Origin of the sequence: Enterobacter sp. SA187, assembly GCF_001888805.2 — a bacterium.
Classification (GTDB): Bacteria; Pseudomonadota; Gammaproteobacteria; order Enterobacterales; family Enterobacteriaceae; genus Enterobacter_D.
In genome coordinates this window covers 856,897-1,087,582 of the sequence record NZ_CP019113.1, presented here as the reverse complement: position 1 = coordinate 1,087,582, position 230,686 = coordinate 856,897, and the positions used below count along the sequence as shown (strand labels likewise).

At 55.1% G+C, this 230,686-nt stretch carries 204 protein-coding genes, 5 tRNA genes and 3 pseudogenes (1 of these 212 cut by a window edge); 117 read left to right on the top strand and 95 right to left on the bottom strand.

The window, feature by feature from the left end; all coding sequences use genetic code 11:
- Nucleotides 1–100: 100 nt before the first annotated feature.
- From BMF08_RS05325 to BMF08_RS05305, 5 genes are all read right to left on the bottom strand, one after another.
- Nucleotides 101–877, bottom strand: a complete 777-nt coding sequence (locus tag BMF08_RS05325; protein WP_072570936.1) for a hypothetical protein — start codon at nt 875–877, stop codon at nt 101–103.
- Between the two features lies 1 nt (nt 878).
- The gene (locus BMF08_RS05320) at nt 879–1,076 is read right to left on the bottom strand and encodes a hypothetical protein (protein WP_072570938.1); all 198 of its coding nucleotides are present in this window, start codon (nt 1,074–1,076) and stop codon (nt 879–881) included.
- Between the two features lie 296 nt (nt 1,077–1,372).
- Nucleotides 1,373–1,858: an Hcp family type VI secretion system effector gene (locus tag BMF08_RS05315; RefSeq protein ID WP_072570940.1), complete on the bottom strand. Its 486-nt coding sequence runs from the start codon at nt 1,856–1,858 to the stop codon at nt 1,373–1,375.
- A 14-nt stretch (nt 1,859–1,872) separates the two neighbouring features.
- Nucleotides 1,873–2,310, bottom strand: coding sequence for a hypothetical protein (locus tag BMF08_RS05310; protein WP_072570942.1), 438 nt, complete (start codon nt 2,308–2,310; stop codon nt 1,873–1,875).
- Nucleotides 2,288–2,680, bottom strand: coding sequence for a polymorphic toxin type 44 domain-containing protein (locus tag BMF08_RS05305; protein ID WP_072570944.1), 393 nt, complete (start codon nt 2,678–2,680; stop codon nt 2,288–2,290). The genes BMF08_RS05310 and BMF08_RS05305 overlap by 23 nt, the downstream gene beginning before the upstream one ends.
- 226 nt (nt 2,681–2,906) lie before the next feature.
- Here BMF08_RS05305 and ivbL point away from each other — a divergent pair, with 226 nt between their 5' ends.
- From ivbL to ilvN, 3 genes are all read left to right on the top strand, one after another.
- On the top strand, nt 2,907–3,005 hold the full coding sequence (gene ivbL, locus BMF08_RS05300) for an ilvB operon leader peptide IvbL (RefSeq protein ID WP_072570946.1): 99 nt from the start codon (nt 2,907–2,909) through the stop codon (nt 3,003–3,005).
- Nucleotides 3,006–3,105: 100 nt separating this feature from the next.
- A complete protein-coding gene (gene ilvB / locus BMF08_RS05295) occupies nt 3,106–4,794 on the top strand; it encodes an acetolactate synthase large subunit (RefSeq protein ID WP_072570947.1) in 1,689 nt (562 codons plus the stop codon).
- A 3-nt stretch (nt 4,795–4,797) separates the two neighbouring features.
- Nucleotides 4,798–5,088, top strand: a complete 291-nt coding sequence (ilvN, locus tag BMF08_RS05290) for an acetolactate synthase small subunit (protein ID WP_072570949.1) — start codon at nt 4,798–4,800, stop codon at nt 5,086–5,088.
- A gap of 8 nt (nt 5,089–5,096) precedes the next feature.
- Here the strand turns inward: ilvN and BMF08_RS05285 are convergent, their stop codons facing one another.
- On the bottom strand, nt 5,097–5,885 hold the full coding sequence (locus tag BMF08_RS05285) for a DeoR family transcriptional regulator (RefSeq protein ID WP_072570951.1): 789 nt from the start codon (nt 5,883–5,885) through the stop codon (nt 5,097–5,099).
- A gap of 185 nt (nt 5,886–6,070) precedes the next feature.
- Here BMF08_RS05285 and rbsK point away from each other — a divergent pair, with 185 nt between their 5' ends.
- The 5 genes from rbsK (at nt 6,071) to nepI (ending at nt 11,164) form a co-directional block, all read left to right on the top strand.
- A complete protein-coding gene (gene rbsK / locus BMF08_RS05280) occupies nt 6,071–6,991 on the top strand; it encodes a ribokinase (RefSeq protein WP_072570953.1) in 921 nt (306 codons plus the stop codon).
- A gap of 31 nt (nt 6,992–7,022) precedes the next feature.
- Nucleotides 7,023–8,354: an L-fucose:H+ symporter permease gene (gene fucP, locus BMF08_RS05275; RefSeq protein ID WP_072570954.1), complete on the top strand. Its 1,332-nt coding sequence runs from the start codon at nt 7,023–7,025 to the stop codon at nt 8,352–8,354.
- A complete protein-coding gene (locus BMF08_RS05270) occupies nt 8,326–9,342 on the top strand; it encodes an aldose 1-epimerase family protein (RefSeq protein ID WP_072570956.1) in 1,017 nt (338 codons plus the stop codon). The genes fucP and BMF08_RS05270 overlap by 29 nt, the downstream gene beginning before the upstream one ends.
- Before the next feature lie 65 nt (nt 9,343–9,407).
- Complete coding sequence (locus BMF08_RS05265) at nt 9,408–9,860, top strand: DUF1198 family protein (RefSeq protein WP_072570958.1); 453 nt, start codon at nt 9,408–9,410, stop codon at nt 9,858–9,860.
- A 128-nt stretch (nt 9,861–9,988) separates the two neighbouring features.
- Nucleotides 9,989–11,164 carry a purine ribonucleoside efflux pump NepI gene (gene nepI, locus BMF08_RS05260; RefSeq protein WP_072570960.1) on the top strand — a complete coding sequence of 392 codons (1,176 nt, stop codon included), beginning with the start codon at nt 9,989–9,991 and terminating at the stop codon, nt 11,162–11,164.
- Nucleotides 11,165–11,257: 93 nt separating this feature from the next.
- Here the strand turns inward: nepI and BMF08_RS05255 are convergent, their stop codons facing one another.
- From BMF08_RS05255 to BMF08_RS05235, 5 genes are all read right to left on the bottom strand, one after another.
- Nucleotides 11,258–12,637, bottom strand: coding sequence for a carbohydrate porin (locus BMF08_RS05255; RefSeq protein WP_072570961.1), 1,380 nt, complete (start codon nt 12,635–12,637; stop codon nt 11,258–11,260).
- Nucleotides 12,638–12,787: 150 nt separating this feature from the next.
- Nucleotides 12,788–13,090: a PTS lactose/cellobiose transporter subunit IIA gene (locus tag BMF08_RS05250; protein WP_072570963.1), complete on the bottom strand. Its 303-nt coding sequence runs from the start codon at nt 13,088–13,090 to the stop codon at nt 12,788–12,790.
- Complete coding sequence (locus BMF08_RS05245) at nt 13,087–14,484, bottom strand: glycoside hydrolase family 1 protein (protein WP_072570964.1); 1,398 nt, start codon at nt 14,482–14,484, stop codon at nt 13,087–13,089. Before BMF08_RS05245 ends, BMF08_RS05250 begins: the two co-directional genes overlap by 4 nt.
- A gap of 20 nt (nt 14,485–14,504) precedes the next feature.
- Nucleotides 14,505–15,830, bottom strand: a complete 1,326-nt coding sequence (locus tag BMF08_RS05240) for a PTS sugar transporter subunit IIC (protein ID WP_072570966.1) — start codon at nt 15,828–15,830, stop codon at nt 14,505–14,507.
- A gap of 12 nt (nt 15,831–15,842) precedes the next feature.
- On the bottom strand, nt 15,843–16,157 hold the full coding sequence (locus BMF08_RS05235; protein ID WP_072570968.1) for a PTS sugar transporter subunit IIB: 315 nt from the start codon (nt 16,155–16,157) through the stop codon (nt 15,843–15,845).
- A 295-nt stretch (nt 16,158–16,452) separates the two neighbouring features.
- On the opposite strand from BMF08_RS05235, the gene BMF08_RS05230 reads away from it, so the two are divergent.
- The 4 genes and pseudogenes from BMF08_RS05230 to BMF08_RS21230 all read left to right on the top strand — a co-directional run bounded on the left by BMF08_RS05230 (nt 16,453) and on the right by BMF08_RS21230 (nt 20,448).
- A complete protein-coding gene (locus BMF08_RS05230; protein WP_072570969.1) occupies nt 16,453–17,406 on the top strand; it encodes a LacI family DNA-binding transcriptional regulator in 954 nt (317 codons plus the stop codon).
- Nucleotides 17,407–17,881: 475 nt separating this feature from the next.
- A pseudogene (locus BMF08_RS05225) lies at nt 17,882–18,744 on the top strand (VENN motif pre-toxin domain-containing protein); the annotation flags it as partial.
- Nucleotides 18,745–19,037: 293 nt separating this feature from the next.
- Nucleotides 19,038–20,210 (top strand): VENN motif pre-toxin domain-containing protein, encoded by a 1,173-nt coding sequence (locus tag BMF08_RS05215; RefSeq protein WP_325006232.1) that lies wholly within the window; start codon nt 19,038–19,040, stop codon nt 20,208–20,210.
- Nucleotides 20,203–20,448, top strand: coding sequence for a hypothetical protein (locus BMF08_RS21230; RefSeq protein ID WP_072570973.1), 246 nt, complete (start codon nt 20,203–20,205; stop codon nt 20,446–20,448). The genes BMF08_RS05215 and BMF08_RS21230 overlap by 8 nt, the downstream gene beginning before the upstream one ends.
- Before the next feature lie 195 nt (nt 20,449–20,643).
- Here the strand turns inward: BMF08_RS21230 and nfsB are convergent, their stop codons facing one another.
- A complete protein-coding gene (gene nfsB / locus BMF08_RS05210; protein WP_072570974.1) occupies nt 20,644–21,297 on the bottom strand; it encodes an oxygen-insensitive NAD(P)H nitroreductase in 654 nt (217 codons plus the stop codon).
- 180 nt (nt 21,298–21,477) lie between these two features.
- Here nfsB and BMF08_RS05205 point away from each other — a divergent pair, with 180 nt between their 5' ends.
- A complete protein-coding gene (locus BMF08_RS05205; RefSeq protein WP_072570976.1) occupies nt 21,478–22,395 on the top strand; it encodes a LysR family transcriptional regulator in 918 nt (305 codons plus the stop codon).
- Here BMF08_RS05205 and BMF08_RS05200 read toward each other — a convergent pair.
- On the bottom strand, nt 22,392–23,624 hold the full coding sequence (locus tag BMF08_RS05200; RefSeq protein ID WP_072570978.1) for an MDR family MFS transporter: 1,233 nt from the start codon (nt 23,622–23,624) through the stop codon (nt 22,392–22,394). The two genes, BMF08_RS05205 and BMF08_RS05200, sit on opposite strands and share 4 nt — an antisense overlap.
- A 120-nt stretch (nt 23,625–23,744) precedes the next feature.
- On the opposite strand from BMF08_RS05200, the gene BMF08_RS05195 reads away from it, so the two are divergent.
- Genes BMF08_RS05195 through BMF08_RS05185 form a run of 3 tightly spaced genes read left to right on the top strand, consistent with a single transcriptional unit; the run spans nt 23,745 to nt 26,547 of the window.
- A complete protein-coding gene (locus BMF08_RS05195; RefSeq protein ID WP_072570979.1) occupies nt 23,745–24,752 on the top strand; it encodes an ABC transporter substrate-binding protein in 1,008 nt (335 codons plus the stop codon).
- The gene (locus BMF08_RS05190; protein WP_072570981.1) at nt 24,752–25,792 is read left to right on the top strand and encodes a FecCD family ABC transporter permease; all 1,041 of its coding nucleotides are present in this window, start codon (nt 24,752–24,754) and stop codon (nt 25,790–25,792) included. The genes BMF08_RS05195 and BMF08_RS05190 overlap by 1 nt, the downstream gene beginning before the upstream one ends.
- Nucleotides 25,789–26,547, top strand: coding sequence for an ABC transporter ATP-binding protein (locus tag BMF08_RS05185; protein WP_072570983.1), 759 nt, complete (start codon nt 25,789–25,791; stop codon nt 26,545–26,547). Before BMF08_RS05190 ends, BMF08_RS05185 begins: the two co-directional genes overlap by 4 nt.
- Nucleotides 26,548–26,607: 60 nt before the next feature.
- Here the strand turns inward: BMF08_RS05185 and BMF08_RS05180 are convergent, their stop codons facing one another.
- Nucleotides 26,608–26,898 carry a SymE family type I addiction module toxin gene (locus tag BMF08_RS05180; protein ID WP_072570984.1) on the bottom strand — a complete coding sequence of 97 codons (291 nt, stop codon included), beginning with the start codon at nt 26,896–26,898 and terminating at the stop codon, nt 26,608–26,610.
- Between the two features lie 129 nt (nt 26,899–27,027).
- Between BMF08_RS05180 and BMF08_RS05175 the strand changes: the two genes are divergently transcribed.
- The gene (locus BMF08_RS05175) at nt 27,028–27,189 is read left to right on the top strand and encodes a YlcI/YnfO family protein (protein ID WP_072570986.1); all 162 of its coding nucleotides are present in this window, start codon (nt 27,028–27,030) and stop codon (nt 27,187–27,189) included.
- Between the two features lie 14 nt (nt 27,190–27,203).
- Here BMF08_RS05175 and BMF08_RS05170 read toward each other — a convergent pair.
- Both BMF08_RS05170 and BMF08_RS05165 read right to left on the bottom strand, forming a co-directional pair.
- A pseudogene (locus BMF08_RS05170) lies at nt 27,204–27,489 on the bottom strand (hydroxyacid dehydrogenase); the annotation flags it as partial.
- A 205-nt stretch (nt 27,490–27,694) separates the two neighbouring features.
- Nucleotides 27,695–27,789: transfer RNA gene (locus BMF08_RS05165), tRNA-Sec, on the bottom strand.
- Nucleotides 27,790–28,074: 285 nt separating this feature from the next.
- Between BMF08_RS05165 and BMF08_RS05160 the strand changes: the two genes are divergently transcribed.
- Together BMF08_RS05160 and yicI are read left to right on the top strand one after the other, a co-directional pair.
- The gene (locus tag BMF08_RS05160) at nt 28,075–29,469 is read left to right on the top strand and encodes a glycoside-pentoside-hexuronide family transporter (RefSeq protein ID WP_072570987.1); all 1,395 of its coding nucleotides are present in this window, start codon (nt 28,075–28,077) and stop codon (nt 29,467–29,469) included.
- 12 nt (nt 29,470–29,481) lie between these two features.
- On the top strand, nt 29,482–31,797 hold the full coding sequence (gene yicI / locus BMF08_RS05155) for an alpha-xylosidase (RefSeq protein WP_072570989.1): 2,316 nt from the start codon (nt 29,482–29,484) through the stop codon (nt 31,795–31,797).
- 17 nt (nt 31,798–31,814) lie between these two features.
- Here yicI and BMF08_RS05150 read toward each other — a convergent pair whose 3' ends face one another.
- The 7 genes from BMF08_RS05150 to gmk form a co-directional block, all read right to left on the bottom strand.
- Nucleotides 31,815–33,521 (bottom strand): AsmA family protein, encoded by a 1,707-nt coding sequence (locus BMF08_RS05150; RefSeq protein WP_072570991.1) that lies wholly within the window; start codon nt 33,519–33,521, stop codon nt 31,815–31,817.
- A 120-nt stretch (nt 33,522–33,641) separates the two neighbouring features.
- A complete protein-coding gene (locus tag BMF08_RS05145) occupies nt 33,642–35,033 on the bottom strand; it encodes a nucleobase:cation symporter-2 family protein (protein ID WP_072570992.1) in 1,392 nt (463 codons plus the stop codon).
- 154 nt (nt 35,034–35,187) lie between these two features.
- Nucleotides 35,188–37,269, bottom strand: coding sequence for an ATP-dependent DNA helicase RecG (gene recG, locus BMF08_RS05140; protein ID WP_072570994.1), 2,082 nt, complete (start codon nt 37,267–37,269; stop codon nt 35,188–35,190).
- Nucleotides 37,270–37,272: 3 nt separating this feature from the next.
- On the bottom strand, nt 37,273–37,962 hold the full coding sequence (gene trmH / locus BMF08_RS05135) for a tRNA (guanosine(18)-2'-O)-methyltransferase TrmH (protein ID WP_072570996.1): 690 nt from the start codon (nt 37,960–37,962) through the stop codon (nt 37,273–37,275).
- A 4-nt stretch (nt 37,963–37,966) separates the two neighbouring features.
- Entirely contained in the window at nt 37,967–40,078 is a 2,112-nt protein-coding gene (gene spoT, locus BMF08_RS05130) for a bifunctional GTP diphosphokinase/guanosine-3',5'-bis pyrophosphate 3'-pyrophosphohydrolase (protein WP_072570998.1), read from the bottom strand.
- Nucleotides 40,079–40,096: 18 nt separating this feature from the next.
- Complete coding sequence (gene rpoZ / locus BMF08_RS05125; protein ID WP_031523238.1) at nt 40,097–40,372, bottom strand: DNA-directed RNA polymerase subunit omega; 276 nt, start codon at nt 40,370–40,372, stop codon at nt 40,097–40,099.
- 54 nt (nt 40,373–40,426) lie between these two features.
- Nucleotides 40,427–41,050, bottom strand: coding sequence for a guanylate kinase (gmk, locus tag BMF08_RS05120; RefSeq protein ID WP_072571000.1), 624 nt, complete (start codon nt 41,048–41,050; stop codon nt 40,427–40,429).
- A gap of 257 nt (nt 41,051–41,307) precedes the next feature.
- Here gmk and ligB point away from each other — a divergent pair, with 257 nt between their 5' ends.
- Nucleotides 41,308–42,987 (top strand): NAD-dependent DNA ligase LigB, encoded by a 1,680-nt coding sequence (gene ligB, locus BMF08_RS05115; protein ID WP_072571002.1) that lies wholly within the window; start codon nt 41,308–41,310, stop codon nt 42,985–42,987.
- Nucleotides 42,988–42,996: 9 nt separating this feature from the next.
- Here the strand turns inward: ligB and BMF08_RS05110 are convergent, their stop codons facing one another.
- The 3 genes from BMF08_RS05110 to BMF08_RS05100 form a co-directional block, all read right to left on the bottom strand.
- The gene (locus BMF08_RS05110; protein WP_072571004.1) at nt 42,997–43,614 is read right to left on the bottom strand and encodes a trimeric intracellular cation channel family protein; all 618 of its coding nucleotides are present in this window, start codon (nt 43,612–43,614) and stop codon (nt 42,997–42,999) included.
- Nucleotides 43,615–43,790: 176 nt separating this feature from the next.
- A complete protein-coding gene (locus BMF08_RS05105; protein WP_083580990.1) occupies nt 43,791–45,779 on the bottom strand; it encodes an acyltransferase family protein in 1,989 nt (662 codons plus the stop codon).
- 167 nt (nt 45,780–45,946) lie between these two features.
- Nucleotides 45,947–46,810: a YicC/YloC family endoribonuclease gene (locus tag BMF08_RS05100; RefSeq protein ID WP_072571006.1), complete on the bottom strand. Its 864-nt coding sequence runs from the start codon at nt 46,808–46,810 to the stop codon at nt 45,947–45,949.
- Between the two features lie 123 nt (nt 46,811–46,933).
- Here BMF08_RS05100 and rph point away from each other — a divergent pair, with 123 nt between their 5' ends.
- Complete coding sequence (rph, locus tag BMF08_RS05095) at nt 46,934–47,650, top strand: ribonuclease PH (protein WP_072571008.1); 717 nt, start codon at nt 46,934–46,936, stop codon at nt 47,648–47,650.
- A gap of 60 nt (nt 47,651–47,710) precedes the next feature.
- Nucleotides 47,711–48,352, top strand: a complete 642-nt coding sequence (gene pyrE / locus BMF08_RS05090) for an orotate phosphoribosyltransferase (RefSeq protein ID WP_072571010.1) — start codon at nt 47,711–47,713, stop codon at nt 48,350–48,352.
- 45 nt (nt 48,353–48,397) lie between these two features.
- On the opposite strand, the gene slmA is transcribed toward pyrE, so the two are convergent.
- The 3 genes from slmA to coaBC all read right to left on the bottom strand — a co-directional run bounded on the left by slmA (nt 48,398) and on the right by coaBC (nt 50,762).
- The gene (gene slmA, locus BMF08_RS05085) at nt 48,398–48,994 is read right to left on the bottom strand and encodes a nucleoid occlusion factor SlmA (RefSeq protein WP_072571012.1); all 597 of its coding nucleotides are present in this window, start codon (nt 48,992–48,994) and stop codon (nt 48,398–48,400) included.
- Between the two features lie 120 nt (nt 48,995–49,114).
- On the bottom strand, nt 49,115–49,573 hold the full coding sequence (gene dut, locus BMF08_RS05080) for a dUTP diphosphatase (RefSeq protein WP_072571014.1): 459 nt from the start codon (nt 49,571–49,573) through the stop codon (nt 49,115–49,117).
- Nucleotides 49,551–50,762, bottom strand: a complete 1,212-nt coding sequence (coaBC, locus tag BMF08_RS05075) for a bifunctional phosphopantothenoylcysteine decarboxylase/phosphopantothenate--cysteine ligase CoaBC (protein WP_072571292.1) — start codon at nt 50,760–50,762, stop codon at nt 49,551–49,553. Before coaBC ends, dut begins: the two co-directional genes overlap by 23 nt.
- A gap of 155 nt (nt 50,763–50,917) precedes the next feature.
- Between coaBC and radC the strand changes: the two genes are divergently transcribed.
- From radC to mutM, 4 genes are all read left to right on the top strand, one after another.
- A complete protein-coding gene (radC, locus tag BMF08_RS05070; protein WP_072571016.1) occupies nt 50,918–51,583 on the top strand; it encodes a RadC family protein in 666 nt (221 codons plus the stop codon).
- A 216-nt stretch (nt 51,584–51,799) separates the two neighbouring features.
- The gene (gene rpmB, locus BMF08_RS05065) at nt 51,800–52,036 is read left to right on the top strand and encodes a 50S ribosomal protein L28 (RefSeq protein ID WP_002436699.1); all 237 of its coding nucleotides are present in this window, start codon (nt 51,800–51,802) and stop codon (nt 52,034–52,036) included.
- A gap of 20 nt (nt 52,037–52,056) precedes the next feature.
- Nucleotides 52,057–52,224 carry a 50S ribosomal protein L33 gene (gene rpmG / locus BMF08_RS05060; RefSeq protein ID WP_003024094.1) on the top strand — a complete coding sequence of 56 codons (168 nt, stop codon included), beginning with the start codon at nt 52,057–52,059 and terminating at the stop codon, nt 52,222–52,224.
- A 66-nt stretch (nt 52,225–52,290) separates the two neighbouring features.
- Nucleotides 52,291–53,100, top strand: a complete 810-nt coding sequence (gene mutM / locus BMF08_RS05055; RefSeq protein WP_072571018.1) for a bifunctional DNA-formamidopyrimidine glycosylase/DNA-(apurinic or apyrimidinic site) lyase — start codon at nt 52,291–52,293, stop codon at nt 53,098–53,100.
- Nucleotides 53,101–53,112: 12 nt separating this feature from the next.
- On the opposite strand, the gene coaD is transcribed toward mutM, so the two are convergent.
- The 7 genes from coaD to BMF08_RS05020 form a co-directional block, all read right to left on the bottom strand.
- The gene (coaD, locus tag BMF08_RS05050; protein ID WP_072571019.1) at nt 53,113–53,595 is read right to left on the bottom strand and encodes a pantetheine-phosphate adenylyltransferase; all 483 of its coding nucleotides are present in this window, start codon (nt 53,593–53,595) and stop codon (nt 53,113–53,115) included.
- Nucleotides 53,592–54,362, bottom strand: coding sequence for a glycosyltransferase family 2 protein (locus BMF08_RS05045; protein WP_072571021.1), 771 nt, complete (start codon nt 54,360–54,362; stop codon nt 53,592–53,594). Before BMF08_RS05045 ends, coaD begins: the two co-directional genes overlap by 4 nt.
- Nucleotides 54,362–55,636, bottom strand: a complete 1,275-nt coding sequence (waaA, locus tag BMF08_RS05040) for a lipid IV(A) 3-deoxy-D-manno-octulosonic acid transferase (RefSeq protein WP_072571023.1) — start codon at nt 55,634–55,636, stop codon at nt 54,362–54,364. The genes BMF08_RS05045 and waaA overlap by 1 nt, the downstream gene beginning before the upstream one ends.
- 176 nt (nt 55,637–55,812) lie before the next feature.
- Complete coding sequence (locus BMF08_RS05035; RefSeq protein ID WP_072571025.1) at nt 55,813–57,447, bottom strand: sulfatase-like hydrolase/transferase; 1,635 nt, start codon at nt 57,445–57,447, stop codon at nt 55,813–55,815.
- 18 nt (nt 57,448–57,465) lie between these two features.
- On the bottom strand, nt 57,466–58,437 hold the full coding sequence (locus BMF08_RS05030) for a hypothetical protein (RefSeq protein WP_072571027.1): 972 nt from the start codon (nt 58,435–58,437) through the stop codon (nt 57,466–57,468).
- A gap of 9 nt (nt 58,438–58,446) precedes the next feature.
- Nucleotides 58,447–59,430: a glycosyltransferase gene (locus BMF08_RS05025; RefSeq protein WP_072571029.1), complete on the bottom strand. Its 984-nt coding sequence runs from the start codon at nt 59,428–59,430 to the stop codon at nt 58,447–58,449.
- Between the two features lie 139 nt (nt 59,431–59,569).
- On the bottom strand, nt 59,570–60,940 hold the full coding sequence (locus BMF08_RS05020; RefSeq protein WP_072571031.1) for an O-antigen ligase family protein: 1,371 nt from the start codon (nt 60,938–60,940) through the stop codon (nt 59,570–59,572).
- A 244-nt stretch (nt 60,941–61,184) separates the two neighbouring features.
- On the opposite strand from BMF08_RS05020, the gene BMF08_RS05015 reads away from it, so the two are divergent.
- Complete coding sequence (locus tag BMF08_RS05015; RefSeq protein ID WP_072571033.1) at nt 61,185–62,288, top strand: glycosyltransferase family 4 protein; 1,104 nt, start codon at nt 61,185–61,187, stop codon at nt 62,286–62,288.
- On the opposite strand, the gene BMF08_RS05010 is transcribed toward BMF08_RS05015, so the two are convergent.
- Genes BMF08_RS05010 through rfaD form a run of 5 tightly spaced genes read right to left on the bottom strand, consistent with a single transcriptional unit; the run spans nt 62,267 to nt 67,437 of the window.
- Nucleotides 62,267–63,376 carry a glycosyltransferase family 4 protein gene (locus tag BMF08_RS05010; RefSeq protein WP_072571034.1) on the bottom strand — a complete coding sequence of 370 codons (1,110 nt, stop codon included), beginning with the start codon at nt 63,374–63,376 and terminating at the stop codon, nt 62,267–62,269. The two genes, BMF08_RS05015 and BMF08_RS05010, sit on opposite strands and share 22 nt — an antisense overlap.
- A complete protein-coding gene (gene rfaQ, locus BMF08_RS05005) occupies nt 63,373–64,476 on the bottom strand; it encodes a putative lipopolysaccharide heptosyltransferase III (protein WP_072571036.1) in 1,104 nt (367 codons plus the stop codon). The genes BMF08_RS05010 and rfaQ overlap by 4 nt, the downstream gene beginning before the upstream one ends.
- Entirely contained in the window at nt 64,469–65,452 is a 984-nt protein-coding gene (rfaC, locus tag BMF08_RS05000) for a lipopolysaccharide heptosyltransferase RfaC (protein WP_072571038.1), read from the bottom strand. Before rfaC ends, rfaQ begins: the two co-directional genes overlap by 8 nt.
- A gap of 3 nt (nt 65,453–65,455) precedes the next feature.
- Nucleotides 65,456–66,502, bottom strand: coding sequence for an ADP-heptose--LPS heptosyltransferase RfaF (gene rfaF, locus BMF08_RS04995; protein WP_072571040.1), 1,047 nt, complete (start codon nt 66,500–66,502; stop codon nt 65,456–65,458).
- Nucleotides 66,503–66,504: 2 nt separating this feature from the next.
- Complete coding sequence (gene rfaD, locus BMF08_RS04990) at nt 66,505–67,437, bottom strand: ADP-glyceromanno-heptose 6-epimerase (RefSeq protein WP_072571042.1); 933 nt, start codon at nt 67,435–67,437, stop codon at nt 66,505–66,507.
- Nucleotides 67,438–67,653: 216 nt separating this feature from the next.
- Between rfaD and kbl the strand changes: the two genes are divergently transcribed.
- The 3 genes from kbl (at nt 67,654) to BMF08_RS04975 (ending at nt 70,826) form a co-directional block, all read left to right on the top strand.
- The gene (kbl, locus tag BMF08_RS04985; protein ID WP_072571043.1) at nt 67,654–68,850 is read left to right on the top strand and encodes a glycine C-acetyltransferase; all 1,197 of its coding nucleotides are present in this window, start codon (nt 67,654–67,656) and stop codon (nt 68,848–68,850) included.
- Between the two features lie 9 nt (nt 68,851–68,859).
- Nucleotides 68,860–69,885, top strand: a complete 1,026-nt coding sequence (gene tdh, locus BMF08_RS04980; protein WP_072571045.1) for an L-threonine 3-dehydrogenase — start codon at nt 68,860–68,862, stop codon at nt 69,883–69,885.
- A 143-nt stretch (nt 69,886–70,028) separates the two neighbouring features.
- On the top strand, nt 70,029–70,826 hold the full coding sequence (locus BMF08_RS04975) for a glycosyltransferase family 2 protein (RefSeq protein ID WP_072571047.1): 798 nt from the start codon (nt 70,029–70,031) through the stop codon (nt 70,824–70,826).
- A gap of 3 nt (nt 70,827–70,829) precedes the next feature.
- Here BMF08_RS04975 and BMF08_RS04970 read toward each other — a convergent pair whose 3' ends face one another.
- The 3 genes from BMF08_RS04970 to gpmM are packed head-to-tail and all read right to left on the bottom strand — an operon-like array spanning nt 70,830 to nt 74,609.
- Nucleotides 70,830–71,780 carry a divergent polysaccharide deacetylase family protein gene (locus tag BMF08_RS04970; RefSeq protein ID WP_072571049.1) on the bottom strand — a complete coding sequence of 317 codons (951 nt, stop codon included), beginning with the start codon at nt 71,778–71,780 and terminating at the stop codon, nt 70,830–70,832.
- Nucleotides 71,781–71,783: 3 nt separating this feature from the next.
- Nucleotides 71,784–73,052 (bottom strand): murein hydrolase activator EnvC, encoded by a 1,269-nt coding sequence (envC, locus tag BMF08_RS04965; protein WP_072571051.1) that lies wholly within the window; start codon nt 73,050–73,052, stop codon nt 71,784–71,786.
- Between the two features lie 9 nt (nt 73,053–73,061).
- Nucleotides 73,062–74,609, bottom strand: coding sequence for a 2,3-bisphosphoglycerate-independent phosphoglycerate mutase (gpmM, locus tag BMF08_RS04960; protein ID WP_072571053.1), 1,548 nt, complete (start codon nt 74,607–74,609; stop codon nt 73,062–73,064).
- A gap of 245 nt (nt 74,610–74,854) precedes the next feature.
- On the opposite strand from gpmM, the gene BMF08_RS04955 reads away from it, so the two are divergent.
- From BMF08_RS04955 to cysE, 5 genes are all read left to right on the top strand, one after another.
- Complete coding sequence (locus BMF08_RS04955; protein WP_072571055.1) at nt 74,855–75,286, top strand: rhodanese-like domain-containing protein; 432 nt, start codon at nt 74,855–74,857, stop codon at nt 75,284–75,286.
- A gap of 20 nt (nt 75,287–75,306) precedes the next feature.
- Nucleotides 75,307–75,558: a glutaredoxin 3 gene (gene grxC, locus BMF08_RS04950; RefSeq protein ID WP_072571057.1), complete on the top strand. Its 252-nt coding sequence runs from the start codon at nt 75,307–75,309 to the stop codon at nt 75,556–75,558.
- Between the two features lie 31 nt (nt 75,559–75,589).
- Entirely contained in the window at nt 75,590–76,057 is a 468-nt protein-coding gene (gene secB / locus BMF08_RS04945) for a protein-export chaperone SecB (protein WP_072571059.1), read from the top strand.
- Nucleotides 76,057–77,085: an NAD(P)H-dependent glycerol-3-phosphate dehydrogenase gene (gpsA, locus tag BMF08_RS04940; RefSeq protein WP_072571060.1), complete on the top strand. Its 1,029-nt coding sequence runs from the start codon at nt 76,057–76,059 to the stop codon at nt 77,083–77,085. The genes secB and gpsA overlap by 1 nt, the downstream gene beginning before the upstream one ends.
- Before the next feature lie 62 nt (nt 77,086–77,147).
- Nucleotides 77,148–77,969 carry a serine O-acetyltransferase gene (cysE, locus tag BMF08_RS04935; RefSeq protein ID WP_072571061.1) on the top strand — a complete coding sequence of 274 codons (822 nt, stop codon included), beginning with the start codon at nt 77,148–77,150 and terminating at the stop codon, nt 77,967–77,969.
- Nucleotides 77,970–77,971: 2 nt separating this feature from the next.
- Here cysE and trmL read toward each other — a convergent pair whose 3' ends face one another.
- The 8 genes from trmL to BMF08_RS04895 form a co-directional block, all read right to left on the bottom strand.
- Nucleotides 77,972–78,445 carry a tRNA (uridine(34)/cytosine(34)/5-carboxymethylaminomethyluridine(34)-2'-O)-methyltransferase TrmL gene (gene trmL, locus BMF08_RS04930; protein WP_072571062.1) on the bottom strand — a complete coding sequence of 158 codons (474 nt, stop codon included), beginning with the start codon at nt 78,443–78,445 and terminating at the stop codon, nt 77,972–77,974.
- Nucleotides 78,446–78,482: 37 nt separating this feature from the next.
- Entirely contained in the window at nt 78,483–79,667 is a 1,185-nt protein-coding gene (gene lldD, locus BMF08_RS04925) for an FMN-dependent L-lactate dehydrogenase LldD (protein WP_072571063.1), read from the bottom strand.
- Between the two features lie 26 nt (nt 79,668–79,693).
- Nucleotides 79,694–80,437 carry a transcriptional regulator LldR gene (lldR, locus tag BMF08_RS04920; RefSeq protein ID WP_072571064.1) on the bottom strand — a complete coding sequence of 248 codons (744 nt, stop codon included), beginning with the start codon at nt 80,435–80,437 and terminating at the stop codon, nt 79,694–79,696.
- Nucleotides 80,434–82,089, bottom strand: coding sequence for an L-lactate permease (lldP, locus tag BMF08_RS04915; protein ID WP_072571065.1), 1,656 nt, complete (start codon nt 82,087–82,089; stop codon nt 80,434–80,436). Before lldP ends, lldR begins: the two co-directional genes overlap by 4 nt.
- Before the next feature lie 277 nt (nt 82,090–82,366).
- A complete protein-coding gene (locus BMF08_RS04910) occupies nt 82,367–82,729 on the bottom strand; it encodes a YibL family ribosome-associated protein (protein WP_072571066.1) in 363 nt (120 codons plus the stop codon).
- 59 nt (nt 82,730–82,788) lie between these two features.
- Nucleotides 82,789–83,379 (bottom strand): mannitol operon repressor MtlR, encoded by a 591-nt coding sequence (gene mtlR / locus BMF08_RS04905; protein WP_072571067.1) that lies wholly within the window; start codon nt 83,377–83,379, stop codon nt 82,789–82,791.
- Nucleotides 83,376–84,524, bottom strand: a complete 1,149-nt coding sequence (gene mtlD / locus BMF08_RS04900) for a mannitol-1-phosphate 5-dehydrogenase (protein WP_072571068.1) — start codon at nt 84,522–84,524, stop codon at nt 83,376–83,378. Before mtlD ends, mtlR begins: the two co-directional genes overlap by 4 nt.
- Before the next feature lie 103 nt (nt 84,525–84,627).
- On the bottom strand, nt 84,628–86,535 hold the full coding sequence (locus BMF08_RS04895; protein WP_072571069.1) for a PTS mannitol transporter subunit IICBA: 1,908 nt from the start codon (nt 86,533–86,535) through the stop codon (nt 84,628–84,630).
- A 513-nt stretch (nt 86,536–87,048) separates the two neighbouring features.
- Between BMF08_RS04895 and BMF08_RS04890 the strand changes: the two genes are divergently transcribed.
- The 3 genes from BMF08_RS04890 to selB all read left to right on the top strand — a co-directional run bounded on the left by BMF08_RS04890 (nt 87,049) and on the right by selB (nt 90,982).
- Nucleotides 87,049–87,657, top strand: a complete 609-nt coding sequence (locus BMF08_RS04890; RefSeq protein WP_072571070.1) for a glutathione S-transferase — start codon at nt 87,049–87,051, stop codon at nt 87,655–87,657.
- Between the two features lie 92 nt (nt 87,658–87,749).
- Nucleotides 87,750–89,138: an L-seryl-tRNA(Sec) selenium transferase gene (selA, locus tag BMF08_RS04885; protein ID WP_072571071.1), complete on the top strand. Its 1,389-nt coding sequence runs from the start codon at nt 87,750–87,752 to the stop codon at nt 89,136–89,138.
- Nucleotides 89,135–90,982 carry a selenocysteine-specific translation elongation factor gene (selB, locus tag BMF08_RS04880; RefSeq protein WP_072571072.1) on the top strand — a complete coding sequence of 616 codons (1,848 nt, stop codon included), beginning with the start codon at nt 89,135–89,137 and terminating at the stop codon, nt 90,980–90,982. Before selA ends, selB begins: the two co-directional genes overlap by 4 nt.
- Before the next feature lie 14 nt (nt 90,983–90,996).
- On the opposite strand, the gene BMF08_RS04875 is transcribed toward selB, so the two are convergent.
- The 4 genes from BMF08_RS04875 to BMF08_RS04860 form a co-directional block, all read right to left on the bottom strand.
- Nucleotides 90,997–91,878 carry an ROK family protein gene (locus BMF08_RS04875; RefSeq protein WP_072571073.1) on the bottom strand — a complete coding sequence of 294 codons (882 nt, stop codon included), beginning with the start codon at nt 91,876–91,878 and terminating at the stop codon, nt 90,997–90,999.
- 119 nt (nt 91,879–91,997) lie between these two features.
- A complete protein-coding gene (locus tag BMF08_RS04870; protein ID WP_072571074.1) occupies nt 91,998–92,309 on the bottom strand; it encodes a hypothetical protein in 312 nt (103 codons plus the stop codon).
- 67 nt (nt 92,310–92,376) lie between these two features.
- Entirely contained in the window at nt 92,377–94,332 is a 1,956-nt protein-coding gene (locus BMF08_RS04865) for a glycoside hydrolase family 127 protein (protein ID WP_072571075.1), read from the bottom strand.
- 10 nt (nt 94,333–94,342) lie between these two features.
- On the bottom strand, nt 94,343–95,743 hold the full coding sequence (locus tag BMF08_RS04860; protein ID WP_072571076.1) for an MFS transporter: 1,401 nt from the start codon (nt 95,741–95,743) through the stop codon (nt 94,343–94,345).
- A gap of 255 nt (nt 95,744–95,998) precedes the next feature.
- Between BMF08_RS04860 and BMF08_RS04855 the strand changes: the two genes are divergently transcribed.
- Entirely contained in the window at nt 95,999–96,814 is an 816-nt protein-coding gene (locus BMF08_RS04855) for an AraC family transcriptional regulator (protein WP_072571077.1), read from the top strand.
- A 36-nt stretch (nt 96,815–96,850) separates the two neighbouring features.
- On the opposite strand, the gene BMF08_RS04850 is transcribed toward BMF08_RS04855, so the two are convergent.
- The 5 genes from BMF08_RS04850 to rhlB all read right to left on the bottom strand — a co-directional run bounded on the left by BMF08_RS04850 (nt 96,851) and on the right by rhlB (nt 104,440).
- Nucleotides 96,851–98,566: a ShlB/FhaC/HecB family hemolysin secretion/activation protein gene (locus tag BMF08_RS04850; RefSeq protein ID WP_072571078.1), complete on the bottom strand. Its 1,716-nt coding sequence runs from the start codon at nt 98,564–98,566 to the stop codon at nt 96,851–96,853.
- 53 nt (nt 98,567–98,619) lie between these two features.
- Entirely contained in the window at nt 98,620–99,906 is a 1,287-nt protein-coding gene (locus BMF08_RS04845; protein WP_199775948.1) for a collagen-like triple helix repeat-containing protein, read from the bottom strand.
- Between the two features lie 364 nt (nt 99,907–100,270).
- Entirely contained in the window at nt 100,271–101,527 is a 1,257-nt protein-coding gene (gene avtA, locus BMF08_RS04840) for a valine--pyruvate transaminase (protein ID WP_072571079.1), read from the bottom strand.
- A gap of 157 nt (nt 101,528–101,684) precedes the next feature.
- On the bottom strand, nt 101,685–103,169 hold the full coding sequence (gppA, locus tag BMF08_RS04835) for a guanosine-5'-triphosphate,3'-diphosphate diphosphatase (RefSeq protein WP_072571080.1): 1,485 nt from the start codon (nt 103,167–103,169) through the stop codon (nt 101,685–101,687).
- 5 nt (nt 103,170–103,174) lie between these two features.
- Nucleotides 103,175–104,440, bottom strand: coding sequence for an ATP-dependent RNA helicase RhlB (gene rhlB, locus BMF08_RS04830; protein ID WP_072571081.1), 1,266 nt, complete (start codon nt 104,438–104,440; stop codon nt 103,175–103,177).
- 144 nt (nt 104,441–104,584) lie between these two features.
- On the opposite strand from rhlB, the gene trxA reads away from it, so the two are divergent.
- The 17 genes from trxA (at nt 104,585) to BMF08_RS04745 (ending at nt 119,851) form a co-directional block, all read left to right on the top strand.
- The gene (trxA, locus tag BMF08_RS04825) at nt 104,585–104,914 is read left to right on the top strand and encodes a thioredoxin TrxA (RefSeq protein WP_042394997.1); all 330 of its coding nucleotides are present in this window, start codon (nt 104,585–104,587) and stop codon (nt 104,912–104,914) included.
- Nucleotides 104,915–105,250: 336 nt separating this feature from the next.
- On the top strand, nt 105,251–106,510 hold the full coding sequence (rho, locus tag BMF08_RS04820) for a transcription termination factor Rho (protein WP_072571082.1): 1,260 nt from the start codon (nt 105,251–105,253) through the stop codon (nt 106,508–106,510).
- Nucleotides 106,511–106,866: 356 nt separating this feature from the next.
- Nucleotides 106,867–107,970 (top strand): UDP-N-acetylglucosamine--undecaprenyl-phosphate N-acetylglucosaminephosphotransferase, encoded by a 1,104-nt coding sequence (gene wecA / locus BMF08_RS04815; RefSeq protein ID WP_072571083.1) that lies wholly within the window; start codon nt 106,867–106,869, stop codon nt 107,968–107,970.
- A gap of 13 nt (nt 107,971–107,983) precedes the next feature.
- Nucleotides 107,984–109,030: an ECA polysaccharide chain length modulation protein gene (wzzE, locus tag BMF08_RS04810; RefSeq protein ID WP_072571084.1), complete on the top strand. Its 1,047-nt coding sequence runs from the start codon at nt 107,984–107,986 to the stop codon at nt 109,028–109,030.
- Between the two features lie 56 nt (nt 109,031–109,086).
- A complete protein-coding gene (gene wecB, locus BMF08_RS04805; protein WP_072571085.1) occupies nt 109,087–110,217 on the top strand; it encodes a non-hydrolyzing UDP-N-acetylglucosamine 2-epimerase in 1,131 nt (376 codons plus the stop codon).
- A complete protein-coding gene (gene wecC, locus BMF08_RS04800) occupies nt 110,214–111,476 on the top strand; it encodes a UDP-N-acetyl-D-mannosamine dehydrogenase (RefSeq protein ID WP_072571086.1) in 1,263 nt (420 codons plus the stop codon). Before wecB ends, wecC begins: the two co-directional genes overlap by 4 nt.
- A complete protein-coding gene (rffC, locus tag BMF08_RS04795; RefSeq protein ID WP_072571087.1) occupies nt 111,473–112,165 on the top strand; it encodes a dTDP-4-amino-4,6-dideoxy-D-galactose acyltransferase in 693 nt (230 codons plus the stop codon). The genes wecC and rffC overlap by 4 nt, the downstream gene beginning before the upstream one ends.
- A 4-nt stretch (nt 112,166–112,169) precedes the next feature.
- Nucleotides 112,170–113,300: a dTDP-4-amino-4,6-dideoxygalactose transaminase gene (rffA, locus tag BMF08_RS04790; RefSeq protein ID WP_072571294.1), complete on the top strand. Its 1,131-nt coding sequence runs from the start codon at nt 112,170–112,172 to the stop codon at nt 113,298–113,300.
- A 1-nt stretch (nt 113,301) separates the two neighbouring features.
- A complete protein-coding gene (gene wzxE, locus BMF08_RS04785; protein WP_072571088.1) occupies nt 113,302–114,552 on the top strand; it encodes a lipid III flippase WzxE in 1,251 nt (416 codons plus the stop codon).
- Nucleotides 114,549–115,628 carry a TDP-N-acetylfucosamine:lipid II N-acetylfucosaminyltransferase gene (locus tag BMF08_RS04780; RefSeq protein ID WP_072571089.1) on the top strand — a complete coding sequence of 360 codons (1,080 nt, stop codon included), beginning with the start codon at nt 114,549–114,551 and terminating at the stop codon, nt 115,626–115,628. Before wzxE ends, BMF08_RS04780 begins: the two co-directional genes overlap by 4 nt.
- A complete protein-coding gene (wzyE, locus tag BMF08_RS04775) occupies nt 115,625–116,977 on the top strand; it encodes an ECA oligosaccharide polymerase (RefSeq protein ID WP_072571090.1) in 1,353 nt (450 codons plus the stop codon). The genes BMF08_RS04780 and wzyE overlap by 4 nt, the downstream gene beginning before the upstream one ends.
- A gap of 11 nt (nt 116,978–116,988) precedes the next feature.
- Nucleotides 116,989–117,729 (top strand): lipopolysaccharide N-acetylmannosaminouronosyltransferase, encoded by a 741-nt coding sequence (gene wecG, locus BMF08_RS04770; RefSeq protein ID WP_072571091.1) that lies wholly within the window; start codon nt 116,989–116,991, stop codon nt 117,727–117,729.
- Nucleotides 117,730–117,910: 181 nt separating this feature from the next.
- Nucleotides 117,911–119,296 carry a bifunctional threonine/serine APC transporter ThrP gene (gene thrP / locus BMF08_RS04765; RefSeq protein WP_072571092.1) on the top strand — a complete coding sequence of 462 codons (1,386 nt, stop codon included), beginning with the start codon at nt 117,911–117,913 and terminating at the stop codon, nt 119,294–119,296.
- A gap of 112 nt (nt 119,297–119,408) precedes the next feature.
- Nucleotides 119,409–119,485, top strand: a tRNA-Arg gene (locus tag BMF08_RS04760).
- 65 nt (nt 119,486–119,550) lie between these two features.
- Nucleotides 119,551–119,626: transfer RNA gene (locus BMF08_RS04755), tRNA-His, on the top strand.
- 25 nt (nt 119,627–119,651) lie between these two features.
- Nucleotides 119,652–119,737, top strand: a tRNA-Leu gene (locus BMF08_RS04750).
- Between the two features lie 37 nt (nt 119,738–119,774).
- A tRNA-Pro gene (locus tag BMF08_RS04745) sits at nt 119,775–119,851 on the top strand.
- A 573-nt stretch (nt 119,852–120,424) separates the two neighbouring features.
- Here the strand turns inward: BMF08_RS04745 and hemY are convergent.
- From hemY to hemC, 4 genes are read right to left on the bottom strand one after another with little or no spacing between them, the layout of a single operon-like run.
- Nucleotides 120,425–121,621: a protoheme IX biogenesis protein HemY gene (hemY, locus tag BMF08_RS04740; protein WP_072571093.1), complete on the bottom strand. Its 1,197-nt coding sequence runs from the start codon at nt 121,619–121,621 to the stop codon at nt 120,425–120,427.
- 2 nt (nt 121,622–121,623) lie between these two features.
- Nucleotides 121,624–122,796, bottom strand: a complete 1,173-nt coding sequence (hemX, locus tag BMF08_RS04735; RefSeq protein ID WP_072571094.1) for a uroporphyrinogen-III C-methyltransferase — start codon at nt 122,794–122,796, stop codon at nt 121,624–121,626.
- Nucleotides 122,797–122,817: 21 nt separating this feature from the next.
- Nucleotides 122,818–123,558: a uroporphyrinogen-III synthase gene (gene hemD, locus BMF08_RS04730; RefSeq protein WP_072571095.1), complete on the bottom strand. Its 741-nt coding sequence runs from the start codon at nt 123,556–123,558 to the stop codon at nt 122,818–122,820.
- Complete coding sequence (gene hemC / locus BMF08_RS04725) at nt 123,555–124,496, bottom strand: hydroxymethylbilane synthase (RefSeq protein WP_158684877.1); 942 nt, start codon at nt 124,494–124,496, stop codon at nt 123,555–123,557. The genes hemD and hemC overlap by 4 nt, the downstream gene beginning before the upstream one ends.
- Nucleotides 124,497–124,834: 338 nt before the next feature.
- Here hemC and cyaA point away from each other — a divergent pair, with 338 nt between their 5' ends.
- Nucleotides 124,835–127,372, top strand: coding sequence for a class I adenylate cyclase (gene cyaA / locus BMF08_RS04720; protein WP_072571097.1), 2,538 nt, complete (start codon nt 124,835–124,837; stop codon nt 127,370–127,372).
- Here the strand turns inward: cyaA and cyaY are convergent.
- Nucleotides 127,369–127,689, bottom strand: a complete 321-nt coding sequence (gene cyaY / locus BMF08_RS04715; protein ID WP_072571098.1) for an iron donor protein CyaY — start codon at nt 127,687–127,689, stop codon at nt 127,369–127,371. The genes cyaA and cyaY overlap by 4 nt on opposite strands.
- A gap of 135 nt (nt 127,690–127,824) precedes the next feature.
- Between cyaY and lptM the strand changes: the two genes are divergently transcribed.
- The 8 genes from lptM (at nt 127,825) to corA (ending at nt 134,817) form a co-directional block, all read left to right on the top strand.
- Nucleotides 127,825–128,028: an LPS translocon maturation chaperone LptM gene (gene lptM / locus BMF08_RS04710; protein ID WP_072571099.1), complete on the top strand. Its 204-nt coding sequence runs from the start codon at nt 127,825–127,827 to the stop codon at nt 128,026–128,028.
- 37 nt (nt 128,029–128,065) lie between these two features.
- On the top strand, nt 128,066–128,890 hold the full coding sequence (gene dapF / locus BMF08_RS04705; RefSeq protein ID WP_072571100.1) for a diaminopimelate epimerase: 825 nt from the start codon (nt 128,066–128,068) through the stop codon (nt 128,888–128,890).
- Nucleotides 128,887–129,594 carry a DUF484 domain-containing protein gene (locus BMF08_RS04700; protein ID WP_072571101.1) on the top strand — a complete coding sequence of 236 codons (708 nt, stop codon included), beginning with the start codon at nt 128,887–128,889 and terminating at the stop codon, nt 129,592–129,594. The genes dapF and BMF08_RS04700 overlap by 4 nt, the downstream gene beginning before the upstream one ends.
- Entirely contained in the window at nt 129,591–130,493 is a 903-nt protein-coding gene (xerC, locus tag BMF08_RS04695; protein ID WP_072571102.1) for a tyrosine recombinase XerC, read from the top strand. Before BMF08_RS04700 ends, xerC begins: the two co-directional genes overlap by 4 nt.
- A complete protein-coding gene (gene yigB, locus BMF08_RS04690) occupies nt 130,493–131,209 on the top strand; it encodes a 5-amino-6-(5-phospho-D-ribitylamino)uracil phosphatase YigB (protein WP_072571103.1) in 717 nt (238 codons plus the stop codon). Before xerC ends, yigB begins: the two co-directional genes overlap by 1 nt.
- A 137-nt stretch (nt 131,210–131,346) precedes the next feature.
- Entirely contained in the window at nt 131,347–133,509 is a 2,163-nt protein-coding gene (gene uvrD, locus BMF08_RS04685) for a DNA helicase II (protein WP_072571104.1), read from the top strand.
- Between the two features lie 148 nt (nt 133,510–133,657).
- Nucleotides 133,658–133,714: a YsgD/CorL family protein gene (ysgD, locus tag BMF08_RS21435; RefSeq protein ID WP_368073599.1), complete on the top strand. Its 57-nt coding sequence runs from the start codon at nt 133,658–133,660 to the stop codon at nt 133,712–133,714.
- Nucleotides 133,715–133,866: 152 nt separating this feature from the next.
- Nucleotides 133,867–134,817 carry a magnesium/cobalt transporter CorA gene (gene corA / locus BMF08_RS04680; protein WP_072571105.1) on the top strand — a complete coding sequence of 317 codons (951 nt, stop codon included), beginning with the start codon at nt 133,867–133,869 and terminating at the stop codon, nt 134,815–134,817.
- 39 nt (nt 134,818–134,856) lie between these two features.
- Here corA and rarD read toward each other — a convergent pair whose 3' ends face one another.
- Nucleotides 134,857–135,753 carry an EamA family transporter RarD gene (rarD, locus tag BMF08_RS04675; RefSeq protein ID WP_072571106.1) on the bottom strand — a complete coding sequence of 299 codons (897 nt, stop codon included), beginning with the start codon at nt 135,751–135,753 and terminating at the stop codon, nt 134,857–134,859.
- A gap of 57 nt (nt 135,754–135,810) precedes the next feature.
- Complete coding sequence (gene yigI, locus BMF08_RS04670; RefSeq protein ID WP_072571295.1) at nt 135,811–136,278, bottom strand: acyl-CoA thioesterase YigI; 468 nt, start codon at nt 136,276–136,278, stop codon at nt 135,811–135,813.
- Between the two features lie 158 nt (nt 136,279–136,436).
- Here yigI and pldA point away from each other — a divergent pair, with 158 nt between their 5' ends.
- The 3 genes from pldA (at nt 136,437) to rhtC (ending at nt 139,886) form a co-directional block, all read left to right on the top strand.
- Entirely contained in the window at nt 136,437–137,306 is an 870-nt protein-coding gene (gene pldA, locus BMF08_RS04665; RefSeq protein ID WP_072571107.1) for a phospholipase A, read from the top strand.
- 68 nt (nt 137,307–137,374) lie between these two features.
- Nucleotides 137,375–139,204, top strand: coding sequence for an ATP-dependent DNA helicase RecQ (gene recQ, locus BMF08_RS04660; protein WP_072571108.1), 1,830 nt, complete (start codon nt 137,375–137,377; stop codon nt 139,202–139,204).
- A 61-nt stretch (nt 139,205–139,265) separates the two neighbouring features.
- Nucleotides 139,266–139,886 carry a threonine export protein RhtC gene (gene rhtC, locus BMF08_RS04655; RefSeq protein WP_072571109.1) on the top strand — a complete coding sequence of 207 codons (621 nt, stop codon included), beginning with the start codon at nt 139,266–139,268 and terminating at the stop codon, nt 139,884–139,886.
- A gap of 38 nt (nt 139,887–139,924) precedes the next feature.
- Here the strand turns inward: rhtC and BMF08_RS04650 are convergent, their stop codons facing one another.
- Both BMF08_RS04650 and rhtB read right to left on the bottom strand, forming a co-directional pair.
- Nucleotides 139,925–140,905, bottom strand: coding sequence for an Rpn family recombination-promoting nuclease/putative transposase (locus tag BMF08_RS04650; RefSeq protein WP_072571110.1), 981 nt, complete (start codon nt 140,903–140,905; stop codon nt 139,925–139,927).
- An 82-nt stretch (nt 140,906–140,987) separates the two neighbouring features.
- Nucleotides 140,988–141,608: a homoserine/homoserine lactone efflux protein gene (rhtB, locus tag BMF08_RS04645; protein ID WP_072571111.1), complete on the bottom strand. Its 621-nt coding sequence runs from the start codon at nt 141,606–141,608 to the stop codon at nt 140,988–140,990.
- A gap of 109 nt (nt 141,609–141,717) precedes the next feature.
- Here rhtB and pldB point away from each other — a divergent pair, with 109 nt between their 5' ends.
- From pldB to BMF08_RS04630, 3 genes are all read left to right on the top strand, one after another.
- Nucleotides 141,718–142,743: a lysophospholipase L2 gene (gene pldB, locus BMF08_RS04640; protein WP_072571112.1), complete on the top strand. Its 1,026-nt coding sequence runs from the start codon at nt 141,718–141,720 to the stop codon at nt 142,741–142,743.
- An 8-nt stretch (nt 142,744–142,751) separates the two neighbouring features.
- The gene (gene yigL, locus BMF08_RS04635; RefSeq protein WP_072571113.1) at nt 142,752–143,552 is read left to right on the top strand and encodes a sugar/pyridoxal phosphate phosphatase YigL; all 801 of its coding nucleotides are present in this window, start codon (nt 142,752–142,754) and stop codon (nt 143,550–143,552) included.
- Between the two features lie 71 nt (nt 143,553–143,623).
- On the top strand, nt 143,624–144,523 hold the full coding sequence (locus tag BMF08_RS04630; protein ID WP_072571114.1) for a carboxylate/amino acid/amine transporter: 900 nt from the start codon (nt 143,624–143,626) through the stop codon (nt 144,521–144,523).
- On the opposite strand, the gene metR is transcribed toward BMF08_RS04630, so the two are convergent.
- Nucleotides 144,411–145,364, bottom strand: coding sequence for an HTH-type transcriptional regulator MetR (gene metR / locus BMF08_RS04625; protein ID WP_072571115.1), 954 nt, complete (start codon nt 145,362–145,364; stop codon nt 144,411–144,413). The genes BMF08_RS04630 and metR overlap by 113 nt on opposite strands.
- A gap of 237 nt (nt 145,365–145,601) precedes the next feature.
- On the opposite strand from metR, the gene metE reads away from it, so the two are divergent.
- Complete coding sequence (gene metE, locus BMF08_RS04620; RefSeq protein WP_072571116.1) at nt 145,602–147,863, top strand: 5-methyltetrahydropteroyltriglutamate--homocysteine S-methyltransferase; 2,262 nt, start codon at nt 145,602–145,604, stop codon at nt 147,861–147,863.
- A gap of 39 nt (nt 147,864–147,902) precedes the next feature.
- On the opposite strand, the gene BMF08_RS04615 is transcribed toward metE, so the two are convergent.
- The 3 genes from BMF08_RS04615 to BMF08_RS04605 all read right to left on the bottom strand — a co-directional run bounded on the left by BMF08_RS04615 (nt 147,903) and on the right by BMF08_RS04605 (nt 151,487).
- The gene (locus tag BMF08_RS04615) at nt 147,903–149,225 is read right to left on the bottom strand and encodes an MFS transporter (RefSeq protein ID WP_072571117.1); all 1,323 of its coding nucleotides are present in this window, start codon (nt 149,223–149,225) and stop codon (nt 147,903–147,905) included.
- Between the two features lie 273 nt (nt 149,226–149,498).
- Nucleotides 149,499–150,533 (bottom strand): inner membrane protein YhjD, encoded by a 1,035-nt coding sequence (yhjD, locus tag BMF08_RS04610; RefSeq protein ID WP_072571118.1) that lies wholly within the window; start codon nt 150,531–150,533, stop codon nt 149,499–149,501.
- Between the two features lie 51 nt (nt 150,534–150,584).
- Nucleotides 150,585–151,487, bottom strand: a complete 903-nt coding sequence (locus BMF08_RS04605) for a LysR family transcriptional regulator (RefSeq protein ID WP_072571119.1) — start codon at nt 151,485–151,487, stop codon at nt 150,585–150,587.
- A 119-nt stretch (nt 151,488–151,606) separates the two neighbouring features.
- Between BMF08_RS04605 and BMF08_RS04600 the strand changes: the two genes are divergently transcribed.
- Nucleotides 151,607–152,365 carry an SDR family NAD(P)-dependent oxidoreductase gene (locus BMF08_RS04600; RefSeq protein WP_072571120.1) on the top strand — a complete coding sequence of 253 codons (759 nt, stop codon included), beginning with the start codon at nt 151,607–151,609 and terminating at the stop codon, nt 152,363–152,365.
- Between the two features lie 35 nt (nt 152,366–152,400).
- On the opposite strand, the gene BMF08_RS04595 is transcribed toward BMF08_RS04600, so the two are convergent.
- Complete coding sequence (locus BMF08_RS04595; protein ID WP_072571121.1) at nt 152,401–152,799, bottom strand: YgiW/YdeI family stress tolerance OB fold protein; 399 nt, start codon at nt 152,797–152,799, stop codon at nt 152,401–152,403.
- A 79-nt stretch (nt 152,800–152,878) separates the two neighbouring features.
- Nucleotides 152,879–153,406, bottom strand: coding sequence for a GNAT family N-acetyltransferase (locus BMF08_RS04590; RefSeq protein ID WP_072571122.1), 528 nt, complete (start codon nt 153,404–153,406; stop codon nt 152,879–152,881).
- A gap of 141 nt (nt 153,407–153,547) precedes the next feature.
- Between BMF08_RS04590 and BMF08_RS04585 the strand changes: the two genes are divergently transcribed.
- On the top strand, nt 153,548–155,149 hold the full coding sequence (locus BMF08_RS04585) for an STY4199 family HEPN domain-containing protein (protein ID WP_072571123.1): 1,602 nt from the start codon (nt 153,548–153,550) through the stop codon (nt 155,147–155,149).
- Between the two features lie 39 nt (nt 155,150–155,188).
- Here BMF08_RS04585 and BMF08_RS04580 read toward each other — a convergent pair whose 3' ends face one another.
- The 6 genes from BMF08_RS04580 to BMF08_RS04555 form a co-directional block, all read right to left on the bottom strand.
- On the bottom strand, nt 155,189–156,838 hold the full coding sequence (locus tag BMF08_RS04580; protein ID WP_072571124.1) for an alpha,alpha-trehalase: 1,650 nt from the start codon (nt 156,836–156,838) through the stop codon (nt 155,189–155,191).
- A 248-nt stretch (nt 156,839–157,086) separates the two neighbouring features.
- The gene (locus tag BMF08_RS04575; RefSeq protein WP_072571125.1) at nt 157,087–157,512 is read right to left on the bottom strand and encodes a CopD family protein; all 426 of its coding nucleotides are present in this window, start codon (nt 157,510–157,512) and stop codon (nt 157,087–157,089) included.
- A 127-nt stretch (nt 157,513–157,639) separates the two neighbouring features.
- Nucleotides 157,640–158,461: an alpha/beta fold hydrolase gene (locus BMF08_RS04570; protein WP_072571126.1), complete on the bottom strand. Its 822-nt coding sequence runs from the start codon at nt 158,459–158,461 to the stop codon at nt 157,640–157,642.
- Nucleotides 158,462–158,502: 41 nt separating this feature from the next.
- Complete coding sequence (locus BMF08_RS04565) at nt 158,503–160,128, bottom strand: MFS transporter (protein ID WP_072571127.1); 1,626 nt, start codon at nt 160,126–160,128, stop codon at nt 158,503–158,505.
- A complete protein-coding gene (locus BMF08_RS04560; RefSeq protein WP_072571296.1) occupies nt 160,115–160,540 on the bottom strand; it encodes a DoxX family protein in 426 nt (141 codons plus the stop codon). The genes BMF08_RS04565 and BMF08_RS04560 overlap by 14 nt, the downstream gene beginning before the upstream one ends.
- 4 nt (nt 160,541–160,544) lie before the next feature.
- Complete coding sequence (locus BMF08_RS04555) at nt 160,545–162,422, bottom strand: amidohydrolase (protein ID WP_072571128.1); 1,878 nt, start codon at nt 162,420–162,422, stop codon at nt 160,545–160,547.
- A gap of 229 nt (nt 162,423–162,651) precedes the next feature.
- On the opposite strand from BMF08_RS04555, the gene BMF08_RS04550 reads away from it, so the two are divergent.
- The 5 genes and pseudogenes from BMF08_RS04550 (at nt 162,652) to BMF08_RS04530 (ending at nt 169,890) form a co-directional block, all read left to right on the top strand.
- A complete protein-coding gene (locus BMF08_RS04550; RefSeq protein ID WP_072571297.1) occupies nt 162,652–163,344 on the top strand; it encodes a hydrolase in 693 nt (230 codons plus the stop codon).
- Between the two features lie 58 nt (nt 163,345–163,402).
- Nucleotides 163,403–163,645 carry a DUF1427 family protein gene (locus tag BMF08_RS04545; RefSeq protein WP_072571129.1) on the top strand — a complete coding sequence of 81 codons (243 nt, stop codon included), beginning with the start codon at nt 163,403–163,405 and terminating at the stop codon, nt 163,643–163,645.
- Between the two features lie 2 nt (nt 163,646–163,647).
- Complete coding sequence (locus BMF08_RS04540) at nt 163,648–163,902, top strand: XapX domain-containing protein (protein ID WP_072571130.1); 255 nt, start codon at nt 163,648–163,650, stop codon at nt 163,900–163,902.
- A 43-nt stretch (nt 163,903–163,945) separates the two neighbouring features.
- Entirely contained in the window at nt 163,946–164,332 is a 387-nt protein-coding gene (locus tag BMF08_RS04535) for a response regulator transcription factor (protein WP_072571131.1), read from the top strand.
- Nucleotides 164,329–169,890 (top strand): annotated as a pseudogene (locus BMF08_RS04530) (trifunctional serine/threonine-protein kinase/ATP-binding protein/sensor histidine kinase). Before BMF08_RS04535 ends, BMF08_RS04530 begins: the two are co-directional and overlap by 4 nt.
- 6 nt (nt 169,891–169,896) lie before the next feature.
- Here the strand turns inward: BMF08_RS04530 and BMF08_RS04525 are convergent.
- A complete protein-coding gene (locus tag BMF08_RS04525; protein ID WP_072571298.1) occupies nt 169,897–170,514 on the bottom strand; it encodes a response regulator transcription factor in 618 nt (205 codons plus the stop codon).
- Between the two features lie 208 nt (nt 170,515–170,722).
- On the opposite strand from BMF08_RS04525, the gene BMF08_RS04520 reads away from it, so the two are divergent.
- From BMF08_RS04520 to BMF08_RS04510, 3 genes are all read left to right on the top strand, one after another.
- Nucleotides 170,723–171,841, top strand: coding sequence for a mechanosensitive ion channel family protein (locus BMF08_RS04520; RefSeq protein WP_072571132.1), 1,119 nt, complete (start codon nt 170,723–170,725; stop codon nt 171,839–171,841).
- A gap of 197 nt (nt 171,842–172,038) precedes the next feature.
- Entirely contained in the window at nt 172,039–172,806 is a 768-nt protein-coding gene (locus BMF08_RS04515) for a Slam-dependent surface lipoprotein (protein WP_072571133.1), read from the top strand.
- A gap of 53 nt (nt 172,807–172,859) precedes the next feature.
- The gene (locus BMF08_RS04510) at nt 172,860–174,275 is read left to right on the top strand and encodes a porin family protein (RefSeq protein ID WP_083580992.1); all 1,416 of its coding nucleotides are present in this window, start codon (nt 172,860–172,862) and stop codon (nt 174,273–174,275) included.
- Nucleotides 174,276–174,345: 70 nt separating this feature from the next.
- Here BMF08_RS04510 and gorA read toward each other — a convergent pair whose 3' ends face one another.
- A complete protein-coding gene (gorA, locus tag BMF08_RS04505; RefSeq protein ID WP_072571135.1) occupies nt 174,346–175,698 on the bottom strand; it encodes a glutathione-disulfide reductase in 1,353 nt (450 codons plus the stop codon).
- Nucleotides 175,699–175,771: 73 nt separating this feature from the next.
- Entirely contained in the window at nt 175,772–176,614 is an 843-nt protein-coding gene (locus BMF08_RS04500; protein ID WP_072571136.1) for a 23S rRNA (adenine(2030)-N(6))-methyltransferase RlmJ, read from the bottom strand.
- A gap of 175 nt (nt 176,615–176,789) precedes the next feature.
- Here BMF08_RS04500 and prlC point away from each other — a divergent pair, with 175 nt between their 5' ends.
- Nucleotides 176,790–178,832: an oligopeptidase A gene (gene prlC, locus BMF08_RS04495; protein WP_072571137.1), complete on the top strand. Its 2,043-nt coding sequence runs from the start codon at nt 176,790–176,792 to the stop codon at nt 178,830–178,832.
- A 7-nt stretch (nt 178,833–178,839) separates the two neighbouring features.
- A complete protein-coding gene (rsmJ, locus tag BMF08_RS04490; protein WP_072571138.1) occupies nt 178,840–179,592 on the top strand; it encodes a 16S rRNA (guanine(1516)-N(2))-methyltransferase RsmJ in 753 nt (250 codons plus the stop codon).
- Between the two features lie 36 nt (nt 179,593–179,628).
- Here the strand turns inward: rsmJ and uspA are convergent, their stop codons facing one another.
- Complete coding sequence (uspA, locus tag BMF08_RS04485; RefSeq protein ID WP_072571139.1) at nt 179,629–180,066, bottom strand: universal stress protein UspA; 438 nt, start codon at nt 180,064–180,066, stop codon at nt 179,629–179,631.
- 399 nt (nt 180,067–180,465) lie between these two features.
- Between uspA and uspB the strand changes: the two genes are divergently transcribed.
- On the top strand, nt 180,466–180,801 hold the full coding sequence (gene uspB / locus BMF08_RS04480; protein ID WP_072571140.1) for a universal stress protein UspB: 336 nt from the start codon (nt 180,466–180,468) through the stop codon (nt 180,799–180,801).
- A gap of 55 nt (nt 180,802–180,856) precedes the next feature.
- Here the strand turns inward: uspB and pitA are convergent, their stop codons facing one another.
- Nucleotides 180,857–182,353, bottom strand: a complete 1,497-nt coding sequence (gene pitA, locus BMF08_RS04475; RefSeq protein WP_072571141.1) for an inorganic phosphate transporter PitA — start codon at nt 182,351–182,353, stop codon at nt 180,857–180,859.
- A gap of 229 nt (nt 182,354–182,582) precedes the next feature.
- Here pitA and BMF08_RS04470 point away from each other — a divergent pair, with 229 nt between their 5' ends.
- The 26 genes from BMF08_RS04470 to BMF08_RS04345 all read left to right on the top strand — a co-directional run bounded on the left by BMF08_RS04470 (nt 182,583) and on the right by BMF08_RS04345 (nt 217,684).
- Entirely contained in the window at nt 182,583–183,776 is a 1,194-nt protein-coding gene (locus BMF08_RS04470; RefSeq protein ID WP_072571142.1) for an NAD(P)/FAD-dependent oxidoreductase, read from the top strand.
- Between the two features lie 183 nt (nt 183,777–183,959).
- Nucleotides 183,960–185,858: a methyl-accepting chemotaxis protein gene (locus BMF08_RS04465; protein WP_072571143.1), complete on the top strand. Its 1,899-nt coding sequence runs from the start codon at nt 183,960–183,962 to the stop codon at nt 185,856–185,858.
- Between the two features lie 473 nt (nt 185,859–186,331).
- Nucleotides 186,332–186,832, top strand: coding sequence for a type VI secretion system contractile sheath small subunit (tssB, locus tag BMF08_RS04460; RefSeq protein WP_072571144.1), 501 nt, complete (start codon nt 186,332–186,334; stop codon nt 186,830–186,832).
- 30 nt (nt 186,833–186,862) lie between these two features.
- Nucleotides 186,863–188,410 (top strand): type VI secretion system contractile sheath large subunit, encoded by a 1,548-nt coding sequence (gene tssC, locus BMF08_RS04455; RefSeq protein ID WP_072571145.1) that lies wholly within the window; start codon nt 186,863–186,865, stop codon nt 188,408–188,410.
- 11 nt (nt 188,411–188,421) lie between these two features.
- A complete protein-coding gene (gene tssK / locus BMF08_RS04450) occupies nt 188,422–189,759 on the top strand; it encodes a type VI secretion system baseplate subunit TssK (RefSeq protein ID WP_072571146.1) in 1,338 nt (445 codons plus the stop codon).
- Nucleotides 189,756–190,409 (top strand): type VI secretion system protein TssL, short form, encoded by a 654-nt coding sequence (tssL, locus tag BMF08_RS04445; protein ID WP_072571147.1) that lies wholly within the window; start codon nt 189,756–189,758, stop codon nt 190,407–190,409. Before tssK ends, tssL begins: the two co-directional genes overlap by 4 nt.
- A 3-nt stretch (nt 190,410–190,412) precedes the next feature.
- A complete protein-coding gene (locus tag BMF08_RS04440; protein WP_072571148.1) occupies nt 190,413–192,119 on the top strand; it encodes an OmpA family protein in 1,707 nt (568 codons plus the stop codon).
- Nucleotides 192,120–192,134: 15 nt separating this feature from the next.
- On the top strand, nt 192,135–192,626 hold the full coding sequence (locus BMF08_RS04435) for an Hcp family type VI secretion system effector (RefSeq protein ID WP_072571149.1): 492 nt from the start codon (nt 192,135–192,137) through the stop codon (nt 192,624–192,626).
- A gap of 155 nt (nt 192,627–192,781) precedes the next feature.
- Complete coding sequence (gene tssH, locus BMF08_RS04430; RefSeq protein ID WP_072571150.1) at nt 192,782–195,430, top strand: type VI secretion system ATPase TssH; 2,649 nt, start codon at nt 192,782–192,784, stop codon at nt 195,428–195,430.
- Between the two features lie 108 nt (nt 195,431–195,538).
- The gene (locus tag BMF08_RS04425) at nt 195,539–195,973 is read left to right on the top strand and encodes a hypothetical protein (protein WP_234007212.1); all 435 of its coding nucleotides are present in this window, start codon (nt 195,539–195,541) and stop codon (nt 195,971–195,973) included.
- Between the two features lie 1,190 nt (nt 195,974–197,163).
- The gene (locus BMF08_RS04420) at nt 197,164–197,715 is read left to right on the top strand and encodes a type IV secretion protein Rhs (RefSeq protein WP_072571152.1); all 552 of its coding nucleotides are present in this window, start codon (nt 197,164–197,166) and stop codon (nt 197,713–197,715) included.
- Entirely contained in the window at nt 197,709–198,170 is a 462-nt protein-coding gene (locus tag BMF08_RS04415; RefSeq protein ID WP_234007211.1) for a putative T6SS immunity periplasmic lipoprotein, read from the top strand. The genes BMF08_RS04420 and BMF08_RS04415 overlap by 7 nt, the downstream gene beginning before the upstream one ends.
- Before the next feature lie 85 nt (nt 198,171–198,255).
- Nucleotides 198,256–200,775, top strand: coding sequence for a type VI secretion system Vgr family protein (locus BMF08_RS04410; RefSeq protein WP_072571154.1), 2,520 nt, complete (start codon nt 198,256–198,258; stop codon nt 200,773–200,775).
- Nucleotides 200,776–200,789: 14 nt separating this feature from the next.
- On the top strand, nt 200,790–203,099 hold the full coding sequence (locus tag BMF08_RS04405; RefSeq protein WP_072571155.1) for a hypothetical protein: 2,310 nt from the start codon (nt 200,790–200,792) through the stop codon (nt 203,097–203,099).
- The gene (locus tag BMF08_RS04400; RefSeq protein WP_072571156.1) at nt 203,099–204,055 is read left to right on the top strand and encodes a formylglycine-generating enzyme family protein; all 957 of its coding nucleotides are present in this window, start codon (nt 203,099–203,101) and stop codon (nt 204,053–204,055) included. The genes BMF08_RS04405 and BMF08_RS04400 overlap by 1 nt, the downstream gene beginning before the upstream one ends.
- Nucleotides 204,052–205,020 carry a formylglycine-generating enzyme family protein gene (locus tag BMF08_RS04395; RefSeq protein ID WP_072571157.1) on the top strand — a complete coding sequence of 323 codons (969 nt, stop codon included), beginning with the start codon at nt 204,052–204,054 and terminating at the stop codon, nt 205,018–205,020. The genes BMF08_RS04400 and BMF08_RS04395 overlap by 4 nt, the downstream gene beginning before the upstream one ends.
- Nucleotides 205,017–205,985: an SUMF1/EgtB/PvdO family nonheme iron enzyme gene (locus BMF08_RS04390; RefSeq protein WP_072571158.1), complete on the top strand. Its 969-nt coding sequence runs from the start codon at nt 205,017–205,019 to the stop codon at nt 205,983–205,985. The genes BMF08_RS04395 and BMF08_RS04390 overlap by 4 nt, the downstream gene beginning before the upstream one ends.
- 204 nt (nt 205,986–206,189) lie before the next feature.
- Nucleotides 206,190–206,447 carry a PAAR domain-containing protein gene (locus BMF08_RS04385; protein WP_072571159.1) on the top strand — a complete coding sequence of 86 codons (258 nt, stop codon included), beginning with the start codon at nt 206,190–206,192 and terminating at the stop codon, nt 206,445–206,447.
- 3 nt (nt 206,448–206,450) lie between these two features.
- Nucleotides 206,451–207,638 carry a hypothetical protein gene (locus BMF08_RS04380; protein WP_158684876.1) on the top strand — a complete coding sequence of 396 codons (1,188 nt, stop codon included), beginning with the start codon at nt 206,451–206,453 and terminating at the stop codon, nt 207,636–207,638.
- 21 nt (nt 207,639–207,659) lie between these two features.
- Nucleotides 207,660–211,010, top strand: coding sequence for an ImcF-related family protein (locus BMF08_RS04375; protein ID WP_072571161.1), 3,351 nt, complete (start codon nt 207,660–207,662; stop codon nt 211,008–211,010).
- A complete protein-coding gene (gene tssA, locus BMF08_RS04370; protein ID WP_072571162.1) occupies nt 211,010–212,608 on the top strand; it encodes a type VI secretion system protein TssA in 1,599 nt (532 codons plus the stop codon). The genes BMF08_RS04375 and tssA overlap by 1 nt, the downstream gene beginning before the upstream one ends.
- A 27-nt stretch (nt 212,609–212,635) precedes the next feature.
- Nucleotides 212,636–214,399 carry a type VI secretion system baseplate subunit TssF gene (gene tssF, locus BMF08_RS04365; RefSeq protein ID WP_072571163.1) on the top strand — a complete coding sequence of 588 codons (1,764 nt, stop codon included), beginning with the start codon at nt 212,636–212,638 and terminating at the stop codon, nt 214,397–214,399.
- Nucleotides 214,363–215,460, top strand: coding sequence for a type VI secretion system baseplate subunit TssG (gene tssG, locus BMF08_RS04360; protein ID WP_199775947.1), 1,098 nt, complete (start codon nt 214,363–214,365; stop codon nt 215,458–215,460). Before tssF ends, tssG begins: the two co-directional genes overlap by 37 nt.
- On the top strand, nt 215,441–215,977 hold the full coding sequence (tssJ, locus tag BMF08_RS04355; RefSeq protein WP_072571165.1) for a type VI secretion system lipoprotein TssJ: 537 nt from the start codon (nt 215,441–215,443) through the stop codon (nt 215,975–215,977). The genes tssG and tssJ overlap by 20 nt, the downstream gene beginning before the upstream one ends.
- A complete protein-coding gene (gene tssE, locus BMF08_RS04350; protein WP_072571166.1) occupies nt 215,970–216,422 on the top strand; it encodes a type VI secretion system baseplate subunit TssE in 453 nt (150 codons plus the stop codon). Before tssJ ends, tssE begins: the two co-directional genes overlap by 8 nt.
- A gap of 23 nt (nt 216,423–216,445) precedes the next feature.
- On the top strand, nt 216,446–217,684 hold the full coding sequence (locus BMF08_RS04345; RefSeq protein ID WP_072571167.1) for a VasL domain-containing protein: 1,239 nt from the start codon (nt 216,446–216,448) through the stop codon (nt 217,682–217,684).
- Nucleotides 217,685–217,745: 61 nt separating this feature from the next.
- On the opposite strand, the gene BMF08_RS04340 is transcribed toward BMF08_RS04345, so the two are convergent.
- Nucleotides 217,746–218,540 (bottom strand): SDR family NAD(P)-dependent oxidoreductase, encoded by a 795-nt coding sequence (locus tag BMF08_RS04340; protein WP_072571168.1) that lies wholly within the window; start codon nt 218,538–218,540, stop codon nt 217,746–217,748.
- Nucleotides 218,541–218,616: 76 nt separating this feature from the next.
- The gene (locus BMF08_RS04335) at nt 218,617–219,666 is read right to left on the bottom strand and encodes an AI-2E family transporter (RefSeq protein ID WP_072571169.1); all 1,050 of its coding nucleotides are present in this window, start codon (nt 219,664–219,666) and stop codon (nt 218,617–218,619) included.
- A gap of 144 nt (nt 219,667–219,810) precedes the next feature.
- Between BMF08_RS04335 and BMF08_RS04330 the strand changes: the two genes are divergently transcribed.
- The gene (locus BMF08_RS04330) at nt 219,811–221,013 is read left to right on the top strand and encodes an MFS transporter (protein ID WP_072571170.1); all 1,203 of its coding nucleotides are present in this window, start codon (nt 219,811–219,813) and stop codon (nt 221,011–221,013) included.
- A 21-nt stretch (nt 221,014–221,034) separates the two neighbouring features.
- On the opposite strand, the gene BMF08_RS04325 is transcribed toward BMF08_RS04330, so the two are convergent.
- The gene (locus tag BMF08_RS04325) at nt 221,035–221,592 is read right to left on the bottom strand and encodes a DcrB family lipoprotein (protein WP_072571171.1); all 558 of its coding nucleotides are present in this window, start codon (nt 221,590–221,592) and stop codon (nt 221,035–221,037) included.
- A gap of 72 nt (nt 221,593–221,664) precedes the next feature.
- Complete coding sequence (locus BMF08_RS04320) at nt 221,665–222,330, bottom strand: 7-cyano-7-deazaguanine/7-aminomethyl-7-deazaguanine transporter (protein WP_072571172.1); 666 nt, start codon at nt 222,328–222,330, stop codon at nt 221,665–221,667.
- Between the two features lie 185 nt (nt 222,331–222,515).
- Here BMF08_RS04320 and tusA point away from each other — a divergent pair, with 185 nt between their 5' ends.
- The 4 genes from tusA to BMF08_RS04300 all read left to right on the top strand — a co-directional run bounded on the left by tusA (nt 222,516) and on the right by BMF08_RS04300 (nt 225,767).
- The gene (gene tusA, locus BMF08_RS04315) at nt 222,516–222,761 is read left to right on the top strand and encodes a sulfurtransferase TusA (protein ID WP_072571173.1); all 246 of its coding nucleotides are present in this window, start codon (nt 222,516–222,518) and stop codon (nt 222,759–222,761) included.
- A 166-nt stretch (nt 222,762–222,927) separates the two neighbouring features.
- Nucleotides 222,928–223,911 carry a TRAP transporter substrate-binding protein gene (locus BMF08_RS04310; RefSeq protein ID WP_072571174.1) on the top strand — a complete coding sequence of 328 codons (984 nt, stop codon included), beginning with the start codon at nt 222,928–222,930 and terminating at the stop codon, nt 223,909–223,911.
- Between the two features lie 49 nt (nt 223,912–223,960).
- A complete protein-coding gene (locus BMF08_RS04305) occupies nt 223,961–224,470 on the top strand; it encodes a TRAP transporter small permease (protein ID WP_072571175.1) in 510 nt (169 codons plus the stop codon).
- A gap of 10 nt (nt 224,471–224,480) precedes the next feature.
- A complete protein-coding gene (locus BMF08_RS04300) occupies nt 224,481–225,767 on the top strand; it encodes a TRAP transporter large permease (RefSeq protein WP_072571176.1) in 1,287 nt (428 codons plus the stop codon).
- Nucleotides 225,768–225,771: 4 nt separating this feature from the next.
- On the opposite strand, the gene zntA is transcribed toward BMF08_RS04300, so the two are convergent.
- The 4 genes from zntA to rsmD all read right to left on the bottom strand — a co-directional run bounded on the left by zntA (nt 225,772) and on the right by rsmD (nt 229,679).
- Nucleotides 225,772–227,973 (bottom strand): Zn(II)/Cd(II)/Pb(II) translocating P-type ATPase ZntA, encoded by a 2,202-nt coding sequence (zntA, locus tag BMF08_RS04295; protein ID WP_072571177.1) that lies wholly within the window; start codon nt 227,971–227,973, stop codon nt 225,772–225,774.
- A gap of 72 nt (nt 227,974–228,045) precedes the next feature.
- Nucleotides 228,046–228,672 carry a lysoplasmalogenase gene (locus BMF08_RS04290; protein ID WP_072571178.1) on the bottom strand — a complete coding sequence of 209 codons (627 nt, stop codon included), beginning with the start codon at nt 228,670–228,672 and terminating at the stop codon, nt 228,046–228,048.
- Nucleotides 228,673–228,814: 142 nt separating this feature from the next.
- Nucleotides 228,815–229,093, bottom strand: coding sequence for a DUF1145 family protein (locus BMF08_RS04285; RefSeq protein ID WP_072571179.1), 279 nt, complete (start codon nt 229,091–229,093; stop codon nt 228,815–228,817).
- Nucleotides 229,083–229,679 (bottom strand): 16S rRNA (guanine(966)-N(2))-methyltransferase, encoded by a 597-nt coding sequence (gene rsmD, locus BMF08_RS04280; RefSeq protein ID WP_072571180.1) that lies wholly within the window; start codon nt 229,677–229,679, stop codon nt 229,083–229,085. Before rsmD ends, BMF08_RS04285 begins: the two co-directional genes overlap by 11 nt.
- A 204-nt stretch (nt 229,680–229,883) precedes the next feature.
- On the opposite strand from rsmD, the gene ftsY reads away from it, so the two are divergent.
- On the top strand, nt 229,884–230,686 hold the 5' portion of the coding sequence (gene ftsY / locus BMF08_RS04275; protein ID WP_072571181.1) for a signal recognition particle-docking protein FtsY. It continues 616 nt past the right edge of the window; the window shows 803 of its 1,419 coding nt (coding positions 1–803); its start codon is at nt 229,884–229,886; the stop codon falls past the right edge of the window.

Genomic DNA, 230,686 nt, shown 5'->3' with positions numbered 1-230,686 from the left:
CCGCAAACGCTCGATAAAACCTCATCGCACAAACCTGTTTTGTGCCAGGGGTTTAAAAGAATAACGGCCCTCATGCAGGGCCGTTTTCTTTTGCGAAGCGCTAATCCTCATCCCTGTCGGTGTCCTTACCGTACCCCAGCGCCAGGCTGTGGCTGGGATCAAAAAGCGACAAACTTTCCACCTGATCGAGCAAAATCACCTTACGAAAATGAAAGGCCGAATGCGGCTCCGACGTCAGGGTAATATTTTGCCGCGCATAGAGCGCGCTGTAGTTATTTTCGATCTTCATTTCCGCGCTTTTAGCATCGCGGTAGCCAGTAAGCATCGGGATCAGCACGATGTTATTGAAGGAATCGCCGTCCACCGTGGCGGTATGGATCATACCGATGTACACGCGCTGAGATTTCAGCGTCAGCCACACCAGCTGCCCGGTTTCCATGCACTGAAAGAGCAACCCTTCAATGCCATTAGCCCGCGACAGATGCTTATAGAGATTCTTTCTGCCAGCGCTGTCGAGATTAGCGCTGCGCGCCCAGTTCGAACGGTACAGGCAAAACAGAATGGCGAAGAACAGCATGATCACTACCGGGGCCTGGATGCCAAGAAAGGTCCAGTTCATAAAGGTCATCTGATAGCGGTGATCTTCGCTGCCGAACAGCTCCGGCAGGGCGTTCATCGATACCGACGTCAGCAGCAGTCCGAGCCAGACGATGGCCGTCGCTATGATGCCCTGTAAGACAAAAATGCAGCCGTACAGCGCCACCAGAAAATAGACATCCCAACCGAAGGTACGGCGGAATTTCAGACGTGTAGACAGGTCGCGGCTGGTGTACCAGTAACCGCACACCATCAACACCATAAAAATAGCCGTTCCCATCCTATACCCTTTTCAGTGCTTCAACGTGCCGGGCAAAATCCTCGACCACTGCCGGACAATTGATATTCACGCTGGCGTTGCCGTCCTCATCAATGATGATGCGCTCCCCGTCCTCAATCGATTCCTGCACCTTGTTGCGGTCGATAACGTTAAGAAGCCTCTCGGGGCTGGTAAAGAGTTTATGTAGAGCATTAAACATACGCTTTCTCTTGTGACTGTAATGAATTAACTGCTTTTAATAGTAGTCGTGATGGCTGATGATGACCGTTGCAAAAGTGTGGGAAAACCTTTCAGTGCGTGAATGAGCAGCGAGATAGGGTACGTTCATGTCGAAAAAAATGGATTTTATCGACATGACTGCGTGACATGTCGATGGTATCAAGGTGGTTCAGAAAAATTCATAAACATACGAATATTACATTAGCATGATTTTTTAAAAGGAAACTATATAGTTATTGCCAGTTTTTATGCTGGCAATATTAATCTCAAAATTCATCAGGCAGTCGAGCGTTCGTTCCATGAATCTGTATACTGGATATTACCATCAACAATGCGCCAGGTAATTTTCTCGTATCGGAGTTGAACATTTTCCAGGTGTCCAGTCCCAGGGCAATCTCTGGTGTCATGCATAACCGGTGTAATTGAAATGATCTTCACATCTTCCATAAAAATATTAAAATATTCGACCTCTTGGCCCGCATCGTTAATATTATAAAACTTTAACTCGGCATTTTGTAGCGTCTGACCGGTAGCAACGGCTTTGTAAAGATAAGGCGATGATGAATCAATAGCTTTCGTCAGACTAAATGGTGAATGTTGGCGCGTTCCTGTCAACGCGCCCGTAGCAGTATCGTTGGGAATACAGAGGTTATGAATCAGATCTCTAAGTTCTATACTGCCTTCGCGACCAGCAACATCTGAACCGCCACGTATCATTGCCCCGCTATCGTCTTTCAAAAAGAGGTGAACCGGTACAGCCATTTTAACGCTCCTTGTTAGTCTCTGGTACCATTGGCGACAAGATTAATGATAGGCATCACTGCGATGCCATCTGTGTAGAACAAATCTGAATTCGTGAAACTGTAAACTTTTCCGGTAATTTTTATGTTTACCGTATTCCCATAAGCTGAGGCCGTAACTGCGGGAGTGTTTGTCTCAAGGAATGGTGAACGTTCTCTTAATTTTTCCATGATGTCGATATTTCCTTCATCTTTATCAAGATAAAAACGATAAATATCCGAAACGGAGGCGTTCCCCTCATCGTATTTTGTGACATATAAACAGATACTATCTGATAATTTTTTCTTACTTATAAAAATATCGTGAGGTGGAGTATTATAAAAATATTGGCAAGCGACGTAGCCACTAACGAGCATTAATAAAATTACTGTAAGCACACCGTGCATGGATCTAATAACCGATCTTTCTTGCATAATCTATTCCTTGTTTTACCCAAAATTGATCGCGTGGATCGTCACCATATGGCGGCTTGTGATACCAGTGGCCCCATTCTTTCCTGTTAGTTTTTGCTCTTTCCTGCGCAAAGCCAGCCCCCATGAGTAAAATTTTTTCTGGGATTCCTGCCGCATAGCCAGTTGCTCCATAGTGAAAGTTGCCAAAGTTTTCTAATTCTGGATGCTGTTGCTTATAGTCCCATGGTCCGCGATTTCTGACTTGCATGTAGAACCAGGTATAAGTGAGAGGAGTTGCCATATCGCGAGACATACCGTGTGTACGCGCTATGCGCATGTTATTTCTAACCAGCGATATTCCCTGCGCAGGGAGTAAAGGTATAACAGCCATGTTAACCTCTTCTTTTATAAGCTATTAAAAATCATACCTCCCGGACGCTCGCTTTTAATATGGCGGTAGTCACATAAATCATTTCAAGGGCGACCACACTCCATTAGCCAGGTGGCAGAAAATCGTGATCATTCACGCATTTTCACCCCCCGCCGCACAAAACCATTGTCACCGGCGGCATCCTGTGCTTGTATGAATCCTGTTAAAAAATGAACTGAGAACCCTAATGCACCCATCCATGCTGACCTCGACCCTACTAAATACCGCGCCATTCGCCGCGGTGGTCGTCGTGCGTGTGGTGGTGGTCGTCGGCATCGCGCCGTAGGGTCCGGAACACACGATTCCAAACCCCGCCGGCGCAAACCGGGCGGGGTTTTTTATTGTGACCTCCCCGGAAAGTCGGCCCAGAAGAACAGGACTGGAGCATGGCAATTTCGGACACAACATCACAGACAAAGCGCTTTACCGGCGCGCAATTAATCGTTCATTTACTGGAGCGCCAGGGCATCACCATCGTGACCGGCATTCCCGGCGGCACCGTGCTGCCGCTGTATGACGCATTAAGCCAGAGCACGCAGATCCGCCATGTGCTCGCCCGTCATGAGCAGGGCGCCGGTTTTATCGCCCAGGGCATGGCGCGTACCCAGGGCAAACCGGCGGTGTGCATGGCCTGTAGCGGGCCGGGCGCGACCAACCTGGTCACCGCCATTGCTGACGCGCGTCTCGATTCGGTTCCACTGGTGTGCATTACCGGTCAGGTTCCCTCCTCAATGATTGGCACCGATGCCTTCCAGGAAGTGGACACCTACGGCATCTCTATCCCCATCACCAAGCACAACTATCTGGTGCGTGACATCCGCGAACTGCCCCAGGTGATAAGCGACGCTTTCCGCATCGCGCAGTCTGGCCGTCCCGGCCCGGTGTGGATAGATATTCCCAAGGATATTCAGACCACTGAAATCGAACTGAGCGAGCTGCCTGAGCCAGGCGGCGTGGCGGCAGCCCCGGCCTTTGAACCGCAAAGCGTGCGTGATGCCGCGACCATGATTAACCGGGCGCAGCGCCCGGTGCTCTATCTCGGCGGCGGGGTGATCAACGCGCCGGAGGCGGTACGCACGCTGGCGGAAAAAGCTAATCTGCCCACCACCATGACGCTGATGGCCCTCGGCATGCTGCCGAAAGCGCACCCGTTATCGCTGGGGATGCTGGGGATGCACGGCGCGCGCAGCACCAACTTTATTTTGCAGGAAGCGGATCTGCTGATCGTGCTGGGGGCGCGTTTTGATGACCGGGCGATTGGCAAAGCCGAACAGTTCTGCCCGAACGCGAAAATTATCCACGTGGATATCGATCGTGCGGAGCTGGGCAAAATCCGTCAGCCGCATATCGCCATTCAGGGAGATGTCGGCGAGGTTCTGGCGGAGCTGATCCCGCAAATCGAGGCGCAGCCGCGCGCGGCCTGGCGCGATCTGGTGGCGCAGCTGCAACAGGAGTTTCCGGCAAATATGCCGGGGATGGACGATCCGCTTTCCCATTACGGTATTATCCGCGCGGCAGCGGCCTGCGTGGATGACAGCGCCATTATCACCACCGACGTGGGCCAGCATCAGATGTGGACGGCGCAGGCTTACCCGCTGAACCGTCCGCGTCAGTGGCTGACTTCCGGCGGCCTCGGCACCATGGGCTTTGGTCTGCCCGCCGCCATTGGCGCGGCGCTGGCGAACCCGGATCGCAAAGTGCTGTGCTTCTCCGGCGACGGCAGCCTGATGATGAACATTCAGGAGCTGGCCACCGCCGCGGAAAATAATCTCGATGTGAAAATCATTCTGATGAATAACGAAGCGCTGGGGCTGGTGCATCAGCAGCAAAGCCTGTTCTATCAGCAGGGCGTGTTTGCCGCCACCTATCCGGGGATGGTGAACTTTATGCAGATCGCCGCCGGATTCGGGCTCTACAGCTGTGATTTAAATGGCGAAGCGGATCCGCAGGCCGCGTTGCAGGCGGCGATTTCCCGCCCTGGCCCGGCGCTGATCCACGTGCGTATCGACGCCGAACAAAAAGTGTATCCGATGGTGCCGCCGGGCGCGGCCAATACTGAGATGGTGGGAGAATAAGCCATGCAACATTCCGAACATGACAATGTGATCCTTGAACTCACCGTCCGTAACCATCCCGGCGTAATGACCCACGTCTGCGGCCTGTTCGCCCGGCGCGCCTTTAACGTCGAAGGCATTCTCTGTCTGCCGCTACAGGGCGGCGAGCAGAGCCGCATCTGGCTACTGGTCGCCAACGATCAGCGTCTTGAGCAGATGATAAGTCAGATCGACAAGCTGGAAGATGTGGTGCAGGTGATCCGCCATCAGACCGATCCCGGCGTGTTCAACAAACTGGGGTTGTTTTTCGAGTAAACCGCGACTCACTCACTCCCGTTGCCGGGAGTGAGCACTTTCACGAAGCCGTTACGGCAACGGTCGGGGTAATCCGCCGGTAACGGCCTGTCGCTGATCAGCACATCAAAAGCGGCGAGCGGCGCAATGTTCGCCTGCGCCACCTCATCAAAACGCGCATATCGCGCGAGCAAAATCTTGCGCAGCCCGCGCTCCATGGCTTTGCGTTTCATCGGCAGATCGTCCGGGTTAAACCAGGTGACGCCGAACTGCGCATGCACGCCGCTGGCCGAAATAAACACTTTGCGTGGGTTGAGTGAATCGAGAACCGAGGCATTCACCGGATCGTAAAACGCATCGCTTTTCGCCCGATAGGTGCCGCCGCACAGCATGGCGGTGGTGTTGGGGCGCGCGTTAAGCGCCATAAATACCTGATGGGAATAGCAAATACCGGTAAAGGCGATGTCGTCGGGGATCATGCTGATGACCAGCGGCATTTCCGGGCCGTTATCGAAAAACACCACATCGTTCTCGCTCACCAGTCCGGCGGCAAGGATCGCCATTGGCACATCATCGCGGTGATGCCCGGCCACCGGCGCGGCAGGCTGGCTGGCAGACGGGGCGGCGGGCTTATTCACCATCACGATGTAACCCCCCAGCAGCGCCAGCGGCAGCGGTTCGTCATCCTGGCTGAAATCGCGTCGAATCGTCATCAGAGAAACTTCCAGCATACGCGCCGCCTCCTTCAGATGGATGCGATCGGTCTTTTTGAGCAGCTCCGTCAGCCGACGAATTCGCTCTTTCTGCTTGGTTTCCATTCACTTTCTCCGCAATACAGGCCTCAACGCTGATGTTCCTAAAGTAACATTTTCCCCGGAAAGCGGGAATAACGGCGCGTAAAATGTTCCTGTAATCGCGAGATAAGTCACAAATGATACTAAAATAACATGTTAATGTTACGATAATATCATTGTTATGTGATTGTTTCAGAGAGGTAGTAAAAATGGATATTGCAGTCATCGGCTCCAACATGGTGGATTTGATCACCTACACCCACCAGATGCCGAAAGAGGGCGAAACCCTCGAAGCGCCGGCGTTTAAAATCGGCTGCGGCGGCAAAGGCGCAAACCAGGCGGTGGCGGCGGCGAAGCTCAACTCGAAAGTGCTGATGCTGACCAAAGTGGGCGATGACATATTTGCCGACAACACTATCCGTAATCTGGAATCCTGGGGCATCAACACCACTTACGTTGAAAAAGTGCCCTGCACCAGCAGTGGCGTTGCACCGATTTTTGTCAATCCGAATTCCAGCAACAGCATTCTGATTATTAAGGGCGCGAACAAATTCCTCTCGCCGGAAGATATCGACCGCGCGGCGGAGGACCTGAAAAAATGTAAGCTCATCGTTTTACAGCTCGAAGTGCAGCTGGAAACGGTTTATCACGCTATTGAGTTTGGTAAAAAACACGGCATCGAAGTCTTACTGAATCCCGCCCCGGCATTGCGTGAATTAGATATGTCCTATGCCTGCAAATGCGATTTCTTTGTGCCGAACGAAACCGAACTGGAAATTCTCACCGGTATGCCGGTTGATCACCTTGATAATATCCGGCTGGCGGCCCGCAGCCTGATCGACAAAGGGCTGAACAATATTATTGTCACCATGGGCGAGAAAGGCGCGCTGTGGATGACGCGGGATAGCGACGTGCATGTTCCGGCCATCAAAGTGAATGCGATTGATACCAGCGGCGCAGGCGATGCCTTTATTGGCTGCTTTGCCCACTATTACGTCCAGAGCGGTAATGTCGAAGCCGCCATGAGAAAAGCCTCGCGTTTCGCCGCCTTCAGCGTAACGGGCAAAGGCACCCAGTCGTCTTATCCCAGCATTGAGCAATTCAATGAGTTTCTGGCGTTAAACGAATAATAATAAACCCTGCAACGTAAAAGGTAGCACTATGAACGATAAAAACATCGTTCAGATGCCCGACGGGTATCTGAATAAAACCCCTCTGTTCCAGTTTATTTTGTTATCCTGCCTGTTCCCGTTATGGGGATGCGCTGCTGCGTTAAACGATATATTAATTACGCAGTTTAAAAGCGTATTTTCATTAAGTAATTTCGCCTCTGCCTTAGTGCAGAGCGCGTTTTACGGCGGGTATTTTTTAATTGCTATTCCGGCTTCGCTGGTCATTAAGAAAAGCAGTTATAAGATGGCGATTTTAATCGGCCTGACGCTCTATATTGTCGGCTGTACGTTATTTTTCCCGGCGTCGCACATGGCCACCTACACCATGTTCCTCGCTGCGATCTTCGCTATCGCCATCGGCTTAAGTTTCCTTGAAACCGCCGCCAATACCTACAGCTCAATGCTCGGGCCAAAATCCCACGCTACCCTGCGCCTTAACGTCAGCCAGACGTTCTATCCGGTTGGCGCGATAGCGGGCATTCTGCTCGGCAAATATCTGGTGTTTTCCGAAGGCGACAGCCTGGAAAAACAGATGGCGGGCATGAACGCCGCGCAGATGCATGACTTTAAAGTGCTGATGCTGGAAAACACTCTCGAACCCTATAAGTACATGATCATGGTGCTAGTGGTGGTCATGGTGCTGTTTATGCTGACGCGCTTCCCGACCTGCAAAGTGGCGCAGACCACGAAACGCCAGCGCCCGTCGGCAATGGACACGCTGCGCTATCTGGCGGGTAACGCCCGCTTCCGTCGCGGCATTATCGCGCAGTTCCTTTATGTCGGTATGCAGGTCGCGGTGTGGTCGTTCACTATCCGTCTGGCGCTGGAGTTAGGTGACATCAACGAGCGCGATGCCTCTAACTTTATGGTCTACAGCTTCATCTGCTTCTTTATCGGTAAATTTGTCGCCAACCTCCTGATGACCCGCTTCAACCCGGAAAAAGTGCTGATCCTCTATTCGGTGATTGGCGCGCTTTTCCTGGCCTATGTGGCGCTCGCGCCAAACTTTACCGCGGTCTACGTGGCGGTCGCGGTGAGCATTCTGTTCGGACCATGCTGGGCGACCATCTATGCCGGGACGCTGGACACGGTCGATAACGAGCACACGGAAATGGCGGGTGCGGTGATCGTGATGGCGATTGTCGGCGCGGCAGTGGTCCCGGCGGTGCAGGGCTATGCGGCGGACCTGTTCCATTCGCTGCAACTCTCCTTCGTGGTTTCCATGCTGTGCTTTGTCTATGTCGGCATCTATTTCTGGCGTGAATCGAAAGTGGTTAATAAGGAGGCTCCTCATGGCAACGCGACTGACACTGTGGCGTGAGTTATTTACCGCGCAGCCGAAAATCCTGCTGGAAAACAGCGACTTCAGTGTCACCGCTTTTCGTTACGCCAGCGGCGTGGAAGGGCTGAAAGTGGCGAACACGCGCGGGCATCTGGTGATCCTGCCGTGGCTGGGGCAGATGATCTGGGACGCGGAATTTGACGGTCATGACCTGACCATGAAAAACATGTTCCGCCAGCCGAAACCGGCCAAAGAGATCGTCGATACCTACGGCTGTTTCGCTTTCCACTCCGGGCTGCTGGCAAACGGCTGCCCGTCGCCGGAAGATAATCACCCGCTGCACGGTGAAATGGCCTGCGCGGCGATGGACGACGCCTGGCTGGAGCTGGACGGCGAGGCACTGCGTATCGGCGGGCGCTACGAGTATGTGATGGGCTTCGGGCATCACTACGAGGCGCAGCCGTCGGTCACGCTGCATAGCGCCAGTGCGCTGTTCGACATCCATATGGCGGTGACTAATCTGGCGTCGGTGGCGATGCCGTTGCAGTACATGTGCCATATGAATTACGCCTATGTACCCCAGGCGGCGTTCAGCCAGAACCTGCCGGATGAGGCGCTGGCGCTGCGGGAGTCTGTTCCGGCGCACGTGAAGCCCACAGAACAGTGGCTGGCGTTTAACGAACGCATCAGACAGGGTGAGGCCACGCTGACAACGTTAAGCGAGCCGCAGTTTTACGATCCGGAAATCGTCTTCTTTGCCGATAAACTCGATCGCTACACCGCGGCGCCGGAATTCAGGATGACCGGGCCGGATGGCACCACCTTTGTCACCCGCTTTTCCAGCGCCGAGTTCAATTATGTCACGCGCTGGATCTTATATAACGGCGATCAGCAGGTGGCGGCCTTTGCCCTGCCGGCGACCTGTCGTCCGGAAGGATTTCTGGCGGCAGAGCGTAACGGTAGCCTGCTGATGCTGGCGCCGCAGGAAACCCGGCGTTTCACGGTCACCACCGGCATTACGGCATAAACTGAGGCTGTACGTCGCCGCGTTTACCCTTATGATAAGCGCTCGCAAAAGGTGCTGGAGCTTTCATGATTTGGTTAACGCTGGCGACGCTGGTCGTCGTGTTTGTCGTGGGATTTAGGGTATTAACATCAGATTCCCGTCGGGCGGTGCGCCGTCTGAATGAACGGCTCGGCATCACGCCGGTGCCGGTGGAGTCGATGCTGGATCAGATGGGAAAAGCCGCAGCTGCGGAGTACATTCAGTATCTGGCGCGCCCGGATGAAGCACATCTGCAAAATGCCGCGCAGGTGCTGCTGGTGTGGCAGGCATGTATTGTCGATGCCAGCGAGCAAAACCTTCAGTACTGGTACCGTCTGCTGAAAAAAGCCCGCCTTGCCGCCCCGCTGACCGATGCTCAGGTGCGTCAGGCGCTCGGCTTTCTGCGCGAGCTGGAGCCGGACGTGGCGGAAATCAATAATTTCCAGGTACGCTATAACGCGCTCTTTATGCCGGACGACGGCGTGCACTGGCTGCACTGATTTTTCCCCTCTCCCCTGGGGCGAGGGAAAACCCTGAATCCGCACTAAAGTTGCTAAAACGTTAAATACGTCACACTCACAATGTTACACTGCGCAACTTTCTCGCCAATACCGACGCAGGGGACGACATGAGTGAGCATAAAGAAGGACAGCAGCGACCAAACTGGTCGGCAGTGTTTGCCGTCGCGTTTTGCGTGGCCTGCTTAATTACGGTGGAATTTCTGCCGGTCAGCCTGTTAACGCCGATGGCGCAGGACTTAGGCATTTCTGAAGGCGTGGCCGGGCAGTCCGTCACGGTGACGGCATTTGTCGCCATGTTTGCCAGCCTGTTTATTACCCAGACTATTCGCACTATCGATCGGCGCTACGTGGTGATTTTATTCTCCGTGCTGCTGACGCTCTCGTGCCTGCTGGTCTCCTTTGCCAACAACTTCACGCTGATGCTGCTGGGTCGCGCCTGTCTGGGCGTCGCGCTTGGCGGCTTCTGGGCGATGTCCGCTTCGCTGACCATGCGACTGGTGCCGGCGCGCACCGTGCCGAAAGCGTTGTCGGTGATCTTCGGCGCGGTGTCCATTGCGCTGGTGATCGCAGCCCCGCTGGGCAGCTTCCTCGGCGGCATTATTGGCTGGCGTAACGTGTTTAATGCCGCCGCTGTGATGGGCGTCATCTGCACAATCTGGGTCTGGAAAGCGCTGCCGTCGCTGCCGGGCGAACCGATGCAGCACAAACAGGATATGTTCGGCATTCTGAAACGTCCCGGCGTGTTCGCAGGGATGTGCGCCATTTTCATGGCTTTTGCCGGGCAGTTCGCCTTCTTTACCTACATCCGTCCGGTATATATGAGCATGGCCGGTTTCGACGTGGACGGCCTGACGCTGGTGCTGCTGAGCTTCGGTATCGCCAGTTTTGTCGGCACGTCTATGTCATCGCTGTTCCTGAAAAGATCGCTGAAGCTGGCGCTGACCTGCGCGCCGCTGTTGCTGGCGGTCAGTGCGCTGGTGCTGATGCTGTGGGGCAGTAATAAGATCGTGGCCGCCGCTATTGCGATGGTGTGGGGCTTAGGTTTTGCGCTGGTGCCGGTGGGCTGGTCGACGTGGATCACCCGTTCGCTTTCCGATCAGGCAGAAAAAGCCGGATCACTTCAGGTGGCGGTGATCCAGCTTGCCAATACCTGTGGCGCCGCTGTTGGCGGTTATGCCCTCGATAACCTCGGCCTGCTCTCGCCGCTGGTTATCTCCGGCAGCCTGATGCTGTTAACAGCGCTACTGGTGGCCGCGAAGGTTCGCGTAAAAGAGGTGCATTGAGGGTTAACGGTCATTATGCCCGGTGGTGGCTTGCGCCTTACCCGGCTTTTACATCTGTAGGCCCGGCAAGCCTGCGCCGCCGGGCAACCCATACTAGAACCACGCTTCCCACATCGCGCCGACGTTGAACGAATCCAGGGTTTCATCATCGGTATTGTTGATACGCGCGGTGCGTTCGTTATCCACCTTGCCGCCGGTCACGTAGAAGCGCAGCATCGGACGGAATTCCGGTCCCATGTCGATGGAGATGTTCTGCGACAGCGTGGCTTTCCAGCCGTGGTTATCCCCGCCCTGGTCGAAATCAACTTTCTGCCAGCCCAGTTCCAGCCAGGTGGAATGCACCTGGTTCCACCAGTACATCGGACGCACAATGGCGTTGTAGTTGCGACGATCGTCGATGTTGTTCGCATCGTTCGAATAGTCGTGGTACGCCAGCAGGTATTCGACCTGCGCCTGTTGGGTAAACTTGTAGTTACCTTCAAAGCTGGCGTAGATCGCCGTCAGCTCGTCGGTTTTGTTGTAGACGCTGTTGTCTGAGTTATCGGAGTAGCGGGCGATGACTTTATTCACGCCGCTGTCGCCGGTGTGGCTCAGCACCACGCCGCCCTGCCAGGCTTTCAGACGCTCATCGCTGTCGACGGCTTTCGAGTCAAAGCCATAGTTGGCGTACAGCTCCACGTCGATCGGACCGGCTTTGATGCCGTGAACTTTCGAGGTCACCGCATAGTTGCCTTTATCGCCGGTGCCGGAGCCGCCGGTACAGGTGATACGCGACGGGTTGCCTTCGTCATTCATCACTTCCGGGCTACAGGATTCCACGGCTGCCACGGTCGCCACGTCAAACTGCACGCCGCCGATGTCGAAGTTTTTGATCCCCGCGCCCTGGCCGTCATGGTTCATCCAGAAGTAGTCGTTGATGCCCTGTTGCGGACGCTGATGGAAGTCACGACCCGCCCAGATATAGGCGTTCGGGTTGGACTCCAGAATGTTGGTCACCCCGGCATAGGCTTTTTTCAGGTTCACCTCGTCGCCCCAGTGATCGATCATCACATTGATGTCCCAGATGGCGCCGTTCGAGCCTTTAAAGGCTTTGGAAAGCTGGAATTCGCCGCCGTTGCCTTCGTTACCCAGGCGACCAATCGCCGAGGAGCCGTTATAGGAGCCATCGACGCCGACAAATTTCTGATCGCCGCTCTGGAACTGCGCGCCGTAACGCGCATAGCCGGTGAACTTCACACCGAACGGGATCGCCATGTCCGGCGTCTGGGCGGTGCTTTGCGGTTCGGTGATGACGTCGGCTTTCTTCGCAATGGCCGCGTCCATTTTCGCCTGGCGCTCCGCCAGGGCTTTATCCACCGCTTTAGCCACGATGGCGTCGATCTGTTCCTGAGTAAATTCCTGTGCCACTACGTTTCCTGAGCAAAGCGCAGCCATGACCGCCAGCGCCACCGGAAGTTTTTTATTTAATTTCATGTTTGTCTCAATGTAGTAAATTATTTTCAGACAATAATCATCCCGTCCGTATTAAACGGAATAATTGTGCTATCACCATGTCATATTATTTGTGGGTACAGATGTATTAAAATATTCTCGTAACGATTTCTCCGTTATCTGATAAATAAATTAACGTTGATACAGCTGGACGATTTCTTCGGATAATTCACGGGCCAGTAATGACGTCATTAAATGATCCTGGGCATGAACCATAATTAATGTCATCGGCTGGCGGGCTTCGCCTGCATCCTGCTCAATCAGTTTGGTCTGCATATGGTGCGCCTGGCGCGAATAGCCGTCGGCTTCGCGCAGCAGGCTTTTGGCTTCGTCGATGTTGCCCGCGCGCGCCGCGCGCAGGGCTTCAAAGCACAGGCTGCGGGACTGCCCGGCATTGACGATAATTTCCATTACCGCTTCTTCTAATTCGATCATGATAAAGACTCTTCGTTAAAACCATTGTTGGCTGAGGTGGCGGCAAACCATTCCCCGCTTTTTTTGACGGTGCGCGTCTGGGTTTTCAGATCCAGCTGGACAAAACCGTAGCGGTTTTTATAGCCGTTACACCAGGACCAGTTATCAATAAAGGTCCACATGTGATAACCAAGGCAATTACAGCCTTCGCTGATCCCTTTATGCAGCCACTTCAAATGCCCGGATACAAATTCAATGCGATAATCGTCATTAATTTTACCGTCTTCTACAAAGCGCTGTTCATTTTCCACGCCCATGCCGTTTTCAGAAATAAAGCAGCGCGGGTTGCCATAATTGACGCGTAAATTGGTGAGAATGTCGTAAATACCCGGCTCGTAAATTTCCCAGCCGCGATACGGATTCATTTTCCGCCCTGGCATCTCGTAATAATCAAACAACCACTCCGGCATAAACGGTGACTGCGGGTTAACGGCGTTTTCACGGCATTTCACCCGACGCGGCTGGTAATAGTTAATGCCCAGCAGGTCGATTTTTCCTTCGGCGATCAGCGCGCCATCTTCCGGCGTGCAGGCGGGCAGCTGATCGTACTCTTTCAGCAGCGACACCAGATCGGGCGGATATTCGCCTTTCAGCACCGGGTCGAGGAAGCTGCGGTTAAACAGCAGATCCGCATGGTGCGCGGCGGTGACATCCGCCGGATGCTGCGAACGCGGGTACGACGGCGTCAGGTTCAGCACGATGCCAATCTCCCCGGCGTAGTGCCCGGCGCGGAATGCGCGCACCGCCGAGGCATGGGCCAGCACAGTGTGATAGGCCACGGTGGCTGCGCGTTTGAAATCCACCACGTTCGGGTAATGGAAGTCATACAGATAGCCGCCTTCCACCGGCACAATCGGCTCGTTGAAGGTAAACCAGTGCATCACGCGATCGCCGAACAGCTCAAAGCAGACCTGCGCGTAACGGCTGAACGCCTCCACCACCTCGCGGTTTTCCCAGCCGCCTTTCTCCTGCATCACCATCGGCATATCGAAGTGGAACAGGGTGATAAAGGGCGCAATGCCCTGCGCCAGCAGCTCGTCGATGACGTTGTTGTAAAACGCCACCGCCTGCGGATTCACCTCGCCGGTTCCGTCCGGGATCAGCCGTGACCAGCTGATCGAGGTGCGGAAACTGTTGTGATTCAGCTGTTTCATCAGCGCGATATCTTCGCGCCAGTGCTGGTAAAACGTCGAGGTATCCGCAGGGCCTACCTGCTGATGAAAGCGCCACGGCTGGCTGGCGTACCAGTGATCCCATGTCGTTGCGCTTTTACCGCCGTGCTGGCTTTCCCCTTCGGTTTGCAGCGCCGAACTCGCGCTGCCCCACCAGAAATGCGCGGGAAATGCGTATTTCATCTCAACCTTCTCCTTATTCATTACGGGCTGACCGTTTCCGCCAGCGGACTGGTGGCCTGCGCTTTCTGCTCTTCGGTTTTCATCAGCGAGCGCTCATAGGCACGCAGGAACGGCAGGTACATCAGCGCCGACAGCACCATACAGATGAGGCACATCACCACCGGACTCAGCGCCCAGTTGGCGGCCCAGGACGCGCCTATCGGTGCCGGTGTGGTCCACGGCGTCAGGGAGACCACCTGTGCCAGCCAGCCGAGACGGGTCGCGCCATACGCGAGGCAGGCGTTAACCATCGGCACGAAGACGAACGGGATGAACAGCATCGGGTTCATGATGATTGGCGCGCCGAACAGGATCGGTTCGTTGATATTAAAGAAGCTTGGCACGATGCCCATTTTGCCGATGGTCCGCAGGTGCGTCGCACGGCTGCGCAGCAGCAGGAACGCCAGCGGTAAAGTGGAGCCCACGCCGCCAATCAGCAGATAGTGATCCCAGAAGCCCTGCAGATACACGTGCGGCAGTGCAGCGCCCGCGGCCAGCGCGGCCTGGTTGGCAGAAAGGTTCGCCATCCAGAACGGGTTCATGATGCCAGTGACAATCAGCGAACCGTGGATACCGGCGAACCAGAAGATCTGGCACAGCAGCACCGACAGCAGAATGGCGGGCAGAGAATCCGATGCGGACACCAGCGGCTCCAGCAGGTGCATAATCGCCTGCGGCAGGATCATGCCGGTCTGCGCTTCAATGAACAGGTTCAGCGGATGCAGGGTGGCGATCACCACCAGTACCGGAATGAGGATCTCAAACGAGCGCGCCACACCGGTCGGCACTTCTTTCGGCAGACGGATGGTAATGTTGTTCTGCTTCAGCCACGCATACATGCGGGTGGAATAAATTGCGGTGATCAGCGCGGTAAAAATCCCCTGGCCGGACAGGTACTGCGTGGAGATTTTGCCGTCCGCATAAGGTGCTGCGACCAGCAAAAACGCCATAAAGGCCAGCAGACCGGACATCACCGGATCGAGATTAAACTGCCGCCCGAGGCTGGCGCCGATGCCGACGGAGATAAAAAACGTCATCACGCCCATGCTCAGGTTAAACGGCAGCATCAGCTGTTCGCGGTAAGTCTGGGAAAAATCCAGCCAGCCACGGGCAAAGCTGTTGGTGGTATCGGCGGAGAACGGCGGGAAGATAAACACCAGCATAAACGAACCGATGATCATGAACGGCAGCGCGGCGGTAAAGCCATCACGGATAGCGATAACGTATTTCTGCTGCCCCAGTTTGCCCGCCAGCGGGGTGATGGATTGTTCAATGACGGCAACCATTGACTGATATAACGAACTCATAGGAACACCTTTTTAGTGCGCCGCCTCGATGAGCGACAGAGCATAGTCCAGTACCTTATCACCGCGCTGCATACCGTAATCCATCGGGTTGATGGGCTGAACGGGTATGCCGCAGGTGGCAGCCTTTTCGGAAAGCGTATTTAACATATATTTTACTTGTGGGCCGAGTAACACCACCTGATAGCGCGAGAACTGCGTATCAAATTCCGCCACGCCGTAGGCATCAATCTCCACCGGCAAACCCCGGGTTTGCGCCTCTTCGACCATTTTTCTGACCAGCAGACTTGTGGACATGCCCGCAGAACAACACAGCATGATCTTGACCATCGACAACCATCCTCAAAATGTTAAAAGTTATTGCGGAGCTGATTGGATAACAAACGGAAACCGGTTTCCATTTTTTCGCGGATGAATTGTGAAGCCCGTCAATCTCTGTAATTTATAAGCGTTCTTTATTAGCGCTGCATCACAGATTTTGCGGCTATTCTGATAGCAGGAAAGTGCGTTTGGAAAATCGGTTTCCATGAAAAATGGAAAGCGGTTATACTGCAACTGGCGATATTATGAGCCATTGTACGATTTGGAATTTTTTGGCCCTCGCCGGGCCTCCCAGGGGATAAAGATGTCTACAATCAACGACGTATCACGTTTAGCTGGGGTGTCAAAAGCCACAGTTTCACGGGTGTTGAGTGGGTCGCGAGGGGTCAAGGAAGCCAGCCGCCTTGCGGTGTTAAAAGCGGTTGATGAACTGAATTATCGGCCAAACGTCATCGCCCAGTCTCTGCTGAGCCAGTCCACGGGCTGTATCGGCGTGATTTGCGCCCAGGATAACGTTAATCAAACCACCGGTTACCTGTACGCCCTTGAGAAACATCTCAGCCAGCATCAGAAACATCTGCTGCTGCGTTTTGCCAACAACAAAGCGGGCGTGATGAACGCGCTGGAGGAGCTGACCTGCGGCTTGTGCGATGACGTGCTGATCATTGGCGCACGTTTTCCGCTGGGCAACATCGATGAGAGCGTGATCCTCGTGGATTGCGCCGAGGCGGAATCCACCAACAGCATCCAGTTTGACCACGCTTTCGCCGCAGAAACCGCCTGTAATTACCTGATAAGCCAGGGCCGACGCCAGATCGCCGTCATCCACCCGGATACCAGCGGCGCGGCGGATCAGGTTTTACTGGGTTACAAACACGCGCTGGAAAACAATTTCCTGCCGTTTAATCGTAATCTGGTGTTTATGGATTCCACCAGTTCGTCCGTCGCCTTACAGGTCCTGCTTAACAACGCGACCACGCTGAACTTTAACGCGCTGCTGGTGGCCGACGAGCAGGAAGCGCAGCGGGTGATCAGTCAGCTTCAGGCGTTTAATAAATCGGTGCCGGGCGACATTATGGTATTCAGCCTTGCCGGTTCGCTGCAATTACCGGGCATTCCGAGCATTCCCGCTATCGAGTATTCGATGGACGCCATGGCCGCCCGTATTGTCAGCTGGCTTACCGAAAAAACGCAAAGCGTACTGGGTGCCTGCGTACTGCGCGGCGATTTAATTATCCCGGATCGCAGAACGCGTTAATTACTCATCGCCTCCGCACCCTGCGGGGGCTTTTTTGATAGCGATCACCAAACGAAAATATATCCTTCCTCCGCTTGCCATTACTTAAGAAATTTAATTTAAGGCCCGCAATTTTAGATTGCGGTTTTGAATGAATGCGCAACACAATACGCGTCGGTATCTGTAAGATTACGTCATGCTATGAGCGATCATAGTATTGGCGGTAGCGTTCCCTGGCACAGCCGATGGCATACGAATTGGCTCATAGCGATAGATATGTATCACGCATATTTAATAAATAAAATTTTTAATAATATTGTTGAACGTGAAAAAATGTTTTTTTATTTCCTGAGTACGGGAGGCAGAGTAGAGCCTGGCGTATATTGACCATTATGTCTTTTAAATCTCTGAAAAAACGCCGCAATATCAGGACACGCTGAACAGATCCGGCACAGGCAGTGATTTTCAGCGGGGGATCCAGGCGGCGACAGCAGATGCCGTGTCCGGTGAACTGCAGCAAAAGTGATTGCCGCACGGTTGTATCCGCATGCGAAAGAGATGTCTGATCTGAACGAAGAGGAAAAACAGACGGTCAGCATGCTGGCGACGATGTCGGCAGGCCTGGCGGGTGGCCTTGCCGGTGACAGTACCGTATCGGCAGGTACAGGTGCACAGGCAGGGAAGAATGCGGTTGAGAATAATTTACTGGGAGGTAATGAAGATGCTCAAGCTGCATGGATACGTGAGCATGGGATCGATATGGCGACCTGTTCTGATAACCCAACGGTGCAAGCATGCCAGAAGGCTAAAAATGAACGAGATGCGGTAGGATTGGCTTTGGCAACAGGTACTGTGGCTTTGCTTCCTGGTAGTGCTCAGGTGATGTGGGGACTTGGTGCTGGCGCTAATGCAGGGGTTAATTACTGGGTAGATGGCGCAATTGACCCAGCTAATGCGGCTATTGCAGGTTGGGTGAATGTGTTCAGCATGGGTAATGGCCTAACGGGTAGCATGGGCTGGAATGCGGCAGGTGGTACGTTGGGTAACTGGATTGACAGCAAAGATCCGCTGTTAGGTGCGCTTATTAATGGTGCCGGTTCGGGTGTTGGTTATGGCATTGGTAAAGGACTTTCATGGGGCGTTAATGCCGGAGCAAACTGGTGGAAAGGTTGCTGGGATCCTAAGTTTAATGCTGACCTGAGACAGTTTACTGAAGTGAAGGGGAAACTGGGGCTTTCAAAAGAAATGACACCTAGTAATTTTCCAGGCATGGCTGGCGATATCGGTGGTAGCCTGGGCTCTGAGCTCAGTGGGAAGTATATAGAGCAGAAATCATCTCAGGAGGAGCGCAAAAAATGAGAAAGAAAAATACGTTTCTACACCTGGCTCTTTTTATCGCATTAAGTATTATTTCTATTTTTTTGACATCGATTACTTTATACGTAGTAGGGGAGTTATTATTCTTCTTTTTCAGAGAAATACCAATGAATTTCACTATGGAAAATATATTTCTGCTCTGTAAAATTAGTCTTAGCGTCGGAAGTTTTGTCGGGGGCGGATTGTGGATAGCTCGGTTATTGAAATTAAAAGGCTTCTAAGTTTTTGCTGAGAATAATTTATTGGGTGGGAATGAGGAGACCCAGACCAGCTTCGTGCAGGAACATGGAAAAAATATAGCGTCCTGTTCAAGCAATCCTGGCAGTGTTGCCTGCCAGAAAGGGCTGGCGATGAATAATGCGTTGATGGTGGCACTTCCTGCGGGTCTTGGTGGTGGCATCCAGGCGGCGACAGCGGGGCTACAGGGGCTGGCGGGTGGCAATATCGCGGGTGCGCTGGCGGGCGCATCGGCTCCTGAGCTGGCGCATATTATCGGACATGAATCCGGGCTGAGCAGCGATGCCGCCCTTGTAGCGCATGCGATCCTCGGTGGTGTGGCGGCTACGTTGCAGGGAAACAGTGCAGCGGCAGGCGCAGCGGGTGCCGTGTCCGGTGAGCTGGCAGCAAAAGCGATTGCCGCACGGTTGTATCCGCATGCGAAAGAGATGTCTGACCTGACCGAAGAGGAAAAACAGACGGTCAGCATGCTGGCGACGATGTCAGCAGGCCTGGCGGGTGGCCTTGCCGGTGACAGTAGGGTATCGGCAGGCACAGGTGCGCTGGCAGGGAAGAATGCGGTTGAGAATAATACATTTAGTTTGCCAAACGGGATAATGAACTACGGCCAGGCAGTAGCTTCCTGGAATCAGTTCGCGGTAAACAATAACCTGACACAGGAAGAAACCCAGGCCGGGGTGGATAAGATCGCAAAAGGCGATATGCCAGACAGCACCAATATCGCTAAAGTAATGGTGGATGGCTCCTCGAATATGGCTTTTGCTTTTGCAGCATGGGAACTGGGGCTAGCGGCCTCAGTTGGTAAAGCCGTGGTTGGTGGGGTTACTTCCACTGCTGTGAACGGTGGTTTTCAATGGTATGGCTTAAACCAGCCTGGTAGTGAAGATCAGTCATGGGATTATAAAGGCAGTGCATCCTCATTCATTACAGGGATGCTTGCTCCGGGACGCAAAGTTACGATTAATACAGCTATAGCGCTGGGGGGATCGGTATTTAGCGATGGTGCTAATATTAAGTCTCAAGCCGGAACAGCCCTGGGGGCATATGCAGGTGGATATGTAGGAGAATACTTCCCTGTGATATTGAGGCCGGTTTTAGGGAGCTCTGCAACTGCTGTCGGTGATATTAGCGGTGGTTTTGTTTCTGAGTTAATTAACTACGGTATTAAAAATAATCCCACTCCAACTAGTAAGGAACCGGAACATGAGTAAAAAACCTTCAGTATTTTTATTATTTTTAACAATAATATATTGTTGGGTGATCTTTTTTTTAATCGGTAGCGTAGTGCTGCTCATTATGAATTTATGGAAAGGGAATGGCTTCTATTTTTCACAACAACAAGTTAAAGCCGCCATCATATTGAGTGGGATAGCAGGGTGCGGCGTTGGATTAAGAACATGGATCTTTGCATTGATTGATAAACGTAAATCCCGAAAGTCACCATCATGAGACCCTAAAGCGTAAATTCAATCCCGACCACAGTTGGTGGTATTTTTGCCCGGAAATATTTTTCGATAGCTATTGAATCTGCATTGCAAATTTAATAAATAAGCTGAATGAGTCAGGCGCGAATAATATAAATTCCAAAGAATAACGGCAGAAGGTTTTCCTCCTGCCGCAGAAATAACGAACCGGGTTTTACACTCAAATAAACGTAAAAATCTCGTCACGCGGCAGGCGGGATTTTGGCAGGCTGGCGTTAAAATCTTTGTCGCTTTTCACGCCCAGCGACACCAGTACCACGCTGGTTAAGCCTTTTTCACGCAGCCCCAGCGACAGATCCAGCTCGCGGGAATCGAAACCTTCCATCGGCGTGGCGTCGATGCCGAGCATCGCGGCACCCAGCAGCAGACCGCCCAGCGCAAGGTACACCTGCTTTTCCATCCACTGCGGCACATCGCGCAGTTCATAGCGATGCATATCCACGTAGCCACGGCGGCCCTTATCCTGCCCGGCTTTGGCTTCTTCGCTGGCGAAGCGGCCATCTTTCTGCTCCTGTTCCAACACGTTTTGCAGATGTTCTTCCGTCAGATCGCTTTTCATGCACAGGGCGATTACGTGGGAAGCATTCAGCACTTTTGCTTCGTTATAGGAAAATGCACCGCCAGTGGATTTGGCGATCGCGGCGCGGCCTTCGGCGGTGGAGGCCACCACAAAATGCCACGGCTGGGAGTTCACCGACGACGGGCTGTTTTGCAGCACGTTCAGCAGGGTTTCAATATCGTTTTCCGGCAAAGTCTGGCCGGGTTCAAAAGCTTTGACGGTGTGGCGGGAAAGCACGGCATCATTAAGCGTCATCATTTTTTCCTTTCCAAAAAGTGAAACGTAACGGTTGTTCGCCTGAGAATAACGCCAAATCCGACGCAGAAAAACCTGTCCGGCGGTGCAGCACTTTCTCTTTAAAGATGAAAATCAGGTGCGCGCTGGCGCGTTTCTGGCAACAATGAAGGCCGTTTTTTTCCTGTTCCGGAGAGCGTCATGATCCGCCTCGAAGATGTGACCTTGTTTGTGCGCGCCGCGGCGTTAGGCAGTTTTTCTAATGCCGCCCGTGAGGCGGATTTATTGCCGGGGCAGGTAAGCGCCGCCGTGCACCGGCTGGAGCGCGATCTGGATAAGCGGCTGTTTGTGCGCTCCACGCGCAGCCTGCGGCTGACGGCGGAAGGGGAAAAATACCTGCCGTTCGCCCAGGAGATGCTGGCGGTGGTGCAGGCGGGGCAGGAGAGTCTGCACAGCAGCGATGATGAACTCCAGGGAGAGCTGAAAGTCGCTGTGCCGTCGGATATTGGCCGCAATGTGCTGCTGCCGCTGATCACCGATTTTTGCGCGCAGCATCCGAAAATCACCCTGCGGCTGTCGCTGTCCGATCAGATCAGCGATATTTTTCGCGATCCGGTGGATGTGGCGATCCGCTACGGTGTGCTGGATAACAGCAGTTATGTCGCCCTGCCGCTGGCGGAGAAAAACCGCCGTGTGCTGGTGGCATCCCCCGACTATCTGGCCGCGCACGGGCGTCCGGCGACGCTGGGCGATGTGACCCATCATCATTGCCTGCTGTACACCATGAACAGCCACGTCCACGATAAATGGACGTTCCATGAAAACGGCATGCGCCGCCAGCTTACGGTGAAAAGCCGGATGCTGTGCGATGACGCTGACGTCGCCCGCCGCTGGGCGATTGCCGGAATGGGCATCGTCTACAAATCCTGGATAGACGTCAGCGCCGATGTCGCCGCCGGCAGGCTGGAAGTGCTGTTGCCGCACATTGCCGGCGAGGCGGCACCGCTTAACCTTATCTGCCCGCACCGTAAGCAATTTTCCCCGGCGATCCGCCAGCTGCACGGCATGTTGCGCGCGCAGATGACGGCGATCACAGACCGACTGGCCGCCCCGCGTTAACGCTGTTGCAGCGGGCGGCAGATCGCCAGCATGGCGATGGCGCTGCAAAGCGGCACGGCGGCGAGCAGCAGCCAGGGCATAATCGCCTGCGGGGAGGGCGTCAGCGCGTGGTCGAGCTGCCCGCCGAGCAGAAAATTACCCGCCAGCACCGCCACGCCGCCCATCGAGGCAAGCGCGCCGTAATGCGCGCCGAGGTTATGTTCTCCGGCGAAACGCGGCACCAAATCCATGCCCACCGGCACAATGATCATCTGCCCGAGCGTTAACAGCGTCACCATGCAAATGGCGGGGATCAGCCGCTGCCAGTTATCGGGCGGCACGTCAGCGGCAAAAAACGCCACGCTGGCAAACGACGCGCTCAACAGCCCGAAGCCGAGCGGCAGCGTGCGCAACGGGCCAAGGCGACGGGCAAAACGCGCCAGCGGCAGTTGCAGGCAGACGATGAGTAGCGAGGCGAGCATAAACAGCGGCCCGAGATCGGTTTCCCGGCTGCCGGAGCGGCGCAGTTCCACCGGCAGCGCCAGATAGAGCTGGTTATAGCTGAACAGATAGGCGCTGTAGGCGATGATAAAAGCCACAAAACGCGGCTGGCGGAAGGTCTCCCACCAGGGGGTGATCTTCAGTTCACTGGCCCTGCGCGGCGTGGCGGGCAGGCTGAAAAACAGCACCACCAGCGCAACGATAAACACCCCCGCACCGGCCAGCGCCACGCGCTGAAAACCAAATCCCGCCAGCAGCGCGCCGAGCACCGGCCCCAGCACCGCGCCCAGTTCCCCGCAGATGGCAAAAAGCGCGAACCACTCCTGGCGGCTGCGCTTGCCGTCGGCTTCGCTCTGCGTCCCGGCCTTCGCCAGCAGCGCCTCGATGGCAGGGGAAAACAGCGCCCCGCCGACGCCCGTCAGACAGGCGCCCAGCACCACCGGCCAGAACGACTCCCCCAGCGCCAGCAGCAGATAGCCGCTCACCCGCACCAGACAGCCGCTGAGGATCACCACCCGCGCGCCGAAGCGGTCCGCCAGCGCGCCGCCCACCAGAAACATTCCCTGTTGCGAGAAAGTGCGCAAGCCAATCACCAGCCCGATCACCCATCCGGACAGCAGCAGGTCGTCGCGCAGGTAAATCGCCAGAAAAGGCACAACGGCATAGAAGCCAATATTAAAGACCAACTGGCAGCCGGAAAGCAGATAAGGGGAGGTGCGTTTTGTTGCGTCTGTCGAAGTCGAAAACATGCCATAACCGAAGTTGAGTGATGAAAATTGACAATATATTTTGCGATGGGTATAAGTCCACCACTTAAGAATGATTTGCATTTACCTGCGCGTAGCCACTGATCCTCTGGAGTAAGACGAATGCCGGTTTTAAAGAAAACGCTGTTAGCTTTAGGAATACTTTGCCTGAGTACGGCATCCGCCCTGGCGACGCACTATCCGTTAACCATCGATAACTGTGGCATGAAAGTCACCTTCGACAAAGCGCCGGAGCGCGTGGTGGCGCTGGGGCAGAACTCCGCAGAAATCATGCTGATGCTCGGTTTGCAGGACAAAATGGCCGCCAGCGCTTTCTGGCCGACAAAAGTCTTACCGGAACTCGCGAAGCAGAATGAAAAAGTCAAAGTGCTGACCGTGGAGATCCCGACGCTGGAGTCCATTCTGGCACAGGAGCCGGATTTTGTGGCGGCGCAATTGCCGTTGCTGCTCGGGCCGGACAGTAAAGTCGCTAAACGCGAAGATTTTGCCGCCGTGGGCGTAAACAGCTATTTATCGCCGGGCGTCTGCACCACCACCAAAAACACCGGCGACATCTACGGCAGCCGCAAGCAGATGTGGGACATGACCCAGCTGTACAAAGAAATTAACGACCTGGCGGCGATTTTCGACGTGCAGGATCGCGGTGATGCGCTGGTGGCGAGCTTCAAAAAGCGTGAAGCCGATCTGCGCGAGAAATTCCATAAGGGCAATAAAGATCTGTCGTTCGTCTTCTGGTTCTCCAGCGCCTCGCCGTCAGCCGATGCGCACATGAGCGGCAAAAACAGCGCCTCCGGCTTTATCGCGAATATGCTGGGCGGCCACATCGCCCTGAATACCGACGCCGAATGGCCGACGGTGAGCTGGGAAAGCGTGATCAGCGCCAACCCGGACGTGATTGTCGTCGCCAGCCTCGACCGTAACCGCTGGGTGCTGGATCGCGCGGAAGAAAAAATTAAATTCCTGAAAACCGATCCGGCGGTCAGCCAGCTGGATGCGGTGAAAAAAGGCCATATCGTGGTGATGGATGGTCAGGCGATGAACCCGACCGTGCGCACCCTCTATGGCGCGGAGCAGGTGGCGGCACAATTAGAGAAGCTGGGTCTGAACTGATGACTGTGGCGTCCCGCTCGGTAGTTGAAAATATGCGATCCGTGATGTTGCTGCTGGGCGCGGTGCTGGTGCTCGGCATCACCATCGCCTTCAGCGTCGGGGTGGGCGAGCTGTCGATCCCGTTAAAAACCACGTTTTTCGCCATCACCAATAAGCTCGGTCTGACCGGCGTAACCTTAAACCGCATCCATGAGACGGTGATCTGGGATTTTCGTCTCAGCCGGGCGCTGGTTGCCGCCTGTAGCGGCGCGGGGCTGGCCATCTGCGGCGCGGTGCTGCAAAGCCTGCTGAAAAACGCGCTGGCGGAGCCGTATGTGCTGGGCGTGTCAGCCGGTGCCTCCACCGGGGCAGTAGCCGTAGTGGTACTGGGCGTGGGCGCCGGGGCGGTGTCGCTCTCCGCCGGGGCATTTATCGGCGCTTTCGCTGCGTTCCTGTTCGTCGCGCTGCTGACCAACGGCGCGCGTGGCGGCAATGAACGTACCATTCTTGCGGGTGTGGCGGCGTCGCAGCTATTCAACGCCCTGACCGCCTACACCATCAGCACCTCTGCCAATGCGCAGCAGGCGCGCGATGTGATGTTCTGGCTGCTCGGCAGCTTCAGCGGCGTGCGCTGGCCGGAGTTCCAGCTGGTGCTGGTGGTGGTGCTGATTGGCCTTGCGGTGTGTCTGTACCACGCGAAAGCGCTGGACGCCTTTACCTTCGGGGATGACGCGGCGGCATCGCTCGGTATTCCCGTCGGTGTGATCCGCTTGATCCTGTTCTCCGTCACGGCGCTGATGACCGCCGCGATCGTCAGCATGGCCGGTTCCATCGGTTTTGTCGGCCTGGTGGTGCCCCATATGATGCGCTACTTCTTTGGCCCGCTGCACCGCAAACTGCTGGTGGCGTCCGCGCTGATGGGCGCGATTTTGATGGTGCTGGCAGATATCGCCTCCCGCACGGTGATCGCCCCGCAAAGCCTGCCGGTGGGCGTGGTGACGGCGCTGGTTGGCGTGCCGTTCTTTGCCGTTATTCTTTATCGCTCGGGGAAATTTTCATGAGTATCAGTGCCGAAAATCTGTCCTGGCGTATCGGAAAAAAAGTCATTGTTAATGATGTGTCGCTCAGCGTGCCCAAAGGCCAGACCATGGGGCTGCTGGGGCCGAACGGCTCCGGGAAATCCTCTTTGTTGCGTATTCTGGCGGGACTGCGTCGGCCCGACGCGGGCCGGGTGATGCTGGACGGCGGCGATGTGCGCGAGGTCGGCAAAAAAGCGCTGGCGAAGCGCGTGGCCTTTGTGGAGCAACATGCGGCGACGGATTCCAACATCAAGGTGATCGATGTGGTGAAGCTGGGGCGCATTCCGCACCATTCACCGCTGTCGCCGTGGACGCATGCGGATGACGAGATTGTCACCGCCGCGCTGGCGCGCGTGGAGATGCTCGACCGCCAGCAGCAGGGCTGGCAGAGCTTGTCCGGCGGCGAGCGTCAGCGGGTACACATTGCCCGTGCGCTGGCGCAGTCACCCTCCGAGATCCTGCTCGACGAGCCGACAAACCATCTGGATATTCACCATCAGATGCAGCTGATGCGGCTGATCAGCGCGCTGCCGGTCACCAGTATTGTGGCGATCCACGATCTGAATCATGCGGCGATGTTCTGCGATTCGCTGGTGGTGATGCAGAACGGCGGCATAGTGGCACGCGGTACGCCGGACGAGGTGCTGACCGAAGAGATGCTGCGCGAGGTGTTCAACGTTGAAGCCAGAATCGAAATTTCCCGCTACAACGGCAAAAAGCATATTCACTTTTTGTAGGGGGATGCGGTGCAGCGCCGGGAGCCGGGCTGCGCCGCCTGTATCCGGCACGAAGTGACATTAATTGAGCGCTGCCAGCGTCGATTCGATCCTTTTTATCCTCTGCTGCGCCGCTTTCAGTTCATCCTGGAGCCGCTGCTCCTGCTCATTGTAAGCCATCAGCACAATGCATCCGTTCATCACTTTTACCGTTACCTGGTGTCCGGTATCGAACCCCGCTTCACGTAGCCATTTCCCTTTCAGGATCAGGTTCGGCGTGCTTTTATCCCGGCCATGCGGGCGATAGCCCACGATCACGGAACGCTCGCTTTTTCTAATCTCTGACTCTGGGGTAGAATGCGGATCAGCCATAATCAACTCCTTGATAGTTGGTGAGGTTAGACGCTCCGGCTGTGTTGCTGCACATCGGAGCGTTGTTTAATTCCTGCGTGTATGTGGTAGGTACCACATGCGTATAAACTAACCGAAATGGTACCTACCATGCAAGAAAAAAAGAAACCAACCTTTGACCGCACCAAAAGCACCATGAAGAACATTCGTTTTGAAGATGAGCTTCTGGAACAGATTGAGAAAGCGGCGGGAAAAGGGAATTTTAGTAAGTGGGTGAAAGATGCCTGCAAGATGCGATTGCAGAAAAACTAATCCGCCAGCTATGCAGGAAGGCTGCAGTGAAGCCTATTGACCTACCTGACGGCTGCCTTCCTGTTGAACTTGTAAGTAAGACTTACAGGTTGCATTTTGTTCAAGTTCGCCTTCTTCGTAGATCCCTTTGATGTGCTGCGTAACGGCCTGCGGGGTAATCTGATAAAGATTTGCGATAGTTGCCTGAGGGAGCCATAGCGTCTCCTGTTCAAAGCGACATTCCACGCGCACTTCGCCGTCATCACTGGCAAACATAATAAACTCGCCTGCCGGAGCCTGGCCTGAAAGTTCCTCTGTCATGCTGCCTCCTTAAACGCTGGACGAAAATTATCTGGGAATCTATCAGAATGTTAAGCATTCACGACGTTACCATGAATGCCATAAACACGGTTATCAACATAGTATGTGAAAACAAACAGGAGTAAAAAAACAGAAATGAAACGTGGGGGTAGTTCGCAAAATTTGCGTTAAGTTGGAGAACATTGCAGAGGATTTACGCCACAAGTGGCGGAAGATCACAGGAGTCGAACCTGCCCGGCACCGCTGGCGGCACCAACTGGATTTGAAGTCCAGCCGCCTCACCGGAGACGACGATCTTCCCAGCCTTCATTGCTACATGGAGGCGGGGCGCATTATAGCCACTTTCCTGCTGTAACCACATACCCCGTCACACTTTTTTATCAGATCTGCGTCAAACCTTCGTCTGGTTTTGGTTAAAACCCTATTAAATCCATTGCTTATCCTCCCGCCTCATTTTCAGCTACCCCGATCACATAAAACAAGAATCGTAATCTGATAACCAGAAAACGGAATACCCGCTTCCGGAACGATGGTTTAAAACGTCTGCACCTGGTATCGGCGTACTTCTGAGCAAAAGGATGAAAGATGAAGAGTCAGATTATTTCTGTGAAGGAGAAGATTGGCTACGGCATGGGTGACGCCGCCAGCCATATCATCTTTGATAACGTGATGATGTACATGATGTTTTTCTATACGGATATTTTCGGCATCCCCGCCGGGTTTGTCGGCACCATGTTCTTACTGGCCCGGGCGCTGGATGCGATTTCCGACCCCTGCATGGGGCTTATCGCCGACCGTACGCGCAGCCGCTGGGGTAAATTCCGCCCGTGGATGATGTTTGGCGCGCTGCCCTTCGGCATCGTCTGCGTACTCACCTACAGCACGCCCGATCTGAGCATGAACGGCAAAATGATTTACGCCGCCGTCACCTACACGCTGCTGACCCTGCTCTACACCGTGGTGAATATCCCGTACTGCGCGCTGGGCGGCGTGATCACCAACGACCCGGCGCAGCGTATCTCCCTGCAATCCTGGCGCTTCGTGCTGGCGACGGCGGGCGGCATGCTCTCCACCGTGCTGATGATGCCGCTGGTGAATCTGATTGGCGGGGAAGACAAAGCGCTGGGTTATCAGGGCGGCGTCGCCGTGCTGTCGGTAGTGGCGTTCCTGATGCTGACGTTCTGCTTCTTTACCACCAAAGAGCGTATCCAGGTGCCGCCGAACACCACGCCGATGCGTGAAGATCTGCGCGACATCTGGAACAACGACCAGTGGCGTATCGTCGGCCTGCTGACCATCCTCAACATCCTGGCGGTATGCGTTCGCGGCGGGGCGATGATGTACTACGTCACCTGGATACTCGGCACGCCGGAAGTGTTCGTCGCCTTCCTCACCACTTACTGCGTCGGCAACCTGATCGGCAGCGCGCTGGCGAAGCCGCTTACCGACTGGAAATGCAAGGTCAGCATCTTCTGGTGGACCAACGCCCTGCTGACGATTTTCAGCGTGGCGATGTTCTTTGTTCCGGTCAGCGCCAGCCTCACCATGTTCGCTTTTATCTTTATCATCGGCGTGCTGCATCAGCTGGTGACGCCGATCCAGTGGGTGATGATGTCCGATACCGTCGATTACGGCGAATGGTGTAACGGCAAACGCCTGACCGGTATCAGCTTCGCGGGCACGCTCTTTGTGCTGAAACTGGGTCTGGCGATTGGCGGCGCGCTCATCGGCTGGGCGCTGGCGGGCGGCGGTTATGACGCGGCGGCCAAAACCCAGAACAGCGCCACCATCACCATTATTATCGCGCTGTTCACTCTCGTCCCGGCGGCCTGCTATTTCCTCAGCGCGATCATCGCGAAACGCTACTACACCCTGAAAACGCCGTTCCTGGTGAAAATCATGGACCAGCTGGCGCAGGGCGTGCGTCGCAACGAACAGGCGTTTAACGAGACACCTGTCGCCAAAGAATTACCGCATTAAAAGGAGCCGATAATGAAAATCAGTGATGGAAACTGGCTTATTCAGCACGGGCTGAACCTCATTCACCCAATCCAGGTGTTCGATGTTGAACAGCAGGGCAATGAGATGGTGGTGTACGCCGCACCGCGCGATGTGCGTGAACGGACCTGGCAGCTCGACACACCGCTGTTTACGCTGCGCTTTTTCTCGCCGCAGGAAGGCGTGGTCGGCGTGCGCATGGAACATTTTCAGGGTGCGCTGAACAACGGCCCGCATTACCCGCTGAATGTGCAGGACGTACCGGTTGAGATGCAGAACACGGCGGAGTTCGCCGAACTGAAAAGCGGCGCGTTAAGTGTGCGTGTTACCAAAGGCGATGCCTGGTCGCTGGATTTTCTGCGCAACGGCGTGCGCATCACCGGCAGCCAGGTGAAAAACAATGGCTACGTGCAGGACACTGCCAGCAACCGCAATTATCTGTTTGAGCGGCTGGATCTGGGCGTCGGCGAAACCGTGTATGGCCTCGGCGAGCGCTTTACCGCGCTGGTGCGCAACGGGCAGACGGTGGAGACCTGGAACCGCGACGGCGGCACCAGCACCGAACAGGCGTATAAAAATATTCCGTTCTACCTCACTAATCGCGGGTACGGCGTGCTGGTGAATCATCCCCAGTGCGTGTCCTTTGAAATCGGCTCGGAAAAAGTCTCCAAAGTGCAGTTCAGCGTTGAGTCTGAGCATCTGGAATATTTTGTCATCGACGGGCCGACGCCAAAAGAGGTGCTCAACCGCTATACACAGCTGACCGGCCGCCCGGCGCTGCCGCCGGCGTGGTCCTTCGGACTGTGGCTCACCACCTCGTTCACCACCAATTACGACGAAGCCACGGTGAACAGCTTTATCGACGGCATGGCAGAGCGCGATCTGCCGCTGCACGTATTCCATTTTGACTGCTTCTGGATGAAAGCCTTCCAGTGGTGCGACTTCCAGTGGGATCCGGTGACCTTCCCGGATCCGGAGGGCATGATCAAACGCCTGAAGGCGAAAGGGCTGAAAATCTGCGTCTGGATCAACCCCTACATTGGCCAGAAATCACCGGTATTTAACGAGCTGAAAGAGAAGGGCTATCTGCTGAAACGCCCGGACGGCTCGCTGTGGCAGTGGGATAAATGGCAGCCGGGGCTGGCTATCTATGATTTTACGAATCCGGAAGCCTGCCGGTGGTATGCAGAGCAGCTGAAAGGGCTGGTGGCTATCGGCGTCGACTGCTTCAAGACCGATTTCGGCGAGCGCATTCCGACGGACGTGGCCTGGCATGACGGCTCCTGCCCGCAGAAGATGCATAACCATTACGCCTATATCTACAACGAACTGGTGTGGAATGTGCTGAAAGAGACGGTGGGCGAGGAAGAAGCCGTGCTGTTCGCCCGCTCGGCGTCGGTGGGGGCGCAGAAATTCCCGGTGCACTGGGGCGGCGACTGCTACGCCAACTACGAATCCATGGCGGAAAGCCTGCGCGGCGGGCTGTCGATTGGCCTGTCCGGCTTTGGGTTCTGGAGCCACGATATTGGCGGCTTCGAAAACACCGCCCCGGCGCACGTCTATAAGCGCTGGTGCGCGTTCGGGCTGCTCTCCAGCCACAGCCGTCTGCATGGCAGCAAATCCTATCGCGTGCCCTGGGCGTATGATGAGGAGTCCTGCGACGTGGTGCGCCACTTCACGCAGCTGAAATGCCGCCTGATGCCGTATCTGTACCGCCAGGCCGCGCTGGCCCGTGACGCGGGCACGCCGATGATGCGCGCCATGATGCTGGAGTTCCCGGACGATCCGGCGTGTGACTATCTTGATCGCCAGTATATGCTCGGCGATGCGGTGATGGTCGCGCCGGTCTTCTCGGAAGCGGGCGACGTGCAGTTTTATCTGCCGGAAGGCCGCTGGACGCACCTGTGGCGCAACGATGAGCTTACCGGCAGCCGCTGGCACAAACAGCAGCATGATTTCCTGAGCCTGCCGGTCTACGTGCGGGATAACACCCTGCTGGCGCTGGGAAATAACGATCGGAAGCCGGACTATGCGTGGAGCGACGGCACGGCGTTTCAGCTGTTCAGCCTGGACGATGGCTGCGAAGCCCGCTGCGAGGTACCGGCGGAGGATGGCCTGGTTGCCTTCACGCTACAGGCGCGACGGGAAGGGGATCGCATCACGCTCACCGGCACCGGTGATGCCCGCAACTGGACGCTGTGTTTGCGCAATATCCCGCAGGTGAGCGCCGTGCAGGGCGGCTCACAGGCGGGCAGTGAGTGGGGGGCAGTTATCACCGCGCAGGAGAATACGCTGGTGGTTACGCTCTGAGTGTTAACCCTCTCCCGTCAGGGAGAGGGTGTGGTTTCCGGCTGCGCGGTACTCACCTCGCCGTTGCGCATCGTCTGTGTCACCTGCCGTTTCTCTGTATTCAGCACCTTCAGTTCCGCATTCACCGTGGGTTTTAACGGCGTATCCGCTTTTACGTTGCCGCTGGCGGTTAGCTGAATATTACCATCGCCGGAAATCGGCAGCGCAGGCCAGCCCCACTGCTGCAATACGTTCACCGGCACGCCGCGCCCATTGAGGCTCACTTTCACCTGGCGATCAGCCAGCTGCGACACCACAGCGGTGGCTTCCAGTAAACCCTGGCCGGTAAAGGCGCTCAGCTCGCTGATGTTGACCGCATTGGTGTTTGCAGCCAGCGCCAGCGACGGACGACGCACATCGACGCGGTTAAAGGTCGCCGCCGCGCCGTTCAGTTTGGCGCTACCGCCCCAGACGCCCCATTTACCGTCCCGCGCCAGCAGCAGGTTATTACCATAACCATCCAGCGCGGTGATCTGCCACGGGAAAGCCGGATCGATGTCGATCACCAGGTTGCGGCTGGCGCTGAATTTTTTCAGCACCACGGCGTTCAGCCAGCCGGGGAGAGGATCCATCCACAGCTGTTTCCAGTTGGCGGGCAGGGTGTATTCCAGACCGGCGATGGCGGCGTCATCCAGCACCAGCGCTTTGCCGTCGCGCAACCAGTTGCCGGAGGTGCGCAGCAGGCCGCCTTCCCAGCGGGAGGTGAACTGGCGCAGCGCCACGCCCTGGGGGGAAAACTCAGTATTCACAATAGGATCGAACAGGTGCAGCGAGCCGTAGATAAACTCGCTGGCGTTCATCGACAGCCTGCCGTCGTCGCTCTGCCAGTCGCCCTCGCTCAGCGTCAGGTTGCGCACGCTCAGATCCAGATCGGTTACCGCCCAGTCCGGCCCCTGCAGGCGCGCGTCTGTCACTTCCAGCCTGCCAATCTGCAACGATGGCAGCGTGGTGAGCGGCATAAAGAAATCGCTCAGGGATTTGTCGCTTTGCAGGCGGATGTCATTGAGACGCAGGCTGTCGATAATCCAGCCGCCGTTGGCGGTACGGCGGGCGGTACCGGTGAGCGAGCCGCGCGCCATATCCGCGCCAATGGTGCTCAGCGTCACCTCATTGTTGTCGATACTGCCCTGAATGAGGACATTACTGATGGGGACGCCATTCAGCGTCATGGAGCCTGCGCTCACCTGGATTTGCGCCTGGCTGCCAAGCACATTGCCCGCTTTCGGCTGCCAGGGGCTGACGCCGCCTGTCACCCGCTGGGCACTGAGATCCCAGCCAGTCGCCGGACTGTTGAACGCCATATTGTTCAGTTGCAGGCGGTCGGCCTGGAAGGGCAGCGGCGCGGTATCCGGAGATAAATTCAGCGTCCCGTCTGACAGCAAAATAGTATCGGCATGCAGCGGATCGGTGAACTGACGGCTACTCAGCCCAATATCCACCGCTTTCGCATCCAGGGTAGCGGGCTGGCCCTTGCGGCCAAACGTAACGCTCTTTAACAGCACATGGGAAGGCGAAGAAAAGCGGTGATCCACTGCCTCAACGGTGAGCTGGTAATCACTGTTATCCGTAACCCAGTGGCCCACCTGCGCTGCGCCCCAGCGCGTCTGGATCAGAAAATAGGCTGCAAGAATCAGCACCAGCAGCGCGATCAGCAGATAAATCAGCAGCTTTCCAATGAGTTTCATCGTCTTCCCTTCCTCTATGCAGACAGGGAATTTATGCACGATTTATGCGCAATGCTCAAGGAGGGAATGGTGAAAGCGTGTAACGGCGACAGCAGGAAAGCCCCGCTGCCGCCGTGAAAATCAGTTTTTCTCAGGCGGGAAAACGAGGTTCAGCACGATAGCGGTGATACCGCCCGCGGCGATCCCCGAGGAGAGCAGATTCTTCAGCCAGTCCGGCGCAAACTGCAGGATCAGCGGCTGCTGGGAAACGCCCAGACCGACCGCCAACGACAGGGCGATAATCATGATCGCGCGGCGGTTCAGCGGCTCGCGGGACACGATACGCACCCCGGAAGCGGCAATGGTACCGAACATCACCAGGGTCGCGCCGCCCAGCACCGGCTCAGGAATGTGCTGCACGAAGCCACTCACCGCCGGGAACAGGCCGAGCACGATCAGCATCAGCGCCACTACAAAACCGACATAACGGCTGGCCACGCCGGTCAGCTGGATCACGCCGTTGTTCTGTCCGAAACAGGAGTTCGGAAAGGTGTTGAACACCGCCGACACAAAGGAGTTCAGGCCGTTCGCCAGCACGCCGCCTTTCAGGCGCTTCATGTACAGCGGCCCGGAAACCGGCTGTTCGGAAACGTCAGAGGTGGCGGTAATATCGCCGATGGTTTCCAGCGAGGTGATCATAAATACCAGCATCAGCGGCAGCAGCAGGCTCCAGTCGATACCTAAACCGTAATAGAGCGGGGTGGGGACCATGATTAGATCGCTGCTGGTCGGCGCGGTGTTCTCAGGCAACATACCCAGCGCCCAGGCGAGGATATAACCCACCGCCATAGCGATCACCAGCGAGGCCACGCGCAGATACGGATTGCGCTGACGGTTAAGCAGGATGATCACCGCCAGCACCGCACCCGCCAGCAGCAGGTTTTTCGGCGCGCCGAAGGTGTGATCGGCCATGGCGCCATAGCCGCCGCCGATAGAGGTCAGGCCGACCTGGATCAGCGACAGACCGATAATCATCACCACCACGCCGGATACCAGCGGCGTAATAATGCGGCGCGCCAGGTGCAGCACGCGGGAAAGGACCATTTCGGTACAGCTTGCCAGCATCAGGGTGCCAAACAGCGCCGCCATCATGGTCGGCACATCCGCGCCGCCGGTTTTCAGCGCCGTGCCGCCCATGATCAGCGGGGCCACAAAGTTAAAGCTGGTGCCCTGAATGGATAACAGCCCGGAGCCAACCGGTCCCCACGCTTTGATCTGAATAATGGACGCCACACCGGAGGCGAACAGCGACATGCTGATGATGTGCTGCGTGTCCTGAGCCGGTAAGCCGAGCGCCTGACAAATCAGCATCGCCGGGGTGATGACCGCAACAAACATTGCCAGCAGATGCTGACAGGCGGCAAAAAGCGTTTGTGCCAGCGGCGGGCGATCTTCCAGGCGGTAGATCAGCTCACTATTATGCTGCGGCGCAACCGGTTGCGCATTTTCAGACTCGACGGTGTTAACGGACATCTCTGGCGATCCCATGATGGAAAAGCGGGGATTTTATCGGACTGAATGGTAAAAGCAAACGTTTGCCAGCAAAAAATCTCATAATTAAAAGGGATAAAAAGCGACCGGGATATAGCGTTATGCGTATGTCAGAGTGAATGGCTGAAAATTTGCGTCAGGCGTTGGAATAGCGTTCAGTTTCCGGCATCCAGCGCTCGATCAGCGCAAGCGCCTGTTCCGGATAACGCTCATGAATATGACGGGCGAGGCGCTGTACATCAGGGATCATCGCCTGGTCGCGCAGCAGATCGGCGACTTTGAATTCAGCGTTGCCGGTCTGTCGGGTACCGAGCAGTTCGCCGGGGCCGCGAATTTCCAGATCCTTTTGCGCAATCACAAAGCCATCGTTACTGTCGCGCAGCACCTGCAGGCGTTTCTGCGCGGTTTTCGACAGCGGGGATTTGTACAGCAGTACGCAGTGGGACGCCACCGCGCCACGACCGACGCGACCCCGGAGCTGGTGGAGTTGCGCAAGGCCCAGCCGTTCCGGATTTTCGATGATCATCAGGCTGGCGTTGGGCACGTCCACACCTACCTCGATGACGGTGGTGGCGATCAGCAGATGCAGCTCGCCCAGCTTAAACGCCTGCATCACCGCCTGTTTTTCGGCGGGCTTCATGCGGCCATGAACCAGACCGACGTTAAGCTCCGGCAGCGCCAGCTTCAGTTCTTCCCAGGTGGCCTCGGCTGCCTGGGCTTCCAGTAAATCGGATTCTTCGATCAGCGTGCACACCCAGTAAGCCTGGCGGCCTTCGCTCATGCACGCCTGGCGTACGCGATCGATAATATCGCTGCGGCGCGTGTCGGGAATGGCCACCGTGGTGACGGGCGTACGTCCCGGCGGCATTTCGTCGATCACAGAGGTATCGAGATCGGCATACGCCGTCATCGCCAGCGTACGCGGAATAGGGGTTGCGGTCATGATCAGCTGATGAGGATGAAAGCCCTGTTGCTGGCCTTTTTCCCACAGCGCCAGCCGCTGATGCACGCCAAAGCGATGCTGTTCGTCGATGATCACCAGCGCCAGGCCGTTAAACTGCACCTGTTCCTGGAAAATGGCGTGGGTGCCGACAATCATCTGCACCTGACCGCTGGCGATGGCATCCTGCTGCGCCACGCGCGCTTTGCCCTTCTGTTTACCCGCCAGCCAGCCGACTTCAATGCCGAGAGGGGCAAACCAGGCGCGGAAATTGTTAGCGTGCTGCTCGGCAAGCAGTTCGGTGGGGGCCATCATCGCCACCTGTTTGCCATTGGCGATGGCGCGCAGGGCGGCAAGGGCCGCCACCAGCGTTTTACCGGAGCCAACGTCGCCCTGCACCAGACGCATCATCGGAATATCAAGCGCCATATCGTGTTCGATTTCGGACACCACCCGTGCCTGCGCGCCGGTCGGTTTAAACGGCAGTGACGCCAGCAGCTGGTTTTTCAGCTCATCCTGCGCGGCAAGCGGCTGGGCGTGGAAACGCTGTGCGCCGGCGCGTAAGGCCAGCATACTGAGATTATGCGCCAGCAGCTCTTCGAGGATCAGACGGCGCTGGGCGGGATGCTGACCGCTTTCCAGATCGGCAAGTTGTAAGGTCGGCGGCGGGCGATGCAGCGTGCGCAGCGCTTCCGGCAGGCTCATCATGCCCTGGGCTAATTCAGCGGGCAGCAGTTCGGCAATGGCGCAGGTGTCCAGCAGTTCCAGCGCCTGGTCCGTCAGCTTGCGCAGCGTCGCCTGTTTGATGCCTTCGGTTGTCGGATAGACGGGGGTCAGGGTGTCCGCCAGCGCCGGGCTGGTCAGGTCGCCCTGCACGCGGTATTCCGGATGGATCATCTCCGCGCCGTACTTACCGCGCTTTGCTTCACCGTAAGCCAGCACGCGTTTTCCCGTCGCCAGACTGTTTTTCATCGCCGCGCTGAAGTTAAAGAAGCGCAGGGTCAGAATGCCGCTGCCGTCGCTGATCTGACAGGTCATCATGCGACGGCCGCCAAAGGTGACGTTACAGTTCAGCACTTCGCCTTCCACCGTGGCATAAATGCCCGGCAGCAGATCGGCGATGGTGTAAAGCTGGGTACGATCTTCGTAGCGTAAAGGCAGATGCAGGAGCAGATCCTGCACGTTGACGAGGCCGATTTTGGCGAGCTTGCTGCTCTGCGCCGCGCCCACGCCGGTCAGCGAGCTTAGCGGAATGGCGTCAAGCAGGCGGCCTTTCATGGGTTATTTCGCAGACTGCATGGTGGCCCACCACGCGTCATCGGCTTCGATTTCGCCCTGCGCGTTGACGTGGGGGTAGGGCAGGCCTTTGCGTTTTGCTACGCGGGCCAGCACCGGATAGCCGCCTTCAAACAGCAAACGCTGCTGTTCGTCTTCCGGCAGCATGCTGTTTTCCCGCTTATACAGGCCGGCGTTCTGCCGCTGGCGCTGGGCTTCATACAGAATGAGGGCAGAGGCGACGGAGACGTTAAGCGACTGCACCATGCCGATCATGGGAATGATGATGTCCTGATCCGCCAGATCCAGCGCTTCCTGCGTGATCCCGGTTTTCTCCTGACCCATCAGAATACAGGTCGGGCGGGTGTAATCGATCTCGCGAAAATCGACGGCTTTATCAGACAGATGCGTCGCCAGAACCTGCATGCCCTGGCCTTTGAGATGTGAAACGGCGTCGCTGATGGTGCGATGGGTTTTAACCTGCACCCAGCTGTTGCTGCCCGCCGCGGAAGAGGCCATGGTGCGCATACGGCTGCCCGGCCAGACGGCGTGCACTTCATGCACGCCAACGGCATCTGCGGTGCGGATAATAGCAGAGACGTTATGGGGCTTGTGGACCTGCTCCATGCAGACCGTCAGATCAGGCTGACGCCTGGCGAGCATTTCGCAGATTCGCGCATAACGCTGTGCATTCATTAGGCTAGTTTCGGTTACGGGTGACTTTAATCACGTCCGGCAATACGCGGATTTTACGCATGATGTTTGCCAGATGAACACGATCCTGCGCGGTCAGGCGGATAAAGGCGCTGTACACGCGGCCATCTTTTTCTTCAGTATTCAGGCTCTGAATATTGGAAGAGGCCGTGTTGATTGCCGCAGTCAGGTTTGCGAGCGCACCCTGGTGGTTAAACATATCCACCTTAATTTCGGTGATAAATTCCTGCGCCGTGTCTTTGTCCCACTCTACCGCCATAAACTTCTCTGGCTCTTTCTGATAGCCACGGATGTTACGGCAGGATTCATGGTGGATCACCAGTCCTTTACCAGGGCTGACGTGGGCGATAATCGGGTCGCCCGGTAGTGGACGGCAGCATTTCGCGAAGGTGATCAGTACCCCGTCTGCGCCTTTGATCGGCAGATGTCCATGGCCCTGACCCGCCTGCACCGGGGCTGCTGTTTCACCCTGTTGCAGGTTTTTCGCGACCACGACGCTCATGGCATTGCCAAGACCGATTTCCGCCAGCAGGTCGTCAAGGGACGCCAGCTTCATGCGCTCCAGCTCATGCTGAATATTTTCCGGCGGGATTTCCGCCAGCTTGCGGCTGCCGCCAAGGGCATGGTTAAGCAGACGGCGACCCAGGCTTACGGAATCGTCGCGCTTGAGGTTTTTCAGCATCTGGCGAATTTTGGCGCGGGCTTTGGAGCTGACCACAAAATTGAGCCATGCGGCGTTCGGGCGGGCGCCAGGTGCGGTGATGATCTCAACCGTCTGGCCGCTGGCGAGCGGCTGCGACAGCGGATACGGCTGTCTGTCCACGCGCGCGCCCACGCAGGCGTGGCCGATGTCGGTATGCACGGCATAGGCGAAATCGACCGGGGTGGCACCGGCAGGCAGCTCAACAATGCGCCCTTCCGGTGTGAAAACATAAATCTCATCCGGGAAGAGATCAGATTTAACGCTCTCGATAAATTCAAACGAACTACCGGCGCTCTGCTGGAGTTCCAGCAGGCTCTGCATCCAGCGCTGCGCGCGGATTTGCGCCGTGGTGCTACTTTCACCGTGCTCTTTATAAGCCCAGTGCGCGGCAACCCCCATTTCCGCCATCATGTCCATGTCTTCGGTGCGGATCTGCACCTCAACCGGCACACCGTGCGGGCCAATCATCGAGGTGTGCAAAGACTGATAGCCGTTCGCTTTTGGAATGGCGATGTAATCTTTCATGCGCCCCGGACGTGGCTTGTAGAGGCTGTGCATCTGACCGAGCACGCGGTAGCAGGTATCCAGATCGTGGACGATGACGCGGAAGGCGTAAATATCCATGATCGAGTGGAAACGCTGCTCTTTCATGACCATTTTGCAGTAAATGGAGTAGAGATGCTTTTCGCGTCCGCTTACGCGACAGGGAATACCGGCTTCCTGCAAACGGCCTTCGATTTCAGAGAGGATTTTCTGGATCATCTCTTTACGGTTACCGCGCGCAGATTTCACCACCTCTTTGATCACCCGATAGCGGTTCGGGTGCAACGCCTCAAAGCCCAGCTCTTCAAGCTCGGTTTTGATGTGATGGATACCTAAACGGTGCGCCAGCGGACTGTAGATTTCGAGGGTTTCACGGGCGATGCGGCGACGTTTATCCGGGCGCAGTGAGCCCAGCGTGCGCATATTGTGGGTGCGGTCAGCCAGTTTGATGAGAATGACGCGGATATCCTGCACCATCGCCATAATCATCTTGCGGAAGTTTTCGGCCTGCGCCTCTTTCTTGTCGCGGAACTTAAGCTTATCAAGCTTGGACACCCCTTCCACCAGCTCGGCAACGCTTTTGCCAAACAGCTGTTCCATGTCCTGGTAGGTGGCGGGGGTATCTTCAATCACATCATGCAGCAGCGCGGCCATCAGTGTTTCATAGTCGAGTTTCATCTCGGCCAGAATACAGGCTACCGCAACCGGGTGCGTGATGTAGGGTTCACCGCTTGAACGTGTCTGGCCCTCGTGAGCGTCACGTGCAACGAGATACGCCTGCTGGAGACGCTTTATCTGCTCTTCCGGCAGATAGGTTTGAATCAGCTGATTCAGGCTTTCAAACAGATACAAGGGTGACCTGCAGTGTTATTAACGACGACCTTCAGCAATCGCGGTGACGGCCTGTAATTCAGCGGCTTCCTGCTCTTGCTGCTCCTGGCGCTCACGTACGTCGAGGATCTGGTTGTTGATCAGACCTTCTTCGATTTCGCGCAGCGCGATAACGGTAGTTTTATCGTTCTCTTCCGCAACCAGCGGATCTTTACCACCAACCTGCATCTGACGAGCGCGACGCGCGGCGACCAGTACCAGGTCAAAACGGTTACCAATTTTCTCTACAGCGTCCTGAACAGTTACGCGTGCCATACTTAAAGTGCTCCACAGGTGAAGAAATGACTGGGCATGATACTGAAAGTACGTTCAGTCTGCCAATAGTTTGCTGATTAAAGCGTCATGTCGCTGTTTTTGGCGACCCATACGCAGACGTTCAGCACGAATAATGGTCTTCATATCGCTGATGGCGGTATCAAAATCATCATTCACAATCAGATAATCATATTCGGCGTAGTGGCTCATTTCTGCAACCGCCTGCGCCATGCGTTTGGTGATCACCTCTTCGCTGTCCTGACCGCGACCGCGCAGGCGACGATCCAGCTCGTCTTTCGACGGCGGCAGAATAAAGATGCTGCGCGCCTGCGGCATTTTCTGGCGGATTTGCTGCGCGCCCTGCCAGTCGATGTCGAGGAAAACGTCCACGCCCGTCGCCAGAACTTGTTCAATGGCGTCGCGCGAGGTGCCGTAATAATTACCAAACACTTCCGCATGCTCAAGAAACGCATCTCTGCCAATCATGTTCTTAAATTCATCATGATCCACAAAGAAATAGTGTTCACCGTGCACCTCACCCGGACGCGGCGCGCGCGTGGTGTGTGAAACAGAAACCTGGGTGTCGTACAACGGTTGGGTCTTTAACAAAGCCTGAATGAGGCTTGATTTACCCGCACCACTGGGCGCGGAAACAATATAGAGCGTGCCTTGAGCCATGAGTATCTTTTGTATGTGATGAACGAACGGGAATGTCTACATACGTGCCTATTATACACGTCGCCGCTACGTGACGTAGCCTTTGTCACACTTTTGCACGAGATTATTGCGTTTTGCGAGGCGTTTTCCTGAATTATCTGCCGCTTGCAGCAACAGCGCAAAATTCCCGGAAGCCGCCTCGCAAGGCGGCTTTTTGCTGCTCGTCTTGCGTCAGACGTCGCGCTATACCGAAGCGAACACAGCAAGGGAGGCAGAACATGGTTAAGCGTGTGGGATGGATACTGTTCATCTTGTTCTTAAGTGGCGGCAGCCGGGCGGCATGCCCGGTATGGCCGCCTGCACGGGCAGAGCAGGAGATCGCGCGGCTTCAGCAGCAAATCATACAGTGGAACGACGCCTACTGGCGGCAGGGCAAAAGCGACGTCAGCGACGAAGTTTACGATAGGCTCAGCGCCCGGCTGGCGCACTGGCAGCGCTGCTTTGCGCCGCCCCTGCCGCTTGATGAACCTGCACCGCCGGGCACAGGCGCCATCCTGCATCCGGTCGCCCATACGGGCGTAAAGAAACTCGCGGATAAAACCGCCCTGACGCAATGGATGGCAAACAAGCGCGACCTGTGGGTCCAGCCGAAAGTGGACGGCGTCGCCGTTACGCTGGTTTATCGTCAGGGTGAACTGGCGCAGGCTATCAGCCGCGGCGATGGCCTGAAAGGTGAAGACTGGACGAATAAAGTGCGGCAGATCCCCTCGTTGCCCAAAAAGATAAACGGCCCGCTGGCAAACAGTGTCCTGCAGGGCGAGATTTTTCTTCTGCGTGATAACCACCGCCAGCAGGAAATGGGCGGCATGAATGCGAGGGCAAAAGTGGCTGGCGCGCTGATGCGGCAGGGGCCTTCCCCTCTAACCCGCGAACTGGGGCTGTTTATCTGGGCATGGCCGGACGGCCCACAGGATATGGCGCAACGTCTACAACAGCTTAACGAGGCGGGCTTTAAGTGGGTTTTGCAGTTCAGCCAGCCGGTAAAAGACGCGGGTGACGTGGAAACCCTTCGCGCCCGTTGGTTTGCCGCGCCGCTCCCCTTTGTCACTGACGGCGTGATCGTCAGAGCGGCGCGTGAACCGGCAGGTCAGCAGTGGTTGCCGGGGCAGGGCGACTGGGTGGTGGCATGGAAATATCCGCCAGCGGTACAGGTGGCGGAAGTGAAAAATATCCGCTTTAACGTCGGGCGCAGCGGGAAAATCGCGGTGGTGGCAGAGCTTGAGCCGGTACAGCTGGATGATAAACGTGTGGGGCGGGTCAATATCGGCTCGGTCCGGCGTTGGCAGGAGCTGGACATCGCCCCCGGCGATCAGCTGCAAATCAGCCTTGCCGGCCAGGGGATCCCACGGATTGACGGCGTGGCATGGCGCAACGCTTCGCGGGACAAGCCCGCGCCGCCCTCATCCCGTTTTAATTCGCTGACCTGTTTTTATGCGGCGCCAGAGTGTGAAGCGCAATTTCTGGCCCGTCTGGAGTGGCTAAGCTCTCCGCAGGCGCTGGATTTAACCGGGCTGGGGGAGGCAGCCTGGCGCACGCTGCACCAGGCCTGGCGGTTTGAGCATATATTTTCCTGGCTGATGTTAACGCCTCAGCAGTTGCAGCATACGCCGGGGATCTCACCGGCCAGAGGGCAAAAACTGTGGCATCAGTTTGAGCTGGCCCGTAAGCGCCCGTTTATTCGCTGGGTTATCGCCCTGGGTACGCCGCTGTCTCAGGGCGCGCTGAAGGCTGCGGGAGATTATCGCTGGCAACAACTGCTGGAACGAACTGAACAGCAATGGCAGCAACTGCCCGGTATCGGACAGGAAAAAGCCGGGCAACTGGTGGCCTTTACGCACCATGCCGCGCTGGAAAAGCTGACGGCATGGCTGGGCGAACAGGGAATGAACGGCTTTTAATACGGCGGCTTAATGTACGTTATGCGTGTAGTGAAAGACGGGTAAACCCAGCTTCAGGCGCAGCGCCAGCAGGCGGGCGGTAAAACCAAACAGCAGGGTGGCGATGACCACCACGTCATGACTGGAGACATAATGTTGCAGAGCAATATAGAGCACCGCAGAGGCAAAGGCGACGCCAGCGTACAGCTCTTTCTGAAACACCAGCGGAATACGTTTGCAGAACATATCCCGCAGTACGCCGCCGAAGACGCCGGTCACGACTGCGGCAATAGTAGCGATGATCGGCCCTTCGCCCATATCGAGCGCAATCTGCGCCCCGATGATGGAAAACACCACCAGGCCCAGCGCGTCCAGCACCAGAAACAGACGGCGAAGATGGGGCATAACAGGCGCGGCAATAGTCGTCAGCACCGCAGCGGTGGCGACGATAATCACGTATTCCGGGTTTTTTACCCAGCCAAGCGGGTAATGCCCCAGCAGAATATCGCGCACGGAACCGCCGCCAAGGGCAGTCGCGGTGGCGATAATAATGACGCCAAAAGTATCCATACGGCGACGCCCGGCCGCCAGCGCACCTGTCATGGCTTCAGCGGTGATCCCGATAATATAAAGAATGTGTAACAGCATGCGCGCCCCCGTTAGTGAAGGCGCAGGGTAGCGAGTAGTGGCAGGGATCTCGATTGAGATTTTTTCAGGGTCAGTCTAATCGATTACTATAACTTATGCATTTTTTGACCAGCACTGCCTTCAGAAGCAGAAAAGCCAATAAAAATGCATTAGAAATTGTATGGCATATCTCGGGCTTAACGGAAAATTTCTTTAAACATTGGCACCAGTACGCGGTTGCCTGTTTCGCTCAGATGATTGTCATCAAAATAGAGAGGCTGCAGGTTTTTACTGCCCATACAGCGGCCATCTGTACATAACCAGCGGGAAGGATCGATAACCTTAACGCCACACTGATTGACTGCTCTGTCCTGCGCCTGCCAGATAAATTCTGTTTTCTTACGATACTCCGCCTCCTGGATGGAGACATCCTGCGGCTGTTTACCCATCATCAGAGCATGGGAAAGGTAGCGGGGTACATTGACATTCATTTCAGGGACAGGACGAACGAGGTAAACTTTATGATGTTGATTCAGCGCGCAGGCCATCGAGATCATCGACTCGGCATAAGTATGCAAATACTGGATCCCAACGATGTTCTTATCATCAAAATGCACCAGATGGCTTTCGGCATAATGACCCAGCCTGTTGACGATAACCACCGGTGTTGTGGACGGGATATCCGCAAGCCGTGCGGCAAGGGATTTGTTGAATTTGTAACAGCCTTCGTTTTTATCGACGTGGGCATCAGAAAGGTTAGGGCATCCGGACCATGTCATACCCATCACCGAACCATGCCCCTGTGCGGCGGCGGCAAGCGCTGTGGCTGTGGCCTCGGCATGACTGTCACCCACGATAACGGCAGCCAGCGGCCCTGTACCGTAATAACTGAGCGACGTTTTAGGATCGGCTGCGCGGTTTTTATTTTCGGCTTCGTTGGCAATCTGATTAACCAACGGATTGGGAGAATTCACCAGCGTTTGATACTTAACGAGATTGCCAAAAATATAACAGCCTGACACCGTTGCCAGCACCACCAGCCAGAATGCCGGAGCAGATAAGCGGGACAGGGACTTGTTCGCCGGTTGCTCAATTAATACCCATGACAACCAGCCCAGCAGAAATGAGAGTGCTATGCCGCTGGTGATCCATAACGCATTGTGCTGGCGATCGGCGTAGACAATAAAAACGGCGATCGGCCAGTGCCACAAATACACCGAATATGAGCTAAGACCAATCCACCGACAATGGCGATCGATACTTTCTGCCAGCGGTTGGTAATTGCTTGCGATGACCAGCATAGTGCCCAGCACGGGAAAAAGCGTCAGGTATCCGGGCCAGGCGCCATCCGGCGTAATCAGCACCACTGAGGCGGCTATTATCAGATAACCGACCAGTGCGCAGAGGCGTGCCCGGGCGCGGGAGAAGGTATAACGCTGTGAAATAAACCACACCAGACCGCCGCAGAGCATCTCCCATGCGCGAAACGGCATCAGATAAAACAGAGAAGAAAGATTTCCTGCGCTGGCATAAATCACACAGCCGATAAAAGAGCATATGGCGAGCAGCATTAATGAAAACATCATGCTGATGCGTTTTCTGACCAGATGTAACGCCATTAATAACAGCGGCAGTGCCAGATAAAACTGCCATTCTACCGAGAGAGACCATGTATGGAGGAGCCAGTTTTCATGTGAACTGGTAGCAAAATATCCTCCTGCATCTTTATTTAATTTTATGTTAGAAATAAAGAGGATAGCGTAGCTAATGTAGTTACCGAGTCGCCGGAATTCGAGCGCTGGTAGCCAGAACCACATCAATAATGGCAACAGAAGACACAACGCCAGAAGCGCCGGAATAATCCTTTTACAACGCGCGGTATAAAATCGCCGCAAACTGAATGTCTGCGCTTCCAGCCCTCCGGCGATGATTTTTGTCATCAGAAAACCAGAGATAACAAAAAACACATCTACTGCGGCAAAGCCACCGGGTAATAACTGTGCGGCAAAGTGGTAAAAAACAACGGATACAATGGCGATCCCGCGTAGCAGATTAATGTCCTGACGGAACTGACTATCGACTGAGTAGCGTTCAGTGCTCTCAATTGATAAAGAAAGATTTGCCATGCCATAACCTGTGAAATGTCTGTGCGGAACCAGAAAGGCGGCGAGTATACCAAGCTTCATAAGAAGTTTCTTAGCGTTACCCGCCGTAATGGTAATAAAATATGATCTTATTAACAGATTTTTTCTAAAAAGGGAGTAATGCGGAAAGGTTAAATGCCGTGCCCTGAATAATAAAAGCCCGTCATCAGGCGGGCTTTTTAAAGGGATTAAGTTACTGATGAATATTACTATTCGATATTCTGGATCTGCTCACGCATCTGTTCGATCAGCACTTTCAGCTCAATCGCAGAATTGGTCACATCAGCGTTGATGGATTTGGACGCCAGGGTGTTCGACTCGCGGTTAAACTCCTGCATCATAAAGTCCAGACGGCGGCCTACCGCTTCTTTCTTCTTAAGAATGTTGTAGGTTTCTTTTACGTGGGCTTCGAGGCGATCGAGTTCTTCAGCGACATCAATACGCTGCGCCATCAGCACCAGTTCCTGCTCAAGACGATTATTTTCCAGCTGTACCTGGGCGTCTTCCAGTTTGGCGACCAGACGCTCGCGCTGCCATTTCAGCACTTCCGGCATCTGCGCACGTACCTTAGCCACTTCCTGGCTCACGCCTTCAAGACGCTGCTCAATCAGGGTTTTCAGCGCCTGGCCTTCGGTTTCGCGGGCGATGATAAAGTCGTCCAGCGCGCCGTCGAGAGCCGAGAGGATTTCTGCGGCGATCACGTCCAGATCCTGTTCCTGCGCGGCCATCACGCCAGGCCAGCGGAGAATATCCACCGGATTGATTTCGCCTTCATCGCTCTGCATTTTGACCCAGTTCGCGGCGGTCACCAGCTGCTTAGCCAGTTTTTCATTCAGGATCAGTTCGCTCTGCGCGCTGACGTCAGGCTCAAAACGCAGGTTACATTCGATTTTGCCGCGCGTCAGACGCGTGCGGATCCGCTCGCGCACTACGGGTTCGAGGCTGCGAAACTGTTCCGGCAGGCGGAACCAGGTTTCCAGATAACGCTGGTTTACCGAGCGCAATTCCCAGACTGCGCTGCCCCATTCACCCTTGATTTCACGGCGGGCGTAGGCTGTCATACTGCGGATCATAAACGTTCCTGTTTTGAAGGAGAGATGGGGGGATTATAGCTTTCAGGGCTTACACAGGATAGGAATAAGCGACTTTAATCCGTATAATGCGCAGCCACATTCGTAGAAGCCGGAGAAATCATCATGCGTCCAGCAGGCCGTAGTGCCAATCAGGTGCGTCCCGTCACCCTGACCCGAAATTATACAAAACACGCTGAAGGTTCCGTGCTCGTCGAATTCGGTGATACCAAAGTTCTGTGCACCGCGTCCATTGACGAAGGCGTGCCGCGTTTCCTGAAAGGTCAGGGACAGGGCTGGATCACCGCCGAATACGGCATGTTACCCCGTGCGACGCATACCCGTAACGCGCGCGAGGCGGCCAAAGGTAAACAGGGCGGCCGTACCCTGGAAATTCAGCGCCTGATTGCCCGTTCACTGCGCGCCGCCGTGGATCTGAAAGCACTGGGCGAGTTCACCATCACGCTGGACTGCGATGTGATCCAGGCGGATGGCGGCACCCGTACCGCGTCTATCACCGGTGCCTGTGTGGCGCTGGCCGACGCGCTGAACAAGCTGGTGGCAGCAGGTAAGCTTAAAACCAACCCGATGAAGGGCATGGTCGCCGCGGTATCCGTGGGCATCGTCAAGGGTGAAGCGCTGTGCGATCTGGAGTATGTTGAAGACTCCGCCGCTGAAACCGACATGAACGTGGTGATGACGGAAGATGGCCGCATCATTGAAGTGCAGGGCACCGCCGAAGGCGAGCCATTCACCCACGAAGAGTTGCTCTCGTTGCTGGCTCTGGCCCGGGGAGGCATCGAATCCATCGTCGCCATGCAGAAGGCGGCGTTAGAAAATTGATTTTAAGGCGACTTGATAGTCGCCTTTTTTATGTCTGAAAAAAGCTTAAGGAGCAAATCCATGAAACCGTATCAGCGCCAGTTTATTGAATTTGCGCTTAACAAGCAGGTACTGAAATTTGGTGAATTTACCCTGAAATCCGGGCGCAAAAGTCCGTATTTCTTTAATGCCGGGCTGTTTAACACGGGCCGCGACCTGGCGCTGTTAGGCCGTTTTTATGCCGAAGCGCTGGTGGACTCCGGCATTGATTTTGACCTGTTGTTTGGCCCGGCTTACAAAGGCATTCCCATTGCCACCACCACCGCAGTTGCGCTTGCGGAACACCATGAGCGTGATGTGCCCTACTGCTTTAACCGTAAAGAAGCCAAAGATCACGGCGAAGGCGGAAGCCTTGTGGGGAGCGCGTTACAGGGCCGCATTATGCTGGTGGATGATGTGATCACTGCCGGAACCGCCATCCGCGAGTCGATGGAGATTATTCAGGCGCATGGCGCGACCCTGGCGGGTGTGCTGATCTCCCTTGACCGTCAGGAACGCGGACGCGGCGAGATTTCGGCGATCCAGGAAGTCGAGCGTGACTATGGCTGCCAGGTGATTTCAATCATCACGCTGAAAGACCTGATTGCGTATCTGGAAGAAAAGCCTGAGATGGCGGATCATCTGGCATCGGTACAGGCGTACCGCGATGAATTTGGCGTTTAAATAAATTTTGCCCGGTGGCGCGACGCGTACCGGGCATACTTAACGTTACTGCAGCTGCGCGGCCATCAGCGGCCAGCGGGCGTCAAAGTCTTCTGTCGGACGGTATTTGAACTCGCTGCGTACAAAGCGCGACAGCATTCCCTCACAGAAGGCCAGTAACTGGCTTGCCAGCAGTGCTTCATCCACGGTATAGCCTTCGCCTTCACGCATTTTTCGCTCGCGCAGTACCTGGCGCAGTTGCGATTCAATACGATCAAACAACTGGTTAATGCGACCCTGCAGGCGATCCTGCTCAAACATCAGCGCGTGACCGGTCAGAATGCGCGTCAGGCCTGGATTACGTTCACCAAATCCCACCACCAGCAGCACGATAAGACGCAGACGCGTGGTCGTGTCTTTTTCGTCTTTCAGGATCAGGTTAATACGCGTGGTCAGGCTATCTTCGATAAATTCAATCAGGCTATCGAACATACGCGTTTTACTGGGAAAATGACGATATAAAGCCGCTTCTGAAACGCCAACGGAGGCTGCCAGCTTCGCCGTCGTAATGCGCTGGCTGCCATCGCTGGATTCAAGCATCAATGCCAGAGATTGAAGTATTTCTTCGCGACGATTCCTTTTCGCAGTTTGTTTTTCTGCCATGTTCCAAAATACCCCTGAAAATAAGCACTTGTCAGGCGGGCATCCACGCAGCGACCGCAAACCGAAGTTTGCGGTAATGTTATTACTTTATGGCGCTGTGGGATGCGTTTATAAAGCCGCTTATTGACGGCCTGAATGGCCGAAGCCGCCTTCACCACGTTCGGTGGCGTCGAAATCTTCCACCAGATTAAATTCTGCCTGTACCACCGGCACAAAAACCATCTGGGCGATGCGCTCGCCAGGTTCGATGGTGAAGCTGGTTTGTCCGCGGTTCCAGACGGAAACCATCAGTTGCCCCTGATAATCGGAGTCGATCAGGCCCACCAGGTTACCCAGCACCACGCCATGTTTATGCCCCAGCCCTGAGCGCGGCAGGATCACCGCTGCCAGCGTTGGGTCAGCAATGTGGATCGCCAGTCCGGTCGGAACTAAAGTGGTGGCGCCCGGCGCCAGTTCTACGGCGTCATCAAGACAGGCGCGCAGGTCAAGACCGGCAGAGCCGGAGGTGGCATAGGTTGGCAGCGGAAATTCCTGCCCAACACGCGGGTCCATAATCTTAACGTCGATTTTTTTCATCATAACGGGTAACGATCTCGTCCAGTAGTTGTTGGCCCAGAAGTGCCTTGCTCTCAAGCGGTAAGACTTTATCGCCGTCCTGCCAGAACAGGTGCAGTGCGTTGTTATCGCTGTTAAAACCCTGCTGCGCGCCGGAAACGTCATTGGCGCAAATCAGATCCAGATTTTTACGGCTGCGCTTTTGCCGGGCGTATTCTTCCACATTATTCGTTTCGGCAGCAAACCCAACAACATAGGGGCGATGCGCGGACAGCGCGGCGACGCCCGCTACGATATCCGGGTTTTTCACCATTTTCAGTGTGATTTCATCGCCTTGCTTTTTAATCTTCTCATCGGCAACGGCGGCGGCACGGTAGTCTGCCACAGCGGCGCAACCAATAAAAATCTGCTGCGTTTGCACATTGGCCTGTACTGCCGCTTCCATTTCCAGCGCCGTGGTGACGTCAATGCGCTTAACCTGCGGCGGCGTGGCAAGCGTGACCGGCCCGCTGACCAGCGTGACGTTCGCGCCACGTCGGGCGGCAGCCGCAGCAATGGCGAAGCCCATTTTCCCGGAGCTGTGATTGGTGATGTAGCGCACCGGATCCAGCGGCTCCCTGGTCGGGCCTGCGGTAATCATGATATTCAGATGTTGCAGGTCTTTGACAGGCGAAAAATGCGCCGCGGCCAGATCGACAATCTCCAGCGGGTCGAGCATTCGCCCCGGGCCTACATCGCCACAGGCCTGGCTGCCGCTGTCCGGCCCCCAGAGCAGTAAGCCGCGGGAAGCCAGTACGCCCAGATTATGCTGGGTGGCGGCGGCGCGGTACATCTGCTGGTTCATGGCTGGCACCACGGCGACCGGAGACGGAGTGGCAAGACAAATGGTCGATACCAGGTCATTGGCCATCCCGGCGGCAACGCGGGCGATTAAATCCGCGGTGGCGGGGGCCAGGATCACCAGATCGGCCCATTTTCCCAGTTCGATATGCCCCATTGCCGCTTCGGCTGCCGGATCGAGCAGGCTGTCGGAAACCGGATAGCCTGACACCGCCTGTAAACTCATGGGCGTGATAAAGGCTTTGGCGGCCTCGGTCATGGCGACACGCACCTCCGCGCCGCGATCGCGCAGACGGCGCACCAGCTCTGGCGCTTTATAGGCTGCGATACCGCCGCTGACGCCAAGAACGATTTTTTTACCGGCCAGACTCATCATGATTCTTTCCTGTTGGATTTCACCAGAAGGCGGGCATTTTATCACAATCCTCCACCTGGCGTGCTTTTGCGCATTGCGCACTTTGCGAGGCGCTACGCAAAGCCGTTAACCCGCTTTGTGGCAGGATAGGCGCTCGACAGGGAGGTGACATTATGGAAGAAACGTTATCTATACTACCGCGTGAAAAAACGCTGCTGTTTGGCGTCAAATCGCTCAGCGATGTTGAATTACTGGCGCTGTTTTTACGCACCGGCACACCCGGAAAAAATGTCATGGCGCTGGCGCACCATCTGCTGGGGCATTTTGGCTCGCTGTATGGTCTGCTGACCGCGGAATTTGAAACGTTCAGCGAGGTGGGCGGCATTGGGCTGGCAAAGTATGCCCAACTGAAAGGCATTGCCGAACTGGCGCGCCGTTTCTATGAGGTTAAGGTGGCAGAGGAGTTTGCCATCATGTCCCCGGATGTCGCATTAGCCTTTATAAAAAGTCAGTTAACGGCGGAAGAGCGCGAGATCTTTATGGTGATCTATCTTGATAACCAGAACCGGATCCTCAAGCACTGCCGCCTTTTTACCGGCACTATCGCCAATGTTGAGGTGCATCCGCGTGAAATTGTCCGCGAAGCCATCAAAATTAATGCCGTCGGCGTGATCCTTGCGCATAATCATCCTTCGGGCAGCGCGGAGCCCAGTAAATCCGATAAAATCATCACCGAACATGTGGTAAAGTGCTGCCAGTTCATGGACATCCGGGTGGTAGATCATCTGGTAATTGGCCGTGGAGAGTATGTTTCATTTGCCGAACGTGGCTGGATTTAGGCCACTTTACGCGATCCATTGGGATCTTTGTCTGTTCGGGACTTGAGCACATCGATTACACAGCGTATACTACGCCACCTTTGAGAATCTCGGGTTTGGCATTATGGGCCTGGCATTGTGGGTTCACATTGAACCGCCAGAGGCCAGGTTTGCAGCCTGACGAGGCGCCATAACCCTATACGAAGCTCGAGCTAATTTGATTTTTGGAGAATAGACATGTCCCGAGTCTGCCAAGTTACTGGCAAGCGTCCGGTGACCGGTAATAACCGTTCCCACGCACTGAACGCGACCAAACGCCGTTTCCTGCCGAACCTGCACTCTCACCGTTTTTGGGTTGAGAGCGAGAAGCGTTTTGTCACACTGCGTGTATCTGCTAAAGGTATGCGTGTAATCGATAAAAAAGGCATTGATACAGTTCTGTCCGAACTGCGTGCCCGTGGCGAAAAGTACTAAGTACTTAGAGGAAATAAATCATGGCTAAAGGTATTCGTGAGAAAATCAAGCTGGTTTCTTCTGCTGGTACTGGTCACTTCTATACCACCACGAAGAACAAGCGCACTAAGCCGGAAAAACTGGAACTGAAAAAATTCGATCCAGTTGTCCGTCAGCACGTGCTTTACAAAGAAGCAAAAATTAAATAATTTTCGCTTTGATGTACAAGAACCCCGCCTGTGCGGGGTTTTTTGCATTCAGCCTCCGGAGAAATCATGCCTGAATTACCTGAAGTGGAAACCAGCCGCCGTGGCATTGAGCCGCATCTGGTGGGTGAAACTATTCTGCATGCTGTCGTGCGCAACGGACGCCTGCGCTGGCCTGTTTCCGATGAAATCCATGCCCTGAGCGACAAACCGGTGCTGAGCGTGCAGCGTCGCGCCAAATATCTGCTGCTGGAGCTGCCTGACGGCTGGATCATCATCCATCTCGGCATGTCCGGGAGTCTGCGTATCCTGCCCTATGAAATGCCGGCAGAAAAACATGACCATGTCGATCTGGTGATGAGCAACGGCAAAGTGCTGCGCTACACCGATCCGCGCCGCTTTGGCGCCTGGTTGTGGACGTCGTCCCTTGAAGGGCACAACGTGCTGGCGCATTTAGGCCCCGAGCCGCTCAGCGATGCCTTTAACGCCGACTATCTGCGCCAGAAAAGCGCGAAGAAGAAGATCGCCATCAAGCCCTGGCTGATGGATAACAAGCTGGTGGTAGGGGTGGGTAACATTTACGCCAGTGAGTCGCTATTTGCCGCCGGGATCCATCCCGATCGTCTGGCGTCGTCGTTGTCGGCGGAGGAGTGCGAATTACTGGTGCGGGTGATCAAGGCCGTGCTGTTGCGCTCTATCGAGCAGGGCGGCACCACGCTGAAAGACTTCCTGCAAAGCGACGGTAAACCGGGTTACTTTGCCCAGGAGCTACAGGTGTATGGCCGGGAAGGTCAGCCGTGCCGGATCTGCGCCGCGCCCATAGTGGCCAGCAAACATGCCCAGCGCTCCACCTTTTACTGCCGCAACTGCCAGAAGTAAAACCTCCGGGCGCTACGCCTGCAGCTTAGCGAGTAGCGCCTGATGTACCTGCGCAGGCAGGAAGTGGGTGACGTCGCCATGATGACGGGCCACTTCCTTGACCAGCGATGACGAGATAAACGACCACTCTTTTGACGGCATCAGGAAGACGCTTTCCAGATCCGGCATCAGGTGACGGTTCATTTGAGCGAGCTGCATTTCATATTCGAAGTCAGCCACTGCCCGCAGACCGCGAATGAGGATATTGGCCTGCTGATCGCGGGCGAAATTCGCCATCAAATCGCTAAAACCGACGACTTCAACGTTAGCCAGATGCGCGGTGGCCTGACGCGCCATTTCAACGCGTTCATCCAGGCTAAACAGCGGTTTCTTCCCCGGACTGGCGGCAATCGCCATGATGACCTTGTCAAACATGCAGGCCGCACGGGTGATGATGTCAACATGGCCGTTGGTGATGGGATCGAAAGTGCCGGGATAAATGGCTTTTGTCGTCATGGCGCGCTCTTTTCTGAGTAGCCGTGGTTCAGCGCCCACAGCCCGGTATATTTATTAAAAGTATACTGCGCATTCACCACGGCCAGCAGCCAGCCCTGTTTGCCGTCGAGCACGCCGCCGCGCAGCACCAGCGTTTTCATAAACGCGCCGATCGTATGCGCAAAGATACCTGTAATGCTGGTCTTCTTGCCCTGCTGATGGTGCTCTTTCGCCCAGGCGGTGGCGTAGTTGAACTGCTTTTGCTGGAAACTGGCAAAGTCGCGGCAGGTCAGATGCAGCAGATCGCCCTGCAGGTTTACCATCGACGCACCTGCGCTTTCCAGGGATTCATGCACGGCATTGCTGTTGTACTGATACTTTTCCCGCGGATACAGACGCATCACGCGATCCGGGTACCAGCCGCTGTGGCGCATAAAACGGCCAAGAAAATAGTTACGGCGGGCAATGCTGTAGATGGTATCTGGCGCAGGGGAGGCCAGCACGCCCTGAATGGCCCGGGCGAGTTCCGGCGTGATGCGCTCGTCGGTGTCGATCATCAGCACATAATCGCCCGTGGCATACGCCTGCGCCCGCTGGCGCTGAATACCGTAGCCCTGCCAGTCGGTATTGGTGAAGACCTTGACCCCGGCGTTGCGGGCGATAGTGAGGGTGTCATCGGTGCTGCCGGAGTCCAGCAGCACGATCTCATCGGCAAAGGCCACCGAAGCCAGGCAATCCGGCAACAGATCGGCGGCGTTTTTGGCGATCATCACCACCGAGAGGCGCATTAGTGGCTCCGCTGCGGCAGATAAGGTTGCAGGAGTTGCAGCAGTCGTGAGAGCGCGCCCTGATTCTGGTGCAGCACCTCAACGGCATGGCGGCCGTACCACAGGCGATAATCTTCATCGGTCAGCAAGGTCGAGACTTCTTTCACCAGCGAATCCGCATCGGTAACGGTGATCAGACCATCCGCCTGTTGCAACTTGGCGCAAATATCTTTGAAGTTGAAGGTGTGCGGGCCCATCAGCACCGGAATGGCATGCGCCGCCGGCTCCAGCGGGTTATGCCCGCCGCGCTCCACCAGGCTGCCGCCCACAAACGCCAGATCGGCAATGCCGTACAGCAGCATCAGCTCGCCCATGGTATCGCCAATCACCACCTGCGTGCTGCCGGACGGGATCTCGCCGGTGCTGCGCAGGGTAAAGCTGAAGCCGCCTTTCTGCACCATATCGCGCGCGTCTTTAAAACGCTCCGGATGGCGCGGCACCAGGATCAGCAGTAAATCGGGGAAGGTTTCCAGCAGCTTGCGGTGCGCCTGAAGAATAATCTCTTCTTCGCCATCGTGGGTGCTGGTGGCGATCCACACCTGACGGCGCGGCGCCCACTGTCGGCGCAGCGTAATGGCGCGCGCCGCCAGCTCCGGCGTAACGGAAATATCAAATTTGAGACTACCGGTGACGGCCAGCTGATTACGTTTGAGGCCGAGCTTCAGGAAGCGATCGGCGTCTTCGTCATTCTGGGCGGCGATCAGCGTAATTTTGCCCAGCAGGCGGCGCATAAAGTTGCCCAGCTTGCCGTAACCTTTTGCTGAGCGTTCCGACAGGCGGGCGTTGGCGATCACCAGCGGGATTTTACGGGCATGCAGCGCGGAAATCATATTCGGCCACAGCTCGGTTTCCATAACGATGACAAGCTTTGGCCGCACGGTGGCGAGAAAGCGGTTCATCGCGCAGGGTAAATCGTAAGGCAGATAGACGTGATGCACGTCTTTGCCGAAGGCCGACATCACGCGCTCCGAGCCGGTGGGCGTCATGGTGGTCACGGTGATGGGTAACGCAGGATAACGGTGGCGCAGCGCACGCACCAGCGGAATGGCCGCCAGGGTTTCCCCCACCGACACGGAATGCAGAAGAATACCGTCCGGCTTCACTTTGTTACTGCAATAGCCATAGCGTTCAGCCCAGCGTTTACGATACGCGGGAGCCTTGCGGCTGCGAAGCAACAAACGCAGCCACACCAGCGGCTGGATAAGATAGAGCAGGGCGGTATACAACAATTCCAAGCGATTATCCGTTTTTTGAGTTTCGGCGGGCAAATTCTAAGCATTAAAGCGGGCTAAAGCTATACTTTTGGCGCTTTTGGTCACGCTTTTGCCACTGTTTCGTACAATGCGAAAGGGGAAAACGAAGAACCACTGGACGGCACAGGGCAGAAAAGCCCTGTGCGCGGGAAAAACGATTACTGCTCTGCTGGCGGGAGTTCGTTCAGATGATAGGTGATCCGCTCCGAAAGACCCCGAATATCACCGCCGGTGATGAAGTAGCTGTCATCTTTCTGATTCGGGTTCGTCACCTGATAACCCAGCACTTTATTGATCAGCGTCGCCAGCTGGAAATGGTTCAGCGGCATCTGCGGGCTGATGTTTTTCAGGGACATCGCCGGATCGTTACTGAAATAGATGAACGGCACCTGCGCAATCGGCATTTCCACGACGGAGTGCCCGAACAGCCCGCCGTCCCCGACGCGTTCACCATGATCGGAGGTGATAAAGACCAGCACCGGCAGTTTCGATTTCGCCATCACCGTACGGATCGCAGAAGCCAGCTCCTTGTCGTAAAGACGAACGGCATCGTCATATTCATTTTTTTTCTGCGCCACGTCATCATCAAGATGCGGGGTGGAAAACTTCGCGAATCCGGCCGGAATGTTTCGCTCATAAGGAATATGCGGTGCGCGGCTGTTCAGCACCATCATGAAGGGTTTATTCCAGTCCAGCGGGGCTTTTTCAACGGACGGGGTGAGGATCCGGTCAGCGCCCACATCCGGGGCCGGACGCACCTGCGTATCTTCCCAAAAATCGATGTCATGAATGCCAATCCAGTTGCTCAGCCCTTCCAGACCCTGCGCTGAAATAAACGCGGTCTGATAACCCTGTTTCTTCGCATTGGCAAAAATATTGGTCGCTTTGCTTTTATACGCTGAGAAGTTATCCGGCTCGCGCAGGTTATTGACCAGCATCGGAATGGCGACACGTGTGGAGACGGCGTTAGAGACAATCAGACGTCCACTGCCCTGGTATTGATCCATCAGCGCTTTCAGTTCTGGCGTGGTCTCTCTTTCATAGCCGAGCGCGCTGACATGATGCGGGTTCAGACTCTCGCCAATGGCCAGGATCACCGAATATTTCCCGTTCTGGTGGTCTGCAACCGGCGTGACCTGGTAAGGCTCGTAATGGGCGATATTCTGGTTTTCGCCCGACAGCGCTTCGGGGATCAGCCTTACCGCGCTAAAGCTCATCGCTGACAGGCCGTTGCGCAGCAGGGAGTGGCGCAGGTCAGGATTGAATTTATACATCTGGCCGTCGATGGCTTTGTAGAACTGGCCTAAAAACATCACCGCTATCGCCAGCAGGCAGGGGGCGGCAACCCATTTGTGCCAGTGCGGCCCAATACGGCGGGCAAACACCAGCGCGAAGACGATCGCCACCAGCATGATCACAAAATAAATGCCCAGCGCACCGAGGCTGTCAGTAATGCCGCTGGCAATATCTTTCGTTTCAACAAACGCCAGCCACACTTCGCTCGGGCCATAGAACTGGCCATAAAACTGGTGGTAGATCGCCTCAGATAGCTGCACGATATAGGTGATCGCCAGCAGAACGCGCGTCAGCATAAAACGGATGCTGACCGCCGCAAGCAGAGAGATGATCACATACAGCGCAATATCACCCGATTTCGGGCTGTATGCCGTGTCTTTAAGGCTGACAATAATTTCGGAAAGCGCAAAAAACGCCGTAAAAATCAGCGTAAGAGTAATGGTCTTAAGCAGATTTCGTCCCAACGAAGGGCGGGACAGCAATGACGATCTGAACATGTTTTAACCCGAATGGTTTTAGAATTTCTTGGTCAGGGGACGAATGGCTTTACCAAAACCAAAGCGCACCGCGCGCACGAACGTCGGACGGTTATGTAAGCCTTTACGCCAGATATCCTCAAACAAGGCATACCAGCGGGCAGCTACGGCTTCACGGGAGTAAACCTGTAGCCGTTTTTCGCCCTGCTCGCGCATTTGACGGAATAACTCCGGCGAGTTTTTCAGTCGCATGATGGCGGCAAAGGCTTCGTCAGGGTTTTTGGCAATCAGATAATCCAGTTCGCTCTCGCGAATAGCGCGGAATGACGGCTCGTCATCGCACACCATGACTGTTTTACCCAGCCAGTTATTGATGAGTTTGCTGGCTGGCTTACGGGCCAGCTTGTGGTCATGAGATTTGCGGAAGCTCACGCAGACATCCACATCGCGGTAATCCACCCAGTTATCAAAGGAGATACGCAGGGTGATGCCCTGTTCTGCAAGACGTTGTTTAAACGCTTCGCTGCGGTACTCTTCCGGGAAGCTGTCCACCCGGCCAAAGTAGGCCACCGTCTGCACGCTATCATCGGTGCGCTCGCGCGGCTGAACGCCTGGCTGCGGCCAGTAGGGCACGAAAATGCGGTTGCTGTGGCCGTCAACTTCCGGGTTCTGATCGACAACATAGTCTGCGCCTATTACCGGCGGGCGGTCGGCGCGGGCGACGACAGTGACGCCTTTCCAGGGTTTGACCCGTGAGCCGAAGTCATCGTTATGCATCAGATTGATCGCATCAGGACGGCATTCGGAACCGAATGAACACTCGATTGCATCACCGTAATAGTGCTTCAGAGCAAGCGTGGTCTGGAATGTCCAGCCACCGCGTCCGCCGCAATAGAAACGTTCAGGAATGGTGTTCGGATCCGTTCCTGCGGCAAGCAGCGCATCAAAATCGGCGTAGTTTTTGGCGATAAAGTCCGCCCGGGATACGGCGTGCAATTTAAGCTTATTCATAGGTTCGCTTTATTTAATCAGTTTCTTAAGACGAAAGTAACGGCGTCCCAGACGCCAGCGCTGACGGAAACCGCGCGCATTTTGCCAGATCATGGACCAGATCCCGCGGGAAAACAGCTCTGCGGTGATCTCACGCTTTTTCGCCGCATCCTCAATGTTATTGATGCTGTGCAGAATACCCAGCCCCTCTTTGGCAATTTGCCAGTGGCAGGCGGGTACGCGCTTAACCTGTCGCGGATAACGCTGGTTAATCGCATGCAGCATCTCAAGGATTTTCATGTAGTGCCGAGCCGAGCGCATACGGGTGTCGTCGGTGCCCGGAGTATGGGACACGGAAGCCGAATGAATCAGGTAGTCGTAATAGGTTTCGTCGATGTACTGCACACGTTTCGCGGTCAGCAGCACTTCCGTTGTCCAGGGAATATCCTGATGGCGCAGACCATGCTCGAAGGTAAAACCCTGCGCTTTGATAAAAGCATGGCGATAGATGTTCAGCCAGGTCACATGCAGGAATTTACGTGACGACAGCGCTTTTTGCAGCCAGGTCGGCCCATCCAGCACGCCCGTTGAGGGCAGCTTATCGGACGGGAAAATCTTCTTCGCCGGGCGGCCATCATCGTAAATGTAGGTGCCATTACAGGTTGCCACATCCAGATCGCCCTTTCTGGCTATTTCCAGCAGGCGGGTATACATCCCCGGATAGATCACATCGTCAATATCCGGAAACGCAATGTACTCACCTCGGGCAACCGCCAGCCCGGTATTGCGTGCCGCTGAAACCCCCTGATTGGGCTGATCGATAACCTGATAATCGCTGAATTCATCGGCGTAGCGGGCAATGATCGCCGCAGAATTATCGGTCGAACCGTCGTTTACGATAATCAATTCGAGGCTGTTCAGGTTCTGACTTTTGATGCTGTCAAAAAAAGCGCTCAGAAACTTTTCACCATTATAGACGGCGACAACGAGGCTCAATTGCGGGGTATCTGACATGCTTTCTCCGTAAAAGCGGGCAATGCGGTGGCTTTTCGACAGCCATTATCTGAATGAGTTCTGCCGGGGTATGGCAGCACCAGCGGTGGCTATTATCTACTAAGTGATAAAGAAAACCACTGGTGCAGGAACATTACCATCAGGAAGTGGGCTGTTTCTCATTGCGCGGCGTCAACGAGCAGATGCCGATAAGCAGGCCGGTGAGCATCATATATTGCTCAAGGTAGTGATCCTTAAGGTTATGATCGACCAGCGTACGTGAGAAGAAGCCTACCGTGAACAGCAGCAGGAACATGCCTGCCATGGTGTTGCCGCGGCGGAACTGCCGCCATCCGATATACCAGCAGCCCATCAGCAAAATCAGCCAGCCCGCAATCCCCGCAATGCCGTTTTGCAGACCAAATTCGATTAAGCCGTAGTGGCTGTGCGGAACAGTAATGAAATCGGAACCCGTATCGCGACGCAGGATGTAATTAAAGGCCTCTTTACGCGGGCCCATGCCTGCCGGGTGCTCGGCTATGATCTTCCAGCCTGTGTGAAAGAAACTGGCGCGGCAGCCATTAGAATGATTCATCTGGACGCCAAGGCTATTTTTGGGCACAACACCAATGACATTGTTGTAGCAAAAACTGTTTAACGGCGCATTCCATCCGGCAATGGCATCACTCTCAAGCGTTTGCCAGCGCGGATCGGTTTTCCATGAGGCATAACCTAATGTCAAAGAGGCGGCGATAAATAGCACTAATATAGTGCCCATCAGCACGACTTTACTACGGCGCATATGATGCACACCAAGCAGAACAAAGGTTGAAAACAGGCTGCCCACTAGCCCAATGGTTCCCCATCGCGTATCTATAAGGGCGGTACAAACCAGGTTAGACAATAAAATCGCTACCAGTACTGGTGTGTTCAGACGCAGGAAACGCTGGTGTAGTAAACCTCGGGCCAGCAACTCGGCAATCAGAAAACCGGTGATCATATTCACCTGGAAGCTCATACGGGTGCGGTTAAAGACGATCCGTGTTTCCCCCCAGTGAATATACCCATCACGCCAGTACAGCCAGAGGGTATCCAGCAGATGGATACAGATGACGCCCCAGAAGAATAAAACGATCAGCGTAAACAGACGGGCCGCGGAAAAGTTGGGGAAGGCGGTTTGTATGGCAGGTAACATGACCATACCGGCACAGAATAGCAGGACCGGTCGTAACCACTGGCCGCTCCACGCCGAAACCATTTCTTTAATATCGGGAGTGACAACAAAGCCATTAATCAGAATAAAGAAAGTTAATACCCAGACGGCAATAAGAACAAACTTAATCTGTCTGAAATTTAAACGGGTGCGGGCTTCAGGTGAAGAAAAGAAAAGGCCAACAGATAAAGCAATTAAAGGATAAATCAGGCCATTTCGATGAAACGGTAATTGATCGTTAGGAATCGGCCAGGCGAAGCATAATGCTAATGTATAGAGAACTAACAGGCCTGTCAGGATGTTACGAGTTTTCGTCATAATTATTTAGGCTAGTTAAGGATTTCGGCGTGGTGACCGGGTAGTAACGCAGCAGCACAAGAATTCCACGACAGGGCGGAGAGATTTGTGAAAGCGCAGGAAAATTACCATAGATAGCACAACTTAAGAAGAATAATGTTTGTAAGTAAGATTATCACTGAGCGGGCGATGAATGTGCGTCAGGCGGGCCTGCAAGTATATAATGATTCGATTAATGAGGTCGTTAGCCACTCACAGGAAGCGTATGCATATTGTTCACACAGAAGCCGATGGCGGTAAGGGCGGTCAGCCATTGCGCATCATCAATGAGTCACTGGGTATGATCCAGCGTGGTCATCAGGTGACCATTCTTTGTCCGGAGAGCGCGCCGCTGCATGCGCTGGCGCAGAATGCCGGGCTGACGGTGGTGACGCTTCCGCTCAGGCGGAAAAATGTGCCGAACCTGCTGGCGTTACGCCGCTGGCTGCAGGCCAACCGGCAGACTGTGGACGTGGTCAATAGCCATAACTCAGCCGATACCTGGCTGGTGGCGCTGGCGAACCTGACGCTCTCACGCCCGGTGCCGCTGGTGCGCACCCGTCATGCATCCGGTTTACCGCGCAATAATGCCGGCAGCCGCTGGCTGTTCCGCACCGCCTGCGCGCATATCGTCACCACGGGCGAAGCGCTGCGGCATCAGATGACGGCGATTGGCGTGCCGCTGGAACAAACCACCTCCGTACCCAGCGGCGTCGATCCGGCACGTTTTCATCCGGCGGATAAACAGGCGGCGCGCCAGCAGTGCGGTCTGTCGGCGGATGATTTCTGGCTCGGCGTGGTGTCGCACCTGCGCCCCAACAAAGGCCACAGCGTGTTGCTGGAGGCGCTGGCGCAGATCTCTGATCCAACGATCAAGCTGGCGATTGTCGGCGAAGGTCCACACCGTGCGGCGCTGGAGCAGGAAATCGTACGGTTGGGCTTGACCGATCGCGTGCTGATGGCGGGGCATCAGGCTGCGCCGGAGAAGTGGTTCCCGGCGTTTGATATTGCGTTAAGCCCGTCCCACGATATGGAAGGCGTGCCGCAGGGCGTACTGCAATCCCTCGCCAGCCGCATTGCCACCATTGCCACCGACGCGGGCGGTACGGCGGATGCGGTGATTGACCGCCAGACTGGCCTGCTGGTCGGCCAGCGTGATGCCGGGGCGCTGCGTGATGCGATTGTCACGCTGCACAAAGATGCTGCGCTTCGCGACCAGCTGGCGCAGCAGGGGTATGATTATCTTCTCGCCCATCTCACGCGGGACTGTATGTTAAGCGCGATGGAAAAGGTTTTTTCCGACGCGATTCAGCGTAACAGCTCGCGATAAAGCGCCTGTAACTCCTGCGCCATGCGGTCGAGCGTCCAGGGCTCGGCGGTGGTGCGGGCATTTATGGCGTACGCTTTTCCCGCCTCGCGACCCGACAGCCATTCGCCGATAGCCTGCCGGTAGCCGGAAACGTCCAGCGCATCGCGCACCCAGCCGTTTTCCCCTTCGCGGATCCATTCCGCCGCCCCGCATCCGGGGCTGGTAAACAGCGGTAATCCGCAGGCCAGCGCTTCCACGCAGACATTTGGAAAGGGATCGTAAAGGGTAGGCAGGATCAGCGCATCCGCCGTGCCGTAGACCTGGCGCACATCCGCCACCGGGCCGAGAAATTTTACCCGATCCGCCACGCCCAGCGACTGCGCCTGCTTTTCAAATTTACGGGCATTTTTATCGCGTCCGGCGACCAGCAGCCAGACGCCGGGATGCGCCGCGATGGCCGCCAGCGCTGTCGCCACGCCTTTACGCGCAAAGCCGGAACCGACGTAGGCCAGCACCGGCGCATCGGCTGGGATCGCCAGCGTCTCCCGCATCGTCAGCCTGCGCACGTCCGGATGGAAATGGGCGGTATCGACGCCGTTATAAATCACCGTCAGCCTGTCAGCGGGCAGACGGAAGCGACGAACAATGTCATCCCGTACCATCTTAGAGTTGCAGATCACTTTGCGCAGCGCCGGATGGGTGAACATCGCCTGCTCCGCCTGCAAAATGTAGCGGTGATAGGGGCTGAAGGACTGCGACCAGCGCTTCGGCAGCGACAGAATGCGGCTGTACTGTTCAAGCCAGGTGGCGTGCACGCCGTCACCGGCGCGGAAAATGGTGGCGCCGGGAATACGCTCGTGGCTCTGCACAATGTCGAAGCGGTTAAACAGCTGAGACGCCGCGCGGGCAAAGCCAGCTTCCCGGGCGGTGCGGTTACGGAAGGGCGGATCGACGGTCAGCGTCTGCCAGCCGGTGGCGTTCTCCCACTGGCGGGCGATCAGCGTGACGTCCAGCGAACTGTCGCCCGCCAGGGTATTCAGGGCGCGGGAAACAAACCGCTCCGCGCCGCCGTTGGGGTTATAGGTCTGTCGGACAATCGCCAGTTTCATGCCGGATTTTCCAGTAGCAGCGTATCAATGGCGCTCAGCACCTGCTGTGGCGTAATGGCGGTGATGCAGTCCGACACGCCGCTGTCGCCGCAGCCTGCTTTCCCGCAGGGCTGGCAGGTAAAGCCCGCAATAATCACCCGGTAGGCCACGCCCCAGGGTGCCCACTTAATCGCTCCGGTCGGGCCAAAAATGGCCACCGTCGGCGTTCCCACGGCGCTGGCCAGATGCATCGGCATCGAGTCGACGCCAAAGTAGAGCCGCGCATGTTTCATCAGCGCGCCCAGCTCTTTCAGATTCAGCTGTCCGCTGAGATCGAACACCGGCTGCGTCAGCGCAGCGCGCAGCTGATCCATATAGGCGGTTTCTTCTTTCGAAGGTGCAGCGGAGAGGATCACCGGAATGCCGCGTGCGGCAATGGCATCCACGGTGGCCGCCAGCTTGTCAATCTGCCAGGCCTTGAACATCCAGCGTGAGGTGGGATGCACCAGCACATAATCTTTCCCCACCAGGCCAAACCCCGCCAGCTTGTTCAGCACGGAGGTTTCCGCGTCCTCGCCCGGCACGAACAGCGTGCGTTTGTCTTCCACGCTCGCCGGATGGATGCCAATGCGGCGGAGCGCGTCGAGGTTCACTTCCACCATGTGACGGCTGTTGTCCTGGATCGCCGGATAGAGCGTGGTAAAAGATTTCACCCAGCGCCAGCGCGCCAGCCCGCTACGTTTATCCGGCTTAAAGCCGACGGAAACGCGCGGCTTCAGCTTGCGTGCCAGCCGTGCGCCGTGCCAGTGCTCGGTCAGGTTGATTAGCACGTCATAATCCCGCGCTTTCAGGGTGTTACGCAGCTGGCGATACAGGCTCAGCTGCTTCAGCCAGCCCTGTTTACGCCAGTTACGCCCGATGGTGTGCACCTGATCGATATAGGGGTGGCTGGTGAGCATCGCCTGCGTATCGTCATAGACCAGCGCGTCCACTTCCACGCCCGGCCAGTTTTTTTTCAGCACGGTAAACAGCGGCGAGGTTAAAAGCACATCACCATGATGACGAAGCTTGATGATCAGTACCCGTTTCGGCGGGCGTTCAGCCGTGAAAAAGTCAGACATGGACATTCTCTGTTGCCAGCAAGGGCTGTAATTTTTCCAGGACCGCAGCGGCGGGGAGATCGCTTAACTGCGATGAATGTTCAGGGCGGCAAACGACCTGATTTTTGCCATAACCGCCAATTAATCCCGGATCGGTCGGGCCATATAACGTGATATTAGGACGATCAAGGGCGGCGGTCAGATGGCTTAATCCGGTGTCCACCGACACCACAAAGGCAGCGCCTGCCAGTTCGCGCGCCACCTTTTCCAGACTCATGCGCGGCAGTACCTCAACGTGATCCATATCCTGCGTCAGCCGTTTTGCGCGCGCTTCTTCGTGGGCGGCTCCCCAGGGCAGCTTGATGCGCAGTCCGGTGGGCTGCAACAAGGCGATCAGCTCGCGCCAGTGGGACTCAGGCCAGTGCTTATCATCGCGGGTAGTGGCATGCAGGAACACGGCGTAAGAAGCAGGTTGCGTCTGGTCGGTCAGGAAGTGCTGCGCAATGCCGTAATCGCCCTGGGTTTGCGGTCGGGCATAACCCAGACTACGGGCGAACAGCTCGCGGGTGCGTTCCACCGCGTGCTGCGCTTTGGCGATGGCATGGCGACGGTTATAAAACAGGCTCGCCAGCGGCTCGCGGGCGCTGTGCCAGTCCATACCATGCTTCACGCCGCGCGCCAGGCGCGTCACCAGCGCTGCGCTTTTCACCAGGCCCTGCGCATCAATAATAGCGTCGTATTGTACAGCGCGGATGGCGTCACGAAATTTCTGCCGTTCGACGCGGATCGGCGCGGAAAACCACGCCTTACGCCAGCGGCGGATCGCCACCGGGATCACGCGATCGACGGCGGCATGCCAGCCGGGGATCTGCGCGAAGCCCTCTTCCACCACCCAGTCAAAACGAATGCCAGGAATAGCCTGCATGGCGTCGGTTAACGCGGGCAGCGTATGCAGCACATCGCCCATCGACGAGGTTTTTACGATCAGAACCCGCATCCGTTACCCTTCTTCCGCCAGCAGTAAAGCATTAAGTTCATTAAGCACCCGCTCAGGCGTAATGTCGATCAGGCTCTGGTGATAGCCCTGCTCGCTGTCGCCTTTGCGGACTTTGTGATAGCCGGTGATCAGACGAATAACCCGGGCTTTATGCGACAGCGGCGGGGTAAAATCGGGGCTGCTGGGGCCGTACAGCGCCACCAGCGGGCGATTCAGGGCCGCGGCGACGTGCATCAGGCCGGAGTCATTCGTCACCACGGCTTTACAGGCGGCGAGTAAAATCACTGCCTGCTCCAGCTGAGTTTCACCGGCGAGGTTGCGGCACCAGGCCTGCTGCTCAATGCTCAGGGCGGCGAGGATCTCATTACCGGCGTCGTGATCTTTCGCCGATCCGAACAGCACCACCTGATAACCTTCGTCGATCAGCTGCTTAGCCAGCTCTGCGTAATGGTAGTGCGGCCAGCGTTTTGCCGGGCCGAATTCCGCGCCGGGGCAAAAGCCGATCAGGGGACGTTCAGCGGAGAGGCCAAACGCATCACAGGTCCGGGCTTTTTCCGCCTCCGTAACCTGCAACTGCGGCCACAGCAGCGGCTGCGGCAGATCTTTCGCCGACTGCATCACGCCTTTGTCCCAGGCCAGGGCCACATAGCGTTCCACCATCAGCGGCCAGGCTTGTTTATCCAGCACGCGGGCGTCGTTGAGCACGCCATAACGCATTTCACCGCGCCAGCCGGTACGGTGCGGGATGCCCGCAAAGAACGGCACCAGCGCGGATTTAAAGGAGTTCGGCAGGACGTAAGCGCGATCGTAACGTCGCTCACGCAGGCTGTGCCCGAGCCTGCGCCGCTCGCCAAGCTCAAGCGCGCCGTGCCCCAGCGGCATGGCAATCGCCTCGTTGACTTCCGGCATGCGCGACAATAACGGACGGCACCACGCGGGTGCCATCACGTCAATAATCGCCTGGGGATAGCGCGCCCTGAGCGTGCGATAGAGACTTTGCGACATCATCATGTCGCCCACCCATGACGGGCCTACCACAAGGATCTTCATCGTCAGGCGTCGCGGTTCAGCCAGGCCATATACTCCGTCACGCCTTCGGCCACGGTTTTGAACGGTTTATCGTAGCCTGCGGCGCGCAGGTTAGTGAGATCCGCCTGGGTGAACGCCTGGTAGCGGCCTTTCAGTTTTTCCGGGAACGGAATGTACTCAATGCTGCCTTTTTTGTGGAACGCCAGGGTCGCATCGGCTACCGCCTGGAAGGACTCTGCACGGCCGGTGCCAAGGTTGAAAATACCGGACACGCCGTTTTCCCAGAACCACAGGTTGACCGCCGCCACGTCGCCCACGTAGACGAAATCGCGCTTAAAGTTTTCGCTGCCTTCGAACAGCTTAGGCGTTTCGCCATTGTTCAACTGGGTGTTGAGATGGAAGGCGACGCTCGCCATGCTGCCTTTGTGGCCTTCGCGTGGGCCATAAACGTTGAAGTAGCGGAAACCGACAATCGGGGACGTCGCTTCCGGCAGGATTTGACGCACATATTCATCGAATAAAAACTTGGAGTAGCCGTAGACGTTCAGCGGCTTCTCATATTCGCGGGATTCAATAAAGTCAGAGGTACGGCCGCCGTAGGTCGCCGCAGAAGAGGCATACAGGAACGGAATGTTGCGCTCCAGGCAGTAGTGCAGCACCTCTTTAGAGTACTGATAGTTGTTATCCATCATGTACTTACCGTCCCACTCGGTAGTGGACGAGCAGGCACCTTCATGGAAAATCGCCTCGATATCGCCGAACTCTTCCCCCGCCATCACCTGGATCAGGAAGTCTTCTTTATCCATATAGTCGGCGATATTCAGATCCACCAGGTTTACAAACTTGGTGCCATCTTTCAGGTTATCCACGACCAGAATGTCAGTGATGCCCTTGTCATTCAGCGCTTTAACGATGTTGCTGCCGATAAAGCCTGCGCCGCCGGTAACGATAATCATAACTGTGACCTTTGAATTGAGGCGCGCCGGGACAATCCCGGACACGAATATTTCTTATCATACCATCACATTGCAGACCCTTCAGCCATTCACCGCCAACCTTCCCGACGACACGTGATTTATGCTGCAAAATGAACAATGGATGATGCGTCATCTCGTATCAACGTATAGCTTTGGGTAATATGTGCCGAAATTTGTCCAGTCTGGAGAATTGCAATGCGTGGGGATTTTTACAAACAGTTAAGCCATGACCTGGAAACCGCGCGTGCGGAAGGGTTGTTTAAAGAAGAACGGATCATCACTTCGGCGCAGCAGGCGGACATTACCGTCGGCGACGGCAGCCAGGTGATCAACTTTTGCGCCAACAACTATCTGGGCCTGGCGAACCACCCGGATCTGATCGCGGCCGCCAAAGCGGGCATGGATTCACATGGTTTCGGCATGGCGTCGGTGCGTTTTATTTGCGGGACGCAGGACAGCCATAAAGTGCTGGAGCAGAAGCTGGCTGAATTTCTCGGCATGGAAGATGCGATCCTGTACTCCTCCTGTTTCGACGCCAACGGCGGTCTGTTTGAAACCCTGCTGGGCGCGGAAGACGCCATTATTTCCGACGCGCTGAACCACGCCTCGATCATTGATGGTGTGCGCCTGTGTAAAGCGAAGCGTTTCCGTTACGCCAATAACGATATGCAGGAGCTGGAAGCGCGTCTGAAAGAAGCCCGCGACGGCGGCGCGCGTCACGTGCTGATCGCCACCGACGGCGTGTTCTCAATGGACGGCGTGATCGCCAACCTGAAAGGCGTGTGCGACCTGGCGGACAAATACGATGCGCTGGTGATGGTGGATGATTCCCACGCGGTAGGCTTTGTCGGTGAAAATGGCCGCGGCACCCATGAGTATTGCGATGTGATGAGCCGTGTCGACATCATTACCGGCACCCTCGGTAAAGCCCTCGGCGGCGCATCCGGCGGTTATACGGCGGCACGCAAAGAAGTGGTGGAATGGCTGCGTCAGCGCTCCCGTCCGTATCTGTTCTCCAACTCGCTGGCCCCGGCGATTGTCGCCGCCTCCATCAAAGTGCTGGAGATGCTGGCGGAAGGCAGCGAGCTGCGTAACCGTCTGTGGACTAACGCGCGCCTGTTCCGCGAAAAAATGACCGCCGCAGGTTTTACGCTGGCGGGGGCCGATCACGCCATCATCCCGGTGATGCTGGGTGACGCCGTTGTCGCGCAAAACTTTGCCCGCGAACTGCAAAAAGAAGGCATTTACGTCACCGGCTTCTTCTTCCCGGTGGTGCCAAAAGGTCAGGCGCGTATTCGCACCCAGATGTCGGCGGCGCATACCCCTGAGCAAATCGAACGTGCGGTGGAAGCCTTTACCCGCATCGGTAAAAAACTTGGCGTGATTGCCTGAGGACCTGTAATGAAAGCCTTATCCAAGCTGAAGCCAGCGGAAGGGATCTGGATGACCGATGTACCGCAGCCGGACGTCGGACATAATGATCTGCTGATTAAAATCCGTAAAACCGCAATTTGCGGCACGGATGTGCATATTTATAACTGGGACGAATGGTCACAGAAGACGATCCCGGTACCTATGGTCGTGGGCCATGAGTATGTCGGCGAGGTGGTCGGCATCGGTCAGGAAGTGAAAGGCTTTAAAATCGGCGATCGCGTTTCCGGCGAAGGGCATATCACCTGTGGTCATTGCCGTAACTGCCGCGGTGGTCGTACGCATCTGTGCCGTAACACTATCGGCGTGGGCGTCAACCGTCAGGGCTGCTTTGCTGAATATCTGGTGATCCCGGCGTTTAACGCCTTCAAAATCCCGGACAATATCTCCGATGAACTGGCGTCTATTTTCGATCCGTTCGGCAACGCAGTGCATACGGCGCTCTCTTTCGATCTGGTGGGCGAAGATGTGCTGGTGTCCGGCGCAGGCCCGATTGGCATCATGGCGGCGGCGGTGGCGAAACACGTCGGCGCGCGCCATGTCGTCATCACCGATGTGAATGAATACCGTCTGGATCTGGCGCGTAAAATGGGCGTTACCCGCGCGGTCAACGTTGCCAAAGAGAGCCTGAATGACGTGATGGCCGAGCTGGGCATGACCGAAGGTTTTGACGTGGGTCTGGAGATGTCCGGCGCGCCGGCGGCGTTCCGCACCATGCTCGACACCATGAACCACGGCGGGCGTATTGCGCTGCTGGGTATACCGCCGTCAGAGATGTCCATCGACTGGAATAAAGTGATCTTTAAAGGCCTGTTCATTAAAGGCATTTACGGTCGTGAGATGTTCGAAACCTGGTACAAAATGGCGGCGCTCATCCAGTCTGGTCTGGATTTAACACCGATCATCACTCATCGCTTCCCCATTGACGCGTTCCAGGAAGGCTTCGACGCCATGCGTTCCGGCCAGTCAGGAAAAGTCATTCTGAGCTGGGATTAAATAAAAGGCACCTTCGGGTGCCTTTTTAGCCCCATCACATCTTTCTGCATTTTTAATAGCGAAAGCATGATTTCTTTATCACCTTTTTTAATATCCGGTTATAACATGCATTGACGATCCTATTAACAGGTGCGATTGACTGTATGTTCACCTTATCCGTGTGTCTGCTGACCTGTAATTCAGCGCGATTATTACGTGAGGTTCTGCCGCCCGTTTTAGCGGTGGCGGATGAAATTATTGTCGTGGATTCCGGGAGCAGCGATGCCACCCTGGATATATGTCATGAATATGAACTGGTTATTCACCACCACCCTTACACTATGCATGGCGCGCAGATGAACTATGCCATCAGTCTGGCGACCAATGACTGGGTGTTATGTCTGGACAGCGATGAAGTGCTGGATCCCGAAACCATTGATTTTATTTTACGTCTGAAAGCGGGAGAGACGCCTCCCCCTGACCAGGCGTGGCGGCTTTCCCGTTACTGGTATGTGCTGGGGGAAGAAGTGCGAACCCTTTATCCGGTGTCGTCCCCCGATTTTCCGGTGCGATTATTCAACCGTCAGCATGCGCGTTTTAACGATCGACCGGTGGACGATAAAGTCGAAGGCTTTAGCACTTCGGTAAAAATTCCCGGACGCGTGCGCCACGATACCTTTTATTCTTTGCATGAAGTTTTCAACAAACTCAACAGCTATACCTCGCGGCTGGTGAAATATCAGCAGGTGAAACCGTCAATCGGGCGCGGCATAATAAGCGCCATAGGCGCGTTTTTTAAATGGTATCTGTTTAGCGGGGCATGGCGTAGCGGGAAAGTCGGGGTGGTAACCGGTTTATATGCCACGCTTTATAGTTTTCTGAAATATTTCAAAGCCTGGTATATTCATCAGGATGAAAAGGCGGCGTTGCCGAAAACGCAAAAAAATCGCCGCCTGATCTGATCATCAGCCCGCCTGCTGGCGGGCTTTGCCCCATCCCTGCCACTGGCCCTGCACGTATTTCACCAGCGGACTCTCGCTGATGCTTTCGCTCAGCACGCTAAAGAAACGCGTCGCATCAACGCGCTCAGGGGCTGTCTTCGGTTTACACAACTTCACGCCGCGGAACGGGTTGCGCGGTGCCTGCGGTTGGCTGGCGGGCGGCGTCAGCACAGGTTTTGAGGTGTCGATCTGCGGCTCGTTCAGCAGGCTGCCCGGACGCACCAGCGTGATATCCGGCGGCAAAGTGGGCAGCATTTGTTGCAGGACGCGCACTGTTGACGGGTGCGGGTGGCCGATGGCGATCGCCGAGCCGTTACGCCGCGCCAGTTCTACCGCGCGGTTAAACTGGCGGCGAATATCGGCTTCGTTCTGGGTATCGTCGAGGAACACTTTACGCTTGATCACCTTCACGCCGGTGCCCGTCGCCGCGCGCATTGCCTGGCTGTTGCCGATGGTCATACTGTCGAGAAAATAGAGATCGTAACGCGCCAGCGCCTGCATCACCTTCTGCATGCCGAACAGGCTGGAGGTCATGGCGCTGCCCATATGGTTATTCAGCCCGACGGCATAGGGCACACTGTCTACCGCATTGCGGATGATGCGCTCGATTTCATCGCTGCTCATGTCCGGGCGCAGGGTGTCTTTTTCCAGCGGCTGTTTGCTGAGCGGGGCCATCGGCAGGTGAATCAGCACTTCGTGGCCCAGATTATGCGCTTTGGTCGCCATTTCCCGCGCATGAGGCGCATTGGGCAGCACGGCAACAGAGATGGCGGCAGGCATCGCCAGCACCTGATTTTCGTTGTGCGGACGATAACCAAAATCATCGATCACGATGGCGAGTTTTCCGGCAAACGCCGGGGCGGTGAAAACCAGAACGCTGACAACAGCAACAATCAGACGACGAAATTGAAGCAAAACTTATCTTCCCAACCACGGTTGTGGATTGACCGCCTGACCCTGGCGGCGAATTTCGAAATAGAGTGAAGGTCTGCCCTGACCGCCACTGCTGCCCACAAGGGCAATCGGTTGACCGGCACGCACCTGCGTGCCCACGCTGACCAGCGCGCTCTGATTATAGCCGTAAAGACTCATGTCGCCTTTACCGTGTTCAACCACCACCACAAGACCATAGCCCTGCAGCCAGTCGGCGAGGATCACACGGCCATCGGCAATGGCTTTTACTTCGCTGCCTTCAGAGGCGCCGATCACAATTCCTTTCCACCGTAGCTCACCCTGTAACTGTTCGCCATAACGATGCAGGATAGTGCCCCGTGCCGGCCAGTAGGCCTGGCCGCGTGGCGATCCGAGGCCGCCGGTGCGGGACATCAGCGACTGTTCGCTTTCCGTCGGCTTATAGGTGGTGCCTTTGCGCGAGGCGTCTTTCTGGCGATCGCGCACCGCCTGGGCTTCGCGCGCTTCACGTTCCGCCCGCGCTCTGGCGGCGGCTTCGGCGCGGGCAAGGGTATTGCGCAGCCGTGATTCGTTAGCCCGCAGTTCGCTCAGCTGTTGCTGGCCCTGCTGGATGGACGACTCCAGGCCTGCGAGGGTTTTCTTACGCTCGTTGCGCGCCTGCTCAAGCTTAGCCTGCTGTGCCTGCTGCTCATAAAGCAGGGTTTGCTGCTGGCTCTGCTTCTCTTCCAGCTCGGCTTTCTGAGAGTTCACTTCTTCACGGGTTTGCTGGAGCTGGGCGATGGTTTCCTGACGCGCCTGATTCAGATAGCCGTAATAGGCCTGCAGACGCTGCGATCGCTGGCCTTCTTCGCCGCTGAGGATCATCTGTATCCCGCTGTGTTCGCCCTGACGGAATGCCGCATCAAGCTGCGCGGCCAGATTACGCTCCTGGCTGGCGCGCTGGCGCTCCAGTCTGGCGATAGATGCATTCATCTCATCAATTTGTTTATTGAGCTGGCCGAGAGTGTTCTGGGTTTCGCGCAGAGCGCGGGTGGCGGCAGAGATCGCCTCTTCCTGCGCTTTTAACTGGGCGAGGAGAGTGCTGCGCTGCTGCTGTTGCTTACGAACGGCACGTTCTTTGGCGGCAATGTCTGCCTGAATGGATTTTAACTGGTCGCGGTCATCCGCGTGGGCTGAAAAGGCGCACAACAATACGCCAGCGCTGAGCGCGCTGGCGTAGATCACGGACCGGATCGACACAGTCCAGGTGTTTGAAAAAATCGCCTTTCCCCTCATGGGGAGCGATTATTCCACGATGAACAGCGGCTTACCAGTCATCTCTTGCGGGATTTCCATGCCCATCAGCGCCAGCATGGTCGGCGCGATGTCGGAAAGTTTGCCGCCATCCACCGCTTTCACGGTTTTGTCGCCCACATAGATCAGCGGCACCGGCAGGTTAGTGTGGGCAGTATGCGCCTGGCCGGTGGCCGGGTCGCGCATCTGCTCAGCATTGCCGTGATCCGCGGTAATCAGCAGCTGGCCGCCCACGGACTCCACCGCCTCGCTGACCTGCGCGATGCAGTTATCCAGGGTTTCGACAGCGGCAACCGCCGCTTCAAAGACGCCGGTATGTCCTACCATATCGCCGTTCGGGTAGTTGCAGATGATGGCGTCATACTTGCCGCTGTTGATCGCTGCGACCAGTTTTTCAGTTAATTCTGCACTGCTCATTTCCGGCTGCAGGTCGTAAGTCGCCACTTTTGGGGAGTTGATCAGAATGCGATCTTCGCCGGCAAACGACTCTTCAACGCCGCCGTTAAAGAAGAAGGTCACATGGGCGTATTTCTCGGTTTCGGAAATGCGCAGCTGGGTTTTGTCATGCTTCGCCATCCACTCGCCGAAGGTATTCGCCAGGGACGCCGGTGCGTAAGCCACCGTCGTTTTGATATCGGCGGCGTATTCGGTCAGCATGACGAAATCGCTTAACTGCACCACTTTCTGACGGGCGAAGCCGTCAAAATCGGCATTCACAAAGGCGCGGGTAATTTCGCGGGCGCGGTCGGCACGGAAGTTCATGAAAATCAGCGCATCGCCGTCGACCATCGCGGAGTCGGCCTGGCCTTCGGCGCGGATCACCGTCGCTTTTACGAATTCGTCGTTTTCATCACGGGCATAGGCTGCCTGTAAACCTGCGACCGCGCTGTCGGCCTGGAACTCGCCTTTCGCCTGCGTCAGCAGGTTGTATGCCTGTTCCACGCGATCCCAGCGGTTATCGCGGTCCATCGCATAGTAGCGACCAATAATAGTGGCGACGCGGCCTTTGCCCAGTTCAGCAAATTTGTCTTCGAAGCGTTTCAGGGACGATTCTGCGCTGCGTGGCGGGGTATCGCGGCCATCCAGGAAAGCATGCAGATAGATTTTTTCTGCGCCGCGCTGAGCTGCCAGTTCGACCATCGCAAGAATGTGATCTTCATGGCTGTGCACGCCGCCCGCAGACAGCAAGCCCATGATGTGCACGGCTTTGCCGCTGGTGGTGGCGTTATCCACCGCAGCGGTCAGCGCCGGGTTGCTGAAAAAGGTGCCCTGTTTGATTTCTACGTCCAGACGGGTCAGATCCTGATAAACGATACGGCCCGCGCCCAGATTGACGTGACCGACTTCCGAGTTGCCCATCTGGCGGTCCGGCAGACCCACTTCCAGGCCGGATGCGTCAATCAGCGTATGCGGACGTTTCGCCCACAGGGCATCCATGACCGGCGTTTTAGCGTTAAAAATAGCGTTATCCTGCTGGTCTTCACGATAGCCATAGCCATCGAGGATCACCAGTACCATAGGTTTTTTAGAAACCGACATTGCGACAACCTCATGCTCATGAGTCAAAAATTTGCGTAATTTTACTACAGCTGAATCGATCAAATAGCCGCAGAAGATCAAAGAATGAGGTGGGGAAGGGCTGTGTTTTTAATGGCTTCAGGCATTTTTTTCGTAACGCGCCGCAGAAAATGCATTCCGTTGTGCTCGCTGGCTGTATTTGCTACACCGCACAGGTATACTCCTTTCCTGGTTTTTAATCATTGAGTCGGGAGTTGTTGCCCTCCATGCAAGAAATTATGCAATTTGTTAGCCGTCACCCCATACTTTGTATCGCATGGGTTGTCTTACTGGCGGCGGTGCTGTTCACCACCTTCAAGGGTCTGGTGTCGAAAGTTAAAGTCATCACGCGTGGTGAAGCAACGCGTCTGATCAACAAAGAAGATGCGGTGGTTGTGGATCTGCGCCAGCGTGATGATTTCCGCAAAGGCCACATCGCGGGCGCGCACAACGTGCTGCCTAACGATATCAAAAACAATAACCTCGGCGAGCTTGAGAAAAATAAAAGCAAACCCATTATTGTGGTAGATGGTGCCGGTATGCAGGCCCAGGCTCCGGCGAACGAGCTGATTAAAGCGGGCTTCGAACGAGTCTATGTACTGAAAGATGGCGTAGCTGGCTGGAGTGGTGAAAACCTCCCGCTTGTTCGCGGTAAATAAATCATAAGTGGAGTGCTGTCATGGCCAACATTGAAATCTATACCAAAGCGATCTGCCCGTTTTGCCATCGCGCAAAAGCATTGCTCAACAGCAAAGGCGTTGCCTTCGAAGAGCTGCCGATTGATGGCGATGCGGTGAAGCGCGAAGAGATGATTCAACGTAGTGGCCGTACGACCGTGCCGCAGATTTTTATTGATGCACAGCACATTGGCGGCTGTGACGACTTGTATGCGCTGGACGCGCGTGGTGGACTCGATCCCCTGTTACGCTAGAGCGTATTTAGGACAACACTAAGGACTACTCATGTCAGAACAAAATAACACCGAAATGGCTTTCCAGATCCAGCGTATTTATACCAAGGATGTGTCTTTCGAAGCGCCAAACGCGCCGCACGTTTTCCAGAAAGACTGGCAGCCGGAAGTGAAACTGGATCTGGATACAGCTTCCAGCCAGCTCGCTGAAGACGTTTATGAAGTGGTGCTGCGCGTCACCGTGACCGCAAGCCTGGGCGAAGAAACGGCCTTCCTGTGCGAAGTCCAGCAGGCTGGTATCTTCTCCGTTGGCGGTATCGAAGGTACCCAGATGGCGCATTGCTTAGGCGCATACTGCCCGAACATTCTGTTCCCGTATGCCCGTGAATGCATCACCAGCCTGGTTTCCCGCGGTACATTCCCGCAGCTGAACCTTGCACCGGTCAACTTCGATGCGCTGTTCATGAACTATTTGCAGCAGCAGGCAGGCGAAGGTACCGAACAACCTCAGGATGCCTGATGAGTACGATAAATGCTCATATGACTGTGATCGGTGCCGGCTCTTACGGCACCGCTCTTGCCATTACCCTGGCAAGAAATGGCCACGAAGTGGTGCTTTGGGGCCACGATCCAAAACATATCGCGACACTGCAACACGACCGTTGCAATGTGGCGTTCCTCCCGGATGTGCCTTTCCCCGATACGCTGCACCTTGAGAGCGACTTAGCGACGGCGCTTGCCGCGAGCCGCAATATTCTGGTGGTGGTGCCAAGCCATGTTTTTGGTGACGTGCTGCGACAAATCAAACCATTGATGCGCGACGACGCGCGCGTGGTATGGGCGACCAAAGGCTTAGAAGCTGAAACGGGCCGTCTGTTGCAGGATGTGGCGCGTGAAGCGCTGGGCGATGCCATTCCGCTGGCGGTAATTTCCGGGCCGACCTTCGCCAAAGAACTGGCGGCGGGCCTGCCGACGGCCATTTCACTTGCCTCCACCGACGAGGTTTTCGCTGAAGATTTGCAGCAGTTGCTGCACTGCGGCAAAAGCTTCCGTGTCTACAGCAACCCGGATTTTATCGGCGTGCAGCTGGGCGGCGCGGTGAAAAACGTCATTGCTATTGGCGCGGGCATGTCCGATGGCATCGGTTTTGGCGCGAATGCGCGTACGGCGCTGATCACCCGTGGTCTGACGGAAATGTCCCGTCTGGGCGCGGCGCTGGGCGCCGATCCGTCCACCTTTATGGGCATGGCGGGACTGGGCGATCTGGTCTTAACCTGCACCGACAACCAGTCCCGTAACCGTCGTTTCGGGATGGCGTTAGGTCAGGGCATGGACGTAAAAAGCGCGCAGGAGAGCATCGGGCAGGTCGTGGAAGGTTACCGCAATACCAAAGAAGTCCGCGAGCTGGCACACCGCTTTGGTGTCGAAATGCCAATAACCGAGGAAATTTATCAGGTATTGTATTGCGGAAAAAATGCGCGCGAGGCAGCATTGACCTTATTAGGCCGCTCCCGCAAGGATGAGCGTACCAGCCATCCGGCTCCCTAATCCTCATCACTGACACGGCCATCGCAGAGTGGCCGGTCATTTTATTTCGCCTGGAGTATGCAATGCCGTGTGAAGAACTGGATCTCGTCTGGAATAATATTAAAGCCGAAGCCCGGGCGCTGGCCGATTGTGAGCCAATGCTGGCCAGTTTTTATCACGCAACCTTACTCAAGCACGAAAACCTCGGCAGCGCGCTGAGCTATATGCTGGCGAACAAACTCGCGTCGCCAATCATGCCCGCCATCGCCATTCGTGAAGTGGTGGAAGAAGCCTACGCTGCCGACCCGGAAATGATCGCCTCCGCCGCCTGCGATATTCAGGCGGTGCGCACCCGCGATCCGGCGGTGGATAAATACTCCACGCCGCTGCTCTACCTGAAAGGTTTTCACGCCCTGCAGTCTTACCGCATCGGTCACTGGCTGTGGAATCAGGGCCGCCGCGCGCTGGCGATTTTCCTGCAAAATCAGGTGTCGGTGTCCTTCCAGGTAGATATTCACCCGGCGGCGAAGATTGGCCGCGGTATCATGCTCGACCATGCCACCGGCATTGTGGTGGGGGAAACGGCAGTGGTGGAAGACGACGTTTCGATTTTGCAGTCGGTCACGCTCGGCGGGACCGGCAAAACCAGCGGCGATCGCCATCCGAAGATCCGTGAAGGCGTAATGATTGGCGCCGGGGCTAAAGTTCTCGGCAATATCGAAGTCGGGCGCGGCGCGAAGATTGGCGCGGGTTCGGTGGTGCTGCAACCGGTGCCGCCGCACACCACAGTGGCGGGCGTACCGGCCCGCATTGTCGGCAAGCCGGAGTCAGACAAACCCGCGATGGATATGGATCAGCATTTTAACGGCGCGAATCACCGCTTCGAGTACGGCGACGGTATTTAACGCTAGCTGCGCAGTACCGCGCCCGGATAGCCAAGCTGACGCCAGGCCTCGTACACCACGACCGACACGGCATTAGACAGGTTCATGCTGCGGCTGTCCGGCATCATCGGGATGCGGATCTTCTGCTCTTTGGGCAGCGCGTCCAGAATGGCGGCAGGCAGACCGCGTGTCTCCGGACCAAACATCAGATAATCCCCGTCCTGATAACTCACCGCGCTGTGGGCTGGCGTGCCTTTGGTGGTCAAAGCAAACAGCCGCTGCGGATTTTCCGCTGCCACAAAAGCGGCGTAGTCAGCGTGACGCACCACCGCGGTAAATTCATGATAATCCAGCCCGGCGCGGCGCAGACGCTTATCATCCCAGGTAAAACCCATAGGTTCGATAATATGCAGGCGAAAACCGGTGTTGGCGCACAGGCGGATAATGTTCCCGGTGTTCGGCGGGATTTCAGGTTCGAATAAAACAATGTTCAGCATGCTGCCCCCTCAATAATGGCGGGCAGCATAGCAAAAATCAGGCGGCATCGCCTGTTTTCACCGGCGCAAACACCGATTCATGCTCAACGTTCTGCACCAGCGAGTCGCGGCTGATTTCGCTGATAGAACGCGCCCCGGTTAGCGTCATCGCCACGCGCATCTCTTTTTCGATCAGGTTAAGCAGGTTCGCCACGCCCGCCTGGCCGTGGGTCGCCAGCGCATACAGATAGGCACGGCCCAGCAGCACGGTATCCGCGCCCAGGGCGATCATCCGTACGACGTCCAGCCCGTTACGGATGCCACTGTCTGCGAGGATCGCGATGTCACCTTTCACCGCATCGGCAATGGCGGGCAGCGCGCGGGCGGAAGAGAGCACGCCGTCCAGCTGGCGGCCGCCGTGGTTCGATACCACAATGCCGTCTGCGCCAAAGCGCACCGCATCGCGCGCATCTTCTGCATCGAGGATCCCTTTGATCACCATCGGGCCGTCCCAGTATTCGCGGATCCACTCCAGGTCTTTCCAGGAAATCGATGGATCGAAGTTATTCGCCAGCCAGCCAATATAATCTTCCAGCCCGGTCGGCTTGCCGAGGTAGGTGGAGATGTTGCCCAGATCGTGAGGACGGCCATTGACGCCGACATCCCACGCCCACTGAGGATGCGTTACCGCCTGCCAGTAACGGCGCATCGCCGCGTTGGCGCCGCTCATGCCGGAATGGGCGTCCCGGTAACGCGCGCCTGGCGTCGGCATATCCACGGTAAACACCAGCGTTGAACATCCTGCCGCTTTGGCGCGCTCCAGCGCGTTACGCATAAAGCCGCGATCGCGCAGCACGTACAACTGGAACCACATCGGACGCTTAATCGTCGGAGCGACCTCTTCAATCGGGCAGACGGATACCGTCGACAGGGTGAAAGGGATGCCTTTCGCATCGGCAGCCGCTGCCGCCTGCACTTCGCCGCGCCGCGCGTACATGCCGCACAGCCCGACCGGAGCCAGCGCCACCGGCATCGACAGTTTTTCATTAAACAGCGTGGTTTCCAGACTCAAATCGGACATGTTTTTCAGAACGCGCTGGCGCAGCGCGACCTGCGAGAGATCTTCCACGTTACGGCGCAGCGTATATTCCGCGTACGCGCCGCCGTCGATGTAATGGAAAAGAAAGGGTGGCAGGATGCGCTGCGCGGTGGCGCGGTAATCACTGGCGGCGGAAATAATCATGGGTTTCTCCCTGACAGTTTATTGGGTTAACCGGGCAGGCGGGTGATGCGCGCCTGGCGGGCCTGATCTTCATCGAATCGTTTAATGGTGGTATGCACAAATTCCAGATGCAGCATCATCGCTTTACGCGCGCCGTCGGCGTCACCGGCCATAATCGCGTTCATCACCGCCTGATGCTGTTCGGTGAGCTGCGCGAACACCGGCGGCACGAAATACATCCGCTGGCGGCTCTGTTTCACTGACAGTTGCAGCAGATCGAAAAAGCCGCGCATGGTCTGCAACAGCACCACATTGTGCGACGCTTCAGCGATGGCTAAGTGAAAGCGCACATCCGCCTGCGAAGCGAGATCCGGGTCATCGCTCAGGGTGGCGTCAAAGCAGAGCTGAATTTTTTCTTTATCCGCAGCGGTGGCGCGCAGGGCGGCGTGCCAGGCGGTACTGGCTTCAATGGCATGGCGGGCTTCCAGAATATCGAAGCTGTAGTCCGGATCGTCTGCCATCAGGGTTTTCAGCGGATAAACAATATTTTGCTCTGTCCAGTCTTCCTGCGGCCAGCGCACAAAGGTGCCGCCGCCGCGTCGGCTGAGCAGCACGCCTTCGCTGATCAACTTCGCAATCGCCTCCCGCAGAGAATTGCGGGAGACGCCAAGCTGGGCGGCCAGCTTGCGCTCGGCGGGCAAACGCGCCCCCGGCTCAAGCTGCTGTTCGTCTATCAGCGCACGCAAGCGATCGGCGATGGTGTCGGACAGACGCACGGGCATCACTATCATGGGATCATCCAGGTCAGAACGTATGCCTGAAGTGTAGTGATCACTCCCACCATGCAGGTGAAAATCAGGCTGTGTTTAACGGTAAAGCGGAACAGATCGGACTCTTTACCCACCAGCCCCACCGCCGCGCAGGCGATGGCGATAGACTGCGGCGAGATCATCTTGCCGGTCACGCCGCCGGTGGTATTCGCCGCCACCAGCAGCACATCCGAGACGCCAATTTGCTGGGCGGCGGTCGCCTGCAGGGCGGCAAAGAGCGCGTTCGAGGAGGTGTCGGAGCCGGTCAGGAATACCCCCAGCCAGCCGAGGAACGGCGAGAAAAAGGTAAACGCATGACCGGTATGGGAAAGCGCCAGCGCCAGCGTCGAGGACAGCCCGGAATAATTAGAGATAAAGGCGAACGCCAGCACCATGCCAATGGAGTAGATCGGCAGCGCCAGCTCTTTCAGCGTGCTGCCGAAGGTGTAGAGCGCCTCTTTCGGCTTCATACGCAGCCAGACGATGGAGATCAGCGCCGCGAACAGAATGGCCGTGCCGGTGGCGGAGAACCAGTCGAACTTATATACCGCCGCATAAGGCGTGGCCGCGCTCACTACCGGCGGCATACGCGCCACCAGCTTATCCAGATACGGCACGGAGATATTAATCACCCAGTCGTACATCGCGCCGCCAGGGGCAAACAGCGCTTTAAACGGCGGAATGCTCCACAGGGTGACGGTGGCGGTCAGAAACAGGAACGGCGACCAGGCGCGTATGATTTGCCCGCGGGAGTAGGATTTCGGCGTAACGGCGGCATCATTCGCAGTGGCATTCACATCTTCAAAGCGGAAGATGCGCACCGGCTGCCAGCGGCGCAGGAACAGCGTCAGGCACACCAGCGAAACCAGCGAGGAGATAATGTCCGGCAGTTCCGGCCCGAGAAAGTTAGAGCTGAGGTACTGGGCGATGGCAAAGGAGCCGCCCGCCACGATCACCGCAGGCCAGGTTTCCTTCACGCCGCGCCAGCCGTCCATAATCGCCATGATCCAGAACAGCACGATGATGGTCAGGAACGGCAGCTGACGGCCCACCATCTGGCCGATTTCAAAGCTGTCGAGGCCGGTTACCTGGCCTGCCACGAGAATGGGAATACCCATCGCGCCAAACGCCACCGGCGCGGTGTTGACGATCAGGCATAGCCCGGCGGCATACAGTGGTTTAAAGCCCAGCCCCACCAGCAGCGCAGCGGTAATGGCGACCGGCGCGCCAAAGCCCGCGGCCCCTTCCAGAAAGGCCCCGAACGAGAAGCCGACGATCAGCATTTGCAGGCGCTGGTCCGGCGTAATGGAGAGAATGGACGAGCGAATGATCTCAAACTGGCCGGTTTTGACCGAGATTTTATAGACAAAGACCGCCGCGACGATGATCCACGCAATCGGCCACAGGCCATAGAAGAAGCCGTACACCACCGAGGCGAGGGCGTTATCCACCGGCATATCGTAGAAGAACAGGGCAACGGCCAGCGCGATGGCAACCGTCCAGCTGGCGGCGACGTAGCCTTTCAGCTTGAGCTTAATTAAGGCGAAGAAGAAAAACAGGATCGGTAACGAGGCGATAAGGCTCGACAGCCACAGATTCCCTGCCGGATCGTAATTTTGTTGCCAGAGGCTCATGAAGATCTCCTGAGGGCCATTTATCCTGTCGCGCGGCGAGTCTGCGCTCGTCTGCACGTCACACTGTCTGTAAAAGTGGCCCTGCCAGTTAAGGTTTGTAGGGTTAATGACAATGAATGGTTAACTAAATGTTATTGACTGGCAATGCATGTGTGACAGGAAATGATATATCTGTGAGCAGAACAGGACTCAGGGGCAGGATTGGTAGGACCACATCAGAAGGGAAGCGCAGATAAAAACCTCTCCCGCGGACGGGGAGAGGTCAGAAAGCAGGGGATCAGAATTCGGTTTTCGAAAAGCCGGTCATCTCGGTCAGCTTCATTTCGCGACCTAATTCGGTCATCGGATGCACCACCACCAGGCCGCGCACGCTTTTCTTCAGCTTGCCCATGTCGGCCTGTTCTTTTTTGGTGATGGCGCGGCGGAACGGCATATCCGCCAGTTTCTGCGCTTCTTTGCTCAGCTTATGCCCGTGCAGGGCGCGCAAACGGGCGATTTCGCCTTCCAGCGTCTCTTTTTCTTTTTCCAGCTCGGCGTATTTGTCGGCGGCTTCGGCCAGCGAAATATCGGCCTGCTGGTGGCGGATAGCGTCAAGGCGATCGCTCAGGCGTTTAATTTCACTCTTTTCAACTTCTTTCATGACAATTGGACTCTGAATCGGGGAGATATTGCGCTAAGGATACACTAAACCGCGGGCGGTTACTTCTGAAAGGCTTTTTTCAGGCTGATGCGGGAGATCAGCTCTGTCAGGGAAAGCACCATGGTGGAACGTACAACCTGTTGATAACGCTGCTTTTGCATGGCATAGAGATCGGCATCGCTGAGATCAAACTGCGGCGCGGGGGGCAGGGCGGCGACGCAGTGCAGCTCACCGAAGGGGCCCAAGATCTCGTCGTCGGTGAAAGCGTATTCGTTGCCGTCGTGATTCAGCTCTTCCCGCAGCGCCATCAGCAGCTCGGCGTCCTCGTATTCCGGACGGCTGATGACGCCAAGCCCGTAAATCAGTTTTAAGCGCACCGACAAATCGCCCAGCGGGCCGTTGCCGTCCAGCAGCGGCTCAACGGCATATTTCACCGCGTAATCGTCTTTGCGAAAAACCTGAAGCACCAGAATGTTCACCGCCTCGGTCAGTAGCTCGACGGCGGCGATCAAAAAGCTGCGTACGGTTTTGCCTGCATTAAGACGCTCAAGCACACGGTTTTCAAAGGCCTGGGTTTCTTCCATTATTGCCTGCATATCCGACAATCTGTTGTTCGGGCGCGGAAAGCTCCGCGCCGGGTTTGGCATCATGCCTTTGCGTTGTACGCGTTAACGGCCTCGGTCACGACGTCGCTCGCCGCGTCCAGCCCGGAAATCTGCGCCAGAGCCGCCTGCGGGCCTTTCTCTTCAATCAACTGCGCCAGCTCAATGGCCTGCGGATCCTGCTCGCTGCGATAGTGCATCGCGGCGGCAATACCCAGCACCAGGTTGTGATGCGGCAGGTCGTATTCCAGCGTGCCCAGCAGCGGCTTGATCAGGCGATCGCCCGCGCTCAGTTTACGCAGCGGCTGACGGCCAACGCGCTCCACATCATCTTTCAGATAGGGGTTTTCGAAACGACCCAAAATTTTCTGGATATAGGCGGCGTGTTTCTGCGTTTCAAAGCCATAACGTTTGATCAGCACCGCGCCGCTTTCCACCATCGCACCTTTTACCACAGTACGGATTTTCTCGTCGAGAATGGCATCACGGATAGTCTGCAAACCGGCCTGCTGGCCGAGATAGGCGGTAATGGCGTGGCCGGTATTCAGGGTGAAGAGCTTACGCTCCACGAAGGCCATCAGGTTATCGGTCAGCTCCATGCCCGGAATATTCGGCAGCGTGCCTTTGAACTGGGTCTGGTCGACGATCCATTCGCTGAAGGTTTCCACGGTGACTTCCAGCGGATCGTTGGTAGCGGAGGCCGACGGCGGCACGATACGGTCTACAGCGGAGTCCACAAAGCCGGTATGCGCTTCCACCCAGGCTTTATCCTCTTCCGCCAGCGCGTTGAACACGTGGCCTTTCAGCTGCGTGGTGCCGCGCACCATGTTTTCACAGGCGATGATATTCAGCGGCGTGTCGTTACCCTGGGCTTTACGTTTTGCCAGACCTTTGGCGATGGCAGGAGCAATGCGCTCCAGCACCACCGGGCCAACCGCCGTGGTCACCAGATCCACCTGCGCGATGAGATCGATGACTTCATCGCCAGTGCTGTTGACCGCGTTAACGCCGGAAACGGTGTCCACCTGCTCATTTTCACCAACAACGTGAACCTGATAGCTATGACGGGCATTCAGGGCATCGAGCACGGCCTGATTCACATCGGCGAATGTCAGCTCAATACCCGCGTCCGCCAGCAATTTGCCGATGAAACCACGTCCGATATTACCTGCGCCAAAATGTAATGCTTTCATAGAATTACCTTCATCAATGTTTTTACCCGAGAGGGCTGGGGTGAGGAGGCGAATTCCCCTCACCCTAACCCTCTCCCAATGGGAGAGGGGAAAGGGCGTAACCTTACTTGTTCAGCAGGGCCAGCACTTCTTCAACGCTCTGCGTGTGTGTCAGGCGCTCAATCACAGATTCGTCGTCCAGCGCGTTAGTCAGGCTGGTGATCACCTGGATGTGCTCGTTGTTACGGGCGGCGATACCGATAACCAGACGGGCAATGTCGTCGGCATCATCACCGAAGCGTACGCCTTCCGGATACTGACAGAATACCACGCCGGTCTTCAGAACACGGTCTTTCGCTTCAACCGTACCGTGCGGCACGGCGATGGACTCACCCAGATAGGTCGGGGTCAATTTTTCGCGATCCAGCATCGCCTGCACATACTCCGGCTCAACGTAACCGCCTTTCACCAGCTGCTCACCGGCAAAAATAATGGCTTCTTCTTTGGTGCTCGCCGTGCGGCCCAGGAAGATGTTTTCTGCGCCGAGGCGGAACAGGTGGCTGTTACTTTCGTCGAAGCTGTCCTGCAGGCTGGTGCGCACTTTCTCTTCATTTTGCTCGTGGCGCTGTGCGGCAACCAGACGTTCAGTCAGGCTGGTGTACAGGCCGCTGTCGAGGAAGTTGGTCAGCGAAATATGCTGCGCCTGCGGCACCTGGCGCATCGCACGCTCGGTCAGGTCGCGGTGCGTGATCACCAGGTCAACATCGCCCGGCAGGTTGTTGATCGCGCTGTTGGTCACGGAGATGTTAGTCAGCCCCGCATCCTGCACTTTCTTACGCAGCACGCCTGCGCCCATGGCGCTGGAGCCCATACCGGCATCACAGGCGACGATGATTTTACGCACATGGCTCAGGTCGTTGGACACTTCGCCCGCGGTCAGCGGAGAGGCGCCTTTGGACTCGGCTTTCATGTCCTGCATGCGACGGGTTGCGGCTTCAATATCGTCGTCTTCTTTCACTTTGCTGGTTTTCAGCAGAATGGCGGAGATGACGAAAGAAACGGCCAGCGCAGCGAAAATCGCGGCGAGGTTAGCAAAATAGGCACCCTTCGGGGTCATCGCCAGTACCGCCAGGATAGAACCCGGAGACGCCGGAGACACCAGACCACCGCCCAGCACGCTCAGCGTAAACACGCCAGTCATACCGCCGAGGATCACCGCGATCAGCAGACGCGGATTCATCAGGACATACGGGAAGTAAATTTCGTGGATACCACCCAGGAAGTGGATGATTGCCGCGCCGCCCGCAGACTGTTTCGCGCTGCCGCGACCAAAGAACATATACGCCAGCAGTACACCCATACCCGGACCCGGGTTTGCTTCAATCAGGAAGAAGATGGACTTGCCGAGATCGTGAGATTGCTGAATACCCAGCGGCGAGAAGATACCGTGGTTGATGGCGTTGTTGAGGAACAGGATTTTCGCCGGTTCAACAAAGATGGACGCCAGCGGCAGCATGTCATGGACGACCATGAAGTTAACGCCCGCAGCCAGTGCTTTAGACAGCACTTCAACCGCCGGGCCAATGCCGAGGAAGGCAAGAATGGCGAGGATCATACCGATGATGCCGGCGGAGAAGTTATTCACCAGCATTTCGAAACCGGATTTGATCTTACCATCTACCGCGGCATCAAATTTCTTGATGCACAGACCGCCCAGCGGACCGGCAATCATAGCGCCGAGGAACATCGGCATATCTGCGCCCACGATAACGCCCATGGTGGTGATAGCACCGACCACGCCGCCACGCTCACCGCCAACCAGACGACCACCGGTATAACCGATCAGCAGCGGCAGCAGATAAGTAATCATCGGGCCGACGAGTTTCGCCAGCGTTTCGTTAGGTAACCATCCTGTCGGAATAAAGAGTGCAGTAATAATACCCCAGGCGATAAACGCGCCGATGTTGGGCATTACCATATTGCTAAGGAATCGACCAAAGCTTTGCACCTTGATCTTGATATCGGATGACATAAAACACCCCTTCTTATGTTTGCTAGCGCACAGGCCGGAAGCCCGAGGTTTGTTGTTAATGTGGCGGCAGAGGTAGCCGGACCCATGATGTGTGTGAGGCGAAATCTGGCACCGAATCGCCTTTCTGTCCAGACAGCGCCCTTTGGTGTGATCTGAATCACATAAACATAGGGTGTATCCGGGGATAAGGCGTGATCAACTTCACAAAACACTGGTGTAAAAAAAGAACACCGCCGAAAAAATCGACGCAGAATGGCTGTTAATGTGATGTTAATCACATTTGTATTTCATGACTTTGTTATTTATTTGTGATCTTAATCACAAGATATTTTTGTCAGGAGTTTTCTGACTGTGATCAAAGGCAAACTGTGATGTAGACGCAGACGGCAGATGTAACTTCCTTACACTGCCGACACCTTACGGAACAGACTTTTCACATTTATGAAGGCGCCCCTGCCTTTTGCGCGGCGGTGGGCCATAATTATCTCTTCACAGGCGATTAAGGACCCGGCCATGAAACTGATTGGCAGCTACACCAGCCCCTTCGTGCGGAAGATTTCCGTGATCTTGCTGGAAAAAGGCATCACCTTCGAATTCGTCAACGAAATGCCCTATAACGCAGAGAATGGCGTTTCGCAATTTAACCCGCTTGGTAAAGTGCCCGCGCTGGTGACTGACGACGGTGAAACCTGGTTTGATTCCCCCATTATTGCGGAATATCTGGAACAGCTGGGTATGGCGCCTGCATTGCTGCCCAGCGATGCGAAAGCGGCATTACGGGTGCGGCAGCTGGAAGCGCTGGCGGACGGCATTATGGATGCGGCGCTGACCTCCGTGCGCGAGCAGGCCCGTCCGGCAGCACAGCAGTCGGAAAGCGAACTGGTGCGCCAGCGGGAAAAAATCAGCCGCGCGCTGGATGCCCTGGAACAATACGCCGCCAACGGCGTGTTGCAGTCGCAGTCCCTCGATCTGGCGAACATCGCTGTCGCCTGCGCGATTGGTTATCTGAACTTCCGCCGCGTGTCGCCGGGCTGGTGCGTGGAGCGCCCGCAGCTGGTGAAGCTGGTGGAAACGCTCTTCCAGCGCGAAAGCTTTGCCCGCACCGAACCGCCAAAGGCTTGATACGCATTATGACAGCCTGAGCAAAGACGCTGTACAATCCCCTCACGTCGACCCCTTCCCGACGGAGGGGCCAATCACAGCAAGGCAGTGTCATGACCCCTGAAAATCGTTCCCTGTTCAGCCAGATCCCGGCAACCGACCGTTTATTGCGTGATGATGCCTTCCGCCCGCTGTTAGCCACTTTTGGCCATACGCGGGTGGTGGAGGCGCTGCGCCTGTTGCAGAACGAGGCCCGCGCCGCCATTCACGACAGCCAGACGCTGCCGGACTGGAGCGCTGACTGGGCCGGGGCCACACGTCAGCATCTTCACCATCAGCAGCAGAGCGCTATCCGTCCGGTGATCAACCTGACCGGCACCGTGCTGCACACCAATCTCGGGCGGGCATTACAGGCGGAAGCGGCGATCGAGGCGGTGGCACAGGCGATGCGTTCTCCGGTGTCGCTGGAGTACGATCTGGATGGTGCCGGGCGCGGACATCGTGACAGCGCGCTGGCCGCCATGCTGTGCCGTCTGACGGGGGCGGAAGACGCCTGTATCGTCAATAACAACGCGGCGGCGGTACTGTTAATGCTGGCGGCTACGGCCAGCGGCCAGGAAGTGGTGGTGTCGCGCGGCGAGCTGGTGGAGATTGGCGGCGCGTTTCGCATTCCGGACGTCATGCGTCAGGCGGGCTGCGAGCTGCATGAAGTCGGCACCACTAACCGCACCCATGCGAAAGACTATCGTCAGGCCATCAACGACAATACTGCGCTGCTGATGAAAGTGCATACCAGTAATTATCAGATCGAAGGCTTTACGAAAGCCGTGGACGAAGCGGAACTGGTAGCCATTGGCAACGAGCGGGACGTGCCGGTGGTGGTGGATTTAGGCAGCGGCTCGCTGGTGGATCTCAGCCAGTACGGGCTGCCGAAAGAACCTATGCCGCAGGCGCTGATCGCCGCGGGCGTCAGCCTGGTCAGTTTCTCCGGCGATAAACTGCTCGGCGGCCCGCAGGCCGGGATCATCGTCGGCAAAAAAGCGCTGATTGCCCGTCTGCAACAGCACCCGTTAAAACGCGCGCTGCGGGCAGACAAGATGACCCTCGCCGCGCTGGAGGCCACGCTGCGCCTCTATCTGCATCCGGAAAAACTCACGCAGGATTTGCCGACGCTGCGATTGCTGACCCGCGATACCGCGACGATCCGCGCCCTGGCGGAAAAACTTCAGCCGGTACTTGCCGCGCATTTTGCTGATTTCCACGTACAGATTGAAGCCTGCCTGTCGCAGATTGGCAGCGGTTCCCTGCCGGTGGATCGGCTGCCGAGCGTGGCCCTGACCTTCACCCCGCAGGACGGGCGCGGCAGCAGGCTTGAAACCCTGGCGGCGCAATGGCGCACTGGTGAAGTGCCGGTGATTGGCCGCATCACCGATGGCCGCCTGTGGCTTGATTTACGCTGCCTTGAGGACGAAACCCGTTTTCTGGAGATGTTACTGAAATGATTATTGCCACCGCCGGACATGTGGATCACGGCAAAACGACGCTGCTGGAAGCGATCACCGGCGTGAACGCCGACCGCCTGCCGGAAGAGAAAAAGCGCGGCATGACCATCGATCTGGGTTATGCCTACTGGCCGCAGGCTGATGGCCGCGTACCAGGATTTATTGATGTGCCGGGCCATGAAAAGTTTCTCGCCAATATGCTGGCAGGCGTCGGCGGTATCGATCACGCGCTGCTGGTGGTGGCCTGTGATGATGGCGTGATGGCGCAGACCCGCGAACATCTGGCGATTTTGCAGCTGACCGGCCAGACGACGCTGACCGTCGCGCTGACCAAAGCCGACCGGGTGGACGAGGCGCGCATTGCCGCAGTACAGGACGAGGTGCGCGACACGTTGCGGGAGTACGGCTTTACGAGCGCGGCGATATTCATTACCGCCGCCATCGCACAGCGCGGCATCGATGAACTGCGCGAGCATCTGTTACGCCTGCCGGAGCGGGAGCACGTGCAGCATCAGCGTTTCCGGCTGGCGATTGACCGGGCCTTTAACGTGAAGGGCGCGGGCCTGGTGGTGACCGGCACGGCGCTGTCTGGCGAGGTGCGCACCGGCGATACCCTGTGGCTGACCGGCATTAACAAACCCATGCGCGTGCGCGGTCTGCATGCGCAAAACCAGCCGGTCGATCATGCGATGGCCGGGCAGCGTATCGCGCTGAATATTAGCGGCGACGCCGAAAAGGGATCCATAACCCGCGGCGACTGGCTGCTCAGCGAGGCGCCGTCGGAGCCGTCTTCCCGCGTTATCGTGGCGCTGCAAAGCCATACGCCGCTGACACAGTGGCAGCCCTTACACATTCACCATGCCGCCAGCCATATCACCGGGCGCGTCTCGCTGCTGACCGACGATCTGGCCGAGCTGGTGCTCGACAGTCCGCTGTGGCTGGCGGACAACGATCGGCTGGTGCTGCGTGATATCTCGGCGCGCACCACGCTGGCTGGCGCGCGGGTGGTGATGCTCGATCCGCCCCGCCGTGGCAAACGTAAAACGGCGTATCTGGACTGGCTCGCTACTCTTGCCGCCGCGCAGGACGATGCCAGCGCGCTGGCGGCGCACCTGATCCGCGGTGCCGTCTCCCTGAGCCGCTTCGGCTGGGCGCGGCAGTTAAGCCGCAGTGGAATTGACGCCTTAACCCGCAATGACGGGCTGATCCAGTCGGGGGACAGCGTACTGAGCGCGACGGTGGCCGCAGGCTGGCAGCGCAAACTGCTCGATACCCTGGCAACCTATCACGAACAGCATAAAGACGAACCCGGCCCCGGACGCGAGCGTCTGCGGCGCATGGCGCTGCCGATGGAAGACGACGCGCTGGTGATGACGTTAATCGAGCGGATGCGGGAAAACGGCGACATTGCCAGCCATCACGGCTGGCTGCATCTGCCGGAACACAAAGCCGGTTTTACCGAAGAGCAGGCGGCGATCTGGCAGCGTGCGGCACCGCTGTTTGCGGATGAGCCATGGTGGGTACGCGATCTGGCGCGGGAGACGGGCACGGATGAGCAGATGATGCGGGGTGTACTGCGACAGGCGGCGCAGCAGGGACTGATAACGGCGATCGTCAAAGATCGCTATTACCGTAACGATCGGATCGTCGCCTTTGCCAGTATGATCCGCGAACTGGATCAGGCGCGGGGATCAACCTGCGCGGCAGATTTCCGCGATCGGCTGAACGTCGGGCGTAAGCTGGCGATCCAGATCCTCGAATATTTTGACCGCATCGGCTTTACCCGCCGACGCGGCAACGACCATCTGCTGCGGGATGCACAGCTGTTCCCGGAAAATAGCTGAATCCAGCCGGGTTTTTACCCGGCTTTAACCTGCTGTTTTGTCAGCCATACCGCGCCGAGCCTGCCCGCCTGGTTACCCAGCTTGCACGGCAGGATGGGCGCTTTCAGAAATTCCCACATCTCGAAGGTTTCCAGATGGCGATCGAGCAGTTGATAAACTTTCTCCTGCTCGCTTAACCCGCCGCCAATCAGCACGACCTGCGGATCGTACATGGAAATCACGCTGTAAATGCCACGCGACAGAAAGCGCGCCCACTGGTTAACGGCTTCGCGCAGGTGCACGTCACTGTCCATACGTTCGAAAATCTCTTTGCCGTGAGGCATCTCTTCGGCGGAGAGTGCCAGCGCACGGCGGCAGGCTTCCATCAGGCCACGGGCGGAAGCCACTTCATGCATGCATTCGCCGTCGTTACCGACCGGCATCACGCCAAACTCACCGGCACGGAAATGCGATCCGCGATACAGTTCGCCGTCAAAAATAATGCCGCCGCCGATACCGGTGCCGACGGTGATACAGACGACGTTGTCGTAATCCTGCGCTGCACCCAGCCAGCGCTCGCCCAGCGCGGCACAGTTGGCATCGTTCTCGACAATGACTGGCAGATCGCTGAGTTCCGCAAACAACTCGCGCAGGTTAATGCCGTCCATAAAGTCCAGCGCTCCGGCTTTCATGGCAACGCCGGTACGGATGTTGATGTATCCGGGGAAACTGATGCCAACGGCGACGATGTCGTGCTCCTTTTGATAGCCCTCAACCACCGCCTGCCATTTCTGCTTAAACGTCTCAACGTCTTCCGGCGTGTCGTACTCGTCCGAGGTCAGTTCCTCGCCATTCTCATCAATCACGCCGTGCTTGATGTGTGTACCACCCACGTCAAAACCAATAAAATACTGCATAGTTTTTTTCCTGTGATAACCGCTCAGGCTAAGTATGGTTCAGGCAGGCCAGCGCAACGTAAAGTAAGGTAATAAACACCTTCACTTATTCTTAAATTATGACGGGGTGGCAGGATAGATTAATCCAGTACAGCGATTCTCAGCGGCCTGAAGCGGCTGTAGATCCAAAGCCCAAGGCAGCTCAGTGAGCCAAGAATGGCCGTCATGATCGCACTCATAAGAATGCCGATAAGCAGCCCGACCGGCAGTGCAAGCAAACCATGAATATACTGCTGGTTCCAGCTCACGGTGTCGTAGCCAAAGCAGGCGAATAAGCCAAAGATAAAGCCCAGTACGGCCATGGGAATACTCAGGCCGATAAGCAGTAAACGATAAATGCTGCGGGCCTTAATACGTTTCATGTCGGTCACCGCGCGGTTTTCAGTATCCATACAACATCCTGTTGAGTTTAATGAATTACTATTATGGGCTGAATTCCCGCGCGGATCTAATATGCCGTTACTCTTCATTCACCCAGATACGCATCTCTCCTTCGCCTCGATTCGCCCAACTGAACCAGGGAATAAACGTCAGCTTCTGAGGGGTACGTCTGACGGGAGAAGTATCGTAATGCCACAGCGGTTGCTGCTCGGCCTGTGCGGCGGTACGTTTATAACCATCCGCCTGAATCAGCACTTTATGCGCAAAAATTCCCTTACCGTCCAGCGTAGTAAAGACGCTGTCCTCCGGCAGCCAGAGATTATGCAGCTCTTCGCCGTTATCGGCCTGTTCCAGACAATACACCAGCGGTCCGCGCTGTACGGCGACTTTACCAGCCTGATGGCGCACCAGCGGGTTGCCATACACCCGACGCACGGGCATTGGCAGCGTCAGGGAAAGCGTATCGCCTTCCTGCCAGACACGGCGAAGATGCAGATAACCTTTGCGGATCTCACCCATGGCCGGGTCGCCATTCAGCGTAATTGTCGGGTTGGGGCACCAGTCCGGCAGGCGCAGGGCCAGGATATGTTCCACCGGCTCCGGCGACTCGATACGCAGGGTAAGATTTTCCTGCCACGGGTAATTGCCGCTCAGCTGTAAGCGCAACGTTCGCTCCCCAACCGGAATCTCTGCCCGGTTGCCAATGTATAAATTAATAAACAGGGTATCTGCCTGTGGGGTATAAATGTAATGGCCGATGGAGGTCAGCAGACGGGCGATATTCGGCGGACAGCAGGCGCAGCCAAACCACCGCTGGCGCACCGGCTGTATGTGGTCATAAATATGATTAAATGGCAGCGAACGGGGCTGCACTTCCAGTGGATTAACGTAAAAGAAGTGTTTGCCGTCCAGTGCCATCCCGCCGAGCACCGTGTTGTATAGTGCGCGCTCCATGACGTCGGCATAATGGCTGTCGCCTTCCATTTCCAGCATCCGCCGGGCAAACATCATCAGGCCAATGGAGGCGCAGCTTTCTGCATACACCGTATCGTTCGGCAGATCGTAATCGTGACTGAACGCTTCACCACGGCTCTGCGAGCCGATGCCGCCGGTAATATAGAGCTGACGGCGTGCCATGTTTTGCCACAACCGCAGACAATCCTGACGTTTTTGCTCATCTCCGGCCAGACGCGCCAGATGCGCCACGCCAGTCATCAGATAGACAAAACGTACCGCATGACCGATGGCACTGTCCTGTTCTGAAAGCGGTACGTGCGCCTGACTATAGGCCTTGTCTTTCACCATCCATGCGGTGCCATGATTCGGCCAGTGCCAGGTGCCGCCACGCTTTTCAAACTCAGTATCATAGAAATGCGGCTGAGTGCCGCGCTGTTCAACGAAGTAGGCCACGAGATCGCGATAACGCGTCTCGCCGGTGACTTCATACAGGCGCATCAGGGCCAGTTCGATTTCCGGATGCCCATCATAGCCCTGCAGCTGGTCCACGCCCGGGCCAAATACACGATCAATGTGATCGGCAAGACGGCAGCCCACGTCGAGCAGAGCACGTTTCCCGGTGGCCTGAAAATAAGCTACCGCCGCTTCGATCATATGGCCAGCAGTGTACAATTCATGGCATTCCGCAAGATTCGTCCAGCGCTCGCCGGGCGCTTTTACCGTGTACCAGGTATTGAGATAACCGTCTTCACACTGTGCGGCGGCAATCAGCGCAATGACGTCATCGGCAGTCTTTTCCAGTTCGGGGTCGGGCTTCTGGCACAGGGACCAGGCGACGGCTTCGAGCCATTTCGCCACATCGCTGTCCTGAAAAACCATGCCGTAAAATTCTCCCTCCTGCAGATCAGCGGCGATGCGGAAATTAGCAATCGCATGGCTGGGATCGGCATCCGGAATACGATCATTCAGTGCATCCCACTGGTAAGGGATCACCACATCGCGTACCAGACGCTGATACTCGCCTAAAAACGGATCGGTGACCTTGAGCGTGTGCAGGTCGGTTTCCATTACTTTCATTATCTTCTCCTCAGGACTGAACATGGCGCTGACGCAAATCGGTGGCAATACGCGACATCATCGGGTTATTAAGTTTGCAGGCACGAATAGTGACGGCCAGCAGCAGGTGGAAAAGGGCGGGCAACAGCGTTTCCATCGCCGTAATGCCCTGTAGCGAGGCGGGAGTTTGATTGCCTGCGCCGGGCTGGTAGGCGACGACGATAAAAAGCAGGCTGATGATCCCGGCGCTGGATGCCCAGGCGAGCTTGATAAAAAACAGGTTGAAGGCAAAGTTCATGCCGGAAGAACGGACGCCGGTTTTCCATTCACCGTAGTCATCGGAAAAGGCCATCAGCGAAAAGTGCAGCGGCAGCGTGAAGCCGAGGATCACGCCGTTACCAAGAATGACCGCCAGCCATAGGGTCTGATACGCCGGGCCGCCCGGTAAAAACCACATCCCGACAGCCAGCGCGGCCAGGACCAGATTGGTGTAGTAATACAGTTTTACGGCATCAATACGTCGGGTCAGGGGGTTAACAATCACCGAGCCTAAAATCGAGGCGAAAGTCACCATGGTAAAAAACAGCGAGGTATAAGCCGTACTGCCCTCCAGCACGTAGGTGATGAAATACATGTAGCCGCCGCCGCGAATATTGAACACGTTGATCAGCAGGAATGACATCACCAGCATCAGTAACAGCTGATCGTTTTTACGCAGCCCGGCAAGGTGTTCGCGCAGGGTAAATTTACCCATCAGCGCCAGCGGCACGCGTTCACGGACCCAGAAAAAGCAACATAAAAACATCACCACGGCGAGCGTGCACAGCACGCCAACGCCCAGCTGATAACCCCGGGCGGCGTCGCCCTTGCCCAGCACGTCAACCATCCACGGCAGTCCGACCGAGACCAGAAATCCCGCCACGCCGCACAGTACGAAGCGCCAGGACTGGCACGAAATCACCTCATTGTGCCGGGTTGTCATGGTATTGATCAGCGCACAATAGGGAACGTTAATCGCCGTGTAGCCCACGGAGAGCAGCAGATAGGTGCCAAACGCCCAGGCAATTTTTACGCCCATGCTGGCATCCGGTACGGTGAAGGTCAGGAAACCAATAATGCCAATCGGTATGGCCACCCACAGCTGCCAGGGACGAAATCGTCCCCAACGACTTTGCGTACGATCGGCAATAATGCCCATCACCGGATCGGAAATAGCATCAAAGACGCGTAAGGCGATAAACAGCGTGCCGACCAACGCCGGTGTTAGTCCAAAAATATCGGTATAAAAGAAGGTAAGAAAATTCATTATCAGGCAGGTAATAACCGTGCCGCCGGCATCGCCCAGGCCGTAACCTATTTTTTCGCGTACCGATAATAGGGCGTCGTGATTAGAATGGGCGATATCTGTTTCAGACAGAGATGTAGAGGTCATCGATAACTCCTCGCAGCGTGGAGAGGCCGTTTTTACGTTGCCCGTGAAACACCACAGGCCGTTATTATGGGTTATGACCTTATTAATTCTGCCCGGATTATTACCGCCAACAAGGCAACAAAGAAGTATAAAAAGATGACGATCCCGACCTCATCGGAAAAGTGTGAAGCCGATCGAGCTGGTGGGGAATAATTCATTAATAATCAATTTATAAGCCTTTAATTATTGGCGATAAGAACAGGAAATTGAATATTCATGCTTAATTTATCCATAATACATCCGATTAAAGTGCAAAATGGCGGTTTATTTATTTCACGCGGTATGGGGCGTCATCCGGCTCGTAAACTGAATTCATGGGAAGTGATTTTCGTCGAAAAGGGGATGTTGACGATCGAGGAAGAAGGGCAGCTATTTAAGGTCAGCGCCGGGGAAAGTCTATTATTATGGCCACAGCGGCGTCACGTAGGCGTGGAGGATTTTCCCGCCGATCTTAAATTCTACTGGCTGCATTTTGAAGTGCAGGAAAGCAGCCTGCCTGTTGAGTCGACGCTAACGCTTACCGTACCGCAGCATACTACGCCAGAGGATCCGCAATATGTTATTTCCTTGTTCCGCCAGTTTCTGAGCGAACAGGAAAAATTAACGCGCAGTGCCGCTCTGGAACTTATTTTATTACTGATCCTGCAACAAATTACCCTGACCGGAAGTGCCGAAACGCAGCAAGACGATCGGGGAGTGTCTTTTGCCTGGAAAGCGCAGCAGCTTATTCGTACGCAGTATCATCTGCCCGTTTCCACCGCCACGCTCGCGCGGGAATTACACTGCAATGCCGATTACCTCGGGCGCGTTTACCGGCGTACGTTTCACCTCACGCTGACGGAAGCGATCCACCGCCAGCGGGTGCGGACGGCAGAAAAGTTTTTACTCAGCGATGCGTGTTCGCTGAAAGAGATTGCCACGCTGTGCGGCTTCAGCGATGTCGGCTATTTCAGAAAAATTTTCCGTAAGCACACCGGCTTAACACCCGCCGTCTGGAAACGGCGCTACTGCAAGGAACATATAAATTCATGAAATTATTATCGGTTTACAGAAAATTCAGTCAATCCATTAACGTAAGTTATTAAAATTCCACGTCACGGTGAGGTTATAGCGCCAGTCGCGACGGCGGTTGTCGGTGGGCACATCGCCCGTGGGACGGGCTGCTTCCACCGCCAGCGTATAGTGTTTGTTATCGCCGACCATCACGCCCGCCGCCACCGAGCTTAACCGCTGCTGGCGAAAGCCGGACGCGTTATACCAGGTGCGTGCGGTGTCGGCCAGCACGTAGGGCTGTACCGTCGCCAGCCATTTGCTCTCTTTACGACTGTGCAGGTAGCGCAGCTCCAGTTGACCGCCATAGCCGTAATCGCCGCTGGCTTCGCCGTCCTGATAGCCGCGCCCGAAACGCTGCGCGCCGAACTGTACGCGCTCCGGATCCGGCAGCGTGGTATCAGACCAGACGCCTTCCATGGATGAACTCAGTCGCCATTTCTCCGTCATCATCCAGCCTGCATCCAGGTTGCCTTTCCAGCGGGTAAAGCTGAGATCGGTACCGGCCACCGGAGAGACGTCCGCGTCAAAGGTATCCAGCCCCTGGCGCAGGTTCAGCCGGGCGTTGATGCTGGCCTTACTGAATTCCCGGTAGCCGGTGATCCCCAGATCCAGCGCCGGATAACGGGTATGCTGACTCTGGGATTCCAGCGGAATGGTCTGCCCGAAGCCGCGCGCCAACAGGTCGATATCGTTACGTTTGTTGGTGTAGTCCACGCCGCCGGAGAGGCTGATTTGCTTCTGGCGGGTGAGCAACAGTGGATAGCCAAAACTGATGCCGCCGTTGTATTGCGTGGATTGCTGACGGGCATCCACCGTGAACCCGTTAAGATTCAGCAAGGGAGTGAACTCCTCAGGATCGTCACGATAAAAGCTGCCCCGAAGCTGCATACTCAGCCCTTCGTCAGTGAGGAACTGCTGATAATTAAGCCCGACATAAGTCTTGCGGGTTTCACCGTCCAGCGGGATAAAAGTGGCGACGCCGAGCTGATCGCCATAACTTGTGAGGTTGCTCAAGGTGCCGTTGACCAGCGCCAGGTTTTCGCCTCTGCGCACGTCGAGCGTGGAAGAGAGATCCCAGATACGCGGCTGGCTGGCGTCCACTTTCATCGCCGCCGCGCCATAAATATTCTTCGGCAGCTGCGCATTCACATCCACTTTGGTGCCCGGCGTGCGGGTCATCAGCAGGCTGTAGCGATCGAATGTTTCCTGTCGCAATGGCTTTTCGGTCATCATTTTTTCCGCCAGCCGCTTCAGGCGTGCGGCGATGCTGGCGTTGTTGCTCTTAATATCACTGTGGGCAACATACCCTTCGACCAGCACGATGTTAATTTTGCCATGGTGAAAATTATTGTCCGGCAGCCAGGCATAAGAGAGCGGGTAGCCATCGGCCCGGTAGCGGGCGGTAATATCATTTACCAGCCGGATGATCTCTTTCAGCGGTACGGTTTTGCCCGCATAAGGGCGAAAGGGGGCAAGCAGGCTTTTCAGCGGGTAAAGCTTGCCGCCAATAAACTGAATATGTTTGACCAGGATCGGCGTATCCGGGGTGAGCTGCGTGGCGGATTTTGGGACCGTCACCGTCGGCGCGCGGCGTTGAACCGCAGTGGGATCCTGTTCGCCAGGTACGGCTTTTGACGGGTTAACCGGATCGATAATGGCGGGGAGGGTATCCGCCCGGGCGATGCCGAGCACCGCGCCGCACATGAGCGCATAGCAGAGGTGTAGTCTCATGATGCATTCCCTTCAGGAAAACGTGCCCCCGGGCGGGGGCACGGTACAGCGTGTTATTGTTTCGGTTTTAATAGTCCGCCAACGATACCGGTCACGCCGCTAAGCGGACCTGAGGCGGTCGTTCCACTGGTGTCATTGCTGGTTGTCGTCCCGGCGCTGGCGGTCAGTCCGGCAGTCAGGTTATTGACCGTGGCGCCGACATTGGCTACCAGACCGGTTTTACTGGCATCCGCCGTCGCATCCACTGCGATACCACCCGTTGAGCTGGCCGGAGGCGCAGTGACGGTGGCTGGTTTAACCACGCCGCCCACATCCGCAACCGTCTGGCCAAGGTTGCTGACCACCTGGCCGACGCCGCTCAGGCCCGCATTACTGCTGGTCACCTGGTTACCCACACCGCTGACGCCATTGCCAACGTGGGTTAACAGATTACTGACCGGTGTGCCGAGGCCTGTTGCGCCACCCACACCCTGAGTCACATGCTCTACGCCTGCGGTAGTATTGTTAACCAGCGTGGTGGTGCCGGTAGTCAGGCGGGACACGCCGTCGCTTTGCACCACGTTAGTCAGCGCGGTCCCCGTGCCGCTGACGACCTGCCCGGTGCTGTTCACGATGGCACCGGTTGGGCCTGTGAGGCTGCGTAATGACGATGACGAGGTGGTGCTGGCAAGATTGGTGCCGACGTCAGACACGGTGCCGCCCAGCGAGGTCACGGTAGTAGTCACCCCGCTTAATGTCGTGCCCACGCCGTTGACGTTTGAACGATCGCCGATACCGTTGGTGATGCCGCTGCCGGTGGTATCAATGGCGGTGCCAACGCCGCTGACGGTGGTCGCCACGGTGGAGGTCACCGGATTGCTGGTGGGCAACTGGCTACCGAGATTATCGAGCGTGGTACCTACGCCGGAAAGGGTTTCACCGGTATCGCTGAGAATGGTGCTGACCGCGCCGTTAGCGGCAGTATCTGTGCCGCCTGAGCCGCCGTCAGAGCCACCACCCGTACCGCCACCACCACCTGTACTGCCGCCGGATCCGCTGCCGTCAGAGCCCGATCCGTTGCCGCCGGAACCCGATCCGCCTGTACCTGTGCCGGAACCTCCAGCTCCGCCATTCGCGCCGCTGCCGCCAGCGCCTGTACCCGTACCGCCGGAACCTCCGCCGCCCGAGCCGTTGTTCGCCGTTGACGTCCCATCGTTAGTCCCCGCTCCTGTGCTCGTCCCTGCGGTTGGCGTTTTTTTCACACTGGAATGAGAACCGCCGCCGCTACAGGCAGATAATGAGAATGCAAGAAGTACGGCCACCGTAATGACGCTCAGGTGGCTAACGTTATTAGTAGCCATGATCATACTCCACTAAATAAAACGCCGGACGGCGTATTAATGAGTGTAAGTAGCTTTTTGACGGCAACAACTTTTGTTGCATGTATTTTTAAATAAAGTTAATAAATTGTGATTATTCCTAATAATCAAATAAAGTGAATTTAAAAAAATCCTTGTTTATCAGTATCTTTATTTTTTATGTAGAAGCGTAAGCGGCGCTGAAACCCTGCCAGGATATGTAGCCCCGATTAAATTATTTATAAGTTAATAAGCATGCTAATAACTGATGCGGATATATCGCATCAAAAACATTATTTTAATATGGGGCGTAACTACGGGCGGCGAAATATTCCGGACTTGATCACACAAGCCCGGATATATTCTTTTAAAGCTGACTTTCCTGCCAGGCGAATTCAATCTCTTCGGCAAGCACTTTAATGCCTGCCTCGATTTTGTCCGGATCAGGAACATAGTTCATGCGCATACACTGGTGCGTGTGCGGCCAGGGTTTGTCGAGGCCGGGGAAGAAATAATCCCCTGGCACCATCAGTACGCCGCGTTTTTTCAGGCGCTGGTAGAGCAGTTCGGTGGTGATCGGCAGATCTTTAAACCACAGCCAGAGGAAAATGGCTCCTTCCGGCTTGTGGATCAGGCAGCGCTCTTCCGGCAAATAGCGGCGAATTGTCGCAACCGTCTCCTGTACGCGCTGCTGATAGAACGGCTTGATAACGGTTTCCGACAGGCGCAGCAGATCGTTACGCTTGATCATTTCGCACATCATCGCCGGGCCGATACCGCCGGGGGCGAGGCTGATGATGCCGTTCATATTGCGGATCGCCGAGATAATTTTTTCATCCGCAATGATGATCCCACAGCGGCTGCCGGGCAGGCCGAGCTTGGAGAGACTCATGCACAGCACGGTGTTTGGGTTCCACAGCGGACGCGCATCGCTGAAGATGATCCCGGGGAAGGGCACGCCGTAGGCGTTATCGATGACCAGCGGAATGCCGTGCTGATTCGCCAGCGCGTCCAGCTTCATCAGCTCATCATCGGTGATCACGTTACCGGTCGGGTTGGTCGGACGCGATACGCAGATCATGCCGGTTTCTTCCCCGATATGCAGGTGCTCGAAATCAACGTGATATTTAAACTGGCCTTCCGGCAGCAGTTCAATGTTGGGGCGCGCCGAGACGAAAAGATCTTCTTCCAGGCCGGAATCGGCATAGCCGATGTATTCCGGCGCCAGCGGGAACAGCACTTTTCTGGTGCTTCCATCGGCACGACGACCTGCGAACAGATTGAACAAGTAGAAAAACGCGCTCTGGCTGCCGTTTGTCAGTGCAATATTCTGCGGCTCAATATCCCAGCCCTGAGTTTCCCGCAGCATTTGTGCAAGGCAGACCAGCAGCTCTGACTTACCCTGGGGACCGTCGTAATTGCATAGCGCATCAGTGGCTTTGCCGGAGCTGAGCATATCGGCAAGCAGCTGGTGGAAATAATCGGTCATTTCCGGGATTTGCGCCGGGTTGCCGCCGCCGAGCATGATGGCGCCAGGCGTGCGCAGGCCGTCGTTGAGATCCTCCATCAGGCGGGTGATGCCTGAATGGCGGGTGAATTTGTCGCCGAAAAGTGAAAATGTCATAGCAGGTGGTCTGTCGGTCTCTTTGAATTTGCCCCACCTTAACGCCAGCGCAGGCGCGGTGCAAATCGGACAAAGGCCGGTGTGATGGAATAAAATGCTGCTGGCTGTGGTTATGATGAATTTTTATGCCGCAGGCAGAGGGTGGAATAAAAAGGCGTTACAGGACGGTTAACGGCCAGTGGACGTAGCTCTGCCACTGACACTCCTGATCGATAAGCTCAGCGCCCAGCGGATGGCTGGTCAGCCAGTCATGCGGCAGGGACAGCGTCAGACTTTCTTCCACCGCCGTCAGGGTGATGGCCGGCAACAAATCGTCACGACGACGGCTGGCGAAAATAATCGCCAGACGCAGCAGACGGCACAGGTGTTCCGCCACGCGCGGCGGCACGGCGTTTTGCTGATGCAACGAGGAGAGATCGACCGTACTGGTCTGGTTAAGCAACAGGGTCGCCAGCAGCTTTTTCTGCGCAGGAGTGAAGCCCGGCAGATCCAGATTGCGTACCAGATAGGCAGCGTGCTGCGGCGCGGATTTAAAATCGACGCTGAGGCCGATTTCGTGCAGCTGACAGGCGCTGACCAGCAGATCGCGCGACAGCGGCTGGAGATCCCAGACGCCTTCCACCTGCGCGGCAAAACGGGTTGCCAGCTGCGCGACGCGCAAAGCCTGTTCGGTATCGACCATAAAACGGCGCTGAATGTTACGCAGCGTGCGGTTGCGAATGTCCTGATCCACCGACAGATGCAGCATGCCGTACACCAGGCCTTCCCGCAGCGCGCCGCCTGCCAGAGTCATACACTGAATATCCAGCTCGGTGAAGATGGCGATAAGGATCGCCAGCCCGCTCGGGAAAACCAGCGCCCGCTCCAGCGTCAGGCCTTCGATTTCCAGCTCCTCAAGACGACCACACTGAATGGCGCGCTGTTTGAGCTGCTGAAGTTTGGCCAGCGTGATGCGCTCGTCCATGCCCTGCGCCATCATGATTTCCTGTAGCGCCTGCACCGTGCCGGACGCGCCGACGCAGACTTTCCAGCCGTGCGCGCGTAGTTCATTGGCCACCGGACGGATCACCGCGCGCGCGGCGCGTTCCGCCTCGTCGAAGTGCTCTTTCGCCAGATTACGGTCGGTGAAGTAACGCTCAAGCCAGGTGACGCAGCCCATCGACAGGCTGAACAGGGACGTGGCCTGCGCGCCGGTGCCGGTCACCAGTTCGGTGCTGGCGCCGCCAATATCCACCACCAGACGGCGATCGTCGCCACCGGTGGTGTGCGCCACGCCCTGATAAATCAGGCGCGCTTCTTCCTCGCCGCTGATGAGTTGCACCGGGCAGCCGAGGATTTCCTGCGCTTTCGTGATAAAGACATGGGCGTTGACGGCCAGGCGCAGCGTCGCCGTGGCGACCACCTGAATTTGTACCTGCGGGATGTCCTGCAAACGTTCTGCGAACAGACGCAGGCATTGCCAGCCGCGCTCCATGGCTTCGGGCGAGAGCACAAGATCGCTGCTCAAACCCGCCGCCAGGCGGACTTTGCGTTTGATGCGGCTCAGGGTCTGTATGCTCCCCGCCACCTCGCGTACAACCAGCATATGAAAGCTGTTAGAGCCTAAATCTATTGCGGCGTATAGCGAAGTAGTGGTGAGCATCTTTTTTAACCCGGACGACGACGATTACGCGGTGCGCCAGGGCGGCGCTGATTATTGCCTGGACGGGCGCGGGTGAGGCGCAACGGCTTCGGCAGATCTTTCAGTAGCGCGTCCGGATTGTATTTGCTGACCGGAATAGAGTGGCCGGTGTAAGTTTCAATCGCCGGCAGGTTCAGCGCGTACTCTTCGCAGGCCAGGCTGATGGAATGACCGCTTGCGCCCGCACGGCCGGTACGGCCAATACGGTGCACGTAGTCTTCACAGTCATCCGGCAGATCGTAGTTGAAGACGTGCGTAACGGCTGGAATGTGCAGACCGCGCGCGGCCACGTCAGTCGCTACCAGGATGTCCAGGTCGCCACGGGTGAATTCTTCCAGAATACGCAGGCGTTTTTTCTGCGCCACGTCGCCTGTCAGCAGGCCTACACGGTGCCCGTCGGCGGCTAAATGGCCCCAGATATCTTCGCAACGGTGTTTAGTATTGGCGAAAATGATGGCGCGATCCGGCCACTCTTCTTCAATCAACGTCTGCAACAGACGCATTTTTTCTTCGTTAGACGGATAGAACAGCTCTTCTTTGATGCGGTGGCCGGTTTTTTGCTCCGGTTCGACTTCCACATATTCAGCGTTGTTCATCTGTTCAAAAGCGAGTTCACGCACACGGTAGGACAGGGTGGCGGAGAACAGCATGTTGAGACGTTCAGTGACCGCAGGCATACGACGGAACAGCCAGCGAATGTCTTTGATAAAGCCCAGGTCATACATGCGATCGGCTTCATCCAGCACCACCACCTGAATCGCGCCAAGATTGATGTGGTTCTGTTTTGCGTAATCGATCAGACGCCCGGTGGTGCCGATCAGAATGTCGACGCCGCTTTCCAGGACTTTAAGTTGTTTGTCATAGCCATCGCCGCCGTAGGCGAGGCCTAATTTCAGGCCGGTAGTCTGCGCCAGGGGTTCGGCATCAGCATGGATCTGCACCGCCAGTTCACGGGTTGGCGCCATGATCAGCGCACGCGGTTGGTTCACCTTGCGGTCTGCGATCGCCGGATGAGAGAGAAGATAATGAAACGTTGACGTCAGAAACGCCATCGTTTTCCCGGTACCGGTTTGCGCCTGTCCTGCTACATCACGACCAGCCAGCGTTAGCGGGAGCGCCAGCGCCTGGATATGTGTGCAATTATGAAAGCCTTTGTTTTCAAGGGCTTCGATCACCTTAGGGTGCAGGGCGAAGTCGGTAAACTTCTGTTCTGTTAAATGTGTTTTGCTCATAGTGTGGTAGAATATCAGCTTACTATTGCTTTACGAAAGCGTATCCGGTGAAATAAAGTCAACCTTTAGTTGGTTAATGTGGCATCAATACGTTGTAGTTTCATGCTACATCAGCACGCCAGGCTTATTCCTGTGGAGTTAAATATGAGCGATAAAATTATTCACCTGACTGACGACAGTTTTGACACGGATGTACTTAAAGCTGAAGGGCTGACCCTCGTCGATTTCTGGGCAGAGTGGTGCGGTCCGTGCAAAATGATCGCTCCGATTCTGGATGAAATCGCTGACGAGTATCAGGGCAAACTGACCGTTGCCAAACTGAATATCGACCAGAACCCGGGCACTGCGCCTAAGTATGGTATCCGCGGTATTCCGACCCTGCTGCTGTTCAAAAACGGCGAAGTAGCAGCCACCAAAGTCGGTGCGCTGTCTAAGGGTCAACTGAAAGAGTTCCTGGACGCCAACCTGGCATAATCCAGCGCAAACCCAGCCTGGCGTGCTGCGTTCCTAATTTTTTGGGATCGCTGGACGCCCGGCTTCAGTCGTGCTAAGTTTGTTTTGACTTCGTTTTAAACATACCTTTGTAGTTTGTACCCGATACTTCCCGCTGAGCACCATCGCCGCGAGAGAAGTAGATAGATTCCGGGCTTGTCACTCAATCCGTCTTGTCGTTTCAGTTCTGTGTTCTTCCCGTAAGCAGGCAGCGAACAGACATGAGTTGATGGCCGCTAAAACAGGCATGGATGACCCTGCCATACCATTCACAAATTAAGTTCGAGATTTACCCCGAGTTTAAGAACCCACACCACTATGAATCTTACCGAATTAAAGAATACGCCGGTTTCTGAGCTGATCACTCTCGGCGAAAATATGGGGCTTGAGAACCAGGCTCGTATGCGCAAGCAGGACATCATTTTTGCCATCCTGAAGCAGCACGCTAAGAGTGGCGAAGATATATTTGGCGACGGTGTGCTGGAGATTTTGCAGGATGGATTTGGTTTCCTCCGCTCCGCAGACAGCTCCTACCTCGCCGGTCCTGATGACATCTACGTTTCCCCCAGCCAAATCCGACGTTTCAACCTCCGCACTGGTGATACCATCTCTGGTAAGATTCGCCCGCCCAAAGAGGGTGAACGTTACTTTGCGCTGTTGAAAGTCAATGAAGTTAACTACGACAAACCAGAAAACGCGCGTAACAAAATCCTGTTTGAGAACCTGACCCCGCTGCACGCAAACTCTCGTCTGCGTATGGAACGTGGTAACGGCTCTACAGAAGACTTAACCGCCCGCGTTCTCGATCTGGCCTCGCCGATTGGTCGTGGTCAGCGTGGTCTGATTGTGGCACCGCCGAAAGCCGGTAAAACCATGCTGCTGCAAAACATTGCCCAGAGCATCGCCTACAATCACCCGGATTGCGTGCTGATGGTTCTGCTCATTGACGAACGTCCGGAAGAAGTTACCGAGATGCAGCGTCTGGTAAAAGGCGAAGTGGTTGCGTCCACCTTCGACGAACCGGCTTCCCGCCACGTTCAGGTCGCTGAAATGGTGATCGAAAAGGCGAAGCGTCTGGTTGAGCATAAAAAAGACGTTATCATTCTGCTCGATTCCATCACCCGTCTGGCCCGCGCCTACAACACCGTGGTACCGGCTTCCGGTAAAGTGTTAACCGGTGGTGTGGATGCTAACGCCCTGCATCGTCCGAAGCGTTTCTTCGGCGCGGCACGTAACGTGGAAGAGGGCGGCAGCCTGACCATCATCGCCACCGCGCTTGTCGATACCGGTTCTAAAATGGATGAAGTTATCTACGAAGAATTTAAAGGTACCGGCAACATGGAACTGCATCTGGCGCGTAAAATCGCTGAGAAGCGTGTGTTCCCGGCGATCGATTACAACCGTTCAGGTACGCGTAAAGAAGAGCTGCTCACCACGCAGGAAGAACTGCAGAAAATGTGGATTTTGCGTAAGATCATTCACCCGATGGGCGAGATCGACGCAATGGAGTTCCTCATCAACAAGCTGGCGATGACCAAAACCAACGACGAATTCTTCGACATGATGAAACGTTCGTAAGTCTTATCAATTTTGCTGGTTCTGGTGAATGATTTGACGGCGGTTTGCATCGACAGGCTGATGTGAAGATGCGGGAAAAACGCGCAGTTTCTCACTTGACGGAGCGCGCGTAATCCAAATAAAGCCCCGAAACGCCACGTTTTACGTGGCGTTTTTCTTTTGCGGAATATACGCTATAACCACGGAGCCACAAGATGCTTCGGGCAGCGCGCGATATTACGGAACATTCACTATAAGAATGGCCTAATTGATTGAAAAACATACAACAGACCCTGTGTATGACCCGCTTTATTGCTTCTTGAGCAAGGTCAACGTCGTTATACTTCCAGGATCAACATTCGCTGAGAGCATGCATTGTGAATTTACTCACTGCGGTTACTGAGTTATTCAGTATTTTTTTACTCACTTTTATCTTTCTTTTTTTCGCACGGAAAATCGCGAAGAAAATCGGTCTGGTGGACAAGCCAAACTTCCGTAAACGACACCAGGGGCTGATCCCGCTGGTGGGCGGTATCTCTGTTTACGCCGGGATTTGCTTTACGTTCTACATTGCCGATTACTACATACCTCATGCTGCTCTCTACCTGGCCTGTGCGGGCGTACTTGTCTTCGTGGGCGCGTTAGACGATCGTTTTGATATCAGCGTAAAAATTCGTGCCACTATCCAGGCGCTTATCGCCGTGGTGATGATGGCCGTCGGCAAGCTTTATCTCCTCAGCCTCGGGCATATTTTTGGCTCATGGGAACTGGTGCTCGGACCGTTCGGTTTCTTCCTGACGCTGTTTGCCGTCTGGGCTGCGATTAATGCCTTCAATATGGTTGATGGTATTGATGGCCTGCTCGGAGGGTTGTCCTGCGTCTCCTTCGGGGCCATTGGCATCATTCTGTGGTTCGACGGTCAGACCAGCCTTGCGATGTGGTGCTTCGCCATGATCGCCGCCATCCTGCCTTATATTCTGCTGAACCTTGGTGTGCTTGGCCGCCGCTATAAAGTGTTTATGGGCGATGCGGGCAGTACGCTGATTGGTTTTACCGTGATCTGGATCCTGCTGGAAACCACTCAGGGCCAACGCCATCCGATAAGCCCGGTCACGGCGCTGTGGATCATCGCCATTCCATTAATGGACATGGTGGCGATTATGTATCGTCGTCTGCGTAAGGGCATGAGCCCGTTCTCACCGGATCGTCAGCACATCCACCATCTTATTATGCGTGCCGGCTTTACCTCCCGTCAGGCATTCGTCCTTATCACGCTCGCTGCCGCCCTGCTGGCCGCTATCGGCGTTGTGATGGAATATGTACATATCGTACCGGAATGGGTGATGTTGGCATTGTTCTTGCTAGCATTTTTCCTGTACGGCTACTGTATTAAACGGGCATGGAAAGTCGCACGCTTCATTAAACGTGTGAAACGCCGTCTCCGTCGCAAAAGCAGACATAATCCACCATTAACCAAGTAATTCTGGGATAGCGATGACTCAACCATTACCGGGAGCACAATCAGTAGGTACGGAGAATGAACTGGATATTCGTGGTTTGTTTCGTACTTTGTGGGCAGGGAAATTCTGGATTGCAGGTGTGGCGCTGGTTTTCGCCTTGATCGTATTACCCTATACCTTTTTCGCGCGTCAGGAGTGGAGCGCCACGGCGATGACCGATCGGCCTACCGTGAACATGCTTGGCGGCTACTACTCTCAGCAGCAGTTCCTGCGTAATCTGGATGTTAAAGCCAGCCTGGCGCCGGTCGATCAGCCTTCGGTAATGGACGAGGCCTATAAAGAATTTGTTATGCAGCTGGCGTCATGGGATACCCGCCGTGATTTCTGGTTACAGACCGATTATTACAAGCAGCGTACGGTGGGCAACAGCAAAGCCGATGCCGCGATGCTGGATGAATTAATCAACTACATCCAGTACACGCCTGGCGACGCCCTGCGTAACCTGAATGACAACGTTAAGCTGACGGCGGAAACGGCGCCGGACGCTAACAATCTGCTGCGTCAGTATGTGGCCTTTGCCAGCCAGCGCGCTGCCAGCCATCTGAATGATGAGCTGAAAGGCGCATGGGCCGCGCGCACTATTCAGATGAAGGCGCAGGTGAAACGTCAGGAAGAGGTGGCCCGCGCTATTTTCAACCGCCGTGTCCACAGCGTGGAACAGGCGCTGAAAGTTGCCGAACAACACAATATTTCCCGCAGTGAAACCGAGGTGCCGGCCGACGAACTGCCTGATTCAGAAATGTTCCTGCTGGGCCGTCCGATGCTGCAGGCGCGCCTCGAAAACCTGCGTTCCGTCGGCCCGGAGTTTGACCTGGACTATGACCAGAACCGTGCCATGCTGAATACGCTCAACGTCGGCCCCACACTGGATCCCCGTTTTCAGACTTATCGTTATTTGCGCACACCGGAAGAACCGGTAAAACGCGACAGTCCGCGTCGTGCTTTCCTGATGATCATGTGGGGAATTGTGGGGGCGTTAGTCGGAGCCGGTGTAGCGTTAACGCGTCGTCGCTCATACTAAACGCCGTCTGAGATGAAGGCCGCCGTGCCTTCATCATCTAATCGAAGAGAATCGTTGTGAAAGTACTTACCGTATTTGGCACACGACCAGAGGCCATCAAAATGGCGCCTCTGGTTCATGCACTGGCAAAGGATCCTTATTTCGAGGCGAAAGTGTGCGTCACCGCGCAGCATCGTGAGATGCTCGATCAGGTGTTACATCTCTTTTCGATCGTTCCGGACTACGACCTTAATATTATGCAGCCGGGTCAGGGGCTGACAGAAATTACCTGCCGCATTCTGGAAGGGCTAAAGCCCATCCTCGAATCTTTTAAGCCGGATGTTGTGCTGGTACATGGCGATACCACTACCACCATCGCCGCAAGCCTGGCCGCGTTTTATCAGCGTATTCCGGTAGGCCACGTGGAAGCGGGCCTGCGCACCGGCGATCTCTCCTCGCCGTGGCCGGAAGAAGCCAACCGCACCCTGACCGGTCATCTGGCGATGTACCACTTTGCCCCCACGGAAAATGCCCGGCATAACCTGCTGCGGGAGAACGTTGCCGATAAGAAAATTTTTGTCACCGGCAATACCGTTATTGATGCGCTGTTCTGGGTACGCGATACCGTGCTGAACAACGAGGCGCTGCAAAACGAGCTGGCCGGACGCTATCCGTTTATCGATAAATCCAAAAAGCTGATCCTCGTGACCGGTCATCGCCGCGAAAGCTTTGGTCGCGGGTTTGAGCAAATCTGTCACGCGCTGGCGGACATCGCCGCCGCCCATGATGATGTGCAGATTGTCTATCCGGTACACCTCAACCCTAACGTCAGCGAGCCGGTAAACCGCATCCTGGGGCACGTGGATAACGTGATTCTCATCGAGCCGCAGGATTACCTGCCGTTCCTCTGGCTGATGAACCACTCGTGGCTGATCCTGACGGATTCCGGCGGCATTCAGGAAGAAGCGCCTTCATTAGGCAAGCCGGTGCTGGTGATGCGTGACACCACTGAGCGCCCGGAAGCCGTGGAAGCCGGTACGGTCAGGCTGATCGGTACCGACAGACAGCGTATCGTGGATGAAGTCACGCGCCTGCTGACCAGTTTTGATGCGTGGCAGGCGATGAGCCACGCGCACAATCCGTATGGAGACGGTGAGGCCTGCGGTCGAATTTTGCACGCACTTAAACACAATCGGGTAACGCTATGAGCTTTTCAACCATTTCTGTCATTGGCCTTGGCTACATCGGACTGCCAACCGCGGCGGCTTTCGCCTCCCGTCAAAAGCAGGTAGTGGGTATTGATATCAACCAGCACGCGGTGGACACCATTAATCGCGGGCAAATTCATATTGTTGAACCTGAACTCGACAGCGTTGTAAAAGCGGCGGTTGAGGGCGGTTTTTTGCGCGCCAGCACCACGCCGGTGGCGGCGGATGCTTACCTGATTGCCGTGCCGACGCCTTTTAAAGGCGATCACGATCCGGATATGGCCTACGTGGAAGCGGCAGCCAAATCCATCGCGCCGGTGCTGAAAAAAGGCGCGCTGGTGATCCTCGAATCCACCTCACCTGTTGGCGCGACCGAACAAATGGCGCAGTGGCTGGCGGAAATGCGTCCGGATCTGAGCTTCCCGCAGCAGGCGGGCGAGCAGGCGGATATTAATATCGCCTACTGCCCGGAGCGCGTGCTGCCAGGCCAGGTGATGGTTGAACTGATCAAAAATGACCGCGTGATCGGCGGCATGACGCCGGTGTGCTCCGCCCGCGCCAGCGAGCTGTACAACATCTTCCTTGAAGGTGAGTGTGTGGTCACTAATGCCCGCACCGCTGAGATGTGCAAACTCACCGAGAACAGCTTCCGCGACGTCAACATTGCCTTTGCCAACGAACTGTCGCTGATTTGCGCCGACCAGGGCATTAACGTCTGGGAGCTGATCCGCCTCGCCAACCGCCACCCGCGCGTTAATATTTTGCAGCCGGGACCGGGCGTGGGCGGACACTGTATCGCCGTCGACCCGTGGTTTATTGTGTCGCAAAACCCGCAGCAGGCGCGGTTGATCCGTACCGCCCGCGAAGTGAACGACAGCAAACCGCAGTGGGTGCTGAATCAGGTGAAAGCCACGGTTGCCGACTGCCTGACGGCGAGCGGCAAACGCGCCAGCGAACTTAACATCGCCTGCTTCGGCCTGGCGTTTAAGCCCAACATTGACGATTTACGCGAAAGCCCGGCAATGGAAATCGCCCGCCAGATCGCCGAATGGCACAGCGGCAACACCCTGATGGTGGAGCCGAATATTCATGCGCTGCCGAAAAAACTCGCCGGTCTGGGCGAACTGGTGAGCCTTGACGACGCGCTGGCAAAAGCTGACGTCATCGTCATGCTGGTGGATCATCAGCAGTTTAAAGCTCTTCCCGGTGAAGCGATCACGCAGCAGTATATTATTGATACCAAAGGCGTCTGGCGATGACAGCCCCGTCCTTTCCGCTGCACGGTACGGTTGAGCCTCTTGGCTGGGAAAGCCAGTTTTTCGGCCTGCACAGCGCTATTGTGCGCCTGAGCGACAGCGGCCCGGCGATCACCGAAGCCGATCTCAACGCCTGGGAACGGGTGCAGGTCAAAATTCCGGCCAGCGATGCGGCACGGCTGGACGCGCTGCAACAGCGCGGTTTTCAGCTGGTGGAAGGGGAAGTGGATCTCGCGCTGAACCTCTGCGCGACGGTGGCCGATCCGCAGGCGCAGGTCGCCGGCGCTGAAGATATTCCGCGGCTGCGCGAGCTGGCGGCACAGGCATTCGCGCAAAGCCGTTTTCGCGCGCCCTGGTATCCGCCAGAAGCCAGCGGACGTTTTTACGCCCAGTGGATTGAAAACGCCGTCAAAGGCGAGTTTGATCACCAGTGCCTGGTTTTCCGCGCCGCTGACGGCGACATCCGGGCGTTTGTCTCCCTGCGCCAGCTCAATGACCATGAGGCGCGTATTGGCCTGCTGGCCGGGCGCGGCGCGGGTGAAGCCCTGATGCAGGCGGCGTCATACTGGACGCAGACGCGCCAGCTGACAAGGTTACGTGTGGCGACGCAGGCGGGAAATACCGCCGCGCTTAAACGTTATATTCAAAGCGGTGCGAATGTGGAAAGCACCGCCTACTGGTTATACAGGTGACATGATGATCCCTTTTAACGCACCCCCCGTAGTAGGCAGTGAGCTTGAATACATGCAGTCGGCCATGGGAAGCGGCAAGCTGTGTGGCGATGGTGGTTTTACCCGTCGCTGTCAGCAGTGGATGGAACAACGCTTTGGCAGCGCGAAAGTGCTGTTAACGCCGTCCTGCACCGCGTCGCTGGAGATGGCCGCCCTGCTGCTGGATATTCAGCCCGGCGATGAGGTGATCATGCCGAGCTATACCTTCGTGTCCACCGCCAATGCCTTTGTGCTGCGCGGCGCGAAAATCGTCTTTGTCGATATTCGCCCGGACACCATGAACATTGATGAGGCGCGCATCGAAGCGGCGATCACCGAAAAAACACGCGCCATCGTGCCGGTACACTACGCGGGCGTCGCCTGTGAAATGGACACCATCATGGCGCTGGCGAAGCAGTACAACCTCTTTGTGGTGGAAGATGCCGCGCAGGGCGTGATGTCGACCTACAAAGGCCGCGCGCTGGGGACAATCGGCCATATTGGTTGCTTTAGCTTCCACGAAACCAAAAACTACACCGCCGGGGGTGAAGGCGGCGCGACGCTGATCAACGACCGCGCGCTCATTGAGCGGGCCGAAGTGATCCGCGAAAAAGGCACCAACCGCAGCCAGTTCTTCCGTGGTCAGGTGGATAAATACACCTGGCGCGATATCGGCTCCAGCTATCTGATGGCCGATTTGCAGGCCGCCTACCTGTGGGCGCAGCTGGAAGCGGCGGATCGCATCAATCAGCAACGCCTGTCGCTGTGGCAGACCTATTTCGACGCGCTCTCCCCGCTGGCACGCACCGGTCGCATTGAACTGCCGACGGTTCCGGCGGATTGCAACCACAACGCCCATATGTTTTACATCAAACTGCGCGATGAAGCCGACCGCAGCAAGCTGATCGCCTTCCTGAAAGAGGCGGAGATTCTCGCGGTGTTCCATTACATTCCGCTGCACTCCAGCCCGGCGGGCGAACAGTTTGGTGAGTTCCACGGCGAAGACCGTTACACCACGCAGGAAAGTGAGCGTTTGCTTCGCCTGCCGCTGTTCTACAATCTGGCACCGGTCAATCAACGTACGGTTATCAGCACCCTGCTGAGCTATTTTAACTGAGATGTCGCTGGCTAAAGCTTCGGTGTGGACCGCCGCGTCCACGCTGGTCAAGATTGGCGCGGGACTGCTGGTGGTGAAACTGCTCGCCGTGGCTTATGGCCCGTCGGGCGTCGGCCAGGCGGGTAACTTCCGCCAGCTGGTGACCGTGCTCGGCGTGCTGGCCGGGGCGGGTATTTTCAACGGCGTCACTAAGCTGGTGGCGCAATACCATGACGATACGGCGCAGCTACGCAACGTGGTCGGCACCTCGTCCGCGATGGTGCTGGGTTTCTCGACGCTGCTGGCGCTGGTTTTCCTGCTGGCGGCGGCGCCCATCAGCCAGGGGCTGTTTGGTCATACGCATTTTCAGGGGCTGGTCCAGCTGGTGGCGCTGGTACAGATGGGCATCGCCTGGGCGAACTTCCTGCTGGCGGTGATGAAAGGCTTTCGCGATGCGGCAGGAAACGCGCTGGCGCTGATTTGCGGCAGTATTGTGGGCGTGATGGCCTATTATGCCTGCTTCCGCCTCGGCGGCTATCAGGGCGCGTTACTGGGGCTGGCGCTGGTACCGGCGCTGGTGGTGATCCCGGCGACTGTGCTGCTTATCCGCCGTAAAACTATTCCGCTGGGTTACCTGAAGCCGCAATGGGATAAACTGTTCGCCGGGCAGCTGGCAAAGTTTACCCTGATGGCGCTCATTACCTCCGTCACCCTGCCGGTGGCCTATGTGATGATGCGAAACATGCTCGCGGCGCATTACAGCTGGGACGAAGTGGGGATCTGGCAGGGGGTCAGCAGTATTTCTGACGCCTATTTGCAGTTTATTACCGCCTCGTTCAGCGTTTATCTGTTGCCGACGCTCTCGCGCCTGACCTCGAAACAGGACATCACCCGTGAGATCGTCAAGTCGCTGAAATTTGTATTACCGGCAGTGGCAGCGGCGAGTTTCACCGTCTGGTTGCTGCGGGATGTTGCCATCTGGCTGCTGTTCTCTGACAAATTTATCGCCATGCGTGACCTGTTTGCCTGGCAACTGGTGGGCGATATACTGAAAGTGGGTGCTTACGTCTTCGGCTATCTGGTGATCGCCCGCGCCTCGCTGAAATTTTATATTCTGGCGGAAATCAGCCAGTTTGCCCTGCTCACCGGATTTTCCCGCGTGCTGATCCCGGCGCACGGCGCCGCAGGCGCAGCGCAGGCCTATATGGCTACTTATATTGTTTATTTCGCCATTTGTTGTGGCGTGTTTTTGCTCTGGCGTAAACGGGTATGACTGCACTCATTCATGTACTGGGATCGAATATCCCACACCATAATCAAACCGTGCTGCGGTTTTTTAACGATCACCTCGCCTCCACAGGCGAGCATGCGCGCGAATTTATGGTCGCCGGGCCGGATGACGGCTACAGCGCCGCTTTTCCCGCGCTGCGACTGCGTTTCTTTGCCGACAAAAAATCCCTGGCGCAGGCGGTCATCTCGCTGGCAAAAGCCGATCGCGGGCAGCGCTTTTTCTTTCATGGTCAGTTTAATACTGACCTGTGGCTGGCGCTGCTGCGTGGCACGATCAAGCCGCAGCAGTTCAACTGGCATGCCTGGGGCGCGGATCTGTATGAAGTGTCGCAGAGCCTCAAGTTTCGCCTGTTTTATCCGCTGCGGCGGCTGGCCCAGGCGCGCGTCGGCTGTATCTTTGCCACGCGCGGCGATCTGCAATTTTTTGCCCGTCGCCATCCGCAGGTGCGCGGCGAGTTGCTCTACTTCCCGACACGCATGGATCCGTCCCTCAATACTATGGCGCCTGCCGTACGTAGCGAAGGCAAACTGACCGTGCTGGTGGGCAATTCCGGCGATCCCAGCAATGAGCATATCGCTGCGCTGAAGGCCATTCACCAGCAGTTTGGCGATACGGTGAACGTCATTGTGCCTATGGGTTATCCCGCGAATAACGAGGCGTATATCGCGCAGGTCCGGCAGGCGGGTGAAACCCTGTTCAGCCCGCAGCATTTGCGCATTCTCAGCGAGAAAATGGAATTTGCGGAATACCTGGATTTACTGCGCCAGTGCGATTTGGGCTATTTTATCTTTGCCCGTCAGCAGGGGATCGGCACGCTCTGTCTGCTGATCCAGGCGGGTGTGCCGTGCGTGCTCAATCGTGAAAATCCGTTCTGGCAGGATATGGTGGAGCAGCACATTCCGGTGCTGTTTACCGGTGATGCGCTGAACGAGGCGGTGGTGCGCGAAGCGCAGCGCCAGCTGGCGGCGGTGGATAAAAACGCCATTACCTTCTTCAGCCCTAACTATCTGACGCCCTGGCATCAGGCGCTGCGTATCGCGGCGGGAGAGGTGGCATGAGTCAGCTTGAGTTCTGCGGATTACTGGTCATCTGGCTGCTGGCCTCGCTGTTTATCGGCACGCTGACGTGGTTTGAATTCCGCCGCGTACGCTTTAACTTCAACGTGTTCTTCTCGTTGCTGTTTTTGCTGACCTTCTTCTTCGGTTTCCCGCTCACCAGCGTGCTGGTGTTCCGCTTCGACGTGGGCGTGGCCCCGCCGGGCATTATGATGCAGAGCCTGCTGGCGGCGGCCTGTTTCTATGCCATCTATTATGTGACCTATAAAACCCGTTTGCGCCCGGTAGGGCAGGAACGCGAACGCCGTCCGCTGTTCACCATTAATCGGGTGGAAGCGCATCTGGCGTGGGTGATGCTGATGGGGATCGCGCTCATCAGCGTGGGTATTTTCTTTATGCACAACGGCTTTTTGCTGTTCCGCCTGCATTCGTACAGCCAGATTTTCTCCAGCGAAGTCTCCGGCGTGGCGCTCAAGCGTTTCTTCTACTTCTTTATTCCGGCGATGCTGGTGGTCTATTTTCTGCGCCAGGACGGGCGGGCATGGCTGTTCTTCCTCGTCAGCACCGTGGCTTTTGGCCTGCTGACCTATATGATCGTGGGCGGTACGCGCGCCAATATCATTATCGCCTTCGCCATCTTTTTATTTATCGGCATCATTCGCGGGTGGATCTCGCTGTGGATGCTGGCAGCGGCGGGGGTGCTCGGTATTGTCGGCATGTTCTGGCTGGCGCTTAAGCGTTACGGGCTGAACGTCAGCGGCGACGAAGCTTTTTATACCTTCCTCTACCTGACGCGCGATACCTTCTCGCCGTGGGAAAACCTGTCGCTGCTGCTGCAAAACTACGACAAAATCGACTTCCAGGGGCTGGCGCCCATTGTGCGCGATTTCTATGTGTTTATCCCGACCTGGCTGTGGCCGGACCGGCCTGGCATTGTGCTGAATACCGCCAATTACTTTACCTGGGAAGTGCTGAATAACCACTCCGGGCTGGCTATCTCGCCGACGCTGATCGGTTCGCTGGTGGTGATGGGCGGCGTATGGTTTATCCCGCTCGGTGCCGTAGTGGTGGGGATGATCATTAAGTGGTTCGACTGGCTGTATCAGCTGGGCAACCGGGAAACCAATCGTTATAAAGCGGCCATTCTGCACAGCTTTTGTTTCGGCGCCATTTTCAACATGATTGTGCTGGCAAGGGAAGGGCTGGACTCGTTCGTCTCGCGGGTGGTCTTTTTCCTCGTTGTCTTTGGGGCCTGTCTGGTGCTGGCCAAACTGCTGTACTGGCTGTTTGACAGCGCCGGGCTGATCCATGCCCGCGTGCTGCGCGCCCACAAAACCCTTTCACAGGTCTGATAAGGAATCCCATGACTGACAAAACCGACGCCCCGGTGTACACCCTGCGCGGGCTGAAGCTGATTGGCTGGCGGAATATGCAACATGCGCTGGATCACCTCTATGCCGGAGGCGCGCTGAAGCAGGGCACGCTGGTGGCGATCAACGCCGAGAAAATGCTCGCCGTGGAAAATGACGCCCAGGTGCGGGCCCTGATTGAAGCGGCAGAGTATAAATATGCCGACGGCATCAGCGTTGTGCGTTCCATTCGCAAAAAGTATCCGCAGGCGAAGGTCGAGCGCGTGGCCGGGGCGGATTTATGGGAAGAGCTGATGGCGCGTGCCGGAAAAGAGGGTACGCCCGTCTTTCTGGTGGGCGGTAAGCCGGACGTACTGGCCCAGACGCAGGAAAAGCTGCGCGCGCAGTGGCAGGTGAATATTGTCGGCAGTCAGGATGGCTACTTCACTGCAGACCAGCGTCAGGCGCTGTTTGAGCGTATCCGCGACAGCGGCGCGAAAATCGTCACCGTGGCGATGGGCTCGCCGCGCCAGGAGATCCTGATGCGGGATTGCCGCGAGGTATATCCGCAGGCGCTCTATATGGGCGTAGGCGGCACCTATGACGTTTTCACCGGCCATGTGAAGCGTGCGCCGAAAGTGTGGCAACGTATGGGTCTGGAGTGGCTTTACCGCCTGTTATCGCAACCGAGCCGCCTCACCCGCCAACTGAAGCTATTGCGCTATCTTGCCTGGCACTATCGCGGCCAGATGTAATCGACAGGCAGCGCGGTGCAATGCGCCGCCTGCTTTTTTATTGAGCAACTCATACGTTTTTGTTAACCATCGTTTGCCATTTTCCCCGAATTAAGAAACCATTCGCCCACTCAATGCATTGCACTGAGTCATAACTATAACCCGCACCGCCGGGAACAGTAGCAGACACAACAGAGGATTTATGGCCGAGAACAAACCGGAGCTTCAGCGTGGGCTGGAAGCTCGACACATCGAACTTATTGCCCTCGGGGGCACGATAGGCGTTGGCCTGTTTATGGGCGCGGCGAGCACCCTGAAATGGGCAGGGCCATCAGTATTGCTGGCATACATTATTGCCGGGCTGTTCGTCTTCTTCATCATGCGCTCCATGGGCGAAATGTTATTCCTTGAGCCGGTCGCCGGTTCCTTTGCCGTGTACGCGCACCGCTACATGAGCCCGTTCTTCGGCTATCTCACCGCCTGGTCCTACTGGTTTATGTGGATGGCGGTGGGCATCTCAGAAATCACCGCCATCGGCGTGTATGTGCAGTTCTGGTTCCCGGAAATGGCGCAGTGGATCCCCGCGCTGATCGCCGTCGGGCTGGTGGCGCTGGCAAACCTTGCCGCCGTGCGTCTGTACGGTGAAATTGAGTTCTGGTTTGCGATGATCAAAGTCACCACCATCATTGTGATGATCGTGGTAGGGCTGGGGGTGATTTTCTTCGGCTTTGGCAACGGCGGCCATGCGATTGGCTTTGGCAACCTGACAGAGCACGGCGGCTTCTTCGCGGGCGGCTGGAAAGGCTTCCTGACGGCGCTGTGCATCGTGGTGGCGTCCTATCAGGGCGTGGAGCTGATTGGTATTACGGCGGGCGAAGCGAAAAACCCGCAGGTCACGCTGCGCAGCGCGGTAGGTAAAGTGCTGTGGCGCATCCTGATTTTCTATGTGGGCGCGATTTTCGTCATCGTCACCATTTTCCCGTGGAATGAAATTGGCAGCAACGGCAGCCCGTTCGTGCTGACCTTTGCGAAAATCGGCATTACCGCCGCCGCCGGGATCATCAATTTCGTGGTGCTGACCGCCGCGCTTTCCGGCTGTAACAGCGGCATGTACAGCTGTGGGCGTATGCTGTATGCGCTGGCGAAGAACCGCCAGCTGCCGGCAGCAATGGCGAAAGTCTCCCGTAACGGCGTACCGGTGGCGGGCGTGGCGATCTCTATCGTCATTCTGCTGATTGGCTCCTGCCTGAACTACATCATCCCTAACCCGCAGCGCGTATTTGTGTACGTCTACAGCGCCAGCGTTTTGCCGGGGATGGTGCCGTGGTTTGTGATCCTGATAAGCCAGCTGCGTTTCCGTCAGGCGCATAAAGCGGCCATTGCCACCCATCCGTTCCGCTCGGTGCTGTTCCCGTGGGCAAACTACGCCACCATGGCGTTTTTGATTTGTGTACTGATTGGCATGGGCCTGAATGAGGACACCCGTATGTCGCTGTTTGTGGGCATCATCTTCCTCGCCGCAGTCACGGTGGTTTATAAGGTTTTAGGCCTTAATCGCTATACGCAGCCTGATAAGCTGGGGAAATAAGCAGCAAAATGCGCAAAGCATAACCAAACGCGCATTTTCTGGAGATTTCTTTTAAAAAGCACTAGACAGGTACGCCCGAAGTCCGTACTATCCACCCCCGCAACGGCGCTAAGCGCCCGTAGCTCAGCTGGATAGAGCGCTGCCCTCCGGAGGCAGAGGTCTCAGGTTCGAATCCTGTCGGGCGCACCATTTACCCGGTGCTGGAGCTGCGGTGGCCTGTGATGGTAGCAGGGCCGCGTGAAAGAATATCAGTGGTGGCTATAGCTCAGTTGGTAGAGCCCTGGATTGTGATTCCAGTTGTCGTGGGTTCGAGTCCCATTAGCCACCCCATTAGTTACAAAGAGTACCGTGGAATGCGAAGGTGGCGGAATTGGTAGACGCGCTAGCTTCAGGTGTTAGTGTCCTTACGGACGTGGGGGTTCAAGTCCCCCCCTCGCACCACAAATTGATTTAACTAAAAAGTCAAAAAGCAGTATTTCGGCGAGTAGCGCAGCTTGGTAGCGCAACTGGTTTGGGACCAGTGGGTCGGAGGTTCGAATCCTCTCTCGCCGACCAATTTTGAACCCCGCTTCGGCGGGGTTTTTTGTTTTCTGCCTTTCCTCACTGTTATCGCCTCTTTTCCCTGTTGTTTCCTGCTTGTTGCTTTTCGGCGACGTCGCCGCCGATGAATGTCGCGGATAGGAGACAGATATCCCTCTGTTTTTTAATCATATTTTTATAATGACTCCATTTTGTCGCCATTAAGCGACAATTTTCCCGCGCAACATCACAAAATTACCTGTGACCTGACGCGTAACGTGATGAAAATCCAAAAATATTAAAAGATTCAGAGCTACGAGATTTAGGGATAAAAATCTGGCACGGGTTGTGCAATAATATATATGTAGATGCTCATTCCACCTCTTATGTTCGCCTTAGTGCCTCATAAACTCAGGAATGACGCAGAGCCATTTAATGGTGCTTATCGTCCACAGACAGATGTCGCTTCGGCCTCATCAAACACCATGGACACAACGTTGAGTGAAGCACCGATTTGTTGTCACACAGACCTGTTAATGCCCGTTCTGGTTTCAGAACGGGCATTTTTTTATGCCCTCTCCCGGTGGGAGAGGGTGACGATGGGGGAAATTACTGCGGCGGGTTGTTTTGCAGGGTCAACAGCAGGCCGTCACGACGCATAGTGGCGGCTTCTTCAGGCATATGCAGACGATCCAGCGTATCGGCAAGCCAGGCGTAGTCAAAGGCATCCGGACGCTGTTTCAGCGCGGCGCGGAACGCCAGACTGGCTTCTTTCCATTCACCATGCTTAAGCAGCGACTGACCCAGCGTACTCCACAGGAGCGGACGATCGCCCTGGGTTTTGATCTGCTGACGCAGCACTTTTTCCACCTGCTCAGGATTATTGGTCTTCAGCCGTGGGATCACCATGACCAGCCGGTCGTCGTAATGACGTTTCAGGCCATCAAGCAGGATCTGCTGGGCCGTGTCATGATCGTCACATTCGATTAAATGTTCGGCCATCGCCACCTGCAGCGCCACCTGTTGACGCGTTTTACGGCTCTGGTTTTTCCACCACGCTTTCAGACCATCGCTGCCCTGATCGGCACGAGCCTGATCCATCAACCCAATCCACGCCTGCTGTGCAAGGGCATCACGATGGGCTTCATCAGCGACGTCCGCTTTGGCCATAGACGGCAGAATATCGAGCAGGGAACCCCAGGCGCCGGTACGGATATACGCCTGCTCCGCCAGACGCAGCACTTCCGGATGGCGCGGGGTGATTTCCAGCAGTCGGTCGACGCCGTGGCGCGCCGCATGGTTTTCATTGCGCGCCAGTTGCAGACGAACACGGGTGATTTCCACCGGGATCTGATCGTTATCCGCCAGCTCCGAGGCGCGCTCCAGATGTTGATTGGCGCGCGCTTCATCCCCGCGCTGCTGGGCGGCTTCAGCGGCGAGCAGGTAGTTCACCACCGGCTGTTCAGCGTGATCGGCATTTTTCGACATCAGCTTTTCAACCTGCTGATAATCGCCTTCCGCCAGCTTGAGCAGTGCCTGTTCCGTCTGTTTACGGGCGCGGCGGCGTTTACGGCCGGCAAACCAGCCGCGGGTATGTGCCCCGGTGCGTATAATGCGACGTAAGATCCATTCGATCACAAAGAGTACGACCATGGCGAGGATCAGAATGATCACAAGGCCGGTCACACTGGTTTCGATATTGTAATTGTCCGTCTGGATCAGTACGTAACCCTGATGCCCGGCGACCATCGGCCCGAGCACGATCCCGGCTAACAGCAATGCAAAGAGTAATAATACTTTTAACATGATTATTCTCCCTGCGGCGCAGCGGCAGGCGCGTCTTGCGCAGCCTCACCCGCGGCCGCACCCGGCTGTGCCAGCAGATTGCGCACGCGGGTCTGCATCAGTTTTTCAAGGATCGGCTGGCTTTGCAGCGTCTCCGGCACGTTCATGGTGATGCTTTGCTGGCTCAGCTTATCAATATCGTCCAGGAAGGCTTTGGTGCTGGCATCGTCGGTATCGTAATAAGCACGTACCCAGCTGGAGACGTTATCCAGCGCCTGTTTGTAAGTCTCTTCCTGATGACGTGGCACAGCCTGGGCTGCGACCAGCAGCCGCGAGCGAATGTTTTCGCGCAGGTAGATGTCCTGGTTCGGCGCCAGCAGCGGCACGGCCGTTTCATCGCGACGACGCACGGTAATAAAGCTGTCCATAAAGTTCTGCCAGCTTTTTTGCAGATTGACACGCCACTCGCTGATGGAGCTGGACAGCTCGCTGCTGTCGGAATCCATCGGAGAATCGTCGTCGTTGTTGTCCGCCAGACGCAGATTATCGATCTGGTTGGACAGCTGGTTCACTTTGAGGATGATGCCGTCGTAATCCACCTGCGCGACGCCGGAAAGGCTGGCGATGTCATCAGTAATGGCGCGGCGGGCAGTGATGAGGCTCGGATCGTTCATGTCGGCGAGGCTTGCATCGGCGCTTTTCAGCAGCGCCGCAGCGGTGGTGACGTCCTGATCGCTCCACAGTTTGCGACCGGCCAGTTTGACGAGGAAATCTGCCTGCGCCAGCAGCCAGGTTTTGGCGTCGGTGCCGGAAATAGTGGCGACTTTTTGCTGCACGTCTTCAAGCTGTTTCGCCAGCGTTGCCTGCTGACGCTGCGCCTCTTCCAGCTGTGAAGCCTGCTGCTTAATGATGCCCTCGAACTGGGTCTTTTGGGTTTCCTGCGCTTTTTGCAGGGCAGTAACCTGATTGACCAGCGCATCGCTGGTTTCGGATTGTGTCGCGTTCTGCTGTTTCACCCAGCCATACAGCCCAACCCCGGCGGCCAGCGCGATGGCAATTGCAATGGCGCTGAGCACAAGACTGGTTTTATTCGCGTTCGCGCGTTCATGTTCTGGTGCTTTTTCTGGCTGTGGACTGGTGTCCACCGCCTCCCTGGTTTCATCGACCACGGCGGAGTCTTTCTGTTGTTCCGTCATTATGGCTTCCCATTATGAAAGTTATTGTAATGCGCGAAGCAGCGCATCGTTGTCAGCATTATCAGCGACCTTAATGTCCTGCCAGCCCAGTTCCCGGGCGAGGTTCGCCAGACGTTCGCTGACCACAATCAGGCGGCAGCGAAGTAACCAGTTTTCACGATACCAGGCGGGGATCAGGTCGAAAAGTTGCCGCAGCATCTCGCCGCTGGTGATCACAATGTCCGTGACCCCGCGAGACTGCCAGCGCATCGCCTGTTCCGCGCCATCGTAAGACTTCTCACAGCGTTGATAACATTCAAAAAATTCGACATCCGCGCCCCGTGACGCCAGCGTATCCCCGAGCAATTCTCGTCCGCCGTTGCCGCGCAAAATGATGGCGCGTTTGCCTGCAATATTTTGTAATTCAGGTAATTGTAGCAACACTTCGCTGATTTCCCGATCCGAAGGATAGCGCACGTTGAGGCTGCTGGCGGTGTGCAATGCCAGCGCCGTGGTGCGGCCGATAGCGAAATAGTGCGGCGCGTGGGGCCAGCGCAGGCCAAGCTTACGCAGGTGCGCGCTGGCGAAGGTGACGGCATGTTGTGAGGCGGCGAAAACCATATCGTTCGCCGTCAGGGCGGCAAACACTTCCGGCAGCAGCGCCAGCTCCCGCCCTGGGGTAAATTCAATCAGCGGGAAGCTCCAGGCCACCTGGCCCTGTGCGCACAGACGGCTCACAAGTTCTTCCCCGGCTGGGGACGGGCGGGTGACCAGAATACTCATGCGGGTGCTTCTCCTTTATAGACCTCGGTCAGGATCTCGCGCGCGCCGTTCGCCAGCAGCTCTTCGGCAAGGGAAATGCCCAGCTGTTCTGCCTCTTCAGGCTTACCGCGTCGCTCACCGCGGATCATCACGGTGCCGTCCGGCGCGCCAACCAGCGCCCGCAACCAGATCTCACCGTCGACTAATTCAGCATAGCTGCCAATCGGCACCTGGCAGCCGCCTTCCAGCCGCGTATTCATCGCCCGCTCGGCTTTTACGCGTAGCGCGGTATCGGCATGATTGAGCGGAGCCAGCAGGGCATGGGTGCGGGTATCGTCCAGACGGCACTCGATACCGACCGCGCCCTGACCAACGGCGGGCAGCGACAGCTCAGGCGGCAGCGCCATGCGGATACGATCTTCCAGATCAAGACGCTTGAGACCGGCGACCGCCAGAATAATGGCGTCATAGTCGCCCTTATCCAGCTTGCCAAGACGGGTGCCGACGTTGCCGCGCAGCGAGCGGATCTCCAGATCCGGGCGGCGTTCGGCCAGTTGACACTGGCGGCGTAAACTTGACGTGCCAACGATGCTGCCTGCGGGCAGGGCGTCGAGGCTGTCATAATTATTGGAGACAAAGGCATCGCGCGGGTCTTCACGCTCGCAAATGGTGACCAGGCCCAGCCCCTTCGGAAACTCAACCGGCACATCTTTCATTGAGTGGACGGCCAGATCGGCACGATTTTCAATTAGCGCCAGTTCCAGCTCTTTAACAAACAATCCCTTACCGCCCACTTTTGCCAGCGGCGTATCAAGGATCACATCGCCGCGCGTCACCATAGGCACCAGCTCAACGGTCAGGTCCGGATGGCACGCCATCAGGCGCTGCTTAACGTATTGTGCCTGCCAGAGCGCAAGGGGGCTTTGGCGTGTGGCAATTCTTAAAACATTGTCTAACATGCTTGTTACCGTCATTATCGTCCGTTGACCATCCTAACATTGTTGCCATAGGGTGTCAGGTTTCACGGAGGATTGCGGGAAAGAGGGACGTAGCCGTATTTGGGAATTTACACATAATGATTGATGCTACACTTGTATGTAGTGCATCTTTCTTTACGGTCAATCGGCAAGGTGTTAGATTGATCACGTTTTAGACCATTTTTTCGACTGTACTCCTAAAAACACAAGGGCGAAAAAGTGGCGACGGGTAATTTTGAAATACTGAAATCTGAACAGTTCGGTGACGGGAAGGCCATCGCAACCGCAACCGGGAAGGTTTAAACATCAGGCGATACGTCTTGTACCTCTATATTGAGACTCTGAAACAGAGACTGGATGCCATAAACCAACTGCGTGTCGATCGCGCGCTGGCTGCTATGGGACCTGCTTTCCAGCAGGTATACAGTCTGCTGCCTACATTGCTGCATTACCACCATCCGCTGATGCCGGGTTACCTCGACGGTAACGTTCCCAGTGGTATTTGCCTTTACACGCCTGATGAAACCCAACTTCACTATCTGAACGAACTCGACTTGCCGCCGCAGGATACCCCTCCGCAGGGCGAACTGCCGATCACCGGCGTGTACTCCATGGGCAGTACCTCGTCGGTAGGGCAAAGCTGTTCCTCGGATCTCGATATCTGGGTCTGCCATCAGTCTTGGCTCGATAACGACGAGCGCCAGCTTTTGCAGCGCAAATGCAGCCTGCTGGAAAGCTGGGCCGCCTCCCTTGGCGTGGAAGTCAGCTTCTTCCTGATCGATGAAAACCGCTTCCGTCATAACGAAAGCGGCAGCCTCGGCGGCGAAGACTGCGGCTCCACGCAGCATATTTTGCTGCTCGACGAATTCTATCGCACCGCGGTGCGTCTGGCCGGGAAACGTATTCTGTGGAATATGGTGCCGGGCGACGAAGAAGATCATTACGACGATTACGTCATGTCGCTTTACGCGCAGGGCGTGCTGACGCCAAACGAATGGCTGGATCTGGGCGGCTTAAGCTCCCTGTCCGCCGAAGAGTACTTCGGCGCCAGCCTGTGGCAGCTGTATAAAAGCATCGATTCCCCGTACAAAGCGGTGCTGAAAACGCTGCTGCTGGAAGCCTATTCCTGGGAATATCCGAATACCCGCCTGCTGGCGAAAGATATCAAACAGCGTCTGCACGACGGCGAGATCGTCTCTTTTGGTCTCGATCACTACTGCATGATGCTGGAGCGCGTGACCGCCTATCTGACGGCTATCGAAGATTTTACCCGTCTCGACCTGGTACGCCGCTGCTTCTACCTGAAAGTATGCGAAAAACTGAGCCGCGAACGCGCCTGCGTGGGCTGGCGTCGTGAAGTGGTCAGTTCGCTGGTGAAAGAGTGGGGATGGGACGATGAGCGGCTTGCCATGCTCGACAACCGCGCCAACTGGAAAATCGAACAGGTTCGCGAAGCGCACAATGAACTGCTGGATGCGATGATGCAAACCTATCGCAACCTGATCCGTTTCGCGCGCCGCAATAATTTAAGCGTTTCCGCCAGTCCGCAGGATATCGGCGTGCTGACGCGTAAACTGTATGCCGCCTTTGAAGCGCTGCCGGGCAAAGTGACGCTGGTTAACCCGCAGATTTCACCGGATCTTTCGGAACCGAATCTGACCTTTATCCATGTGCCGCCGGGCCGTGCCAACCGCGCTGGCTGGTATCTCTACAACCGTGCGCCAAGCATGGACGCCATCATCAGCCATCAGCCGCTGGAATATAACCGCTATCTGAATAAGCTGGTGGCCTGGGCGTGGTTTAACGGCCTGCTGACTTCACGCACCCGGTTGTTTATTAAGGGCAACGGCGTGGCAGATCTGGCGAAGCTACAGGAAATGGTGGCGGATGTGTCGCACCACTTCCCGCTGCGTTTACCCGCGCCGACGCCGAAAGCGCTCTACAGCCCGTGTGAAATTCGCCATCTGGCGATCATCGTCAATCTGGAATATGACCCGACGGCGGCCTTCCGCAATCAGGTGGTGCATTTTGATTTCCGTAAGCTGGATGTGTTCAGCTTCGGCGAGCAGCAAAACTGCCTGGTGGGCAGCGTCGATCTGCTTTATCGCAACTCATGGAATGAAGTGCGTACCCTGCACTTCAACGGCGAGCAGGCGATGATCGAAGCGCTGAAAACCATTCTCGGCAAAATGCATCAGGACGCCGCGCCGCCGGACAGCGTCGAGGTGTTCTGCTACAGCCAGCATTTGCGCGGTCTGATCCGTACCCGCGTGCAGCAGCTGGTGTCCGAGTGCATCGAATTACGCCTCTCCAGCACCCGTCAGGAAACCGGGCGCTTCAAAGCGCTGCGCGTGGCGGGGCAAACCTGGGGACTGTTCTTTGAACGTCTGAACGTGTCAGTGCAGAAGCTGGAAAATGCCATCGAGTTTTACGGTGCCATTTCCCACAATAAACTGCACGGGCTGTCGGTACAGGTCGAGACCAATCAGGTCAAACTGCCGCCGGTGGTGGATGGTTTTGCCAGCGAGGGCATTATTCAGTTCTTCTTCGAAGCCTCGGCGGATAACAACGGCTTTACGATCTACATCCTTGATGAAAGCAACCGCGCAGAGGTGTATCACCACTGTGAAGGCAGCACCGAGGAACTGGTACGCGACGTCAGCCGCTTCTACTCCTCGTCGCACGATCGCTTTACCTACGGCTCAAGCTTTATCAACTTCAACCTGCCGCAGTTCTATCAGATTGTGCAGGTGAACGGGCGCGCGCAGGTGATCCCGTTCCGCAATCAGACAATCAGCGCCGTTCCTCCTGCCAATCAGGATGACGACGCTCCGCTGTTGCAGCAGTATTTCTCTTAACGGAAGCTGACCGCTTCGCCCGCTTGCTGCGTGGCGGCCTGCTCCAGCAGATCCCAGAAGCGCTCGCCGCTGCGATCGCAAATCCACTCATCGCCCTGCAAATCAAAATGGTAGCCGCCCTGTTTGGTCGCCAGCCACACCTGATGCAGCGGCTCCTGACGGTTGATAATAATTTTGCTGCCGTTGTCGAACGTCAGGGTCAGCACGCCGCCGTTGATTTCGCAGTCAATATCGCCGTCGCCGTCCCACTCATCCAGACGGGTTTCAATGGTCTGCCACAGGTTATCGGCCAGGCGATGGAATTCTGAATCGTTCATTTTTTTTCCTTTTTTTCGTGATGCCGGGAGTATAACGCGAAACAATTCCCAATGCAGGAGGTGCGCAAACTCTTGCTTTTGCGGCTTCTCCTGCGATGATAGAAACAGCAAGCATGAACTTACAGGCAAACCATAATGAAGAATGTGTTCCGAACGCTTTTTGTTTTCGTTGCGTTATGCAGTCTGGCCGGCTGTGGTCTGAAAGGCCCGCTCTATTTCCCGCCAGCCGATAAGTCAGCGCCGCCGCCGACCAAAAAGGTAGAAAGCACCGAGCAAGAACTGACGCCGACGCGTAACGATCGTGGCAACAATGACGGCCCTACTCAGGTAAATTACTAACAGATTTTATTCTGTAACCGCGGGAATGGAGTAGATGATGCAGTTCTCTAAAATGCATGGCCTTGGCAACGATTTTATGGTCGTCGACGCGGTAACGCAGAATGTCTTTTTTTCGCCAGAGCTGATCCGCCGTCTGTCCAACCGACATCTGGGGGTGGGTTTTGATCAACTGCTGATCGTCGAACCGCCTTACGATCCGGATCTCGATTTTCATTACCGCATCTTTAACGCCGATGGCAGCGAAGTCTCCCAGTGCGGTAACGGTGCGCGCTGTTTCGCCCGCTTTGTGCGGCTGAAAGGGCTGACCAATAAACGCGATATTCGCGTCAGCACGGCCAATGGCCGCATGGTGCTGAGCGTCACGGAAGATGAGCTGGTGCGCGTGAATATGGGCGAGCCAAACTTTGAGCCGTCCGCGGTGCCATTTCGCGCCAACAAAGCGGAAAAGACCTATATTATGCGCGTTGCCGAGCAGACTATTCTCTGCGGCGTGGTTTCTATGGGCAATCCGCACTGCGTCATTCAGGTGGATGATGTCGACAGCGCGCCGGTGGAAACCCTCGGCCCGGCCATGGAAAGCCATGAGCGCTTCCCGGAGCGGGCTAATATCGGCTTTATGCAGGTAGTAAAGCGCGAACAGATCCGGCTGCGCGTCTTTGAGCGCGGTGCCGGTGAAACCCAGGCCTGCGGCAGCGGCGCTTGTGGGGCGGTTGCGGTCGGTATTCAGCAAGGCTTACTGGCGGAAGAGGTGCGCGTGGATTTACCGGGCGGGCGTCTCGACATCGCCTGGAAGGGGCCGGGCCATCCTCTGTATATGACTGGCCCGGCGACACATGTTTACGACGGATTTATTCATTTATGAAGCAGACAGGGGAAGAACAGCAGGAGGCGACGGCCACACTCAATGACAGTGATGTGGTGGATTATCTGCTGCGCGATCCTGAGTTCTTTATCCGTAATGCGCGCGCCGTGGAACTCCTCCACGTGCCGCACCCGGTGCGCGGCGCCGTCTCTCTCGTCGAATGGCAGATGGCGCGCGCCCGGCATCACATCAATGTGCTCGAAGAGAATATGACGCTGCTGATGGAGCAGGCCAGCACCAACGAAAGCCTGTTTAACCGTCTGCTGCGTTTGCAGGGCCGTCTGGCGTCCGCCAGCAGCCTTGAGGATTTGCTCAACCGTTTTCACCGCTGGTCGCGTGAAATGGGCCTGGCGGGGGCGAGCATCCGTTTATTTCCCGATCGCTGGCGCATTGGCGCGCCGTCCGGCTTCACCCATCTGGCGCTGAGCCGTCAGGCCTTTGAGCCGCTGCGTATTCAGCGCCTTGGTCATGAAAATCACTATCTTGGTACCCTGAACGGCCCGGAATTACTGGTGATACTCCCTGACGCGAAAGCCATCGGCTCGGTGGCGATGTCGATGATGGGGCGTGACGGCGATCTTGGGGTGATCCTCTTCAGCAGCCGTGACGTGCACCATTATCAGCAAGGGCAGGGAACCCAACTGCTTCAGGAGATTGCCCTGATGCTGCCGGAGCTGCTGGAGCGCTGGATCGAGCGCATATGAACGACACCTCTCTTGACCATGCGGTAAGCCGTTTTCTGCGCTACCTGGGCGTTGAGCGCCAGCTCAGCCCCATTACCCTGCTCAACTACCGGCGTCAGCTCGATGCCATCATGGCGATCGCCCGTGAAACCGGTATTACCCGCTGGGCAGATTGCGATGCCGCCAGCGTGCGCACCATTGCGGTTCGCAGCCGTCGTCATGGCCTGGGCGCGGCCAGCCTTGCGCTGCGCCTGTCTGCCCTGCGCAGTTTCTTCGACTGGATGGTGTCGCAGGGTGAGTTGCCCGCCAATCCGGCAAAAGGCATCGCCGCCCCGAAAGCCCCGCGTCATCTGCCGAAAAATATTGATGTCGATGACGTTAACCGCCTGCTGGATATCGATCTCAACGATCCGCTGGCGGTGCGCGACCGGGCGATGCTGGAGGTGATGTACGGCGCGGGTCTGCGTCTGTCAGAGCTGGTCGGGCTTGATATCAAACATCTGGATTTATCAACCGGCGAAGTATGGGTGATGGGTAAAGGCAGCAAAGAGCGCCGTCTGCCGATTGGCCGTAACGCGGTAAGCTGGATCGAGCACTGGCTGGATCTGCGCGGCCTGTTTGGCAGCGATGAGGACGCGCTGTTTTTATCAAAGCTTGGCAAGCGTATCTCGGCGCGCAACGTGCAGAAACGCTTTGCTGAATGGGGTATCAAGCAGGGGCTGAACAGCCATGTTCACCCCCATAAGCTCCGTCACTCCTTTGCCACCCATATGCTGGAATCGAGCGGCGATCTGCGCGGCGTCCAGGAGCTGCTGGGGCACGCGAACCTGTCCACCACGCAGATCTATACCCACCTTGATTTTCAACATCTTGCCTCAGTGTATGACGCGGCGCATCCGCGCGCCAAACGGGGGAAATAATGCGTTTTTACCGTCCTTTGGGCCACATTTCGGCCCTGACGTTCGATCTCGACGACACCTTGTATGACAACCATCCGGTGATCCTGCGTACCGAGCAGGAGTCGCTGACCTTCGTACAAAATTACCATCCGGCGCTGAAGGCGCTGCAAAAGAGCGATTTTCAGCAGCTGCGCCAGGCGTTACGCGAAAGCGAGCCGGATATTTATCACGACGTAACTGAATGGCGGCGTCGGGCAGTGATGCAGGCGATGCTGAACGCCGGACTGAACGCGGAAGAAGCCGATGCCGGCGCCCGTGCCGCCATGGAAAACTTCGCCCACTGGCGCAGCCGCATTGATGTGCCGCAGGCCACGCACGACGCTCTGGCGGCGCTGGGCAAAAAGTGGCCGCTGGTGGCCATCACCAATGGTAACGCCGAGCCTGAACGGTTCGGTCTGGGTGATTACTTTGCGTTTGTGCTGCGCGCCGGTCCGCACGGCCGCTCGAAACCCTTCAGCGATATGTATCAGCTGGCGGCGGAAAAGCTCGGCGTGCCCGCAGGGGAGATCCTGCATGTGGGCGATGACCTGACCACTGACGTGGCCGGGGCGATCCGTTATGGCATGCAGGCGTGCTGGATCAAACCGCAAGGGGCCAGCCTGATGACCGCCACAGACAGCCGTTTATTGCCGCACCTTGAAATTTCGCAGTTGGCATCTCTGACCTCGCTGATATAATCACCAATAGTTCTGTATAAAATACCAGGGTTTTGGCGGATGGCGCTCTGCTTATCCGCCCTGCGATAACGCAGACCCGGTAAGCGAAGCGCCATCGGGCAATTCGTTCTGTTTCTGATTACTACGTGGCGGTGCCAATGGACGTTTCTTACCTGCTCGACAGCCTCAATGACAAACAACGTGATGCGGTAGCCGCCTCGCGCACCAATATGCTGGTGCTGGCAGGCGCAGGCAGCGGTAAGACACGCGTGCTGGTCCACCGTATCGCCTGGCTGTTGACGGTAGAAAACTGCTCGCCGTACTCCATTATGGCGGTGACCTTCACCAACAAAGCGGCGGCGGAAATGCGCCACCGTATCAGCCAGCTGATGGGCAACAGCCAGGGCGGCATGTGGGTCGGGACGTTCCACGGCCTCGCGCACCGTCTGCTGCGCGCGCACCATATGGATGCGAATCTGCCGCAGGATTTCCAGATCCTCGACAGCGAAGATCAGCTGCGTCTGTTACGTCGCCTGATCAAAGCCATGAACCTCGACGAGAAGCAGTGGCCGCCGCGTCAGGCGATGTGGTACATCAACGGTCAGAAAGACGAAGGCATTCGTCCGCATCATATTCAAAGCTTCGGCAACCCGGTGGAGCAGACATGGCAGAAAGTCTACCAGGCTTACCAGGAAGCCTGCGATCGCGCAGGGCTGGTGGATTTTGCCGAACTGCTGCTGCGCGCTCATGAGCTGTGGCTCAATAAGCCGCACATCCTCAACCACTACCGCGAGCGCTTCACCAATATTCTGGTGGACGAATTCCAGGATACCAACAACATTCAGTACGCCTGGATCCGCCTGCTGGCAGGCGATACCGGTAAGGTGATGATTGTGGGCGACGATGACCAGTCCATCTACGGCTGGCGCGGCGCGCAGGTGGAAAACATTCAGCGCTTCCTGAACGACTTCCCTGGCGCGGAAACCATTCGTCTTGAGCAGAACTACCGCTCTACCAACAATATTCTGCGTGCCGCCAACGCCCTGATTGAAAACAACAACGGGCGACTGGGGAAAAAGCTATGGACTGAAGGCATTGATGGCGATCCCATCTCCCTTTACTGCGCCTTCAACGAACTCGACGAAGCGCGTTTCGTGGTGAACCGCATCAAGGCCTGGCAGGAAAGCGGCGGCGCGCTGGAGCAGTGCGCCATTCTCTATCGCAGCAACGCCCAGTCGCGCGTGCTGGAAGAGGCGCTCCTGCAGGTGGGGATGCCGTATCGCATTTACGGCGGCATGCGCTTCTTCGAACGTCAGGAAATCAAAGACGCGCTCTCTTATCTGCGTCTGATCGCCAATCGTAACGACGACGCCGCCTTTGAACGCGTGGTGAACACCCCCACGCGCGGCATAGGCGACCGTACGCTGGACGTGGTACGTCAGACCTCGCGCGACCGGCAGCTGACCCTGTGGCAGGCCAGCCGGGAATTATTACAGGAGAGAGCCCTTGCGGGCCGCGCCGCCAGCGCACTGCAACGCTTTATGGAGCTTATCGAAGCGCTGGCGCAGGAAACCTCCGACATGCCGTTGCACGTGCAGGCGGATCGGGTGATCAAAGATTCCGGCCTGTTCATCATGTATGAGCAGGAGAAAGGCGAAAAAGGCCAGGCGCGCGTCGAAAACTTAGAGGAACTGGTGACGGCAACGCGCCAGTTCAGCTACAACGACGAAGAAGAAGATCTGATGCCGTTGCAGGCGTTTCTGTCCCACGCGGCGCTGGAAGCGGGCGAAGGGCAGGCGGATACCTGGCAGGATGCGGTGCAACTGATGACGCTGCACTCCGCGAAAGGGCTGGAGTTCCCGCAGGTGTTTATCGTCGGCGTGGAAGAGGGCATGTTCCCGAGTCAGATGTCGCTGGATGAAGGCGGCCGTCTGGAAGAGGAGCGCCGTCTGGCCTACGTGGGCGTTACCCGCGCCATGCAAAAACTGACCATCACCTATGCGGAAACCCGCCGTCTGTACGGCAAAGAGGTTTATCACCGCCCGTCACGCTTTATCGGCGAGCTGCCGGAAGAGTGTGTGGAGGAGGTGCGTCTGCGCGCCAGCATCAGCCGTCCGGTGACGCACAAGCAGTTAGGTACGCCCATCACCCAAAGCGATTCCGGCTTTAAGCTGGGACAGCGCGTGCGCCATGCAAAATTCGGCGAAGGTACGGTGGTGAATCTGGAAGGCAGCGGCGAGCACAGCCGTCTGCAAATCGCGTTCCCCGGTCAGGGCATCAAATGGCTGGTAGCCGCCTATGCGAAGCTGGAAACGGTGTAACATTCAGAAAAATATCATAATTTTGTAATATTCTGCTAGCCTTATACCGGGAAGGTTAATTAATATCCTCAGCCGTTCCGTTGCGTGTTGACGCCATTTTTCTGCTGGCGTAACATGCGCGCACGATTACGCTAAGAGGACATTCGCCTTGGACACACCCAGTAGATGCTGGCTCAATTCCCTGTCATCCAGGAACAACTCCTAAGGCTATCTCCTCGCGCTGATGGCCTTAGTGGTTGTCAGCGACCGCATTTTTTACCCGTCGCACTGAGTCAGGCTGTTTAATGGTCTGAAACCCAATTTGTTTCTGTGTGCCCACCGAACTGTCCGATAATTTTTGCATTGGGAGTCCCGGTCATGCTGAGCGCATTTCAACTGGAAAATAATCGCCTGACTCGTCTGGAAGCGGAAGAGTCACAACCCCTTATTGACGCCGTTTGGGTGGATCTGGTCGAACCGGATGACGATGAGCGACACCGCGTACAGTCCGAACTGGGGCAAAGCCTGGCGACCCGCCCCGAGCTGGAAGACATCGAAGCCTCGGCACGTTTCTTTGAAGATGAAGACGGCCTGCACATTCACTCCTTCTTCTTTTTTGAAGATGCGGAAGATCACGCCGGTAACTCCACCGTGGCGTTCACCATTCGCGATGGCCGCCTGTTTACCCTGCGTGAACGTGAACTACCGGCTTTCCGGTTATACCGTATGCGCGCCCGCAGCCAGGCGATGATCGACGGCAACGCCTACGAACTGCTGCTCGATCTGTTCGAAACCAAAATCGAACAGCTGGCGGATGAGATCGAAAACATTTACAGCGATCTGGAAAAGCTGAGCCGCGTCATTATGGAAGGCCAGCAGGGCGATGAGTACGACGAAGCGCTGTCGGCGCTGGCGGAGCAGGAAGATATCGGCTGGAAGGTACGGCTGTGCCTGATGGATACCCAGCGCGCGCTGAACTTCCTGGTGCGCAAGGCGCGCCTGCCGGGCGGTCAGCTGGAGCAGGCGCGTGAGATCCTGCGCGATATCGAATCCCTGCTGCCGCACAATGAATCCCTGTTCCAGAAAGTTAACTTCCTGATGCAGGCGGCGATGGGCTTTATCAATATCGAGCAGAACCGTATCATCAAGATCTTCTCGGTGGTGTCCGTAGTGTTCCTGCCGCCGACGCTGGTGGCTTCCAGTTACGGTATGAACTTTGAGTTTATGCCGGAGCTGAAATGGAGCTTCGGCTATCCGGGGGCGATCATTCTGATGATGCTCGCGGGACTGGCGCCCTATCTGTACTTCAAGCGCCGTAACTGGCTGTAGTGTTTATGCCGGATGGCGCTTCGCTTATCCGGCAAAACATCACAACCCTTTCCGAACCCTGCGCTGCGTATAGAGCGCATCCATCACAAACACCGCCAGCGCCACCCAGATAAACCCGAAGGTGACCATCTTATCCGCGCCCGGCACTTCGCCGTAAAACAGCACCGCCAGCAGGAACATCAGCGTCGGCCCGATGTACTGGAAGAAGCCCAGCGTGGACAGGCGCAGACGCGTCGCCGCGCCGGTAAAGCACAGCAGCGGGATTGTCGTCACCACGCCCGCCGCCATCAGCAACAGATTCAGCGACCACGGGTTCTGCGTCATATGGCTGGTGGCGGTATCGGCGATGCCGAACAGCCAGATGGCGGCGACCGGCAGCAGCCACAGCGTTTCGATCAGCATGCCGATTTGCGCGTCAACGGCGATCTTTTTACGCACCAGGCCATAAAACGCAAAGCTGAAGGCCAGGCCCAGCGCGATGATCGGCAGCGAGCCAAAGGTCCACAGCTGCACCAGCACGCCGCAACCGGCAAGCAGCACCGCCAGCCACTGCATACGGCGAAAACGCTCGCCGAGGAAAATCATTCCGAGCAGAATATTCACCAGCGGATTAATAAAATAGCCGAGGCTGGCTTCCAGCAGATGATGGTTATTCACCGACCAGATAAACAGCAGCCAGTTGCCGCCAACTAACACCGCCGACAGAGCCAGCAGCAGGATTTTTTTCGGCTGGCTGAGGAGCTTCTTCAGCTGCGACCACTGACGGCTTACGCTAATCAGCGCCACCATGAAAAAGAACGACCAGATAATGCGGTGGGTCAGAATTTCACTGGCGGGAACGAAATCGATCAGTTTGAAGTAGGCCGGTGCGATACCCCAAATAAAATAAGCGGCGAGGGCGAGTAATACCCCCTGCCGCGTCTGCTTTGCATCCATGGGTACATCCAACATCTGTTACTAAAAAGTAACGACATTTTACCCGATCTCTGCCGCTCAACCTACCATATACGTCGCCGTGGCGGTGGCGATATGCAGCTGTTCTTCATTGTGCAGTTCAACGCGGGCGACTGACACTTTATTACCGGCGCGCAGCAAAGTACTGGAGGCGGTAAAACGATTTCCCCGGCCCGGACGCAGATAATCGACGCGCAGATCGATAGTGCCCATGCGCGACAGGCGCTGGCGAAGCTCATCTTCGCTGATCGTATCGTGACGCGTTAAGGTGCTGCCGACGCACACCAGCCCCGCGGCGACGTCCAGCGACGAGGCGATTACCCCGCCGTGTAAAATGCTCTGCGCCCAGTTACCCACCATCATCGGCTGGTTGTTAAAACTCAGCTGGGCAAAGTCTTTTTCGTAGCGTTCCAGCTCCAGTCCCAGCGCGCGGTTGAAGGGCATATGATAAACAAAAATCTCACCGACCAGCTGTAACGCTTCATCGGCTGTAAGGACGGCTGACATAATCACCTGATCCATTGGTTAAAGAAATGTTGATTTTATGCTTCGCCAATGTTGATTTCCACTTTCAGAAACGATAACTGCGCAGTTAATTAATAAATATGTAGAATGGGCGTCTGATTATTATTCACCCCTATTTTTTGTTCAGGAGAGCAAGACCGATGCGGACGTTTCTGGGTTGGTTTCTGGCGGCCGTTGCGCTGCCGTTTACAGCATTTGCGCAGGAAGCGACGGTTAAAGCCGTGCATGACGCCCCGGCAGTGCGGGGGAGTATCATCGCCAATCTTTTACAAGAGCACGATAATCCTTTTACGTTGTATCCGTATGAATCGAACTATGCCATTTACACGGCCACCAGCGATCTGAACAAAGAGGCAATCGAAACTTACAACTGGGCGAAAAACTCACGCAAAGATGAAGTGAAGTTTCAGTTGAGTCTGGCCTTCCCGTTCTGGCGCGGGATCATGGGGCCGAACTCGGTGCTTGGCGCATCCTATACGCAGAAATCCTGGTGGCAGCTCTCCAACAGCGGCGAGTCATCCCCGTTCCGCGAAACCAACTACGAACCCCAGCTGTTCCTCGGCTTTGCCACCGACTACGAGCTGGCTGGCTGGACGCTGCGCGATGTGGAGTTTGGTTTTAACCACGACTCTAACGGTCGCTCCGATCCGACATCCCGTAGCTGGAACCGTGTTTATACCCGCCTGATGGCGCAGAACAGTAACTGGCTGGTGGAAGTGAAGCCCTGGTACGTGGTGGGCGATACCGACGACAACCCGGACATCACCAAATATATGGGTTACTACCAGCTGAAAGTGGGTTATCAGCTGGGGGAAGCTATCCTGAGCGCAAAAGGGCAATATAACTGGAATACCGGTTACGGCGGCGCAGAACTGGGCGTGAGTTATCCGATCACCCGCCATGTCCGTCTTTATACTCAGGTTTATAGCGGTTACGGCGAATCATTAATTGATTACAACTTTAACCAGACGCGTGTCGGCGTTGGCGTTATGCTAAACGATCTGTTCTAAGGCATTGCAGTTTCACTCGCAGGCGCTGAAAATAGCGCCTGTTTTTATTTCAGGTAAATGGGGTAGATGTGGCGCAGGCGGAAGTAATGAATCAGGCATCGCTGGCGAAACAGGTCTTGCAGGAAACCTTCGGCTATCAGCAATTCCGCCCCGGTCAGCAAACAATCATTGATACCGTGCTGGAAGGCCGCGACTGTCTGGTCGTGATGCCCACCGGCGGCGGCAAATCCCTGTGCTATCAGATCCCGGCGCTGGTGCTGGAAGGGCTGACCATTGTCGTGTCTCCTCTGATCTCGCTGATGAAAGACCAGGTGGATCAACTGCTGGCGAACGGCGTGGCCGCCGCCTGTCTGAACTCGACACAAACCCGCGAGCAGCAGCAAGAGGTGATGGCAGGCTGTCGCAACGGTCAAATCCGCTTGCTGTACATCGCCCCTGAACGCCTGATGCTGGATAACTTCCTTGAGCATCTTGCTCACTGGAACCCGGCGCTGGTCGCCGTCGATGAAGCGCACTGTATTTCCCAGTGGGGCCACGATTTCCGCCCGGAATACGCCGCCCTGGGGCAGCTGCGTGCGCGCTTCCCGGCGCTGCCGTTTATGGCGCTGACCGCCACGGCTGACGACACCACCCGCCATGATATTGTGCACCTGCTGGGTCTTAAGGATCCGCTGATCCAGGTCAGCAGCTTCGACCGCCCGAACATCCGCTATATGCTGATGGAAAAGTTCAAGCCCCTCGATCAGCTGCTGCGTTATGTGCAGGATCAGAAAGGCAAATCCGGCATTATCTACTGTAACAGCCGCGCCAAAGTGGAAGACACTGCCGCCCGTCTGCAAAGCCGGGGTTTCAGCGCCGGAGCCTATCATGCCGGGCTGGAAAACAGCGTTCGCGCCGAGGTCCAGGAGAAGTTCCAGCGCGACGATCTGCAAATCGTGGTGGCGACGGTAGCCTTCGGCATGGGCATCAACAAGCCGAACGTGCGCTTTGTGGTGCATTTCGACATTCCGCGCAATATCGAATCCTACTATCAGGAAACCGGTCGCGCCGGGCGTGACGGCCTGCCCGCTGAAGCCATGCTGTTTTACGATCCGGCCGATATGGGCTGGCTGCGTAAATGTCTGGAAGAGAAACCGCCCGGCCAGTTGCAGGATATCGAACGCCACAAGCTGAACGCCATGGGGGCGTTCGCGGAAGCACAAACCTGCCGCCGCCTGGTGCTGCTTAACTATTTTGGTGAAGGTCGTCAGGAGCCGTGCGGCAACTGCGATATTTGCCTCGATCCGCCGCGCCGGTACGACGGGCTGATGGATGCGCAAAAGGCGCTGTCGGCAATTTACCGCGTCGGCCAGCGCTTCGGTATGGGCTATGTCGTGGAAGTGCTGCGCGGCGCGAATAATCAGCGTATCCGCGAACTGGGTCATGACAAACTTAAAATCTACGGCGAAGGGCGCGACCATACGACCGAGCACTGGGTCAGCGTGATCCGCCAGCTGATCCATCTTGGCGTGGTGACGCAAAATATCGCCCAGCATTCAGCGTTACAGCTTACCGAGGCCGCGCGTCCGTTCCTGCGGGCGGAAGTCCCGCTGCAGCTCGCCGTACCGCGCGTGGTGGCCATTAAAGCGCGTAATAACCCGAAAGTCTTCGGCGGCAACTATGACCGCAAGCTGTTCGCCAAACTGCGCAAACTGCGTAAGGCCATTGCCGATGAAGAGAATATCCCGCCGTATGTAGTGTTTAACGATGCAACGCTGATTGAGATGGCGGAGCAGACGCCGATCACCGCCAGCGAAATGCTGAGCGTTAACGGCGTGGGGATGCGTAAGCTCGAACGTTTTGGCAAAGAGTTTATGGCGCTGATCCGTTCGCATGTCGATGGCGACGATGACGAGTAGTCAAGCACGTAAAAAAGTGTCAGGATGAGATCCTGATCATTTATTTCCCCGCGAGCGAGTTATGTTAATGCTGTTTTTGACCGTGGCGCTGGTGCATATCGTTGCACTGATGAGCCCGGGACCGGATTTCTTTTTTGTTTCACAGACTGCCGTTAGCCGTTCACGTAAAGAAGCCATGATGGGCGTGCTGGGCATCACCACGGGCGTGATGGTCTGGGCGGGCGTGGCGCTGCTTGGCCTGCACCTGATCCTCGAAAAAATGGCGTGGCTGCATAACATTATTATGGTCGGCGGCGGGCTGTATCTGTGCTGGATGGGTTACCAGTTGTTGCGCGGGGCGCTGAAAAAGCAGGACAGCAGCGCACCGACGCCGCAGGTGGAACTGGCGACCAGCGGACGTAGTTTCCTGAAAGGTCTGCTGACTAATCTGGCGAATCCCAAGGCGATTATTTACTTCGGTTCGGTGTTCTCGCTGTTTGTCGGCGATAACGTCGGCTCCGCGGAACGCTGGGGCATTTTCGTACTGATCTCGCTGGAAACCTTCGCCTGGTTCACCGTCGTGGCGAGCCTGTTCGCGCTGCCGTCGATGCGTCGCGGTTATCAGCGGATGGCGAAATGGATCGATGGCGTTGCCGGCGCGCTGTTCGCGGGCTTCGGCATTCATCTGATTATTTCCCGCTAACTTTTCCCCACCCGGCATAAAAGACGGGTGGGTGATTTTTAGTGGCAAAGGTGCTGCAACTCGTCCTGCGTCAGGCCGGTCATATCCATAATCGCGTCTTTGTCGAAGCCCTTTTGCAGCATCTGTCGCGCAATCTCCTGTCGAGCAGCGCGTTGTCCTTCGAGGATCCCTTGTTGTAGTCCTTGCTGTATCCCTTGCTGTAGTCCTTCCCGAATTCCTTCCTGTATTCCCTCTTGTATCCCTTGCAGGAGTCCTTCTGTCCGCCCCATCAATTTTAACTGTTCAGCGATTGTCATCAGCTTGTCTCCTTGTTGTGGCACGCGGCGCGCCAGTTCATACAATAACGTTTTCACGTCATGCGTTTCTCCTGCCTGAATCATATATTTTATCAGTACCGCAATTTGTTGTCCGCTCATGTGCTTTTCCCGCAGCAGGTTGGCGAGTCTGTCTAGCAGCAGGGCTATATCACGCTGGCGGATATGCTTCTGGATCAGGGTCAGCGCCGCCATGCTGCGATGTTGCATGATTTCCTCATCGGGGATCACCGTAATGTCCACCAGCGGGAATGGGCTACTGTAGAGCTGCCGGGCCAGCTGCGGCTGTTGAAAGTCGTCCAGCCAGTTCAGGCTCCAGGGCCAGGGGCTGCGTCGCCCCTGATAGAAAAGCACCGGGATCACCAGTGGCAGAGTGGAATGCCCGGCCTCCAGGTGGCGCTGCATGGCGGCCACCGCGTAGCGCATCAACCGGAATGCCATATGTTTATCGGGCGAGCTTTGGTGCTCGATAAGCACATAGATATAGCCATCACCACTGGTCGTCTTTAGCGAATAAAGAATATCGCTGTAGTAGGGATGCAAATCGTCTTCGACAAAACTGCCGGATTCCAGGCGCAGCGTATCCAGATCGCAGAGCGTTCTCAGGTCTGGCGGCAGGTGAATGTCAATAAAATCCCGCGCGGTTTCCACGCGGGAGAGGAAGGTTTTGAATACCGAATCATGGGGTGTCGCAGCTTGCGCCATGTTATGCCGTCCGTGGTGACTTCAATGGCGGCATTCTGGCACTGCGACAAAACAAAATTTGCGAGCCGCTTTCCCGATTTACTTACGCATGACGGGTGGAGGCCAGCAGCGCGCCCACCAGCACAAACAGCGATCCAAAGATCCGGTTGAGCGCTTTCATCTGGCGCGGGCCTTTGATCCATGACGCAATCCGCGTCGCCAGCGTGGCGTATCCAATCATCACAATAATATCCACCACGATGGTGGTGGTGCCGAGCACCACGTACTGCATGATTTGCGGCTGATGCGGCACGATAAACTGCGGGAAGAGCGCGGCAAGAAACACAATGCTTTTGGGGTTGGTAAGGTTCACAAACACCGCCCGGCGGAACAGATGCCCACGCGACTGGGTGCTCGCCAGCGTATTGAGATCCAGTGCCCCCGCCGCGCGCCACTGCTGAATACCCAGCCATACCAGATAGGCCGCGCCCGCCCACTTCAGCACTTCAAAGGCCATTACAGAACGGGAGAACAGCGTACCCAGACCAATACCCACCAGCACGATATGAATGGCAAGTCCGGTCTGCAGACCGCTGATGGAGGCCGCCGCGCCGCGATAGCCGTGCGTCATGGCGGTAGTCATGGTGTTGATCGCCCCGGAGCCCGGCGACAGGCTGAGGATAATTGACGTGATGAGGTAAGCGAACCACCATTCGAAGGTCATGTGAAACTCCCTGGATGACATTTTTTATGCCACAATACCTTGGTGTTTGGGTACGGTGTAGCGCGGCCTGAAAAAACGATAATACACGGCAGTCGGGGGTTCAGACCCAATGTTTCGGCAGAAAATGGACTGGGAAACAAGAGAAAACGCGTATGCGGCCTTCACTCACGGACCGCTGACCGATTTCTGGCGTCAGCGCGAGGAAGCCGAAATCATCGGCGTCGATAATATCCCGATCCGCTTTGTGCGCTTTCGCGCGCTCGGCCACGATCGGGTGATTGTCGTCTGCCCCGGACGCATCGAAAGCTACGTGAAGTATGCCGAAGTGGCGTACGATCTGTTTCATCTCGGTTTTGACGTATTGATCATCGATCACCGCGGGCAGGGGCGCTCCGGGCGTCTGCTTTCCGACAGCCATCGCGGTCACGTCGATAATTTTGATGATTACGTCGACGATCTGGCGGCTTTCTGGGCGCAGGAAGTGACGCCAGGCCCGTGGCGCAAACGCTACATTCTGGGGCATTCCATGGGCGGCGCGATCTCCACGCTGTTTCTGCAACGCACGCCGCAGGCCTGTGATGCCATCGCCCTGACCGCGCCGATGTTTGGCATTGTTATCCGTCTGCCGGACTGGATGGTGCGACACATTCTTGACTGGGCCGAAGGCAACCCGCGTATGCGCGAAAGCTACGCCATCGGCACCGGACGCTGGCAGCCGCTGCCCTACAGCCTCAACGTGCTGACCCACAGCCGGGAACGCTACCGGCGCAACTTGCGCTTTTATGCTGACGATCCGCAGCTGCGCGTCGGCGGGCCAACGAATCACTGGGTACGGGAAGGAATACGCGCGGGCGAGATGGTGCTGGAAGGCGCCGCCAACGACGCCACGCCCATGCTGCTTATCCAGGCAGAAGAAGAGCGGGTAGTGGATAACCGCATGCACGATCGTTATTGTGAAATTCGCGCCGCAGCGGGCCATCCCTGTGAAGGAGGCAAACCGCTGGTCATTAATGGCGCTTACCATGAGATCCTTTTTGAAAAGGACGCTATGCGCTCAGTCGCGCTTAACGCCATCGTCGATTTTTTCGACAGGCATAACTCACCCGGCGGGTCTCCCGCTTTGTCCAGAGGTTGAATTTTCTTATGTATCAGGTTGTTGCGTCTGATTTAGATGGCACGCTGCTCTCGCCCGACCATACCCTTTCCCCTTATGCGAAAGAGACGTTAAAGCTGCTGACCGCGCGGGGCGTTAACTTTGTCTTCGCCACTGGCCGTCACCACGTCGACGTGGGCCAGATCCGCGATAATCTCGGCATCAAAGCCTATATGATCACCTCCAACGGTGCGCGTGTGCATGATACCGATGGCAATCTGGTCTTCACTCATAACCTGGATCGCGATATTGCCAGCGACCTGTTTGGCGTGGTGCATGCGAACCCGGATATTCTCACCAACGTCTACCGTGACGACGAATGGTTTATTAACCGTCATCGTCCCGATGAAATGCGCTTTTTCAAAGAGGCGGTTTTCAGCTATTCCCTCTTTGAGCCAGGCCTGCTGGACGCCGACAACGTCAGCAAAATTTTCTTCAGCTGCGAAAGCCATGAAAAGCTGCTGCCGCTGGAGCAGGCGATCAACGCCCGCTGGGGCGATCGCGTTAACGTGAGTTTTTCCACGCTCACCTGTCTGGAAGTGATGGCGGGCGGCGTCTCGAAAGGCCACGCGCTGGAAGCGGTATCCAAAGCGATGGGCTATGGCTTAGCGGATTGCATCGCCTTTGGCGACGGCATGAACGACGCGGAAATGCTCTCGATGGCCGGTAAAGGCTGCATTATGGCTAACGCCCACCAGCGGCTGAAAGATCTGCATCCGGAGCTGGAAGTGATCGGCACCAACGCCGACAACGCTGTGCCCAATTACCTGCGCAAGTTGTTTCTCGATTGATTAAATAGCAATCAGTTGTCAACCATGAAGTCCGCTACAATGAATGCTCATTAATCAAAGAGACATTCATTGTGGCGTTACTGATCATCACCACCGTTCTGTGGGCGTTTTCCTTCAGCCTGTTTGGCGAATACCTTGCCGGTCACGTTGACAGCTATTTCGCCGTGCTGGTGCGCGTCGGCCTCGCGGCGCTGGTCTTTTTACCTTTTCTGCGCACCCGCGGGCACGATCTGAAAACCATTGCGCTCTATATGCTGGTGGGCGCCATGCAGCTCGGCATCATGTATATGCTGAGCTTCCATGCTTATCTGTACCTGACGGTTTCGGAACTGCTGCTGTTCACCGTGCTCACGCCGCTGTACATCACCCTGATTTATGATCTGATGAGCAAGCGCCGCCTGCGCTGGGGCTATGCATTTAGCGCCCTGCTGGCGGTGATTGGCGCAGGGATCATCCGTTACGATCAGGTCACCGATCACTTCTGGATGGGCCTGCTGCTGGTGCAGCTGTCAAACATCAGCTTTGCGCTGGGAATGGTGGGCTATAAACGCCTGATGGAAACCCGTCCAATGCCGCAGCATAACGCCTTTGCCTGGTTCTATATGGGCGCGTTCGTGGTGGCGGCGATCGCCTGGTTTATGATGGGCAACGCGCAGAAATTACCGGAAACCACGCTGCAATGGGGCATTCTGGTGTTTCTTGGCGTGGCAGCCTCCGGCATTGGCTACTTCATGTGGAACTATGGCGCCACACAGGTGGATGCGGGCACGCTGGGCATCATGAACAATATGCATGTGCCCGCCGGTCTGCTGGTTAACCTGGCGATCTGGCATCAGCAGCCGCACTGGCCCAGCTTTATTATTGGTGGGTCGGTGATAGTGGCTTCGCTGTGGGTGCATCGCCGGTGGGTCGCTCCGCGCTCCGCACAAAAGGAAGATGATCGCAGGCATGGTTCCGCGCTGAGCGAATAAAGGCTTCCGTTACCGGCTGACGCTGCTCGCCATCGCGCACGGCGGCGTACAGCCGGCTCCACAATCCCTCGCCCAGGGTTTTGGTCACGATCAGGCCCTGGCGCTCAAAACTCTCCACCACCCAGTGCGGCAGCGCCGCGATGCCCATTTTTGCCGCCACCATCTGGATCAGCAGCAGCGTGTTATCGACGCTTTTCAGCGCCGGGGTGATGCCTGCCGGTTGCAGGAAATGCCGCCAGATATCCAGCCGGCTGCGCTGCACCGGATAAATCAGCAGCGTTTCGCAGGCTAAATCTTCCGGCGTAATACGCGCTTTTGCCGCCAGCGGATGATCCGGGGCCAGCACCAGCCGCACTTCAAAATCAAACATCGGTGAATAGTGCAGACCGCTGCGCGGCAGAATATCGGAGGTCAGCACCACGTCCAGTTCCCCCTGTTGCAGCGCGGGCTGGGGATCGAAGGTCACGCCGGATTTGAAATCCATCTCCACCTGCGGCCATTTCGCGCGGAAATTTTCCAGCGCCGGGGTCAGCCACTGAATGCAGCTGTGGCATTCAATGGCAATGCGCAGCGTCGTTTGCTGCGGCTCGTTGCAGTCCTGAAGCGCCCGGCTGATTTGCGGCAGTACCTGATTCGCCAGCTGTAACAGGATCTCGCCCTGCGGCGTAAAGCGCAGCGGCTGACTCTTACGCACAAATAACCGAAAGCCAAGGCGCTGCTCCAGATCGCTGAACTGGTGGGAGAGGGCGGATTGCGTCTGATGCAGCGTGGCTGCCGCCGCCGCCAGCGATCCGCTATTCCGTAACGCCTGTAGCGTTTTCAGATGTTTAATCTCGATCATGAAAGTCCTTCACTCCGGCATGAACAATTTGCGCTTGAGGAATATACAGTAACTGCCAATTATAGATGTGTAAACATCTGGACGGCTAAAAATCCAATGTCTTTTAAATTTATGGTGCGTTGGCTGCGTTCACTCACCCCGGTCACTTACTGATGTAAGCTCCCGGGGATGAGCAAACTTGCCGCCTTCCCTAAATTCAAAATCCACAGGATTTATAATTCATTAGAGGAAGAAATTATGACAATTCGCAACCACACCCTCGGTTTCCCTCGCGTTGGCCTGCGTCGCGAGCTGAAAAAAGCGCAAGAAAGCTACTGGGCGGGTAACACCAGCCGTGAAGAATTACTGGCGGTGGGGCGCGAACTGCGCGCCCGTCACTGGGATCAACAAAAACAGGCGGGTATCGATCTGCTGCCGGTGGGCGATTTCGCCTGGTACGACCATGTTCTGACCACCAGCCTGCTGCTCGGCAACGTGCCGGCTCGTCATCAGAACAACGATGGATCCGTCGACATCGACACCCTGTTCCGCATTGGCCGTGGCCGTGCGCCGACCGGCGAACCGGCTGCGGCCGCAGAAATGACCAAATGGTTTAACACCAACTATCACTACATGGTGCCGGAATTCACCAAAGGCCAGCAGTTCAAACTCACCTGGACGCAGCTGCTGGAAGAGGTGGATGAAGCGCTGGCATTGGGCCATAACGTCAAACCTGTGCTGCTGGGGCCGGTGACGTACCTGTGGCTCGGCAAAGTGAAAGGCGAGCAGTTTGATCGTCTGAGCCTGCTGGACGATATTCTGCCGGTCTATCAGCAGGTGCTGGGCGAGCTGGCGAAACGCGGCGTTGAGTGGGTGCAGATTGACGAACCGGCGCTGGTGCTGGAGCTGCCGCAGGCGTGGCTGGACGCCTTTAAACCGGCCTACGATGCGCTCACCGGACAGGTCAAACTGCTGCTGACCACCTATTTTGAAGGCGTGACGCCTAACCTCGACACCATCACCGCGCTGCCTGTGCAGGGGCTGCATGTGGATCTGGTACACGGCAAGGATGACGTCAATGAACTGCATCGCCGTCTGCCGTCCGACTGGCTGCTGTCCGCCGGTTTAATTAATGGCCGTAACGTCTGGCGTGCCGATCTGACAGAGAAATACGCGCAGATCCAGCCGATTGTCGGTAAACGCGATCTGTGGGTGGCGTCGTCCTGCTCGCTGCTGCACAGCCCGATCGATCTCTCGGTGGAAACCCGCCTTGATGCGGAAGTTAAAAGCTGGTTCGCCTTTGCGCTGCAAAAATGTGAAGAACTGGCGCTGCTGCGCGATGCGCTGAACAGCGGCGATACGGTAAAACTGACAGAATGGAGCGCCCCGATCCAGGCGCGTCGCAGTTCAGCGCGGGTACATAACCCCGCCGTGGAGCAGCGTCTGGCGGCCATCACCCCGCAGGACAGCCAGCGCCAGAGTGCTTATGCAGAACGCGCAAAAGCCCAGCGTGAACGCTTCAACCTGCCGGCGTGGCCGACAACGACCATCGGCTCCTTCCCGCAGACCACCGAGATCCGCGGCCTGCGTCTGGATTTCAAACAGGGACGTTTGGACGCGGGCAATTACCGCACCGGCATCGCCGGACATATCAAACAGGCGATTGCCGAACAGGAACGCTTAGGGCTGGATGTGCTGGTGCACGGCGAAGCCGAGCGTAACGACATGGTGGAATACTTTGGCGAACACCTCGACGGCTTCGTATTCACGCAAAACGGCTGGGTGCAGAGCTATGGCTCCCGCTGCGTAAAACCGCCAGTGGTGATTGGCGACGTCAGCCGCCCGGAAGCCATCACCGTGGAGTGGGCGAAGTACGCCCAGTCGCTGACTGACAAACCGGTAAAAGGCATGCTGACCGGCCCGGTGACCATTCTCTGCTGGTCCTTCCCGCGTGAAGACGTCAGCCGTGAAACTATCGCTAAACAGATCGCCCTGGCGCTGCGTGATGAAGTGGCGGATCTGGAAGCGGCGGGCATTGGCATCATTCAGATTGACGAACCGGCCCTGCGCGAAGGTTTACCGCTGCGCCGCAGCGACTGGGCTGACTACCTGGCATGGGGCGTCGAAGCCTTCCGGATTAACGCCGCCGTGGTACGCGATGACACACAGATCCACACCCACATGTGTTACTGCGAGTTTAACGACATCATGGATTCCATTGCCGCGCTGGACGCCGACGTGATCACCATCGAAACCTCGCGTTCTGACATGGAGCTGCTGGAGTCCTTTGAAGAGTTCGAGTACCCGAACGAAATCGGGCCGGGCGTGTATGACATTCACTCGCCGAACGTGCCGAGCGTGGAGTGGATCGAAGCGCTGCTGAAAAAGGCGGCGCAGCGTGTACCGGCGGAGCGTTTATGGGTGAACCCGGACTGCGGCCTGAAAACCCGCGGCTGGCCGGAGACCCGCAGCGCACTGGCGAACATGGTGAAAGCAGCGCAGAACCTGCGCACGGCGTGAGTATATTCCCCTCTCCTGAACAGGAGAGGGGCAAATTTATTACAGCGACTGATCTTTCGTTTCGTGCGTAAGGATCAGCGCGATTAACGTCAGACCGGCCATCGCGGCCAGATAGATGCCGACATAGAACAGGCCATAATTGGCGGTCAGCCAGGCGGCGATATACGGGGCCACAGACGCGCCGAGAATTGACGACACGTTATAGGAGAACGACGCGCCGGTATAACGTACTTCCGTCGGGAACAGCTCCGGCAGCAGCGCGCCCATCGGGCCAAAGGTCAGGCCCATCAGACTCAGACCCAGCAGCAGATACACCATTACCAGCGCCTGGCTTCCGGAACCCAGCAGCGGCGGGAAGGCAAACAGCGCAAAAATAATGATCATCGAGGTAATGGCAATCATTGATTTACGGCGACCATAAGCATCAGCCAGCAGACCGGCTACCGGCACCATTACGCCAAAACCAATTACCGCCAGCATCAGCATCCACAGCACTTCATTACGCGGCATCCCCAGTCCCACAGGCGCAGGCGTGGTGCTGTAGGTCATTGAGTAAACCGTCATGATGTAAAACAGCGTATAGGTCGCCAGCATGATGAAGGTGCCGAGAATGGTGACGCGCAGATGTTTCGTCAGCAGCGTACCCAGCGGGATCTTCACCTGTTTTTTCGCCGCGGCGACTTTAGCAAACACCGGCGACTCATGCAGCGACACGCGCACGTACAGACCGATGAGCACCAGCACGGCAGAGAAAATGAAGGGTACGCGCCAGCCCCAGCTCATGAACTGCTCGTCGGTCAGCAGCCAGGAGAGCAGCAGGAAGGTGCCGTTGGCAAAGAAGAAGCCAATGGGCGCGCCGAGCTGCGGGAAGGAGCCGTACAGGGCGCGTTTACGCGGCGGCGCATTTTCTGTCGCCAGCAACGCCGCGCCACCCCACTCACCGCCAAGGCCCAGGCCCTGACCAAAACGCGCCAGCGCCAGCAGCAGCGGGGCGAAAATGCCGATGGTTTCATAGCCCGGCAGCAGGCCGATCAGCACCGTGGAAATCCCCATCGTCAGCAGTGACGCCACCAGCGTGGTTTTACGTCCCACGCGATCGCCAAAGTGACCAAATACCGCCGAGCCAATCGGACGGGCGATAAAGGCGATGGCGAAAGTGGCCAGCGACTGTAGCGTGGCCGCTGTCGGATCGCCCTGCGGGAAGAAGATATGTGGAAAGACGATAACCGCCGCGGTGGCATAAATATAAAAATCGAAAAACTCGATGGCGGTGCCAATCAGGGAGGCAACAACGACCTTATTGCGTGAGTTTACCGGCGGGCTTTCCTGCTCATTGTCGAGGGTTGTGGCTGTAGCTTGCATAGATATTTCTTATTTTATGGCGAACGGACGGCCATATTACGCACAGCAAAAGCGACATTTCAATCCGTTACAAAGCAGCGAGGCGGCGATTAATTGCGCAAAAAGTGAATAATTTTCATGCCTGAGATTTGGCATCCATGAAATGCTTCACACTTTTTTAATATCAGAATATAAAACTGGTTTTCGGTTAAATAAAAGTTACGGACTGGATAATAATGCTGAAATGATGAATCGGGCTGAAATTTTGCGTTTTTATTCAGCCCGATAATAGGTTTAGCGGTGTTTTCTTCCCGGCATTCGCGGGTCGTCTTTGTATTCTGCGGTGGCGATCCAGGCGGCGCAGAACAGCGTCAGACGGGCGAAGAAGTAGAAGAACGCCATGATACCGAGCACCGAACCAAAGGCCGCGCCGGACGGCGACTGCACCAGTGAAGGCAGGGTATAGGTCATGATAATTTTAATCACTTCAAAGCCAATGGCGGCAATAAGCGTCCCGCGCATCAGCGCCCGCTTACGCGGTCTGTGGCGCGGCAGTCGCCAGAAGATCCAGAAGAACAGCAGATAGTTGGCGCAGATGGAAATCGCCAGACCAATCAGCCGCCAGGCCGGTTTCAGCCACTCGATAGAATCCAGATAGAGCGCCGAAATGATCATCTCCTGCGCTGCGCCGGAAATGGACGTGATGGAAAGCGTAATGATCAGCGCCACCAGCAGGCCAATCAGCGAGACAAAATCGCGCAGATATTTCACCCAGAACTTTTCATCGTCCTGGGCGTTACGCTCCCAGACGTCACGCGACTGGGCGCGGATCGCTTCGCGCAGGTTGCCCATCCAGTTAACACCGGAGTAGAGCGCCACCCCCAACCCCACCAGGCCTACCGTTGTACGCTGTTGCACGGCAATGTTGATGGTATTTTTCAGCGTGGAAGCCAGCGTCGGATCGCTGACGTTGGTGAGGATCTTATTAAAAATATCCTGCAGCAGCGTCGGGTTCGACACCAGCACAAAGCCCGCTGCCGCGAAGGAGACCATCAGAATGGGGATCATCGACAGGAACGAAAAGTAGGTGATAGCAGCACCAAACTGATTGCCCATGCGGTCATTAAAGCGTTCGGTGGCGCGGATCAGGTGCGCCACCATCGGGCGTCGCTGGATCTTTTCCGCGGTCTCCTTCACCGTTTCGATGGCACCGCCGCCCTCACCTTTTTTTTCAGGCTCCGGTTCCGGCTTATCCGTGGTGTCCATTTTTTTTACCGGCTCGTAGTCCAGGTCCTGAGTCGGTCGTTTCTCGCTATTTTCCGCTGTCATCAGAGCTGTGTTCCTTCGTTGTTAGCGTGATGTAACAGAAATTATAGACGGTCATTGGTCAACGTAAGCTTTCATCACGTCAGTCAGCCATTCCATGAACAGATGCACCCGGCGCGACAGGTTGCGGCGATGCGGATAAATCAGCGATACCGGCATCGGCTGCGCGCGATACTGCGGCAGGATTTCCACCAGTTTGCGGCTGCGCAGCGCCTCCCGCACGCCAATGCGCGGCACCTGAATAATCCCCAGCCCCGCCAGGCAGGCGGCATGATAGGTTTCGGTACTGTTGACCGTCAGGATGCCGCCGGTTTTGATCCACTGCGTGGCATTGTCGCGATATACCTCAAAGCCCTGCGGGCGCGTACCGAGGTTAACCGCATAGTGCACCACCGCATGGCCGCTCAGATCCTCCAGGGTTTCCGGGTAGCCAAATCGCGCGAGGTAATCGGGGCTGGCGCAGTTGATCACCGACAGCTTGCCCAGCGGACGGGCAATCAACCCCGAATCTTTCAGCGTGCCGACGCGCACCACGCAGTCGAAGCCTTCGCGGATCACATCCACCAGCCGGTCGCTGCTGCTCAGTTCAATTTCAAGGCCGGGATACTGCTGTACAAAGGTGGACAGGCGCGGAATGACCAGGTTTTTTGCCACTGCGACCGGCATATCCACGCGCAGTCGTCCGCTGAGGGTGGAAGGATCGTGCAAAAATAAACCATCGAGCTCATCGAGGTTAATAAGTAAATCCTTAGCCCGTTCGTAATAGACCATGCCGTCCTGGGTGAGCTGTACCCGCCGGGTGGTACGATGCAGCAACTGCGTGCCCAGATGGTTCTCCAGCGCCTGTATCTGGCGGGAGACGCTGCCTTTCGGCAGACCCAGCGACTCCGCCGCACGGGTAAAACTTTCCAGTTCGGCCACCCGAATGAACAGCTGCATTGCGTAAACTTTATCCATCGCCGCGCCCTATTGTTGTTGTAAATGAAACAGTGAAGCGTACCGGGACATCTTTATTGATTTTCTATCACCTAATAAGCTGCTTCTCAATCACCACACCCCCTGAAATGAGGTTTCTTATGACACAACCTATCGCAATAGTGACCGGCGGCAGCCGTGGCCTCGGTAAAAACGCTGCGCTGAAGCTGGCGGCAAAGGGAACAGATTTGATCCTGACGTATCACAGCAATGCGCAAGCAGCCGCGGCAGTGGTCGGGGAAATTGAGCGCGCGGGCGCGAAGGCCGTGGCCTTGCAGCTGGATGTCAGTGATGTCAGCCAGTTCGCCGGATTTGCTGAACAGGTGCGGCAACTGCTAAAAGACGTCTGGCAACGTGACAACTTCGACTATTTATTAAACAACGCCGGCGTGGGTCTGTACGCCCCTTACGCGGATACCAGCGAAGCGCAGTTTGATGAGATGATGAATATTCATCTGAAAGGGCCGTTTTTCCTGACCCAGCGCCTGCTGCCGCTGATGAAGGACGGCGGCCGCATCCTGAACGTCTCCTCCGGGCTGGCGCGCTTTGCTCTGCCAGGCTCCAGCACTTACGCCGCCATGAAGGGCGCGATGGAAGTGCTGACCCGTTATCAGGCGAAAGAGCTGGGCGCACGCGGTATCACCGCAAACATTATTGCGCCGGGGGCGATTGAAACGGACTTTGGCGGGGGGCGAGTGCGGGATGACGCGCAGATGAACCGGTTTGTCGCCTCGCAAACCGCGCTGGGTCGCGTTGGACTACCGGATGATATTGGCGACGCCATCGCCGCGCTGCTCAGCGACGAACTTCGCTGGATGAACGCGCAGCGTATTGAAGTATCGGGCGGAATGTTTTTGTAAGTGTCAAAACAAACGGGGGCAGCGCCCCCGTTCGGTTATTCTTTTTGCAGACGTGAAACTTTTATCCGCGGCGGGGTTTGCTGCTTGTCCAGCGAACCGGAAATACTGATCAGCTGATCCGGGCTGACTTCTCTTTCTGTAAATACCGCCATGGGAATATAAGCGTCTATCTGGCCGGTTTTATCGCGGAAGGTATAAATATCGTTACCTTTTTTCGCGATCAGGTTACCGCGCAGGGTCACAGAGGCATCGTCGTGCATCTCTGTAACATGGTCGACGGTCATTGAGTGGGCTTCTTCAGCGCCGCGGTAGCCGTCATTGAGCTTGTGCGCCGGTCGCGGCGCTTCATCCGTATTCAGGCCGGGCTTATCGTCGGCAAGCGCCGGAAGGGCAAATAACGCCGCTACCGTGGCGGCTACAATCATTTTTCTCATGCTGACTCCTTAAATTTTGCCTCGCTATCCTGTTAAGCCTGGCATAAGGATCAGCATTATGAAGGGCGAATCGTCTGGATCAGCGGTATTCATGGCGCAGCAAACCGAAAAGCCAGTCATTTTGCCACTGCCCGTTCAGCCAGAACGCTTCGCGCAGTTCACCTTCCAGTATGAACCCCGTTTTATCCAGTAATCCCTTTGATGGCGTATTCCCGGCAGTGACCGTGGCGATAAGCCGACGAATGCCGCCCTGCTGAAAAGCGTAGTCGCACACTGCCCGCAGGGATTCGCCGCCAAAGCCTTTGCCCTGCGCCTGCGGCACAAACAGGAAGCCCACTTCAGCGCAGTCCGCTTCATGGTGCACATAACCGGTAACGCCCAGCGGCTGCCCCGTGGCGCGCTCAAATACCATCAGACAGAGCCAGTGCGCGCTGCCCGGCGTCCATGGCGGCAGGCGGCTCTCGAATGCCGCGTGGATCTCCTCCTGCGGACGCGGGTCAGAGACAAAACGCATGATCTGCGCATCCTCATACAGCGCGAGGAAAAACGGCCAGTCCGTTGACTGGATCTGTCGGCACCAGAGGCGTTCCGTGGTCAGCTCAAGCATATTTCGCTTCCATATCTGTGCAGCCGTCACTGATATTCCTGTATAACTGGTCTATCGTATAAGTGGCTGGAAAAAAAGAAAAAATAAAGAAAAATGCCCACAAAATTAACGTCGGCTGGTTGCACTTAAAGGAAAATAAAGATGCGCAATTCAACGTCTGGCATTCGCGAACAGTTTGAACACTGTATCGGCATCATTCGTCAGGCCTCCACCGAAATTTTATCACTGCTTGATATTGATGTGACCGAGGGCAAAGATCCACGCTGGTTTCTGGAACAGCTGGACGCCGCCCGGGCGAATCTTGGCGGCTGGGCGGCGGTCGCTCACCGGCTGCGGCTGAACGATGCGGAACTGTCGCAGTTCACCCTGTTGTTGCGCCATCTGCAACAGCGGGTGCCGCAGTATGAAAGCGGGCAGGAGGTCAGTGAAAACCAGCTGATCACGGCGCTGCGCTTTATGACCTCCCTTGAACTGCTGCGGGAAAAACAGCCGCAGCTCACCTACAGCACCGAAATCACTGTGCTGGATGAGACGCAGCAACAGCAGCAGGCGCTGGCGCAGTTACGGGCGATTGAGCTGATGATCAAAGCGCTGATCTACGAAGCCTGGCCCGACAGTATCCAGCTCAGTAACCATCTGAAAACGCAGTTCGGCGTCGATCGCGTGCGGCGCTGGCTGAAGCTGGGCGAGCGTAACGACGTGTTAAGCGGCATGTTATTCAGCGAGCTGGCGCTGATGCTGGTGGATAAAAAAGAGTTCACCCAGCGCTACTCGGCACTGTTTAACGATCCGCATACGCTGATGCTGTTTGCCGAGCCGCGCAAAACGCTCCAGGTCTTTCTGGATGACATCCGGCAGATCCGCAATACCCTGATCTCCCAGGATTTGCTCTCCCCGGCGCAGCTGCGTTTACTGGACAGCTACTACCCGCAGATCACCAGTTCCGTGCAGAACGCCTTCAGAGAAGGGCGCACCCGTATCAGCCCGGATCTGTTACTGGCGGCAGACGCGGTTGAGCTGCAATCTTTCTGGGAGCGGGCGCGTAAAAAAGCGCGCGCTACCGGCGGTGATATTTTTGAGGTTCGTGACAGTATTGAACGACCAGGGCAGCGCGCGCCACGCACCCCGGAGCAGCGGGAACAACTGGTATCGGGGGTGCTGTGGGGCGCGGTAGGCGTGATGGTGCTCGGCATCATGGGCAGCGGGCTGTGGTTGTTCAGCGGTGGCGGCAATCCCCCACAAACTGCGCAGGCCGCCCAGACAGAAGTGCAGCAGGAGCAGAGCGAGCCGCTACGCGAAAAACCCTCGTCGCGGGAGAATCTGACCCGTATGGGCATTACCTGGGACGAAAATAATCTGCGTGCGGCCATTAACCGTAACGATTCGCGGGTGGTGCAGCTGTTCTTGCAGGGTGGTATGGACTGGAAGCTGTCGTGGACGGAAGAGGCGATGTCAGCAGGTCACGATGATGTACTGGAACTGCTGCTGCGCTATCGCCTGCAAATGGTGGAACTGAAACCCTGCCGACGCTTTATCAGCACCCTGAGCCATGCCATGGTCACCGGCGAAAAGCTCACCTCAATGCGCAAAGCTTATCTGCGGGCATTCTGTACGACGCCTGCGGTGGTGAAGCGTCAGCAATATGAAATGGATCAGGCGAAGCGCAGAGCTCTCGCAGAGCCGGACGCCCGCACCAAAAAATGGCTGGCGATCCAGACATCGATTTATGAGGTGATTGACTAACCGCTGTATGCCCGGCAGCGCGTCGCTGCCGGGTAGCGATCAGGGTTCGCCGTACAGACCAATCAGACGCCGTACCACGCCGTTCGTCCAGCCAAAGCCGTCCTGCAACGGATATTCACCGCCGCCCCCTTCGCGCGGGGTACCGCCTGCGATGTGGTACTTCTCAATCAGCTTATGGTGACGCTGGTAAAACAGATTTACCGTTTCCAGCCAGCTGTGGGCGATCTCATCTCCGAGCGCATCATTACCGTAGAGTTTAAAGCCCTGGATCGCCATCCATTGCAGCGGAGCCCAGCCGTTCGGTTTGTCCCACTGCTCGCCGGTTTCATATTCAGTCGCCATCACGCCGCCTGGCGTCAGCAGACGTTCACGCACCGCTACGGCCAGCCGGTCGGCCTGTTCATGCGTTGCCATACCGACATAGAGCGGAACAAGACTGGCGGCGGAAAACAGCGCCATTTCGCCGCGTCGCCAGTCGTAATCGCGGTAACAGCCTTTCTCGTCGTCCCACAGATAGCGGTTGACCGCCGCACGGCGATCGCTCGCCCGCTGGCGGAACATCGCTTCGCCTTCCCGGTCGCCTTTCACGCCGGAAATATTGGCAATGGTGCTTTCCAGTTTGAACAGGAAAGCGTTCAAATCGATAGGGATAAATTGTGTGGTGCGGATACTGGCGAGGCGGTTCGCATCGCGCAGCCAGCGGGAAGAATAATCCCAGCCGGACGCCGCGCCCGCGCGCAGATCGCGGTACACTTCGCTGGCCGGACGCCCGGAATGACGGGCAGTTTCCACGTCCTCCAGCCAGGATTCATCGCGCGGCGTATCACGGTCATCCCAGTAACGGTTGAGCAGCGATCCGTCCGGCATACGCACCGCAGAACGGTACGCCTGGTTTGGCACCAGCGATTCCGCGCCGTCCATCCAGAAGCTGTACTCCATCAGCAGATGTTCCAGATAGCGACGCGCGCCGCGCACGCCGTCTTCCTCAAACAGTTCCACCATCAGCGCAAAGACCGGCGGCTGGGAACGGCTGAGGTAGTAAGTCCGGTTACCGTTCGGGATATGACCGTAACGTTCGATCATCCACGCAAAATTGTCCGCCATGCATTTCAGCAGGTCGTTACGCCCACTCTCGGCGAGGCCGAGCATGGTGAAATAGGAGTCCCAGTAATAGGTTTCGCTAAAGCGGCCGCCCGGCACGATATAGGCCTGCGGCAGCGCCAGCAGCGATGACCACGGGATATGATCCTGCGGCTCGCGGGTCAGTATCGGCCAGAGCTGGTCGATGTGTTCTTTCAGCGAGTTTTTGGGATCGGAGACGTATTCGCTGCCGTACTGTTCCGGCAACCAGAAATGCGCCATGACGAACTTTTGCAGATCAAAATCAGGGCGGCGTTTGATACGGCGATAACGGATCAGAATATCAAGGGGATCCATTTTCGGCGCACAGTCGGGAAAAGTTTTGCTGTCGGCAAACAGTCGGGTGGACTGCACGTGTTCAAACAGTTCCAGATAGCGATCGGCAGGCGTCAGCGCATCGGAGGCGGGGTAGCCTTCGATCATTTCCGGTTCCGGTTCCGCCTCAAGCATTTCCGCAAGCTTGAGCTCGTACGGATCGGTGTCAAAGCTGGTTTTTTCTTCGATCACGAATTCAACGGATTCATCTGGTTTGAGTTTCTGGTTGAACATAGTGATGCTGACCTCCGGATGGCGTCGTAAAAAGATACGGGTGTTGCCCGGCTACTTATAAGCGTAGACAGTCTTTTTACCCGTTGAGTTGCATACTGTGCGGTAGATCACATTTCTTCACGCCTCGTCTGGCGCGGGAAAATAATAAATCGCTGTTTGCACTACTGATTTCCCGAATGCACGAACGGCGACTGCCCCCACAATTCAGAGCAATCGCTTTGCAACACGATATGAATGTTTTCCGGCAATTAGCCGATGACATGCCCCACTTTAACAAACAGAACAATCAGCGCCGTCGCCAGCACGACGATCCATGGCGTATAACGAATAAACGGGCGCAAAGGCTTATTTTGTCCTTCCGCCAGACGTCGCAGGGTGGCAGAGAGCATGCCATGCAGACCGGAGAGCACCACCAGCACGACAATTTTAAGGATCAGCCAGAGGGGCAAGCCGCCGCCATGACTGACAATCATCGCCAGCCCGCAGGCCCAGAGGATCAGCATCGCAGGAGACGTCACGCTGCGGCTCCAGCGGCGAACCTGGGCGAGCAGCGAAATATAGTTGCTGGTATTGCCCGCGCCACAGGCCACGACCACCACCGCCATCATCAATAAACCGCCGAGCCAGACCATCCCTGTAATCAGATGAATGACGTTTAACCACTGGTGAGCCATGTTTAATCCTTAGAAAATAAGCGTGCGTGCGGATAAGCGTACTCTCTAAATGGATTAAAGTTGAGTATGTTCTTATAAAAAAAACCGGCACGATGGCCGGTCTTCAGGGGGCGGTGTTAAACGTCCGTTACAGCGTCTGTAAAAAGGCCAGCAGATCGGCATTCAGCTCGTCGGTATGGGTGACGGCAAAACCGTGCGGCGCGTTGTCGTAAACCTTCAGTTTAGCGCCGACGATCATTTCCGCCGCCACTTTACCGGTGCTTTCAAACGGTACCACCTGGTCATTGCTGCCGTGGATCACCAGCGTCGGCACGTCAATTTTCGCCATATCCGGGCGGAAGTCGGTTTCTGAGAAAGCGGTTACGCAGTCAATGGTGCCTTTCAGCGAGGCCAGCAGCGCAATGTTCAGCGTCTGGGTCAGTACGCCTTCGGAGACGGTCTGCCCGGCATTGGTGCCATAGAACGGCGTGGCGAAATCGCTGATGAACTGCGCGCGATCCTTACGCAGCCCCTGACGGATGCCTTCGAAGACAGACATATCGACGCCCGCCGGATAATCCGCGGTTTTACCGAAGATCGGGGTCACTGCGCCCAGCAGCACCAGACCCGCCACGCGCGAGGTGCCGTAGTTGTTGATGTAGCGCGTCACGTCGCCGCCGCCCATGGAGAAGCCCACCAGCGTCACCTGTTGCAGATCCAGATGGGTGATCAGATCGTTAATGTCTGACGCGAAGGTGTCGTAGTTGTAGCCATTCCACGGCTGATCGGAGCGGCCAAAGCCACGACGGTCAAAGGCGATAACCCGGTAGCCGTTCTCGGCGAGGAAATTGAGCTGGCTGTCCCACATATCGCCATCCAGCGGCCAGCCGTGGCTGAACAGTACCGGCTTACCCGTGCCCCAGTCTTTGAAATAGATCTGCGTACCATCCTGCGTCTTAAATGTGCTCATGCTTTACCTCGTTGATTAATATGCATTTAACAAGTCGAGCCTTATTCTGGCGCGATAAGATAACGAACTTCCGGAAGATCGGACCCCTGATGGAATCCTAGCACCCGATTCTGAATTTTCTTGTCGTTCATGGTGTAGCGCTCCCGCTGACGCAAATGCTCCATCCAGGATCCGACGACAAAGGTTTCCACGAAAATACCCGGTTGCAGGATGTCTTCGTAAATCGCCCAGTTCAGCGCGCCGCCGCGTCGCCTGACGCGACGCATATCCTGCATACACACCACAAAATCATGGGCGCTTTGCGGGCTGACCAGGTAGTGATAGCTCACCATGACCGGGCCGCGATCGTGGCGGATCTCAAGCTCCGGCGCGGCTTCGTTAATGGCGCTCAGATCGAGATTCAGATCCGGATCCTGATCCAGCCGCCAGCGCAGCACGGTGGCGCTGGCCAGCAACATGCCCGCCGTCGCCACACAGAGGGAAAACGGAATGCTGAACTGCGAGGCGAGCTGGCCCCAGAGGGCGCTGCCTGCGGTCATCGAACCGAAGAACACCGTCAGGTAGACCGCCAGCGCGCGGGCTTTCACCCATTTGGCGGCGCTGCGTTGCGCCCCCAGATTGAGCGTCGACAGCACGGCAATCCACGCGAAGCCGGTAAAGAATTCAAAGGCGTTCAGCAGCCAGAAGTGGCGGACAAAGGCCAGCGCCAGCATCGTCACGGCAAACATCACGCTCGCCAGCACCATCAATTGGTCCGGGTTGAAGCGTTTGCGCATGCGTGGCAGCAGCAGCGCGCCGCATACCGCGCCCACGCCGATGCAGCCAAGCATAATGCCGTAACCGCCCGGCCCCAGCCCCAGTTCCCGACGCGCCACCAGCGGCAGTAATGCCCAGCCCGCGCTGCCGAAAACAAAGAAGGCGACGGTGCGCACTAATACGTTACGCAGCACCGGCGCGGCATGCACATAGCGCACCCCCGCCCGTACCGCCGGGAAGAAGTGCTCCGGCGGCAGACGCTGCACATTCGGCTGCGCCTTCCACACATACAGTACCCAGAAGACGCCGAGCACCGACAGGGCGTTCAGCAGGAACACCATCCACGGCCCCGCAAAGGAGAGCACCAGGCCGCCGAGCGCCGGGCCGATGGCGCGGCTGATATTGATCCCCAGCGAATTGAGCGCAATGGCCGATCCCAGCTCTTCTTTTTTCACCAGATCCGGCACTATGGCCTGGAACGGCGGCGAGCTCATGGCCGCGCCGGTGCTGAGCAGGAAGGCGGCGATCAGCAGGACGCCCGGCGTGACCATATCCGCCCATGACATAAACGTCAGGCCTGCGGCGGCGATAAACACCCAGATTTGCGAGAACAGCAGGTATTTACGCCGATCGACGATATCCGCCATCACCCCTGAGGGCAGCGCAAAGAGGAACATCGGCAGGCTACTGGCGGCCTGCACCATGGCGACGGAGAGCGGATCGGCGCTCAGCGTCAGCATGGTCCAGTTGATGCCGACATCGTTCATCCATGAGCCGACATTCGACACCACGGTGGCGATCCACAGCATGCGGAACACACGCTGGCGCAGCGGCTGCCACGGGGAAACCGCCGCCGTGACCGGCGGCAGATCCGCTTTAGGCATATCGTGGATGTCATTAACCTGCGCCACGGGACACCTCCGTAATGCCGCCTGACGCCATGCGCCAGCGGCCAGGGCCGGTCAGCGCCAGGGTGCCGAAGATGATCAGCAGCAGCCAGCCGAACTGCCCTTCGGCAATTGACCAGTCGGCATGTACCACCAGCATCGCCACCAGCAGCACGCCAATAATCGGCAGGCAGGCGAGGCGGGTAAACACACCGGCAATGATAAACAGCGGGCAGATCACCTCGGCAATAATCGCCGGGATCAGGCTCATGTACGGCCCCATGCCGAAAGGATCTTCAATACGTGTCAGCTCCTCGCTGAAGTGAAAAATCTTCGGTAAGCCATGGACATACAACAGTAGCAGGCTGCCCGCCAGACGCAGGAACAATAGCCCCATATCAATACGGGGCGGATTAACGTTCAGTGAATTTTTCATGGCATCAGAACGCAAAGCAGCTGCAACCGAGCGCGCCCCAGAAGGCGTTATTTTCGGCAACCGGTACGTTTGAACCCCGCGCAATATCATGGGAGTGACTATGTACGCCGCACGGCCCGCTGCACTGGTGCGGCATCTGCTGCATTCCGACGCGGGTTTGGGCGTTCGGCGGCGCGCTGCGGTAGTGGCCAGGGACGTTCACCACCGGCGACCATTCCGGCAGAACCGGGATAGACGGCGGCGCTTCTGCACTGAAGGATCCGGCGGCATAGACAATATTGCCATCAACAATGGTCAGCACGGATTCAATGCCTTTGATCTCTTCTTCCGGTACGGCGAAATAGTCTTTGCTCAGCACCACCATATCCGCCAGCTGCCCCACTTTGATCTGGCCTTTTTTGCCCTGCTCGCTGGAGAACCAGGCGCTGCCCTGCGTCCAGAGCATCAGCGCCGTTTCACGATCGAGACGGGCGTTAACGTCATACATCTGCATGCCGCCGACGGTACGGCCGGAAACCAGCCAGTAGAGCGCGGTCCACGGGTTATAGCTGGCAACGCGGGTGGCGTCGGTACCCAGACCGACCGGCACGCCGGTTTCCAGCATACGGGCGACCGGCGGGGTGTGGCGGGTGGCTTCGATGCCGTAGCGCTCGGCAAAGTATTCGCCCTGGAACGCCATGCGGTGCTGCACGGCGATGCCGCCGCCCAGTTCTTTAATACGGTCGATATTACGCTGGGTCACGGTTTCCGCGTGGTCAAAGAACCAGTGCAGGCCGTTGAACGGAATGTCGCGGTTCACTTTCTCAAACACGTCCAGCATACGGCTGATGGACTCATCGTAAGTGGCGTGCAGGCGGAACGGCCAGCGATGCTCCACCAGATGGCGCACCACGCGCTCCAGCTCATCTTCCATGCCCGGCGCCAGATCCGGACGCGGCTCGAGGAAATCTTCAAAGTCGGCGGCAGAGAAGACCAGCATTTCACCCGCCCCGTTATGACGGAAATAGTCGCTGCCCTGGCCCGGCGTCAGCATGTCGGTCCATTTTTCGAAGTCTTCCAGCTCATGTCCGGGACGCTGGGTAAAGAGGTTGTAGGCGATACGAATGGTCATCTGCTTCTTCTCATGCAGCTCGGCGATGACTTCGTAATCTTCCGGGTAGTTCTGGAAACCGCCGCCCGCGTCAATGGCGCTGGTCAGGCCGAGGCGATTCAGCTCGCGCATAAACTGGCGGGTGGAGTTCACCTGCTGCTCCAGCGGCAGTTTCGGCCCTTTCGCCAGGGTGGCGTAGAGCATCATGGCGTTCGGACGGGCAATCAGCATCCCGGTCGGGTTGCCGTTGCTGTCGCGCTGGATCTCGCCGCCCGGCGGGTTCGGGGTATCTTTGGTGTAACCCACCACTTTCAGCGCGGCGCGGTTGAGCAGGGCGCGATCGTAAAGGTGCAGCACAAACACCGGTGTGTCCGGCGCGGCCTCGTTGATTTCATCCAGCGTCGGCATACGGCGCTCGGCGAACTGGAATTCGCTCCAGCCGCCCACCACGCGCACCCACTGCGGGTTTGGCGTGCGCAGCGCCTGCTCTTTCAGCATGCGCAGCGCGTCTGCCACCGACGGCACGCCTTCCCAGCGCAGTTCGAGGTTGTAGTTCAGGCCGCCGCGGATCAGGTGCAGGTGCGAATCGTTAAGGCCCGGAATGGCGGTGTGACCTTTCAGGTCGATCACTTTGGTGGCCTCGCAGTGATACTGCATCACCTCATTAAGCGTACCGGCTTCAATAAACTTGCCATCGCGAATGGCGACCGCTTCCGCCAGCGGATTCTCGCGATCGACAGTATGAAACTTACCATTCGTCAGAATGATGTCGGCTTTACCGAGGGTAACCATAGAACCTCCAGAATGAAGATGTCCGTAAAAAAGGTATGTGAACCGTGGACAATAAAATGCCTGAGCAGTAGCGCAGGGGGAGAATGGCGGGATTATGGTCAGGCGGGATAAAAAGCGTCTAGTTATACGAAGGTATAGTTATACGCAGAGACAATAGGCGGGAAATCAAAAGGTTCTTACACTGCGCCCCGACAGAGACACTTAACAATTAACCTCAATGGGCGACATCATGAACAACAGCAAACTTGAATTACTGACCCCGCATAACTGCCAGATGATCTTTATCGACCACCAGCCGCAGATGGCATTTGGTGTGCAGTCCATAGATCGTCAGGTACTGAAGAACAACACCGTGGCGCTGGCAAAAGCGGCGAAAGTGTTCAACATTCCCACCATCATCACCACTGTGGAAACAGAAAGCTTCTCCGGGAACACTTATCCGGAACTGCTGGATGTCTTCCCGGGTCAGGACATCCTTGAGCGTACTTCCATGAACTCCTGGGATGACCAGAAAGTGCGTGACGCGCTGGCGAAAAACGGCAAGAAAAAAGTGGTGGTAGCAGGTCTGTGGACCGAAGTGTGCAACAACAGCTTCTCTCTGTGCGCCATTCTGGAAGGCGATTACGAAATTTATATGGTATCGGATGCCTCTGGCGGTACCTCCAAAGAAGCCCACGACATGGCGATGCAGCGCATGATCCAGGTGGGCGTGATCCCGGTAACCTGGCAGCAAGTGATGCTGGAATGGCAGCGTGACTGGGCGCGTAAAGAGACTTACACCCCGGTGATGGATATTGTGCGTGAGCACTCCGGCGCTTACGGCATGGGCGTGGATTACGCCTACACCATGGTGCACAAAGCGCCGTCACGTCAGGAAAGCGAGCACCGCACCCTGGCGCCGGTACCGGCTCCGGTTCGCTAATCACTGCCGCTGGCCGTCACCGGGTGTGGCGGCCAGCGCCTTTTTACAAGGAGGACCTGTGAGTCCTTTACTAATTTCTCTGGCGGCGGGTCTGCTTATCGGGCTGATTTACGCGCTGCTGAACGTCCGATCCCCCGCGCCGCCCGCGGTGGCGCTGGTGGGCTTGCTGGGGATGATCCTCGGCGGTCAACTGGCCGCGCCCTTTATGCATCCTGAGCCTGTCGCCCGTACTTCCGATGCAAAACCTGCCGCTTCTTCCCACTCCTCCTCCGTAACGTCCAGCGCTAAACAGGCGGGTTAACCATGCTGAAAACCTATATTGTTTCTCTGTTAATGGGTATTCTCGCCGGGGTGATTTATACCCTGATCGAAGTGAATTCGCCCGCCCCGCCAGTGATCGCACTGCTTGGGCTGTTTGGCATGCTGGTTGGCGAGCAGGTCATTCCGTTATGCAAAAGATTAATCAGCCGCCAGCCGGTGACTCTGGCCTGGTTCCGTCATGAGTGCGTCCCTAAAATAAGTGGTACGCCACCGCCTTCGGGTGAGAAACGCCCTTAGAAAGGCCTCTCAACCTGTTGTGAGCCTGTCTAAGGATATCAGCATGAAGCTGTCGAAGTGCATTGTAGTCGTTGATGATGAACGTTCCGTTCGCACGGGGCTGAGTAATTTACTTGAGTCTGATGGCTACAGTACGCAGGTATTTGAGTCGGCAGAAGCGCTGTTAAATGATGACGCCGCCATCCGGGATGCGGCGTTGTTTATTATTGATGTTGAACTGAAAGGCATGTCCGGCTTTGAACTCTTCAAAGCGCTGGGCGAACGGCTGGAAAAACCGCCGGGCATTATTATCTCCGGTAACGGCGATGACAATATGATGTGGTGCGCGATGACCCTCGGGGCGATTGCGTTTTTACCCAAGCCGATCAACATTGATACACTTTTTGAACATATTCATCAGACGTTTTCTCACCATGAGGAGGGCGAATGAGCAGTATGCTTCTGCTTTACCAGGCGGCCGAAATCGACAGTTTCCTGGTGTCAGATGAAATGACCCTTACTCCGCTCGCCCTGGAAGGGAACGTTGAATGGCTGGTGTGTCGCGATAACGCGACGGGCGAGGCCTTTACGCTGGCGATGCCCGCCTGCGAGGAAGCGGGTTATCAGATCACCCGCCGCCTGAAAAACGAATATGCCCTGCGCGACACCTTGTCTGAACGCTGGGCGCTGAAACCGCTCGGCTATACCCAGTTTCAGGGACGTTACGCGCTGATGTATCCGGCGTTCAGCTGGCGCACCCTTTCCGACACCCTCTGTCTGCCCACCGGTTCGCTGGTTGATTTCCTTCGGCAGGCGATCCTGCTGACGTCCACCCTCAGCCAGATGCATCAAAGTGGTCTGGTGCACGGCGACATCAAACCCGCCAATTTCTTCATTATGGATGAGGAGCGTTATCTGCTCGGCGGTTTTGGTCTGACTACCGACGCCCAGGCGCAGCAGTCCCGGCTGCCGGTGACAGGCGGCACCCTGGCCTATATGTCGCCGGAGCATACCTCACGCACCGCCGATCCGGTGAGCAGCCTGAGTGACTTATACAGCCTCGGCATCGTACTTTATGAACTGCTGACCGGGCGTTTACCCTACGGCAATCTCGACGGCGGCCAGGCGGAGTGGGTGCATCATCACATCGCCTCCGAACCCCTGCCGCCGCACCGGTTGCGCAAGGACGTGCCCGTGGTGCTGTCGGCCATCATTATGCGTTTGTTAGCCAAGTCTCCGGACACCCGTTATCAGACGGCGGAAGGACTGCTGGCGGATCTCTATCGCTGCCAGTCGAATCTGATGCCGGACGGGCTGCTCAGTTCGTTCTCGCTGGGGCAGCAGGATACGCGCCGCAGCGGGTTGACGTCGGATGCGCTCTGCTCTGAACATCCGCAGGCGGCGGATATTCTTTCCGCTTATGACGAAGTGCACAGCAGCGGCAAACACGCGCTGGTGGTGATCGCCGGGCCGCCGGGATCGGGTAAGTCCTCGCTGATGGCTTCAGCACTGAAGATCCTGCAACAGAAACAGACGCTGCTCACCGTTGTGAAGGCAGATCAGCACTCCCCGGTTTTACCCTACGCCATTTTCACCGCCGCATTCAGAACCATCGCGCTGCATCTGCTTGGCCTGCCCGCCATGGAGATGCAGCGCTGGAAAACGCATATTCAGCGACTGCTGGGCGATTACGCGGGGCTGGCGATTAGCATTATTCCTGAGCTCGGCGTATTGCTCGGGCAAAAGGCGGCCTTGCTTACCGATGTGCACTCGCTGGATGAGCGGGACAAATTCAACTGCATGGCCTGCAACCTGGTGAAAGCCTTTGCGACGCCGGGCAGACCGCTGGTCATGCTGATCGACGACGTACACTGGGCGGATCAGGCGACCTTCCAGGTTTTACAGAATCTGTTAAGCCTTAGCGATGATATTCCGCTGCTACTGGTGCTGTCGCACCGGGACGAAGCCTCGATGCCCTGTCCGATTGCCAGCGCCAATCTGGCGCGCATTCGCGCGGCGGCCTCGCGCATTATCGACATCACGCCGGAGCCGCTGTCGGTCAAAAATATTGCCCGTCTGCTGGCGGGGCAGTTCCATGCCAGAACCGCCGAAACCACCGAGCTGGCGGCGCTCCTGCATGAGAAAACCGGCGGCAACCCGCAGTTCACCCATGAACTGTTCCGTCAGGCGGTGAAGGACGGGCTAATCAGCTGGCAGAAACCGATGAAGTGGACCTGGGATCGCCATGCGATTATGGCATTTCATTATTCCGATAATGTCGCCTCGGGCATCGTCGCCAGGCTGGAAAACTTACCGGTGCACGCCCGGCAGTTGCTGGGACGGCTCGCCTGTATCGGCGGCGCGGGCGACACCATGCTGGCCGCGCACATCCTTGACCTGTCGGTAGCCGAACTGGTCGCCCGTCTGACGCCAGCCGCCACGGCGCGATTCATTTCCCTGACCGATAAAAAATACGCCTTTATGCACACCAGCGTGCTGGAAGCGGCTGCCGGGCTGATCCCGGCGGATGAAAAAGACAGCCTGCACCTCTTCGCGGCCAGCGCGCTGGCAGAAATGGCGGGCAATGCCATCTCCAGTGAGCCGCTGTTCAGGGCGGTGCATCACATCGGGGCGATCAAGAATTATGCCCTGCTGCGCCCTGACGCCGACCCCTTCGCGGCGCTGATCCTGAAAGCGGTGAAACGCGCCAAAGTCACCGGCGATTACGCCTCGGCGCTGCGTTTTCTGCACACCGCCCACCATCTGAATGCGCTGGTCAGCGGCGACACCCGCGCCATGTTTATGCTGGAGGAAGCCGAATGCGAATTCCTCAACGGTAACCTCTGTGCGGCCCGTGAACTATGCGCCACGCTGCTCGGCGCGCCGGGCGATCTGGCGGATAAAGCCATCGCCGCCTGTCTGATGGCGGAGATCCATATGCGTCAGTCGGACAGCCAGCTGGCGCTGGAAACGGCAATCGCCTGGCTGGCGGTGTTCGGCATCAAGTTGAACCTCCATCCTGACAAACAGGAGTGCGATACGGCGCGTCAGGCCCTGAAAGCGGATGTGGGCAAAAACCCCTACAGCCGTTTCAGAAACCTGACAAAAGTGACCTGCCGCGAAACCGAAGCGGTAATGAATTTAATGGCCAGCGCCAGCACCTATGCGGCCTTTATCAGCCCGCGTTTGCAGTTCATGATCCTCTGCAAACTACTGCATCTGACGCTGGCCCGCGGTATCAGCGGCGCCTCGACCTTCGCGCTCTCCTGGTATGGCGTGCTGTGTGGCGATCATTACGATGAGTACAGCCGGGGATTTGCCAGCACGCTGCTGGCCCGCCAGCTGGTGTATAAGCACGATTTTGCCAGCTATAAAGCGCGCACGCTGCTGCCACTTGACCAGGTGAGCATCTGGACGATGCCGGTGACTTACGCCATTGAGCAGGCAAAAGCGACCTTCGACGTGGCGGTGGAAGTTGGCGATCGCACCACCGCCTGCCTCGCGTTGCGCCATGTGGTGATGAACTATCTGGCGCGCGGCGATCACCTGGACGGCGTGCTGACCTCTATCGAGCGCGGCCTGAGCTACGTGCGCAAGGCGCAATATCGCGACGTCGAAGTGATCCTGCTGATGCAGCGTGATTACGTTCAGTTCCTGCGTCAGCCTTGCAGCGAAGGATTTTCCGGTCATCGCTTCACGCCGCCGGAGCTGCACGTTGTGCAGTCGGGTAGCGCCGTGGAGCCCATCTTCCTGATGCAGTTCTGGTCCGGGTTGTATAAAGGCAAAGCGCACTTCTTAGCCGGTGAATATGATTGCGCGAGCCGCTGCTTTGCGGAGATTGCCGCTCTGACTGGGCTGATCCCCGGGCATACCCATATGCTCGATTTCCATCTCTACAGCGCTTTAACCCTGTCGGTGCCCCTGTCGCCGACAGCGGTGACGGATGACGTGCTGGAAAAATTTAACCGACATCTGGACAAAATCACCACCTGGTGCGCCGAGAATACGAAAACCTTCTCCGATAAAGCGGCGCTGTTGCAGGCGGAGCTGCTGCGGCTGAAAGGCGACGCGACCGGCGCGGCCGAAAAATATGAGTCCGCGCTGGCGCTGGCGCGCGACGGACAGTTCCATCACATTCAGGCGCTGGCCTGTGAACTGGCCGCCCGCCTTGCCACCACCACCGGCATGCGCTTTGCCGCGGAAGCCTACATAAAAGGCGCAATCAGCGCGTGGGAACGCTGGGGCGCGGGCGCTAAAGTACGTCAGCTGGAGAGCCGCTATCCACATCTCACCACCCAGGGCACGTAGACAGCGCTGGATACGCTCGCTTTCGAGCAGAACGCCGAGATAAGCGACCTCCAGAGTATGGTGACCGCGATCCGCGCCCTGACGGAGGAGATCAATCTTAACCGCCTGATCAACACGCTGATGATGATGCTGGTGGAACGGGCCGGGGCGCAGCACTGTCTGCTGATCCGTCTGATCGACGGCAATATTCCCGAGATCCAGGCGCGGGCGACCACTACCGCCGAAGGCATCAAAGTCAACATTGTGAAAGAAACACCGCTGGCCACCGATTTGCCGCTCTCCGTACTGGCGGCGGTGATCCGCACCGGGCAGGAGATCCGCACCGGCAAACCGGAAACGTTCAGCCCGTTCAGTCAGGACCATTATCTGGTGGCCTCGGGTGCGGCGGTGATGTGCGTACCGATGTTTAAACAGGCGCAAATGGTTGGCGTGCTGTATCTGGAAAACCGTCTGCTGCCGGATGTGTTCACCGCCGAGCATTCGCGGATCGTCTCTATGCTGGGCGCGCAGGCGGCGGTATCGCTGGAAACGGCGCGACTGTACGCTGAACTGCTGGATGAAAACATCCAGCGCCGCAAAGTGGAAAAACAGCTGCGCGCCAGTCAGAAGTCGCTGATGTTAGGGGAAAAAATCAGTCACACCGGTACCTGGCACTGGCACCTGGAACAGGACATCATGCTGCTGTCGGAGGAGTACACGCGTATCGTCGGCCTGCCGGATCATCAGGGCAGCTTGTCGATGGCCGATTTTATGACCCGCGTACACCCGGATGATTTCAGCGTCATCAACGATCTGGTGACCATGAGCGTGCGCAATGGTCAGCCGATGCAGGCAGAGTTTCGCATCATCAGGCCGGACGGCGTGTGCCGCTACATCAAGGGCATCGGCGAGCCGGTGGAAAACTGGCCGGAAGTGAAAGAGTATTTCGGCACCATCACTGACATTACCGCGCAGCGTAACTCCGAAGACGCGGTGCGCATTGCCCAGGCCGATCTGGCGCGCGTGGCGCGGGCCACCACGGTAGGGCAGCTGACGGCGTCCATCGCGCATGAGATCAACCAGCCGCTGATGTCCATCGTCGCCAATGCGGGCGCGGCCCTGCGCTGGCTGAAACGCGACCCGCAGCACCTGGAAAACGCCTGTAAAAGTATTAATGAGGTGATCAGCGAAGGAAACCGCGCCGGGGATATTATTCGCGGCTTACAGGCGCTGACCCGCAACCAGGAAGCGGAATTTGCCCAGGCCCGGCTGCATGGCCTGGCGCGTAATATTCACTCCCTGTCACGGCTGGAGATGGAGCGGCGTTTCATCTCGCTGGAGCTGGATTTCCGGGCGACCAATGACCGCATTTTCTGCGTCAGCGTGCAGATCCAGCAGGTGTTGCTCAATCTGGTGATCAATGCGATGGATGCGATGGCGGACAACATGGGCGTGCGCAGCCTGCGGCTGTCGTCTTCCCAGCCGGATCCTGCGACCATTCAGTTTGACGTCGCGGATAACGGCAGCGGCCTGACGGAGGCGCTTATCGAAAAGATTTTTGATTCGTTCTTTACCACCAAAGCCGAAGGTATGGGGATGGGGCTGACCATCAGCGCCGAGATCATCAAGCGGCACGGCGGCAAGCTGAAAGCCGCCAGCCGGGAGAGCGGCGGCAGCATTTTCTCTTTCACGCTGCCTGTGCAGCCGGAAGAGAGCGTCTGATCACCCTCAGCTGTGTTTATTATCGAGGTTAAGTTTTTCGGTGGCTTTGACCAGATCGGAAAGGGTGCGCACCTTCATCTTTTCCATCACGCGGCGTTTATGGACTTTGGCGGTGATTTCGCTGATGCCCATCTGCGCCGCAATTTGTTTGTTGAGTAATCCGGTCACCACCAGCTGCATCACTTCGTTTTCGCGCTGCGTCAGGGTGCGGGCGCGCGCCATCAGTTCACGTCGTTCTTCTGCGACGGCCATCTCCGCTTCAGAAAAGGCCAGCGCATCCGCCACCGCCAGCAGCAGCGGATCGGGCAACACGGGCTTGGTCAGAAACTCGTAAGCGCCTGCTTTCATGGCCTGTACGGTAACCGGAATGGTGCCGTAACCGGTCAGGAAAATAGCCGGAATGGCGTAGCCCAGCTCGCGCAGATTGCGCGTCACCTCAAGCCCGTTCATATCAGGCATATTCAAATCGACAATCAGGCAGCAGGGGGCAGGGTAGTGCGAATGGGACAAAAACGCCTGCGGTGAGGTAAAGGCTGAAACGGTATAACCTTCCGCGCTGAGAAGATTGCTTAACGATGAGATGACCGCTTGTTCATCATCAACCACATAAACGGTGCGTTCCAGAGAAGAAGTCGTCATAGGCTTTGCCGGATTTTGCTAACAGAATGTTAATATACCTGTTTAGCCGATTGTTTCTATCAAAACCTGCCCTGTTAACCGGTTTAGCACGCTGAAAGCTGTAATTTAATACAATGCAACACATTGATATTGCTGCTCCCTCAGACTGACAGGCTGTCTATACTTAGACCGCGATATACTGACTGGAGGTAAAATGGAATATCTGTCCCGATTAAATATTGTCAATATACTGTTATCGACCACCTTCTGGATCAATGTGGCGATTGTCGTTGTCGTTACCCTGATCACTTATTACTTAATCAGGCGATTAATTTCATTTGCTTATAAGACAATCGAGAACTGGAATAACAAACATACTGATGGCGGTAATCTGCGGTATATCCTTTTTGATATGCTGAGAAAGACCAACCGGTTATTAATCCTGTTCGCGTCGTTCCTGTTCAGCCTGCGTTTTACCGCGCTGCCGGATCGCTTATTTTCCACCATTTCCCACGCCTGGTTTCTGGTTCTTGCCTTGCAGGTAGCGATCTGGCTCGATCAGGGCGTGCAGTCCTGGATGCATCGTTTACTCCATGCGCCGGGATCAAACCGTAACCCGGTCACCATGGTTATTCTGGGCATGATATTACGGGTGCTGGTCTGGTCGATGATGTTGCTGTCGATCCTCGCCAATGCGGGCGTCGATATCACCGCGCTGGTGGCCAGTCTTGGGGTGGGCGGTATTGCCATTGCGCTGGCGGTACAGACGGTGCTCAGCGATGTTTTTGCGTCACTGTCCATCGGCTTCGACAAGCCCTTTGAAATCGGCGATTTCATTGTTTTCAACGACGTTGCCGGTACCATTGAGCATATTGGCTTAAAAACCACCCGTATTCGTAGCCTCAGCGGCGAGCAGATCGTCTGCGCCAACGCCATCCTGTTGCAGCAGACCATCCACAACTACAAGCGAATGCAGACCCGCCGCATTGTGTTCAACTTTGGGGTGGCCAGTTCAACGCCGCCCGAAAAGCTGCGTATCATCGGCAAAATGGTCCAGGACATTATTGAGGATGTGGGCGAAACCAAGTTTGACCGTGCGCATTTTCTGGCATTTACCCAGGATCGCCTGAATTTTGAAGTGGTGCATATTGTTAATACCGCCGACTACAATAAGTATATGGATATTCAGCAGGAGATTAATATCCGTATTCTGGAAGGCTTAATCGCAAATGATATTGAACTGGCGCTGCCGAACATGGTGGTCAGGACGCCGGATAATGGCGCGCAATCGACCGTTAATATGCCAGTGACGGTACCGCAGCAAAGTAATTAATCCCACCAATATTGGTAGGCCCGCGTAAATTAGCGGGTCTGCCAGCGATGAAATTCGTATTTTCTTACTAAGATAATTCTCATAATCCTGTTATATGAACATTCATTAAGTTCGTACGTGATTTTTTACGGTAAATTCATGTAAAAATTTTGTGCAGAAATAATGCAACATATTTCACAACCAAGGATGTTCATTTTATGACCACGTTAAAGCCTGCCTTATTACTTTCGGTGTGTATTTTAACCGCCTGTGGCGGCGGTGGTGGTGGCGGTGGTGGTGGTGGCGATAAAACGCCGCCGACCACGACGCCGCCGGTGCAGACAGACAATGGTTCTGGCAGTAACGCTGGCAATAACAATACCGGCACCACGCCGCAACCGCCTGCCAGCGCGCCGACAAGCCTGGCCACCGGGGGCACCCTGTCAGGCTATACCTACACCACGCCGCAGGGCCTTTCCTATACCATGCGCGGTACCGGTATCGAACCGGCCTATGTCTTTACCCAGTCGCTGACCAGTACGGACGGCACCCGTCATTCCGCCACCTCCTGGTGCTGCGGCCGTATGAGTTACACCACCTTTGGCACCTGGACCGACTTTAAAACGGGTAAGCATGACGTGTTCTACACGGGCGAGCCGACGCTGGCCGCCAACGTGCCCACGCAGGGTACAGCGACCTATGTCGGTAACGGCATGCGTGAAGACATTCGCAGCGATGCCACTTTTAACGTCGACTTTGCCGCGAAAACCATCAACGGCAACATTGCCGCAGGCGACGCCTTCGGCAGCGCTGTGGCGATGCAGGGCACCATTGCGGACGGCGGTTTCACCGGTAAGGCGCAGTCAGGCGGTCAGGACGGTACCTTCACCGGCCACTTCAACGGCCCTGCCGCGCAGGAGCTGGGCGGTCTTGCCAGCTTCGCCGACACCAGCAAAAACGTCGCTTTTGGCGCAACGCGTCAGTAACTCGCCTCCCGGCCAGCCCGTCTGGCCGGTTTTTCATGATGGTATAAATCCCTATGAATGTCCTGCGTACAGGCGCAATAAGCCTGTTGTTTCCGCTCGGCGCCGCCTTAGCCGCGCCGCCGGATACTGACGTCATTCCCGCTGCACCCCATTTTGATCGTCTGACACAGCAGGATAAAAGCACCTCCGCCGCCGGAACCTTTATCTCTGTTAACAATGCGCAACTTGCTGAACAGCCTGAGCTGGCGACGGCGCTGCTCGATCAGGCCGTGCGCGAAGGCAAATGGCCGATGGTGGAAGCCATTCTGCCGGTGTATGAAGCGTCAGCCAGCGCCGATCCCACGCTGATCCGCTTCGCAAAGGCGGGGCTGGCCCGCAGCAAGGGCGATTACGATCAGGCTATCGCGCACTACCGCGCCATTCTGAGTGAACATCCTGAACTTGATGCGGTGCGGCTCGACATGGCCCGCGCCATGTTTGAAAACCACCAGTACGATACGGCGGAATACCAGTTTCGCCGCGTGCTGCAAAGCAATCCGCCGGAAAATATCCAGGCGATCATTGGCGTTTATATTGAACGTATTCAACAGGGCAGCGATCTGACCGGCAGACTCAGCGTCAGCTATCTTAACGACAGCAATGTGAATAACGCCTCGACAAGTAAAACCATTCGCATCGGCGATCGGCTCTTTTTACGCAATAAAGAAAGTTTCCCGCAGCGGGGAGAGGGCTTCTGGTTTAACGGCGCACTACAAAAGGATGTCTCTTTGTATAACCAGCATGGCCTGCGCTTTATGGGCACAGTGAACGGCAAAAGCTACTGGAATAATCATGATTTCGATGATATTACCAGCCGCCTTTATGCTGGTTATCAGTGGCGGGATTACCGCCAGCAGTTCGCCCTGCTGCCTTTTTATGAAAAAAGATGGTACGGCACGGAAGCCTATTCTTCCGGCCCCGGCGTGCGGGCGGAATACAGCTACCTGCTTTCTCCCGCATGGCAGATAAGTCAGGCGCTGGAATATCAAAAACTCCATTACGATGCCGACGAATACGGCTTTTTGCGCGGCTATAGCCGTTATTCTTCAACCACGCTGTCTCATGCTTTCAGTAATCTGGTGTCAGCCTATGCGGGCGTCGATATTCAGGATCAGCAAACCGCGGCAAAAAGTGAAACTAATCAGCGGACAGGCGTGCGCGGCGGGGTACAGGTGGACTTACCCTGGCAGATTTCGTTTTCGGCCTCCACGGCCTTCGCAAAACGTCATTACCAGGCCGACAGTGAAATATTCTCCACCCGCCGCAAAGACAATGAGCAGTATTATAATTTGTCGCTCTGGCACCGGGATCTCTATGTATTTGGCGTGATGCCGAAGCTGAATTTCAGCTATAAACGCGTCGACAGTAATATCAATTTTTACGATTACCATCAGCGCAATATCACATTGTCGCTGGATAAAAACTTTTAGCGGCGTAATGGCGAAAAAAAACTGGCGATAACTCGCCAGTTTTTTTATTGCTGAAATAGCAGGAAGGGCATTACCGCATGGTGACAAATTCTTCGGCGGCGGTCGGGTGGATCGCCACGGTATTGTCGAAATCTTTCTTGGTCGCGCCCATTTTCAGCGCCACGGCGAAGCCCTGTAAAATCTCGTCCATGCCGAAGCCAATGCCGTGAATGCCGACGATTTTCTCGTCTTCGCCCACGCACACCAGCTTCATGCGGCACGGCTGACGGTGGGACGTTACCGCGGTATACATCGCCGTAAAGGACGATTTATACACTTTCACCGCCTCGTCGCCGTACTGCTCGCGCGCCTGCGGTTCGGTGAGGCCCACGGTGCCGATCGGCGGATGGCTGAACACCACGGTCGGGATATTGTTGTAATCCAGATGCTCATCCGGCTTGTTGTTAAACAGGCGCTCGGACAGGCGACGACCCGCCGCGACCGCCACCGGCGTCAGTTCAACGGCACCGGTGTTGTCGCCCACGGCATAAATCCCCGGCACACTGGTATTCTGGAACTTATCCACGACGATGTAGCCTTTTTCGTCGGTTTTCACGCCCGTTACCGCGAGGTTGAAATTGTCGTTGGCCGGTACGCGGCCAATCGCCCAGATCAGGCAATCGACGGTTACACTGCGGCCATCTTCCAGCGTCAGCAGCAGGCTGCCATCGGCATTTTTCACCACCGACTTCGGCACCGCGTGGGTGTGAAGCGTCGGGCCGTCGGCCGCCATCGCTTCCACCAGCGTTTCGCTCAGCATGGGATCAAAACTGCGCAGCGGCGCGTGTTTACGCACGAACAGGTGCGTCTGCGCGCCAAGGCCGTTGATGACGCCAGCCAGTTCAACCGCGATGTACCCTGCGCCCACCACCGCCACGCGCTGCGGCATGGCCGGTAATTCGAAGAAACCATCGGAGTCGATACCGTATTCCGCACCCGGAATATCCGGATGGCTCGGACGCCCGCCGGTGGCGATCAGAATATGGTCAGCGGTGATGGTTTCGCCGTTCACCTCAACGGTGTGGGCGTCCACAAAACGCGCGAAGCCGCGGATCACATCGACGTGATTTTTACCCAACACGTTGTCATAGGAGTTATGGATGCGATCGATATAAGCGGTACGGCTGGCGACCAGTTTATTCCAGTCGAAGTGATTGATGGTGGTATCAAAGCCATAGTCCGGACCATAAAGCTCGATTGCCTCGCGGATCTGCGCCGCATGCCACATCACTTTTTTCGGCACGCAACCGACGTTAACGCAGGTGCCGCCCAGCGCTTTGGCTTCAATCAGCGCACATTTCTGGCCGTACATGGCCGCTCTGTTGATCGAGGCGATGCCGCCGCTGCCGCCGCCAATGGCGAGATAATCATAATGCTTAGTCATGACCGTTCCTTAATAGAGTCGCATTTGAGCGCAGTGTAACGCGCGGCTTAAAAGGTTCCACCGATGGTTGCGATTACTCCGGCACCACCCAGTTCACCAGCGTATGCCCCGTACCGGCTGGCACCAGTTTGCTGTGCAGCCATGGCAGCACGTTTTGCATCTGTTGCTCCAGCTTCCACGGCGGGTTAATCACAATCATGCCGGAGGCGGTCATGCCGCGCTGATCGCTGTCCGGGCGCACCGCCAGCTCGATTTGCAGAATGCGGCGAATGCCGGTGGCTTCCAGCTCTTTCAACATACGTTTGATTTGCGCGCGCATCACCACCGGATACCACAGGGCGTAAGTGCCGGTCGCAAAACGTTTGTAGCCTTCGCTGATGCCCTGCACCACCGCCTGATAATCGGTTTTTATTTCGTACGGCGGATCGATGAGGATCAGGCCACGGCGGGACGGCGGCGGCAGTTTCGATTTCAGCTGTTGATAGCCGTCGCCACGCGCCACGGTGGCACGGGCATCTTTCTGAAATTCCGAACGCAGCAGCGGGTAGTCGCTCGGGTGCAGCTCGGTTAATTGCAGCGTGTCCTGCTCGCGCAGCAGCTGGCGGGCAATCAGCGGGGAGCCGGGGTAATAACGCAGCGTGCCGCTACGGTTAAAATGGTTCAGCACGGTGATGTAGGGCGTCAGCTCTTCCGGCAGATCGTCCTGCTGCCAGATACGGGCGATACCTTCGAGGTATTCCCCGGTGCGCTCAGCGTGTTCGCTGGCGAGCTGATAACGACCCGCACCGGCGTGAGTGTCCAGATAGAGAAAAGGCTTCTCTTTTTCTTTCAGCGATTCAATGATCAGGCTTTGAACGGTATGTTTAAGGACGTCGGCATGATTGCCGGCGTGAAAGCTGTGACGATAACTGAGCATGTAGCGCGTTCCAATGACCTGAAAAGAAGTATGCCGACAGTATACCGAAAAGTGGCCGCCACCGCGAAAGCGCAACGTCCGGCATTGAAATTAACTACACTAAACCCCATACCAGACCTTATCGGAAAAAGCGCTGATCGGGCGCTTAACTTATTTATTAACCAGGACAGCGCTTATGACCAATCCATTACTGACGCCTTTCGAATTGCCGCCGTTTTCCGCCATCAAACCTGAGCACGTCGTACCCGCTGTCACCAAAGCGCTGGACGATTGCCGCGAGGCGGTAGAGCGCGTGGTGGCGCAGGGCGCGCCTTACACCTGGGATAATCTCTGCCAGCCGCTGGCGGAAGTGGATGACCGTCTGGGCCGTCTGTTTTCACCCGTCAGCCACCTGAACTCTGTTAAAAACAGTCCGGAACTGCGCGAAGCCTACGAGCAGACGCTGCCGCTGCTGTCTGAATACAGCACCTGGGTCGGCCAGCACGAAGGGCTGTACCAGGCGTACCGCAATCTGCGCGATGGCGACGCCTATAACGAACTGGATGTGGCGAAGAAAAAAGCCGTCGATAACGCGCTGCGCGATTTTGAACTCTCCGGCATTGGCCTGCCGAAAGAGAAACAGCAACGTTACGGCGAAATCGCCGCCCGCCTGTCCGAACTCGGCAATCAGTACAGCAACAACGTGCTGGATGCGACCATGGGCTGGTCGAAACTCGTCACCGATGAATCTGAACTGTCCGGCATGCCGGAAAGCGCGCTGGCCGCCGCCAAAGCGCAGGCCGAAGCCAAAGAGCAGGAAGGCTGGCTGTTAACCCTGGATATTCCAAGCTATCTGCCGGTAATGACCTACTGCGACAATCAGGCGCTGCGTGAAGAGATGTACCGCGCCTACAGCACCCGCGCCTCCGATCAGGGGCCAAATGCCGGTAAATGGGACAACAGCCCGGTGATGGCGGAGATCCTTGCCCTGCGTCACGAACTGGCGCAACTGCTGGGCTTCGACAGCTACGCGCACAAATCCCTGGCCACCAAAATGGCGCAAAGCCCGACCCAGGTGCTGGATTTCTTAACCGATCTGGCGCGCCGCGCCCGTCCGCAGGGTGAACGTGAACTCGCCCAGCTGCGTACCTTCGCCAAAGAAGAGTGCGGTGTGGATGACCTTCAGCCGTGGGATATTGCCTACTACAGCGAAAAACAGAAACAGCATCTGTACAGCATCAGCGACGAACAGCTGCGCCCGTACTTCCCGGAAGAAAAAGCGGTTAACGGCCTGTTTGAAGTGGTGAAACGCATTTATGGCATCACCGCCAGAGAGCGTAAGGACATCGACGTTTATCACCCGGACGTGCGTTTCTTCGAGCTTTACGATGAGAGCAACGAACTGCGCGGCAGCTTCTACCTCGATCTGTATGCCCGTGAAAACAAACGCGGCGGGGCGTGGATGGACGATTGCGTGGGTCAGATGCGTAAAGCGGACGGCTCGCTGCAAAAACCGGTCGCCTATCTCACCTGTAACTTTAACCGCCCGGTGAACGGCAAACCGGCGCTGTTTACCCACGATGAAGTGACCACCCTGTTCCACGAATTCGGTCACGGTCTGCACCATATGCTGACGCGTATCGAAGCGGCGGGCGTGTCGGGCATCAGCGGTGTGCCATGGGATGCGGTCGAGCTGCCAAGCCAGTTTATGGAAAACTGGTGCTGGGAGCCGGAAGCGCTGGCGTTTATCTCCGGTCACTACGAAACGGGCGAGCCGCTGCCGGAAGCGCTGCTGGAAAAAATGCTCGCCGCCAAGAACTATCAGGCCGCGCTCTTTATCCTGCGCCAGCTGGAGTTCGGCCTGTTCGACTTCCGTCTGCATGCAGAATTCAGCCCGGAGCAGGGGGCGAAAGTCCTCGAAACCCTGGCGGAAATCAAAAAGCAGGTCGCGGTCATCCCGGGTCCGACATGGGGCCGTTTCCCGCATGCCTTCAGCCATATCTTTGCCGGTGGCTATGCGGCAGGTTACTACAGCTACCTGTGGGCCGACGTGCTGGCGGCGGACGCCTATTCCCGCTTCGAAGAAGAGGGGATCTTCAACCGCGAAACCGGGCAGTCGTTCCTGGATAACATCCTGACGCGCGGCGGTTCCGAAGAGCCAATGGAGCTGTTCAAACGCTTCCGTGGCCGTGAGCCGCAGCTGGACGCCATGCTGGCGCATTACGGCATCGAAGGCTGACAGTAGCGTGAAAATTTGTTTGTCAGATGAATCAGGCACCGGAGACGGTGCCTTATCTGTTCTTGCGGCCCGCTGGGCGCTGGAGCATGACGCGGATAACCTGATGGCGCTGGTGCTCACTCCGACGCATCTTGAGCTGCGTAAACGCGATGAGCCAAAGCTCGGCGGCATCTTTGTCGATTTTGTCGAAGGGGCGATGGCACACCGGCGCAAATTCGGCGGCGGACGCGGCGAAGCGGTGGCGAAAGCAGTCGGCGTTAAGGGCAGTTATCTACCGGACGTGGTGGATGCGACCGCAGGCTTAGGCCGCGATGCCTTTGTGCTGGCGTCCATTGGCTGTCGGGTGCGCATGCTGGAACGCAATCCGGTGGTGGCGGCGCTGCTCGATGATGGTCTGGCGCGTGGCTATGCGGATGCGGAAATCGGCCCCTGGCTGCGGGAGCGTTTACAGCTGATCCACGCTTCCAGCCTGACCGGGCTTGATGAGGTAACGCCACGCCCGCAGGTGGTCTATCTCGATCCGATGTTTCCTCATAAGCAGAAAAGCGCGCTGGTGAAAAAAGAGATGCGGGTGTTTCAGTCGCTGGTGGGGCCGGATCTGGATGCGGACGGGCTGCTGGAACCTGCGCGGCGGCTGGCGACCAAACGCGTGGTGGTGAAGCGCCCGGACTATGCGCCGCCGCTGGCGGGCATCGCCACGCCTAACGCGGTGGTCACCAAGGGCCACCGGTTTGATATTTACGCCGGAACGCCGGAGTAATTCCTCTCTCCCGCAGGGAGAGAGGCTATCTGAACCTTACTCGTCTTCTTCGTCGCGCAGCGGCACGATCAGCATATCAACGTGAACGGTATTGATCAGCTGGCGCGCGGAGGACATCAGTTTGCTCCAGAAATCCTGGTGATGGCCGCAGACCACCAGGTCCATATCGTATTTCTTAATCGCATCGACCAGCACCTGACCTAAATCGCCGCTGCCGCTCAGGGTTTCGGTGATCGGATAGCCCGCGTTGGTGGACAGCTCGGTCAGCGCGTGATGCGTCTCTTCGGAGATGCGCTTCTGCATATCGCCAAGATTCACATCGATAAGGCCGGTATAAAGATCGGAGTAGTTAACATCAACATGGATCAGCGAAACCTTCGCATTGTAAGGGCGCGCCATGGATACCGCTTTCTCGACCAGAACTTTGCTTTCCGGGGAGAGATCGACTGCGATCAGGATATGTGTGTAAGCCATAATGTTACTCCTTCCATAAGTTGTCGATGACCAGTGGGTTAGCAGCTCATCCTGCGTTGTGCTGTGTCCCGCGTCCTGCATACTATTTGCGCGGGGAATGCCCGGCCTTAAGAGTATAATTGTAGAAGATATTTCTACCTTATAACGCACGATCTCTGCCGTCAATCCGCCTGGCTCACGCTTTACTGCAACAAATAATCGATTTGCAGGTCATGATTACGATTAACCTTGTGGTAAAAAAATTAACGGATCTCCTACACTATTTAATGAGCCGTCCGGATAAATAAATGTGATCCCGCTCGGTTTCTGGTAACACTCTTCACTGAACTGTTTTCGCTGAGTATCGGGGAGCGAGAGTCCCGGGGGATTTCTCCGTGGGCGGATCGCCGGGGAGGGGGTATGGTCAGCACCGTCGCGCTGTTTTGGGCTTTGTGTGTCGTTTGTGTGGTGAATATGGCGCGTTACTTCTCATCATTACGCGCATTGTTAGTGGTACTTCGTGGTTGCGATCCGTTGCTCTATCAATATGTGGATGGCGGAGGATTTTTTACCTCGCACGGACAGCCCAGTAAGCAGATGCGCCTGGTGTGGTATATCTACCAGCAACGTTATCTGGACCATCATGATGATGAGTTTATTCGTCGCTGCCAGCGGGTTCGTCAGCATTTTATTTTAACCAGCGCGCTGTGTGGCCTGGTGGTGGTTAGCCTGATCGCCCTCATGATCTGGCACTGAGCATAAAAAAAGCGGGCCAGTAAACTGACCCGCTTTGTATGCTTCCTGCCCGCGCTTAAATCAGTTTCAGCGCGATCCAGTACAGTCCGCCGGACAAAATAATCGACGCCGGTAAGGTGAAGACCCAGGCCATCAGAATGTTAGTCACGGTTTTTCTTTGCAGGCCGCCGCCGTCCACAATCATCGTCCCCGCCACGGAAGAGGAGAGCACGTGCGTGGTGGAAACCGGCATCCCGGTATAGCTTGCCAGACCAATGGAGACCGCTGCGGTCATCTGTGCCGACATCCCCTGTGCGTAGGTCATGCCTTTTTTACCAATCTTCTCACCGATGGTGGTCGCCACACGACGCCAGCCCACCATGGTGCCCAGACCCAGCGCCAGCGCAACGGCCATGATGATCCAGACCGGCGCGTATTCGATGGTGCTCAGCATATCGCCTTTCAGCTTCTTCAGCAGACGCTGGTCTTCAGCGCTGACATCCGGCTGCTTGGCCACTTTGTCGGTAATATCAGAGATACACAGCAAAATGCGACGCAGCTGGCCGCGCTGTTCTACCGGCAGTTTGTCGTAGCTTTCGATATTGGTCAGCATTGCTTTAGCGCGGTCCAGCGCGTTAATGGCGCGGCCCGGATGGCAATGGAACTCGTTCGGTTTGGACGCCACTTCTTCCGGCGTCGGGATCAGCGGATCCACACCGGTGGCTTTTTGCAGCAGCGCAGGATGCTGCTGGAAGTAGGTTTCGACGTTATTCACCGCATCACGGGTACGGGTGATGTCATAACCGGAGGCGTTCATGTTCACCACAAAGCCTGCTGGCGCCACGCCGATCAGTACCAGCATGATCAGGCCGATACCTTTCTGACCATCGTTAGCGCCGTGAGAAAAGCTCACGCCGATAGCGGACAGGATCAGGGCAATACGCGTCCAGAACGGCGGCTTTTTCTTGCCGTCTTTCTTTTCACGCTCTGCCGGAGTCATATGAATGCGGTCGCGTTTTTTGCTGCCGTTCCAGAAACGACGCAGCAAAAATACCAGCCCGCCTGCGAACACCAGGCCAACGATTGGCGAGATAATCAGGGAGCCGAAGATATTGATAACTTTAGGAATGTTAAGCGCGTCCACCACAGAAGAGCCGGTCATCAGCGCATTGGTTAAACCAATACCGATAATCGCGCCAATCAGGGTGTGAGAGCTGGAGGCCGGCAGACCCAGGTACCAGGTGCCGAGGTTCCAGATAATCGCCGCCGTTAACATTGAGAACACCATGGCGAGGCCATGCGCCGAGCTGACGTTGAGCAGAAGATCCGTTGGCAGCATATGCACAATCGCATAGGCCACGCTCAGTCCACCCAGCAGAACGCCGAAAAAGTTGAACACCGCAGCCATAATGACCGCGAGTTGAGAACGCATCGCACGGGTATAGATAACCGTTGCCACCGCGTTCGCCGTGTCATGGAAGCCATTGATGGCTTCGTAAAACAGGACAAAGACCAGAGCAAGAAGAAGTAATAACCCGGTATGTAAATCCAGGCCGGCAAATAAATGTAGCATATACGTTACGCCATTTTGAGGTCATGAACGCGGCGCATTATCGTGGACAACCGCGGTGCGGGGAAAGTGAAATATAGACTTTTTTTGATAATTTTCCTTAGGTTGTAAAAGCGTAAAAACAATTATCTTTTATTTTTCAAATAGCTGTCATCGAATTGACATATTTTTGCTGGTGCGACCAGCGGCGAAAATTTACAATTCGCCGCTCATTAATCAAGAGGATCGTCGTGTGGAAAGGTTTGATGCCATCGTAATTGGCGCCGGAGCGGCCGGAATGTTTTGCGCCGCGCAGGCCGGACAGGCAGGTAAACGCGTCCTGTTACTCGATAACGGTAAAAAACCGGGCCGTAAGATCCTGATGTCTGGCGGGGGCCGCTGTAACTTTACTAACCTTTATGTCGAGCCTGCGGCTTATCTGAGCCAGAACCCGCATTTTTGTAAATCTGCCCTCGCACGTTATACCCAGTGGGATTTTATCGATCTGGTCGGCAGACACGGTATCGCGTGGCATGAAAAGACCCTCGGACAGCTGTTCTGCGACGACTCCGCCCAGCAGATCGTTGATATGCTGGTGGCGGAATGTACAGCGGGAAAAGTAGTGATGCGGCTGCGCACTGAAGTGCTTGAAGTGGCCCGCGATGACGACGGTTATACGCTGACGCTGAACGGCGATACCGTCAGCGCCGACAAACTGGTGATCGCCAGCGGCGGCCTTTCCATGCCGGGCCTGGGCGCTACGCCCTTCGGCTATAAAATTGCCGAACAGTTTGGCCTGAAGGTGCTGCCGACACGGGCAGGCCTGGTGCCTTTCACGTTGCATAAACCATTACTGGAGCAGTTACAAACGCTTTCCGGCGTGTCGGTGCCCGCGGTGATCGAGGCGGAAGACGGCACGGTATTCCGTGAAAACCTGCTCTTCACCCATCGCGGTCTGTCCGGCCCGGCGATCCTGCAAATTTCCAGCTACTGGCAGCCGGGTGAATTCGTCACCATTAATTTGCTGCCGGAATGCGATCCTGAAAGCGTCCTCAATGAGCAGCGGGCGGGACATCCGAACCAGAGCCTGAAAAACACGCTGGCGATGCACCTGCCGAAGCGCCTTGTGGAGTGCTTACAGTCGCTGGGACAGATCCCGGATGTGACCCTGAAACAGCTTAACCCACGCGACCAGCAGGCGCTTATTGAAACGCTGACCCGGTGGCGGGTGCAGCCAAACGGTACCGAAGGCTACCGCACGGCGGAAGTGACCCTTGGCGGCGTGGATACCCATGAGCTGTCGTCACGCACCATGGAAGCGCGTAATGTGCCTGGACTGTATTTTATTGGCGAGGTGATGGATGTCACCGGCTGGCTGGGCGGCTATAACTTCCAGTGGGCCTGGGCCAGCGCCTGGGCGTGTGCGCAGGCACTCAGCGATAAATAAATTTTGATAGACTCAAAATATTTTTAGCAAATAGCCCGATAAGAATCGGGCTATTTTATTTCTCCGCTTTTCCGCAGCCATTAATTATATAAGCGTTCACTGCTAACTAATTTATAAAATTAAAGTTATTGAGCGTTATGCCGTTATCCATTCTATACCTCCCCTACCTGAGTCATATTTATCATGCTATGGAAAACCACCCAGGGTCGTTTTAGCCTGCTTCTTGTTGGATTTTTCTTTATTTTAGTGCTGGTTACGTTTTTCGTGATTAAGCATTTTGTCTCGCCGCAAATTGTCGCCACGGAAACGGAACTGGTTCGTCATACCGTTGCCCTGCAAAGTAACGCTATTAAAGAACAAATGAACCGCGTGAAAGCGCAGCAAAAAACGATCACTGAACTTGTCGGCACCCTCGACAGTGCGCAGATCGATCAACTGCTGCCAAATTTGGTAAACCAGTATGGCGATCAGAATGTGTTCGGCGGCGGTATCTGGCCATTACCCCGTCTGCGCGATCCTGAGCGCGAGAAGTTCAGCACCTTCTTTGCCCGCGACGCTGGTGGAGTACTGCAGGTCAATACCGTGTGGAACCAGCCGGAAGCAGATAAATACTGGGAGCAGGCCTGGTATAAAGACGGCCTGAACGCCGCCAAAGGCGAATGTGCCTGGGCGCGTGCTTATCAGGATGCTGCCAGCCCACAGCCGCGGACCAACTGCGCCATGGCGATATGGCGTGATGGTAAACCCTGGGGCGTGGCGACCATTGACGTGACGCTCGGCTTTTTCAATCAGCTGGCCGCAGACATGAGTAAAGCGGTTGAGGGTAACGTTCTGATTATTGAGCAGGACGGAAAAATCGTCGGTAATGGCGCTTCCACAGAAGGCGGCAAGGCGCTGAATAATTTACGTGACCTTAATCTGCCATCTTCTCAGGCATTATTGTCGCTGCTGAATACCGGCCAACAAAAGTCTTATGAAGGAAAGTATTCTGGATCGGACGGTGAGCACGCGTTATTTGTGCTGCCCATTGAAGGCAGCCCCTGGTTCCTGGCCGTCGATCTGCCAGCCAGTAAGCTGGAGCAGGCATCGAATTCTATTCTGACCAAATTAACTATTGTTCAGTTAACGCTGGGGATCGTCTTAATCCTCGTCTTAATGATTTTTGTGCGCAATATTTTCAGAAACGTCAGCCTGTTAAATAACAATATCCAGGCACTGTCCAGAGGTGGCGCTGACCTGACCCAACGCTTAACCGAGAGTAAAAGCCCGGAATTTAACGCTATCATTCAGAACTTCAATGCCTTTATTACCTATTTGCAGGAATTAATGCAGCAGGTCGGGCAAAGCGCGCAGGCGATCTCTTCGGCATCGCGCCAGATCGCTGGCGGCAACCGCGATCTGTCAGCCCGTACCGAAGATCAGTCATCGTCGATTGTGGAAACCGCAGCCTCGATGGAAGAGCTGACCAGCACGGTACGCCAGAACGCCGATAACGCGCAGGCAGCAAATAAGCTCTCCAGCCAGGTATCGGGCGCCGCGCGGGAAGGGGCCTCGGTGGTGAACGAGGTGGTCAGCACGATGAGCAGAATTAATGACTCATCCGTGAAGATTGTCGACATCATCAGCGTCATTGACGGTATTTCGTTCCAGACCAATATCCTGGCGCTCAACGCGGCGGTTGAAGCGGCGCGTGCCGGTGAAAACGGACGCGGCTTCGCGGTGGTCGCGGGGGAAGTGCGCTCCCTGGCACAGCGCAGCGCCACCTCGGCGCAGGAGATCAAAAAGCTGATCGAAGAGTCCGTTGCGAATATCGAGCAGGGCGGAAGTCTGGTCAGGCAGGCCGGCGTCACCATGAACGGCCTGGTGGAAAAAGTGGAAAGCGTAACCACCTTAATCTCTGAGATCAGCTCGGCGAGCAACGAGCAAAGTAAGGGTATCGATCAGATTAATATGGCGATTAACCAGCTCGACAGCACCACCCAGCAAAACGCGGCGCTGGTGCAGGAAGTAGCTGCGGCAGCGCAATCCATGGAAGAACAGACCGTTCAGCTGGAAAAAATCGTTACCAGCTTTAAAATCTAAGCCCCGTATGTCCAGCGGTGCCTGACCGGGCACCGCTGGCTCCTCGCATTAAAACCTTATCTTCCCAACAATCCCAACACACTACTGTTGCTATTCATTGATTCCGTCTTGCATGTTAAGCGTAAATTTTACACCTTCATGTAATTTTCTGTGGCCGATGTCATTATGTATAAAGCGGATGAATAGTTATTGACTTTTTATAAAAGCATAAATGTCAATTATATAAAATATTTGTTTGCGGGCTAAATAAGCATGCTTTTAATTCATTGCTTTTATAAATTCATTGTCGTTCATTTATTATATAAATGCATTTCGCGTCAAATTCCTAAAAATAGCTTTTTTAGTACGTGATGGTTTAGCCATGTCACAGGGAGTGGTATTTTATTACGTAATTCCTTTCGTAAAGTATTACATCGTCAGGAAGTGAGCCTTTAGCTTACGATATTCCTTCGCCAGTATATAAGGAGTCTGTTGTGTCAAATAATTCGTTTCAATCGGAAATACCTAAAGCGCGCGTCAATATTAAACTTGATGTCCACACCGGCGGTGCGCAAAAAAAAGTTGAACTGCCGCTCAAGCTGGTCGTGATGGGGGATTACAGTAACGGTAAAGAAGAACGCCCACTTTCTGAACGTGAAAAAGTAAACATCAACAAAATTAATTTCAACAGTGTTCTTGCCGATTTCTCTCCTTCTCTTAGCCTGACTGTAGAAAATACCCTTGCAGGTAACGGAACTGAAGAAAGCGTTCATCTCTCCTTTAAAGAAATGAAGGATTTTGAACCAGAACAAGTGGCACGGCAGATCCCCCAACTTCGCGCCATGTTGGCTATGCGTAACCTTTTGCGCGATTTGAAATCTAATCTGCTTGATAACGTTACCTTCCGTAAAGAACTCGAAAGCATTCTGAAAGATCCCACGTTAAGTAATGAGCTACGTGAAGAACTGAATGCCCTGGCGCCAAATGAGGCGTAATTCCAACCTTTAACGGAACAATGCGAGATAATGCTTATGTCAGTCAATACCGAAAATGCTTCAGTTGCTCAGACTACCGTACTTGAGCGTCCTGAAGGTGGCGGGGTATATGCTTCCCTGTTTGAAAAGATCAATCTTACACCTGTTTCTGAACTGAACGACCTGAACAACTATCAGGATGGTTCAGCTCTTGCCGATGTAACTGCAGATCAACGTGTAACGGCCGCTGTTCAGGTATTTTTGGAGCGTCTGAAACAGTCTGGTCAGACTGTTGAAAGACTGGATAAGGCTTTGCTGGATCATCACATTGCCGAGCTCGATTTCCAGATAAGTCGCCAACTTGATGTTGTCATGCATCATGAAGGTTTCCAGCAGGTGGAAGCAGCATGGCGTGGCCTAAAGTCACTTGTTGATCGTACCGATTTTCGTCAAAACGTAAAAATTGAAGTGTTAGATATTTCCAAAGATGATCTTCGCCAGGATTTTGAGGATTCACCGGAAATTGTCCAGACGGGTCTCTATTATCATACTTATATTCAGGAATATGATACGCCAGGTGGAGAGCCTATAGGTGCGATCATTTCAAACTATGAGTTTGATGCCTCTGCACAAGATGTCGCGCTATTACGCAATATTTCTAAAATCTCTGCTGCAGCCCACATGCCCTTTATCGGTTCAGTTGGCCCGGCGTTCTTCCTGAAAAAATCGATGGAGGATGTAGCTGCTATAAAAGATATTGGAAATTATTTTGATCGTGCAGAATATATTAAATGGAAAGCATTCCGTGAATCAGATGATGCCCGCTATATAGGTCTGACAATGCCTCGAGTGCTCGGCCGCTTGCCTTATGGACCGGATACTGTACCGGTACGTAGCTTTAATTATGTTGAAGAAGTGAAAGGCCCCGATCACGAAAAATATCTGTGGACAAATGCTTCATTCGCCTTTGCTGCAAATATGGTGAAAAGTTTCATTAAAAATGGCTGGTGTGTTCAAATCCGTGGCCCTCAGGCGGGGGGAGCAGTAACAGATCTCCCTATTCATTTGTATGATCTTGGCACCGGCAATCAGGTAAAAATCCCTTCTGAAGTCATGATTCCGGAAACCCGCGAATTTGAATTTGCTAACCTGGGCTTTATCCCGCTGTCCTATTATAAAAACCGCGACTATTCTTGCTTCTTCTCTGCAAACTCGGCTCAGAAACCTGCATTGTACGATACTGCTGATGCGACTGCTAATAGCCGCATAAATGCCCGTCTACCGTATATTTTCCTGCTTTCCCGAATTGCACATTATTTGAAAATGATTCAGCGAGAAAATATAGGTACCACCAAAGATCGTCGCTTACTTGAATTGGAATTGAATACCTGGGTGCGTGGTCTGGTTACCGAAATGACCGATCCGGGTGATGACCTGCAGGCATCTCATCCACTACGTGATGCGAAGGTTGTTGTTGAAGATATTGAAGATAATCCCGGTTTCTTCCGCGTGAAATTATACGCCATACCTCATTTCCAGGTGGAAGGTATGGACGTTAACCTGTCGCTGGTTTCGCAGATGCCTAAGGCGAAAGCGTAAGCGGGGGAAGGATGAAAATTTATCGTCCGCTATGGACTGACGGGGCCTTTCTGGCCCCACAACAGTTTCAACAGCAGGCTCGCTGGGATGCTTACGTGACTGATGCTGTCGCCCATATGGCACTGGCGCATCCATGGGGTGTGGTTGAGGCAGATTTTGATCGCGGATCGCTGGCTTTATCTCGCCTGAATGCATTGCGTCTGAAAGTGCGTTTTCCTGATGGCACTGTAATTGATACTGAACTCGCGGATAACTTACCCCCCGTCTGTGATTTATCTTCCGTGGCTGATCGTGACAACATAGAGGTGGTGCTGGCATTACCGTTGCTTTCAGCAAATGGCGGAAACCTTGACGATGGACAGGACAGCGCGCGTCCTCGCCGCTGGCGGCAGGAATGGGTGACGGTACAGGAACTTTCCGGTCATGAGCGCACTGAACTTGCTGTTTTACGGCATGCCGTTACGTTGCGCTTTGCACATCAGGATAACAGTGCCTATCTCATTTGTCCTGTTGTGCGCCTTATCCGTAACGTTCAGGGACAGTGGGAACTGGATGATAATTTCATACCGCCAATGCTTTCTCTGTCAGCAAGCAAAACCGTATTTACCGAGCTGGGGGATTTACTCCATCGGCTCCAGGCTCGACGTCGTCGTCTGATGGAGATGCGGCGTGAAAGTAATGAAAGGATGGCCGATTTTGCCGTCGCTGACGTGTCGCTATTCTGGTTACTGAATGCATTAAATAGCGCCGAACCAGTGCTAAATGAGCTTTATCAATCACCCTCTCGTCATCCTGAACTTTTCTACCGTGAACTCGTACGGCTTGCAGGTAGTTTGTTAACTTTTTCACTTGAGTATAAGGCGGAGGTTATCCCGGCCTATCAGCACAATAGTCCGGAGCAGGTTTTCCCACCGTTGTTTAACTTGTTGGACTCTCTACTTGAAGCCAGCCTACCTTCTCGTGTGATTGCAATAGAACTGAGCCTTAATGGCCAGTTCTGGACAGGCTCTTTACATGATGCCCGGCTCCGTGAGGGGGCTGATTTCTACCTTTCGGTCCGCTCAAATATCGCTAACCACCTTTTGCAAACTCAATTTCCATTGTTGTGTAAGGCTGGTAGCTACGAAGACGTCTCAGATGTGGTTAACGTTGCACTTAGCGGGGTAGTCATGAAGCCTCTAACCCACGTGCCTGCTGCAATTCCATTACGCCTGGAAAACCAATATTTCGCACTTGATCTTAATAGCGCCGCTGGTCAGGCCATGCTGGATTCAGGTAACTGCGCCTTTTACACGCCAGGTTCTCTGGGAGAAGTAAAACTTGAACTGTTTGTGGTGCTGCGCTCATGAACAAAATAAATACATCTGTTGTTGATGCGATTTTTTACCCCTGCTGGCTGATGGTCAGCCAACTACGCAGCGGAGAGGAAATTAAAGATGGTGAAGCGCTTTATCGGCGTGCTTGTGAGTGGGTTGATAAGGCACGTGAAGCACTAACTCAGGCTGGTTTTAGCGACGCCAGTTGTAATCATATGCTTTATACGCAGTGTGCACTACTTGATGAAAGCGTGATGAATCGTCCGCACCAGGATAGTGGTTCTGCAAAATGGCTTAAAGATCCGTTGCAAGCTCGCTATTTCAACACGCTTAACGCCGGAGAAGAACTATGGGAGCGGATCCGTACTGTATTACAGGAGCCAGCACCTGACATTGCTGTGCTGACCTGTTTTTATCGCGCGCTCACATTAGGTTTTGTAGGTCGTTACCGGCAGCAAGGAGACGAACGTCGGGAGGATGTGGTACGTAGGCTGAGTCACCAAGTACCACCATTTACCATGGCTCAGGAAACGCCAATTGTATCCAGATCCATGAGTTTACGCTCCGGGCGCAAAGTTTACTGGTTCTCGTGGGGGGCCGGGATCATGATTTTGGTGGCACTGTGGTTGATGCTTCGCAGTGAACTTACGCAGATGGTCTCGAACCTGGCTGGGATGCAATGACATATGCGTAGATTAACTCAATCATTGCTGCTGCTTACTGGTAGTGCTCTGGCGCTATGGTTGATCCTTGGCTTCTGGCCGCTTGCCACCAGTAGCCGCACTGCGCTCAGTATGGCAGTTATTATCTTCTGTACCATAAGCGGGTATGTACTCTGGCGCAGAGATAACCATCATCACATTGCCTATGCTCATATCAGCCATATCGATTTACCACCTGAAGATTTTGTTGGTGCTGTAGTGTTAGTTTGTGGAGATACTACATCTCTGTTTTCTCCATCCGTATCTTTTCGGGAAGCCCGGCAGGGCTGGTATCTGGCGGTGCAGTTGCCAGAACACTTGCCTGCTCTTGCCCAACATCTTGCAACTGAACGACCAGCACTTATTGCGCGAATTTCTGTGCTGCTCGCACTTGTGCCAGAGCACCATCAGCGACTGGATGATCTCACTCAGTCGCTACGTGCCTGGCACCGGGCCATTGTGCAGTGTAAAGCATGGTTTTCCGGTATTCCTCCTGTCTGGATCAATTGCTGGCTTTCGCCGTCTGAACCTTCCTCGCAAGAGGCAGAACGTTGGTTTACGGTGACACCAGTTCAAATGGGTATTCATGTACGCGAAGCGGGGGCTGGTGTAATGCCTCTGCGTGAATGGAGTCACCTGAGGGATAGTGAAAAGAGTCATAAAAGACTTAGCACCATACTGACGGTAGAAAGCCTTCTAAGTTGGTTTCATATTCACGTCACGAATGTTACAGGACATAAACAAGGTGAACTCCCGCCGCTAATCCCCTGTGTTTGGGGGTGCTGCTTAACACCTGTTCAAGGAGTAGAGAATAACCTGTGGCAGGCACACATCACAGCCATAACCACCCTTCGGCCTGCAATAACCGGGGCTGTGGATTACCTCCCGTTGCCAGATGTTTTGCTACCGTATCTTTCTCGTCGAAATGGCGTGTCCCGCCTGATGCAAGTCTGGCAACAGATTGGTCTACTTTTTGGAACATTTTTGTTATTCGCGATGCTGGCTTCGTTTCTTAATAACCAGCGCCTGGTCCAGAGCATTGGGGATCACTTGTCACTTTTTTACCGCCTTCCTCCGTTACCTCCTACACCTAAAGTTCATGCACAGCAGCAACTGCGTGCAGATGCTCATTTGCTGGATGAATGGTTAAGAGCGGGAGCGCCGATGCGTCTGTCGCTGGGTCTATACCAGGGAATGCGATTGATAGCCCCTTTACAAGCTGCAATCAACAGCTGGGCAGCACCGCCTCCAGTAGTCCAGAAAATCGTACAGGGGCCCAGGACGATAAGTCTGGACAGCCTGTCGTTGTTTGACGTCGGGAAATGGCAACTCAAAGCTGGCTCCACCAGAGTATTGATCAACGCATTGGTGGGGATAAAAGGCCGTCCAGGTTGGTTAATTGTTGTGGCGGGGCATACCGATGATACCGGAGATGAAACTGCTAATCAGCTTTTGTCGCTTAAGAGAGCACAGTCGGTACGTGACTGGATGCGGGATACGGGTGAGATCCCTGAAAGCTGTTTTGCCGTCCAGGGCTATGGCGAAACACGGCCCCTGAAAACTAACGACACGGAAGAAGGCCGGGCAGCCAACCGCCGCGTCGAAATCAGTCTGGTTCCACAGGTAAACGCCTGCCGGATACCAGGGAAAAAAGCAGTGTCACCGGATGTAAGTGACACCTTAATGCAATAAATGGAGAAATAAATAATGGCAATTCCAATTTATCTTTGGCTTAAAGACGACGGCGGCGCGGATATCAAAGGGTCTGTTGACGTTAAAGATCGTGAAGGCAGCATTGAAGTCGTGGCACAGGATCACAGCCTGTACATTCCTACGGACAACAACACTGGCAAACTGACGGGTACACGCATTCATACCCCCTTCCTGTTTACCAAAGAAATCGATTCCTCCTCTCCGTATCTCTATAAAGCGGTAACAACCGGGCAGACTCTTAAATCCGCCGAATTTAAATGGTATCGCATCAACGACGCGGGTCAGGAAGTTGAATATTTCAACACCAAACTGGAAAACGTCAAGCTGGTGAAAGTCGCACCGAAAATGCATGACATCAAAGATCCTGCGATGGAAAAACATAACCATCTGGAAATGATTGAACTGCGTTACGAAAAAATCACCTGGACCTATAAAGACGGCAACATTATTCATTCCGACTCCTGGAATGAACGTACCACCGCATAACACCTGCAGCAGACGGCGAGCCGTCTGCTGTTTTTGTTTTCTGAGCGGCCTGGTAGCGAGGCAGTTCAGAAAACAAATACAAGTTTTTATTTCGACCTGATGCGCTTTGGTTCATAGCGACGGGCGGTAGCATAGGCACTCAAGGAGAAGTGAACATGGAACATCAGTCAGCAGTCTTGCTTCGTCGTATTAATCCGTACTGCGCTAAAGCGCTGGAAGCCGCAGCCACATTGTGCCAGACACGGGCGCATGCTGAAATTACGATAGAACACTGGCTGTTAAAGCTGTTTGAGATGGGCGAGGGCGATATAACGGTTCTGGCTCGTCGCTACGAGTGGGACATGGACGGTATATGGCAAAGTTTGCTGGGGCATCTGGATGCTTCGCCACGCTCGGTGCAAACTCGTCCGCAATTGTCCGCCAATCTCGAAGCATTGATCAAGGCCGCCTGGCTTGCCGCCTCGTTGCAGGATGATAGCCCGCATATAAGAAGTGTACACCTGCTGGAAGCGCTTCTTTCTCAGCCGGGATTATTGAGCTGTGAAGGGTTATGGCCACTTTTTAGCCTTAGCAAAACTCAAATAAGGCGTCTGAAACCTTTACTCGATGCCCAGTCAGATGAACGTCCGGAACTGCAACAGCAGGAGATTCTGGACCAGATGCCTTCAACTCTTGCGCGTGACGTTCCAAAAAATACGGGGATCTCCTCCGATAATTTAAGCGAAGCATTACAGGCTGCGCTGGATAAATTCACCCTGGACGTAACCGCCAAAGCAAGAGCTGGGCAGATTGATCCGGTATTTGGTCGTGATAATGAAATCCGCCAGATGGTGGATATACTTTCTCGCCGTCGAAAAAATAACCCAATACTGGTTGGCGAACCGGGAGTGGGAAAAACCGCGCTGGTGGAAGGCCTTGCGCTGCGTATTGCTGATGGCGATGTCCCGGATAGCCTGAAAACCGTCAGTTTACGTACCTTAGATCTTGGTCTTTTACAGGCTGGTGCTGGTGTAAAAGGAGAGTTTGAGCAACGTCTGAAAAATGTCATTGATGCGGTTCAAAACTCCCCATGGCCGGTACTGCTATTTATCGACGAAGCCCACACTATCATCGGTGCAGGTAATCAGGCCGGGGGGGCTGATGCAGCAAATTTGCTTAAACCAGCCCTGGCGCGTGGTGAATTGCGCACCATTGCGGCTACCACGTGGAGCGAATATAAACAGTACTTTGAACGCGACGCAGCACTTGAGCGCCGTTTTCAGATAGTCAAAGTGGATGAACCGGATGATGAAATTGCGTGTTTGATGTTACGCGGTTTGAAATCGCGTTATGCGCAACATCATGGTGTTCATATCACTGATGAAGCGGTAAAGGCAGCGGTTAGCCTGTCCCGGCGCTACATCACCGGGCGACAGCTTCCAGATAAAGCTGTCGATCTGCTTGATACCGCATCGGCACGCGTACGCATGAGCCTGGATACCCTTCCGGACACGTTAATCCGGCTTGCGGCACAAATCAGCGCCCTGGAAACAGAAAAGCAAGCATTGCTGGAAGATATTGCATTGGGCAGTAGTGGCTCTAATGAACGGCTGGGACAAATTGAAAAGTCTACGAATGAACTCATCGCGCAACGTAACGTACTAAACATTCAATATCTGCAAGAAAAAACACTCACTCAACAATTGCTTGCAACACGACAGGACATCAGTCGTCAGGCTGAAATTAGCAGTTTGCAACAGCAGCTTACTGAATTACAGAATGGTGCTCCTCTACTTTCGCTGGATGTAGACGTACGTACCGTCGCAACCGTAATTGCTGACTGGACAGGTGTGCCCTTAAGCAGCTTGTTAAAAGATGAGCAGACCGACTTACTCATGCTTGAGAGCCATTTAAGCAAGCGCGTTGTTGGGCAGGATCAAGCACTGGTAAATATGGCGCAGCGTCTGCGGGCAGCGAAAACAGGTCTGACGCCTGAAAATGGCCCGTTGGGGGTGTTTCTGCTTGTGGGGCCGAGTGGGGTGGGTAAAACAGAAACCGCCCTTGCCTTAGCTGACAGCCTGTTTGGTGGTGAGAAAGCGCTGATTACTATTAACCTGTCGGAGTATCAGGAAGCGCACACGGTTAGCCAGTTAAAAGGCTCGCCTCCGGGCTACGTCGGATATGGGCAGGGCGGCATATTAACTGAGGCCGTACGTAAACGCCCTTACAGCGTCGTGTTACTTGATGAGGTTGAAAAAGCACACCGTGACGTAATAAACCTTTTTTATCAGGTTTTTGACCGTGGGTTTATGCGCGATGGCGAAGGGCGTGAAATTGATTTTCGCAATACGGTGATCCTGATGACTGCCAATCTCGGCAGTGATGCATTGATGCAAATGCTGGATGAACAGCCGGATGCGAGAGATAGTCAACTGCACGAGCTGTTGCGCCCAACCCTGCGCGATCACTTCCAGCCTGCGTTGCTGGCGCGCTTTCAAACGTTGATCTATCGTCCCCTTACTGCTGTTGCGCTGCGTACTATCGTGAAAATGAAGCTAGACCAGGTTGCGAGCCGTCTGCGTCGGCATTATGGGCTGTCCTGCATTATTGAAGAAAGCCTTTACGATACGCTGGTCGCCGCCTGCCTGTTGCCGGATACCGGTGCGCGTAATATTGACAGTTTGCTAAACCAGCAAATCCTGCCCGTGCTGAGCCAGCAATTACTGCAACGTAAGGCTGAGCAGGTACGTACCGAAAATCTGACACTGGGGTGGAATGAAGAAGCGGGGATTGTGCTGGAATTTGATCATGGAGTAACTGAATAGAGCGTGCCGATGATACAGTAAAAATGCATGGTGGTTATTTATTATCCTGAATAATTAATTTCTATAAATATGTTGTAGCCATCTCTTGAAGCAGTGTGGAGAATTTTCATGGATAGCGCAAAAGAAATTGCACAAGATATGCTTGAAGCAATCAACGTGGATGGGGGAGGTTTTTTAGGCGCAGTCGCTAAGGGTTTTATCTCGTTTCCTGTCAGCTTATATTATCTTGGCTATGATTTCATGCATACTGAGGATCGCAGAGAAAATTATGAAGATAAGATTAGAGTTGCCAGGCTTGTAAAATCTGACAACATCAATAAAGAAATACTAGAGAGAATCATCAGTGACTTTATGGATGAGTTTTCATCACGCGTAGATATAGAAAAAGTTGTTAGTATGATTAAAAATACTACTGGCACAATTATTGGCAAAGCGTTATTTGCACAACTCTTTGGGGTTAATCTGGGGAAGATATTAACAAACCATGCTATTACGGCTTTTTTTAAGAACAGATGCTGGAGCTATACTTACAGTCGGTGCTGAAGCATCCTGAGCGATTTATGTATCACGATACTTACGTGACAGAAACCCTTCCTTTTACTATAAATTAAAATATATGGGAAACTTGGATCTATTATATTATTTGGTTGAGGATATTGTGAGACCATTTGAAGCAGTCTGCGACATTCATGACAAAAATCAAGCAGACTTTGATAATCTTTGCAAGTATTTCTTTGGTGGTTTATGAACTTAAAAAAGGTTGTAGTTTTTGTTTTTTCATATTTCGCCTGTGCTGTCGCAGGAGCATTGGTTACATTTGGTTTGATTTTTACTGTTTGGTTCTTTTTTTTCTCAAAAAGTGAAGATTCTTTATTTTGGTGTGGAGCTTCGATGTTGCTAATTTTTCTGGGGTATATAATCAATCGAATTGCATTTCCTCATATCTAGAGCGTTTTCTAAATACTCATTTATTCCCGTAGTTAGGTTAAATGTTAATAGCCTTAAATCCTGCATGTGCTCAGTAAGAAATTATTGTCAAAAGGCTTTGCCGTTTAAGAAAGAAAGTCTGATACCTGGATTGTCCAGAGGTAAGGTTATGAGTGACTCATTAGATGAAGATCTTGGTGAAGATGCCATATGGGATCTTTACAAAAAAATCTTAAGAGGCTTTTCGTGGTGATATTGAAACTTTTTTTGTAAAATTTTTGGTATTGCTTTTAACAATATTAGTACTGACGGGATGTCCGGGGGGAGGAGATAGTATTCTTCCTCGTTAAGAAGCAAAATTAAATATTATTGATAATAAGTTTTATTTTTGGGTCGAAGGCACAGTCGAATATCAGATAGCCCATATTTCCATCAACCCCAGAGGAACATCTTTTCGTCGCCAGAAGGTGTAATTTAATCCGCAAATTAAAACGTTGAACGGGAAATTATGTATCCCTTCATCATTCTTCCTTTTTCCTGAACATGGACAGTTTTTAGTTGAATATGTATTGTCATCATATAGCTCTTCAACAATTATAGTTACAGGAGTTAATTTTTAAAATGTGGATGTCAGGCTTATTCAACTTACGAAGGATGAAGTCGTAAGATAGTTGATCAAATTTTATTTAAGATCTCCGTACCTTTTTTATCAATGAAATTTTCACTGTGTTTTTAAAATATATTATTTGAATTTTTTATTTCATTATGTAAATAAGATGTTAAGTTAGGGATTGCACTGGAGGTGTATGATGAATAGGAAAAACAAGAATGAATTTAATGAGGGGGGAGTCCGACTATTGAGTATTGGTGAGATAAAATTGGCTAAATCTGTTTTTAAGTCCACTATAGACTACAGCACCGTGTGGATCCATAAGGAAAGCTATTTACCGTTTAATCTTCAGGATAAAAAAACTGCGATGGCGCCTAATGGTGAAATCTATTTTCGTGATTTTTATAGAGATGATTTCTCTCTGTCCACGGATGATATTCAGCACCTGTTTATTCATGAAATGAGTCACGTATGGCAACGTGCGAAGGGAATGCATGTTATTACAAGAGGCTTGATTAGCTGGCTGGTTTCTTATCGATATATGCTTGACGGTCGGTTGTTGAGTGAGTATCCCATGGAGCAACAGGCACAAATTATTGCGGATAATTTTACTTTGCAAACCCATGGATATGCAGTGTGGTATCGTTTGTGGAGTAATAAATACCCCGCGGTGACGCTTGATGGAGAAACTGCTGAAGCAGTCGTTCGGCAAAAATACTGGGAGGCGTTACGAGGATTCCCATGGTGAAACTATCAAAATTCCGCTCTGGTTTTTTAGTAGGGGGGATTTTCCTCAGCCTTAGTACACTTACGGGTTGTCCTGGAGTAGGTGACAGGATGGAATTTGATGAAAGCGCAGAGGTCAGTGTTAAAGGCAAGGATGTCTGCTTTGAAGTCATAGATCCGCAAGATTATCAGCCGGTAGATATGGCTATCAATCCGCGAGGGACGCTTTCAATAAATAAAAGAATTATTTTTAATCCTGCCCTGACTGTTATTAAAGGGGAGTTATGTATACCCCCTTCTTTTTATGATTTCCCCGATAAAGGACAATTCATTGTTGAGTATACTTTAACGTCAAAACAAAAGAGAGAAAAATCAAGAAAAGTGGTGGTTGTCTTGGGTGTTGCGGATGGCAAAATCTATAATATGATACCTGCCGATAATGAAATCTCCAGACCTTATGATGAATTAAGTCAATAAAAAGGCATGAGTATTAGACGGCGATTCGAATAAATTTTCTATCCTTAAATAATTAAAATCCCGGTAAGTATATGGAGTAAAAACCATGAGTATCATTGATCAGAATTCAACTTTGCTTAATGAAACGCTGAACCGCTTTCGACTTGTTATTCCTTCATGTACTTCCAAACTTGATGTGGAGGAATTCAGCGGCCGAGAGGTATTAAGTCAGGTGTATTATTACACTATTGTTTTCACCACACCAGATAAAGATATTGATGCGTCCCAGGTATTGAGAAAACCTGCCAGTCTTACTATGGGCATTGGTCTGTTACACAGCCTAACGGAAGATAAAGTAGTACATGGTATTGTGAGCGACTTTCGTCGGATATCAGGCTCTAACGACGAGGCGCAATATATTATTACTCTGGAGCCCTTCCTGGCATTGCTGGGTAAGCAAATACGTACTCATCGCTTCTTTGTCAATAAATCCGTACCTGACGTAGTGGCACAGATCCTGGATGAGCATGGTTTCAAAGGTTGGGAATACGAATTCAATCTCAAACAAAATTATCCCAAACGTGAGCAGATCAACCAGTATCAGGAAAGCGACCTGGCGTTTATTGAGAGGTTACTTTCTGAGGTAGGCATATTTTATTTTTTTACTTTGCAACCAGATACTCATACCGAAGTTGTTCACTTTGCGGATAAACAGAGTGCCTATGAATTTGATAAAACACTCCCTCTGAACAGCCCGTCGGGAATGAGTGATAACGCAAAGGAGTCGGTGTGGGGGCTGAACATTCAGCATAATGTGGTTCAGGCGGGGGTGATAGCGAAGGATTATAATCATCGCGAAGCGCAGAAAGTGTTGCAGTCCGCCAGAGCGGATATGACGCGCCGCGACGGGGCAGATATAACCTACGGAGAGGTTTATCACTACAAACCACGCCATCTTGAAACCGGCGATAAAAATGATCCATCTGCTGAAACAGCTAATTTCCTGGCTCGTCTTGATCATGAACGCTTTCTGGCAGATCAGACCCTTATTACCGGCTTCAGTACAGATGTAACCTTGCGACCTGCACAGGTATTGACGGTAAAGGACGATACCGTTCCCTCCACATTACCTGAGTTACTGAGCTTACCGATGGTCGTGATACGCACTGGATTTATGGCCAGTCGAAAAGATGCGCTCAAGGTAACGCTTGCCGCAGTGCCTTACAGCGAAACCCTGTGCTGGCGTCCACCGTTAAAACCCCGTCCTACAATAAGCGGTACGATGATGGCAAGAGTCACCAGCGCCAGGGCAGACGACATTTATGCCTGGCAGGATGCAGCCGGACTGTACCGGGTAAAATTTGACGCCGATCAGGACGACAAAGCTCAGGGCCAGGAGAGCATGCCCGTCCGCCTTGCGAAACCCTACGGCGGTGACGTATACGGATTTCACTTCCCGCTAATCCAGGGCACAGAAGTAGCTATTGCATTCCACGATGGTGACCCGGATCGGCCATACATCGCCCATGCCCTGCACGACTCCCGGCACGTCGATCATGTGACAGAAAAGAATAATACACGCAATGTGATGCGTACCCCTGCCAACAATAAGTTCCGCATGGAAGACAAGCGTGGCGAGGAGCATATCAAGCTCAGTACCGAGTATGGCGGTAAAACACAGCTTAATCTCGGGCATAACGTTGATGCCGCGCGTGGTTTGCGTGGTGAAGGAGCGGAACTGCGGACGGATGACTGGATTTCTATTCGTAGTGGCAAAGGCATTTTTCTGAGCGCTGATGCGCAACCTAAAGCGCAGGGGCAGATGTTAGATATGGGGGCGGCTTTAGCGCAGTTACAAGATGCTTTGCAACTTGTTACCGCTCTGGCGCAAAGTGCAAAGGTATCGGGTGCGCTGGAGGCTGATACGTCTTCTCAAAGGGAGCTTAATCGTGCTCTTTCTCAGCTACAGAGTGCAGGGTTGTTGGCATCAGCACCGGCGGGAATTGGTTTAACAACGCCAAAAAATATCCAGCTCTCTGCCGGACATTCCCTGACCGCTACAGCCGGGGAAAATATCGATATGACTATTTTCAGGAAGCTTACGGTAGCCGCAGGTGAAGCCATCAGTCTGTTTGCACATAAAATGGGAATGAAAATATTTGCGGCCAGGGGGAAAGTCGATATTCAGGCGCAAACTGATGCTATGAGATTGCAGTCAGATAAAACGATGAATATGAATAGTGTTAATGGTGAAATTATCCTTAATGCGGCTGAAGGAATAACGCTTACAAGTAAGGGCGGTGCTTACATCAAAATAAAAGACGGATCTGTAGAAATCGGCGCGCCGGGGAGAATAGAGTTGAAAAGCATGAATATTCTCTGGGGAGGAATTGCTTCACTTGAACAAGCTCTCTCTCCTGTTGCGGTAAGCGACCCGCAGTTTCATAACCCAATGAATGGTAGTTTTCAGATTGTTGATGAAGTTAGTAAACAGCCAAAGCCATATATACCATACAGAATTGAAACCGAGGATGGGCAGATTATCCGTGGTGCAACGGATGCAAATGGCTACACGCAGGCACATTATGGCATTGATCCTAAGGCAATAACGTTGTTCTTTGAATAACCAGGGAGTGAAAAATGAGTGAGCAAGGGAAAGCTGCAGCCGAACACAAACTAAGTAAATCCGAAAGTAATGTGAAGGTCGTTACCCATAAGTCTTGCCAGTGTTATTTCAGAACCGAAACGCTACAACTAATATTCATTGATGAAGCTGAAGTTGCCGGTTTTGAAAAGGCAATGGATAAACTTTGCCTATTGATAGATGAGCATCATAAAACAAAAGCTAATTATTCTGAGGCGATTGAAAATTACGGTATCCGAAAAAAGGATATTGCAAACCAAAATGATTTATCAGAATACAAGGCTAAGATCGCCAACACAGAGGCTTTGCTTAAGTCTGCCACTGAAAAGCTACAGCAAGAGTTAGGCGATTTTAATGAGCAAACGGGATATTCAGCAGTGGTCGAGCTAATTCCTCTGCAACCGCTTAAAAAAAGTAAGTATGGACGTCGTTATTCATATATTAAAGAGTGCGATTTTAAAAAATTCGAAGATAAGTTAATAATTATTCCTGTCGATGTTTCTGCTGATGATGGTATATTCAAGAAAGATGATGATGGAAATATTATCGGAATCGATATCGATTCGTTAAAGACAAAACTGGCAGCAGCAAAAAATACCATTAAACAAATGATGGATAGCACCATGACGATGAGTGCTGATGTGGATTATGAGGCAACGCTGACAGAATGGGCTGACGCATGGAACAGTGAGTCAGGCGCATACAATAAAGAAGGCCACTATATTGATGTTTCAGCCGGGGCGCAGTTTCTGCGGTTTACGGCGAATGCATCCACGCTTAATACCTGGAACCCGGATACAGGAGCGGTACAGATTAAGGGAGAAGCGCATTCTGGTCTGACGCTCTGTTCTGGCACACTCAATACAACGCTTTATGTCCCGGATCGTACAGGCTGGCCCCTGAAGTTTATGGTCAATGATACTAAAGAAGCCAATATAGGGATTTTACGGGCCAGAATTGACGGAGAGCTGACGGGATATGTTGGAGCTTCTGCGCAGGCCGAAGGCAACCTTCAGTTTGTAACATACAATAAAAAACAGTTGCTGATGGGGAACCGTACGCCAGGAGTCCCTTTTAGTGAACGCCAGAATGGGGTAAAGATCAAAGATAGCAAGGAGAATCCAAAAAGCCTGGAAATAAAAGCAGAAGCATTTGGTGGCGCAAAGGCTGGAGCCAGTCTTGGCGGCGCTCTGCAGTGGTTAAAGCCTTTTAGTTCACTGGTCGATGAGCTTCCCAGTATGCTGCATACCTTTGGCATGGATTCACCAGCACTGGAACAAATCCTGCCATCTGTAAAGCAGTCACAAGAGAAACAAAACGACCAAACGGGAGAGTTTCAGGATTTTGCTTGTTTGAAGGTAGGCGGGGATGTGGAACTGGGCGTGGGATTAAGTGGTGAGTTTAAGATCCGCTTCGTAAAAGGCCGCTTTAGATTTCATATTAAAGGAAGCATATGTCTTGGCCCGGGAGCAAAAGGTGAAGTAGAGGGAGAGGTTTCACCCGAATTGTTTGGAGAGTTTGCTATTTGGGTGATATACCAATTATATGGTATCGATTATAGACACTTAACTATAATTGCAGATGATGCATTTAAAGCACTTACCTATATACTTGTTATGGGCGGCGCTGAAATATACTCTAAGTACTATAATAAAATGCGAGCAGAATTAGAAGGTGTGAAGAAGGATTTTGTTGATTTTATTGATGACATGACGAAAGGTTTGATGAAGGCTCGAAGTGATTCAACTAAGCGTAATGATTTTGCATCTTTAATAAACAAGGATCCTGGCTGCGTCTTTTTATTTTCTCCAGAAGCAAAAGGTATTGCACTTTATGTGCTTACTAAAGATGGCGCATATGATCGTATTGATATTAACAACCAGGGCGATGGTTTTCTACCTGATACAAATAAAAAACGCAAAACCGCTGTATTATATGTTTTGTCCAGTATTCAGACCAAACGCGAATGGAAAAAAGTGTTGTCTCGTATTAGCAAGGATGGTACAGCGCTCCCCGGTAATGAAGATGCAGTAGTCAAACAGGCCGAAGAAAGTATAAGAAATTTTTTACAAATAGGTTTTAACAAAGACAAGGAGTTAGAGGATATTATTGATAAGTTAGAACTGAGAGAATTCAATCAGGTCTTCAAACGGCTTAAAGAAAATCCAGCTTATGGTTATGCGTTCTCACCTAATTGCACTAAACAGTACTTTTTACACTGTGATGATAATCCGTTTTATAGTTCTTTATGTCATTTTGGCCCTGTTAACTCTGAATATAAACAAAAATGGGAGGCAAATGATTGATGCGTATTTATTTTATAGTTCTGTTATTATTTGTTAGCGGTTGTGATAATGCAACGGAAACTAAAAAACTTACCGCTGACGAACAGGCTGAACTTAAACAGTTTGTCAATAAAATCAAATCAGAGCTTGTCTACGTCAAAGGCGGAACGTTCTGGATGGGAGATTTCTGCAAAAAAATGCGCAATGGTGGACCTTATTGTTCATCAGAAAAGGATAATAAACCATTGCATGAAGTGGAGCTTGAGAGTTATTCCATTAGTAAGTTTAAAGTAACTCATGAAGACTATGACTTCTATTTAAAAATGAAAAAGTTGCCAAAAAAGAATTTTGAAAAGAAAAGCTACAATGAAATTTTTTATAATATGATATATTTTGAAAGAAGTCCGGCGATTATTACATGGACTGAGGCTTTTAATTATTGTGATTGGTTAAAAAAAGAAACTAAAATGCCTTTTTCGCTTCCTACGGAAGCTCAATGGGAATATGCGGCTCGTGCGCGCGGTCAGTATATTTTAGTGGCAACAGATGATGGTTCTTGGCGGAAAAATGAAAAAACAGGATATGGTGAAAACTTCGCTACAGATGAGGATAGGTGGGCAGTAGAGAAGGATTTAGGCATCGATAGTACTTCTATACATTTCCCGGTAGATAAATATCCTCCCACTCCACTTGGAATGTATGGTATGGCTGATAATGGTTGGGAGTGGGTGCATGACTGGTATGACCCTTATTATTATGAAAAATCCCCAAAAAAAGATCCTCAAGGTCCAGATAAACCTATAGTCAAAGATGATGATTCTGGACAATATCTGAAAGTTTTACGTGCTGTAAATCATCTTGTACCCGGCGCGCCAGAAGGCGTTACTTTTAGTCGAGCATCGAATATTAAAGATAATCCTTATCCAGCCAGTACAACAGTACGTTGCGTCGTTAATTCACCGGACCCAATAAAATGAACCAAAAATCCATAAATTATAGCCTGTTTCTTTTCTTACTAATCGGTGGTTGCGACAATGCCAGTCAGGCAGTAAACCGTACTCCACAAGAGCAGGAAGAATTACAGCAATACCTCAAGCGTATAAAAAAAGACCTTGTGTATGTTAAAGGCGGAACGTTCTGGATGGGAGATTTCTGTAAAAAAATGCGTAATGGCGGCCCTTGTTGTTCATCAGAAAAAGATACAAAACCTTTGCACGAAGTGGAGCTTAGTAGTTATTCCATTAGCAAGTTTAAAGTGACTCATGAAGATTATAATTTCTACTTAAAGGCGATGGGTTTGCCAGATCAGTATGTAAATGAAAATTATCAAAAGGAGATGCTGGCAACGATGACTCACTTTGATAATAGTCCTGCTGTAGTGACATGGACAGAAGCAAATAATTACTGTTCTTGGCTTGGAAAAGTTACAGGGCTTCCTTTTTCAATGCCTACAGAGGCGCAATGGGAATATGCCTCACGCAGTCGCGGGAAATATATAATAATTGCGACGGATGATGGCACATGGCGGAATAATCCCAGTACTGGATTAGGGGGAAATTATGCTACAGATGGGGATCGCCGCATAGTGGAAGAAACTTACGGAATAAATGGATCACTAGTCCATTTCCCTGTAGATAAATTTCCTGCTTCACCTTTAGGATTGTATGGCATGTCAGATAATGGGTATGAATGGGTAACTGACTGGTATGATGATGAGTATTATAAAAGATCAATAAGAAAAGATCCGAGAGGTCCTAATAACCCTGTAATGAAGGATGAGGACACTGGCCAATATTTTAAGGTGTTGCGAGGCGGTGAGGCCCCTGGCCCAGGTAGCGAAGTGGGGTTCACGTTTTATCGTGCCTACAGAGTTAAAGATAATCCTTATCCAGCCAGTACAACAGTACGTTGCGTGGTTAATTCTCCGCACCCGATAAAATGAACCAAAAATTCATAAATTGTAGCCTGTTTCTTTTCTTATTAATCGGTGGTTGCGACAATGCCAGTCAGGTAGTAAACCGTACTCCACAAGAGCAGGAAGAATTACAGCAATATCTCACGCGTGTAAAAAAAGACCTTGTGTATGTCAAAGGCGGAACATTCTGGATGGGAGATTTCTGTAAAAAAGAGCGCAATGGTGGGCCTTATTGTTCATCAGAAAAAGACACAAAACCGCTACACGAAGTTGAATTAACTGGTTATTCAATAAGCAAGTTCAAAGTGACGCATGAAGATTATAAATGCTATCTGAAAATTGCTGGGTTGTCAGAGCAAATTTTTGCACATAAATTTGAGAGCGAAATGTTGTCTGATATGACTTATTTCAAAAGAAGTCCGGCCATAGTAACATGGACAGAAGCTAATGAGTATTGTAACTGGTTGAGAAAAGAATCCGGACAACCTTTTTCGCTTCCTACAGAAGCGCAATGGGAGTACGCGGCACGTAGTCGAGGTCAATATATCTTGGTCTCGACGGATAATGGCGTCTGGCGTAGTAATGCTAAAGACGGTAGAGGCGAAAATTATGCCACCGATGTAGATCGTCACCTTGTGGAGGATTCTCTTGGAATAAATAGTATATTAATTAATTTCTCTGTCGATAAATACCCTCCAAACTCGATAGGATTATTTGGAATGGCAGAGAATGGATATGAGTGGGTGCTGGACTGGTACGATCCTGATTATTATAGCCGGTCTCCGGTAATAAACCCTCAGGGTCCCGCAAAACCGGTTATTAAAGATGATGATAGTGGGCAATACCTCAAAGTTTTACGTGGGGGAAATAATCCTGATCCATCAGGGGATGTCGGGTTGACGTTTTTTCGAGGCTACAAAATAAAAGATAATCCTTATCCAGCCAGCACAACAGTACGTTGCGTCGTTAATTCTCCGGATCCAATAAAATAAATTTCCTTGATGTGTTGTAACGCTTTTATTCTAACTTTTTCTACTTTTACTAAATTTTAATTTAAATTGAAGGTGCCAGTGTTGGGGTGGGTAATATAGTTATTTATATTTTCAGTGCAAGAACAGGTGCAGCCTATTAAAGTGCTCGTGTAATAATAATCTTTGAGGTTTTCTCACAGTAAATGATTATATGGAGGTATTTATATGCTTGGCGTAATACGGATCGGAGATAAAACCTCTCATGGTGGTACCGTTCTTGAGGGCAGTGCTGGTCTCATATTTATGGGTAAGGCAGTTTCCTGTATGCTGGATAAAGTATCCTGCCCTGTACATGGCGTAACTTTTATCGCAGAAGGCGATGTTGGATCTAAATGGAATGGGCGTCCTATCGCTTTGCATGGTCATCGGTGCGGATGTGGTTGTACACTGATTACCTCCCTGCCAACGGCGGGGAAACGTTAAGCTATGCCTGTAGAAATAAGGAATTTGCCAGAACCTAAAGTGTTGCCTAAGCCTCCTGAAAAAATGCGCTGGCTCGTTTTTATAGCTATCTGCATGCTTACTGGGTTTATATTAACACTTTATTTTTGGCCGAAAGGTAAACCAGCAAACACTTTTTGGTTCTGGATATGTGCTACTTTGATTCCATCGGCCCTGGGGTTAATATGCTATGCAATAAGATTACGTCAGTATGAACATCTGGTCGAGCAAGTTTCACACTGGAACCAGTTATATGCAGAGGAATTAAAAAGCAGAGAGGAAGCCGGGCAACAGGCATTAGGGATGCTGGGAATGGCATATGTCACCCCCGCAGCGAAAAATAAACTGGCTGCTGCATTATTGTTGGGTGCAAGCCCTTTGCAAACTGTTTATTGCTCTCGTACTGCCTCGGTGGTGAGTAATGCACTCCTTCACCCACCAGCTAAAAGCAATACGGTTGCGGAATATTGCTCTCGTTTAGAAATGCACCTTTACACTTTGCTGCGTATGCTGACGCCTGAGTTGGAACAGTATGCCCTTAATGAGCCTGTAACGGTGCGTATCCGTCACGATCAAACAGTAAGTGATACCTGCTTTCTGAGTATATGGCAACGCATTTTCCCGGAGCGATACGCTCTTCATCCTATTATTTTCAGACCCGACGACGATGGGCTTATGTGGCTGGATGAGTGGCTGGACGAGCAGAGTCCGTCACTTGTACTTTCTGTTGAGGTCAATCTCTTTGGAGATAAAGGTGATAATCAGGCTGAGTCAATTTCATTGTTATTACTGGCTTCGCCAGCGTGGATAAAGGAAAAGCATACTAGTCCACTGGCGTTTATTCATCGTCCTGTATCTGTGATAAAGGCAGTAGAGGATATAGATGATGTTGTACGCTGGGGTAAGCTTTCACCTGATGAAGGTTATTTTATCTGGCGAAGTCAACTAACGCCCTCCAGCCAGACTGAAATAATTGAGGCTATGGATGCTAAAGGTTATTTATTTAATAAAGATCGAGAGCATTCGTTAGACAATTCTTTCGGGAAACCTGATTTTGCTGTTGGGCATATTACGCTTATTTGCGCCTGTGAACATGCAAGTTCTTCACAAGTACCGCAGTGGATCATGTTAGAAGATAAAATGCCTCAGTGCGTCATTGTACGTCCAGCGTAATTCTGCATTAAGGAAAGTTAAGTGTACAAAAAAAGACGATTTAGCACATGGATAGTTGTTATTGTATTGCTTTTAATTGGCAGTGCGCTTATCTGGTTCGATAATCCTGTTATTCACTTACCAACTCAACAAAAAAAACTAATTGCTTCTCTTACTTTGTTTGGGATTTGTTTCGGATGGTTGCTATGTGATGATTTATTTTTAAGGATAATAAAATCTGTTGTTTCGTCAGAGTATTTCCGCGCATTAAATATCCGCTTGATTAAGCAGAGTAATTCAAAGATTAAAAGCCAGGCTAGCGAAAATTCTTATGTAGTTCAAATGAAAAAACTTCGCGTGGCTTTGCACATGAACTATGGTCGCTTTTGGCCTCGTAGAGTACGTATCATCCTGCTCACTGGCAGTATCAATGACGTAGAGCTGCTTGCCCCAGGCCTTGCAGACCAGCTCTGGCAGGAAGACAGAGGTACGCTACTGCTGTGGGGGGGAGATCCCTCTGCACCTTTAGACGCGGAATGGTCTGAAGCCCTGAGCAAACTTCGCCGCCGCCCCATAGATGGTGTGGTCTGGGTGACCTCTGCGTTCGCACAAAAGCACCCCCCCTCCAACGATATGATTGAGCGAATGTCACAGGCATTAACTTCCCGCTGTGGCTTGTCAGGCTGGCGGTTCCCCCTGTATGTCTGGTCCCTGCACGGCACTGAAAGTAAAGATCATGTTCGGGCTACTCAGGCCGTAGGCTGCCTGCTTTCCGTAAACTGCCAGCCAGAAGTGTTGCGTAATCAGCTTGCAGCGCTGGTACCTCCCTTAATTGAACAAGGAACGCAGCAGATCAGTAACTGTTCCAGGCATCAATTTTTACTGCAGCTTGCCGGACAACTAGCTGATGACCCGAATTCTGTCGCTGAACCCCTGGGCGATTTACTCATCCCCTGGCAACCTCTTCCGCTTGCCGGGATCATGTTCAGTCCGGCTTCTGCAAATACCACGAGAACGGTTCGGCACCACTGGGTAAGGGATAATCGCTGGGATATCTTGCTGGAGTCGTTGCCTTCTCTGCCCACTGGTCTTGTGGCGAAAAAACGCGGTGTTGCTTGGGGCCAGGTCATGATGTTCATCCTCACGGGCGCTATGGTGCTGTGGGGGGCAGGAATGGCGACATCGTTCCTGGTAAATCGCGGAACCATTATCTCAGCAACATCACAGGTCAGACGCGCCGCCGACGAACAACAGCCGCTCCCTGTGCGTCTGCAGGCCCAGCTGGATTTACAGCACACGCTGGATCAACTGACATACCGGCAACAGCATGGCGCTCCCTGGTATAGTCGCGCTGGCCTGAGCCAGAACGATGCGTTACTGATGGCGCTCTGGCCGCATTATGGAGCCAACGCACTGCCCCTGGTGCGTGATGCCGCTGCCCGGCATCTTGAGGCTCAGTTAAATACTCTGTTAACTTTATCGCCAGATAATCCACAACGCGAAAGTCTCATGAAACCAGCTTATGACCAGTTAAAGCTCTGGCTTATGCTGGCCTGCCCGGAAAAAATGGACGCAGCCTGGTTTAGCAAGACGTTGCTGAAAAACTGGCAACAGCGTCAGGGCATACCGGACAATCTCTGGCAAGGCAGCGGACCGGCCCTGCTGGATTTTTATGCCCGCCATCTTCCCTCACATCCGTCATGGCGTCTTGAGCCAAATACGCAGCAGGTGAGCCAAGTCCGTACTCTGCTGGTACGCCAGATGGGCGCGCGTAATAGCGACGCTTCCCTCTATCAAAAAATGCTCGTCCAGGTGGCGAACCAGTACGCTGATATGCGTTTGTCGGACATGACCGGCGATACGGATGCGGCACGTCTTTTTACAACGGACGAGGTTGTACCGGGCATGTTTACCCGCAAAGCATGGGAAGAAACCGTCCGGCCAGCCATTGAGCGGATAGTCAGTGAGCGTCGCGAAGAAATGGACTGGGTGTTAAGCGACAACAGAACGAACGCCTTACAGCAGGCGTCCCCGGATGCATTGCAAGCGAGCCTTGAGGCGCGTTATTTCGCCGATTTCTCTGCAAGCTGGCTGGCCTTTCTCAACAGCCTGCGGCTCCGTCCGGCCCGGACGCTATCGGATTCCATAGATCAGCTCACACTGATGGCTGACGTGCGCCAGTCTCCGCTGGTTGCGCTGATGAATACCCTGAGCGTACAGGGTAAAACTGGCCAACTTACTGGGGCATTGCCGGATTCGCTGGTTAAATCCGCAAAAGATTTATTAAACCGTGACGAGAAACCTGCTTTTGATCAGCAAACGGGCGTACAGGGCCCGCTGGATAGCACTTTTGGCCCTGTACTGTCACTGATGGCGAGTGGGGACAGCATGACTCTGAGTCTGAAAACTTTCCTGACCCGCGTCACTCAGGTGCGGCTTAAACTCCAGCAGGTAGTTAATGCCCCTGATCCCCAGGCGATGAGCCGAACACTGGCGCAAACCGTGTTTCAGGGAAAGGCAGTCGACCTGACCGAAACCCGTGATTATGGCAGCCTTGTCGCCGCGAGCCTTGGTCAGGAGTGGAATGGATTCGGACAAACCGTATTTGTTCAGCCGGTCGAACAGGCCTGGCAGCAGGTACTGACGCCTGCCGCTGAAAGCCTCAATGCCCAGTGGCAGGCAGCAATCGTCACTGACTGGAACAGTACGTTTGGCGGGCGATACCCGTTAAAAAACACCAGTAGTGAAGTGTCACTTCCGCTCCTTGCCCGCTATCTCAATAACGATAGCGGTCGTATCGCTCACTTTTTGCAGACCCGGCTCAGTGGTGTGCTGCATAAAGAGGGCAGTCACTGGGTACCGGACAGTATCAGTGCACAAGGGCTAACATTTAATCCAGCTTTTCTTGATGCCGTGGATATGCTGAGCGCTCTGTCTGATGTCGCCTTTGCCGGAGGGGAGGCGGGTATTCGATTTGAGTTACGTCCGGGAACAGCTAAAGACGTGATGCAGACTGACCTGGTCATCGACAGCCAGAAACTCAGCTATTACAACCAGTCGCCGTTCTGGAAGCGGTTTAACTGGCCACATGATACCGAGTTCCCTGGCGCAAGTCTGAGCTGGATAAGTACGCAAGCGGGAACACGACAGTACGCTGATTTGCCAGGCGCATGGGGGTTGATTCGCCTGCTGGAGAAGGCTGAAGTTACTCCCTATCCAGGCGTAAACAGTAGCTTCAGTGTTACCTGGAAAGCTCCTGATGGCAGGCCGTTGCATTACACCCTGCGGACCGAGGCGGGGGAAGGGCCGCTTGCGCTGCTGAAATTACGTGATTTCAGATTGCCCGAGCAGATTTTTAGCGTAAACAGACCCGGAACAGAGGACGTAAATTAATGGCAACCTTGACGACGTTATTAAACGCCAGTCATGCCGATCCGCTTGTGATTTCACAACAGGCCCTACAGCAGGCTTTACTGTGGGAAAACTGGCTGGCACCTGTTTCCCTGGATTCTCCAGCGGGAAGCGATCCAGGTTATGACGATGATTTCCAGCAGATGCGCGAAGAAGTCAATAAGCTATCCGGCGCAGACACCGCTTTAATCTGCGATCTGGCAGAGAAGTTGCTCACCTCAACCTGTAAAGACGTACGCGTCGCAACTTATTACATCTGGGCGCGACTACATACGGATGGTGAAAGCGGGCTTGCTGATGGGCTGTCCTTGCTGGCCGCGTTGGTTCAGCGTTTTGGAACAGCCTTACATCCGCAGCGTGGTAATAGTCGCAAACTGGCGCTGGAGTGGCTGGCGAGTAACCGTATGCTGGACAGCTTATCTTTATATCCTGAGGTGGCAAAAGCGGACTTTGAGCGCATTGTGGGTGCGCTGCTTTTAACCGAGGAAATAACAGCGCTCTGGAACGAATCAGAGCGCCCGCAGTTTGGTGGGCTTTATACTGCGCTGGAAAACCGCCTTGCGCAATCCGGTGGTCCGGATGCGGTGATCCCGCAAAACAGTAGCGCCACGATTATTCACTCTACTTCTACGTCGGCGGAAACGCCGGTGTTGAAACCGGTTACCTCCGGACGTGACTTACTCGATCAGGCGAAATTACTGGCAAATTTTTTGCGCGATCAGCCCTACGGCTGGTTATCCGCCCATCATCTGATAAAAAGCATACGTCTGGATACCTTACACGAACTTCCTCCCCTGGCAGCAGACACGCGCACACGGCTGGCCCCACCGAAACCGGAACATCGCGCGATGCTAAAGCGCCTTTATTTGCAACAAAGCTGGCTGGAATTACTTGAGCAGACCGAGAGCTTTTTTGGTCAGGCGGTCAATCACTTGTGGCTGGATTTGCAGTGGTATATCCATCAGGCACTCAGCAAAGCAGGCACGCCTTATGAAAAATGGGCTGACATTATTACGCATGATTTACGCGGTTTACTCCATCGCCTGCCTGGGCTTGAAGGACTGGCTTTTAGCGACGGCACGCCCTTTGCCGATGAAGTGACCCTGAACTGGATCAATCAGCACGTTCTGGTGGCTGAAGGCTGGCACGATGAATCTGCAGCTTCAGCCAGTACGGCGGGCCACGATGAAATCTTACAACTGGAGCCAGAAGCCCTGGCACAGGCGGACAGCGAAGGCGTTGAAGCGGCGTTGCTCTGGCTGCAACATCGACCCGCGATGCACACGCCTCGTCATCAGTGGCTGGTACGTCTGCTGATGGCACGGGTCGCTGAGCAATACGGCAAGAACGACATGGCACTGCATTTGCTCAATGAACTGGACTGCAAGGCTGCCAAATTAATGCTCTCGCAATGGGAGCCAGAATTGTTGTTTGAGGTGAAAGCTCGTCGTCTGAAGCTACTTCGCATCAAAATTAGTCGATCCGACACGGACAAATCACGTTTACACAGTGAAATGGAAACCCTGCTTGCCGGATTGATTGCCATTGATCCCGCAAGAGCGGCAGTACTGTGTGGGTAATTGATAATGCCTGGTAATGAAAAATACATGAAAGACTTAACCCTGCGTTATTACGACGCTGAAATACGCTATCTTCGCGAGGCAGCCAAAGAGTTTGCACAAGCACATCCTGATCGGGCTGCTATGTTGGATTTGGATAAATCAGGCACCCCGGATCCCTACGTTGAACGTCTGTTTGAGGGGTTTGCTTTTTCAATGGGCCGCCTGCGTGAAAAAATTGATGATGACCTGCCGGAATTCACCGAAGGCCTGGTGAGTATGTTGTGGCCTCATTATTTACGCACTATTCCATCACTATCGATTGTGGCGCTGTCTCCCGCCATTCAGTCAATGAAAATAGCGGAAACCGTACCCGCCAGTATGGAAGTTTATTCGCGCCCCATAGGCCCCAAAAATACTGTCTGCCAGTACCGAACCACTCGCGCGACGGTGCTCAATCCACTGGAAGTGTCAAAAGTTGTGATGGCGGCTGAGCCGGACGGGCGTTCCGTGTTGCGTTTGCGGCTGACCTGCAGTTCGCAAACCGACTGGACACAGGTGGATTTAAGGCGGCTTTCTTTTTATCTGGCAAGCGACGCTCCTGTTAGCAGCGCGTTGCATCTGGCATTAACCCGGCGACAGGCAGCACTTTATCTGCGTTTTCCGGATCAAGTCGACAGGGTACAAATTGATGGCTGGTTTTCTCCAGGCGGCTTCTCTGAGGATGACCTGTTATGGCCGAAAGGTGAAAGCGCTTTTAGTGGATATCAGCTTCTTCTGGAATATTTCACCTTCCGCGAAAAGTTTATGTTTGTACATCTCAATGGGCTGGAGAACGTGACATTCCCCGTTGGCATCGCTTTTTTTCAGATTGAAGTGGTACTGCAAAGCCAATGGCAGAGCGACCTGCCCGTTACGGATGAGGCGCTTCAGTTGCACTGTGTGCCGGTTATCAATCTTTTTCCGCTGGAAGCAGATCCGTTGATAATTAACGGACTGGAAAGTGAATATCTTTTGCGGCCACGACGTTTACAGGACGGTCATACTGAAATTTATTCGGTAGATAGCGTAACCGGGTCACAGCGTACCTCGGGTGCTATTTACGTGCCTTTTACCAGTTTCCGTCACCGGGGTGGGATGCAACGACGTCATGCACCAGAACGTTATTACCATACGCGAGTCAAGCGCGGGGTAACAGGTTTACATGATACCTGGCTTATTCTTGGCGGTGTGCAATGGGAGGCTGACCGGCATCTCATGCGTGAGGCGGTATCATTGAAAATTACTGGTACTAACGGCCAGCTCCCGCGAAAAGCACTGCAAAGCACGATACTCGATCGCTGCGAGTCAGTGCTACAGACCCCTCTCAAAGTGCGTAACCTTTGTAAACCTACGTTACCTGCTTATCCTCCAGCTGAGGATCGTTTTCAATGGCGGGTATTGAGCCATCTGGGTTCAAGCTATCTTAATTTGATGAGCAGCGCGGATGTCCTGCGTAACACGCTTGAGTTATATAACTGGCAGAACGACGAACTGAATAATCGTCGTCTCGATGCCATACAGCATGTCGCGCACCATCAGATCCAGCGTTTTGAAAAAGGCTTCTTACTACGGGGTATTGATATTGAAATTACCCTCGACAGTAATGGTTTTACTGGCGAAGGGGATGTTCATTTATTCGGTGAGATGCTCAACCGGTTCTTTGCGTTGTACGCCGATATCCACTTGTTTAACCAGCTTACCCTCATTGTGCAACCTGCCGGGAAATGTATCCGATGGAAAGAGAACCACAACCAGCGTTTACCCGGTTAATAGAGCAACTGCGTGACAAACTGCCTTACACTCAGTTTTACCGCTTTTGCCAGTTACTGGAACAAAGTCAACCGGATCTTCCAGCGCTCGGCAGCGGTTGGCAGATCAAGCACGATCCAGTTCGTTTTCGTCCCCATCCGGGAATGGGCTTCCCGGCCAGCGAATTCAAAGGAATGGAAATAGCGGAGCAGGCTGACGAACCACCGATCATCCGCACTACCTTTTTGGGACTGTATGGGGTGGAATCTCCCTTGCCGACGTCTTATATCGACGATATTGCGCAGCGCAGGGAAGGCTATGAGGCCGTGAGTGATTTTCTGGATATATTCAATCACCGGATGATCACTCAGTATTATCGTATCTGGAGGAAGTATTCCTATCCTGCAACCTTTGCATCCGGCGGCCAGGACAGAACGTCGAAATACTTGTTGAGCTTGTGTGGCCTGGGTATTGAAGGCTGCACCAAAAGCATAGCAACACCAGTCTCGCGCTTTTTAGCGCTGACCAGCATGATGCGTCTACCCACCCGTACTACTGAAGGCGTGGTGGCGCTGGTTCAGTTACTGGCTCCGGATACTGAAGCCATCGTGCAGCCTCATGACCGCTGTCGTATTCCCTTGCATAAGCCATTAACGATGAGTGCGCGTAACCCTGTCAGTATGAGCAACAGTCCGATAATGGGAACGCACACCATAGATGTAAATAGCCAGATCTTATTGCAACTGAGGACTCATAATGCTGACGAAGCTGTTGGCTGGCTTCCTGGCGGGCAATTGCATGCGGATTTGCACGCTTTGTTGCAGGTCTATCTTGGAGCACGCCTTCATGTACGCTTACAGCTTTGTGTATGTCGCCGTCTGTTGCCGGATGCGCAGTTAACCTGTCAGCCCAAAAAGAGTAGCGTGCTGTTGGGGCGGACAGCGGTGATGCGACCACAGCAGGTGAGCATAACAGAACGGCATAACGAAAAAGTTATTACTATTAATCTGGGTCGCTATCAGCGTATTCAGGAGGCTTTTAACCGTAGGGAGACGGACGAACATGGCGATTACCGCTGGTAAAAAGCGTTTTACATTCATAACACTAATTATGGTGGCCACATTATGCGGCTGTGGATTAACGCAAAAAGTGGGCGACAGCACCGTTGCTATGACCAGGGCATTATTTTTCAAACAAGTGAAAATACTGCATCTGGATATTATTGCACGGGAGGCAGCTAATAATAATGCGGCAGGAATTCCGCTTTCAACAGTAATTCGTATTTATCAGTTAAAAGATCGCAAGGTGTTTGATGATACAGATTATCCATCGTTATTTGCCGAGGATAGCCAGGCTATTAAGTCTGACCTGGTTGCTCAAAAAGATATTCGTCTTCGTCCTGGTGCCTCTATAACAATAGATATGCCTCTGGAAGCTTCAGCTAATTATGTTGCGGTAGCCGCTCTTTTTCTGACACCTGATACTGCAAATAATACCTGGCGCGTGGTGTTAAACCGCGATGAGCTGGATCCGGATGTGGCGCGGAAGATTGAAATGAATAATCAGACACTAGCTCTTCTGCCGCTCAAGGATGATTAGCATGGCACAACCCTCCCTTTATGAAATGCTCACCGGCAACTTTACCGGCGGCTTTGATATTCATCAGGTTAGCGAAGAAAATCAGGTCATCATATCTGTACTGGATAATATGCAGCGTATTCTCAATACCCGTCAGGGCTCGCTCAGCCATCTACCGGATTATGGTCTGCCGGATATGAGTAAAATTCTGCAGGGGATGCCTCGCACGGCACATTCTTTACTGGATACGCTTTCGGCAACCCTATTGAAATATGAGCCTCGTCTGAAGCGCATACAGGTGGTCTTGCTGCCGCAGCATATGCCGGGCCAACTGGAATACGCGATAGATGCCGAGTTACACGATTTCGGCATTGTGCGTTATGACACGGCTTTTATGCCGGAAGGCCGTGTGCTTATCCGCCATCTCAGGCAACAAAATTACCTTCAGCCGGGCGACAGCTATTAACGACTATCAGAGACGTTATCTTCATGACTATTAATGACTATACCCTGAAAACGGGCGGTGATCCCCGCGCGCTGGCTGACTTTGCCGCTTTGCGGGAAGAAATCAGTAAACTTACCCATCCCGCTCGCCCCGACATAAGCTGGTCGAGGGTTGAACAACTAAGCCTTTCACTGTTTAGACAGAATGGCATCGAACTCCAGACGGTCGCCTGGTACACCCTTGCGCGCACCCATCTCACCGGAATGGCAGGTCTGAATGAAGGGCTGGCTATTTTAGAAGCTTTACTTACTCATCAATGGGGAGCAATGTGGCCGCAACCAGTACATGCCCGGATGGAAATTATTGCCGGGCTTAGCGTGCGTTTGCAATCTGTCCTGCGCACGCTGAGCCTGAGCTATACCGATTTACCCTTGATCTACCAGGCGGAACAGCATCTCACTGCTTTGCGCAATGTGCTGCAACGTCTTGAACTCAAAAATGCCAGCCAAATGGGTGAGTTGTGTATGTTTATGCATAACGCGGCCACAAGACTGGAAAATATTGAACCCCACCAGGCGCAGGAAATGCCAGTTGTAATTCCCCCATTTCCCGCAGCGCAGGCAAAACTGGCCAATCTTTCCCCGGTCACACCGCTGATTTATGTGGCACATCAGGATCAAAAAAGTCCGCCTGCTGTGATCACGCCTCCGCAATCCCCAAAACTCCAATGGAAAGGTTTTACGACAGGTGTACTGCTTACTCTGTTTCTGGGCAGCGCAGCGTGCTGGGGCTGGCAGTTTGTTGATCAGCAGGAGAGTATTTTACCGTTGACGGTTTCGGAGGAGGCGTTAACAACACTTGCCGGGCAGTCATCCCTGTGGCTACAAGACTACGGTTTTGCGCTGAGCACCAAAGCGAAACCGGAAAATATCGACAAGTTTAAGATGCAGTGGCAACAGCAAATCGTCAGCAATGCATTGCCAGTTGAAAAGCTGTCTGGCTGGCATCAGGGAATGGAAGGACTGGAGGATCTGACCCGGCGTCTTAATGAGCTTGATGAACGCAAAGGTAAATATCTTACCGGATCGGAATTGAAATCTATGGTGTTTACCATTACCCAGAATTTTGCACGAACGGAGCCTGTTGAAGAACAACTCTACCAGCTTAGTAAGATGACTTCCGGGACACCGGAACTGGCCACTTCACTATCGCGTACTGATATGCACCTTAAGCAGTTGCTTAACCGCTATATGCTCATCAAACAGCATGCTGAAAAGCAATAATAATCGTTACTTCAGTGTCCACGCCGTTCATCCTTGATGAACGGCGCATCTCTTTCTCACATCAAACAATATCATCCACCACGCCGCCGTCCACGCGCAGTGCAGCACCTGATGTCGCTGACGCCTGGGTCGAACAGACATAGACCACCATATTGGCGACCTCCTCGACCGTGGCGGCGCGCTGGATCACTGAACTCGGGCGGTTCGCCATCACGAACTCTGTCGCCAGTGTTTCCAGAGATTTGCCGGTGCGTTCCATGTCATCTTTCATCATGGCGGCGAAGCCGTCTGACATGGTCGGACCCGGCAGCACGCTGTTGACCGTTACGCCGCTACCGGCGACAAATTTTGCCAGTCCGCGGGCAAGGGAAAGCTGCGCGGTTTTGGTCACGCCATAGTGGATCATGTCCGACGGGATATTGAGCGCCGATTCAGAGGAGATAAACACCACCCGTCCCCAGCGTTTTTGCACCATGCCAGGCAATAATGCACGGGCGAGGCGGACGCCGGACATAACGTTGGTCTGCCAGTAGTTTTCCCAGGTTTCGTCGTCGGTGGAGTAGAAATCCTGCGGGCCATAAATCCCGGCATTGTTTACCAGAATATCCACGCCGGAAGCCGCCCGCAGCACCGATTCCACTCCTTCCGGCGTACTGAGATCGGCAATGGCCGCACGCACCGCCACGCCCGGCACCACCTGCTGGAGATGCTGAATACCCTGATTTACCGAACTTTCGCTGCGGCCATTCACGATCACTTCCGCACCGCTCTCTGCCAGGCCGCGGGCGATAGCAAAGCCAATCCCGCCCGTTGAGGCGGTCACCAGCGCGAGTTTTCCCGTTAAATCGATTTTCATGGACTGCTCCCGGTCATTATTGATGATTCTTCAGACCGTTAAGCGTAGCAGTTGCGTGGCGCAAGATGAGTTATCCCTAGCCAGGCAACCGGCTTTTAGGACGGCCAGGCCCCAGCAGGATCGCCAGCTTGCTGCCGCCTTTGGTGGTCTCCATCCAGATCTTACAGACGCTGGTGAGCGGCACAGAGAGCAGCATTCCCACCGGGCCGAGCAGCCATCCCCAGATCAGTAAGGATAAAAATACCACCATAGTCGACATGCCCAGACGGTGGCCCATCATGCGCGGCTCCACCATATTCCCCAGCACCATGTGCACGACCAGGAAGAGGATCCCCACCATCATAAACTCGTAAAAGCCGTTGAACAGGAAGGCCTGGATCATCGGCGGGATGGCCGAGATCACCGAGCCGATGTTAGGCACATAGTTAAGTAAAAATGCCAGCACGCCCCACATCAGCGCAAACTGGACGCCTAACAGCATGAGACCCAGCCAGATGATGGCCCCGGTCCACAGGCTGATCAGCGTTTTCAGCGCCAGGTAGTGCGACACACCTTTTAAGGCGCGGTGCAATCCGGCGATATGGATCTGCGGATTGTTCAGCGCAAAGCGCAGTTTGTACGGCAGATGGCGCACTTCAAACAGCATAAACACCACGGTCATCACCAGCAGCACAATGCTCGCCATAGCGTTCGACAGGCCGGTCATCAGCAGGGTGGCAAAGGCCATCATTTTGTCGGAGTCCATGCGCTGTAACATGCGCTCCGGCGACATGTGCAGATGCAGGAACGGCATCATGTCCTGTAACTGCAGAACCTTACGCGTTAATTCCTTATTGTATTTAGGCAGCATGGTGATGAATTCATTAAATGACGCCGCCAGCACGCCAAACAGCGCGGTCAGCACGATCATCATGACAACCACCACAATGGTGATCGCGACTGGTCGCTTCACGCCGCGACGCAAAAACCAGGTCACCAGCGGATTAAGCACGATGGCGAAAAACAACGCCATTAATAACTGAACAATAATGTCGGCGGCGGCATGGATGCCCGCCAGAATAATAACCAGAGCGGCTAATTTCAGGAGGATATGCAAGCCCGCTTTATCGGGCTGGGGGGTGATCATAGTGAATTCCTTTTTTCGCTGTGCCCGCTAAGTGTAGTGCGTTAGCGGGGCTTCGTATGACGTGCATTATCTGAATCTGCTGCTGATTTTCAGCCGTCATCATGATAATAGTGAAACACTGTTGTAAAAAATGTGGTGAGTTCCATGCCTGAACCCGTTGCCGAACCGGCGCTGAACGGATTGCGCCTCAACCTGCGCATTATCTCTGTCGTTATTTTTAACTTCGCCAGTTATCTGACTATCGGCCTGCCGCTGGCGGTATTGCCCGGCTATGTCCATGATGTGATGGGATTTAGCGCCTTCTGGGCGGGACTGGTGATCAGCCTGCAATATTTTGCCACCCTGGTGAGTCGTCCTCATGCCGGGCGTTACGCCGATCTGTTCGGCCCGAAAAAGATTGTCGTCTTCGGTCTGTGCGGCTGCGTGCTGAGCGGCCTGTTTTATCTGCTGGCGGGGCTGAGCGCCGCCACGCCGGTGGTCTGTTTATTGCTGCTGTGCCTGGGCCGGGTGATCCTCGGCATCGGGCAGAGTTTTGCCGGGACCGGGGCTACGCTGTGGGGCGTCGGCGTGGTGGGATCGCTGCATATCGGAAAAGTGATTTCGTGGAACGGTATTGCGTCTTACGGGGCGATGGCGATTGGCGCGCCGCTGGGGGTGCTCTGCTACCACTACACCGGGCTGACGGGGCTGGCGGCCATTATCATGGCGGTGGCGGTAACGGCGCTACTGTTTGCCCTGAGCCGTCCGGCGGTGAAGGTCAGCAAAGGCAAGCCGCTGCCGTTTCGCGCCGTGCTGGGGCGGGTCTGGCTGTACGGCATGGCGCTGGCGCTCGGCTCTGCCGGTTTTGGCGTCATCGCCACCTTTATCACCCTGTTTTACGACGCCCGTGGCTGGGATGGCGCGGCCTTCGCCTTAACGCTGTTCAGCTGTGCCTTTGTCGGCACACGGCTGTTTTTCCCCAATACCGTTAACCGCGTCGGCGGGCTGAACGTGGCGATGGTCTGTTTCGTGGTGGAAACCCTCGGCCTGGTACTGGTGGGGCTGGCTGTCGATCCCTGGATGGCAAAAATCGGTGTACTGCTGGCGGGGGCGGGTTTTTCGCTGGTCTTCCCGGCGCTGGGCGTGGTGGCAGTGAAGGCCGTGCCGCAACAGAATCAGGGCGCGGCGCTGGCGACCTATACGGTATTTATGGATCTTTCGCTGGGGGTGACAGGACCGGCGGCCGGGCTGTTGATGGCATGGGCGGGCGTATCGGTGATCTATCTGGCGGCTGCGGGGCTGGTGGCGGTGGCGCTGTTGCTGGCATGGCGGTTAAAAAAACGGCCTCCTGTGGAGACCGTTGTTTAACTATGCGTGTCCGGCAGAGACTTATTTCAGCACGATGGTGTTGATAATGTTCTCAGCTGCCGTTTGCGCCTGCTGCTGGTTTTCGGCCGGCAGCGTGACCTGAATGGTCAGCAATTTGTTATCCACTTTACCCAGCACCACGGAAGACCAGGCGGTCTGGCCTTTGGCAGAGATAATGCTGTCGAGCTGCTGCATTTTCTGGCCTTTCACGTCGATGGATTTGTTGGTCACCACCTGCAGCTGCGGATCGCGGCTGCGCTGCTGATCTTCCAGACGTTTGGTCAGCACGGACAGCTCTTCGTTGCTGTTATCGCCGACAATAACAATCACCGCTTTCTGGCCGGTCGCGTCAGAGTAGACGTGCATGTTGTTAGCCTGGGTGCCCAGTTTGCCGCTCTGATCGGTCATGTCTGCGGGCAGCGAGAAACTCAGCTTGCCGTCCAGCAGCGTTACTGGCTGACCGGTCGCATTGGCTTCCGCCGACGCAGCCTGCGCCGGAGTCGCTTTATCATTGTTGTCACAGGCCGCCAGCCCCATTACCAGCAGGCCAATACCGACATATTTAACCAGATTGCGCATTGACTTCTTCCTTTCGATAAACGGCCATAACGGCTCATTCGTCCATCTTATCACAAGTTATCAGGCGTACCTTTAACTGGCCTGCAACGCCGGAATTTCAGATTTATCTGCCAGTCTTTTCAGGCACATATTAAGCAGTACGCCGTACATCGGCAGGAAGAAGACCAGGCTGATAAGCACCTTAAAGCTGTAGTCAACGAGCGCGATTTCCATCCAGTGTTGCGCCATAAACGCATCCGGACTGCGCCAGAAGGCGATAAAGAAGAAGGCGATGGTATCGCTGGCGTTACCGAAGATGGTGGAAACCGTCGGCGCAAGCCACCAGTGGCGGCTCTGGCGCAGGCGGTTAAAGACGCGTACGTCGAGGATCTGCCCCAGCGTATAGGCCATAAAGCTGGCGGCGGCGATACGGGCGACAAACAGGTTGAAATGCGCCAGCGCGCCGAATCCCTGCCAGCTACCCATATAAAACAGCGACGAAATGATATACGACACCACCAGCGCCGGGATCATCACGGCAAAGATAATGCGTCGGGCCAGCGGCGCGCCAAAAATACGCACGGTGAGATCGGTGGCGAGGAATATAAACGGAAAGCTGAACGCGCCCCAGGTGGTGTGGAAACCAAAAATGGTGATTGGCAACTGCACCAGATAGTTACTGGAGGTGATCACCAGTAAATGGAATAGCGATAACCAGAACAACGCTTTTACGCGCTGGGATTGAGAGAACTGCGACATATTGTGACCTTTTTAGTGGTTGGGGTTAGGGAACCCAATTAATGCAACGTAATTTTATAAAGCCGCCGCATCATACTGCTTTGACTCACCATTGCAATGGCTAATTTTCACGCAATCGTTAACCTGACTTGCGTCACAAAAATGGCGGCGTAAACTAATGCGGTTTTTGACCGGATGAGACAACCATGAGCGATCTGTTTACCACACCTGACCACACCCTTGATGCCCTGGGGCTGCGTTGCCCGGAACCTGTCATGATGGTGCGCAAAACCGTGCGCAGCATGCAGGCGGGCGAAACCCTGCTGATTATTGCCGACGATCCGGCGACCACGCGCGACATCCCCGGTTTCTGCCGTTTTATGGAGCATGAACTTGTGGCGCAGGAGACAGAATCGCTGCCTTATCGCTATCTGCTGCGTAAAGGCGACTAGCCGCTGACCGCAAAAAGAACCCCTGTTGTCACATTGTTAAACCTCCGTTTCATTATTTTAGCGCTTTTGTGAACCGCTTCACCCCTGCCCGTCACAACCCAGGCTAATTTCTAAGCGTAAAAATAAAACACAGTTTTACCGCTGACCCTACCCTGGAGCTGACCCGATGAAAACGACCCTCAAGCCGTTACTGGCTTCGCTGTGCCTGTCCACCGCGTCATTACTGTTTGCCCCTGCCGTGATGGCGCAGGTGATCAAAGCCGCCGACGTGCATCCGCAGGGCTACCCGAACGTGGTGGCCGTGCAGAACATGGGCGAAAAACTCAAACAGCAAACCGATGGCAAATTAGAAATTAAAGTCTTCCCCGGCGGCGTATTAGGGGATGAAAAGCAGATGATTGAACAGGCGCAGATGGGGGCAATCGACATGATCCGCGTCTCGATGGCGCCGGTCGCCGCTATTCTGCCGGACATCGAAGTTTTCACTCTGCCGTACGTTTTCCGCGATGAAGACCATATGCATAAAGTGATCGACGGCGATATCGGCAAAAGCATCGGCGAAAAGCTGACTAACAACCCGAAATCGCGGCTGGTGTTTCTTGGCTGGATGGATTCCGGCACCCGTAACCTGATCACCAAGACGCCCGTCACCACGCCTGAAGCGCTGAAAGGGATGAAGATCCGCGTGCAGGGCAGCCCGGTGGCGCTGGCGACCCTGAAAGCAATGGGCGCGAACGCGGTGGCGATGGGGGTAAGTGAAGTGTACAGCGGCATGCAGACCGGCGTTATCGACGGCGCGGAAAACAATCCACCAACCTTTGTGGCCCATAACTACCTGCCGATCGCCAAGAATTACACCCTGAGCGGTCACTTTATTACCCCGGAAATGCTGCTCTATTCCAAAGTGAAATGGGACAAACTCAGCGCCGACGATCAGCAGAAAATCCTCACCCTCGCCCGTGAAGCCCAGGCCGAACAGCGCACGCTGTGGCAGGCGTATAACGCCGACGCGGTCGCGAAAATGAAAGCTGGCGGCGTGAAATTCCAGGAAATCGACAAGGCGGTCTTTGTGAAGGCGACAGAGCCGGTGCGCGCGCAGTATGGCGACAAACACCAGGATCTGATGAAAGCCATCGCGGATGTGAAGTAATTCTGCTGCGCCAGCCGTCCGCTGGCGCATAACGCCTTGTGGAGGACGTATGTCCGAAATCTACCTGAAGTGGATGGATCGCCTGTACCTGCTCGCCATGACAGTGGCGGGGATTTCCCTGCTGGTGATGACCATTGTCATCCCCATCGGCATTTTCTCGCGCTACGTGCTTAACCGCGGCGAATCCTGGCCGGAACCGGTCGCCATTATCTGTATGGTGACTTTTACCTTTATCGGCGCAGCGGTGGGCTACCGTGCCGGATCGCACATCGCCGTCAACATGCTGACCGATCGTCTGCCGCTGGCGCTGAAAAATGTCTGTGCGCGGGTGGTGGATCTACTGATGCTGCTCATCTCCAGCCTGATCTTCTGGTACAGCTATTTACTGTGTGTGGAACTGTGGGAGCAGCCGGTAGCGGAATTCCCGGTGCTGACCTCCGGGGAGAGTTATCTGCCGCTACCTGTTGGTTCGGCGATCCTGATCCTGTTTGTGATTGAGCGGCTGCTGTTCGGTTCCCAGGAGAACCGTCCGGTAGTGCTGATTGGTAACCATGGTTAAGAGGTGAGAGATGGATGCATTTGTGTTGTTGTTCACCCTCGCCATTCTGCTGGCGCTGGGGATGCCGGTGGCCTTTGCCGTCGGCCTGAGCGCCGTCGCAGGCGCGCTGTGGATCGATTTACCCCTTGAGGCGCTGATGATCCAGATCACCAGCGGGGTGAACAAATTTACCCTGCTGGCGATACCGTTCTTCATTCTCGCCGGCGCGATCATGGCGGAAGGGGGCATTGCTAAACGGCTGGTGAATTTTGCCTATATCTTTGTCGGCTTTATTCGCGGCGGCCTGTCGCTGGTGAATATCGTCGCCTCCACCTTTTTCGGTGCGATTTCCGGCTCGTCAGTGGCCGATACCGCCTCGATCGGCAGCGTGATGATCCCGGAGATGGAAAAGAAGGGCTATCCGCGCGATTATGCGGCGGCGGTGACCGCCAGCGGTTCGGTACAGGCCATTCTTATCCCGCCCAGCCACAACTCGGTGATCTACTCTCTGGCGGCAGGCGGCACGGTGTCCATCGCCACGCTGTTTATCGCCGGTGTGCTGCCGGGACTGCTGCTGGGCGTCTGCCTGATGATCATGTGCCTTGGCTTTGCCCATAAGCGCGGCTACCCGAAAGGCGACAGGATCCCGTTTAAGCAGGCGTTGAAGATTTTCTTTGATGCGCTGTGGGGGCTGTTTACTGTCGTGATCATCCTCGGCGGTATTTTGTCGGGAATTTTTACGGCCACCGAATCTGCTGCTGTGGCCTGCCTGTGGGCCTTTTTCGTCACCATGTTTATCTACCGTGACTACAAGTGGAGCGAACTGCCGAAGCTGATGTGCCGCACGGTGAAAACCGTCACTATCGTCATGATCCTGATAGGCTTTGCTGCCGCCTTCGGTGCGGTGATGACCTACATGCAGCTGCCGGAACGTATTACCGCGTTCTTTACGTCGCTGTCAGATAACAAATACGTCATCCTGATGTACCTCAACGTTATGCTGCTGCTGATCGGCACGCTGATGGATATGGCGCCGATTATCCTCATCCTGACGCCGGTGCTGTTGCCGGTTACCAACGCGCTGGGGATTGATCCGGTGCACTTCGGCATGATCATGATGGTTAACCTGGGGATCGGCCTGATCACGCCGCCGGTGGGATCGGTGCTGTTTGTCGCCAGCGCCGTCAGCAAGCAGAAGATCGAGTCCGTCGTGCGCGCGATGCTGCCGTTCTACGGCATGCTGCTGCTGGTGCTGGGAATGGTGACTTATATCCCGGCGATCTCGCTGTGGTTGCCGCGATTGCTGGGGATGCAGTAGTCCGCTACCGCTTACCCAACAACCGCAGCGCATTCGCCGTCACCAGCACGGTGGCGCCTGTGTCAGCCAGCACCGCCAGCCACAGGCCGGTGATGCCGAGCAGCGTGGTGACCAGGAAAATGGCTTTCAGACCCAGCGCGATCGCGATGTTCTGCCGGATATTGGCATGGGTGGCGCGGGCCAGCTGGATCATCTGCGCCAGCCCGGTCAGGCGGTTGTGGGTCAGCGCCGCATCGGCGGTTTCCAGCGCCACGTCGGTGCCGCTGCCCATGGCGATGCCGAGGGTGGCGGCTTTCATGGCCGGTGCGTCATTAATGCCATCGCCCACCATTGCCAGCGGCGACTGCCGATCCAGCGCGGTCACGGCGGTCACCTTATCGGCGGGCAATAACCCGGCACGGAATTCCAGTCCCAGCGCGCTGGCAATGGCCGCTGCCGCGCGGGGATTATCGCCGGTGAGCATCACGCCGCTGATGCCAAGCCGACGCAGGGCATTTACGGCTTCAGGGGCGTCTTCCCGCAGCGTATCGCGCAGCGCCAGGGTGCCGCACAGCCCGCCATCGCGCAGCACGGCGATCACCGTCTGGCCCTGCGCTTCCTGTTCCTGAATTTGAGTAAGCCAGCTTTCGTCCAGCACACCGGCAGGCAGTTTATCCGGCGCGCAGATAAAGATAGATTTCCCCGCGACCCTTGCCTCAATACCCCTGCCAGGCAGCGTACGCTGATCTTCCGCCTGCATCAGCGTCAGATTGCGCGCCTGCGCTTCCTCTGTGATGGCCTGCGCCAGCGGATGGGTGGATCCCTGTTCCACGGCGGCGGCACAGGCCAGCAGTTCATCTTCACCCATCCCCTGCGCCGAAACGCCCACTACCTGCGGTTTACCCACCGTCAGCGTGCCGGTTTTATCGAACGCCACCTGACGAATACGGCCCAGCTGTTCCAGCGCCGCGCCGCCTTTGATTAGCGCTCCACGACGCGCCGCCGCCGCCAGCCCGGAGGTGATGGCGGCCGGGGTGGAGATCACCAGCGCGCACGGACAGCCGATCAGCAGCAGCGTCAGGCCCTTGTAGATCCACTCGTACCAGGCCGCTCCTGCCAGCAATGGCGGCAGCACGGCCACCAGCAGCGCCGCCGCCATGATGACCGGCGTATAGACGCGGCTGAAGCGATCGATAAAGCGCTCGATGGGCGCGCGGCGTTCCTCAGCTTCTTCGATCAGTTGCAGAATGCGATCAATGGCGCTTTCGCCCGGGCGGGAAATGACTTCCAGCGTCACCAGCCGGTCGACGCTGGTCGCCCCGGCGGGAACTTTTTCTCCTGCGCGGCGCTCAACGGGCACCGACTCACCGGTTAACGCGCTTTCGTCAAAGCTGGCGAAGGCGGCGAGTAGTCTTGCATCCGCCGGTAAACGCCCGCCCGCTGCCACTTCAATCACATCGCCGGGGCGCAGACTGTCCGGTGCCACGGATTCACGCGCCGAGCCCGTGAGCCGCGTGGCGCTTTCCGGTTTCAGGGCCATCAGCGCCGTGACGCCCTGGCGGGCGCGGCTGGCTGCCCAGCCTTCAAGCCGCTCGCCGATTAAAAACAGCAGCAATACCATGGCCGCTTCGGCGGTGGCGCCGATAAACAGCGCGCCGATGGCCGCCACGCTCATCAGCGTTTCAATGGCGAACCAGCTGCCGCTTTTTATCAGCCGCAGCGCCTGGCGGGCAACGGGGAACAGACCGACCAGCGTGGTGGCGATAAACGCCAGCTGGCCGAGGGGATGATTAACCTGCTCCAGACCCCAGCTGATGGCCATCATGACCGCCAGCGTCAGCAGCGGCAGGTTCTCCCGCAGGGTGGAGACGGGCGGGAGCGGGGCCTGCGCATCGCGCAGCGTATAACCGGCGCGCTGTACGGCGGTTTCAATCTGCGCACGGACATCGCGCCCGGCATCGACAATCAGTTTTTCGGTGGCGAAGGTGACCTGGACCTGATTCACGCCCTCAACCTGGCGCACGGCGGTTTCGACTTTACGGGCGCAGGCGGCGCAGTCCATCCCGGCGACCTGCCAGGAAAAACGGCTGCCCTGCGGATCGCCGGATAGCGATGCCGGTGCCGGATCGGCATGGTCAGCGCAGCAGTTTTTTTCAGGCGCAGGCGTTAACGGGCGCAGCGGGGCGCGGGCAAACTGCGGCGTTTTTTTGACGGGCGGCGTGAGCATGGCATCCTCCGGGAATGATAATTTTCTCATTACCCGGAGGATACACTCTGGAGTCGACTCCAGAGTCAAGCATTATAAGTAGAGCGATCGCACGATGAGGAAATGCCCGGCAAAGTAGCAGGCGGCAGAGATGGCGTTGTCGGCGTGGAAGCGGCGGCGGTAGTGACTGCCCAGCCAGACGATATTCCCCAGCAGCAACAGCGCGGCACCCACAAAGGCGGACAGGGCCGGGGCCGTCGGACGGAAGAACCACAGCTCGCCCGCCAGCCATACCATCACCAGCGTCATGGCGATAAAGGTACAGATCGGCCAGCGCAGCTCCTCCAGTCGCGTCCAGATCACCGCGATCAACAGCGCGCCAATGACCAGCAGCGCCAGCGGCAGCGGCCAGAAAAAGGACAACGTCATCTGACCGGCGAAGTAGATGGTGTAGAGCAGATGGGCGAGGAAATACGCGCCTATGGCGTACAGCAGACGCTGGCGCGGCAGCAGCGTCAGCGCATCACCGATCAACGAGGCGCACAGCCCCGCCAGCACCAGATAGCTGATGGCATCAAACATCGGCGCCTGCCAGGCAAGCAGCAACAGCAGTAATAAAGTGACAGGTTTAAATACCCAGCGTTGCCATGCCGGCCCGCGATACGACGCGTCCACATACAACCATGCGGAAAAACATACAGCGATAAACGACCAAAGCATCTTAATTCCTTGAATTCGTTATTGTCGCGTGGGCGTTGCGCCCACAGCCCTGTCTTCAGTGTAGTGGTCGCGCAACGCAGATGGCAACGCCCCTTCAGCCTGCGGGGAGACTTTCCGCATTTTCTGAGGCATCCGGTGAGGATTATTTTTTGTTTTGCAGCGCTTTCAGACGTTTTTGCCACACCAGCAGCTCAAAGACGCCGAACAGAAAAACGCGCCACTGTTCCGCCGCCGTCATCTGTGGGCCATTTTTGGGCAGCGCGGTTTTCAGCATCACCATTTGCAACGCATGCATAAAAGCGGTGAATACCAGCGCGACGTTGACGAAAATATTCAGCGGCCGCGGGAAAGGGTGGATGAGGTTGAGGATAAGAAACGCCCATACCCCCAGCATCAGTAAACGTCCCAGATTAATCAGCATGTTGCTCTCCTTGTACGGTGCGGTGATACAGACGATAGGCCACCTGACCGGCCACTTTCTCGCGATGCAGATCCCAGTGCACAGGTACCTGCGGCAGCCCGTTTTCCACTTCGCTTTCGACATAAATCAGCGCGTCGTCCGCCAGCCAGCCGTTCACTTCCAGCAGGCGTAAGGTCTCGTCGAGCAGCCCTTTGCGAAACGGCGGATCGACAAAAACAATATCATGGGGGGTACCGGTCTGATTCAGGAATGTCAGGGTGTTGGTGTTGACCACGTTGGCGTTAGCGGCTTTCAGCGTCGCCAGATTTTGCTGTAACTGTTGCGCCACGCTGCGCTCCATTTCAATGAGCGTGGAGGCACCGGCGTAGCGTGACAGCGCTTCCAGACCCAGCGCGCCGCTGCCCGCAAAGCAGTCGAGGCAACGGGCATTGACCATCGACGGGGCAAGCCAGTTAAACAGGGTTTCGCGCACGCGGTCCGTCGTCGGGCGCAGACCAGGGCTGTCGGGCACCGGCAGTTTACGGCCACGCCACTGTCCGCCAATAATACGAATCTGGCCGCTGGCGGCACGGTTGGGTTTTTTCATAGTGAAAGCTCTGGTCACAAATTTATCCCGCTATTTTAACGGCGGGAAGCGTGGGGTGGAACCTTAATCCTCAGGCGGTGCCGTGTTGCAAGGAAAGTGGTAGACTAACGAAAGACTTATCATTACATCTTACTCATTTTTCAGCCCCCTGTTTGCGACAATGCGGGCTGCGCCATGAATAAACCGCGAGGAGTGTAGTCGCAAATGGCAAAAGAGAAAAAACGTGGCCTGTTCTCCTGGTTAGGCTTTGGTCAGAAAGAGGAGCCGCAGGAAGCCGCGCCAGAACAGAAAATGGAATCCCAGGCGGTTGTTGAAGAACAACCCCCTGTTGAAGCACAAGCCCCTGTTGAGGAACAGACGCCTGCCGAAACTGCGCCCCATTCGCAGATCGAATCCGAGGCCTTTGCCGCGGACGTCGTGGACGTCACGGAAAAGGTGATTGAGCGCGAAGCGCAACCGGAAATCCTCGCTGAAGAGGCGGTTGTTGAACCGGAAGCGGTCATCGAGCCGGAAGCGATCGTTGAACCTGAAGCGATTGTCGAGCCTGAGGTGGCGGTAGAGCACAAAGAACTGCCGGTGCCGGAAGAGATCGCAACCATCGAACCGGAGCCGGAAGCGTGGCTGCCTGAAGAAGGTACCGTCGTTGCCGCAGACGAGCCAGAGCCGGAGCCTGAGGCGATCGTCGAGCAGGAAAAACCGACTAAAGAAGGTTTCTTTGCGCGCTTAAAACGCAGCCTGGTGAAAACCAAAGAAAATCTCGGTTCCGGATTTATCAGTCTGTTCCGCGGCAAAAAAATCGATGATGATCTGTTTGAAGAGCTGGAAGAGCAACTGCTGATTGCCGATGTCGGCGTGGAAACCACCCGTAAAATCATTACCAATCTGACGGAAGGGGCCAGCCGCAAACAGCTGCGCGATGCGGAATCGCTGTACGGTCTGCTGAAAGATGAAATGAGCGATATCCTCGCAAAAGTCGACGAACCGCTTAATATTGAAGGCAAAATGCC

What these genes read in the sequence shown, in the direction of transcription:
- BMF08_RS05325 (WP_072570936.1), bottom strand. Translation starts at nt 877, where the DNA reads ATGGGAACGGCTATTTTTATGGTGTTGATGGTGTGCGGTTACTGGTAC.
- BMF08_RS05320 (WP_072570938.1), bottom strand. Translation starts at nt 1,076, where the DNA reads ATGTTTAATGCTCTACATAAACTCTTTACCAGCCCCGAGAGGCTTCTT.
- BMF08_RS05315 (WP_072570940.1), bottom strand. Translation starts at nt 1,858, where the DNA reads ATGGCTGTACCGGTTCACCTCTTTTTGAAAGACGATAGCGGGGCAATG.
- BMF08_RS05310 (WP_072570942.1), bottom strand. Translation starts at nt 2,310, where the DNA reads ATGCAAGAAAGATCGGTTATTAGATCCATGCACGGTGTGCTTACAGTA.
- BMF08_RS05305 (WP_072570944.1), bottom strand. Translation starts at nt 2,680, where the DNA reads ATGGCTGTTATACCTTTACTCCCTGCGCAGGGAATATCGCTGGTTAGA.
- ivbL (WP_072570946.1), top strand. Translation starts at nt 2,907, where the DNA reads ATGCACCCATCCATGCTGACCTCGACCCTACTAAATACCGCGCCATTC.
- ilvB (WP_072570947.1), top strand. Translation starts at nt 3,106, where the DNA reads ATGGCAATTTCGGACACAACATCACAGACAAAGCGCTTTACCGGCGCG.
- ilvN (WP_072570949.1), top strand. Translation starts at nt 4,798, where the DNA reads ATGCAACATTCCGAACATGACAATGTGATCCTTGAACTCACCGTCCGT.
- BMF08_RS05285 (WP_072570951.1), bottom strand. Translation starts at nt 5,885, where the DNA reads ATGGAAACCAAGCAGAAAGAGCGAATTCGTCGGCTGACGGAGCTGCTC.
- rbsK (WP_072570953.1), top strand. Translation starts at nt 6,071, where the DNA reads ATGGATATTGCAGTCATCGGCTCCAACATGGTGGATTTGATCACCTAC.
- fucP (WP_072570954.1), top strand. Translation starts at nt 7,023, where the DNA reads ATGAACGATAAAAACATCGTTCAGATGCCCGACGGGTATCTGAATAAA.
- BMF08_RS05270 (WP_072570956.1), top strand. Translation starts at nt 8,326, where the DNA reads ATGGCAACGCGACTGACACTGTGGCGTGAGTTATTTACCGCGCAGCCG.
- BMF08_RS05265 (WP_072570958.1), top strand. Translation starts at nt 9,408, where the DNA reads ATGATTTGGTTAACGCTGGCGACGCTGGTCGTCGTGTTTGTCGTGGGA.
- nepI (WP_072570960.1), top strand. Translation starts at nt 9,989, where the DNA reads ATGAGTGAGCATAAAGAAGGACAGCAGCGACCAAACTGGTCGGCAGTG.
- BMF08_RS05255 (WP_072570961.1), bottom strand. Translation starts at nt 12,637, where the DNA reads ATGAAATTAAATAAAAAACTTCCGGTGGCGCTGGCGGTCATGGCTGCG.
- BMF08_RS05250 (WP_072570963.1), bottom strand. Translation starts at nt 13,090, where the DNA reads ATGATCGAATTAGAAGAAGCGGTAATGGAAATTATCGTCAATGCCGGG.
- BMF08_RS05245 (WP_072570964.1), bottom strand. Translation starts at nt 14,484, where the DNA reads ATGAAATACGCATTTCCCGCGCATTTCTGGTGGGGCAGCGCGAGTTCG.
- BMF08_RS05240 (WP_072570966.1), bottom strand. Translation starts at nt 15,830, where the DNA reads ATGAGTTCGTTATATCAGTCAATGGTTGCCGTCATTGAACAATCCATC.
- BMF08_RS05235 (WP_072570968.1), bottom strand. Translation starts at nt 16,157, where the DNA reads ATGGTCAAGATCATGCTGTGTTGTTCTGCGGGCATGTCCACAAGTCTG.
- BMF08_RS05230 (WP_072570969.1), top strand. Translation starts at nt 16,453, where the DNA reads ATGTCTACAATCAACGACGTATCACGTTTAGCTGGGGTGTCAAAAGCC.
- BMF08_RS21230 (WP_072570973.1), top strand. Translation starts at nt 20,203, where the DNA reads ATGAGTAAAAAACCTTCAGTATTTTTATTATTTTTAACAATAATATAT.
- nfsB (WP_072570974.1), bottom strand. Translation starts at nt 21,297, where the DNA reads ATGACGCTTAATGATGCCGTGCTTTCCCGCCACACCGTCAAAGCTTTT.
- BMF08_RS05205 (WP_072570976.1), top strand. Translation starts at nt 21,478, where the DNA reads ATGATCCGCCTCGAAGATGTGACCTTGTTTGTGCGCGCCGCGGCGTTA.
- BMF08_RS05200 (WP_072570978.1), bottom strand. Translation starts at nt 23,624, where the DNA reads ATGTTTTCGACTTCGACAGACGCAACAAAACGCACCTCCCCTTATCTG.
- BMF08_RS05195 (WP_072570979.1), top strand. Translation starts at nt 23,745, where the DNA reads ATGCCGGTTTTAAAGAAAACGCTGTTAGCTTTAGGAATACTTTGCCTG.
- BMF08_RS05190 (WP_072570981.1), top strand. Translation starts at nt 24,752, where the DNA reads ATGACTGTGGCGTCCCGCTCGGTAGTTGAAAATATGCGATCCGTGATG.
- BMF08_RS05185 (WP_072570983.1), top strand. Translation starts at nt 25,789, where the DNA reads ATGAGTATCAGTGCCGAAAATCTGTCCTGGCGTATCGGAAAAAAAGTC.
- BMF08_RS05180 (WP_072570984.1), bottom strand. Translation starts at nt 26,898, where the DNA reads ATGGCTGATCCGCATTCTACCCCAGAGTCAGAGATTAGAAAAAGCGAG.
- BMF08_RS05175 (WP_072570986.1), top strand. Translation starts at nt 27,028, where the DNA reads ATGCAAGAAAAAAAGAAACCAACCTTTGACCGCACCAAAAGCACCATG.
- BMF08_RS05160 (WP_072570987.1), top strand. Translation starts at nt 28,075, where the DNA reads ATGAAGAGTCAGATTATTTCTGTGAAGGAGAAGATTGGCTACGGCATG.
- yicI (WP_072570989.1), top strand. Translation starts at nt 29,482, where the DNA reads ATGAAAATCAGTGATGGAAACTGGCTTATTCAGCACGGGCTGAACCTC.
- BMF08_RS05150 (WP_072570991.1), bottom strand. Translation starts at nt 33,521, where the DNA reads ATGAAACTCATTGGAAAGCTGCTGATTTATCTGCTGATCGCGCTGCTG.
- BMF08_RS05145 (WP_072570992.1), bottom strand. Translation starts at nt 35,033, where the DNA reads ATGTCCGTTAACACCGTCGAGTCTGAAAATGCGCAACCGGTTGCGCCG.
- recG (WP_072570994.1), bottom strand. Translation starts at nt 37,269, where the DNA reads ATGAAAGGCCGCCTGCTTGACGCCATTCCGCTAAGCTCGCTGACCGGC.
- trmH (WP_072570996.1), bottom strand. Translation starts at nt 37,962, where the DNA reads ATGAATGCACAGCGTTATGCGCGAATCTGCGAAATGCTCGCCAGGCGT.
- rpoZ (WP_031523238.1), bottom strand. Translation starts at nt 40,372, where the DNA reads ATGGCACGCGTAACTGTTCAGGACGCTGTAGAGAAAATTGGTAACCGT.
- gmk (WP_072571000.1), bottom strand. Translation starts at nt 41,050, where the DNA reads ATGGCTCAAGGCACGCTCTATATTGTTTCCGCGCCCAGTGGTGCGGGT.
- ligB (WP_072571002.1), top strand. Translation starts at nt 41,308, where the DNA reads ATGGTTAAGCGTGTGGGATGGATACTGTTCATCTTGTTCTTAAGTGGC.
- BMF08_RS05110 (WP_072571004.1), bottom strand. Translation starts at nt 43,614, where the DNA reads ATGCTGTTACACATTCTTTATATTATCGGGATCACCGCTGAAGCCATG.
- BMF08_RS05105 (WP_083580990.1), bottom strand. Translation starts at nt 45,779, where the DNA reads ATGAAGCTTGGTATACTCGCCGCCTTTCTGGTTCCGCACAGACATTTC.
- BMF08_RS05100 (WP_072571006.1), bottom strand. Translation starts at nt 46,810, where the DNA reads ATGATCCGCAGTATGACAGCCTACGCCCGCCGTGAAATCAAGGGTGAA.
- rph (WP_072571008.1), top strand. Translation starts at nt 46,934, where the DNA reads ATGCGTCCAGCAGGCCGTAGTGCCAATCAGGTGCGTCCCGTCACCCTG.
- pyrE (WP_072571010.1), top strand. Translation starts at nt 47,711, where the DNA reads ATGAAACCGTATCAGCGCCAGTTTATTGAATTTGCGCTTAACAAGCAG.
- slmA (WP_072571012.1), bottom strand. Translation starts at nt 48,994, where the DNA reads ATGGCAGAAAAACAAACTGCGAAAAGGAATCGTCGCGAAGAAATACTT.
- dut (WP_072571014.1), bottom strand. Translation starts at nt 49,573, where the DNA reads ATGATGAAAAAAATCGACGTTAAGATTATGGACCCGCGTGTTGGGCAG.
- coaBC (WP_072571292.1), bottom strand. Translation starts at nt 50,762, where the DNA reads ATGAGTCTGGCCGGTAAAAAAATCGTTCTTGGCGTCAGCGGCGGTATC.
- radC (WP_072571016.1), top strand. Translation starts at nt 50,918, where the DNA reads ATGGAAGAAACGTTATCTATACTACCGCGTGAAAAAACGCTGCTGTTT.
- rpmB (WP_002436699.1), top strand. Translation starts at nt 51,800, where the DNA reads ATGTCCCGAGTCTGCCAAGTTACTGGCAAGCGTCCGGTGACCGGTAAT.
- rpmG (WP_003024094.1), top strand. Translation starts at nt 52,057, where the DNA reads ATGGCTAAAGGTATTCGTGAGAAAATCAAGCTGGTTTCTTCTGCTGGT.
- mutM (WP_072571018.1), top strand. Translation starts at nt 52,291, where the DNA reads ATGCCTGAATTACCTGAAGTGGAAACCAGCCGCCGTGGCATTGAGCCG.
- coaD (WP_072571019.1), bottom strand. Translation starts at nt 53,595, where the DNA reads ATGACGACAAAAGCCATTTATCCCGGCACTTTCGATCCCATCACCAAC.
- BMF08_RS05045 (WP_072571021.1), bottom strand. Translation starts at nt 54,362, where the DNA reads ATGCGCCTCTCGGTGGTGATGATCGCCAAAAACGCCGCCGATCTGTTG.
- BMF08_RS05035 (WP_072571025.1), bottom strand. Translation starts at nt 57,447, where the DNA reads ATGTTCAGATCGTCATTGCTGTCCCGCCCTTCGTTGGGACGAAATCTG.
- BMF08_RS05030 (WP_072571027.1), bottom strand. Translation starts at nt 58,437, where the DNA reads ATGAATAAGCTTAAATTGCACGCCGTATCCCGGGCGGACTTTATCGCC.
- BMF08_RS05025 (WP_072571029.1), bottom strand. Translation starts at nt 59,430, where the DNA reads ATGTCAGATACCCCGCAATTGAGCCTCGTTGTCGCCGTCTATAATGGT.
- BMF08_RS05020 (WP_072571031.1), bottom strand. Translation starts at nt 60,940, where the DNA reads ATGACGAAAACTCGTAACATCCTGACAGGCCTGTTAGTTCTCTATACA.
- BMF08_RS05015 (WP_072571033.1), top strand. Translation starts at nt 61,185, where the DNA reads ATGCATATTGTTCACACAGAAGCCGATGGCGGTAAGGGCGGTCAGCCA.
- BMF08_RS05010 (WP_072571034.1), bottom strand. Translation starts at nt 63,376, where the DNA reads ATGAAACTGGCGATTGTCCGACAGACCTATAACCCCAACGGCGGCGCG.
- rfaQ (WP_072571036.1), bottom strand. Translation starts at nt 64,476, where the DNA reads ATGTCTGACTTTTTCACGGCTGAACGCCCGCCGAAACGGGTACTGATC.
- rfaC (WP_072571038.1), bottom strand. Translation starts at nt 65,452, where the DNA reads ATGCGGGTTCTGATCGTAAAAACCTCGTCGATGGGCGATGTGCTGCAT.
- rfaF (WP_072571040.1), bottom strand. Translation starts at nt 66,502, where the DNA reads ATGAAGATCCTTGTGGTAGGCCCGTCATGGGTGGGCGACATGATGATG.
- rfaD (WP_072571042.1), bottom strand. Translation starts at nt 67,437, where the DNA reads ATGATTATCGTTACCGGCGGCGCAGGCTTTATCGGCAGCAACATCGTT.
- kbl (WP_072571043.1), top strand. Translation starts at nt 67,654, where the DNA reads ATGCGTGGGGATTTTTACAAACAGTTAAGCCATGACCTGGAAACCGCG.
- tdh (WP_072571045.1), top strand. Translation starts at nt 68,860, where the DNA reads ATGAAAGCCTTATCCAAGCTGAAGCCAGCGGAAGGGATCTGGATGACC.
- BMF08_RS04975 (WP_072571047.1), top strand. Translation starts at nt 70,029, where the DNA reads ATGTTCACCTTATCCGTGTGTCTGCTGACCTGTAATTCAGCGCGATTA.
- envC (WP_072571051.1), bottom strand. Translation starts at nt 73,052, where the DNA reads ATGAGGGGAAAGGCGATTTTTTCAAACACCTGGACTGTGTCGATCCGG.
- gpmM (WP_072571053.1), bottom strand. Translation starts at nt 74,609, where the DNA reads ATGTCGGTTTCTAAAAAACCTATGGTACTGGTGATCCTCGATGGCTAT.
- BMF08_RS04955 (WP_072571055.1), top strand. Translation starts at nt 74,855, where the DNA reads ATGCAAGAAATTATGCAATTTGTTAGCCGTCACCCCATACTTTGTATC.
- grxC (WP_072571057.1), top strand. Translation starts at nt 75,307, where the DNA reads ATGGCCAACATTGAAATCTATACCAAAGCGATCTGCCCGTTTTGCCAT.
- secB (WP_072571059.1), top strand. Translation starts at nt 75,590, where the DNA reads ATGTCAGAACAAAATAACACCGAAATGGCTTTCCAGATCCAGCGTATT.
- gpsA (WP_072571060.1), top strand. Translation starts at nt 76,057, where the DNA reads ATGAGTACGATAAATGCTCATATGACTGTGATCGGTGCCGGCTCTTAC.
- cysE (WP_072571061.1), top strand. Translation starts at nt 77,148, where the DNA reads ATGCCGTGTGAAGAACTGGATCTCGTCTGGAATAATATTAAAGCCGAA.
- trmL (WP_072571062.1), bottom strand. Translation starts at nt 78,445, where the DNA reads ATGCTGAACATTGTTTTATTCGAACCTGAAATCCCGCCGAACACCGGG.
- lldD (WP_072571063.1), bottom strand. Translation starts at nt 79,667, where the DNA reads ATGATTATTTCCGCCGCCAGTGATTACCGCGCCACCGCGCAGCGCATC.
- lldR (WP_072571064.1), bottom strand. Translation starts at nt 80,437, where the DNA reads ATGATAGTGATGCCCGTGCGTCTGTCCGACACCATCGCCGATCGCTTG.
- lldP (WP_072571065.1), bottom strand. Translation starts at nt 82,089, where the DNA reads ATGAGCCTCTGGCAACAAAATTACGATCCGGCAGGGAATCTGTGGCTG.
- BMF08_RS04910 (WP_072571066.1), bottom strand. Translation starts at nt 82,729, where the DNA reads ATGAAAGAAGTTGAAAAGAGTGAAATTAAACGCCTGAGCGATCGCCTT.
- mtlR (WP_072571067.1), bottom strand. Translation starts at nt 83,379, where the DNA reads ATGATGCCAAACCCGGCGCGGAGCTTTCCGCGCCCGAACAACAGATTG.
- mtlD (WP_072571068.1), bottom strand. Translation starts at nt 84,524, where the DNA reads ATGAAAGCATTACATTTTGGCGCAGGTAATATCGGACGTGGTTTCATC.
- BMF08_RS04895 (WP_072571069.1), bottom strand. Translation starts at nt 86,535, where the DNA reads ATGTCATCCGATATCAAGATCAAGGTGCAAAGCTTTGGTCGATTCCTT.
- BMF08_RS04890 (WP_072571070.1), top strand. Translation starts at nt 87,049, where the DNA reads ATGAAACTGATTGGCAGCTACACCAGCCCCTTCGTGCGGAAGATTTCC.
- selA (WP_072571071.1), top strand. Translation starts at nt 87,750, where the DNA reads ATGACCCCTGAAAATCGTTCCCTGTTCAGCCAGATCCCGGCAACCGAC.
- selB (WP_072571072.1), top strand. Translation starts at nt 89,135, where the DNA reads ATGATTATTGCCACCGCCGGACATGTGGATCACGGCAAAACGACGCTG.
- BMF08_RS04875 (WP_072571073.1), bottom strand. Translation starts at nt 91,878, where the DNA reads ATGCAGTATTTTATTGGTTTTGACGTGGGTGGTACACACATCAAGCAC.
- BMF08_RS04870 (WP_072571074.1), bottom strand. Translation starts at nt 92,309, where the DNA reads ATGGATACTGAAAACCGCGCGGTGACCGACATGAAACGTATTAAGGCC.
- BMF08_RS04865 (WP_072571075.1), bottom strand. Translation starts at nt 94,332, where the DNA reads ATGAAAGTAATGGAAACCGACCTGCACACGCTCAAGGTCACCGATCCG.
- BMF08_RS04860 (WP_072571076.1), bottom strand. Translation starts at nt 95,743, where the DNA reads ATGACCTCTACATCTCTGTCTGAAACAGATATCGCCCATTCTAATCAC.
- BMF08_RS04855 (WP_072571077.1), top strand. Translation starts at nt 95,999, where the DNA reads ATGCTTAATTTATCCATAATACATCCGATTAAAGTGCAAAATGGCGGT.
- BMF08_RS04850 (WP_072571078.1), bottom strand. Translation starts at nt 98,566, where the DNA reads ATGAGACTACACCTCTGCTATGCGCTCATGTGCGGCGCGGTGCTCGGC.
- BMF08_RS04845 (WP_199775948.1), bottom strand. Translation starts at nt 99,906, where the DNA reads ATGGCTACTAATAACGTTAGCCACCTGAGCGTCATTACGGTGGCCGTA.
- avtA (WP_072571079.1), bottom strand. Translation starts at nt 101,527, where the DNA reads ATGACATTTTCACTTTTCGGCGACAAATTCACCCGCCATTCAGGCATC.
- gppA (WP_072571080.1), bottom strand. Translation starts at nt 103,169, where the DNA reads ATGCTCACCACTACTTCGCTATACGCCGCAATAGATTTAGGCTCTAAC.
- rhlB (WP_072571081.1), bottom strand. Translation starts at nt 104,440, where the DNA reads ATGAGCAAAACACATTTAACAGAACAGAAGTTTACCGACTTCGCCCTG.
- trxA (WP_042394997.1), top strand. Translation starts at nt 104,585, where the DNA reads ATGAGCGATAAAATTATTCACCTGACTGACGACAGTTTTGACACGGAT.
- rho (WP_072571082.1), top strand. Translation starts at nt 105,251, where the DNA reads ATGAATCTTACCGAATTAAAGAATACGCCGGTTTCTGAGCTGATCACT.
- wzzE (WP_072571084.1), top strand. Translation starts at nt 107,984, where the DNA reads ATGACTCAACCATTACCGGGAGCACAATCAGTAGGTACGGAGAATGAA.
- wecC (WP_072571086.1), top strand. Translation starts at nt 110,214, where the DNA reads ATGAGCTTTTCAACCATTTCTGTCATTGGCCTTGGCTACATCGGACTG.
- rffC (WP_072571087.1), top strand. Translation starts at nt 111,473, where the DNA reads ATGACAGCCCCGTCCTTTCCGCTGCACGGTACGGTTGAGCCTCTTGGC.
- rffA (WP_072571294.1), top strand. Translation starts at nt 112,170, where the DNA reads ATGATCCCTTTTAACGCACCCCCCGTAGTAGGCAGTGAGCTTGAATAC.
- wzxE (WP_072571088.1), top strand. Translation starts at nt 113,302, where the DNA reads ATGTCGCTGGCTAAAGCTTCGGTGTGGACCGCCGCGTCCACGCTGGTC.
- BMF08_RS04780 (WP_072571089.1), top strand. Translation starts at nt 114,549, where the DNA reads ATGACTGCACTCATTCATGTACTGGGATCGAATATCCCACACCATAAT.
- wzyE (WP_072571090.1), top strand. Translation starts at nt 115,625, where the DNA reads ATGAGTCAGCTTGAGTTCTGCGGATTACTGGTCATCTGGCTGCTGGCC.
- wecG (WP_072571091.1), top strand. Translation starts at nt 116,989, where the DNA reads ATGACTGACAAAACCGACGCCCCGGTGTACACCCTGCGCGGGCTGAAG.
- thrP (WP_072571092.1), top strand. Translation starts at nt 117,911, where the DNA reads ATGGCCGAGAACAAACCGGAGCTTCAGCGTGGGCTGGAAGCTCGACAC.
- hemY (WP_072571093.1), bottom strand. Translation starts at nt 121,621, where the DNA reads ATGTTAAAAGTATTATTACTCTTTGCATTGCTGTTAGCCGGGATCGTG.
- hemX (WP_072571094.1), bottom strand. Translation starts at nt 122,796, where the DNA reads ATGACGGAACAACAGAAAGACTCCGCCGTGGTCGATGAAACCAGGGAG.
- hemD (WP_072571095.1), bottom strand. Translation starts at nt 123,558, where the DNA reads ATGAGTATTCTGGTCACCCGCCCGTCCCCAGCCGGGGAAGAACTTGTG.
- hemC (WP_158684877.1), bottom strand. Translation starts at nt 124,496, where the DNA reads ATGTTAGACAATGTTTTAAGAATTGCCACACGCCAAAGCCCCCTTGCG.
- cyaY (WP_072571098.1), bottom strand. Translation starts at nt 127,689, where the DNA reads ATGAACGATTCAGAATTCCATCGCCTGGCCGATAACCTGTGGCAGACC.
- lptM (WP_072571099.1), top strand. Translation starts at nt 127,825, where the DNA reads ATGAAGAATGTGTTCCGAACGCTTTTTGTTTTCGTTGCGTTATGCAGT.
- dapF (WP_072571100.1), top strand. Translation starts at nt 128,066, where the DNA reads ATGCAGTTCTCTAAAATGCATGGCCTTGGCAACGATTTTATGGTCGTC.
- BMF08_RS04700 (WP_072571101.1), top strand. Translation starts at nt 128,887, where the DNA reads ATGAAGCAGACAGGGGAAGAACAGCAGGAGGCGACGGCCACACTCAAT.
- xerC (WP_072571102.1), top strand. Translation starts at nt 129,591, where the DNA reads ATGAACGACACCTCTCTTGACCATGCGGTAAGCCGTTTTCTGCGCTAC.
- yigB (WP_072571103.1), top strand. Translation starts at nt 130,493, where the DNA reads ATGCGTTTTTACCGTCCTTTGGGCCACATTTCGGCCCTGACGTTCGAT.
- uvrD (WP_072571104.1), top strand. Translation starts at nt 131,347, where the DNA reads ATGGACGTTTCTTACCTGCTCGACAGCCTCAATGACAAACAACGTGAT.
- corA (WP_072571105.1), top strand. Translation starts at nt 133,867, where the DNA reads ATGCTGAGCGCATTTCAACTGGAAAATAATCGCCTGACTCGTCTGGAA.
- rarD (WP_072571106.1), bottom strand. Translation starts at nt 135,753, where the DNA reads ATGGATGCAAAGCAGACGCGGCAGGGGGTATTACTCGCCCTCGCCGCT.
- yigI (WP_072571295.1), bottom strand. Translation starts at nt 136,278, where the DNA reads ATGTCAGCCGTCCTTACAGCCGATGAAGCGTTACAGCTGGTCGGTGAG.
- pldA (WP_072571107.1), top strand. Translation starts at nt 136,437, where the DNA reads ATGCGGACGTTTCTGGGTTGGTTTCTGGCGGCCGTTGCGCTGCCGTTT.
- rhtC (WP_072571109.1), top strand. Translation starts at nt 139,266, where the DNA reads ATGTTAATGCTGTTTTTGACCGTGGCGCTGGTGCATATCGTTGCACTG.
- BMF08_RS04650 (WP_072571110.1), bottom strand. Translation starts at nt 140,905, where the DNA reads ATGGCGCAAGCTGCGACACCCCATGATTCGGTATTCAAAACCTTCCTC.
- rhtB (WP_072571111.1), bottom strand. Translation starts at nt 141,608, where the DNA reads ATGACCTTCGAATGGTGGTTCGCTTACCTCATCACGTCAATTATCCTC.
- pldB (WP_072571112.1), top strand. Translation starts at nt 141,718, where the DNA reads ATGTTTCGGCAGAAAATGGACTGGGAAACAAGAGAAAACGCGTATGCG.
- yigL (WP_072571113.1), top strand. Translation starts at nt 142,752, where the DNA reads ATGTATCAGGTTGTTGCGTCTGATTTAGATGGCACGCTGCTCTCGCCC.
- metR (WP_072571115.1), bottom strand. Translation starts at nt 145,364, where the DNA reads ATGATCGAGATTAAACATCTGAAAACGCTACAGGCGTTACGGAATAGC.
- metE (WP_072571116.1), top strand. Translation starts at nt 145,602, where the DNA reads ATGACAATTCGCAACCACACCCTCGGTTTCCCTCGCGTTGGCCTGCGT.
- BMF08_RS04615 (WP_072571117.1), bottom strand. Translation starts at nt 149,225, where the DNA reads ATGCAAGCTACAGCCACAACCCTCGACAATGAGCAGGAAAGCCCGCCG.
- yhjD (WP_072571118.1), bottom strand. Translation starts at nt 150,533, where the DNA reads ATGACAGCGGAAAATAGCGAGAAACGACCGACTCAGGACCTGGACTAC.
- BMF08_RS04605 (WP_072571119.1), bottom strand. Translation starts at nt 151,487, where the DNA reads ATGGATAAAGTTTACGCAATGCAGCTGTTCATTCGGGTGGCCGAACTG.
- BMF08_RS04600 (WP_072571120.1), top strand. Translation starts at nt 151,607, where the DNA reads ATGACACAACCTATCGCAATAGTGACCGGCGGCAGCCGTGGCCTCGGT.
- BMF08_RS04595 (WP_072571121.1), bottom strand. Translation starts at nt 152,799, where the DNA reads ATGAGAAAAATGATTGTAGCCGCCACGGTAGCGGCGTTATTTGCCCTT.
- BMF08_RS04590 (WP_072571122.1), bottom strand. Translation starts at nt 153,406, where the DNA reads ATGCTTGAGCTGACCACGGAACGCCTCTGGTGCCGACAGATCCAGTCA.
- BMF08_RS04585 (WP_072571123.1), top strand. Translation starts at nt 153,548, where the DNA reads ATGCGCAATTCAACGTCTGGCATTCGCGAACAGTTTGAACACTGTATC.
- BMF08_RS04580 (WP_072571124.1), bottom strand. Translation starts at nt 156,838, where the DNA reads ATGTTCAACCAGAAACTCAAACCAGATGAATCCGTTGAATTCGTGATC.
- BMF08_RS04575 (WP_072571125.1), bottom strand. Translation starts at nt 157,512, where the DNA reads ATGGCTCACCAGTGGTTAAACGTCATTCATCTGATTACAGGGATGGTC.
- BMF08_RS04570 (WP_072571126.1), bottom strand. Translation starts at nt 158,461, where the DNA reads ATGAGCACATTTAAGACGCAGGATGGTACGCAGATCTATTTCAAAGAC.
- BMF08_RS04560 (WP_072571296.1), bottom strand. Translation starts at nt 160,540, where the DNA reads ATGAAAAATTCACTGAACGTTAATCCGCCCCGTATTGATATGGGGCTA.
- BMF08_RS04555 (WP_072571128.1), bottom strand. Translation starts at nt 162,422, where the DNA reads ATGGTTACCCTCGGTAAAGCCGACATCATTCTGACGAATGGTAAGTTT.
- BMF08_RS04550 (WP_072571297.1), top strand. Translation starts at nt 162,652, where the DNA reads ATGAACAACAGCAAACTTGAATTACTGACCCCGCATAACTGCCAGATG.
- BMF08_RS04540 (WP_072571130.1), top strand. Translation starts at nt 163,648, where the DNA reads ATGCTGAAAACCTATATTGTTTCTCTGTTAATGGGTATTCTCGCCGGG.
- BMF08_RS04535 (WP_072571131.1), top strand. Translation starts at nt 163,946, where the DNA reads ATGAAGCTGTCGAAGTGCATTGTAGTCGTTGATGATGAACGTTCCGTT.
- BMF08_RS04520 (WP_072571132.1), top strand. Translation starts at nt 170,723, where the DNA reads ATGGAATATCTGTCCCGATTAAATATTGTCAATATACTGTTATCGACC.
- BMF08_RS04515 (WP_072571133.1), top strand. Translation starts at nt 172,039, where the DNA reads ATGACCACGTTAAAGCCTGCCTTATTACTTTCGGTGTGTATTTTAACC.
- BMF08_RS04510 (WP_083580992.1), top strand. Translation starts at nt 172,860, where the DNA reads ATGAATGTCCTGCGTACAGGCGCAATAAGCCTGTTGTTTCCGCTCGGC.
- gorA (WP_072571135.1), bottom strand. Translation starts at nt 175,698, where the DNA reads ATGACTAAGCATTATGATTATCTCGCCATTGGCGGCGGCAGCGGCGGC.
- BMF08_RS04500 (WP_072571136.1), bottom strand. Translation starts at nt 176,614, where the DNA reads ATGCTCAGTTATCGTCACAGCTTTCACGCCGGCAATCATGCCGACGTC.
- prlC (WP_072571137.1), top strand. Translation starts at nt 176,790, where the DNA reads ATGACCAATCCATTACTGACGCCTTTCGAATTGCCGCCGTTTTCCGCC.
- uspA (WP_072571139.1), bottom strand. Translation starts at nt 180,066, where the DNA reads ATGGCTTACACACATATCCTGATCGCAGTCGATCTCTCCCCGGAAAGC.
- uspB (WP_072571140.1), top strand. Translation starts at nt 180,466, where the DNA reads ATGGTCAGCACCGTCGCGCTGTTTTGGGCTTTGTGTGTCGTTTGTGTG.
- pitA (WP_072571141.1), bottom strand. Translation starts at nt 182,353, where the DNA reads ATGCTACATTTATTTGCCGGCCTGGATTTACATACCGGGTTATTACTT.
- BMF08_RS04465 (WP_072571143.1), top strand. Translation starts at nt 183,960, where the DNA reads ATGCTATGGAAAACCACCCAGGGTCGTTTTAGCCTGCTTCTTGTTGGA.
- tssC (WP_072571145.1), top strand. Translation starts at nt 186,863, where the DNA reads ATGCTTATGTCAGTCAATACCGAAAATGCTTCAGTTGCTCAGACTACC.
- tssK (WP_072571146.1), top strand. Translation starts at nt 188,422, where the DNA reads ATGAAAATTTATCGTCCGCTATGGACTGACGGGGCCTTTCTGGCCCCA.
- tssL (WP_072571147.1), top strand. Translation starts at nt 189,756, where the DNA reads ATGAACAAAATAAATACATCTGTTGTTGATGCGATTTTTTACCCCTGC.
- BMF08_RS04440 (WP_072571148.1), top strand. Translation starts at nt 190,413, where the DNA reads ATGCGTAGATTAACTCAATCATTGCTGCTGCTTACTGGTAGTGCTCTG.
- BMF08_RS04435 (WP_072571149.1), top strand. Translation starts at nt 192,135, where the DNA reads ATGGCAATTCCAATTTATCTTTGGCTTAAAGACGACGGCGGCGCGGAT.
- tssH (WP_072571150.1), top strand. Translation starts at nt 192,782, where the DNA reads ATGGAACATCAGTCAGCAGTCTTGCTTCGTCGTATTAATCCGTACTGC.
- BMF08_RS04425 (WP_234007212.1), top strand. Translation starts at nt 195,539, where the DNA reads ATGGATAGCGCAAAAGAAATTGCACAAGATATGCTTGAAGCAATCAAC.
- BMF08_RS04420 (WP_072571152.1), top strand. Translation starts at nt 197,164, where the DNA reads ATGATGAATAGGAAAAACAAGAATGAATTTAATGAGGGGGGAGTCCGA.
- BMF08_RS04415 (WP_234007211.1), top strand. Translation starts at nt 197,709, where the DNA reads ATGGTGAAACTATCAAAATTCCGCTCTGGTTTTTTAGTAGGGGGGATT.
- BMF08_RS04410 (WP_072571154.1), top strand. Translation starts at nt 198,256, where the DNA reads ATGAGTATCATTGATCAGAATTCAACTTTGCTTAATGAAACGCTGAAC.
- BMF08_RS04405 (WP_072571155.1), top strand. Translation starts at nt 200,790, where the DNA reads ATGAGTGAGCAAGGGAAAGCTGCAGCCGAACACAAACTAAGTAAATCC.
- BMF08_RS04400 (WP_072571156.1), top strand. Translation starts at nt 203,099, where the DNA reads ATGCGTATTTATTTTATAGTTCTGTTATTATTTGTTAGCGGTTGTGAT.
- BMF08_RS04395 (WP_072571157.1), top strand. Translation starts at nt 204,052, where the DNA reads ATGAACCAAAAATCCATAAATTATAGCCTGTTTCTTTTCTTACTAATC.
- BMF08_RS04390 (WP_072571158.1), top strand. Translation starts at nt 205,017, where the DNA reads ATGAACCAAAAATTCATAAATTGTAGCCTGTTTCTTTTCTTATTAATC.
- BMF08_RS04385 (WP_072571159.1), top strand. Translation starts at nt 206,190, where the DNA reads ATGCTTGGCGTAATACGGATCGGAGATAAAACCTCTCATGGTGGTACC.
- BMF08_RS04380 (WP_158684876.1), top strand. Translation starts at nt 206,451, where the DNA reads ATGCCTGTAGAAATAAGGAATTTGCCAGAACCTAAAGTGTTGCCTAAG.
- tssA (WP_072571162.1), top strand. Translation starts at nt 211,010, where the DNA reads ATGGCAACCTTGACGACGTTATTAAACGCCAGTCATGCCGATCCGCTT.
- tssF (WP_072571163.1), top strand. Translation starts at nt 212,636, where the DNA reads ATGAAAGACTTAACCCTGCGTTATTACGACGCTGAAATACGCTATCTT.
- tssG (WP_199775947.1), top strand. Translation starts at nt 214,363, where the DNA reads ATGGAAAGAGAACCACAACCAGCGTTTACCCGGTTAATAGAGCAACTG.
- tssJ (WP_072571165.1), top strand. Translation starts at nt 215,441, where the DNA reads ATGGCGATTACCGCTGGTAAAAAGCGTTTTACATTCATAACACTAATT.
- tssE (WP_072571166.1), top strand. Translation starts at nt 215,970, where the DNA reads ATGATTAGCATGGCACAACCCTCCCTTTATGAAATGCTCACCGGCAAC.
- BMF08_RS04345 (WP_072571167.1), top strand. Translation starts at nt 216,446, where the DNA reads ATGACTATTAATGACTATACCCTGAAAACGGGCGGTGATCCCCGCGCG.
- BMF08_RS04340 (WP_072571168.1), bottom strand. Translation starts at nt 218,540, where the DNA reads ATGAAAATCGATTTAACGGGAAAACTCGCGCTGGTGACCGCCTCAACG.
- BMF08_RS04335 (WP_072571169.1), bottom strand. Translation starts at nt 219,666, where the DNA reads ATGATCACCCCCCAGCCCGATAAAGCGGGCTTGCATATCCTCCTGAAA.
- BMF08_RS04330 (WP_072571170.1), top strand. Translation starts at nt 219,811, where the DNA reads ATGCCTGAACCCGTTGCCGAACCGGCGCTGAACGGATTGCGCCTCAAC.
- BMF08_RS04325 (WP_072571171.1), bottom strand. Translation starts at nt 221,592, where the DNA reads ATGCGCAATCTGGTTAAATATGTCGGTATTGGCCTGCTGGTAATGGGG.
- BMF08_RS04320 (WP_072571172.1), bottom strand. Translation starts at nt 222,330, where the DNA reads ATGTCGCAGTTCTCTCAATCCCAGCGCGTAAAAGCGTTGTTCTGGTTA.
- tusA (WP_072571173.1), top strand. Translation starts at nt 222,516, where the DNA reads ATGAGCGATCTGTTTACCACACCTGACCACACCCTTGATGCCCTGGGG.
- BMF08_RS04310 (WP_072571174.1), top strand. Translation starts at nt 222,928, where the DNA reads ATGAAAACGACCCTCAAGCCGTTACTGGCTTCGCTGTGCCTGTCCACC.
- BMF08_RS04305 (WP_072571175.1), top strand. Translation starts at nt 223,961, where the DNA reads ATGTCCGAAATCTACCTGAAGTGGATGGATCGCCTGTACCTGCTCGCC.
- BMF08_RS04300 (WP_072571176.1), top strand. Translation starts at nt 224,481, where the DNA reads ATGGATGCATTTGTGTTGTTGTTCACCCTCGCCATTCTGCTGGCGCTG.
- zntA (WP_072571177.1), bottom strand. Translation starts at nt 227,973, where the DNA reads ATGCTCACGCCGCCCGTCAAAAAAACGCCGCAGTTTGCCCGCGCCCCG.
- BMF08_RS04290 (WP_072571178.1), bottom strand. Translation starts at nt 228,672, where the DNA reads ATGCTTTGGTCGTTTATCGCTGTATGTTTTTCCGCATGGTTGTATGTG.
- BMF08_RS04285 (WP_072571179.1), bottom strand. Translation starts at nt 229,093, where the DNA reads ATGCTGATTAATCTGGGACGTTTACTGATGCTGGGGGTATGGGCGTTT.
- rsmD (WP_072571180.1), bottom strand. Translation starts at nt 229,679, where the DNA reads ATGAAAAAACCCAACCGTGCCGCCAGCGGCCAGATTCGTATTATTGGC.